Raw genomic sequence first — 226,863 nt, forward strand, 5'->3', positions numbered from 1 at the left:
ATGTGCCGCAGAACCGCAGCGGCAACCTGTGGACCGTGTTCCGCATGACCGGCAACGGCGACTTCCAGGACATCAACACCCTCAGCGGCGTGACCGTCGACGCGCAGGACGTGTTGAACGAAGTATCTCCACTGCTCGACGACAAAGTGGAAGTGGCCGCCGTTGCCGTCAGCAGCAGTGCGCAGGCTGACGCGAAAACCCTGAACCGCAAGGGTGAAGAGGCTTACCACGCCGGCAACCTGCAACAGGCCATCGACTTCTACCGGCAGGCCATCGAGCTGAACAATGGCTACGGTCAGGCGTACAGCAACCTTGGCCTGGCCTACCAGAAAGCCGGCAATACCGCCGAGTCGATCTGGGCCAACCGCAAGGCTATCGCCCTGGCCAGCGGCAATTCGGCGGCTACCGTGCGTGCCAGTTCCTACTACAACATCGCGCGTATCTACGAAGCGGCCGGCCAATTCGCCGATGCCCTGCGTCACTATCAGTTGGCCAAGCAGCAGAAGGCCAACCCGGTGTACGACAAAGCCATCGAGCGTGTGCAAAACCGCTGATCCGGCGTTAAGGCTGGTCTGATAACGCGCCTTCGCCGGCGCGTTATGCATTTATGGAGGTTGTTATGCGGGTTCTGATCGTTGCCTTGCTGTTGTCTCTCTGGAGCGCCGTTACCCAGGCCGCCGGGCCGCTGGTGTTCGCCACCATCGACCGCAGTGGCTGGCCGGGGTCGCTGGCCACCGAAGCGGGTTTCGACACCGCTTCGCGTGCGGAAATCCTGATGTTCGGCAAGGTCCTGTTGGCCAGCGAGGCGCTCGACGATGCCACGCTGCAGCAGCGCCTGGGCATCAAGAGCCTGGACCATCACTCGGTCGAGCAGGTGCGCGAGCGTTTCTGGATACGCTTGCTCAGCGGTTACCACAGTGCCAGCCAGGACTGTGAAGGCGCCGCATTCTGCCCGCCGGTACGCAACCTGGACGACTTGCGGCAGCTGGCCCAGGGGTTCACCGCGACGGCCAGCCCGGCCTATGACGCGTGGGCCCAGGCGAGCCGGCGGTTTCATGAGCAATACCTGAACGAGCAACTGCGCCTGGCGGCCTTGTTCCCGAAGGTCAGCAGCGAGATCGAGCGTTTCGACAATGCTGAATTGATGGGCGACGAGCTGGCGGACCGGCAGTTCCTGCTGACCTTCGACGACGGCCCGACAGCGATGGGCGGTCATACCGATACCATGACCAACCTGCTGCGCGCCAACGACCTGCATGGTCTGTTCTTCGTCCTGGGCGAGCCGTTCCAGGCGCGGCTGCGCAAGTCGTCGCCGGCGCAGATGCGCGAGCTGTACGACGGCCAGTGCGTGGCCCTGCATGGCTGGGAGCACAAATCCCACAGCGCCTGGAGCGAATGGCAGCAGTCCGTCACCCGTTCCGCGACCCTGGTGCGCGGTACGCTGCCGGACGACTACCAGCCGCTGTTTCGCCCGCCCTATGGCCAGCGCTCGAGCGACAGTGCGGCGTTCTTCAAGGCCCAGGGGATCAAGGTGATGCTCTGGGGCATCGACTCCCAGGACTGGAGCAAGACCATCAGCGCCAGCGCAGCGAGCCAGCGGGTGCAGACCCTGATGCTGCTGTGGCGTCGCGGGATCATTCTGTTCCACGACATTCACAACAAGGCGCCTACCGCGGTGCCAGCGCTGATTGCCGCGAACACGGGCAATGGCGTGAAGTGGGTGGATTGCCGCGCGACGCGGTGAGTGCGTGGCGAGTATCTCGCCCCGGTGAATGCAGCACGAGCGCCAAGTGGCGCTCGATGGCTCGCGATACACCCTGAAAAACACCCTGTACCCCTCGTCGCACGTGGTTCTCCCTCCCCCTGTATCATCCCGTATCCTTTCTTCCCCGACCTTTCCCGACCGCTGTGCCAGGCTGCAAGGCAGGTCAGCGGTCAAAGGAGTGACAGCTCATGCACGACACCCTCGAACAGGTCTTCGGTTATCCACAGTTTCGTCCCGGCCAGGAGGCAACGGTCGGTGCGGTGTTGGCCGGACGCTCGGCGGCGGCGATTTTCCCCACCGGGTCCGGCAAGTCCCTGTGCTATCAGTTGCCGGCCCTGTTGCTGCCGCACCTGACCCTGGTGGTCTCGCCATTGCTGGCCCTGATGCAGGACCAGCTGGCATTCCTCCAGGGGCGTGGTATCGCTGCGGCGAGCATCGATTCGGCGCAGGGCCGCGATGAGGCCAACGAGGTGATGGCGCGGGCGCGCCGCGGAGAATTGAAGATCCTGATGATCTCGGTGGAGCGCCTGAAGAATGAGCGTTTCCGCAATTTCCTGCAGCAGGTGCGGATTTCCCTGCTGGTGGTGGACGAGGCGCACTGCATCTCCGAGTGGGGCCACAACTTTCGCCCCGACTACCTCAAGCTTCCGGACTACCAGCGCCAGTTCCACATTCCCCAGGCGCTGCTGCTGACCGCTACCGCGACACCCAAGGTGATCGCCGACATGCAGGCGAAATTCGCCATCGCCGCGCCGGATGTAGTGACCACCGGTTTCTACCGGCCCAACCTCAACCTGCTGGTGGAGCCGGTGCGCGGCCAGGACAAGCGCCAGCGCCTGGTGCAATGGCTGGGCGCGCGCGCCGGTCAGCCGAGCATCGTCTATGTCACCCTGCAGAAAACCGCCGAGCATATCGCCGAGCATCTGGGGCGCCACGGTATCCAGGCCAAGGCCTATCATGCCGGCCTGCCCCATGAGCAGCGCGAGGCGATCCAGCGCCAGTTCATGGCCGGCCAATGCAATTGCATCGTCGCCACCATTGCCTTCGGCATGGGGATCGACAAGAGCGACATCCGTAACGTGGTGCATTTCGACCTGCCCAAATCCATCGAGAACTACAGCCAGGAAATCGGCCGTGCCGGGCGTGACGGCCAGCCTTCCGACTGCCTGGTGCTGGCCAACCGCGACAGCCTCAACGTGCTGGAAAATTTCGTCTACGGCGACACGCCGGAGCTGGAAGGCATTCGCTGGGTGCTGGACGAACTGCAGGGCGCGGCACCCGACGGGCAGTGGGAATTCCTGCTGGGGCCGCTCGCGGATCAGAGCAACATCCGCCAGCTGCCGCTCAAGACGCTGCTGGTGCAGCTGGAACTGCGCGGCCTGATCGCGCCGCGTTACGCCTACTTCGCCGAGTACCGTTTCAAGTTCATCGAGGAGCCAGAGGTGCTGCTGGCGCGTTTCGAGGGCGAGCGCCGGGACTTCGTGGCGGCGATCATCGAGACGTCCAGCCGCGCCCGCACCTGGGCCACGGTGAATTTCGAGGCGCTTTACCAGCAGCACCAGGCCGAGCGCAGCCGGGTGGTGAAGGCTTTGGACTACTTCCAGGAAAAGGGCTGGGTGGAGCTTGAAAGCAAGCAGATGACCGAGGTCTACACCCTGCTGGATACGAGCTTCGATGCCGACGGCTTGAGCCGGCAACTGCATGCCTATTTCAAGCAGCATGAAAGCGGCGAGATCGCGCGGATCCACGCCATGCTCGATCTGTTCGCCACCGAGCAGTGTCTCGGGGCACGCCTGGCCCGATATTTCGGCGACGACCAGGCGCCCCAGCGTTGCGGGCATTGTTCGGTGTGCCACGGCCAGGTAGCGCGCCTGCCGGAGCCGCCGGCGCTACCCGCGCTTGTGGATAAAAACTTCGAGGCGCTGTGCGGCGAATTTATCCACAGGCACCAACAGCACTGCGGCACCGTTCCGGAGGCGGAACGGCTGACGCGCTTCCTGTGCGGGATCAGCGTGCCGCTGTTCACCAGGCTCAAGGCCAGGTCGATCCCGGGGTTTGCGGTGCTGGAGGATTATCCCTACGCCGAAGTGCGCGACTGGGCCGAACATCGTCTTAAAAACTGAGGTGCGCCGGTGGCCATTGGCGCGGGGTTTGCCGATCCCCTGGGCATGGGTTGAAATAGGCGTCGCCTGATCGATCGCTATCGAGAGCGCTTTTGCGATCACCTTGCCGTGGTTGCCCCAGATCCCCAGCCCCGAGACCTGCTCCATGACCGACCGCATGCCCCAACGTACCGACTACCGCCATTTCCAGCCGATCGTCACGCGCTGGCACGACAACGATGTCTACGGCCATGTGAATAACGTCACCTACTACAGCTTCTTCGATACGGCGGTGAATACCTACCTGATCGAAGAGGGCGGCCTGGATATCCACGATGGCGAGGTGGTGGGCTTCGTGGTGAGTTCGGCTTGCGATTATTTTGCGTCGATCGCCTTTCCCGAGCGCATCGAGATCGGTTTGCGTGTCGGCAAGCTGGGCAATAGTTCGGTGCAGTACGAACTGGCGGTGTTCAAGGCGGGGGAGGCCGATGCCTGTGCGGCAGGGCGCTTCGTGCATGTGTTCGTCGACCGGGCAACGAATCAGCCGGTGGGAATTCCGGCAGGACTGCGCACGGCGCTGGAGCGGTTGTTGGTGCCGTCTTGAAAAGACCGCAGCCCTCGGGCGGCTCCTGGGGTTCATCCCGGGGGTGATGAACCGGTCTTGCAGGAGCTGCCGTCAGGCTGCGGTCGTTTTGTCAGCGGGCTGCGACCGTTTCAGGTCTTAGTCGCGCCAGTGACGCTTGTGCTTGCGATGCCCATAGGCATGGCCGCGTCCCGGGTGGTCGTCGCGGTAGTAGCGACGGTCATCGTGATCGCGGTAGCGACGATCGTCGCGATCGCTGGAGTTGCCCATATGGTTACCCAGCGCACCGCCGACGCCACCGCCCGCTGCCGCGCCGATCAGGCTGCCGGTGGTGCCGCCCATGCTGCGACCGACCACGTTGCCGCCGGCTGCGCCCAGCGCACCGCCGATAGCGGCTTCGCCGCGGCTGCGTTTGTCCGCGCCGACCGCACTGCCACCCGCGCCGCCCAGGGCCGCGCCGATGGTCGAACCGGTGTTACCACCAATCGACTGGCCGACGACCGAGCCTAGAACCCCGCCCAATGCGCCACCTACACCCGCTTCAGTGGTGCCGCCAGCGGAGGCGATGCCGCTGACCAGGCCAAGGGACAACAAGAGAATCGAGGAGAACTTCATAGGGGAACCTCAAGGGGATGACGGCGCGATCCTGAGGCTGCGACGAGGCGCTTACAATCGAAATCCGACGAATAGCACGAGTTGTACACAATCTCATAACTTATTGTTTTTAATGCGGAACTTAAGTGATTTTCGCGTGTCTGTAGCTACTTGGAAAAGGCCGCTTTCGTAGGAAAGCGGCCTTTTTTGTGGGCGGGATTTATGGAGATGGCATGGCGTCGAGAGTGCTTTGCCTCATCTGTAGGAGCGCAGCTTGCGCGCGATAAACGATAACGCGGTGTTTCAGATATTCCGCGTTGTCACTATCGCGGGCAAGCCTCGCTCCTACCGAGCCATCAGGCTGTCCTGGCCATGATCAAACCGCTGTCGCTGGCTGCCTCCAGGCGGATCGCGACGAACTTCGAGGTCGGGGTGTGGCTGCCGTCCCCGATGCTTTCCAGCGGGACCAACGGGTTCACTTCCGGGTAGTAGGCGGCTGCCTGCCCCGCCGGAATATCGAATGCCAGCAGGGTAAAGCCCTTGACCCGGCGTTCGCGGCCGTCATCCCACAATGAAACGATGTCGGCTTTCTGCCCTGGCTTGAAGCCCAGGCGGATGATGTCGGCTTCGTTGACGAACAGCACGTCGCGCTGGCCCTTGACCCCGCGATAGCGGTCGTCCAGGCCGTAGACCGTGGTGTTGTACTGATCGTGAGAGCGCATCGATTGCATGATCAGGTCCGGCACCTGCCCGGTGGCGCGGGTGCGTTCGTGCAGCAGGTCCTTGGGCAAAAGGTTCGGGCGGAAGTTGGCGCGGCCCGACGGCGTATTCCAGCGCCGGGCGCCGGCGGTGTTGCCGAGGTAGAAGCCGCCCGGATTCTGCAGCCGCTCGTTGAAGTCCTTGAAGCCGGGAATGGTGTCGGCGATCAGATCGCGGATGCGGCCGTAATCGGCCACCAGCCAGTTCCAGTCCACCGGATGGCTGCCCAGGGTGGCGGCGGCGATGCCGGCGAGGATCGCTGGCTCCGAGCGCATCTGCGGCGACAGCGGCTGCAACTGGCCGTTGGAGGCGTGGACCATGCTGAAGGAGTCTTCCACGGTCACCGCTTGCGCACCCGCGCTCTGCAGGTCGATGTCGGTGCGCCCCAGGCACGGCAGGATCAGAGCCTCCTTGCCATGGGCCAGGTGGCTGCGGTTGAGCTTGGTGCTGATTTGCACGGTCAGGTCACAGTTGCGCAGGGCCTGGAAGGTCCGATGGCTGTCCGGGGTGGCTTGGGCGAAGTTGCCGCCCAGGCCGATGAAGACTTTCGAGCGGCCGTCGAGCATGGCGTGGATCGCCTCGACCACGTTGTGGCCATTACTGCGTGGCACCTTGAAGCGGAAGCGCCGCTCCAGGGTATCGAGGAAGGCCACGGGCGGGCGTTCGTTGATGCCCATGGTGCGGTCGCCCTGCACGTTGCTGTGGCCGCGCACCGGGCACAGGCCTGCGCCCGGGCGGCCGATGTTGCCGCGCAGCAGCATCAGGTTGGCGATTTCCTGGATGGTCGGCACCGAGTGGCGATGCTGGGTGATGCCCATGGCCCAGCACATGATCACGTTCTTGCCCTTGGCGTACATGCGCGCCGCTTGCTCGATCTCCACCAGGGTCAGGCCGGACTGCTCGACGATGTCGTCCCACGGGGTATCGTCGATGACGCTCAAGTAGTCGAGAACGGCGGCAGTATGTTCGTTGAGGAAGTCATGGTCGAACACGGCCGGCGCGCCGGTCTTCTGCGCATCGCGCTCCCATTGCAGCAGGAACTTGGCCATGCCGCGCACCACCGCCATGTCGCCGCCCAGGGCCGGGCGGAAGTAGGCGGTGTTGGTCGGCTTGTTGCCGTTGGTGAGCATCTCGATCGGATGCTGCGGATGCTGGAAACGTTCCAGGCCGCGCTCTTTCAACGGGTTGATGCACACCACCTGGGCGCCGCGCTTCACTGCTTCGCGCAGCGGTTCGAGCATCCGCGGATGGTTGGTGCCAGGGTTCTGGCCCCAGACGAAAATCGCGTCGGCATGCTCGAAGTCATCGAAGGTCACGGTGCCCTTGCCGACCCCGATGCTCTGCGCCATGGCCACGCCGCTGGCCTCGTGGCACATGTTCGAGCAGTCGGGGAAGTTGTTGGTGCCGTAGGCGCGCACGAACAACTGGTAGAGATAGGCGGCTTCGTTGCTGGCGCGACCCGAGGTATAGAACTCGGCCATGTCCGGACTGGGCAGCGCGCGCAGGTGCTTGCCGATCAGGGCGAAGGCCGCGTCCCAACTGATGGGCTGGTAGCGATCGGTTTCGGCGTCGTAGCTCATGGGTTCGGTCAGGCGACCCTGGTATTCGAGCCAGTAGTCGCTCTGTTCCAGCAGCGAGCTGACGCTGTGCTTGGCGAAGAACTTGGCGTCCACCCGGCGTTTGGTGGCTTCCCAGTTCACCGCCTTGGCGCCGTTCTCGCAGAACTTGACCATGCCGCTTTCCGGCGAGTCGCCCCAGGCGCAGCCCGGGCAGTCGAAACCGCCGTTCTGGTTGGTCTTGAGCATCATGCGGATGTTTTTCAGCGCGTTGTCGCTGGTCAGCCAGGCCTGGGCGACGCTGATGAGCGCGCCCCAGCCGCCAGCGGGGCCCTTGTAGGGTTTATAGCGCGGGGTGGGTGTCTGGTCGGCTTGATGATGAGTGCTCACGCTTGATTTTCCATGGCTGGGCTGTAGACCCGCGGCGCACTTTTCTGCGGCAGGTGGATGAGGTTGAGGTTGTGCCGGCGCGCCCATTGCAGGGCCAGGCCGGTGGGGGCCGACAGGCTGACCAGGGTCTGGATCCCGGCGCGCAGGACTTTCTGGATCAGCTCCAGGCTGCAGCGGCTGGTGACGATGGCCACGCCGCCGGCCGTGGCGATGTCCTGGCGGACCAGTGCGCCGATCAGCTTGTCGAGGGCGTTGTGCCGGCCGATGTCTTCACGGCCCAGCAGCAGCTCGCCGCGGTCGTTCATGAACACCGCGGCGTGCACCGCACCGCTGTGCTGGCCCAGCGGCTGGAAGGCGCCGATGCGCTGGCGCAGGCCGTCGAGCCATTGGGCCGGCGGCAAGGGCGCGCCGGGCAGCACCTTGAGGTCCGGCAGGGCCTGTTCCACGGCTTCCACGCCGCACAGGCCGCAACCGCTGGTGCCGGCCAGCTGGCGACGTTGCTGCTTGAGGTTCCAGAAGGCGCGGCTGGAGATCTGCACCTGGGCGTACTGGGCCGAGCCGCTGCCGCTCAGTTGCAGGTCATAGATGTCCGAAGCGTCATCGATGATGCCGCTGCCGAGGCTGAAACCGACGATGAAATCTTCCAGGTCGCTGGGGGTGACCAGCATCACCGCCTGGCTGATGCCGTTATAGGCGATCGCCAGCGCAACTTCCTCGGCAAGCGCGGTGCTGGCCGATTCCGTGCGGTCGAGGTTGCTGTAGCTGTAGCTCTGACTGGCAGCGGGCGCGGGTGTTTTCGGGGCGGGCGTCGCGCAAGCCGGGCGCTGGGTTTTCATGAGGCACCACCGGCGGAATATCCAGACCTAAGACTAAGCGCGTCAAAGTGTCGCGTCTAATTGCTAGTACTGATGTTCCGATAGATGACGTCGATCAAGCCCCGGTCGGCGATTTCCTGTACAGCGCGAAGCAGGCTTCGGCCAGCGCCGAACGCGGCGCGCCGCGGCGCATGATCAGGCCCAGCTGGGCCAGGGTATGGGCATCGCCTATGGGTTGCAGGCGCAGGTCGTCGGTCAGGCTCTCCAGGCCGCCGCCCAGGGGCATCACGGCGCAGCACAGGCCGCCATGGACCATCTGCACCAATTGATGCACGGCATCGGTTTGCAGCAGCGGTTGCGGGGTGAGGCCGCGGCTGTGGAAGTTGTGGTCGATGGACTGCCGGAAATGCATGCCGCTGGTCAGCATGCCCAGCGGCAGTTCGGTCAGTGCCTCCCAGCTCAGGGGCTGGTCGCCGAAGTCGAAGAAGCGTTGGTCGTAGAGCAGGCCCATGCGGGTTTCGCCCAGCGCCAGGGTCTCGAAACGTTCGCCGTCCAGGCGTTCCAGGTAAGACACGCCCAGGTCCAGGCGATTGCTCGCCAGTTGTTCGAGGATCTGCTCGGAGCTCAGGGCCGACAGTTCGAAGCGCAGGCTCGGGTGGGCCTGGTGCAGCTGCTGCATCAGCGGCAGCGGATCGAAGCTCGACAGCGGCACCACTCCCAGGCGCAAGGTGCCGACCAGGTTGCCGCGACAGGCCGCGGCCTCGGCCTGCAGCCCGTCGTAGGCGGCGAGCACGCTGCGCGCCCAGGCCAGCACCCGTTCGCCCGGGGCGGTGAAGCCCTCGAAGCGCTGGCCGCGATTGACCAGTTGCAGGTCGAGTTCCTCCTCGAGGCTGCGCAGGCGCATGGACAGGGTCGGCTGGGTGATGTGGCAGCGGGCGGCGGCTTGGCCGAAGTGGCGGGTTTCGTCGAGGGCGATGAGGAATTTCAGCTGTTTGATGTCCATCTTCGCTCCTGGCGGCGGGGGGGTGGGCGATTCTAGCGCGCTTGCCGTGCACCGCGTCATTGGTCGATTTTGAACCTCGCCCGCGCGGGCTGGTCTAGTCTTTCGCGTCTGGACCCATAAAACCCAAGGAGTGTGCACCATGAGTATTTTTAGCTTTGTGAAAGAAGCGGGCGAAAAGCTTATCGATTTGTTGACGCCGGGTAACGCCAATGCGAGCGAACAGCTGAAGGAGCACATCGCCAAGGTCGGCCTGGGCAACCCCAACGTCCAGGCTACCGTGGAAGGCGACAAGGTCATCGTGACCGGCGAAGTCGCCAGTCAGGAAGAGAAGGAAAAGATTCTCCTGGCCGTAGGCAACATTGCTGGTGTCGGCAGTGTGGACGACCAGATCACCGTCGCCGGCCCCGTGGCCGCTGCCGCGCGTTTCGTCACCGTGAAAAAGGGCGATACCCTCAGCGCCATTGCCAAGGCCGAATACGGCGACGCCAACAAGTACAACAAGATTTTCGAGGCCAACAAGCCGCTGCTGTCGCACCCGGACAAGATCTACCCGGGCCAGGTACTGCGTATTCCGGAATGATTGCGTAACGACCTTCGAGGGCAAGCCTCGCTCCTACGAGAGCGAAGCTTGCTCGCGATAAAGCCCTGAGTCACAACCCCTCGATCAACGCTCGATAATCCCCCACCGCGGCAAACTCCGCCGTGTCTTTCGGCCCTTTGCGGCTGTCCGGTTCACTCACCGCCAACAGATGGGCCACACCAAAACTGCGCGCGCTGCGCAGGATCGGCAGGGTGTCGTCGATAAACAGGCTGCGCGCCGGGTCGAAGCCGAGGTCCGCTTGCAGGGCGTCCCAGAACTGCGGGCTCTCCTTGGCGAAACCATAGTCGTGGGAGCTGATCAGCCGCTCGAAGTAGGGAGCCAGCTCGACTCTTTCCAGCTTCAATGACAGCGAGTCGCGGTGTGCGTTGGTGATCAGCACCACGCGTTTGCCGGCCTGCCTGAGCGCCGCCAGGAAGGTGTCGGCATCCGGGCGCAGGGCGATCAGGTGGGCGGTCTCCAGCTTCAGTTCGCGCACCGGCAGTTTCAGCTCGGCGCTCCAGAAGTCCAGGCAATACCACTGCAATTGTCCGGCGTTACGCTCGAACAGCGGCTGCAGCTCCATCTCCGCCATGGCGCGGCTGACCCCGTGCAATTCGGCGTAGCGTTGGGGCAGGTGTTCCAGCCAGAAGTGGTTGTCGTAGTGCAGGTCCAGCAGGGTGCCGTCCATATCCAGCAGAACGGTGTCGATGTCGCGCCAGGGCAGTGAAGGCATGGAAAACGTCTCGCACGGTAGAAAGATATCCGACACAAACAATCGGGAAAGCCGCGCTATAGTAGCGCGTTCACGCCAAGGAGCCCTTTATGCGCCAGAAACCCACCGTACTCGCCCGCGAGATCGTCGCCACCAGTCGTCTGTTTTGCGTCGAAGCGGTGCAGTTGCGCTTTTCCAACGGTGAGGAACGTACCTACGAGCGCCTGGTAGGCAAGGGCAACGGCTACGGCGCGGTGATGATCGTGGCGATGCTCGATGCCGACCATGCGGTGCTGGTCGAGGAGTATTGCGGCGGTACCGACGCCTACGAGCTGTCGCTGCCCAAGGGCCTGATCGAGCCCGGCGAGGACATGCTGGCCGCGGCCGAGCGCGAGCTCAAGGAAGAGGCCGGTTTCGGCGCGCGACAGTTGGAGCACCTGACCGAACTGTCGCTGTCCCCCGGCTACATGAGCCAGAAGATCCAGGTGGTGCTGGCCACCGACCTCTATGAAGAGCGGCTGGAAGGCGACGAGCCGGAGCCGATGCGCGTGGACAAGATCAACCTGCGCGAGCTGTCGAGCCTGGCGCAGAATCCGCAGTTCACCGAGGGGCGCGCCCTGGCGGCCCTGTATCTGGCCCGCGACCTGCTGACCCAGCGTGGGGTGTTTCAGGCATGAGCCAGCCCACCCTGAATTTTCCCCATCCGTTGCTGGCCCCGGTGGTCGACCTGGCCCTGAAGGCGGGCGAAGCCATCCTGCCGTTCTGGCGCGCCGATGTCGCGGTCAGCAGCAAGGCCGACGACTCGCCAGTGACGGCGGCCGACCTGGCGGCCCATCACCTGATCGTCGCGGGCCTGACCGCGCTGGACCCGAGCATCCCGGTACTTTCCGAAGAAGACGCCGATATCCCCCGCGAGGTGCGCGCCGGCTGGCGGCGCTGGTGGCTGGTGGACCCGCTGGACGGCACCAAGGAGTTCATCTCCGGCAGCGAGGAGTTCACGGTCAACATCGCGCTGGTCGAACAGGGCCGGGTGGTGTTTGGCGTGGTGTCGATGCCCACCAGCGGACGCTGCTATTTCGGCGGCGCCGGCCTCGGCGCCTGGCGTGCGGACAAGGGCCAGGCGCCGGTCGCGATCCGGGTGCGTGATCGCCTGGCGGCCGGCGAAGTCTTCACCGTGGTCGCCAGCCGGCGGCACAGCAGCCCCGAGCAGGAGCGTCTGCTGGCCGGGCTGAGCGCGACCCTGGGCGAGTTGCAACTGGCGAATATCGGCAGTTCGCTGAAGTTCTGCCTGCTGGCCGAAGGCGCGGCGGACTGCTACCCGCGGCTGGCGCCCACCTCGCAGTGGGACACCGCGGCGGCGCAAGGCGTGCTGGAAGGCGCGGGGGGCGAGGTGCTGGACCTGGACGGCGCGCCGTTCTGCTACCCGGCGCGGGAGTCGCTGCTCAATGGCTTCTTCCTGGCGCTGCCGGCCAAGGCCGCGTGGCGTGGGCGCCTGCTGGAGCTGGCGCGAGGCTGAGGGCGAGCGCTTTGCGCTCGATCGCGAGCAAGCTCGCTCCTACAGGAATGATGCGCACCACGAAATGGTGCTGTATCAGCGCGACCCCGTGTAGGAGCGAGCTTGCTCGCGAAAACATCTACCGGTGCAACACATACTGCCCGGTAAAGCGCACCGCATCTTCATCGCTGCCGGCATTCACCACCCGGGTATGCAGGATCAGCCGGGCCCGGCCATAGCGCTGGTACATCGCCAGGAACCGCTGCCACACCTCGTCGCCGGGCGCGGCGCAGATGGCCGTGGCATCGCTGGTCACCGGCAGCGGGTAATTGATCTGTCCTTCCTGGATCACGATGTGTCCATCGTCGACCCCGGCCTCTTTCAGCCGCAGGTGCAGCCAGCCCCAGCCAGCCAGTACCGCGCCGCAATACAGGCTGCCGCCGAACATGGTGCTCTTGTGGTTGACGTTGGCCTCCAGCGGCAACTGCAGGCGCAGCTCCCGGTCGTGCCAGTCGAGCACTTTCAGGCCCATGTCCCGCGTCAGGGGAATGTCGTGATGGAGGATGGATTCCAGGTAACGACTGTCGCGATTCATGCGGGGCCTCGGTGATAAAAGGGGGGCTTTGACAAGGTTAGTCGGCATCGATCAGTCGATTTCGTCGCCACCGGCACTGTGGCCGCTGTCGCCGAACGTCAGGCCGTGCTTGCGCAGTTTGTCGTGCAGGGTCTTGCGCGGTATGCCCAGGGCTTCGGCCAGGCTGCGCAGCGAGTTGTGCGAGCGCGCCAGCTCGGCGGCGATCAGGCTCTTTTCGAAGTTCTCCACCTGTTCGCTCAGGCCGCCCTCGATCATGGCCGGGGCCGGCTGTGGCGTACCGTCCGGCGCGCTGTTGTCCAGGGCCAGCTCCAGGCCGAGGGCGAAGCGTTCGGCGGCGTTCTGCAATTCGCGCACATTGCCCGGCCAGCTATGGCGCAGCAGCAGGGCGCGTTGCCCCGGCTGCAACTCGTGGGGCGGCAGGCCGTGGCGGGCGCTGGCCTCGTCGGCGAAATGCTGGAACAGCAGCAAGGCGTCCTCGCCGCGCTCGCGCAAAGGCGGGATGCGCAGCGGCGCGACATTCAGGCGGTAGTACAGGTCGGCGCGGAAGCGCCCCTGGTCGGCGGCCTGGCGCAGGTCTTCCTTGGTCGCGGCGATGATGCGGATGTCCAGCGGGATCAATTGATTGCCACCCAGGCGTTCCACCACGCGCTCCTGCAACAGGCGCAGCAGCTTGACCTGCACATCCAGGCTCATGCTTTCGATTTCATCGAGGAACAGCGTGCCGCCGTTGGCGAACTCGAACTTGCCGATGCGGCGCTTCTGCGCGCCGGTGAAGGCCCCCGGCTCATGGCCGAAGAGTTCGCTTTCGACCACCGATTCGGCCAGGGCGCCGGCGTTGATCGCCACGAACGGGCCGTTGCGCCGGCTCGACAGGTCGTGCAGCGCCCGCGCTACCACCTCTTTGCCGGCACCGGTTTCGCCGAGGATCAGCACATCGGCGCGGGTCGCCGCCAGGGCGCCGATCTGTTCGCGCAGACGCAGCATTGGCGCCGACAGCCCGACCAGCCGCGCGCTGAGTTCCTGGCGGTCGCTCAGGGCCAGGCGCAGGCTGCGGTTGTCCAGCACCAGGCGGCGCAGGGCCAGGGCCCGGCGCACGCTGTCGAGCAGGGCGTCGCTGGCGAAGGGTTTTTCCAGGAAGTCATAGGCGCCGGCGCGCATCGCCTGCACCGCCAGCGGCACGTCGCCGTGGCCGGTGATCAGCAGCACCGGCAGTTCCGGGTCCTGGCCGTGCAGCTCGCCGAGCAGTTCGAGGCCGTCCATGCCGGGCATGCGGATGTCGCTGACCACCACCCCCGGCCAGTCGCGTTCCAGCCGCGCGGCCAGGCCCTGGGCCTCGCCCAGCGGCAGGATCTTCAGGCCGGCCAGGTCCAGGGTCTGGCTCAGGGCCTGGCGCAGGTGCGGATCGTCGTCGATCAATACCACCTGCACGTCGCTGGTGATCGGTGTGCTCATACGCTGCGGTCCTCGGACGGTTGCAGGCTCACTCCCGGCGCGCCGGCGCGCAGCCGCAGGGTAATCAGGGCGCCACCTTCGCGGTGGTTGGCGAACGACAGTTCACCGCCGAAGGCACGCATCAGGGTGTCGCAGATCGCCAGGCCCAGGCCAAGCCCCTGGGTCCGGGTCTTGGTGGTGTAGAAGGGCTCGCCGGCGCGGCCCAGGGCTTCCATGCAGAAACCCGGGCCGTTGTCGCGAATGTAGAGGTTGACGCCAGTGGCGGTGGATTCGGCACTCAACCAGAGTTTGCGCGGCGGGCCCTTCTCGGTCAGGGCGTCCAGGGCATTGGCCAGCAGGTTGCCGAGCACCTGGCGCAGGCGGGTTTCCCCGGCCTCGACCCACAGGGTGGCCGCCGGCAGGTCGCGGATCAGCTCCACCTCCATCGCCCGCCGGCGCTTGGCCAGCAGCGCCAGGGCGTCGTCCAGCGCCGGTTGCAGGGCGACGCTTTCCGGGGCATGCCGGTCGCGCCGGGCGAAGGCGCGCAAGTGGGCGATGATCGAGGCCATGCGCCCGGTCAGCTCGCTGATCAGCTTGAGGTTGCCGCGGGCATCCTCGGTGCGCTGGTGGTCGAGCAGCACCTCGGCGTTTTCCGCGTAGCTGCGGATCGCCGCCAGGGGCTGGTTGAGTTCATGGCTGATGCTCGCCGACATGGTGCCCAGGGCCGAGAGCTTGCCGGCCTGCACCAGGTCGTCCTGGGCGCGCACCAGTTCCTGCTGCGCGTGTTCGCGTTCCAGGACTTCCTGTTTCAGGCGGCGGTTGAGCCCTTCCAGGTCGCTGGTGCGTTCGGCCACGCGTCTTTCCAGCTCGCGGCGGGCCTTGGCTTCGAAGGCGATGCGTTCCAGGTAGTGGCGCCGCCGCTGCATCATCAGGCCGAGCAGCAACATCAGCACCAGCAGGGTGGCGCCGCCGACCGCGACCACTGTGCGCACCGGGCGATCGATCAGGGTGCGCGGGGCGAGGATGCTCACGCTCCAGCCGGTTTCGTCGATTTGCCGGGTCTGGGTCAGCCAGGCGCTGGAGTCGAGGTTCAGCGGCCGGGGATCGCGGGTCGGGTAGGGCTGGATGGCGACGATGGCCTTGTTCTCGTCTGCGCTCAGCGGGCGGGTCGAGCGGAAACGCCATTCCGCCCGCGAGGTGAGGATCACCACGCCATTGTGATCGGTGACCACCAGCTGTTCGGGGGTTTTGCCCCAGAGGCTCTCGGTGTGGTCCAGGTCGACCTTGACCACCAGCACGCCGATGATTTTCTCGCCCTGGCGCACGGCGGCGGCGAAGAAATAGCCGCGCTTGGCCGAGGTGGTGCCCAGGCCGAAGAAGCGCCCCAGGCGCCCGGCCATGGCCTCGCTGAAATACGGGCGGAAAGAGAAATTGCGGCCGACGAAACTGTCGTGCTTGTCCCAGTTGGACGCCGCCAGGGTGTTGCCGGCGGTGTCCATCAGGTACATGACTTCGGCCCCGGTCTGCGCGCTGATGTTGTTCAGCAGGCGGTTGGCGTTGCCCTGGGTGACGCCGTCGTCCGGCGCGCCGAGGACCGCGCGCAGCGCCGGCAGCTCGCCGAGGATCTGCGGCAGCACTTCATAGCGGTGCAGGGTGCCCAGCAGGTTGGCTACATACAGGTCCAGGGTCTGGCGGTTCTGGCCCGCCAGTTCGCTGCGGTAGTAACGCTCGGCCAGGTGCTCCAGCGGCCACAGCAGCGGCGCCAGGCACAGGGCCAGCAAAGCCAGGCTACGCCAGCGGGGGCGTCGGGGAAGGGGTGGGGTCATGGGGGCCATGCGCCTGTGGGTACAGGCGCATTATGCCAAGGCTCTGTAGGAAAAGTGCCTGCGCCTGCCGACTTTTCGTACAGCCCTCAGGACTGACCGGCCAGGCACTCGCGCAAGGCGTTGCGCCATTGCGGCTGCGCCACGCCCCACTCGCGTGCCAGGCGGCTGCAATCGAGACGCGAGTTCAAAGGCCGCCGCGCGGGTGTCGGGTAAGCGCTGGAGGGAATCGCCTCCAGGGTCGCGCAGGCCTTGCCCTGGGCCAGCAGATGTTCGCCGATGGCCTGGGCGAAGCCGAACCAGGAGGTTTCACCGTCCGCGGTCAGGTGATAGGTGCCCCATGCTCCCGGCGTGCCGGCCTGCCAGCGCTCGATCAGGGCGGCGGTGCTGGTGGCGATGGTGCTGGCCCAGGTCGGCGCGCCGATCTGGTCGGCCACCACGCGCAGGTGCGGTTTTTCCTGCAACAGGCGCTGCATGGTCAGCAGGAAATTTTTTCCGGTGTTCGAGTACACCCAGCTGGTGCGCAGGATCAGGTGCGCGCCGCCAACCGCGGCGATGGCCCGTTCGCCGGCCAGTTTGCTCTGGCCGTAGACGCTCAGCGGGTTGGGTTCGTCGTCCTCGGTGTAGGGCGCAGGCTTGCTGCCGTCGAAGACGTAATCGGTGGAGTAGTGGATCAGCGGAATGCCCAACGCCTGGGCTTCCTCGGCAAACACCCCGGGTGCGCTGGCATTGATCGCGAAGGCCAGCTCCGGCTCGCTTTGCGCCTGGTCGACGGCGGTGTGGGCCGCGGCATTGATGATCAGGTGCGGACGCAGGCTGCGCACCTGCTGGCGAATCGCATCCGGCTGCGTCAGGTCGAGCCGCTCGCGCCCCGGCACGATCAGTTCGTACTGGTTGCCCAGGTGCTGCTGCAAGGCCTGGGACACCTGGCCGTGCTGGCCGCTGATCAGGATCTTCAGGCGTCCGCTCATGGAAACAGCTCGGCTTCGCTGAGCAGTTTGCCGGCCTGGTCTTTCGCCGAGAGCTGCGCCGGGCCTGTGAGCTGCCAGTCGATGGCCAGGGTCGGGTCGTCCCAGCGAATGCAGCGTTCGGCCGCCGGGGTGTAGTAGTCGGTGGTCTTGTAGAGGAATTCGGCGTACTCGCTCAGCACCACGAAACCGTGGGCGAAACCTTCCGGAACCCACAGCTGGCGATGGTTGGCCGCGGACAGGCGCACCCCCAGCCACTGGCCGAAGTGCGGCGAGCTGCGGCGGATGTCCACCGTCACGTCGAGCACTTCGCCCGCCACCACCCGCACCAGTTTTCCCTGGGTGTTCTCGATCTGGTAGTGCAGGCCGCGCAGTACGCCCTTTTGCGAGCGCGAATGGTTGTCCTGGACGAAGGGCGCGTGCACCCCGGTCGCCTCCGCAAACGCCCGGGCATTGAAGCTTTCGTAGAAAAAACCGCGCTCGTCGCCGAAGACCTTGGGTTCGACGATCAGCACGCCGGGCAGTTCGGTGGCCAGTACTTTCATTGGGCTTCTCCCGCCAGGCTGTAGAGGTATTGGCCATAACCGGTCTTGCCGAAGTACTTGGCATGGGCCAGCAGGTGGTCGCGATCGATCCAGCCCTGGTTGTAGGCGATCTCCTCGAGGCAGGCGACTTTCAGGCCCTGGCGGTGCTCGATGGTCTGCACGTACTGCGAGGCTTCCAGCAGGCTGTCGTGGGTGCCGGTATCGAGCCAGGCAAAGCCACGGCCGAAGCGTTCGACGCTGAGGTCGCCGCGTTGCAGGTAGGCGTTGTTGACGTCGGTGATCTCCAGTTCGCCGCGCGCCGAAGGCTTGACCGCCTTGGCGATGCTGACCACCGAGTTGTCATAGAAGTACAGCCCGGTCACCGCGTAGCTGGACTTGGGATGCAGGGGCTTTTCCTCGATGGACAGCGCGTTGCCCTGTTCGTCGAAGTCGATCACGCCGAAGCGTTGCGGGTCCTTGACCCAGTAGCCGAAGACGGTCGCTCCCGAGGCCTTGCGGGCGGCGTTCTGCAGCTTCTCGGTGAAGTGCTGGCCGTGGAAGATGTTGTCGCCCAGGATCAGGCAGACGGGATCGTCGCCAATGAATTCCTCGCCGATCAGGAACGCCTGCGCCAGGCCGTCCGGCGACGGCTGCTCGGCATAGCTGAAGCGCACCCCGAACTGGCTGCCGTCGCCCAGCAGGTTGCGGTACTGCGGCAGATCCTGCGGAGTGGAAATCAGCAGGATGTCCTTGATGCCGGCCAGCATCAGCACCGAGATCGGGTAATAGATCATCGGCTTGTCGTAGACCGGCAGCAGTTGCTTGGAAACCCCCAGGGTGATCGGGTGCAGGCGAGTGCCCGAGCCGCCCGCCAGAACGATACCTTTCATCATGCGATCAGATCCTTGAAGTCGGTGAAGCCAAGTCGTTGTCCCTGGTAGCTGCCGTCCTGCACGCGCTGGCACCATTCCTGATTGTCCAGGTACCACTGCACGGTCTTGCGCAGGCCGCTGGCGAAGGTTTCCTGCGGCACCCAGCCGAGCTCGCGCTCGATCTTGCCGGCGTCGATGGCGTAGCGCAGGTCATGGCCGGGGCGGTCCTGGACGAAGGTGATCAGGTCGGCGTAGTGCTGCACGCCCGCAGGTTTTTGTGGCGCCAGTTCTTCCAGCAACTGGCAGATGCCGCGCACCACGTCGATGTTGGTCTGCTCGTTGTGGCCGCCGATGTTGTAGGTCTCGCCGACCACACCTTCGCTGACCACCTTGAGCAGGGCGCGGGCGTGGTCTTCGACGAACAGCCAGTCGCGCACTTGCAGGCCGTTGCCGTACACCGGCAGCGGTTTCCCGGCCAGGGCGTTGAGGATCACCAGCGGGATGAGTTTTTCCGGGAAGTGGAACGGCCCGTAGTTGTTCGAGCAGTTGGTGATCAGCACCGGCAGGCCGTAGGTGCGCTGCCAGGCGCGGACCAGGTGGTCGGACGCGGCCTTGCTGGCGGAGTAGGGCGAGCTGGGGGCGTAGGGCGTGGTTTCGGTGAACAGGTCGTCGACGCCGTGCAGGTCGCCGTACACCTCGTCGGTGGAAATGTGGTGGAAGCGAAATGCGCTTTTTTCCGCTGCCGGCAGGCGCTGCCAATAGGCGCGCGTGGCTTCCAGCAGGCTGTAGGTGCCGACGATATTGGTCTGGATGAAGTCCGACGGCCCGTCGATGGAGCGGTCGACATGGGATTCCGCGGCCAGGTGCATGATCGCCTGGGGCTGGAAGCGTTCGAGCAGCGCACTGACGGTGGCCTGGTCGACGATATCGGCCTGGACGAATTCGTAGCGGGTATCGGTGGCGATGCTCGTCAGCGACTCCAGGTTGCCGGCGTAGGTCAGCTTGTCGAGGTTGAGCACTTCGTGCCCGGTATTGCGGATCAGATGGCGAACCAGCGCCGATCCGATGAAGCCGGCGCCGCCGGTAACGAGAATGCGCATAGTGCTTAGCCTTTTTCCCTAAGACGTGGAGTCGCGAATGTTGCATAGCTTGTCGGCAGCCAGCGGCCGCTGCAAGGGCCGCCGACGTCTGGTCCGGGTGTTTCCCCGGTTCGTGGCGAAAAAGTCCGTGCCGACGGCCTGGGGCGGGGGTTGCGTAACGCCTGACGCAATGGCGATATAAGCGTCTGACAATAATTTTCGGGGTCGTTCCATGTTGCTCGCCACGTTGATTCACCGCGCCAGTCTGCCCGCTCCACAGGTCACTCCACAGCAGGCGCTGGAGCTGCTCGAGGCGCATTACGGCCTGGGTGGCACGCTGCAGTCGCTGGGCAGCCAGCAGGACCTCAACTACCGGCTCGACAGCGCCCGCGGGCGTTTTGTCCTGAAGATCTGCCGTGGCGATTACGCGGCCCTGGAACTGCAGGCCCAGCATGCGGCGCTCAAGCACCTGGGCTCGCACCCCGAGCTGCAGGTGCCGCGGGTGATTCCGGCGAAGAACGGCGCGGATCTGCTGTCGCTGGAAGTGGCCGGCCAGGCGGTGCACGTGCGCCTGCTCGACTATATCGAAGGCCAGCCGCTGACCCACCTCAAACACCTGGGCCCCGAGCTGGCGGCCGGTTTCGGCCGGCTGTGCGGGCAGATGGACCTGGCCCTGGCGGACTTCCGGCACCCGGGGCTGGAGCGCACCCTGCAATGGGACGCACGCCACGCCCAGGCGCTGATCGACCATCTGTTGCCGGTGATCGCCGACGAACGGCAGCGCCAGCTGATCGCCGAGGTGTCCGGCCAGGCCGAGCAGCGCGTGCAGCGCCTGGCCGAGCAGTTGCCGGTGCAGCCGATCCACCTGGACATCACCGACGACAACGTGGTCTGGCAGCGGGATGCCCAGCGCCACTGGCAGGTGCAGGGGGTGATCGATTTCGGCGACCTGATCAGCACCTGGCGCATCACCGATCTGTCGGTCACCTGCGCGGCGCTGCTGCACCATGCCGAGGGCGATCCGTTCTGCATCCTGCCGGCCGTGCGCGCCTACCATGCGGTCAATCCGTTGCAGGACGCCGAGCTGCTGGCACTGTGGCCGCTGATCGTGGCCCGTGCCGCGGTGCTGGTGCTCAGCGGCGAACAGCAGGTGAGCATCGACCCGGGCAACCAGTACAGCCGCGACAACCTGAACCACGAATGGGAGATCTTCCGCGTCGCCACCTCGGTGCCGTTCGAGTTGATGGAAGCGGCCATCCTCGGCGCGGTCGGGCAGGCGCTGCCGGCCATCGCCAGCGAGGGGTTCGCCCCGCTGTTGCCAGGGCTGGTGGGGCGCGAGTTCGCCCTGATCGACCTGGGCGTGCTCAGCCCGCACTTCGAGGCGGGGAACTGGGAGCAACCGGATATCGACACTCACCTGCTGCAACAGGCCGCGACCGCCCATGGGCTGGCGGCCAGTCGCTATGGACAGTACCGCCTGTCGCGGACCCGCCCCGACAGCGCCGACGAGCCGGACACCTTCCCGCTGCATGTGCAATTGCAGGTGCCGCCTGGCACCGCGGTCGAAGCGCCTTTTGCCGGAGTGCTGCACCGTGTCGGCGACGGTTCGCTGCGCCTCGACGGCCCGCAGCTGGGCGTGCGCTTGTGGGGGGTGGCGCCTTCGGTGCATGCCGGCGCGGCCCTGGTCAAGGGCCAGGTCCTGGGGACGGTGGATGGCGGGCTCAAGGTGCAGTTGTGCCGTGGCGTGCAGCTCGATCCGCCGTTGTTCTGCACGCCTTCGCGGGCAGTCGCCTGGCAGATGCTGTGCCCCTCGCCGGCGGCGTTGCTGGGCCTGGCCTGCGACGCCGAGCCGGAGCTCGACCCGCACGAACTGCTGGCGCGGCGCGACGCCAGCTTCGCGCGCATGCAGAAGCACTATTACGTCGACCCGCCGCGCATCGAACGCGGCTGGCGCAACCATCTGATCGACATGCAGGGCCGCTCCTACCTGGACATGCTCAACAACGTCGCGGTGCTCGGCCACGGCCACCCGCGCATGGCGGCGGAGGCCAGCCGCCAGTGGTCGCTGCTCAACACCAACTCGCGCTTCCACTACGCGGCGATCGCCGAATTTTCCGAGCGCCTGCTCGAACTGGCGCCGGAAGGTTTCGACCGGGTGTTCCTGGTCAACAGCGGCAGCGAGGCCAACGACCTGGCGATCCGCCTGGCCTGGGCCTATAGCGGTGGGCGCGACCTGCTCAGCGTGCTGGAGGCCTACCACGGCTGGACGGTGGGCGCGGACGCGGTCTCCACCTCGATCGCCGACAACCCCCAGGCCCTGAGCAGCCGCCCCGAGTGGGTGCATCCGGTGATCGCGCCCAACACCTACCGCGGCGAGTTCCGCGGCCAGGACAGCGCTGCGGATTATGTGCGCAGCGTCGAACAGCGCCTGGCCAGGCTGGCGGAGCAGAACCGCCAGCTGGCCGGTTTCATCTGTGAGCCGGTGTACGGCAACGCGGGCGGTATCGCCCTGCCGCCGGGCTACCTGAAGCAGGTGTACGCGCTGGTCCGCGCCCAGGGCGGGGTGTGCATCGCCGACGAAGTGCAGGTCGGCTACGGACGCATGGGCTCGTTCTTCTGGGGCTTCGAGGAGCAGGGTGTGGTGCCGGACATCATCACCATGGCCAAGGGCATGGGCAACGGCCAGCCGCTGGGGGCGGTGATCACCCGCCGGGAGATCGCCGAGGCGCTGGAGGCCGAGGGTTATTTCTTCTCCTCGGCCGGCGGCAGCCCGGTGAGCTGCCGGATCGGCATGGCGGTGCTGGATGTCATGCGCGACGAAAAACTCTGGGAAAACGCCCAGGTGGTCGGCGGCCATTTCAAGCAGCGCCTCGAGGCCCTGGTGGAGCGCTATCCGTTGGTGGGCGCGGTGCACGGCTCGGGCTTCTACCTGGGCCTGGAGTTGGTCCGCAATCGCCAGACCCTGGAACCGGCAACGCAGGAAACCGCGCTGCTGTGCGATCGCTTGCGCGAGCTGGGGATCTTCATGCAGCCCACCGGCGATTACCTGAACATCCTCAAGATCAAGCCGCCGATGGTCACCACGCGCCGCAGCGTCGACTTCTTCGTCGACATGCTGGCCAAGGTGCTCGACGAGGGGCTCTAAGCCCCTTTGAGCGCTGCGTGTCCAGATCGCGAGCAAGCTCGCTCCTACAGGTACCGCGCCACCCATGTAGGAGCGATGCTTGCTCGCGATAGCGCCGGAACAGACAGCTCCATCCCTAGAACAACCCGATAAATACCGATAACAATCGGTATTTATCGGGTTTTATTTTGGTTTAAATATTTTTCAGGCTTCAAAGCCGATTTTTATCGGATATAAAGTCATCCCTGTCAGGGCTCGCCCGAGCGCGCCCCTTTCTGCCATCGACCGATGCCGCCTTCGGTCCCTTGCTGCTGCCCAGGAGATGTTCATGAGTCGTATCGTTACCGTCGCCGCTACCCAGATGGCTTGTTCCTGGGACCTCGAAGCCAACCTCGAGACCGCCGAGAAGCTGGTCCGCGCAGCCGCCGCCAAGGGCGCGCAGATCATCCTGATCCAGGAACTGTTCGAGGCCCCGTACTTCTGCCAGAAGCCGAACCCGGACTACCTGCAACTGGCGACGCCGGTTCAGAGCAACGCCGCCATCGCGCACTTCCAGAAAGTCGCCCGGGAGCTGCAAGTGGTGCTGCCGATCAGCTTCTATGAGCTCGCGGGGCGGGCGCGCTTCAACAGCATCGCGATCATCGACGCCGACGGCAGCAATCTCGGGATTTATCGTAAAAGCCATATCCCGGACGGCCCGGGCTACCACGAGAAGTACTACTTCAACCCGGGCGATACCGGCTTCAAGGTGTGGAACACCCGCTACGCGAAGATCGGCGTGGGCATCTGCTGGGATCAGTGGTTCCCCGAGTGCGCCCGCAGCATGGCCCTGCAAGGCGCGGAGCTGCTGTTCTACCCGACCGCCATCGGCAGCGAGCCGCACGACCGGACCATCTCCTCGCGCGATCACTGGCAGCGCGTCCAGCAGGGCCATGCCGGCGCCAACCTGATGCCGCTGATCGCCAGCAACCGCATCGGCAACGAAGAGCAGGACGGCTACGACATCACCTTCTACGGCTCGTCGTTCATCGCCGACCAGTTCGGCGAAAAAGTGCAGGAGCTGAACAAAACCGAAGAAGGTATCCTTGTGCATTCCTTCGACCTCGACGAGCTGGAGCACATCCGCAGCGCGTGGGGTTCGTTCCGTGACCGTCGTCCGAACCTGTACGGCGCGTTGAAAACCCTCGACGGTTCCCTGGAGTCCTGATCGACATGACCACATTGAAAAGCACCCCTCGCGCCGACGGCTTCTACATGCCCGCCGAGTGGGCGACCCAGACCCAGACCTGGATGATCTGGCCCGAGCGCCCGGACAACTGGCGCCTGGGCGGCAAGCCGGCGCAGGCCGCGCACGTGGCGGTGGCCAAGGCCATCGCGCGCTTCGAGCCGGTGACCGTGGCGGTGTCCGCGGGCCAGTATGAAAACGCCCGGGCACGCCTGGACGTACCGAACATCCGCCTGGTGGAGATGTCCAGCGACGACGCCTGGGTCCGCGATACCGGCCCGACCTTCGTCATCAACGACAACGGCGAAGTGCGCGGCGTGAACTGGGATTTCAACGCCTGGGGCGGGTTCGACGGCGGCCTGTATGCGCCGTGGAACCGTGACTCGCAGGTGGGCGGCAAGATCCTCGAGATCGAGCGCAGCCCGCGCTACCGCACCGAGGGCTTCGTGCTCGAAGGCGGTTCGATCCACGTCGACGGCGAAGGCACGGTGATCACCACCGAAGAGTGCCTGCTCAATCGCAACCGCAACCCGCACCTGAACCGTGAGCAGATCGAAGCGGTACTCGCCGCCAACCTGGCGGTGGACAAGGTCATCTGGCTGCCGGACGGCCTGTACAACGACGAAACCGACGGCCATGTGGATAACTTCTGCTGCTACGTGCGCCCGGGCGAAGTGCTGCTGGCATGGACCGACGACCCGCAGGACCCGAACTACCCACGCTGCCACGCGGCGCTGAAAGTGCTGCAAGACAGCACCGACGCCAAGGGGCGCCCGTTCATAGTGCACAAGATGCCGATCCCGGGGCCGCTGTACGCCACCGAGGAAGAGTGCGCCGGGGTCGACGCGGTGGAAGGTAGCCAGGAGCGCAATCCGTCGGTACGCCTGGCCGGTTCCTATGTGAACTTCCTGATCGTCAACGGCGGCATTATCGCGCCGAGCTTCGACGACCCGCTGGACGAGCAGGCCAGGACGATCCTGCAGGCGCTGTTCCCGCAACACGAGGTGGTAATGGTGCCCGGGCGCGAGTTGTTACTGGGGGGCGGAAATATCCATTGCCTTACCCAACAGCAACCGGCGCCGCACCAGGGTTGAGTGTTGTTGTAACAGCTTGTGGCGCGTTCTCGGCGAGCTGTTACATGGATCCAATCCGGCCCCGCCCGGCCAGCCCGCAGCCCTGATGGACTGCGGGTTTTTTTGTGCCCGGCAGGCCGCAGATCCGCGACCTTGGCATAGCTCTTGTATCTCCCTGCAGGTGATATCCGAGGCAGGCTGAACGGCGTCGTTTTGTCATAAAGCTTGGATAAGTTAGCCGCTCACAAACCGGGAGAGAGCGCTGGAGATGAATATGGTCAGCGAGCGGTCGTTACATCCCATGGCGATCAATAACGAATCGCTTCAGGTTCTGGCGCAATGGCTGAAGTCCAATGGCACGCGACAGGTACGGGAAACCGACCCGCGCCGGATGATCCTCGATCGCTACCCTGCTGGTTTGTTCAGCGAGGCAGAACTCGAAGCGCTGTGGGATGTACTGGAAGGATAAGCAGACAACGGATTGGTAAAGGCGCTGCCCGAGAGGGCAGCGCTTTTTTTTGCGCTTTTATAGGCGCGACTGATCGGAGCTTGATGGTCCGCGACCGGGATGATGCGGTTTGGCTGAGGCACCGCGTTAGCGTTCATCGCGAGCAAGCTTCGCTCCTACAGGGGGGCTTTTGTAGGAGCGAGGCTTGCCCGCGATAGGGACGCCCGATGTACCGCCTATTTCCGCTTAGAAGCTATAGGTGCCGGTCACTACCAGACTGCGCGGTTCGCCCGGCTGGATCTGCGCGGCGCTGGTGGCGGAGCTGTAGTACTCGCGGTCGGCGATATTGGTCAGGGCTGCGCGCAGGTCCCAGTCCTTGTGGCGAAAGCCCGCCAGGGCGTCCCAGCGGCCGTAGCCTGGCAGCAGCACGGTGTTGGCGTTGTCGGCATAGCGCTCGCCGACCAGGGTCAGGCCGGTTTCGGCGTACCAGCCCAGTTCCGGTTTCCAGGTCAGGAACAGGCTGGCGTTGCGCTTGGCCACATCGTTGATGCGCTTGCCTTCATTGCCGTTGTCATCCTTGACGATGGTGGCGTCTTGCAGGCCGATGCCGCCACGTACATACCAGTTGCCGAGCACATTGCCGGTGGCGGTGAGTTCGATACCGCGCGAACGCTGCAGCCCTGTCATCAGGTAGGTCCCCTTGTTCAGCGGATCCTCGGTGCGACGGTTGTACAGCTCGATTTCGTAGAGGGCGAGGGTGGTGCTCAGGCGCTCGTCGAGCCACTCGCTTTTGACCCCGATCTCTTTCTGCCGGGTCAACTCGGGATCGGTCTGGTTGATGTTGCCCTTGGCTCCCGGCGTGATGCCGATCAGGCCGCCCCCGACCGGGGAGAAGGATTTGCTCCAGGACGCGTAGAACGAGTGATCTTTCCACGGGGTATAGACCACCCCCACCCGTGGGCTGGTACTGGTGCTGTCCTGCTTTTCCCGCAGGCCCGAAAGCTTGCTGGTGGTTTCCACCTCGAAACGGTCGAAGCGTACGCCGGCCAGCAATTGCCACTGATCGTTCAGGCGGATCTGGTCCTGCAGGTACAGGCCGGCGCTGTCGACATAGGTCAGGTTGTTGCTGAACGCCTTCAGCGTGCCGTTGTGCTGGTTGCCTGGGGTGGAGCCGCCCAAGGGCGCCGGGGGCACGCCGACGCCCTGGTTGAGCAGCGAGTGGCGGCGCTGCTCGCCGACCTCCAGGCCCGCCAGCAGCGTGTGCTCGATGTCGTAGGTCTGCACATGGCCTTCGAGTTCGACGGTGTTGTACAGGTTGCGGGTGCTCAGGTCCTGTTGCCAGCGCTGGCGGTCTACCAGGCCCGTAGCCGGTTTATAGGCGGTCAGGTAGGTGTTTTCGAAATCGCTCTCCAGCTCGAACAGGCTGAAGGTGTGACGCAGCTGCCACTGTTCGTTCAGGTCATAGTTCAGGCGCGAGCGCAGCGACTGGGTGCGGTCGTTGATGTAGTCGCGCTGGGTGTCGCCGTAGGTGGTCTTGCGGCTGACGTCGGCCGGGCGCCCGGTCAACGGGTTGCCCGGGATGCCGCGGTCGGGAGTGCGGTCGTAGCGGCTGTACTCGTACTGCACCAGCCAGTTGAGCTCGGGGGTCAGCTGCCAGCTCATGGACGGGGCGAACAACTGGCGATGATTGCCGTCGATACCGTCACGGAAGCTGTTCCTGTCCTCGTTGCCCAGGTTCAGGCGCAGGCTGATGTTGTCCGTCGGGTCGGCGCTGAGGTCGGCATACAGGCTGCGCAGGTCTTCGCTGCCGCCCTGGACCTCGACGCTGGAGCGCCGGCCGGCTTCGGGCAGCTTGCTCACCCGGTTGACGATCCCGCCCTGGCTGCCGCGGCCGTAGAGCACCGCCGCGGGGCCCTTGAGCACCTCGATGCGCTCGATATTGTGCAAGTCGCGCACGTACTGGCTGTCGTCGCGGACGCCGTCGAGGTAGAAGTCGTTGCTGGCGTCGAAACCGCGGATGCGCACGCTGTCGAAGCGCGTGTCGGCGCCGCTGCTGACGTTGGGAACGCCGCTCAAGGCAGTGCCCAGGTCGTTGCTGCCGTAGTCCATCACGTTGCTGGTCTTCACCGAGTCGATGGCCTGGGGCACATAACGCACCGGCGTGGCGGTGCGGGTCGCGGTGCTGACTTCCTTGACCCGCGGATCGTCGGCATCGGCTTCTGCGCTGATGGCGGTGAGCGGCAGCGTAGTCGGCGCGGCAAGGCTGAAACCGGCGGTCAGCGAGGCACAGAAACCAAGGGTGAGAGGGGTCAGGCGAAAGGGGGCAGGCATGAAAAGACGCATCCAGAAGGGAGAGAAAAACAATCGGCGCGAATGATAATGCTTGCTATTTGCTGGTGTTAATTATTCCTTAATAAGTTCCTTCGGTTGATTGTTTCAATTTGTGTCGCGAATGATACGAAGCGGACAGTCAAGGGTTGCGCGGCCGATTCGACCGATTCGCGAAACAGACTAAAAGCCATTCCGGCGTTTTTTGTCGCGGGCCGCGGGCATAACCTGCCGCCATCGAATTTATCGGCCCTTGGCGAGGAGCTTTTTCCATGTCGGCAGCGACCCTGCATTACATCTACGACCCTCTGTGCGGCTGGTGCTATGGCGCCAAGCCGCTGGTGCAGGCCGCCCAGGCGGTGCTGCCGGTGGTGGCCCATGGCGGCGGCATGATGACCGGGCGCAACTGCCAGCCGGTTTCGCCGCAATTGCGCGATTACGTGATACCCCACGATCGGCGCATCGCCGAGTACACCGGGCAGCCGTTCGGCGAGGCCTATTTCGAAGGGCTGCTGCGCGACCATTCGGCGATCTTCGACTCGGCCCCGCCGATTGCCGCGGTGCTGGCGGCGCAGGCCCTCGCCGGGCGCGGCCTGGAACTGCTCGGGCGGTTGCAGACCGCGCACTACGTCGAAGGGCGGCGGATTGCCGATGTCGAGGTGCTGCTGGCGCTGGCCGGGGAGCTGGGTTTCGAACGCGCCGAGTTCGAGGAGGCGTTCGAGTACGCCGCGGCGAACAGCCTGAACGAACACATCAAGGCCAGCCGCGGTTTGTTGGCCCGGGTCGGCGGCCAGGGTTTCCCGACCCTGGTCCTGGAGCAGGACGGCCAGTTCCAGCTGGTCGACATCAGCCCCTGGCTGGGCAAGCCGCAAGCGTTCGCCGACTGGCTGCGCGAGGCCTTCGGCACGCCCGCCGGCGAAGTCGCGCCCGGGCTGCAGGCCTGTGGCCTCAACGGTTGCGCCCTCTGAACCCCCCACTCAATTTGCGGAGTCATTCATGGATAACCTGGCACTGATCAAAAGCACCTACGAAGGGGCCAACTCCCAGGAAAACGCGCGCAACACCGCCGCGGCCCTGGCCGCCGACGCGCGCTGGACCGAAGCGGCGGGGTTTCCCTATGCCGGCACCTACGTCGGTTTCGAGGCCATCGTGGAGAACGTCTTCAAGCGCCTGGCCACCGAGTGGGAGGGGTTCGCCTTCACGGTCGAGGACTATGTGGCCCAGGGCGACAAGGTATTCGCCTACGGCCACTACAGCGGCATCTATAAGGCTACCGGCAAACCGCTGAACGCCCGGGTCGCGCATTTGTGGACGCTGAAGGACGGCAAGGTCACGCACTTCGAACAGTTCGTCGACAGCCATACCGTGCAATTGGCTATCAAGGATCGCTGAGTTCTTAGACGATTTTTGCCTATTTTCAGACGATTCTTGAAATTGACACATTGTTCGGGGCGCAGATAGGATTCGCGCCAACGCCTGTGGCCAACGGCCATAACAACAATACAAACAAGGCCCGCCGCGATTTATCGCGGCGCGGTCTTTTTGTACTGGTCGAAAAAAGAGCGCTCAAGCGCCGTTCCAAGGAACACCACAGCGCGTACTCAACCCGTAATAAGGAAAATAAAATGTTGAACAAGCGGATCGGTTTGATCGCACTGGGGATTCTGAGCGCTACTCAAGCCATGGCTAACGACCAGGCTGAGTCCAAGGGGTTTGTCGAAGACAGCAGCCTGAAAATCCTGCTGCGCAACGCCTACATCAATCGCGACAAGAAAGACGGCAACCACGACCAGCGTGAATGGGGCCAGGCGGCGATCGGCACCTTCTCGTCGGGCTTCACCCAAGGCACTGTGGGCGTGGGCGTCGACGCCTTCGGCCTGTACGCCTTGCGCCTGGACAAAGGCAGCCACAGCGGCGGCCAGGGCATCGACTTCTTCAAGCCAAGCGAAGGTGGCAACAAGTCGCCAGCCGGCGACCTGGCCAAGGCCGGCGCCGCGGTCAAGTTCCGCCTGTCCAACACCGTGCTGACCTACGGTGACCAGATGCCGGCCCTGCCGGTGCTGAGCTACGACAATGGTCGCCTGCTGCCGGAAAGCTACACCGGTACCCTGATCACCTCCAAAGAGATCAAGGGCCTGGTGCTGGACGCCGGTCGTTTCACCGCCGAATCGCGCAAGAGCGCCGAAGGTCGTGACAGCGGTGGCCTGAAGTCGATCAACGTGCTGGGCGGCAGCTACCAGTTCACCGACCAGTTCAAGGGCTCGCTGTACGCTTCCGACGTCGAAGACGTGCTGAAGAAGCAGTACGTGAACCTGAACTACGTGTTCCCGCTGGCCACCGACCAGTCGCTGGCCTTCGACTTCAACGGCTACCGCACCAAGCTGGACAAGTCCTATGCCGACTTCAAGAGCGCCGGCGGCCAGGACAACAAGATCTGGAGCCTGGCGGCCACTTACGCCACCGGCCCGCACTCGTTCACCCTGGCACACCAGCGCAGCACCGGCGACAGCCACCTGGGCTACGCCTACGGCGGCTACCAGAAAGAGCAGCGACGCGTCGGCGATGGTGGCAACACCATCTACCTGGCGAACTCCTACTGGTCCGACTTCAACGCCGAAGACGAGCGCAGCTGGCAGTTGGGTTACGGCCTGGACTTCGGCGCCTTCGGCGTACCGGGCCTGACCTACAACCTGGCTTACGTGCGTGGCGACAACATCACCACCTCCACGTCCACCGGCGGCACCGAGCGCGAAATCTTCAACCAGTTCAAGTACGTGGTCCAGAGCGGTCCGGCCAAGGACCTGAGCGTGAAGGTACGCAGCTCGATCCTGCGCGTGTCGCAGAAGTCCAGCGAATACAACGACAGCGGCAACGAGCTGCGTGTGTTCGTCGACTACCCGATCAACGTGTTCTGATGCACGCCTGATCGCGGCCTGGACTTCAGGCCGGCAACAGAAAAAGCCCCGACTGGTTCGGGGCTTTTTCATGGGCGCGGGCAGGGTCTTTTTGTTCGTATGGGAACAAAAACTACAGATCCATTCGTATGTGTACTAGGCTCAAGGTATCACTCACTGATCCCGCAGGCCCGATCATGACCGTCCCGTCCACCGTCCAGGCCGTTCCCCATGACCTGGAGACGCCAGAAGCCAGCCGAGTCGCGCTGAAGTTCTTTTTCAACCTCATGCAGCTCTGGGGTTGCAGTGCCGAGCAGCAGCGCACCCTGCTGGGCAAGGTCGGCAATACCACGCTGTACAAGTACAAGCAGCTGCCGGCCAATGTGCGCCTGCCCCACGACACCCTGGAACGCATCTCCTACCTGATGGGCATTCACAAGGCGCTGAGCATCATCTTCAGCAACAGCCGCGAACGCGCCTATCAGTGGGTCAGCAGCCCGAACACGGCCGCGCCGTTCAATGGCCGGACCGCGCTCGACTACATGCTCGCCGGCCGCGTGGTGGATATCGCCGACGTGCGTCGCTACCTCGACGGTGTGCGCGGCTGATGGCGCCGCAACAGGTGTTGCCGGCATGGCCGCGGGCCTACCGGATCGTCAACAGCTGCTTTCCGCCGATCAGTCTGTTCGAGGACGTGCTCGACCCCGAGGACCTGCAAACCGCCTACGCCCTGGAAGCCCTGACCAACGACCGCCTGCGCGAACAGGCCGGCGAGCTGTCGCGGGTGCTGCCCGAGGACCGCGTCGCGGGCCCGGGCTCGACGCCGGTCATGGCCGCCTTCACCCACGTTGGCAAGGCCAGCCGTTTCACCGACGGTAGTTACGGGGTGTACTACGCCGCCAGCAGCCAGGCCGCAGCCATCTCCGAAACCTGCTACCACCAGGAGCGGTTCCTCGCCGCGACCAACGAGCCGGACCTGGAGCTGACCATGCGCACCTACGTCAACCAGGTGCTCCAGCCCCTGCACGACATCCGCAGCGGTCACCCGCAATTGCACGACCCCGACCCCACCCGCTATGGCGCCGCCCAGGCCTTCGCCCGCGAACTGCGCGACGCCCGCTCCTGGGGCCTGCTGTACAACAGCGTGCGCCTCGACGGCCACGAATGCATCGCCGCCTTCCGCCCGCCGGCGGTGTCGATCCCCAAGCAGGGCAAGCACCTGCGCTACGTGTGGAATGCCGGCAGCAAGAGGATTTCGTTTGTGTTCGAGGTGAGTGAGGTGTGAGGTCTTGGGCGCAAGCCCTGGAGCCGCCGTGCAGCTCTGCGGCGCTCGGCGTCCCGTCCGGGGCCAAGCGGGACGCGACCTTTTATTGCGCCTGGAAGGTCTGCAAATAAGCCAGCAGATTATCGATCTTCTCCTGATCGCTCAGCCCCCAGAAAATCATCCGCGTGCCGGGCACCACGCCCTTCGGATCTTCGAGGTAGGCCACCAGCTTGTCGCGGGTCCAGACGATGCCGGACGACTTCATCGCCTCGGAATACTGATAGTCCGCCACGCTCCCCGCCGTGCGCCCGACAACGCCATTGAGCTGTGGCCCGAAGGAACTGCGCACCGAAGGCCCGATATTGTGGCAGCCACCGCAGATCCGCTTGAACAACTTGCCCCCGGCCTCGGCATCACCCGCGGCATCCGCCAGGGCATGGAATGACAGCAGGTTGAGCAGCAGCGCCAGGGTCATGGCGATGGTGTTTTTCATGTTCGGCTCCGGGGCGGGTGGGGCTTGGGGGAAAAGGCGGGGCTATTTGAACATGGCTATGGAGAACTGCGCAGCAGCTGGAAGAGGGTCGAGGCACGCCGGCCAGTGGCCCAGAAACAACAAAGCCCTCGCATCGCTGCGAGGGCTTTGTTTTGTATGGTGCCGGCACCAGGAATCGAACCCGGGACCTACTGATTACAAGTCAGTTGCTCTACCAACTGAGCTATACCGGCGTGTGGGCGACGATTATAGCGATTGACGGGGTTCTGTAAACCCCTGAAATCTGACTATTTTTGCTGGGCGGCGGGGGTCAGCCGCGGACCAGCACTTTTCTGAGTTTTTCGATGGCGCGCCAGGAGCGGCTGTTGCGCAGGGCGTGCAGTTGCGCTTCGGCACGGTCGGCGCGCTGGCGTTCGGCGAGCAGGGCCTGTTCCAGCTCGGTGGCGGGGGCGACGAAGCGGTGGCCGGGGTTGAACTGGAACTCGTCGAGGTTGCACGGCGGGATATCGAAGGCGCCCTTGAGGTTCAGGTGTTCCTCGGCCAGGTAGAAGGTGTTGATGCCGTCGAACACCACCGGGTGGTAGCCGGCCTCGCTGACCAGGGTTTCCCAGGTCTGGTTGCGTTCCCATGGGGTTTCGATCAGCAGGATCCAGGGCCGCCAGCGGTTGAAGTCCATGCTGCGCAGCACGGTTTCTTCGTGGCCTTCGACGTCGATCTTGAGGAAGTGGATGGGTCCGGTGACGTGGGCCGCGCAAATATCGCTCAGGGTGCGCGAGCTGACGGTCTGGGTCTGTACCTGCATGCCGGCGTCCCGGTGCTGCCGGGCCATGGCCGGGTCGAGGGTGGACAGGCCGGTGTCGGCGATGCTGTAGAAGGTCAGGGCCTCGGCGTTGTCGCCGGCGGCGCATTGCAGGTTGGTGTCGCGGGGGCGTTGCTGGCGCAGGGCTTCGTAGTAAGCGGGGACCGGCTCGACATTGATCCCGCTCCAGCCGCGGTCGTAAAAGGCGCGGGTGACCGAGTCGTCGGTGGGATGGTTGGCGCCGACATCGATATAGAAGCCGTTTTCCACGTGCTTGAGCGCGCGCCACAGGCGGATGTCTTCGAAATTCTGTGCATAAGAAATGAACGTCACTGTCTTTTCCCGTCTGTCACCAAGGTCTGGCCATGGGCACGCCCGCGAGCGCCTGCGTCTGTATAACAAGCGCCGCGACGAGGCGCAATTTGCCGGCCCGGCGATGCCGGATTTCGGCGGTTATGTCCTTTGGTATTAATGCTTATGCACAATCGATGGCCGGCAGGGCGGCGGTGGCGGCCGATTTTGTGAAGCCGTTCTCAATGGGCCGCAACTGGCTGTTTTTCCGTTGGTTTATAGATGTGAACAAAAAATGATCAGTCGTGGATCGGGCGTGTAGCGGGCACTTTCAGGGGCTTTTCCGAGGATTCATCAACAGAGTTATCCACAGGCTGCATAGGATGATGGATCCAAGCTATCCGCGTTCCGCCAGCAGCATCAGATTGCGTGGGGTGAGCGGTGCCGCGCAGAAGGTGCCCAGTTGCACGCGGTAGCCCTGTTCCTGCAGAAACAGCGCGCGATCGAGCACCAGCCACAGCTCCAGGGGCCGGCGGAACAGGCCGCGCAGCAATTCCAGGTTGCGCACTTCGGCCAGGCGCTGCCAGCCGGCGGCTTCCAGGGCCGGCCAGTCCTGCGCGCCGGTTGTGGATAAGTCCTTGAGGGCGACGAGGTCCCGGCAGTAGTCGGCGAAGGGTTTGTCCAGCCAACTGGCGGGCAGCGACGGCGTGGGCAGGTAGTCGTCGACGCCGCGCAGCTGGCGTTGCAGCAGGTCGAATGCCAGGCGCCGGGCCATCGAGCGGTCGCGCTGGCGGCGGACCCGGGCGCCGGCGGTGACGGTTTCGCTCAGCGGCAGCCCCAGGTCGTCGAGGGACAGATGCAGGGCCGAGCTTTTGGCGGGCGCCGAGAGCGGCTGATAGCCAGGGGCGCTGATACGGTTGTAGCAGCACGGGGCAATCGCCAGTTGCTGGCAACCCGCGGCGCTGGCCAGTTGCAGCAGGCGCACATGCAGGTCGCCACAGGCGTGCAGGGCTACGGGGGTGTGCCCGGCACCGAGGCGCGCAGCGGCGTCGGCGGCCAGTACGTCCTGCTGCAGATGGGTGGCCGGCAGATGGTGGTGTTCGCTCAGTTGCCGACCGCTGGCGACCAGGGCCGGGTCGTATTCCAGGCAGGTCAGCTGTTGTCCCGGTTGCAGCAGGCGCCGGCCGAGGTGGCCCTTGCCCGAACACCAGTCCAGCCAGTGGCCCGGCGCCTGGGTGAATGCCAGGCAGGCGGCGAAGGCTTCGATCTGCTGCCATTTACGCCCCGGTACATCGACGCTGAGACGCTGGCGGACGGCTGGCTGCGCCTGCTGTGGCAGTTCAGCCACGGCGGCGAGCGTGGCGGCGGTCCGGGCCAGGGCGGGGAATGGCGCCGGGGCATCGAGCTGTTCGGGGTGGTTGTGGCTGGCCTCGGCCTCGTCCAGGCTGCGCTGGCGCAGCCATTGGGCGAGTTCGGGGTGCTGGGGTTCCCACGGCAGCTGGCGCTGGGTGAAGGGGCGTGGGCGCCAGAGGGCTTGATGCTCGAGCAGGAAGCGATCCAGGGCCTGGAAGCGGGTGAGAAGTTCGGGGCCTTGGAGGATGGTGGGCATGACGGGTGGCTCGGGGTGTGGTCCGTAGGAGCGAGGCTTGCCCGCGATGAACGATGACGCGGTGTTTCAGATAATCCGCGGCGTCTTTATCGCGGGCAAGCCTCGCTCCTACAGGCGTGTCAGCGGCCCTGGCACTGCTCGACGCGCAGCCAGCGTTCCAGCAGCTTGAAGCCTTGCACCAGCACGTAGGACATCAGCAGGTAGAACACCCCGGCGGCGAAGAAGATCTCCACCGGCAGGTAGGTGCGGGCAATGATGGTGCGGGCCATGCCGGTCAGTTCCAGCAGGGTCACGGTGCTGGCCAGGGCGCTGGCCTTGAGCATCAGGATCACTTCGTTGCTGTAGGCCGGCAGGCCGATGCGCGCCGCCCGCGGCAGGATGATGTAGAACAGCGCCTTGGGCCTGGACATGCCCAGCGCCCGCGCGGCTTCGATCTCGCCCGGCGGAATGGCCTGGATCGCCCCGCGCAGGATCTCGGCGATATAGGCCGCGGTGTGCAGGGTCATGGTGGCGGTGGCGCACCAGAACGGATCGCGCAGGTAGGGCCACATTGCGCTGTTGCGCACCGCGTCGAACTGCGCCAGGCCGTAGTAGACCAGGAACAGCTGCACCAGCAGTGGCGTGCCGCGGAAGAAGAAAATGTAGGCATAGGGCAGGGCACGCACGTACCACAGGCGCGACGAGCGGGCGATGCCCAGCGGAATGGCCAGCAGCAGGCCGGCGATGACCGCGATGGCCACCAGCTCCAGGGTCAGCGTGGCGCCCTGGGCCAGCTTGGGCAGCCACTTGATGATTACTTCCCAGTTCATTGAGCGTTCCTCGCGAAGCCGCGAGCGGCGCGTTTTTCCAGGAAGTGCATGCCGGCCATGGCCAGTACGGTCAGGCCCAGGTACATGAAGGCCGCCACCATGTAGAAGGTGAAGGGCTGCTTGGACACGGTCACGGCGATCTGCGAGTGACGCATGATTTCTTCCAGGCCGATCACCGACACCAGCGCGGTGTCCTTCATCAGGATCATGAACAGGTTGCCCAGGCCCGGCAGGGCGATGCGCCACATCTGCGGCAGGATCAGCCGGGTGAAGATCCGCCATTTCGACAGGCCCAGGGCCACGCCGGCCTCACGATGGCCCTTGGGAATGGCGAGGATCGCGCCCCGGAACACTTCGGTGGCGTAGGCGCCGAAGCACAGGCCGAGGGCGATGACGCCGGCGGCGAAGGCGTTGAGTTCCAGCTCCGGATTGCCGAAATACTCACCCAGGGCGCGCATCAGGTTGACGGTGCCGAAATAGATCAGCAGCACCCAGAGCAGTTCGGGAACGCCGCGCACCAGGGTCGAATAGATACCGCCAAGCCATTGCAGCGGCTTGTACGGGGAAGTCTTGGCCAGGGCGCCGAGCAGGCCGAGCACCAGCCCCAGGCACAGCGCCGACAGGGCCAGCTTGACGGTCATCAGCGCGCCGGCGGCGAGCGCCGGGCCGAATCCGTAGAGATCGATATTCATGGATGGTTATTCAAGTCGCGGCAGGCTTTGCTAAGGACCGGCGCCCTCGGGGAGGGCGCCGGGCAGGCCAGTCAGTATCAGTAGATGCTGAACGGGAAGTACTTGTCGTTGATCTTCTTGTAGGTGCCGTCGGCCACGATTTCCTTCAGCGCGGCGTTGAGCTTCTCGCGGATCGGATCGTTCTTGCGCACGGCGATGCCGATCTTGTCGCTTTCTTCAACCGGCTCGCCCTTGAACTCGTAAGGCTTGCCCGCTTCGCTTTTCAGCCACTCGTAGTTGACGTACTTGTCGGCCAGGATCGCGTCCAGGCGGCCGGACGTCAGGTCCAGGAAGGCGTTTTCCTGGGTGTCGTAGAGCTTGATGGTGACGTCGTCGCCCAGGTTGTCTTCCAGCCAGGTGCCGGCCAGGGTCGCGCGCTGCGCACCGATGATCTTGCCCTTGAGGGAAGCCTTGTCGGTCTTGAAGTCGGTCTTGTCCTTGGGCGCGATGAACTGCAGCTTGTTGGAGTAGTACGGGTCGGTGAAGTCCACCGCCTGCTTGCGCTCTTCGGTGATCGACATCGAGGAGATCAGGAAGTCGAACTTCTTGGCGGTCAGGGCCGGGATGATGCCGTCCCAGTCGGAGGTGACCACTTCGCACTCGACTTTCATCTTGGCGCACAGGGCGTCGCCGATGTCTTTGTCGAAGCCCACGACCTGGCCGCTGGCGTCCTTGTTGTTGAACGGCGGGTAGGCCGCCTCGATGCCCATCTTCAGTTTTTCGGCGGCCATCGCATTGGCCGAGAACACCAGGGTGGCGGCAGCGGCCAGGAGGAATTTCTTATAGCTCTGCATGGGTGTTGCTCCGTTAGCGGTTGCTGGACATGAATTGTTTGCAGCGGGCCGAAAGCGGGTTCTCGAACACCTGCTGTGGCGATCCCTGCTCTTCCACCAGGCCCTGGTGCAGGAACACCACTTCACTGGAGACCTGACGGGCAAAGCTCATTTCGTGGGTGACCAGCAGCATGGTCCGGCCTTCCTCGGCCAGGGCGCGGATCACGTTGAGGACTTCCTGGACCATTTCCGGGTCCAGCGCCGAGGTCGGCTCGTCGAACAGGATGACCTTGGGCTGCATCGCCAGGGTGCGGGCGATGGCGGCGCGTTGCTGCTGGCCGCCGGACAGCTGGGCAGGGTAGGCGTGGCGCTTGTCGGCAATGCCGACCTTGGCCAGCAGGGCCTCGGCGATCTCGGTGGCTTCGGCCTTGCTCTGGCCGAGCACACGGCGCGGCGCCTCGATGATGTTGTCGAGCACGCTCATGTGCGGCCAGAGGTTGAAGTTCTGGAACACGAAGCCGATTTCGCTGCGCAGGCGGTTGATCTGCTTGCCGTCGGCGGCGATCAGCTCGCCGTTCTTGGCGGCCTTGAGCTTGAGCTCTTCGCCGGCTACCAGGATCTGGCCCTGGTGCGGGTTTTCCAGGAGGTTGATGCAACGCAGGAAAGTCGATTTGCCGGAACCGGAGGAACCCAGGATCGAGATCACATCGCCGTCGCGTGCGGTCAGCGAGATACCCTTGAGTACCTCCAGCGAGCCGTAGCGTTTGTGCAAGTTGCGGATTTCAAGCGCGGGCGTGGCCTCAGCCATGTGCGGTCCTCATGAGTTCATTGCGCTCCTGCTGGTAGCGGCTTTCCTGGCGAGGCGCCAACCTAGCATAGCGTTCGAATGACAGCCAACAGCGCTACGGGGGGTAAGCGAACGGCGTGTGACAGGTTGTCGCATCGGCACAGCAGACTGTCGCGCCATCAACAACCGAACGCCCGTTTGAACCCTGTTCCCGGCGGGTGTCGCGTAAAAAAAGGCGCGATGTTGCCAGCTTTGGCCGGGTGTTGGAAGGGTAAAACGGCCAAAGGTTGCTGATCCGCCCTTTAATTGCGCGTGACGCACTTTTTGTGTGTGTTTCTGGTGCGCCGGTTCGTTATGGAAGTGGGTGGCGCGGTAACGTTCTGGCGCAAGGCCATTAATCTCAAGGACTTGCGTCGCTCCGTCCGTCGTCTATGCAGGCGGGGCGCGGCGGGACTCTGTAACATTTTGGCGCAAATCTTGCGTAAGAAATAAAGAACGCCCCGTTGGTTTCTTTTTACGACTGCTCGTGTGAAAGGAAATGCCGGATCGGGTGGACGCTTTCGCTTTCTTCGCAAAGGTAGTTTCAATGAGCGGTACGCATACTTCCAATGACCTCGAACAGGGGCTCAAACCGCGGCACGTCACCATGCTGTCGATCGCCGGGGTAATTGGCGCCGGGCTGTTCGTCGGCTCCGGCCACGCTATCGCCGAGGCCGGCCCCGCCGTGCTGCTGGCCTACGCGGCCGCGGGCACCCTGGTGGTGCTGGTGATGCGCATGCTGGCCGAAATGGCCGTTGCCTCGCCGGACACCGGTTCCTTCTCTACCTATGCCGACCGTGCCATCGGCCACTGGGCCGGCTTCACCATCGGCTGGCTGTACTGGTGGTTCTGGGTGCTGGTGATCCCGCTGGAGGCCAACGCCGCCGCGACCATCCTGCATGCCTGGTTCCCCGACATCGCGATCTGGGCCTTCACCCTGGTGATCACCTTGCTGCTGACCGCCACCAACCTGTTCAGCGTGAAGAACTACGGTGAGTTCGAGTTCTGGTTCGCCCTGATCAAGGTCGTGGCGATCATCGGCTTCGTGGTGCTCGGCCTGCTGGCGATCTTCGGCCTGCTGCCGGGCAGCACTGTCAGCGGCGTGTCGCACCTGGTCGATACCCAGGGCTTCCTGCCCAACGGCATGGGCGCGGTGCTCGCCGCCATGCTGACCACCATGTTCTCGTTCATGGGCACCGAGATCGTCACCATCGCCGCCGCCGAGTCGAAGAACCCCGGCCAGCAGATCAGCAAGGCCACCAACTCGGTGATCTGGCGGATCGGCCTGTTCTACCTGGTGTCGATCTTTATCGTCGTGTCGCTGGTGCCGTGGAACGACCCGAGTCTGGCGCAGGTCGGCTCCTACCAGACCGTGCTCGATCGCATGGGCATTCCCAACGCCAAGCTGATCGTCGACCTGGTGGTGCTGGTGGCGGTGACCAGTTGCCTGAACTCGGCGCTCTACACGGCTTCGCGCATGCTGTTCTCCCTGGGCAAGCGCGGCGACGCCCCGGCCGCGGCCAAGCGCACCAACGGCAGCGGCACGCCTTACTGGGCGGTGATCCTGTCCACCGCCGCGGCCTTCCTCGCAGTGTTCGCCAACTATGTAGCGCCAGCCGCGGTGTTCGAGTTCCTGCTGGCCAGTTCCGGCGCCATCGCCTTGCTGGTGTACCTGGTGATCGCGGTGTCGCAGCTGCGCATGCGCCAGAAGCGCGCGGCGGCGGGCGAGCAGATCGCCTTCCGCATGTGGCTGTTCCCGGGCCTGACCTACGCGGTGATCCTGTTCATCGTCGGGGTGCTGACCGTGATGCTGTTCCAGGAAGCGCATCGCATGGAAATCATCGCCACCGGCCTGCTGAGCATCGTCGTGATCGCGGCGGGCCTGCTGGTGGCGCGTCGGCGCCGGCTGGAGAAGCAGGCGGCCGGTGTCTTGAGCCGCGCCTGAGTCACTCCCGGTAAGACAAAAGGCCGCTGTCAGTGATGACAGCGGCCTTTTTTGTGGTCTGTGCTGGCGTTACTTCGGCGCTTTCATCAGCGCTTCCGAAGCGGCCAGGTAAGCGGCCTGGAACTCCGGGCTCTCGATCCAGGCCAGGGCGCCGGCCTCGTCGGTCTCGGTGGACCACTGGCGGTACTCGATCAGGGCGGCAAGGATGAAGTCCATGGCGCCTTCCTCGCCTTCCTGCTCGTAGACGATCTCCAGCAGCGGGTCTTCCAGGAAGGCCGAGCACATGGCCTGCTGGCTGGTCTTCTCGGCGTCGATCATCTTCTTGAACAGTTCGGTCAGGTCCACCGATTCGAAGTCGATGCGGTCGTCGTTCGGGTCCAGCTCCACCGGCGCGGCGTTGCGCTGGGTGCGGTTCTGCTTGGCCTTGGTTTTCGCCCGCTGGGCTCTTTTGTGTTGCTTGTTCGCGGATGCCATGGGCGTCGTACCTTGTTGCGCGAAGGGAAGGCCAGGCGTCGACAGGGCGTCGGGCCTGGCTGGCAGGCGGCAGAGGATGCCAGTAAATGCGCCGGCAGGCACGCTCAACGGTGACCGCTGATCAGGCGCCCCGGCGTATCGCCGGGCAGGCTCGCGTGTTGCAGCCAGGCCAGGGCGATCGGCCACAGGCGGTTCTGGTACTGGCTGCGGAAAAACGCGAAGTGCCCGACTTCCCGTTCGCCGATGTCCGCCGGCGTGATGCGCAGATGGCTGCGCTGGCTGGCCGTGAAGTAGGCCAGTAGGCGCTCGATGGCCGGCACGGTGCCGTAAGGGTCGTCGCTGATGCTGATGGCCAGCAGCTGCGCCTTGACCCAGGCGAAGGGCAGCGCCGGCTCCCTGCGGGCCAGGCGGCGCCCGCTGGGCCGACGCTGATACAGCGCGGTGGGCGTGGCCCAGTCGCGCACCACGCCGGCGGGCGTGTCTTCCAGCCAGCCCAGGCGCTTGCCGGGGAAGTAGCCGCAGATCGCCGTCAGCAGCGGCATCACCAGGTGCCACTTGCCGAGCATCCGCCAGCGCTGCGCCGGGGCGTAGTCGCGCCAGTAGGCGAACTGCCCGCCCACCGTGACCATGCGCCGGATCAGGTGCCCGGAAGCGCCCAGGCCCGCCGCGCAGCCGCCGAAGCTGTGAGCGACCACGTCGATGGGCTGGCCGGGGAATTCCCGCTGCGCGCGTTGCAGCATCGCCTCGAAATCCAGGGTGCCCCAGTCCGACCAGGACGCTTTCAGCTGGCGCATCGAGGCCGGGCGCGACTCGCCGATGCCGCGGTAGTCGTAGGTGATGACATCGAACCCATGGCCGAACAGGTAATCGGCGAACCGCCCATAGTGGCGGCACCGTACCGAGGTGGCGGCGCTGATGATCACCACCGGGCGCGCGGTGTCCGCTGCGACGTGGCGCCAGGTGAAGCCGCCGAGGCGCACGCCGTCCGCGGCCAGCTCGTGGAAGGCTTCGCCACCGGGGCCGGCGGCCTGTCGGGCAGCCGGTGCGGGCAAGGTGGATTGCACGGTCATGGCAGGTGTTCCTGTTTCGGAGGCAGGGTCCGCTGCGGGGCGACGAATAACCGGGCGCCAGTGCCCGGCTCTTTTGGGTGCGCTCATTAATAACCGGGCCGACCCGCGCCGGGCAACTTTCTCAGTGGCTGCGCAGCTGCAACCTGATGAGGCCCGGTGGCAGTTGATCCAGCTCTTCATAGGCATCGCCCGGGCCGTACAGCAGGTAGCGGTGGCTGCTTTCGTGGCCGACATTGTTGAAGACGACCCGTGGCCCCCCGGCGGTCATCTGCACCCAGCCGGGGCGGTTTCTTTCGGCGAAATCGATGCGTTGCACCTGGCCGCTGCGGGGCTCCCAGTAAAACGCCGCGCCTTGCCGGTAGTTGGCGGTGAATTCGCCGGACAGCACCAGCAGCCGGCTGTCGGCGCCCGTTGCCAGGCATTGCCACTGCACGTTCATGCCCTGGGAATCGTCTTCGCTGTCGTAGAGCAGCCAGGTCCGCGGGCCGTGGCGCAGGCGATAGACATGGGTGTCGACAAATGATGCGCTGCGCAGCAGGACGAGCTGCTGGGAAGCTCCCGCCAGATTGCATTCGACCAGGGTCTTGGCTGGCGCCGCTGCCCCGGCGTGATGGGCGCACAACAGCGGCAACAGGCCGAATAAAAGAAGGTGCAACAGGCAACGCGGTGCAAGCGGCAGGGTGGACATGAGGGGGCTGCTTCCTTGGCGAGATGATGAGGCGGTGGATGCCGCCGTACCTAGTAATATGGCGGCACGTCTTTTACCAGTTGATTCGCTGATGCCTGAACACAATCCGCCTGTCGCCGATGTGCCCATCAAGCTGTTTCCCGAGTACATCAGCCTATGGGCCGACGGCGTGGAACTGGAGACGCTGGCGATTCCCGCGCGCCGCCCCAGCCGCGTGGCGTGGTACGCCTGGCTGATGCTGGTCCTCGGCTTGCTGGCAGCGGTGGCGCTGGGGCAGCAGGTGCTGGCCTTGGTCCTGGGGGTGTTGCTGGTGTCGATTCCACTGCTGGTCCTGGGCGTGATGAGGCTGCTGGATCCGCCTGCCCGTGTCGATGCCTGGTTCGACGCCGACGGTCTGCACCTGACTTGTGGCCCGCCGAAAAATCCCGGTGCCCTTTACCGGCATTTCCTGCCCTTCGCGGACATTACCCGCCTGGCGACCCTGGACCAGACCATCGATCTGGGGCGGCGCGGACGTGTGCAGTACCGCACCTGCATTCTCCAGACTCGGCAGTTCCTCGGCGAGAACACCAGCCTGAATATCAGCAACCGACGCAGCCTGGCGGAGTTGCAGGCCGTGCTGGAGCGCTTGCGGCAATTGCCGGCGGCGGCCCATATCGGCATACCGCCGACGCGGCAGTACGGAGCCTGAGCCGCTGCGCAAGACGGTTCAGCCTGGCGCGTTGTCCAGGTGCATCCGCGCCGCCTCTGTGCATTGCCCAAGCCTTGGGTCGTGGTCGTCGAGGATGAATGCCTCGACCCACAGGTGCAGCCGGGGCAACAGGCGCTCCAACAGTTGCTCGCAGTTGCGCTGGCTGTAGTTCTGCTCGCCGGTCAGGCGGCTGACCACGCGCAGCAGGATGTTCGTCCGGGCCTGGACCAGCAGCACATAGCGCCTGCTATCGGGCTGGCGCAGCAGCCAGACGCCGGTGGCGACCCGCAGCAGCGGGTCCAGGGTCCGGGCCAGTTTATTGACTTCCACGGCGGCCAGCCCATGGGCGTGGTACTGCTGCGGGTCCTGTTCGGCGTTGGCTTGTCGGTGCAGGTGGTCGGCCTGTTGCCGATAGTGGCTGGCTCGCTCCCAATCCTGCGCTTTCATGGCCAGCATGCTCAGTTGGCGCAAGCTGCCCAACTGGTAGGGCCCGGGCTCGTCGGCCAGTTGTTGCCAGCGTTGCGCGGCGCCCCGGGTGTCTGCGGCCTGGTAGAGGCTGAAGGCGTGCTGCTGGCGCAAGGCGGCGTGTTCCGGGTCCTGGCGCAGCGCTTCTTGCAGTAGCGAGGCGGCCCGCGGGTTGTCCCCCAGATGGGTGCGATACAGCCAGGCCAGGCGGGCGATTTCATCACTGTTGAGGCTGCGGATCCGTTGCTTGCGTAACAGTTCGTGGTGTTCGCTGCCCCGGGCCTGATAGTCCTCGCGGGCCTCGTTGCAACGCTCGCGGATGAGCTCGGCAGCTTGCTGGTCCAGGTGTTGCGCCAGGGCGTGATGCTGCTCTCCAAGCCAGGCCTGGGCGGCGCTGGGCCGGGCGCGTTGCCAGTGCAGGGGCAGGTCGATGCGCGCCGTGTCGATGCCCAGGGCAGCCAGGCGTTCGGCCAGGGCCGGGTGGGTGTCGCTGCGTTCGGTGGTGCTGCACAGTTCGGCGTGCAACCAGATGCGGGCCTGGGCGGCGTCCGCCGGCGTCTTCAACAGACCGTGGCGCGCCAGTTCGAGCAGCGGTTGCAGGTTGTCCCGGGGCTCGGTCGCGGCCTGGGCGTAGAGCGTTGGCCAGTAATCCTCGGCCAGCGCGCGATGTTGCAGGGCGAGGCCGATCAGGGCCTGGCCGAAGGTGTCGGCGCCGCAGACCCGCGCGGCCTCGGCATCGGCCTGGTACTCGCACTGGCGGGCGAAATCCAGGCTGATATCGAGAAACCTCGGCACGTACCACTCCACGAACAGCCGCAGCGGGGCGCTGGTCAGGGTGCGGTTGCGTTCCAGCCGATCGCTGACGGCCTGCCATTGCAGGCGGGCGAAATACACCCGGCTGGCGTAGCGCCCATGGCGATGGGCAATGTGCGCGCATTCGTGAGCGAGAATCGCCGCGCAGGCTGCGGGCGACAGGGTGTCGAGCAATGGCAGGCCGAGCCACAACACATTGCGGGTCCGGCCGACGAGCACCCGATGCTGGCGAATGCTGGCGTTGAACAGGTTGTTCAGATACACCGCATCCAGCCCGGGCGCGCCCAGTTCGCTGCGGATTCGCTCCAGTTCGGCGAATAGCTGCGGCACGTCCTCGGGGAGCAGGGCGATGCCGTCCTCCTCTCCTTGGTTGCGGCTGCTGAAGGGCACTTTGAGCATCACCAGGCCGAACGGCGCGGCGGGAAAAGCGGCGACCGCCGCCAATACGCCAAGCAGCCCTGGCAAGGCCACCAGTAACAACGCGGGCAGCAGGCAGAGCAGGGCGCCCAGGGTCAGCAGCGTCACATCTCCCAGCAGCAGCCAGGCGCTGATACGCAGCCGGTGTCGGCGCAGATCCGGCATCTGGGTCATGACGCGGTCTTGGGTGGCAGGTCTTCGGCGCTGACTTTGCCGCGATTGAAGAAGGCCCCGAGCACCGTGCCCACGCTCTTCACCAGGCTGTGGGAGTTGAGCACCTGCTGTTCGATTTCCTCGATGCCTTCGTTATCCGGTAACAGGCGGGTGGCGTACTGGGCCCATTCGATGGCGGCAAAGCGGCTGCGTATGACGCCCCGTCCGTGCATGTAAGCCAGGGCGATTTCCGCGCAGGCGCGGGCGGCGGCCCAGTCGTCCTGGTCGTCGATCAGCGAGCGCAGGTAGCACAGAATGCCTTCTTCCTGCTCGCGGGGGGTGCCGAAGTCACGTAGCAGCACGCCGATCCGCAACCGCGCGAAAGCTTCGCAGCGGTGGTCCTCGCGGGAGTCTTGCAGCAACTGGAGCACGGCGTTGAAGTGCTGGCGGTCGTTGAAGTCCAGGTTGTCGCTGAACAGCCGGTCCCAGGCCATGTTGTACTTGGCCAGGGCCGAGCCATCGGCCACCGCGCGTTCGAGCCAGAAGTCGCGGGCGGCGTCGTTGATGTAGCTGTCGGGGGTATTGGTGCGGGCGCCCCGGTGAATGTCGTACAGGGCGGTGGAGGCGTCATGCACCCGGCGTTCGGCGCATTGTCGGAACAAGTAGTACCCGGCCTCCTGGGCGTCGCTGTCCCACAGCAGGTAACCGAAGGTGAGAAGATCGAAGTTGTCGCCCTGCTGGCTTTTGCTCAGCACGGCGGCGCGGTCGAGCAACGCGCGCGCACGCTGCGCATCGTGGGCAAAGCCCCAGAGCGCGAACTCGTGGCCCACGGCGGCCATGGCCAGCGGGGTGGCCAATTCATCCATGTGGCACATGCGCTCGATCGCCTCCTTGAAGGCGTCGAGGTGATCGGTCATCTGATGGATCAGGGTCGTGTAGGCGAAGCTGTGGAACGGCCCGTCGACCTCGCGAAAGTACATCCCGGGGGCGAAGGCCGCGACGCTGGCGGCATGCAGCGCGTAGGCGCGGGCGTGGTCGTTCAGCGAATAACTACAGAAAGTGGCGAAGCGGCCCAGGGCGTCGCCGCGCTCCTCGGGTCGCAGGTCGCGTTGCAGCCAGGCTTCGAAGCGCGCCTGGAAGGCTTGCACGGCGCTGACTTCATCGGCGGCCGGGTAGTCGCTGAGGGCGTCGTACACACCGATCCAGCGGATCGCGTTGCGTTGCGCTTCGTCCAGCCCGGCCGCAAGCGGGCCGCTGGCCAGGCCTTCGATGTCCTCGTAACTGCCGCCCCAGCGCGGCCTGAGGTAATTGGCATAGGCCAACAAGGCTTCGAGGCAGGCCGGGCGCCATTGCAGGACCTGATGCAGCCAATAGTCCTGGCCCTGCTCCATCTCGTGGGCCTCGCGCAGTGGCAGCAGGCTCGGCAGCGCCTGTGGTGGCTGCGCCAACGGGGTCAGGCCATAGCTGGCCAGGTGCGCCAGGGCCTGGGCCAGCAACTCCGGCTCCTGGTCATTGGCGGCGCAGGTGGTGGCAGGCTGTTGGCGGAACAGCTCCAGCAGCCAGGCTGGCTCGCGAAAGTGCGAAGACAGTTGCAGCATGGTGATTCCGGCTGCCACCGGCCGCGATGAGCGTTGCATGGCGGTCAGCAGCGCCGCGGTCGCGTTCTCGCAGGCCATGGCCGCGCCCAGCCAGCAGTCCTGGCTCACGCCCTCGGCCCAGCCGTAACCACGGATATCGGTGGCGCGGCCAAAGCAGAAACCGCCCCAGATCAGTTGTGGGTGATACGCGTCCGGGCAGGCGGCGATCCAGGCCTGGAGAAACTGCGCGATGGACTCATGGGACTGGCTGCTGTAGTCGAATAGCGTCCCGGCATAAGTCGCTTCGATGTAAGGATGACTGCCATTGGGCGCGGCGTGCCACAGGGCCTCAAGCTCGTTGTAGTAATGGTCCAGCTCGGCATAGGCCGCGGTGCGTACCAATTCACGAACGTGCAGGCGCAGGGTGGAGAGGGTATGCAAAGGGCATCATCCTTGATCGGGTAGGGGGGATCGCGTCCGGCTGCGATAAAAAACCGCGTGATGTTAATACAATGGCAGGCGTCGCGCAGCCGGTGTGTTGTCCGCGATTGTTGGGGGCGGATGCTAGCTGGGATTCCCTCGGCGGTGGCTAGCATCATCGGCTAGCCGGGTCATGCCGAATCGATCTAAACCGCCCGGTATCGGGGCGTACACTGGCCGAGAAGGCCGGTGGAGCATGTTGTCCTGCGGGCTTTTCCTTTGAGCATCGCTCGCCCGAGACGGGGCTGGCCATTCACGAGGAACAGGGGAGACCCGGACGCTGCCGCGCTGGGGCGCAATACTTGAAGGTGGCGTTCCTTTCAGTGGTTCGAGACGAACCCGGGAGTGCTCATCATGAAGTCCTTTTTTATGTACCTCATCACCGGCGTCATCGCCGCGCTATTGACGCTCGCGCCGCTCGGCGCGCAGGCCGCCACCCCCAGTAACGAACCGATCGATCCGGCCGGCGTGCAGCTCACGCCCCAGCAGCAGAACGGCATTACCTACGTCGCCGGCGGTATCGGCCTGGACGAGTCGCGGGCCCTTCTGCAGACCAAGGGCTACAACCTGCACCTGACCTTTTCCATCGGCCCGGAAAACAAATACACCTCGGATGTCGACCTGACGATCCAGGCTCCGCAAGGGCAGTCGCTACTGAACCTGAGCCAGGTGGGGCCGATCGTCTTTGTGCAACTGCCAGCCGGCAAGTACCAGGTGCTCGCCACCCGCGGCGGGCATACCGAGCGCAGTACGGTGGATATGAACGCGTCGGGCGTGCGCGACCTCAACCTGCACTGGAGCGATGCCTATTGAGCGAAGAAGAGGGCGCTGAAACGGGCGTCATCAAATCGCAGGCATAAAAAAACCCTGAATCTTTCGATTCAGGGTTTTCGGTATTAGTGGTGCCCAGAGACGGAATCGAACCGCCGACACGGGGATTTTCAATCCCCTGCTCTACCGACTGAGCTATCTGGGCAACGGGGCGCATTAAACGGGTTTTTCGGGGGGGCGTCAAGCAAGTTTTGAAAAAAAGTTTAATTATTACCGCCGCTTACGTTCCCACCCCGATTCCAGCGGTTTACTCCGCGGGTGGAACGTAGCCTTCGGCCTTGGCGTATTCCTCGCCGGAGAAGAACTTGTCCATTTCGCCCTGCAAATATTTGCGGTCGTCGGCGTTCATCATGTTCAGGCGCTTTTCGTTGATCAGCAGGGTCTGGTGTTTCTGCCAGTCGGCCCAGGCCTTGGCGGACACATGCTCGAAAATCTCCTGGCCCTTGGCGCCCGGATACGGAGGACGCTCCAGGCCCGGCAATTGCTCTTTGTACTTGCGGCACATCACGGTGCGGGTCATTGCAACTCTCCTGCGTTCAATACGTCGGCCGCGCGTTTGAGCAGCTTCTTCACCGGGGCGGCGAGGCCCAGGCGCGGCGGGGTGGCGAGGTTATACCAGAGCCAGTCGGCCTCTGCCACGTGCTGGGCGCCGGCCTGTACCTGCACCAGCCAGGGCTCGATGGCCAGCTGGAAATGGCTGAAGGTGTGCACCAGCCCCGGCAGTTCGTGCTGCTTGCCCAGCTCCAGCGAATGCTGCAAGGCCAGGTGCTCCAGGTCCGTGAGGTCGTCCAGTTCCGGCAGGCTCCACAAACCGCCCCACAGCCCGCTGGAAGGCCGGCGGTACAAGAGGATCGCGCCTTCGTGGTTGGCCAGCAGCGGCATCAGGGTGCGCTTCTGTGGCACTTCCTTGCGCGGCTTGGGGATCGGGTAGCGGGTTTCCAGGCCGAGCATGTGCGCCTCGCAGCCCCGTTCCAGCGGGCACAGCAGGCAGCTGGGCTTGGTGCGGGTGCAGAGGGTGGCGCCCAAATCCATCATCGCCTGGGTGTAGTGGTTCACTCGGGTCTGCGGGGTGAAGCGCTCGGCCGCGGCCCACAGTTGCTTGGCCACCTTGGGTTCGCCCGGGTAACCCTCTTGCGCGGTAAAGCGCGCCAGCACCCGCTTGACGTTACCGTCGAGGATCGGCGCGCGCAGGCCCATGCTGATGCTGGCGATGGCACCGGCGGTGGACAGGCCGATGCCCGGCAACCCGGTGAGTTTTTCCACATCGCGGGGAAACTCGCCGCCGTATTCGGCGACCACGATCTGCGCGGTCTTCTGCAGGTTGCGGGCGCGGGTGTAGTAGCCCAGGCCGGTCCACAGGTGCAGCACTTCGTCTTCCGGCGCGGCGGCCAGGGCCTGGACCGTCGGCAGCGAGGCCATGAACCGGTCGAAGTAGTTGAGCACGGTGCTGACCTGGGTCTGCTGCAACATGATTTCCGACACCCAGACCCGATACGGGTTGATGTCCTGCTGCCAGGGCAGGTCATGGCGACCGTGGCGGTCGTACCAGTCCAGGACCGCCGGGGCGAACTGCTCGGCCCTCATCGTTTGAACAGCCCCTTGAGTGCGTTTTTCAGTTCCGGGCTGACCTTGTCGCCCAGTTTTTCATCGAGCTTTTCGCTCAGGCGATCGCCGGCCAGCTTGGCCGCGACCTGGCCCAGGCCATCGCGGTCCAGGCGGCAGGCCTTGGCGCCCAGTTCCAGCGGGCCGCGGCAGCGCAGCGGCAGTTCGATGCCGGCGAAGCGTTGGCCGACCTGGCAGGCCGGGTCCGGCATGGCGCTGGTGTCGCCTTCGACCACGATGCCGACGCGGTAGTCCATGCCCAGCACGCGCAGGTCGATGTCGCCGTTGCCGTTGACGCTCATGCCGGGGATGCGCACTTTCAGGTCCGGGTTGCTGGCCACGCCGTTGCGCAGGGTCAGGTTGCCCTTGAGCTCCTGGAACGGCGTGTCCTTGCCCCGTGGCTCGCTGCTGAGGGTCTTGCGGTTCAGCGTGGCGATGCCCTGGCACAGTTGCTGTTCGAGGTTGGCGTTGAGCAGCACGCCATTGTTGATGACGAAGCTGGCGCTGCCGTTGAGGCTGTCGATCAGCGCCTTCTGGCTGTTGCCGCTGCTGGTCAGGTTGCTGTCGAGGGTCACCAGGCCCTTCACGGGCGGGTTCTGCCCCTGGCTTTCCAGGATGCGTTCCACCGGCACGCGGTTGATTTTGGTCCGCAGGCCCAGCAGCGGTGTCGGCTGGCGTACGTCGAGGTTGCCGCTGGCTTCGAAGCTGCCGTTGTACAGCTCGCCGCGCAGGCTTTCGAGTTGCAGCAGGCCGCCCTGGCCGTTGGCCTTGAGCGATGCGTTCTGGATCGGCAGCTTGTCCAGGGTCAGCTGGCCGAAGCTCAGGTCGGCGTTCACATCCAGTTTGCCCAGGCGCTCCACCGGCAGCAGACGCGCGGTGCTCCAGGCGCCCTTGGTCGGTGCCTCGGGCAGCGGCGAGTTGCCGGAGCCGGCGACGGCGCTGGCTTCGCTGCTCTGCACTTCGGCCTTGCGCGCCACCGCGGCGCTGTTGGCTTCGGCGGATTTAGGCGGCAGGTAGCGGTCGACGTCGAAGGTGTCGGCCTTCAGTTGTGCGCGCAGGGATTGCTTGGCCAGGTCTTCGACCGCCAGGCGGCCGCTGATGCTGCTGTCGTCGAGCTTCAGGTTGATGTTGTCCAGGGCGATGCTGTTCGGCGTGGCGGACAGGCGGCTGACCAGCTCGACCTTGCTCAGGCTGCCTTCGGCCATGGCCGGCAGGGTCTGGCCGATGCTGTCGACGAACTTGGCCAGGTCGAACTGGGCGATGGAGATTCCGCCATTGAGCTGCGGGGTCTTGTCCAGGTCGTTGACCTTGAGTTCGCCGAGGGCGCGCAGCTGGTTGAGCGAGAGCTTCAGGCTGTTCCATTCGGCAATGTTGGCGGCCTTGTCCAGCAGCAGCTGGCCCTGGGCGGCGAAGGTCAGGGTCTTGCCTTGCAGCGGATCTCCGGTGGCTTCGCCGGAGAGCTTCATGTCCTCGAACTGGTAGCGCTGCAGGGCGCGGTCGAAACGCAGTTCGCCATTGAGTTCGGTGCGCACGCGCACGGCCGGCTGGGTGCTGGCGAGGAAGGCGGTGAGCTTGACCGGCGTGTTGGTCGCTTCATGGACCGGCCCGGTGCTCAGCTGGATGCTTTCGGCGGTGAACTGCTTGCCGCTCCGCTCGTCGTTGTATTCGACCCGGGCGTTGTTCACGGTCAGGCTGTCGATGTCCAGGCGGATCGGCTGCGCCGGTTTGTCCGCGCTGGCCTGGGCGCCGGCGGTGGTTTCGGCGGTGCTGGTGGCCGGGGTCTGGGCCTGCTTGTCGACAGGGGCGGCCTTGCCGATGTCTTCCCAGTTGCCGTGGCCGTCCTTGTCGCGGGTCAGGCGCAGGTTCAGGCCTTCGACCCGCACATCGCTCATCTGCACTTCGCGGCGCAGCAGCGGCAGCACGCGGACCGACAGGCCGAGCATCTGCAGGTCGGCGAACGGCTGGGTCGGGTTGGCCAGGGTCGCGACGCCGGCTTCGTGCAGTTCGAGGCCGAGCCAGGGGAACAGGCTCCAGCCGATATCGCCATTGAGTGTCAGCTCGATGTGGGCCTTGTCACGGGCAATCTGGCGAATCTCTTCTTTGTAATCGTTGGGATCAAACAGGTGAGTCAGGGCGAAACCCAGAGCCACGATGATCAGCAACAGCCCGAGAAGTACCAGACCCAGGATTTTGCCGAACGCTTTCATGGGCGAGTCCTTGTAGTGTCGAATTCGAATGTGGCTCGGGAGTATAACGCCCCGGGCCTGGCGGCTGGTCATTGATCGCTGCGGGGTGGTGGCGGTGTTTGCTCGCTTGTTGGGAGGGGGGCTTGAAGTCGCCGCCGTCCCTGTAGGAGCCAGGCTTGCCGGCGATAGGCTTTGCGCGGTGTGTCAGACGGGACGCTTCGCGGGCAAGCCTCGCTCCTACAGATATTGCAATGGCGGAGGAGTACCGACGATTCAGCTATCGGCTTTTTGCGGATTTCGGAGCAGATGATGCGAAAAAGGTGATGGCAGTTTGATTTTTCTGTCACGAGCAAATGGTAATCTCTCGCAGTTCATCTGCCCTTGCGCGACAAAAAGTCGCACTCTATGGAGCACCACTCGATAAAACGGCCACGTCTGCGTGCAAAGGTCGTGGGTGAAAAGTGGCCGATGAATAATTCCAATAATTGGGGGAAACACTCATGAGCTCTAGCATCGAGGCGGGCGCCATTGCCGCCCAGCCGGCGTTCTTGTCCAAAGAACGCATTATCGCCCGGCCCGGTTTCAACCGTTGGCTGGTTCCACCGGCCGCTCTGGCCATCCACCTGTGCATCGGCATGGCCTACGGCTTCTCGGTGTTCTGGTTGCCGCTGTCCAAGGCCCTGGGCATTACCGCGCCGGTAGCCTGTGCGCCGGACATGGGCTTTATCGCCCAGGTCTTTTCGTCCCAGTGTGACTGGCCGATCTCGATGCTCGGCTGGATCTACACCCTGTTCTTCATTTTCCTCGGCTGCTCCGCGGCGATCTGGGGCGGCTGGCTGGAACATGCAGGCCCGCGCAAGGCTGGCGTGGTATCGGCGCTGTGCTGGTGCGGCGGCCTGCTGATTTCGGCGCTGGGCATCTATACCCACCAGATCTGGCTGATGTGGCTGGGTTCCGGGGTGATCGGCGGTATCGGCCTGGGCCTGGGCTACATCTCGCCGGTGTCGACCCTGATCAAGTGGTTCCCGGACAAGCGCGGCATGGCCACCGGCATGGCGATCATGGGCTTCGGCGGCGGTGCGATGGTCGGTGCGCCGCTGGCGGCGGCACTGATGAGCCACTTCGCTTCGCCCACCGGCGTCGGCGTCTGGCAGAGCTTCCTGGTGATGGCGGCGATCTACTTCGTGTTCATGATCGGCGGCGCCCTGGCGTATCGCGTGCCGCCGACCGGCTGGAAGCCTGAAGGCTGGACCCCGCCGGCGAAAAAAGTCGCCAACGCGATGATCACCCACCGTCACGTGCACGTGAACGTGGCCTGGAAGACCCCGCAGTTCCGCCTGGTATGGCTGGTGCTGTGCCTGAACGTGTCGGCCGGCATCGGCATCCTCGGCATGGCTTCGCCGCTGCTGCAGGAAGTCTTCGGCGGCAAGCTGCTGGGCAACGAATTGGCCTTCGGTCAGCTGGACGCCTCGCAACTGGCGTCGATCGCGGCGATCGCGGCCGGCTTCACCGGCCTGCTGAGCCTGTTCAACATCGGCGGCCGTTTCTTCTGGGCGTCGTTCTCCGACTACCTGGGGCGCAAGAACACCTACTTCGTGTTCTTCGCCCTGGGCTTTGCCCTCTATGCGCTGATCCCTAACCTCGGGCACCTGGGCAACGTGGCGCTGTTCGTGGCGGCGTTCTGCATCATCCTGTCGATGTACGGCGGCGGTTTCGCCACGGTCCCGGCCTACCTGGCGGACCTGTTCGGTACGCAGATGGTGGGTGCGATCCACGGTCGCCTGCTGACCGCCTGGGCGGCGGCGGGCGTGCTGGGCCCGGTGCTGGTGAACTACCTGCGCGAGTATCAGCTGAGCATCGGCGTCGAGCGCGCAGCGGCCTACGACATCACCCTGTACATCCTCGCCGGCCTGCTGGTGCTGGGGTTCCTGTGCAACCTGCTGGTGCGTCCGGTGGCCGACAAGTACTTCATGACCGACGCCGAACTGGCCGCCGAGCAGGCGCTGGGCCATGACAAGGGCGCGGACAGCAGCACCGTGCTGGAGTGGAAAGCCTCGTCCGGCAGCGTGCCGCTGGCGGTGGCCGCCTGGCTGGTGGTCGGCATCCCGCTGGCGTGGGGCGTGTGGATCACCCTGCAGAAGACCGCGGTGCTGTTCCACTAAGCAGTACCTTGCGCCTGGCACCGCTGCCAGGCGCATCCACTGTAGGAGCGAGGCTTGCCCGCGATTGGGGATGGCGCGGTGTGCCAGGCCTGCCTCGTTCGCCTCGAACGTCGACCGGCTGCTCCTACATGTCATGACAGGTATGCCCCCGGCTTTATTGGGTTCAGCCCGTCAGGATGTTGTCCTGCGTGTTTCTGTTTAGCCGTCGTCCGGCCTATAATGTCCGCCTTTTTCGCCCAATGATTTTGCGGAGCTGGTGATGGCCGAACGTAAGGCGTCCGTCGAGCGCGACACTCTGGAAACCCAGATCAAAGCCTCGATCAACCTGGATGGCACCGGAAAGGCCCGATTCGATATCGGGGTTCCGTTCCTTGAGCACATGCTGGACCAGATCGCCCGTCACGGGCTGATCGACCTGGATATCGAAAGCAAGGGCGACCTGCATATCGACGACCACCACACCGTGGAAGACGTCGGCATCACCCTGGGCCAGGCCTTCACCAAGGCTATCGGCGACAAGAAGGGTATCCGCCGCTACGGTCACGCCTACGTACCGCTCGACGAAGCGCTGTCGCGGGTAGTGATCGACTTCTCCGGCCGTCCCGGCCTGCAGATGCATGTGCCTTTCACCCGCGCCACCGTGGGCGGCTTCGATGTCGACTTGTTCCAGGAATTCTTCCAGGGCTTCGTCAACCACGCCAACGTCACCCTGCACATCGACAACCTGCGTGGGCACAACACCCACCACCAGATCGAAACCGTGTTCAAGGCTTTCGGCCGCGCGCTGCGCATGGCCGTGGAGCTGGATGACCGCATGGCCGGGCAGATGCCGTCGACCAAGGGCGTTCTGTAATGCAGACGGTCGCGGTTATCGATTACGGCATGGGCAACCTGCACTCGGTGGCCAAGGCCCTCGAGCACGTCGGCGCCGGCAAGGTGCTGATCACCAGCGATGCCGAGGTGATTCGCGAAGCCGACCGGGTGGTGTTCCCCGGCGTCGGCGCGATTCGCGACTGCATGGCGGAGATCCGGCGCCTGGGCTTCGATTCGCTGGTGCGTGAAGTCAGCCAGGACCGTCCGTTCCTCGGCATCTGCGTGGGCATGCAAGCCTTGCTCGACCGCAGCGAAGAGAACGATGGCGTCGACTGCATCGGCCTGTTCCCCGGCCAGGTGAAGTTCTTCGGCAAGGACCTGGTCGAGGATGGCGAACACCTGAAAGTCCCGCACATGGGCTGGAACGAGGTAAAGCAGGTGGTGAGCCACCCGCTGTGGCACAACATCCCGGACCTGGCGCGCTTCTATTTCGTGCACAGCTACTACATCGCCGCCGGCAATGCGCGGCAGGTGGTCGGTAGCGGTCACTACGGCGTCGACTTCGCCGCGGCGCTGGCCGAGGGCTCGCGTTTCGCCGTGCAGTTCCACCCGGAGAAAAGCCACACCCATGGCCTGCAATTGCTGCAGAACTTCGCCGCGTGGGACGGGCGCTGGTAAATGGCCGTCAAGAAATCCCGGACGCCGATCCTGACCCTCACGCCCGAGCAGGAGAGTGAGGCCAATCGCAAGATCCAGCGTTTCATGGAAGACCGCTTCGAGCTCGACCTGGGCTCGTTCGAGGCGGCCGAGATCCTTGAGCTCTTTACCCGCGAAATTGCTCCGCACTATTACAACAGGGCGATTTTCGATGTGCAGACCCAGCTCAAAGAGCGGTTCGAAAGCATCGAAAGCGACCTGTGGGCGCTCGAGAAAAACTGATTTTCGAGTGAAGCTGAACAATCGAATTTGAAGGTTTGCCAGATGCTGATTATTCCCGCTATCGATCTCAAGGACGGCGCCTGTGTCCGTCTGCGCCAGGGCCGCATGGAAGATTCCACGGTGTTCTCCGATGACCCGGTGAGCATGGCTGCCAAGTGGGTGGAGGGCGGCTGCCGCCGCCTGCATCTGGTCGATCTGAACGGCGCCTTCGAAGGCCAGCCGGTCAACGGCGAAGTGGTCACCGCCATCGCCAGGCGCTACCCCAACCTGCCGATCCAGATCGGCGGCGGCATCCGCTCGCTGGAAACCATCGAGCACTACGTCAAGGCGGGTGTGAGCTACGTGATCATCGGCACCAAGGCGGTGAAGGAGCCGGAGTTCGTCGCCGAGGCCTGCCGCGCCTTCCCGGGCAAGGTGATCGTCGGTCTGGACGCCAAGGACGGTTTCGTCGCCACCGACGGCTGGGCCGAAGTCAGCAGCGTGCAGGTGATCGACCTGGCCAAGCGCTTCGAAGCCGACGGCGTGTCCGCGATCGTTTATACCGACATCGCCAAAGACGGCATGATGCAGGGCTGCAATGTCCCCTTCACCGCGGCCCTGGCCGCGGCGACCCGGATTCCGGTAATCGCTTCCGGCGGCATCCACAACCTGGGCGATATCAAGGCCCTGCTGGACGCCAAGGCGCCGGGGATCATCGGCGCCATCACCGGCCGGGCGATCTACGAAGGCACCCTCGATGTCGCCGAGGCGCAAGCCTTCTGCGATTCGTATCAAGGCTGAGGAACTCCCCATGGCGCTGGCTAAACGCATCATCCCTTGCCTGGACGTGGACAACGGTCGCGTGGTCAAGGGTGTGAAGTTCGAAAACATCCGCGACGCCGGCGACCCGGTGGAAATCGCCCGTCGTTACGACGAGCAGGGTGCCGACGAGATTACCTTTCTCGACATCACCGCCAGCGTCGATGGCCGCGACACCACCCTGCACACCGTCGAACGCATGGCCAGCCAGGTGTTCATCCCGCTGACCGTGGGCGGTGGCGTGCGCACCGTGCAGGACATCCGCAACCTGCTCAACGCCGGCGCGGACAAGGTCTCGATCAACACCGCCGCGGTGTTCAATCCTGAGTTCGTCGGCGAAGCGGCGCAGCATTTCGGCTCGCAGTGCATCGTCGTCGCCATCGATGCGAAGAAGGTCTCCGGCCCGGGCGAAACCCCGCGCTGGGAAATCTTCACCCACGGCGGGCGCAAGCCCACCGGGCTGGATGCGGTGGAATGGGCGAAGAAGATGGAAGGCCTGGGCGCCGGTGAGATCCTGCTGACCAGCATGGACCAGGACGGCATGAAAAACGGCTTCGACCTGGGTGTGACCCGGGCCATCAGCGATGCCCTGGGTATTCCGGTGATCGCTTCCGGCGGCGTCGGCAACCTGCAGCATCTGGCCGACGGCATTCTCGAAGGTCACGCCAGCGCGGTGCTGGCGGCGAGCATCTTCCACTTCGGCGAGTACACGGTTCCCGAGGCCAAGGCCTACATGGCGCACCGCGGTATCGTCGTACGCTAGGTCGATGGCAAGCGGCCTGGCCGCCGCTTGGCGACTTTCGCAGGGCGTAGCCACTGGACAGCATGGCGGGCTCGCGGCACTCTTGGGCACGCCATGGATTCCGGTAGCCCGTCATGTTCAAACGTCTTCTTCTTGTGCTTGCCAGCGCTTCGGTATTCCTTGCCGCAGGCGCTCGCGCAGCGGAAACGTCCGGCCCCTCCCTGGTGCTGCTGACGGAAAACTTTCCCCCCTACAACATGGCCCGCAACGGCAAGAACTTCGCCCAGGGCGAGAATATCGACGGCATCGCCGTGGATATCGTCCGCGAGATGTTCAAGCGTGCCGGGATCAACTACAGCCTGACCCTGCGCTTTCCCTGGGAGCGCATCTACAAGCTCGCCCTGGAGCAGCCGGGGTACGGCGTGTTTGTCATGGCACGGCTGCCGGATCGGGAGAAGCTGTTCAAGTGGGTCGGCCCCATCGGCCCGGACGACTGGATCATGCTGGCCCGGGAAGACAGCAAGATCGCCCTGCAATCCCTGGAGCAGGCGCGCAAATACCGGATCGGCGCCTACAAGGGCGATGCCATCGCCGAGACCCTGGCCAAGCAGGGCTTGAACCCGCTGGTGGTGCTCAAGGATCAGGACAACGCCCGCAAGCTGGTCGAGGGTCATATCGACCTGTGGGCCACCGGTGACCCCGCCGGCCGTTACCTGGCCAAGCAAGCGGGCGTGAGCGGGCTCAAGACCGTGCTGCGTTTCCACAGCACCCAGCTGTACCTGGCGCTGAACAAGGAGGTGCCGGACGAAACCGTCGCCCGGTTGCAGGCCGCGCTGGATCAGTTGCGTCAGGAAGGCCTGGTGGAAGAGATCATGGGCCGCTATCTGTAAGCAGGCTGGAATCGCTATCGCGGGCAAGCCTCGCTCCTACAGATTCAAGTCGTTTGCGGCAATTGCGCCCGACACGGCTTCTGTAGGAGCGAGCGGGCGGCGATCCGACTTGCCCGCGATGCGATGTAACGGCCACCGCCAAACCTCAGCGGTACACCCCATCCTTGCCATGCCCGCTCATGGCCTTGTTGCTACGCACGCTGATCATCAACTTGATATCGATCCAGTCGATGCCCTGGGCCTTGAGCCTGGGCAGCTCGCGCTCGAGCACGGCCAGGGTCTGCGGGTAGGGGTGGCCGATCACCACCGCTGAACCCTGCTTGTGCGCCAGGTTGATCGCGCTCTGCAACTGGCTGGCGATGGCGGCTTCGGTGCGTTCATCGTCGAGGAACACATCGCGGGACACACTGGCCAGGCCGATTTTCTGCGCCTCGGCGGCGGCTACAGTCTTGGCGCTGGTGCGGCTGTCGACGAAGAACTTGTGGCGGCGTTGCAGCTCGGCCATCAGCCAGGCCATGGCCTGGGGCTGGGAGGTCATGCGGCTGCCCATGTGATTGTTGATGCCGCTGGTGTAGGGCACGGCCTTGAAGGCCGCATCAAGGCGTTTTTCCAGTTCTTCGACGGGCAGCTCGGGGTGCCAGGCGAAGGGGCCGGTGGCCGGGTCCATCGGCATGTGCAGGATGACGATCTTGCCGGCGCGGTGGGCTTCGCGGGCGAACTCGGCGGCGTGGGGCGTGTCGGGCATGATCGCCGTGGTCACCGGGCCTGGCAGCGCCAGCACCCGGCGATCGCGGGGCAGGTTCTGCCCGAGGTCGTCGATGATCAGGCTCAGGTAGGCCTTGCGTGGCGCGGGCTCGGCAGCCTGGGGCGAGGAGAGGGCGAGGAGGCACAGAAGCCCGATCATGAGCCTCCACGGCAACCGTGTGGAGGGTTGGCGCTGGTTGGTCATCATGCGGTGCGGGTAAGGCCTTGGGGGTGTGTGGCGGTCATCCGGACGCTATCGCGAGCAAGCTTCGCTCCTACGGTAAGAGCAGGAGGCGCGGGCTTGCTCGCGACAGGTTCCATCACTTGCTGCGGGTGATGCTCAGGCCCTTGAGCAGGCTGAGGGCCTGGGCCAGCTGGTAGTCGTCGTCCTGCGGCATCGGCTTGGGCTTGCTGCCGGAAGTGGTCGGCTTGTCGGCGCCGCCGTTGCCATTGCCCAGGTGGCCCTGCAGGTCGGCTTCCTTGAAGTACTCGTTGTCCTGCGCTTCGTTGGTGATCTTGGCGCGGCGTACCTCGATGTCCGGCACGATGCCCTGGGCCTGGATCGAGCGGCCGTTGGGGGTGAAGTACAGCGCGGTGGTGATCTTCAGCGCGCGATCGTTGTTCAGCGGCAGCACGGTCTGCACCGAGCCCTTGCCGAAGCTGGTGGTGCCCATCAGCACCGCGCGCTTCTGGTCTTGCAAGGCGCCGGCGACGATCTCCGACGCCGAGGCGCTGCCGCCGTTGATCAGCACCACCATCGGCACGGCTTCGCTCTCGTCCTTGCCGGTGGCGGAGAAGCGCAGCTCGGAATTGGCGATGCGGCCCTTGGTGTAGACGATCAGGCCCTTGGTGATGAAGTGGTCGACCACTTCCACCGCCGATTGCAGCACGCCGCCCGGGTTGTTGCGCAGGTCGAGGATGATGCCGTTGAGCTTCTTGCCGTTGTCCTTGCGCAGCTTGGCCAGGGCCTTGGAGACCTCTTCGCCGGTCTTGACCTGGAACTGGGTGATGCGGATGTAGCCGTAGCCCGACTCCAGCAGCTGGCTCTTCACGCTCTTGACCTGAATGGTGGCGCGGGCCAGCGTCACGTCGAACGGCGCGCCGCCGTCGCGTACCAGGGTCAGGGTGATCTTCTGGCCGATCTTGCCGCGCATCTTGTCCACGGCTTCGGTCATGCTCTGGCCGCGGGTCGGCTGGCCGTTGATCTTGACGATCAGGTCGCCGGCCTGGATGCCGGCCTTGGACGCCGGGGTGTCGTCGATCGGCGACACCACCTTGATGATGCCGTCCTCGGCGCCGACTTCGATGCCCAGGCCGCCGAACTCGCCGCTGGTGCTTTCCTGCAGCTCGGCGAAGTCTTCGGGGCCCAGGTAGGCCGAGTGCGGGTCAAGGTTGCTGAGCATGCCCTTGATGGCGTTCTCCAGCAGCGTCTTGTCGTCCACGGGTTCGACATAGGCGGCCTTGATCCGGTCCATGACCTCGGCAAAGGTGCGCAGCTCTTCGAGCGGTAACGGCGCCTTGGTGGTCGTGGCGGCTGCCGATTGAGCGGTTTCGGCGGCGAACGCCAGGGGCGCACCGATCACCAGAGCGATCGTCAGGGCCAGCGAGGTGAGGCGGGACAAATGCAGCATGTCGAACGAACTCCTGAATGAGATGGCGCGCTTATCCTTGCGCGCGGCACCATTGTGCCGGGTCGCTTGGGCGGCCCTGCTGGCGAATAGCGAAGTACAGCGCAGGCGCGCCCTGTCCGCCACTGCTGCCCACAGTGGAGATGGACTCGCCGGCCTTGACGATGTCGCCGGCTTCCTTGAGCAGCGTCTGGTTGTGCCCGTAGAGGCTCAAATAGCCGTTGCCGTGGTCGAGGATCACCAGCAGGCCGGCGCCGCGCAACCAGTCGGCGAATACCACGCGGCCGCCATGCACGGCATGTACCTGGCTGCCGGCCGAGGCGCTGATCATCACCCCGTCCCACTTGGTCCGGGCATCGTCGCCGCGGGTTTCGCCGAAGCGTGCCAGCAGTCGACCGTCGACCGGCCATGGAAGTTTTCCCCGGGCCGAAGCAAAAGGGCCTCCATAGGAGGCGCCGGTGCTGGAAACCAGGGGGCCGGGAGCGGCTCGGGGCGGCTTGCGCGGGCTGGCGTCGGCATCGGCCTGGGCCTCACGCAAACGCTTTTTTTCGGCTTCCTGCTGGGCGATCAGCGCTTTCTGCCGCGCTTCTTCTGCCTCTCGGGCCTGGCGGGCCAGGGTTTCCTCGATGGTTTTCAGCACCCGGCCCAGGTCGGCCTGGTCCTGTTCGCGGGCCTTGAGCTTGTCGCCACGGGCCTTCACGTCGTCGTTGAGCTTGGCCAGGGCCACCTGGCGTTCCTTGCGGACCTTGTCCAGTTCATCGCGCTGGGTGTCCAGGCTGCTTTTCTGCACCAGCAGCTGGGCTTGCTGCAGTTCGATTTCTTTCTCGACGTTGGCCAGCTGGCGCAGGGTCTCGTTGAAGTTCTTCAGCTGTTCCAGGCGGGCCTGGCTCAGGTAGTCGTAATAGGTAAGGGTGCGGGCGAATTTTTCCGGGTTCTGCTGGTTGAGCAGCAGCTTGAGGTATTCCTGGCGGCCGTTCTGGTAGGCGGCGCGGGCCTGGATGGCGATCAGTCGTTGCTGTTCAACGCGCGCGCTCTGGAGTTTTTTTTTCTCCTCATCGAGTCGCTGCAGCTCGGATTCGCTTTTCTTCAGCTCTTTCTGCAGGGCGTCGACCTGCTTCTCCAGCTTGCCCATCTCGGTCTCGGTGCCGCGCAGCTCTTTCTGCACGCCGGACTTTTCTTCCTGCAGCTTGCCCAGCAGCTTCTTCAGCTCGGCGATGTCCTGACGCGTGGCGTCCAACTGTTGTTGGGTTTGCGCGCGCTCGTCGGCGAAGGCCGGTTGGAGCAGGCAGATCAGAGCGAGGGTAATCAGGGCGCGAAGCATAGAGGCGGGCGACACCAGGGAAAGGGACGGCCTAGTATGCCCGCCCCTCGCGGCAAAAAAAACGCCTCAAAGCCAACTGCTTTGAGGCGTTCGTCATAAAAGGCCGTTTCCGGCCGATTATTGGGCCTTTTGATATCAGACCAGTATCGAAGTGCCAGTCATTTCCGCCGGCTGCGGCAGGCCCAGCAGCTTGAGCATGGTCGGCGCCACGTCGGCCAGGACGCCGCCTTCGCGGACTTTCAGGTCGCGCTTGCCGACGTAGATGAACGGCACCGGCTCGCTGGTATGCGCGGTGTGCGCCTGGCCGGTGGAGGCGTCGGACATCTGCTCGACGTTGCCGTGGTCGGCGGTGATCAGGGCTTCGCCACCGACCTTTTCCAGGGCGTCGACGATGCGGCCGACGCACTGGTCCAGGCATTCCACGGCCTTGACCGCGGCGTCGAACACGCCGCTATGGCCGACCATGTCGCCGTTGGCGTAGTTGACCACTATCACGTCGTAGCGCTGATTCTCGATGGCATCGACGATATTGTCGGTGACTTCCGGGGCGCTCATTTCCGGCTGCAGGTCGTAGGTGGCGACTTTCGGCGACGGGATCAGGATGCGTTCCTCGCCCGGGAACGGCTCTTCACGGCCACCGGAGAAGAAGAAGGTCACGTGGGCGTATTTCTCGGTCTCGGCGATGCGCAGCTGGGTCTTGCCGTTTTTCGCCAGATAGTCGCCCAGCACGTTGTCCAGGCTGCCCGGGGCAAAGGCCGACGGGGCCGGGATGCTGGCCGCGTACTGGGTCAGCATGACGAAGCCGGCCAGTTTCGGCTGGCGCGCGCGGGCGAATTCCTTGAAGCCGTCCTCGACGAACACCCGGCTCAGCTCGCGGGCGCGGTCGGCGCGGAAGTTCATGAATACCACGGCGTCGCCGTCTTCGACTTTCACCGGCTCGCCGAGGGTGGTGGCCTTGACGAACTCGTCGCTCTCGCCGCGCTCGTAGGCGGCCTGCAAGCCTTCCTGGGCATTGGCGGCGTTGAACTCGCCCTTGCCGTCGACGATCAGGTCATAGGCCTGGGCGACGCGGTCCCAGCGGTTGTCGCGGTCCATGGCGAAGTAGCGGCCGATCAGGCTGGCGATGCGGCCCTTGCCCAGGGTCTTGAAGGTTTCGTCCAGCAGCTCGATGGACGAGGCAGCGCTCTTCGGCGGGGTGTCGCGACCGTCGAGGAAGGCGTGCAGGTAGATTTTCTCGGCGCCGCGCTTGAAGGCCAGCTCGGCCATGGCGACCAGGTGGTCCTGGTGGCTGTGCACGCCGCCGTCGGACAGCAGGCCCAGGATGTGCACGGCCTTGTCGGCGGCCACGGCCTTGTCCACCGCGGCGCAGATCGTCGGGTTCTCGAAGAACTCGCCGTCGCGGATGGCCTTGGTGACACGGGTGAAGTCCTGGTACACCACGCGCCCGGCGCCGAGGTTCATGTGGCCGACTTCGGAGTTGCCCATCTGGCCGTCCGGCAGGCCGACATCCATGCCCGAACCCGAGATCAGGCCATGCGGCACGCTGGCGTACAGGCGGTCCAGGACCGGCTTCCTGGCCGCGTAGATAGCGTTGGATTCGTGGCTCTCGCTGTGACCGAAGCCATCCAGGATCATCAGGACCAAAGGTTTAGGCGTGGTAGTCATAGATTCCACTCGTGGCTGGATTGGGAGATGTTGAAAAAGGGAGTGGCAGTTTAAAGGGTAGTTCCATCGGCGTCACCGCCGGGCGGGGTTTGGCCGGCCCGGAGGGCTGTGTATACTGGCCGACATTTTAACGCCCTGGAACCTCCTTAGATGGTTGCTCACCTGATTCAATTCGCCACTGAACACTACTTGCTCGTCGGCGCCTTCGTCATCTTGCTGGCTCTGCTGATCGCTCACGAATTGAGCCGCGGCGGCCGCAGCCTCAGCACCCGGGAACTGACCGCGCTGGTCAACAACGAGCAGGGCGTGGTGATCGACATCCGTCCGTCCAAGGACTTCGCCGCGGGCCATATCGTCGGCGCACTGAACATTCCTCAAGACAAGCTGGCCGCCCGTGTCGGCGAGCTGGAAAAGCACAAGGCCAAGACCATCATCCTGGTCGACGCCCTGGGTCAGCACGCCGGCACCCATGCCCGCGAGCTGATGAAGTCCGGCTTCACCGCCGCCAAGCTGTCCGGCGGCGTCGGCAGCTGGAAAGCCGACAACCTGCCGCTGGTGAAGTGACATGGCCCATGTCGTCGTCTATTCCAGCGATTACTGCCCCTACTGCTCGCGGGCCAAGTACCTGCTCGAGAACAAAGGCGTAGCCTTCGAGGAGATCAAGGTCGACGGCAAGCCGCAGGTCCGCGCCGAGATGGCCCAGAAGGCCGGGCGCACGTCCGTGCCGCAGATCTGGATCGGCAGCACTCATGTGGGTGGCTGTGACGATCTGTTCGCCCTGGAGCGCGCCGGCAAGCTCGACGCGCTGCTCGCGGCCTGACCGACCACCCCGTTCAGCAACCCCTTACAAGACCCGAGATCAAGAAGGATCTGAGATGACTGACCAACAGAACACCGCTGCGACCGAAGACGAATCCGCACCGCAATTCTCGCTGCAGCGCATCTATGTGCGTGACCTGTCTTTCGAAGCTCCAAAAAGCCCGGCGATCTTCCGCCAACAGTGGGAGCCGAGCGTCGGCCTGGACCTGAACACCCGCCAGAAGGCGCTGGAAGAAGGTTTCCACGAAGTCGTGCTGACCCTCTCGGTTACCGTGAAGAACGGTGACGAAGTGGCGTTCATCGCCGAAGTGCAACAGGCCGGTATCTTCCTGATCAAGAACCTGGACGACGCTTCGATGAGCCACACCCTGGGCGCGTTCTGCCCGAACATCCTGTTCCCGTACGCTCGCGAAGCGCTGGACAGCCTGGTGACCCGCGGTTCGTTCCCGGCCCTGATGCTGGCTCCGGTGAACTTCGACGCGCTGTACGCGCAAGAGCTGCAACGCCTGCAGGCCGGTGAGAACACCGTTCAATAAGGGCTTTGCCCGAGCATGAAAAAAGCGCCTTTGACGGCGCTTTTTTCATGCTTGGGCGAAACATCCAGGTAGGAGCGAGGCTTGCCCGCGATAGCCGCAAAGCGGCGGTCCAACAGTCACACCGCAGCATCGTTGGAGTTCATCGCGAGCAAGCTTCGCTCCTACTTGAAGCCCAGCTGGCGCCAGGCTTCGTAGACGGCCACCGCCACGGTGTTGGACAGGTTCAGGCTGCGGCAGCCTTCGCGCATGGGCAGGCGCAGGCGATGGTCGCCGGGCAGGGCGTCCAGCACTTCGGCCGGTAGGCCGCGGCTTTCCGGGCCGAACAGGAAGGCGTCGCCCTCGGCGAAGCTGGCATCGTGGAACGGCCGCGAGCCCTTGGTGGTAAAGGCGAACAGGCGTGGATGGCCGAGGCTTTCCAGGCAACTGGCAAGATCGGCATGGCGTTGCAGGGTGGCATACTCGTGATAGTCGAGGCCGGCCCGGCGCAGGCGCTTGTCGTCCATTTCGAAACCCAGCGGCTCGATCAAATGCAGGTGGCAGCCGCTGTTGGCGCAGAGCCTGATGACATTGCCGGTATTCGGCGGAATTTCTGGTTGAAAAAGGATGACGTGAAACATGCACGGCTCCGAAGAAAAAGACAGGCCGCATTCTACGCCTGAAGCCGACGTCAGGCCGAAGCTAATGCTGCGCGTATTCGGCTCGCTGGCGATCTTTGGCGTGATGGTCGGGCTGATGATCGGTCGCCTGACCAATCCGGACCCCACCGAGTTGCAGCAAGTGCAGGTCGAGCCCGATGGCCTGGTGGTGTGGTTCAACAACGAGCCCAAGGTCCATGGCGAACATGTCGACGGTGCCGTGGCGCTGTTGTTCGAGGCCGAGGGGCGGGCGCAGAAGGGCCAGTTGAAGGTCAATGCCAGGGATGCCAACTGGCGGGTACGGGCGGCGCAAGAGGGGTTGCTGCTGAACGTGGTCGCGGCGCGGCCGCTGCACGGCGAATGGTCCGGCCGCGAGGTCGACGGGCGCTGGCGCCTGGAGCTGCGCCTGCGGGAGGAATAAAAGAGGGGATTCCCGGCCTGCCTGTACCAGGGTCCCCAAAAGCGTGTGGGCCGGAGCGCTGAGCGCGTCGGGCCCTGGATAAAGCGGGAAGTCCCCGGCCTGCCTGTACCGGGGTTCCCGAAACCGGGTGGACCCGTCGCTGTGAGCGGTGTGGGTCCGGGTGTAAAGAGGGGGATGCTCGGCCTGCCTGTACCAAGGTCCCCAAAACGGGTGAGCGGTGGCGCTCGTGATCTTGTTACTGCAGGGGGCGTGCCAATTCCGGCTTAAACGGTTCAGTTAATTCCAGGGTCAAGCTGGAGGCCCCGGTTTTCGGGGCTTTCGCCGTTTTGCGGCGTTGTTCTTGTCCGGCGTGGCGTGGCCGTCCGGAAGCGGATTCTCTTTCTGGCCGAGCCTTTCGGCGGTGCAGGCTCACCATTTCGGTGCACAAAAAGCATCGCGGGCAAGCCTCGCTCCTACGGTTCGCGTGATTCGTAGGAGCGAGGCTTGCCCGCGATAGGGCCTGTCATTCAACACAGCCCGATGGTCTTACCCTGCAGCAGCGGCTCAAGCCTCGTCGCTGTCCTCCTCGTCGCCGCCGTCGACCTTCATCCCCAGTTCCTTGATCTTGCGCGTCAGGGTGTTGCGGCCCCAGCCCAGCAGCACGGCGGCATCGCGCCGGCGGCCGGCGGTGTGCTTGAGGGCGGTCTCGATCATGATCCGCTCGAAGCTCGGCACGGCGCTGTCGAGCAGGTTCGACTGGCCGCGGGCCAGGGCCTGGTCGGCCCACTGGCGCAGGGCCTGCTCCCAGTTGGTCACCGGCGCGGCGTCCTGCGGCAGGCTCAGCAGCTCCGGCGGCAAGTCGCTGATATGCACTTCGCGACCCGAGGCCATCACCGTGATCCAGCGGCAGGTGTTCTCCAGCTGGCGCACGTTGCCGGGCCACGGCAGGTTCTTCAGGTATTCCTCGGTCTCGTTCTTCAGCAGCTTGGGCTCGACGGCCAGCTCCTGGGCGGCGCGGCCGAGGAAGTGCTTGGCCAGGGTCGGGATGTCTTCGCGGCGGTCCGACAGGCGCGGGATATGGATGCGGATCACGTTCAGGCGGTGGAACAGGTCTTCGCGGAACTTGCCGGCATGCACCAGGGTTTCCAGGTTCTGGTGGGTCGCGGCGATGATCCGCACGTCGACCTTGACCGGCACATGCCCGCCGACCCGGTAGAACTCGCCGTCGGCCAGCACCCGCAGCAGGCGGGTCTGGGTATCGGCCGGCATGTCGCCGATCTCGTCGAGGAACAGGGTGCCGCCGTCGGCCTGCTCGAAGCGTCCGCGGCGCAGGTTGGCCGCGCCGGTGAAGGCGCCTTTTTCATGGCCGAACAGCTCGGATTCCATCAGGTCCTTGGGGATCGCCGCCATGTTCAGCGCGATGAACGGCGAGCTCGCCCGCGGGCTGTGGCGATGCAGGGCGTGGGCCACCAGCTCTTTGCCGGTGCCGGATTCGCCGTTGATCAGCACGGTGATATTGGAATGGCTGAGGCGGCCGATGGCGCGGAACACCTCCTGCATCGCCGGCGCTTCGCCGATGATCTCCGGGGTGCTGGCCAGCGCCGGGACTGCCTCCAGGCCTTGCTGCTCCTGGGCATGCTGGTTGGCGCGCTTGACCAGCGACACCGCCTCGTCGACATCGAACGGCTTGGGCAGGTACTCGAAGGCGCCGCCCTGGTAGGAGGCGACAGCGCTGTCCAGGTCGGAGTGCGCGGTCATGATGATCACCGGCAGGCGCGGGTGCTGTTCGCGAATCCGCGCCAGCAGGTCCAGGCCGCTGGCGCCGGGCATCCGGATGTCGGAGATGATCACGTCCGGCTGCTGGCGGGCCAGGCGGCTCATCACCCCATCGGCGCTATCGAAGCTCTGGGTGGTCATGCCTTCCTGTTGCAAGGCTTTTTCCAGGACCCAACGGATAGAACGGTCGTCATCGACGATCCACACGGTTTCACTACGGCTCATGTCGATGGGGCTCCTTGTTCCAGTGGCAGAAAGATCGAGAAGGTGGTGTGGCCGGGATAGCTGTCACACTCGATCAGGCCCTGGTGCTGGCTGATGATGTTCTGGGTAATGGCCAGGCCCAGCCCGGTACCGTCCGGACGGCCGCTGACCATGGGGAAGAAGAGGGTTTCCTGCAGTTCCGCGGGAATGCCCGGGCCGTTGTCGATGATCTCGATCTTGGTCACCAGGCGATGGCGCACATGGCCGATGGTGAACTGGCGCATGGTGCGGGTGCGCAGGGTGATGCGGCCCAGGCGCAGCTCGTTCTGGCTGCCGATGGCCTGCATGGCGTTGCGCACGATGTTGAGCACCGCCTGGATCATCTGCTCGCGGTCGATCAGCACATCGGGAATGCTCGGGTCGTAGTCGCGCACCAGGGTGATGCCGCCCTGGCTTTCGGCTTCCACCAGGCTGCCCACGCGCTCCAGCACTTCGTGCACGTTGCACAGGGCCAGCGATGGCAGCTTGTTGGAGCCGAGCATGCGGTCCACCAGGTTCCGCAGGCGGTCGGCCTCTTCGATGATGACGTTGGTGTAGTCCTTGAGGCTCTCTTCCGGCAGTTCCCGGGCCAGCAATTGCGCGGCGCCGCGGATCCCGCCGAGGGGGTTCTTGATCTCGTGGGCCAGGCCGCGCACCAGCATCTTGCTGGTTTCCTGCTTGGACAGCTGCGCCTCTTCCTTGGTGATCCGCAGTAGGCGGTCGCGCGGGTGCACCTCCAGCAACAGCAGGGTGTCGCCGTTGCTCAGGATCGGCGTGACGGCGTAGTCCACGGTCAGGGTCTGGCCGGTCAGGGCGGTGAGCATGGCTTCGCGCTTGGTGAACGGATGCGCCTGTTCCACCGCCTGGCGCAGGGAACTGAGGGCCTCGGCCGATTCGGTGAACAGTTCGCTGATGAATTGCCCATGGCTGCGCTGACCGCTGATGGCCAGCAACATTTCCGCCGCCGGGTTCATGTACTCAAGGCGCAGGTCGGCGTTGAGCAGGATGGTCGCGGTGGTCAGGTTGTCGAGGAGCAAACGGTGCAATTGATCGCTGATGGTCATGGAGGGCGTGCTCATGGACGGGGCGCTGTCATCGGGAAAATGCAAAAACCAAACCAAGGCTCCGAAAAGAAGCGTTGGGGCCCTGAAATGGACGTTTAAACCGGGCATTGGCGGCGTTTTGCCGGCCTGCCTGGGTAGTTTCGAACCAAAATGGGCTGCGGATGAATAAAGGTGCGGCTTGATGCACCAATATAGTGCGAATTCTTCGGCGGTGCGCTAAAGAGTGGCCGGGCAGCGAATGGCAGGGCACGCAAAAAGGCTCGCGCAGTGGCGGGCCTTGGCGAGTGCGGCGGGGCGAGGGCTCAGTGGGCCGGTTGCGGGTCCTTGTCGAGGCCCGGTCGAGTCGGGGTGGCGGGCTCGTCGGCGGTCAGGGCCTGGGGTTCCCGGGCCAGCTCGGCGGCATCCGCCTGTTCGGCGGTGGACAGCTCGCGGGCGTCATGGCCGATGCGCTTGAGCAGCAGGAGCATGCACACCAGGGAGACCAGGGCATAGCAGGCCGAGGCGATGGCGACGCCGAGAATGCTCCCGGTGTTGTTGAGAATGCCCTGGGCCAGCACCGGCGTGGCCCCACCCACCAGCAACGAGCACAGCTGGTAGGAAATCGACAGGCCGCTGTAGCGCACCCGGGTCGGGAAGGCGCGGGCCAGGATGCCGCCCACGGCGCCGTAGAACATCGAGTGCGGCACGGTGGCCAGGCACATGCCGAGCACGGCGATCCAGTAGACGCCGGTTTCCACGGCGAAGAACATCGCCGGCATCAGCACGAACTCCGGCAGCACCATCAGCACCACGGCCTTGCGCATGTCCATGCGCGAAACCAGCAGGGCGCCCAGGGGCTGGGTGATGAACTGCACCACCAGGGCGATGACGATCACGCTGAGAAAGGTGCCCTGGCTGTAGCCCAGTTCCTTGGTGGCCCAGGACAGGGCAAAGGTGCTCTTGAAGTAGGTCACATGGATGATCGGCAGCACCCCGGCGCCCAGCAGCACCAGTTGCCAGTGGCTGCGCAGGACTTCGAGAATCGGCAGCTTGACGGTCTTCTTCTGCTGGATGAGGCGTTTCATGTCGTCCGACTCTTCGAGCTTGAGGCGAATGACCATGCCGACGATCACCAGCGCCGCCGAGAGCAGGAACGGAATGCGCCAGCCCCAGAGCAGGAAGTCGGGCGCGGGCAGGGCGCTCAGGCCGAAGAACACCAGGGTCGCCAGCAGGTTGCCCGCCGGCGAGCCCTGCTGGGCGAACGCCGCGTACAGGATGCCCTTGCCCCGGGGCGCGCTTTCGCTGGCGATGAGAATGGCGCCGCCCCATTCGCCGCCCACCGCGACACCCTGGACGATGCGCAGCAGCACCAGCACCAGCGGCGCCCAGATGCCGATCTGCGCGTAGCCGGGCAGCAGGCCGATGCAGGTGGTGGCCACGCCCATCATGACCAGGGTGATCACCAGGGTGGTCTTGCGGCCGATCCGGTCGCCCAGGTGGCCGAAGATGATGCCGCCGACGGGGCGGGCGATGAAGCCGGCCCAGAGGGTCAGGAACGAGAGCAGGGTGGCGGTGCCGGCAGGCAGGTCGGCGGGGAAGAACACCTTGCCGAAGACCAGCGCGGCGGCGATGCCGTAGGCGTAGAAGTCATACCATTCGATGGTCGTGCCGATGAACGAAGCGATGCCCGCCTTGCGGGCTTTCTGGTGGGCGGCATTCATATTCAATTCCTGCATGTTGTTCTTGTTATTTGCGCCCTCCGGGAAGCCGCCTGGCGACATCCCGGATGTTCATTGCACGAATGGGCGCATCACGTAGTTGCAAGGTCCGACGGCACGGAGCCTATACAGGCAGGAATTAAAAAAATAATGATTAAATCTTATTGTTTGATACGTGATTTCGTATGGTCGGCGGCCCTCGGAACCCCCGCGCCACGGGCTATTGCAGGGCCTTGAGCACGGCCAGGAAACTCTCCGCGGCGGCCGACGGCTGGGCCGCATGGCGGATGGCATGGACCTCGGACAAGGCCCCTTCGCCGTTGATGTCGCAGTAGTGCACGCCCTCCTTGCCGGTGCCCGCCAATGTCTGCGGAACCAGGGCCACGCCCATGTCGTAGGCCACCATGGCCACCACCGTTTGCCACAGCCGGGTTTCATGGCGGATGCGCGGGCTGAACCCGGCGGCCACGCAGCGGGCGATGATCAGGTCGTGGTAGTGCGGCGAGACATTGCGCGGAAACAGGATGAAATCGTCGTTGGCCAGTTCTTCCAGGTCGATGCTGGCCTTTCCCGCCAGCCGGTGGCTGCGGGGCAGGCAGCAGAGGAAGGGTTCGGCGAGCACCGGTTCGCAGCGGATGCTCTCGGGAAACTGGCCCAGGTGCACGAAACCGATATCGATCTGCCCGCGCTGCAGGGCCTGGGCCTGCTCGGCGCTGTTCATTTCCATCAGCACGATCTCGGTGTCCGGGTGATCCTGCTCGAAGGTCTTCACCGCTTGCGGCAAGCCACGGTGCAGGATGGAGTTGACGAAGCCGATGCTCAGCCGGCCGACGAACCCCTGGGCCGAGCGTAGTGTCAGGCGCCGCGCCTGCTCGGCCCGCAGCAGCAGGTAGCGGGCTTCGTCGAGCAGCACCTGGCCGGCGTTGGTCAGGCTCACCGACTTGTTGTTGCGGGTCAGCAACTGCACGTCCAGCTGGCTTTCGAGCTTCTTGATATCGAAGCTCAGGGCTGGCTGGGAGATGAACAGGCGAGCGGCGGCACGGCCGAAATGAAGCTCCTCGGCGACCGCGACGAAGTAACGAAGCTGCTTGAGATCCACGCTGGCGTCCTCGCTTTACGATCTGTTTTTCTTATCGTAGTTGATAGATTTTGTATTAGATACTTATCGATGGCGACTCTAGTCTCGGGGCACCAGAACCTGGAGAGACGCCATGACCGCCCTGCCGGAAGCTGCCCCCGACACCCTGAATATCCCCGACAGCCGGGGCCTGAACCTGTTCGATTGCGACGCCGGCCTGGCCGCGCTGCTGGGCGTCTACCTGCCGCCGGAACTCTACGCCCAGTGGCTGCCGACCCTGCGCCAGCTCGGCGCCAGGGCCGGTGGCGAGCTGGATGTGCTGGCGCTGTCGGCGGACAAGAACCCGCCGCAGTTGCTGCCCCGCACCCGCCGTGGCGAAGACCTGCAAAGCATCCGCAAGCACCCGGATTTCGTCGCCCTGGAGCGCGCCGCCTATGCCGAGCTGGGGCTGGCCTCCATGAGCCATTGCGCCGAGCCGGTGGCGCCGCTGGTCAAGTACGCCCTGACCTTTCTTTTCGTGCAGGCCGAGTTCGGCCTGTGCTGCCCGGTGAGCATGACCGACTCGCTGACCCGCACCCTGCGCAAGTTCGGTTCGCCGGAACTGGTGGCGCGCTACTTGCCGTCGCTGGCCTCGCGGGATTTCGACCAGCTGTTCCAGGGCGCCATGTTCATGACCGAACAGGCGGCCGGCTCCGACGTGGCGCGCACCGAAACCCGCGCGCGCCTGGAGCACGGCGAGTGGCGCCTGTTCGGCGACAAATGGTTCTGCTCCAACCCGGACGCCGACCTGGCGATGGTCCTGGCCCGGCCGGAAGACGCGCCAGCGGGCATGAAAGGGGTCAGCCTGTTCCTGCTGCCCAAGGTGCGCCCCGACGGTTCGCGCAACGCCTACCGGATCCTGCGCCTTAAAGACAAGCTGGGCAGTCGCTCCATGGCCAGCGGCGAGATCAGCCTGGACGGCGCCACCGCCTACCTGATCGGCGAGGTCGGCCGTGGGTTCCAGCAGATGGCCGACATGATCAACATGTCGCGCCTGTCCAACGGCGTGCGCGCGGCCGGGTTGATGCGCCGCGGGGTCAACGAGGCGCTGTATGTGGCGCGCCATCGCCGGGCCTTCGGCCGCCATCTGATCGAAATGCCGCTGATGCAGCGCCAGTTGTTGAAAATGATGCTGCCCGCCGAGCAGGCCCGCTCGATGTTCATGCAGATCGCCAGCTTGCTGCCCAGGGCCGATGCCGGAGACGAGGCGGCGCGCAAATGCGTGCGCATCCTTACCCCGCTGATCAAGTTCCGCGCTTGCCGCGATGCGCGCCGGGTCACCGGCGATGCCATGGAGGTGCGCGGCGGGGTCGGCTACATCGAGGAGTGGAGCGATGCGCGGCTGGTGCGCGATGCCCACCTGGGCTCGATCTGGGAGGGCACCAGCAACATCGTCGCCCTGGATATCGCCCGCGCCGTGACCCGCGAGCAGGCCCTGGAACCCCTGCGGCATTACCTCGCCGGCCTGCTCGCCGAGGCCGACCTGCCGCAGGCCAGCCAGCGCCTGTTCGAGACGGCCCTGCAGCGCGCGGTCGCGGCCATCGAAAAGGTGGCGCAAGAGCACCGCGACGATCAGGTGCGCCTGGCCGGCAGCGCGCTTTATCACATCGCCACGGCGATCTTCATGGCCTGGGAGGCGAGCCGCCAGGCGCCCGATTACCGGCGTCTGGCCCTGGCGCACCTGCTGCTCCAGCACAAGCTGCTACCGCGCGACCCGCTGCGGCCGGAACCGGCGCTCGCGCCCGAGCTGCTGGCGCGCCTGGCGGATGAAAGCCCGCTGTCGAAAACCCAGGCCATGCAGTTGCTGCCGGCCTGAACGGCTCTCCCCATCTTTGTCAGAGAACAGCCATGAGCAATCCACAAGGGGCCCTGCACGGCCTGAAAGTCATCGATCTGAGCCGGGTGCTGGGCGGCCCTTACTGTTCCCAGGCCCTGGCCGACCATGGCGCCGAAGTGATCAAGCTCGAACCCCTGGGCGGCGACGAGACCCGCGGTTGGGGCCCGCCCTTCGAGGGTGACGATGCGGCGTATTTCCGTGGCGTGAACCGCAACAAGCAAGGGATCGCCGTGGACCTCTCGCGGCCCGAAGGCATCCGCTTGCTGATGCGCCTGCTCGAAGGCGCCGATGTGCTGATCGAGAACTTCAAGCCCGGCACCCTGGACCGCTGGGGCATCGGTTATGCCCAGGTGCTGAGCCAGCGCTTCCCGGCGCTGATCCATTGCGCGGTCTCCGGTTTCGGCAGCGACGGTCCGCTGGGCGGCCTGCCCGGCTACGACGCGGTGATCCAGGCGATGGCCGGGCTGATGAGCGTCAACGGCGAAGCCGAGAGCGGCCCGCTGCGTATCGGCCTGCCGATCGTCGACATGGTCACCGGGCTCAACGCCCTGGCGGGGATTCTCCTGGCGCTCAACGAGCGGCATCGCAGCGGCCTGGGGCAGTCCCTCGACATCACGCTGTACGACTGCGGCGTGTCGCTGCTGCACCCGCACCTGGCCAACTATTTCGCCGCCGGCAAGACCCCGCGGCGCACCGGCAACGCCCATCCGAACATCGCGCCCTACGACAGCTACCGCACCGGCACCGAGCCGATTTTCCTGGCGGTCGGCAACGACCGGCAGTTCGCCAAGCTGTGCGAGCAACTGGACGCTGGCGCGCTGCTCGATGACCCGCGGTTCGCCGACAACGGCCGGCGCTCGGTCAATCGTGAAGCGTTGAAGCAGGAACTGGAGGAGCGCCTGGCCAGGCACGACGGCACGCTGCTGGCGGCCCGGCTGATCCGCCTGGGCGTGCCCTGCGGCTCGATCGCCTCGATCGACCAGGTGGTCGAGCACCCGCACACCCGGCATCGCGGCCTGCTGGTGGACATCGGCGATTACCGCGGCGTCGGTTCGCCGGTCAAGCTGTCCCGCACCCCGGCCAGCTATCGCCATGCCCCGCCGGCGCTGGGGGCCGACACCCGCCGGGTACTCGAAGGCCTGGGCCTGGACAGCCAGACGATCGACACCCTGTACGAGCGCGGCATCGTTCGCGGCTGAAAGGTTATGCGCAGGAGGCCGGCTTGCGACGCGGCCCCTGGGCACCACGCGCATCAGGAGACTGCATGAGTTGCCCATCCGTTAGTCCTCAACCCCTGGTTCTGCTGGAGCAGCCCGCGCCGGGCGTGGCGCTGCTGCGGCTGAACCGTCCCCAGGCCCTCAATGCGCTGAACATGGCGTTGCGCGAGGCCCTGGCCGAACACTTCCGCCGCCTGGATGACTGCCCGCAGACCCGGGTGGTGGTGCTGACCGGCGGCGACAGGGTGTTCGCCGCCGGCGCCGACCTCGGCGAGCTGGTGGAGGCCAGCGCGCTGCAACTCTATGCCCGGCACGCCGAGCGGCACTGGCAGGCGATTTCCGCGTGCCGCAAGCCGGTGATCGCGGCGGTCAACGGCTACGCTCTGGGCGGTGGCTGCGAACTGGCGATGCATTGCGACCTGATCGTCGCCGGCCAGTCGGCGCGTTTCGCCCAGCCGGAAATCAAGGTCGGGGTGATGCCGGGGGCCGGTGGCATCCAGCGCCTGCTGCGCGCGGTCGGCAAGTTCCAGGCCCTGCGCCTGTTGCTCACCGGCTGCCAGGTGCCGGCCGACGAAGCGTTGCGCCTGGGCCTGGTCAGCGAGGTGGTGGCGGACCACGACACCCTGCCGCGCGCGCTGGCCCTGGCCAGCACCATTGCCGCCATGCCGCCGCTGGCCGTGGCGCAGATCAAGGAAGTGTTGCTGGCCGGCATGGACATGCCGCTGGAGCAGGCGCTGGTGCTGGAGCGCAAGGCCTTCCAGCTGCTGTTTGGCTCTCGTGACCAGCGCGAGGGCATGCAGGCCTTTCTGCACAAGCGCAAACCGCAATTCCAGGGGGAATGACCATGCAACCACTGCAACGTATCGGCCTGGTCGGCACCGGGGCCATGGGCCGCGGGATTGCCCAGGTCCTGGCCCTGGCCGGGTTCGAGGTGTGCCTGTTCGATGCGCGTCCCGGCGCCGCCAGCGCGGCCCGCGAACAGTTGGCGACGACCTTCGCCCAGCAGACCGAGAAGGCGCGCATCACCGTGCAAGCGGCCAGTGCGGCGCTGGATAACCTGAGGGTGGTCGGCAGCCTGCAAGCGCTGCGCGACTGCCAGCTGGTGATCGAGGCGATAGTCGAGGACCTGGCGGCCAAGCAGCAGCTGTTCCGGCAACTGGAGGAGGTGCTGGCGCCGCAGGCGATCCTGGCGAGCAATACCTCGTCGCTGTCGATTACCGCGATTGCCAGCGCCTGCCGCCACCCGCAGCGGGTGGCCGGGTTGCACTTCTTCAATCCCGTACCGCGGATGCGCATCGTCGAGGTGGTCGACGGCCTCGCTACCGATGCTGAAGTCGGGGTCTGCCTGGAGGCGCTGGTGCGGGGGCTTGGCTATCACCCGGCGCGGGTCAAGGATTCCCCCGGCTTTATCGTCAACCATGCGGGGCGCGCCTTCGGCACCGAGGCCCTGCGCATTCTCAGCGAAGGCGTGGCGCCGCCGTGGTTGATCGATGCGGTGCTGCGCGACAGCGCCGGTTTCGCCATGGGGCCGTTCGAGCTGCTGGACCTGATCGGCCTGGATGTCAGCGCGCCGGTGATGGAATCGATCTACCGACAGTTCTATGAAGAGCCGCGTTACCGGCCGCACCCGGTGCTGCGGCTGATGCTGGCGGGCGGTCGCCTGGGGCGCAAGAGCGGCCAGGGCTTCTATGACTATGGCGAGCCGGGCGGGGCGCCGCGCCAGCGTCAGCACGTGCCGTCCTGTACGGTGTTGCCACCGGTGTGGATCGTCGCCGATGACGAAATCGGCAAGCTGCGCTTGTTGACCCTGCTCCAGCGCCTGGGGGCGCGCATCGAAAGCGCTTCGCGGCCTTCCGCCCAGGCCTTGTGCCTGGTGGCGCCGCTGGGCGAGGACGCCAGCGAATCGGCCCTGCGCCATGCCCTGGACCCGGCGCGCACGGTGGCCATCGACACCCTGCCGGAACTCGACAGCCAGCGCTGCCTGATGCTCAACCCGGCGACCCGCGCAGACATGCAGGAGGCCGCCCATGCGCTGTTCAGCGCCGATGGCGGCACAGTGACGGTGATCCGCGACAGCTGCGGCTTCATTGTCCAGCGCACCCTGGCGTCGATCGTCAACCTGGCCTGCGATATCGCCCAGCAGGGCATCGCCTCGGTGGCCGATATCGACGCGGCGGTCCGCCTGGGCCTCGGTTATCCGCTGGGGCCGCTGGAGTGGGGCGACCAGCTGGGCGCCGGGCGGTTGTTGCAGATCCTCGAACGCCTGGACGCGCTCACCGGCGATCCGCGTTACCGCCCCAGCCCCTGGCTGCGGCGCCGGGCGCTGCTGGGGCTGTCCCTGCGCCAGCCGGAAAACCCGCTGCCGGCCTGAGGCCTGTCGATTCCTATCCCTGCGAGACGCTTGTCATGCTCGATGCCTATATCTACAGCGGTTTGCGCACACCCTTCGGCCGTCACGGCGGCAGCCTGGCCGGCGTACGGCCGGACGATCTTGTAGCGCCCTTGCTGGTGCGCCTATTGGAGACCTCGGGGCTGCCCGTCGAGGCGCTGGAAGAAGTGATCCTCGGTTGTACCAACCAGGCCGGCGAGGACAGCCGCAACCTGGCGCGCAATGCCTTGCTCAGCGCCGGGCTGCCCTGGCGCGTGGCCGGGCAGACGGTCAACCGCCTGTGCGCCAGCGGCCTGTCGGCGGTGATCGACGCGGCCCGGGCGATCACCTGCGGCGAGGGCCGCTTGTACCTGGCCGGCGGCGTCGAGAGCATGTCCCGCGCGCCGTTTATCATGGCCAAGGCCGAAAGCGCCTACAGCCGCACCCTGGACGTGGCTGACAGCACCATCGGCGCGCGCTTCGCCAATCCGCGGCTGGTGCAGCGCTACGGCAACCACAGCATGCCCGAGACCGGCGATAACCTGGCGCGCCGCTATGCCATCGAGCGCGAGGACGCCGACCGCTTTGCCGCCGCGTCCCAGGCGCGCTACCAGGCCGCCTTGCAGGCCGGGGTGCTGGAGGGCGAGATCATGGCCGTCGAGGCGCCGCTCGGGCGCAGGGGCCAGACCGTGACGGTCGCGCATGACGAGCATCCGCGTCCGCGCTCCGACCTGGCCGCCCTGTCACGCTTGCCCACGCTGTTCGCCGGTGGCGTGGTGACGGCGGGCAATGCCTCGGGGATCAACGACGGGGCGGCGGTGCTGCTGCTCGGCGATCGCCAGATCGGACTCGAACACGGGGTGCGGCCGCTGGCGCGGATCCTCTCGTCGGCGGCGGTCGGCGTCGAGCCGCAGTTCATGGGCATCGGTCCGCACACCGCCATACTGCTGGCCTTGCAGCGGGCCCGCATCGGCCTGGAGCAGGTCGACCTGATCGAGATCAACGAGGCGTTCGCGTCCCAGGTGCTGGCCTGCCTCAAGGCCTTGGATCTGGATTTCGACGACCCGCGGGTCAACCCTACCGGCGGCGCCATCGCCATCGGTCACCCGCTGGGCGCCTCCGGCGCGCGGCTGGCGTTGAGCGCCTGTCGCACCCTGCAGCGCACCCAGCAGCGCTATGCCGTGGTCAGCCTGTGCGTGGGCGTCGGCCAGGGCGTGGCCATGGTGATCGAACGCGTTTGAACCCGTGACGGGGGGCCGTCGACGAATCAACGCCTGATTTGCGGCGGCACCCGCTGCGCTGCTGCTCTACAGTGCACGGACATTTCTCTCTGGTGCTGGAGACAGCCATGGACAACGCCCCCTTGCTGTTTCAACTGCCCGACGATGACACCCTGTACCGCGCCCTGCTCGAACGCGATCCGGCCTATGACGGGTTCGCTTTCGTCGGGGTGAAGAGCACGGGGGTGTTCTGTCGGCTGACTTGCGCGGCGCGCAAGCCCAAGCGCGAGAACACGGTGTTCTTCAGTTCGATCAAGGCCTGCGTCGAGGCCGGTTTCCGGGCCTGCCTGCGCTGCCGTCCGCTGGCGCAGACCGGGGCCCAGGAGCCCCTGGTCCAACAATTGGTCGCCTTGCTGGAAAGCCATGCCGACAAGCGCTGGTATGAAGAGGACCTGATCGAGCGCGGCTTCGATCCTTCCACGGTACGGCGGGCTTTCAAGCGTCACTTTGGCGTGACCTTCCTGGAAATGGCCCGCCTGCGCCGGATTGGCGAAGGCATGCAGCGACTGGCGGGTGGCGCCAGCGTGATCGAGGCGCAGATCAGCGCCAGTTTCGATTCCGACAGTGGTTTTCGCAGCGCCTTCAGTCGGCTGATCGGCCAACCGCCGTCGAACCTGCGTGGTTGCGATCTGCTCAAGGCCGACTGGCTGCAGACCCCGATCGGGGCGATGCTGGCGGTGGCCGATGCGCAGGCGCTGCATTTGCTGGAGTTCTTCGACCGTCCGGCCCTGGCCACTGAGCTCAAGCGCTTGCAGCAGCACACCGGCTCGACCATCGGCTTCGGACGTTTTGCCCCCATCGATCAGATCGAGGACGAATTGCGGCGTTTTTTCGCCGGGGAGTCGGCGAGTTTCGTCACGCCGCTGGCGCTGAATGCTTCGGCTTTTACCCGCACGGTCTGGCAGGCACTCAGGGCGATACCGCCCGGCACCACCCGCAGTTACGCCGAGGTGGCGAACAGCATCGGCTCGGCCTCCGCCGTGCGGGCCGTGGCCCGGGCCAACGGCGCCAACCAGATAGCCATCGTGATTGCCTGCCACCGGGTGATAGGTTCCGACGGCTCACTGACCGGCTATGGCGGCGGGCTGTGGCGCAAACGCTGGTTGCTCGAGCATGAGCGGCGCCTGTATGCGCAAGTCCTGGCGCGACCGGAGCTCAGGGCCGATGTACCCGTTGCAGGGTGAAGGTCAGCGTCGGGCTTTGTTGCACCACCTGTTCGCCATCGAGCACCTGCACCGCCAGGCGGTGTTCGCCGCGGTCGAGGTTCAGCAGTTGCAGGCTCGGCGCGGTGTCGGGCTGGCCATAGGGCTGGTCGTCCAGCAGCAGGCGCAGGCGGTGGGTGCTGTGCAGGGGCGGTTGCAGGCGGACCTCGACGTTGAAGGTGCCGTTATTGGCGCGCACCACACCGCCGTTGGGTATGCCGTTCAGTTCCAGGGTGCTGTAGGTCGGGGCGCTGGCCGGCGGCAGTAGTTCGGGCTCGCTGGCCGGCGCGAGGGTGGGGCGGGGCGGGGCAATGCGGTTCAACGGTGCCAGTTCGACCGCCTGGCCCTGCACCCCGGCGGGTGGTCGGTCGCTGTAGGCGGGGTTGCCGTTAGCATCGGTGTAGCGATAGATCTGCGCAGCGGCCGGCAGCGCGGTCAGCAACAGCAGATACAGGCAGTGCAAGCGCATGGCGGCTTTCCTCGGGCGTCGGGTCCGTGGCTGCAAGGGCGCGAATGCCTCTAGCATAGGGCCGCGGACCGACACCGGGAGCGCCGCTTCAACCTTTGGACACACAAAGCTCGGCGGTGGCGCGGACCAGCGCCAGTCGGCGCAGCTCGGGCCGGTCGCCGCCATGGGTGGCCCGGGCCAGCCAGGACGGGCATTGCGGGTCGGTGCGGTAGGGGCCGAAATCGGCCAGTTGCTGCAACAGGCGTTTTTGTAACCGATCGAGTTGCGGACGGATCTGCCCGACCAGGTCCGGGCGCGGGCTGTCCGGGGCCTGGCCTTTTAATGTCCACTGCGACAGGCGAGCGTATTGCACCAGCTTGTTGGCCTCGATCTGCGCGGCGAAGAACTGCTCCACCGTGCCGCCTTCGAGTTGGTAGGCGGGTGCCAGGGCCACCGCGGCGGCAATCACTTCACGCTCGCGCGGGCGGTCTTCCACCGGCTTGTGGCTGTCCCATTTGCTCAGGGCCACCTGGTCGGCGATGGCCAGGCGTTCTTCGATGCTGCCCAGCAGCGGGGCGAGGGCGGCGGGCGCGGCACAGGCATTGCCGGCCAGCAACAGCGTCAACAGGGCGAGGCAGAGTCGTGAAGTCATGGCGGGTCTCGACGGCTTGGGGATCAATCGGCGGCCATGATGCACGCAAAACTGCGGTGCCGGGCAAGCGTCTCGGTCGAGAAGGGTCATTGACTGGCCGCAGCGGTCGCGGGCGCGCCGCAGCCGGTGGGGCTTGAAGCGATCTGCGTGGCGTTTTCGTCATAGACCAGCCGGCAGGCGCTCAAGCCGTTTTCGAGCAGCTCGCGACTCTTGATCGCGCCGTTGCGGTGATAGCACAGCTGCTCGCCGGCCAGCTTCGCCCGGTCATGATTCTTCAGTCGCTGCTGGTTGATGGTCATCCATTCGAAGCCGACCTTGTTCACCTGGCAGTCGATCTGGCCGTTGTCGTAGTAGGTGATTTCGCTGACCTTGTCGTCCGCGGCGATGACTCGTTCGCGAGTCTTGCGCCCGCTCTGGGCATCGTATTCGCGGTATTCCTGCAACTCGCCGTACAGGTAGTCGCGCTCGCTGGTGACCCTGCCTTGCCTGAACTCACGGGCCATGCCGCAGTTCTGCACCTCGGTCCGATAACTTTCGAAGCGGCAGCGCGGTGTTGCGGAGAATATCTGGCCATGCTCGTCCAGCTGGGTCATCAGGCCGATGAAGTCGCTGCCTTCGACGCGACCGACGGTAGCGGGCGAACCGTCGGCGAGGAAGGTCAGGTAGGGGCCTTGCAGGTTGCCGTTGCGATAGCTGATGTCCGACAGCAAGACCTTGCCGTCGGCGCTGTAGACCAACGAGCGGCCCTCGCGCTGGCCGTTCTCGTAGTTGTAGGAGTACATCAACTGGCCGGCATCGTTGTAGCCCTCCTGGGTGCCCCAGAGGATGCCGCCGCGATAATGCTCGATCACCCGCAGCACGCCCTTGGCGTTGGTATCGCGCAGTTCGCCGTCCATTTTGTCGGCGACGAAACCGACGCTGTGGGTATGGCCTTCGGCGGCCTTGAGTTGCCATGGGCCGCTGCGCACACCCTGGTCGAAATGACCGGTGCCCTCCGGGGTCAGCCAAAGGCCCTGGCGCTGGTCGTCGAGATAGTCGCCACGCTCGACCACCTGGCCATTTTCACGTCGTTCGCTGGGGCCATTGCGCAGGTCCCGGGCGTAAGTGACGAAGCCGCCGTCCTGGGGCGTTTCGAACTCCGCCAGGTGGATGTCCCAGCGACCTTCGCGCAGGTCGTCACGGTATTCGCCGGTCATGAAGTAGCCTTCGCTCTCATGGGAGAGGTTCCACTGGCCTTGGCGCTTGCCATTGATATAACCCCCCTGGGACCAGCTGCCCTGCGGGCCGCCAATGCCCCATTTGCCGGTGCGTTGACCCTGGGCGTAGGCGCCCACGGCAGCAACGGCGCCGGAGCCGGAGTACGCCACGCTGGGGCCATCCTCGCTCCCCGTGAAGCGCTGCGGTTCGGTTTCCCAGGCAATGCGGCTGGCCCGGTAGTTGTACAGCAGGGGGTCGCCTTCCGGCGCGGGGGCGTCGCCGCGCCAGTAGGTCACGGTGAGAAAGCGCCCATCCTTTTCGGCAAAGGTCTTTTTGTAGCTGTCCTGGTCGGTGCCGGGCGGATTGGCGCTGATGGGCTTCCCGCCCTGGTCGAAATAGCCCACCAGGGTGCCTGCCGAATGGTCGAGCTGGTCGAACTCATCGATACCCGAGTCTTCGTAGAAGACGCTGTAGTTCAGCGGTGTCAGCTGGCGCAGCGCCTGTTTCACCGTCAGGGCATCGAGCTTCTTGCGATCTTTGGTGATGCGCTCCAGGGCCGGCTGCAGTTTGTCCAGGCGCTGGTAGAGCTGGTCGTTTTCGTTATAGCGGTAGGCGTAGACCCGATACTGGCCGCCCTGTTTGAATAGCACCAGGCGGATCGGCGACTCGCTGTCCAGGGCGATGTTGAACACGGACTCGATCGTGGCGTTGCCGAAGTCGTCCAGCAGCTGCGGCTGGCTCTCCTCCGGATCGACCGAGTAATAACCTTTGACGCCGCCGGCCTGCTTGATGAAGGCCAGGGTCGCCTGGCTTTCCGTCAGGCCGGTGATCAGCGGGTGGGCCAGGGGTTTGTTGGCATAGAAGGGGGCAGCCTGGGTGCTACCGAACGCCAGGCAGGCGATCAGGCCGAGAGAACGAGTCCACTGCATACGAATCCCTTCGTCGAGGCGCCCCACAGAGGGCGCGAAAGGCGGGGATTATCCATGGATGGATCGCCCGGGGGAATGTTTCGGGCGGTTGGCGGGCCATAAAAAAGGCCTCCCGAAGGAGGCCTTTTGATCACGCCGCGTATCGCGGCGCTACCGGATCAGCAGCTGTAGTACAGCTCGTATTCCAGTGGGTGCACGAAGGTGCGGACCTTGATTTCTTCTTCGCTTTTCAGGGCGATGTAGGCGTCGATGAAGTCGTCGCTGAAAACGCCGCCCTTGGTCAGGAACGCACGACCCTTGTCCAGCTCTTCCAGGGCTTCTTTCAGGCTGCCGCAAACCTGCGGGATCTCTTTCGCCTCTTCAGGCGGCAGGTCGTACAGGTTTTTGTCGGCGGCGTCGCCAGGGTGGATCTTGTTCTGGATACCGTCCAGGCCGGCCATCAGCAGGGCGGCGAAGGCCAGGTACGGGTTGGCGGCCGGATCCGGGAAGCGCGCTTCGATACGGCGGGCTTTCGGGCTCGACACGTAAGGAATGCGGATCGAAGCGGAGCGGTTGCGCGCCGAGTAGGCCAGCATCACTGGTGCTTCGAAGCCTGGGACCAGACGCTTGTAGGAGTTGGTCGAAGGGTTGGTGAAGCCGTTCAGGGCCTTACCGTGCTTGATGATGCCGCCGATGAAGTACAGGGCGGTGTCGGACAGGCCGGCATAACCTTCGCCCGCGAAGGTGTTCTTGCCGTCTTTCCAGATCGACATGTGGACGTGCATGCCCGAACCGTTGTCGCCGTACAGCGGCTTCGGCATGAAGGTAGCGGTACGGCCGTAGGCGTCGGCAACGTTGTGCACCACGTACTTCAGGGTCTGGACTTCGTCGGCCTTCTTCACCAGGGTGTTGAACTTGACGCCGATTTCGTTCTGGCCGGCAGTCGCCACTTCGTGGTGGTGAACTTCGACGGTCTGGCCCATTTCCTCCAGTGCGTTGCACATGGCGGTACGGATTTCGTGGTCATGGTCGAACGGCGGAACCGGGAAGTAGCCGCCCTTGATGCCTGGACGGTGGCCTTTGTTGCCGCCCTCGATGTCCTGGTCGGACATCCACGAGCCTTGCTCGGAGTAGATCTTGAACATCGAGCCGGAGATGTCGGACTTGAATTTCACTTCGTCGAAGATGAAGAACTCAGGCTCTGGACCGGCGAATACGGTGTCGCCGATCAGGGTGCTTTTCAGGTGCTCTTCGGCACGCTTGGCGATGGCACGCGGGTCGCGATCGTAGCCCTGCATGCTCGAAGGCTCGATGATGTCGCAGACCAGGATCAGGGTCGGCTCTTCGGTGAACGGGTCCAGCACGGCGGTGTCGTCGACCGGCATCAGGATCATGTCGGAGGCTTCGATGCCTTTCCAGCCAGCGATGGAGGAACCGTCGAACATCTTGCCGGTTTCGAAGAAGTCTTCATCCAGCGCATCACGGGCCGGCATGGTCACGTGGTGCTGAGTGCCTTTGGTGTCAGTGAAGCGCAGATCAATCCATTTGACGTCATGATCTTTGATGAGTTGAACCGACTTCGACATAGTGTCCTCCGGGTGGCTTCGGGCGGGTGTTGGTGTGCCCTTAGAATGTGGGTGATGCCGGCGCCGATACTCGGCCATGGCAACCTGCCTCACAAGGGAGCAAATTGCATGCCAGTGCCCTGTGATGGATTTTATGCCCCAAACTCACGCATTCCGGGCGGTATTTGGGGCAAATCGGTAAATCGACGCACTGCAATGTTGCGTTTTTGCGAAGCAATGAACCATTTTGGTGCATGAAAAACCAAGTGCAGATTAATTGGTTAAACCTTGAGCAATTTCCGCTATAATCCGCGCCCCCCTTTTTCGGCTGGCCCTGCGCGCGCTGTTTTCATGAAACTAATCGTTAAAGTTTTCCCGGAAATCACCATTAAAAGCCGCCCGGTACGGACGCGTTTCATCCGTCAGCTGGCCAAGAACATCCGTGCCGTGCTCCGCGATCTGGACCCGGCCGTGGTGGTCAATGGTGTGTGGGACAACCTCGAGCTGGAAACCGCCGTCAGCGAGCCCAAGGTCCTGAAGGAAATGACCGAGCGCCTGAGCTGCATGCCCGGCATCGCGCATTTCCTGCAGGTCGACGAATACCCCCTGGGCGACTTCGACGACATCGTCGCCAAGTGCAAGCAGCACTTCGGCGAAGCCCTGGCGGGGAAAGTCTTCGCCGTACGCTGCAAGCGCGCCGGCAAGCACGAATTCAGCTCCATGGACGTGGAAAAGTACGTCGGCAGCCAGTTGCGCCGGCAGTGCGGCGCCGCCGGGATTTCCCTGAAAGAGCCGGAAATCGAAGTGCGGATGGAAATTCGCGACCAACGGTTGTTCGTGATCCACAGCCAGCACAACAGCATCGGCGGTTATCCGCTGGGCGCCCTGGAACAGACCCTGGTGCTGATGTCCGGCGGTTTCGATTCCACGGTGGCGGCGTACCAGATCATGCGCCGCGGCCTGATGGGGCATTTCTGCTTCTTCAACCTGGGCGGGCGTGCACACGAATTGGGCGTGATGGAAGTCGCGCACTATATCTGGAAGAAATACGGCAGCTCCCAGCGCGTGCTGTTCGTCAGCGTGCCCTTCGAGGAAGTGCTCGGCGAGATCCTCGGCAAGGTCGACGACAGTCATATGGGCGTCATCTTGAAGCGTATGATGTTGCGTGCCGCGTCGAGCATCGCCGACCGCCTGCACATCGACGCGCTGGTCACCGGCGAGGCGATTTCCCAGGTGTCGAGCCAGACCCTGCCGAACCTCTCGGTGATCGACTGCGTGACCGACAAGCTGGTGCTGCGCCCGCTGATCGCTAGCCACAAGCAGGACATCATCGACCTGGCCAACGAAATCGGCACCGCCGACTTCGCCAAGCACATGCCGGAGTATTGCGGGGTCATCTCGGTGAACCCCAAGACCCACGCCAAGCGCCATCGCGTGGAGCATGAAGAGAAAGAATTCGACATGGCGGTGCTCGAACGCGCCGTCGAGCGAGCCAAGCTGGTGCCGATCGATCGGGTGATCGACGAACTGGGCCAGGATTTGCAGATCGAAGAAGTCGGCGAAGCGCTGGCCGGCCAGATCGTCATCGACATCCGTCACCCGGATGCCCAGGAGGACGATCCGCTGGAGCTTTCCGGCGTCGAGATAAAAGCGCTGCCGTTCTATGCATTGAATGCACGCTTCAAGGAACTGGACCCTACTCGCCAGTACCTGCTGTATTGCGACAAAGGCGTGATGAGTCGCCTGCATGCTCACCATCTGCTCAGTGAGGGACATGCCAATGTGCGCGTTTATAGACCGAGCTAAGTGCCCGGGGCTGTTTGCCTGTGGCTTGCGTCACCGGCCCCCCGACGCCGTCAAGCTGTAACGGCAAAGCCTGACTCTCATTGTTAATCGCTGCCAGAACCTGTCAGCACACCGAATCCTCTGATCGAGATACACAAGTGATCGAAAATCTACGCAACATCGCCATCATTGCTCACGTTGACCACGGTAAAACCACCCTGGTAGACAAACTCCTGCGTCAGTCCGGCACCCTGGAGCGCAACGAGCTCAACGACGAGCGCGTGATGGACTCCAACGACCAGGAAAAAGAGCGCGGCATTACCATCCTGGCCAAAAACACCGCCATCAACTGGAACGGCTACCACATCAACATCGTGGACACCCCGGGCCACGCCGACTTCGGCGGCGAAGTAGAGCGCGTAATGTCCATGGTCGACTCCGTGCTGCTGCTGGTCGACGCCCAGGACGGCCCTATGCCGCAGACCCGCTTCGTGACCAAGAAGGCCTTCGAAGCCGGCCTGAAGCCGATCGTCGTGATCAACAAGGTCGACCGTCCGGGCGCGCGTCCTGACTGGGTTCTGGACCAGATCTTCGACCTGTTCGACAACCTGGGCGCCACCGACGAACAGCTGGACTTCAAAGTCGTCTACGCCTCGGCCCTGAACGGCATCGCCGGTCTGGACCACACCGAAATGGCCGAAGACATGACCCCGCTGTACCAGTCGATCGTCGACAACGTACCCGCGCCAAGCGTCGACCGTGACGGCCCGTTCCAGATGCAGATCTCCGCTCTGGACTACAACAGCTTCCTGGGTGTGATCGGCGTTGGCCGTATCGCTCGCGGTCGCGTCAAGCCGAACACTCCGGTTGTCGCCATCGACACCGAAGGCAAGCGCCGCAACGGCCGTATCCTCAAGCTGATGGGCCATCACGGCCTGCACCGTGTGGACGTCGAAGAAGCCGCTGCCGGCGACATCGTCTGCATCAGCGGTTTCGACGAGCTGTTCATCTCCGACACCCTGTGCGACATCAACACCGTTGAGGCGATGAAGCCGCTGACCGTCGACGAGCCGACCGTTTCCATGACCTTCCAGGTCAACGATTCGCCGTTCTGCGGTAAAGAAGGCAAGTTCGTGACCTCCCGTAACATCAAGGAGCGTCTGGACAAAGAGCTGCTGTACAACGTTGCACTGCGCGTTGAAGAAGGCGACTCGGCCGACAAGTTCAAGGTTTCCGGCCGTGGTGAGCTGCACCTGTCGGTTCTGATCGAAACCATGCGTCGCGAAGGCTTCGAGATGGCTGTAGGCCGTCCGGAAGTGATCATCCGCGAAGTGAACGGCACCAAGCAGGAACCGTTCGAAAACGTGACCATCGACATCCCTGAAGAATCCCAGGGCAAGGTCATGGAAGAGATGGGCCTGCGTAAGGGCGACCTGACCAACATGGCGCCGGATGGCAAGGGCCGTGTACGCCTGGAATACAACATTCCAGCCCGTGGTCTGATCGGTTTCCGTAACCAGTTCCTGACCCTGACCAACGGTGCAGGCATCCTGACCTCGATCTTCGATCGCTACGACACCATGAAGTCCGGCCACATGTCCGGCCGTCTGAACGGTGTTCTGGTATCGGTAGAAACCGGCAAGGCGCTGACCTACTCCCTGGAAACCCTGCAGGCGCGCGGCAAGCTGTTCGTCGAGCACGGCCAGGAGATCTACAACGGTCAGATCGTCGGCCTGAACAGCCGCGACAACGACCTGGGCGTGAACCCGACCAAAGGCAAGAAGCTCGACAACATGCGCGCTTCGGGCAAGGACGAGACCATCGCCCTGGTTCCGCCGGTTCGCTTCACTCTGGAGCAGGCCCTGGAATTCATCCAGGACGACGAGCTCTGCGAAGTGACGCCGAAGTCCATCCGTCTTCGCAAGAAGATCCTGGACGAAGGCGAGCGTACCCGCGCTGCCAAGAAAGCCAAGGCCAACTAAGCCCGGCTGAATGAAAAACGCCCCCGGTCGCAAGGCCGGGGGCGTTTTTTTTCGCCTGCGAAAAAGGCGCTGTCCGATATCACCGCTGTAGCCGCTGCCGAGCTCCAGCGAGGCTGCGATCGGCTGCGCAGCAGTCGTAATCCAGGCACCGCCGAGCTTCAGGTGTACCGCGTCGTATGGTTTTGCGACTGCTTTGCAGCCGATCGCAGCCTCGCCGAGGCTCGGCAGCGGCTACAGGGCTACAGGGCTACAGGGCTACAGGGCTATAGGGCTACAGGGGATGGGATCAGAAGCGTTCCAGGGTCCGGCTGCTGGTGTTGGTCGGGCGTTCCAGCGGCTTGGGCTTGTAGGCGCAATAACCCGGGCGCGGGCCGATCTTCGGGTGGTTGCGACAGGTGTCCGGGCGCTTGTCATAAATGGTGCACAGGCGGCTCTTACGATCCAGATACAGGCAGTCGTTGTTGCTCATGCGCTGCAGGGTGAAGATTTCGGACTTCTGGTTGTAGCGCTCGACTATGCCTTCCTTTTGCAGGCGCTTGGCGATGTTCTTCGCCGGCTCGCCACGCTCGAACTCGTCGACGATGCCGATGCGGATCAGGTCCTTGATCTTGACCTCCACCGGCAGGGTGCAGCAGCTGGACATGCAGGAGCCGCACATGGGCGCGGAATATTTGGCCCAGGTATCGAGTCGGTCGATTTCCGCGGCGGCGATCAGGTTGGACTTCATCAGGCGTGTTTCCAGCGTGTGTATCAGGGCGCGCGATCATACCGGGACGGGCGGATGCTTGAACAACCATTTAACGGAATTTACCCCCGGCCACGGGGTTTCCGGCGGGCGGCACGGCATCTGCATCCCTTTGTGCCAGCCGCTGCGGGAAATGCCGCCTGTGTTCGGGCAATTGCACAACGCACCGAACCAGAGCCTTTGGCTCCTGTCAGACCGACTAGGCTCAGACAATTCCATGCTCACTGTCTCTCTCGCTCGAGGTCCTATCCATGACTGAGGAACTGCAGGTTCGTGACGCTGAGGTGGCCGCTTTTCGCGACGCCGTGTTGAACAAACTCACCTATGCGGTGGGCAAGGACCCGGATCATGCCTTCGACCATGACTGGTTCGAGGCCATCGCCCTGGCGGCGCGCGATCACATGGTCGAACACTGGATGGACCACACGCGGCAGATCTACCGCAAGGGCCAGAAACGTGTCTATTACCTTTCCCTGGAATTTCTCATCGGCCGCTTGCTGCTCGACAGCCTGAGCAACCTCGGCCTGCTGGACGTGGCGCGCGATGCCCTGGGCGAGCTGGGCGTCGACCTGGAGCGCATCCGCCAGCTGGAGCCGGATGCTGCGCTGGGCAACGGCGGCCTCGGGCGCCTGGCGGCCTGTTTCATGGAGAGCATGTCGACCCTGGGCATCGCTGGCCACGGCTATGGCATCCGGTATGAGCATGGCCTGTTCCGCCAGGCCATCGTCGACGGCTGGCAGCAGGAGCAGACCGAACACTGGCTGGATTTCGGCAACCCCTGGGAGTTCGAGCGGCCCGAGGTGATTTACCCGATCGGCTTCGGCGGCAGCGTCGAGACCGTCACCGACGAGGCCGGCCATGCCCGGCAGGTCTGGTGGCCGGCGGAGACCGTGCGTGCGGTGGCTTACGACACCCCTGTGGTCGGCTGGCGGGGCGCCAGCGTCAATACCTTGCGCCTGTGGCGGGCGCGGGCCATGGAAGAGCTGCACCTGGAGCGCTTCAACGCGGGCGATCACCTGGGCGCGGTGGCCGAAGTAGCCCGCGCCGAAAGCATCTCGCGGGTGCTCTACCCGGCGGACAGCACCGAAGCCGGGCAGGAACTGCGGCTGCGCCAGGAATATTTCTTCGTTTCGGCCTCGCTGCAGGACCTGCTGCGCCGGCACAAGAACATGCACGACTCGGTGCTCAGCCTCGGCGAGCACGCGGCGATCCAGCTCAACGATACCCACCCGTCGATCGCCGTGGCCGAGCTGATGCGCCAGCTCGTGGACTTGCACGGTATCGCCTGGGAAGCCGCCTGGCAGATCACCGTCGAGACCCTGGCCTACACCAACCACACGCTGCTGCCCGAAGCCCTGGAAACCTGGCCGGTGGGCCTGATGGAACGCATGCTGCCGCGGCACATGCAGATCATCTACCTGATCAACGCCCAGCACATCGATTCGCTGCGGGCCAAGGGCATCCATGACTTCGACGTGCTGCGCGCGGTGTCGCTGATTGAGGAAGACAACGGGCGCCGCGTGCGCATGGGCAACCTGGCGTTTCTCGGCTCCCACAGTGTCAACGGCGTGTCCGGCCTGCACACCCAGCTGATGCGTAGCACGGTGTTCTCCGAGCTGCACAAGCTCTACCCGGAGCGGATCAACAACAAGACCAACGGCATTACCTTTCGCCGCTGGCTGTACCAGGCCAACCCCCAGCTGACGCATATGCTGGTCGAAGCGGTGGGGCCGCAGGTGCTGGATAACCCCGAGGAGCTGTTGCAGGGGCTCGAGCCCTTCGCCGACAAGCCGGCCTTTCGCAAGCAGTTCGCCGAGCAGCGCCTGCACAGCAAGCGCGCGCTGGCGGCGATCATCCACGAGCGGCTGGGTATCGCGATCAACCCGGCGGCCCTGTTCGATGTGCAGGTCAAGAGGATCCACGAATACAAGCGCCAGTTGCTCAACCTGCTGCACACCGTGGCGCTGTACCAGGCGATCCGCGCCGAGCCGGAAACCGACTGGGTGCCACGGGTGAAGATCTTCGCCGGCAAGGCCGCGGCCAGCTATCACCAGGCCAAGCTGATCATCAAGCTGAGCAACGACATCGCCCGCACGGTGAACAACGACCCGACCGTGCGTGGCCTGCTCAAGGTGGTGTTCCTGCCCAACTACAACGTCAGCCTGGCGGAAAGCATCATCCCGGCGGCGGACCTGTCGGAGCAGATTTCCACCGCCGGTTTCGAGGCGTCGGGCACCAGCAACATGAAGTTCGGCCTCAACGGCGCCCTGACCATCGGCACCCTGGACGGGGCCAACGTCGAGATGTGCGAGCGGGTCGGCGCCGAACACATGTTCATCTTCGGCCTCAGCGCCCAGCAGGTGGAGTCGCGCAAGCGTAACGGCGAGTTCAGCGCGGCGCCGGACATCGCCGCCTCGCACCGGCTCAACGATGTGCTTCAAGCGATCCGCGGCGGGGTGTTCTCGCCGGACGACCCGGCGCGCTACACCGGGCTGGTGGATGCGCTGATCGACTATGACCGCTTCCACGTGTGCGCCGATTTCGATTCCTACTGGAGCGCCCAGTTGCACGTCGAAGAGCGCTGGCGCGACCCAAATCAATGGTGGCGCTCGGCGGTGCTCAACAGTGCGCGCATGGGCTGGTTCTCTTCGGACCGGACCATCCGCGAGTATGCCGTGGAGATCTGGAAGGCGCTGGAATAGGCGGGGTAGAGCCGGCGCCGGGGAGCCGCCCGGCGTCGGGGCGGGGGCCCCGGGCAACGGCTATAGGTCGGATTTCGGGCTACGCTCAACCCCGCGCATGAACTCTCTATGGCGGATCTCGTCTCATAGGAGGCAATGCGCCCCGACTCGCGTTAAACTGCGCGGGTTTTTTACCCCCCATTCCTCCGGAGCCTTCCATGTCCCGCGTTACCCTGAGTCGCTATTTGATTGAGCAGACCCGCAGCAACAACACTCCTGCCGATCTGCGCTTCCTGATCGAAGTGGTGGCGCGTGCCTGCAAGGAAATCAGCCACGCCGTATCCAAGGGCGCCCTGGGTGGCGTTCTGGGCAGCATGGGCACTGAAAACGTCCAGGGCGAAGTGCAGAAGAAGCTCGATGTGCTCTCCAACGAGATCCTGCTCGAAGCCAACGAATGGGGCGGCCACCTGGCCGGCATGGCGTCCGAGGAAATGGACAATGCCTACCAGATCCCGGGCAAATACCCGAAAGGCGCCTACCTGCTGGTATTCGACCCGCTGGACGGCTCGTCGAACATCGATATCAACGCGCCGGTCGGCACCATCTTCTCCGTGCTGCGTTGCCCGAACGAATACCTGAGCCAGAACGAAGCCTTGAACGAAAAGGCCTTCCTGCAGCCAGGCACCCAGCAGGTCGCCGCCGGCTACGCCATCTACGGCCCGCAGACCATGCTGGTGCTGACCCTGGGCGACGGCGTCAAGGGCTTCACCCTGGATCGCGAGATGGGCAGCTTCGTACTGACCCACGAGAACCTGACCATTCCTGAGAGCACCCAGGAGTTCGCCATCAACATGTCCAACCAGCGCCACTGGGAAGCCCCGGTCGGGCGCTACGTGGGCGAGCTGATGGCCGGCGAGGAAGGCCCGCTGAAGAAGAACTTCAACATGCGCTGGGTCGCCGCGATGGTGGCCGACGTGCACCGCATCCTGACCCGTGGCGGCGTGTTCATGTACCCGCGCGACAGCCGCGAGCCGTCGAAGCCGGGCAAGCTGCGCCTGATGTACGAAGCCAACCCGATGTCTTTCCTGGTCGAACAGGCGGGCGGCGCCGCGACCGATGGTCACCAGCGCATTCTCGACATCCAGCCCGAAGGCCTGCACCAGCGCGTAGCGGTGTTCCTCGGCTCGAAGGAAGAAGTGGCCCGCGTGACGGCCTACCACAAGGAATAAATCCATGGCCGCGCCCTGGCAGCCCCTGCTCGACTGGTGGTTCGGTTTCGCCGAGCGGCCCGCCGACGTCGTGGCTGACAAGGGCAAGCTGTGGTTCGGCAAGCGCGACAGCCAGGACCTCGAGGCGCGCGAGCGTTTCGGGGACCTGGTGGAACAGGCGCTGGCGGGTGGCTTGAGCGAGTGGGCGCAACGCCCGCAGGGCTGGCTGGCCCTGGTGCTGTTGCTCGACCAGTTGCCGCGCATGCTCTATCGCGAAACCCCGAAAAGCTTCGCCGGCGACTTGCGGGCCCAGGCCCTGGTAGCCCAGGGCATCGCCGCGGACTTCGACCGGCAACTGTTGCCGTTGCAGCGCAGCTTTATCTACCTGGTGTTCGAGCATTGCGAGAATCTGGCGGTGCAGAACGAAGCGATTTCCCGCTTTGCCGCGTTGCACGATGAACAACCGGCGCAAGACCGGCCGGTGTTCGCCGATCATCTGGACTACGCCGAACGGCACCAGAAAATCATTGCCCGCTTCGGGCGCTTCCCCCACCGCAACCGGATCCTCGGGCGCGAATCGACGCCGGAAGAGCTGGCGTTCTTGCGTGAGCCGGGTTCCAGCTTTTAATCCTTCTGCGTTCTATAGATCGCTATCGCGGGCAAGCCTCGCTCCTACAAAGGTATGCGCGCACCTGTAGGAGCGGCCGGTCGACGCTCGATTGCCCGCGATGCTTTTTCAGATCCGGAAACTGCCCACCAGTTGCTTCAGCCTTGCTGCTTGCTGTTCCAGGTCGGCGCAGGCGCGCAGGGTGGCCTGGAGGTTTTCCACGCCTTCCTGGTTGAGGGTGTTGATCTGGTTGATGTCGACGTTGATCGACTCGACCACGGCGGTCTGTTCCTCGGTGGCGGTGGCCACGGACTGGTTCATGCCGTCGATCTCGCCGATGCGCTGGGTCACGCTGCCCAGGCGCTCGCCGGCCTGGTTGGCGATGCCGACGCTGCTTTCGCTCTCGCGCTGGCTGCTGGTCATGGTGCTCACCGCCTGGCGGGCGCCGACCTGCAGTTCCTCGATCATCTTCTGCACTTGCTGCGCCGAGTCCTGGGTGCGGTGGGCGAGGTTGCGCACTTCGTCGGCGACCACCGCGAAACCGCGGCCGGCCTCGCCGGCGCGGGCGGCTTCGATGGCGGCGTTGAGCGCCAGCAGGTTGGTCTGCTGGGAGATGCTGGTGATGACTTCGAGGATCTGCCCGATGTTCACCGTGTTGCTGTTCAGGGTCTCGATATTGCCGCAGGAGTCGCTGATCTTCGCCGACAGCTGCTGCATCGCGGCGATGGTCTGGTCGACCACGGCCTGGCCTTCGCTGGCCAGGTTGCGCGCGTCGCTGGAGTGCTGCGAGGCCAGCGCGGCGTTCTGGGCGATTTCCTGGGCGGCGGCGCCGAGCTGATTGATCGCCGCGGCGACGCTGCTGGTGCGCGAGGCCTGCTGGTCGGAGTTGAGCATCGATGAGTTCGAGGCGCTGACCACGCGCAGGGCCACTTCATTGACCTGGCCGGTGGCCGAGGCGACTTCGCGGATCGAGGTGTGGATGCGCTCGACGAAGCGGTTGAACGACACGCCCAGGGTGCCGAATTCGTCGTGGCCATGGATGGTCAGGCGCTTGGTCAGGTCGCCTTCGCCCTCGGCGATATCGTGCATCGCGCGGCCCATCAGGTGCAGCGGCTGCATCAGCACGCGGATCAGCATGCCCAGCAGGCCGATGATGATCGCCACGGCAATCAGCATGGCGACGATGGCCGAGGTACGGAATTCGCTGAGCATCGAGAACGCGGTGTCCTTGTCCAGCACCAGCGCCACGTACCAGTCCGCCGAGGGCACGCCGTTGACGCGGGTGAAGGAGATGAACTGGCGCTGGCCGTTCAGCTCGACTTCCTTCAGGCCCGGGCTGACCTGGGGCGCGCCGTTGGGGTAGGCCTCGCTGAGATTCTTGAGCACCAGCTTGCTGTCCGGGTGGATCAGGATCTTGCCGGCGGCGCTGACGATGAACGCCTGGCCGTGGCCGCCGAAGTTCAGCGAGTTGATGATGGCGCTGATGCTGGACAGGTCGATGTCGGCCCCGGCGACGCCGATGAAGCTGCCCTGGTGCTGGACCGGCGTCGCGACGGTGATTACCAGCTTGCCGGAAGAGGCCGCGATGTAGGGTTCGGTGACGATGGTCTGCTGGGCCGCGGTGGCCGCCTTGTACCAGCCGCGGGCGCGCGGGTCGTAGTCGGGCGCGCGGTTGCCTGCCGGAACGGAGAACATCAGGCCGTCCTGGCCACCGAAGTAGCTGAGCTGGAAGTTGCTGGCGTAGGCGGGGAGGCCGACGCTGCGTTTCAGGCCGTCGAGGTCGCTGCCGTCCACGGCGACTTGCTGGGCCAGGGTGTGCAACAACTGGATGCGGCTTTCCAGCCAGGTCTGGATGTTGCTGCTGGTCAGGCTGCCGAGTTCCTGCATGGAGGACTCGCTGCTGCTGCGCAGGGCCTCGCGCTGTCGATAATCGTTGAACAGGATAAAACAGGCGAACGCGACGGCCACCACAAGAGCGGCGGCCAGCAGGATCTTGTGGCTGAATTTCATGTTTCTGGTCATTAAGTGAACTACCGCGAGAGGGTGGTCAGCGAGGGGCGTCAATTTGCCATAACGGCGGTTTTTACGCTGCTTTTATGTCGACTGGCCATCACTCAACATGAGGTGCGCTGACGTTTGTCCGACGAAATGCTTTTTGCCCGCGCAAAGTGGTTGATTCCCGAGGAAATGCTGAGCGCTGCGTCACAATAAATAGCCATCCGGCTGGGGAACCAGACAGGGCTTTTCTCTTCTAAGCTTCTGGTTGGCAGCATGCCATCCCCCGTCCGTCCAGGAGTTTCACCATGTCCCTGCGTTCTTTCGCTCTGTTGTCGTTCTGCGTGCTGTTGGCTGCATGCGGCAAGGTCAATCAGGAAAACTATTCCAAGCTGTCGGCCGGCATGCCCAAGGCCGAAGTTGAAAAACTGCTGGGCAAACCGACCGATTGTTCCGGCGCGCTGGGCATGTCCAGTTGCACTTGGGGCGACAAGAACAGCTTTATCAGCGTGCAGTACGCCGGTGACAAAGTGCTGATGTTTTCCGGGCAAGGCCTGAAGTAAAAAAAACCGGGGCCGTGCGCCCGCGGGAGAAAAATAATGATGCGTTTGGTAGTCACCCTTCTCGCCGGCCTGTTACTGGCTGGCTGCGCCACGTCCCGGGACGATTCGCTGGCGCCCAAGACCGTTGATCACGTCGATCTCAAGCGTTACCAAGGGACCTGGTACGAGTTGGCGCGTTTGCCGATGTATTTCCAGCGCAATTGCGCGCAATCCGAAGCCCGTTACACCCTGCTGCCCGACGCCAACATGGCGGTGCTCAACCGCTGCCTGACCGCCGACTGGCAATGGGAAGAGGTGCGGGGCACGGCAACGCCACAGGCGCCGGGTAAAACCGACAAGCTGTGGGTCGAGTTCGATACCTGGTTTTCCCGGCTGATACCGGGCCTGGCCAAGGGCGATTACTGGGTGCTGTACGTGAGCGACGACTACAAGACCGCGATTGTCGGCAACCCGGACCGGCGTTACCTGTGGCTGTTGTCACGCCGGCCGAATGTCAGCGAGGCGGTTCGTGAGGACCTGCTGAGCAGGGCGCGCCAGCAGGGTTATGACACCACTCGCCTGATCTGGCGAGTGTCGGACAAGGCGATGGCCAAGACCTCGAAATGATCCCCGCGCGGGAGCCAGCCAACTGGCCCCCGCGTTCGTGGTTTCAGCCGAGCAGCTCGCGCAGCACCTGGGTGAAGGCGCGGTTGCTGTCTTCTTCGCCGGCGTGACGGCCGTCGCGCACGACCCACTGACCATTGACCAGCACATCGCGCACCTGGCGATCGCCGCCGGCGAACAGCCAGCGGTTGAGGATGCCGTCGCCATCGGCGGTGGCCAGGTAAGGATCGTTGCCGTCGAGCACCAGCCAGTCGGCGCGCTTGCCCACCTCCAGGGCGCCGATCGGCTGCCCCAGGGCCTGGGCGCCACCGTCCAGCGCGGCGTCGTACAGGGTCCGGCCGACCATCGGCTGGTCGCTGCGGTACAGGCGGTTGCGGCGCTGGTCGCGCAGGCGCTGGCCGTATTCCAGCCAGCGCAGTTCTTCCACCACGCTCAGCGACACATGGCTGTCGGAACCGATGCCCAGGCGGCCGCCCTGGGCGAGGAAATCCACGGCGGGGAAAATCCCGTCGCCGAGGTTGGCCTCGGTGGTCAGGCACAGGCCGGCGATCGCCTTGCTGCGCGCCATGAGGCTGACTTCCTCGGCGTTGGCGTGGGTCGCGTGGACCAGGCACCAGCGCTGGTCGACCTCGGTATTTTCATACAGCCATTGCAGCGGCCGGCGCCCGCTCCAGGTCAGGCAGTCGTCGACTTCCTTCTGTTGTTCGGCAATGTGGATATGCACCGGGCACTGCTGGTCGCTGGCGGCCAACACGTCGCTGATCTGCTGCGGAGTGACCGCGCGCAACGAATGGAAGCACAGCCCCAGTTGCTGAGTCGGTTGTCCGGCCAGCAGCGGTTGCAGGCGGCTTTGCAGCTTGAGGTAGTTTTCCGTGCTGTTGATGAAGCGGCGCTGGCCGTCATTCGGCGCCTGGCCGCCGAAGCCCGAGTGGCTGTACAGCACGGGCAGCAGGGTCAGGCCGATACCGGCGGCGCTGGCGGCCTGGCTGATGCGCAGCGACAGTTCGGCCGGATCGGCGTAGGCCTGGCCGCTGGTGTCGTGGTGCACGTAATGGAATTCGGCGACCGAGGTGTAGCCGCACTTGAGCATCTCGATGTACAGCTGGCGGGCGATGACGCCCAGTTGCTCCGGGCTGATCTTGCCCACCAGGCGATACATCAGGTCGCGCCAGGTCCAGAAGCTGTCGTTGGGGTTGCCGGCCACTTCCGCCAGCCCGGCCATCGCCCGCTGGAAGGCGTGGGAGTGCAGGTTGGGCATGCCCGGCAGCAGCGGGCCCTTCAGCCGTTCCGCGCCTTCTGCGCTGGCATTGGCCTGGATGTGGGTCAGCAGGCCGTCGGCACCGACCTCAAGACGTACGTTGTTGGCCCATCCGTTAGGCAGCAGTGCGCGTTCGGCAAAGAAGGCGGACATGGTTCAAGCACCCCGTCGTGTGTTATTTGTATATACATATACAGACGTTTGCCTGCTCGGTAAACTCCGGCAAGCTACCCACTTTTATTCGCCAACAAGGATTTCCCGTGCCGACTCCGCCCGCCAACTCCCCGCTGGCCGCCCAATTGGGCGATAGTCCGGCGCCCTTGTATGCCCGCGTCAAGCAGATGATCACCCAGCAGATCGAGAGCGGAAACTGGCCGCCGCACTACCGCGTGCCCTCGGAAAGCGAGCTGGTCAGCCAGCTGGGTTTCAGCCGCATGACGATCAACCGCGCGCTGCGCGAGATGACCGCCGAAGGCATGCTGGTGCGCATGCAAGGGGTCGGCACCTTCGTTGCCGAGCCCAAGAGCCAGTCGGCGCTGTTCGAGGTGCACAACATCGCCGACGAGATCGCCTCGCGCGGTCATCGCCATACCTGCAAGGTCATCACCCTGGGTGAAGAAGCGGCCGGCTCCGAGCGCGCCGTGGCCCTGGAAATGCGCGAAGGGCAGCGGGTGTTCCATTCGCTGATCGTGCATTTCGAGAACGATATCCCGGTGCAGATCGAGGACCGTTTCGTCAACGCGCTGGTAGCGCCGGACTACCTCAAGCAGGACTTCACCCTGCAGACCCCCTACGCCTACCTGAACCAGGTCGCGCCGCTGACCGAGGGCGAGCACGTGGTCGAGGCGATCCTGGCCGAGCCCGAAGAATGCAAGTTGCTGCAGATCGAGCGCGGCGAGCCGTGCCTGCTGATTCGTCGCCGGACCTGGTCCGGCCGCCAGCCGGTAACGGCCGCGCGCCTGATCCACCCCGGTTCCCGTCATAGCCTGGAAGGGCGGTTTCACAAGTAAGGGGCGTCAATGACTCAATTGAATGTTTTGCGTGCGGCCAGCTACCCGCGTATGCCGTGGAAGAACGGCGGCGGCAGCACCGAAGAGATCACCCGGGACGCCGGCGTCGGCCTGGAAGGTTTCGGCTGGCGGTTGTCGATCGCCGATATCGGCGAGTCCGGAGGCTTTTCCAGCTTCGTCGGCTACCAGCGCATCATCACCGTCTTGCAGGGGGCCGGCATGACCCTGAGCGTGGACGGCCAGGACACCCGCCAGCTGCTAGCGCTGGATCCCTTTGCCTTCAGCGGCGCCAGCCAGGTGGCCTGTACCCTGGTCGACGGGCCGATTCGCGACTTCAACCTGATCTACGCGCCGGATCGCTACAGCGCTCGCCTGCAATGGCTGCAAGCGGGACAGCGCTTCTTCACCCAGGCTGGCACGCTGCTGATATTCAGCGTGGCCGACGAAATGCGCGTCGACCTGGGTGACGGCATCGCGGCCTCGCTCGAGCGCCATGACTGCCTGCAACTGCTCGATAACCCCGGCTTGCGCGAAGTCAGCGTTGGCGGTGCCTGCTGTGCCATCGAGCTGACGGCCCTCTGATCCTGTTGTAGCCGCTGCCGCGAGCTTCGCGAGGTTCCTCGAACCTCGTCGTCGCCCGCGGCGGTGGTCGGATAAAGCGCGTTTCCCTCTCTCCCTCCTGTTGTTTCCCTCGCGCACCACTTTGTTACCGAATGCCCCAGCGTGGCGCAAAGCTACGTCCAAGTAACAGCCTCTCTTCTTCCAGCCAGATCCTTCACGAAAAAAACATCGGCCCTGAAACCCTTGCTCCAAAGGGCTTTGCGCCCCAGCGAAAATTTTCTTGTGGGCTCTGATCATGAGTTGGCCGCTTGATTGCATATGCTTGTATGTACAAGTAAAGACGTATGCGTATAAGTCGCAGCGTCGCCCCTGATTCGCTTGCGGCGCAGCCTCTGCGCGCAGGCATGCTCGCCCACTGCCTGGGCTGGTTGGATTGATCGCTGAGGAGTTTTTCCGTGACTGAGAACAAAGCTACGAAATACCGGAACGTCGAAATTCGCGCTGCCCGCGGCAACAAGCTGACCGCCAAGAGCTGGCTGACAGAAGCACCGCTGCGCATGCTGATGAACAACCTCGATCCGGAAGTCGCCGAGAATCCGAAGGAGCTGGTGGTTTACGGCGGCATCGGCCGTGCCGCGCGCAACTGGGAGTGCTACGACAAGATCGTCGAGAGCCTGACCAACCTGAATGACGACGAAACCCTGCTGGTACAATCCGGCAAGCCGGTCGGCGTGTTCAAGACCCACAGCAACGCACCGCGCGTGCTGATCGCCAACTCCAACCTGGTGCCGCACTGGGCCACCTGGGAACACTTCAACGAACTGGATGCCAAGGGCCTGGCCATGTACGGCCAGATGACCGCCGGCAGCTGGATCTACATCGGCAGCCAGGGCATCGTCCAGGGCACCTACGAAACCTTCGTCGAGGCTGGCCGCCAGCATTACAACGGCAACCTCACCGGCCGTTGGGTACTCACTGCCGGCCTCGGCGGCATGGGTGGCGCCCAGCCGCTGGCCGCGACCCTGGCCGGCGCCTGCTCGCTGAACATCGAATGCCAGCAGACCAGCATCGACTTCCGCCTGCGCAGCCGCTATGTCGACGAGCAGGCCAAGGACCTGGACGACGCCCTGGCGCGCATCGCCAAGTACACCGCCGAAGGCCGTGCCATCTCCATCGCCCTGCTGGGCAACGCCGCCGAGATCCTGCCGGAGCTGGTCCGTCGTGGCGTGCGTCCGGACATGGTCACCGACCAGACCAGCGCCCACGACCCGCTCAACGGCTACCTGCCGGCCGGCTGGAGCTGGGAGCAGTACCGCGAGCGCGCCAAGACCGAGCCGGCCGCTGTGGTCAAGGCCGCCAAGCAATCGATGGCCGTGCACGTCAAGGCGATGCTCGACTTCCAGAAGCAGGGCGTGCCGACCTTCGACTACGGCAACAACATCCGCCAGATGGCCCAGGAAGAAGGCGTCGAGAACGCCTTCGACTTCCCGGGCTTCGTGCCGGCCTATATCCGTCCGCTGTTCTGCCGCGGCATCGGGCCGTTCCGCTGGGCCGCGCTGTCGGGCGATCCGCAGGACATCTACAAGACCGACGCCAAGGTCAAGGAACTGATCCCGGACGACGCGCACCTGCACAAATGGCTGGACATGGCGCGTGAACGCATCAGCTTCCAGGGCCTGCCGGCGCGGATCTGCTGGGTGGGCCTGGGCCTGCGCGCCAAGCTCGGCCTGGCGTTCAACGAAATGGTGCGTAGCGGCGAGCTGTCGGCGCCGGTCGTCATCGGTCGCGACCACCTGGACTCCGGTTCGGTCTCCAGCCCGAACCGCGAAACCGAATCGATGCAGGACGGTTCCGACGCCGTGTCCGACTGGCCGCTGCTCAACGCCCTGCTGAACACCGCCAGCGGCGCGACCTGGGTTTCCCTGCACCACGGCGGCGGCGTCGGCATGGGCTTCTCCCAGCACTCCGGGATGGTGATCGTCTGCGATGGCACCGACGAAGCGGCCGAACGTATCGCACGCGTGCTGACCAACGACCCGGGCACCGGTGTCATGCGCCACGCCGATGCCGGTTACCAGATCGCCATCGACTGCGCCAAGGAACAAGGCCTGAACCTGCCGATGATCACCGGCAAATAAGTTCTCGGCGGTTCGCCGCCAGGACCAGGGAAGAAGCCGCCGCACACGGCCGTGCGGTGGCTTGGTCCATGTAGCAGAGCTTTGACATGACAAAAAATCTCCTGGGAGAACAATAACGATGTCCACGGCCAGCGATAACACCAAACCCCTGATCGAGCGGCGCTCGATCAACTACATTCCCGAGGCCGAGCGCCACGGCAAGCTCTATAGCCAGTTCACCCTGTGGCTGGGCGCGAACCTGCAGATCACCGCCATCGTCACTGGCGCCCTGGCCGTGGTGCTGGGTGGCGATGTGTTCTGGTCGCTGATCGGCCTGCTGATCGGCCAGTTGCTGGGCGGTGGGGTGATGGCATTGCACGCGGCGCAAGGGCCCAAGCTCGGCCTGCCGCAGATGATCTCCAGCCGGGTGCAGTTCGGCGTCTACGGCGCGGCCATCCCGATCGTGCTGGTCTGCCTGATGTACCTGGGCTTCACCGCCACCGGCACCGTGCTTTCCGGCCAGGCGCTGGGCCAGCTGTTCGGCGTCAGCGACAGCGTCGGCATCCTGATCTTCGCCAGCGTCATCGTGCTGGTGACCGTGCTCGGTTACCGCGTGATCCACTTCATCGGTCGCGCCGCCAGCGTCATTGGCGTGATCGCCTTCGTTTACCTGTTCAGCCGCCTGATGGGCCAGACCGACGTCGGCGCGCTGCTGGAAATCCGCCATTTCAGCTGGAGCAGCTTCCTGCTCGCGGTGTCGCTCGCAGCGTCCTGGCAGATCGCCTTCGGCCCTTACGTGGCCGACTACTCGCGTTACTTGCCGAGCAAGACGTCCTCGGTGAAAACCTTCCTCGCCGCGGGTGCCGGCTCGGTGATCGGCGCCCAGGTGGCAATGATCCTCGGGGTGTTCGCCGCGGCCATGGCCAACGGTCAGTTCGCCGGTCGCGAGGTGGCCTACATCGTCGGCCTTGGCGGCAGCGGCGCCACCGCCGCGCTGCTGTACTTCGCCATCGCCTTCGGCAAGATCACCATCTCGACGCTGAACTCCTACGGCAGCTTCATGTGCATCGCCACCATCATCAGCGGCTTCCGCGGCCATCTGGAGGTAACGCGCCTGCAACGCCTGGTGTTCGTGCTGGTCATCGTCGGGGCCGCGACCCTGATCGCCTTGCTCGGCCAGCACTCGTTCCTCGGGGCGTTCAAGTCTTTCATCCTGTTCCTGCTGGCCTTCTTCACCCCGTGGAGCGCGGTCAACCTGGTGGACTACTACTGCATCACCCGCGAGCACTACGACGTGCCGGCGCTGGCCGACCCGAACGGCCGCTATGGCCGCTGGAACATCCTGGGGATCAGCGTCTATGTGATCGGCGTGCTGGTACAGCTGCCGTTCATTGCCACCAAGTTCTACACCGGCCCGCTGGTGGAGGCCCTGGGCGGCGTGGACATCTCCTGGATCGTTGGCCTGGTGGTTCCCGCGGCGCTGTATTACGTCTGCGCGAAGAAATGGCACGGCTCCGTACCCGATCGCCTGATCCTGCCGGTAGAGCAGGACCCGATCACAGAACAAAAGCTGAGTGGGGCAGACCGCGCGACAGCGGTCTAGACCTGAATTGGACGTAGACGGGCTGGATGCCTCTTGACTGCCGTAATCCATTTCAATGATTGGGAGCGTCACACAATGAAAACGAATAAGACCCTGCTGACCACTTTGCTTTCCATCGGCCTGTTGGCCAGCGCTGGCGCCACCCAGGCGGCCGGCTGGTGCGAATCCGGCAAGCCGGTGAAGTTCGCCGGCCTGAACTGGGAAAGCGGCATGTTGCTGACCGATGTGCTGCAGGTGGTCCTGGAAAAAGGCTACGGCTGCAAGACCGACAGCCTGCCGGGCAACTCCATCACCATGGAAAACGCCCTGAGCAGCAACGACATCCAGGTCTTCGCCGAAGAGTGGGTAGGCCGCAGCGAGGTCTGGAACAAGGCCGAGAAGGCCGGCAAGGTGGTCGGCGTCGGTGCCCCGGTGGTGGGCGCCATCGAAGGCTGGTACGTACCGCGCTATGTGATCGAAGGCGACGCCAAGCGCAAGCTGGAAGCCAAGGCCCCGGACCTGAAGAACATTGCCGACCTGGGCAAGTACGCCGCCGTGTTCAAGGACCCGGAAGAGCCGAGCAAGGGCCGTTTCTATAACTGCCCGGCCGGCTGGACCTGCGAGCTGGACAACAGCGAGATGCTGAAAAGCTACGGCCTGGAAAACGCCTACACCAACTTCCGTCCGGGCACCGGCCCGGCGCTGGATGCCGCGGTGCTGTCGAGCTACAAGCGTGGCGAGCCGATCCTGTTCTACTACTGGACCCCGACCCCGCTGATGGGCCAGGTCGACCTGGTGAAGCTGGAAGAAAAACCGGGCGTGGACAAGAGCGTGAGCATCAAGGTCGGCCTGTCCAAGACCTTCCACGAGGAAGCTCCCGAGCTGGTGGCCGTGCTGGAAAAGGTCAACCTGCCGATCGACCTGCTCAACCAGAACCTGGCGCGCATGACCAAAGAGCGCATCGAATCGCCGAAGCTGGCGAAAATTTTCCTCAAGGAACATCCTGAAGTCTGGCACGCATGGGTGAGCGAAGACGCAGCCAAGAAAATCGACGCGGCCTTGTAGGTAGAGCCTTCCCGGCTGCCTGAAGCGCAGCCGGGAACCTTGCCTCAATCCACTTGATCGAGAGTCTCTTATGTTTCCTGAAAGCTTCACGTTTTCCATCGCCGACTGGGTCAACGGTTGGGTCGATGCGCTGGTAACCAACTACGGCGATGTGTTCCGCCACATCTCCGACACCCTGCTGTGGGCCATCGTCAACCTCGAAGGCCTGCTGCGCCTGGCGCCCTGGTGGCTGATGCTGGCGATCGTCGGCGGCATCGCCTGGCATTCGACCCGCAAGCTGGTGACCACCGCGGTGATCGTCGGCCTGCTGTTCCTGGTGGGGGCGGTCGGCCTGTGGGACAAGCTGATGCAGACCCTGGCGCTGATGCTGGTGGCGACCCTGATTTCGGTGCTGATCGGCATCCCCCTGGGCATTCTCTCGGCGCGCAGCAATCGCCTGCGGTCGGTGCTGATGCCGCTGCTGGATATCATGCAGACCATGCCGAGCTTCGTGTACCTGATCCCGGTGCTGATGCTGTTCGGCCTGGGCAAGGTGCCGGCGATCTTCGCCACCGTGATCTATGCCGCACCGCCGCTGATCCGCCTGACCGACCTGGGGATCCGCCAGGTCGACGGCGAAGTTATGGAGGCGATCAACGCCTTCGGTGCCAACCGCTGGCAGCAACTGTTCGGTGTGCAACTGCCGCTGGCCCTGCCGAGCATCATGGCGGGGATCAACCAGACCACCATGATGGCCCTGTCGATGGTGGTGATCGCCTCGATGATCGGCGCCCGCGGCCTGGGTGAAGACGTGCTGGTGGGGATCCAGACCCTCAACGTCGGCCGTGGCCTGGAAGCCGGCCTGGCGATCGTGATCCTGGCCGTGGTCATCGACCGCATTACCCAAGCCTATGGTCGTCCACGCCATGAGGTGAGCAAATGAGCAACGCAAGCGTAAGCAAGATCGAAGTGAAGAACGTCTTCAAGATTTTCGGCAACCGTGCGGCCGACGCGCTGGACATGATTCGCCATAACAAGACCAAGGACCAGGTGCTGGCCGAGACCGGCTGCGTGGTCGGGGTCAACGACCTGTCGCTGAGCATCGGCACCGGCGAGATCTTCGTGATCATGGGCCTGTCCGGCTCCGGCAAGTCGACGCTGGTGCGCCACTTCAACCGCCTGATCGACCCGACCAGCGGCGCGATCCTGGTGGATGGCGTGGACATCCTGCAATACGACATGGAAGCCCTGCGCGAATTTCGCCGGCACAAGATCAGCATGGTGTTCCAGAGCTTCGGCCTGCTGCCGCACAAGACCGTGCTGGAAAACACCGCCTACGGCCTCAAGGTCCGCGGCGAGAGCAAGCAGGTCTGTGCCGAGCGCGCGCAGCACTGGATCAACACCGTGGGCCTCAAGGGCTACGAAAACAAATACCCGCACCAGCTGTCCGGCGGCATGCGCCAGCGGGTCGGCCTGGCCCGCGCCCTGGCGGCGGACACCGACATCATCCTGATGGACGAGGCCTTCAGCGCCCTCGACCCGCTGATCCGTGCGGAAATGCAGGACCAGTTGCTGGAGCTGCAGAAGACCCTGCACAAGACCATCGTCTTCATCACCCACGACCTCGACGAGGCCGTGCGCATCGGCAACCGCATCGCGATCCTCAAGGACGGCCGGCTGATCCAGGTCGGCACGCCGAAGGAGATCCTGCATTCGCCGGCGGACGAGTACGTCGACCGCTTCGTGCAGCGGCGCGCGGCGGTGGTTTGAAGGGTGGGGCGGGCCTGGCTTCCTGTAGGAGCGAGGCTTGCCCGCGAAGGCGGCGATAAGGCTGCATCAATGTTCAAGTCGTACCCTGAGGTCGAATATGTCGCAGGCTGAAAAAATCGTTATCGCCGACGCCCCCGTGCGTTGGCAGGATGTGGTCGCCGTGGCACGGCATGGCGCGCAGCTCGAACTGTCGGCCCGGACCTGGGCGCGGATCGAGAACGCCCAGGGCATTGTCCAGCGCATTGTCGCCAGCGGCGAACGCGCCTATGGCATCAACACCGGCCTGGGCGCGCTGTGCAACGTCTCGCTGCAGGACGAACAGCTCAGCCAGTTGTCGCGCAACACCCTGCTCAGCCATGCCTGTGGCGTGGGTGCGCCGTTGAGCGACGAGCAGACCCGGGCGATTCTCTGCGCGGCCATCGTCAATTACAGCCACGGCAAGTCCGGGATTCACCGGCAGGTGGTCGAGGCGCTGCTGGCCTTGCTCAATCTCGGCATCACCCCGCAGGTGCCGGCCCAGGGCTCGGTGGGCTACCTGACCCACATGGCGCATATCGGCATCGCCTTGCTCGGTGTCGGCCAGGTCAGCTATCGCGGGCAGGTCGTGGCGGCCGAGCAGGCGCTGGCGGCGGAGGGCCTGCAACCGGTGCGGCTGGGCGCCAAGGACGGCCTGTGCCTGGTCAACGGCACGCCGTGCATGACCGGCCTGTCGTGCCTGGCCCTGGCCGATGCCACGCGCCTGGTGCAGTGGGCCGATGTGATCGGCGCCATGAGCTTCGAGGCGCAGCGCGGGCAGATCGCCGCATTCGATGCCGAGATCATCGCGCTCAAGCCGCACCCGGGCATGCAACAGGTCGGCATCAACCTGCGAGCCTTGCTCGACGGCAGCGAAGTGATTGCCGCCAGCAAGGGGATCCGCACCCAGGATGCCCTGAGCATTCGTTCCATACCGCAGGTTCACGGCGCCGCCCGCGACCAGTTGGCGCACGCCACGCAGCAGATCGAGACCGAACTCAATTCCGTCACCGACAACCCGATGGTGCTGGGTACGCCTGACCACTACCGAGTGGTATCCCAGGCCAACCCCCACGGCCAGTCGGTAGCGCTGGCGGCAGACCTGCTGGCGATCGCCATGGCCGAGGTCGGCTCGATCGCCGAGCGGCGCCTGGACCGCCTGATCAACCCGCATGTCAGCGGCTTGCCGGCGTTCCTGGTCAGCAACCCCGGGGTCAACTCGGGAATGATGATCGTGCAGTACGTGGCGGCCTCGCTGTGCGCGGAAAACCGCCAGCTGGCGCAACCGGCGGTGCTCGACAACTACGTCACCTCGGGCCTGCAGGAAGACCACCTGAGCCTGGGCACCAACGCCGCGCTGAAGCTGCACCGCGCCCTGGACAACTGCACCCAGATCCTCGCCATCGAATACCTGTTGGCCGCCCAGGCCTTCGAATTCCTCAAGGAGCAGCGTTTCGGCGCCGGCACCGACGCCGCCTGGAAGCTGCTGCGCCAGCACGTCCCGGCCTATGACCAGGATCGCTGGCTGGCCCCGGACATCGCCCGTGCCGCGGCACTGCTCAAGGTCCCGGCCTTGCTGCAAGAGGTGTTACCCGGCGTGCACTGAGCCACGCCCTGCAAGAACGTCTTTCATCGACAACGTTTTCCACAAAACCAGCGTGCCAAGGCGCCACCCGCTCAAAAAGCGGGCAGCGACGGATAACGGACACTTCCGGAGCGACTGGTCGTTAATAAAAAAACTCTCAAAAGGAGCATGAATGTGACTGCGCTAAACCTGATCCCCGGCCAACTGACCCTGGCTCAACTGCGAGCCGTCTACCAGCAGCCGGTAACTCTCAGTCTCGACAACAGCGCCTCGGCGCAGATCGATGCCAGCGTCGCCTGCGTCGAACAGATCCTCGCCGAAAACCGCACCGCCTATGGCATCAACACCGGTTTCGGCTTGCTGGCCTCGACCCGTATCGCCAGCGAAGACCTGGAGAATCTCCAGCGCTCCCTGGTGCTGTCCCATGCCGCCGGTGTCGGTGCGCCGATCAGCGACGCCCTGGTGCGCCTGATCATGGTGCTCAAGGTCAACAGCCTGAGCCGTGGTTTCTCCGGGATCCGCCGCCAGGTGATCGACGCCCTGATCGCCCTGATCAACGCCGAGGTCTATCCGCATATCCCGCTCAAGGGCTCGGTGGGCGCGTCCGGCGACCTCGCGCCGCTGGCCCACATGTCCCTGGTGCTGCTGGGCGAAGGCAAGGCCCGCTACAAGGGGCAATGGCTGGACGCCACCGAAGCGCTGAGTGTGGCCGGCCTCAAGTCGCTGACCCTGGCGGCCAAGGAAGGCCTGGCGCTGCTCAACGGCACCCAGGTGTCCACGGCGTTTGCCCTGCGCGGCCTGTTCGAGGGCGAAGACCTGTTCGCCGGCGCGCTGGCCTGCGGCGGCCTGACCGTCGAGGCGGTGCTGGGTTCGCGTTCGCCGTTCGATGCGCGGATCCATGCCGCCCGTGGCCAGAAAGGCCAGATCGATACCGCCGCGGCCTACCGCGACCTGCTGGGCGACAGCAGTGAAGTCTCCAAGTCGCACCAGAACTGCGACAAGGTGCAGGACCCGTACTCGCTGCGCTGCCAACCGCAAGTCATGGGCGCTTGCCTGACCCAGTTCCGCCAGGCGGCCGAGGTACTGGTGATCGAAGCCAACGCTGTGTCCGACAACCCGCTGGTGTTCGCCGCCGAGGGCGATGTGATCTCCGGGGGCAACTTCCACGCCGAGCCGGTGGCCATGGCCGCCGACAACATCGCCCTGGGCATCGCCGAAATCGGTTCCCTGAGCGAGCGCCGCATCTCGTTGATGATGGACAAGCACATGTCGCAGCTGCCGCCGTTCCTGGTGGGCAATGGCGGGGTCAACTCCGGCTTCATGATCGCCCAGGTGACCGCCGCGGCCCTGGCCAGCGAAAACAAGGCGCTGGCCCATCCGCACTCGGTGGACAGCCTGCCGACTTCGGCCAACCAGGAAGACCACGTCTCCATGGCGCCCGCCGCCGGCAAGCGGCTGTGGGAAATGGCCGAGAACACCCGCGGCATCCTCGCCGTGGAATGGCTGGCGGCCTGCCAGGGCCTGGACCTGCGTGAGGGCCTGAAGACCTCGGCCAAGCTGGAGAAGGCCCGCGGCACCCTGCGCGCGAAAGTGCCGTTCTACGAGAAGGATCGGTTCTTCGCCCCGGACATCGACGCCGCGAGCGAGCTGCTGGCGTCCCGTTGCCTGAACGAGCTGATGCCGGCCAAGTTGCTGCCGAGCCTGTAATGGCACTCGTAGCCGCTGCCGAGGTACGAGGCTGCGATGCGGTCCGCAGGACCGCCCTCGGGGGCCGCTGCGCAGCCCTTCGCAGCCTCGTGCCTCGGCAGCGGCTACAGATACGGTTTTGGGTTTTCTCCGATAAAAATAATTAGGAACGAGAAATGCAACAGCAAGCTCAAGGATTGAAACGCGGGCTGTCCGCCCGACATATTCGCTTCATGGCACTGGGGTCGGCGATCGGCACCGGGCTGTTCTATGGTTCTGCCTCGGCCATCCAGATGGCCGGTCCCGCGGTGCTCCTGGCCTACCTGATCGGTGGCGCCGCGGTGTTCATGGTGATGCGCGCGCTGGGCGAGATGGCCGTGCACAACCCGGTGTCCGGTTCCTTCGGCCAATACGCCAGCACCTACCTGGGCCCCATGGCGGGTTTCCTGCTGGGCTGGACCTACGCCTTCGAGATGGTCATCGTCGGCCTGGCCGATGTCACGGCCTTCGGCATCTATATGGGCTTCTGGTACCCGGACGTGCCGCGCTGGATCTGGGTGCTGGGCATCGTTTCGCTGATCGGCGGGCTGAACCTGTGCAACGTCAAGGTGTTCGGCGAGATGGAGTTCTGGCTGTCGCTGCTCAAGGTCGGTGCCATCGTCGCCATGATTCTCGGCGGTTTCGGCATCATGCTGTTCGGCATCGGCAGTTCGTCGGCTTCGACAGTGACCGGCCTCAGCAACCTCTGGGAACACGGCGGTTTCATGCCCAACGGTGTCGGTGGCCTGATCGCTTCCTTTGCCGTGGTGATGTTTGCCTTCGGCGGCATCGAGATCATCGGTGTCACGGCGGGCGAGGCCAAGGACCCGGACCGCGTGCTGCCCAAGGCGATCAACGCGGTGCCGCTGCGGATCCTGCTGTTCTACGTCCTGACCCTGTTCGTCCTGATGGCCATCTTCCCCTGGCAGCAGATCGGCAGCCAGGGCAGCCCGTTCGTGCAGATTTTCGCCAACCTGGGCATCGGCTCGGCGGCGACCATCCTCAATATCGTGGTGATCTCGGCGGCGGTGTCGGCGATCAACAGCGATATCTTCGGCGCCGGCCGCATGATGTACGGCCTGGCCCAGCAAGGCCATGCACCCAAGGGCTTCGCCCAGCTGTCGCGCTACGGGGTGCCGTGGATGACTGTGGTGGTCATGAGCATTGCCCTGTTGCTGGGGGTGTTGCTGAACTACCTGATTCCGGAGAACGTGTTCCTGCTGATCGCGTCGATCGCGACCTTCGCCACGGTCTGGGTCTGGCTGATGATCCTCTTCACTCAGGTGGCCATGCGCCGGTCCATGACCGCCGAGCAGGTGGCGCAGCTGAAATTCCCGGTACCGTTCTGGCCTTACGCGCCCATGGCGGCGATTGCCTTCATGCTGTTCATCTTCGGCGTGCTGGGCTACTTCCCGGACACCCAAGCGGCGCTGATCGTCGGGGTGGTGTGGATCGCCCTGCTGGTGCTGGCCTACCTGATCTGGGTCAAGCCCGCCGCCGGGCAGGCCGCGCTGGTCAAGCGCGACCCTTCTTTTTCTCATCGATAACCACGGAGGCCCTGGATGAAAACTCTCTGGCAACACTGTCATGTCGCAAGCATGGCGCAAGGTACTTACTCGATCATCGAGGATGCTGCCATCGTGACGTCAGGAGCGCTCATAGAGTGGATCGGCCCACGCAGCGAAGTGCCGGCCGGCAACTATGCCGAGCGGCATGACCTGGCGGGGGCCTGGGTCACCCCGGGCCTCATCGACTGTCACACCCACACGGTGTTCGGCGGCAATCGCAGCGGCGAGTTCGAGCAGCGCCTGCAAGGGGTGAGCTACGCCGAGATCGCCGCCGCCGGTGGCGGTATCGCCAGCACCGTGCGGGCGACCCGCGCAGCGAGCGAGGACGAACTGTTCGACAGCGCGCGCAAGCGCCTGAAGAGCCTGCTGCGCGACGGCGTCACCAGCGTCGAGATCAAGTCCGGCTATGGCCTGGACCTGGCCAGCGAACGCAAGATCCTGCGGGTGGTCCGGCGCCTGGGCGCCGAGTTGCCGGTCAGCGTGCGCAGCACCTGCCTGGCGGCTCATGCCTTGCCGCCGGAATACGCCGAGCGCGCGGACGACTACATCGAACATATCTGCGCCGAGATGCTGCCGGCGCTGGCGGCCGAGGGGCTGGTGGACGCGGTGGATGCCTTCTGCGAATACCTGGCGTTCTCGCCGGAGCAGGTGGAGCGGGTGTTCATTGCCGCGCAGCGGCTCGGCCTGCCGGTGAAACTGCACGCCGAGCAGCTGTCGTCGTTGCATGGCTCCAGCCTGGCGGCGCGTTACCACGCGCTGTCGGCCGACCACCTGGAATTCATGACCGAGGACGACGCCATCGCCATGGCCCGGGCCGGCACCGTGGCCGTGCTGCTGCCGGGCGCGTTCTATTTCCTGCGCGAAACCCAGTTGCCGCCGATGGAGGCCCTGCGCAAGCACGGGGTGAAGATCGCCGTGGCCAGCGACCTCAACCCCGGCACCTCGCCGGCGCTGTCGCTGCGCCTGATGCTGAACATGGCCTGCACCTGTTTCCGCATGACCCCGGAAGAAGCCCTGGCCGGCGTGACCCTGCATGCGGCGACCGCGCTGGGCATGGACAAGACCCACGGTTCGCTGGAGGCCGGCAAGGTGGCGGACTTCGTCGCCTGGCAGATCGATCGTCCCGCCGACCTGGCCTACTGGCTGGGCGGCGACCTGGAAAAACGCGTCGTGCGCCACGGCGTTGAAGTGGATTTATAGGAGAAGGGCTGTGGATAAGGTTCTGAGTTTCAAACAAGGCCGGGTGCCGCTGCTGATCAGCATGCCCCACGCCGGCCTGCGCCTGACGCCGGCGGTCGAGGCCGGGCTGATCCCCGAGGCGCAAAGCCTGCCGGATACCGACTGGCACATCCCGCGGCTCTATGCCTTTGCCGAAGAGCTGGGCGCCAGCACCCTGGCGGCGGAATACTCGCGTTTCGTCATCGACCTCAACCGTCCGTCCGACGATAAGCCTTTATATGTCGGCGCCACCACCGGGCTGTACCCGGCCACGCTGTTCGACGGTGTGCCGTTGTTTCGTGAAGGGCAGGAGCCATCGAAGCAGGAGCGCGCGACTTACCTGGAGCAGGTCTGGACGCCGTATCACCGGACCCTGCAACAGGAACTGGCGCGGCTCAAGGCCGAGTTCGGCTATGCCTTGCTGTTCGATGCGCATTCGATCCGTTCGCTGATTCCGCATCTGTTCGAAGGCAAGCTGCCGGACTTCAACCTGGGTACCTTCAACGGCGCCAGCTGCGATGTCGAGCTGGCCAGCCAGCTGGAGGCGATTTGCGCGCGTCATGATGGCTACAGCCATGTGCTCAATGGCCGCTTCAAGGGTGGCCATATCACCCGGCACTACGGCAACCCGGCCGAGAACATCCATGCGGTGCAGCTGGAGCTGGCGCAGAGCACCTACATGGAAGAGTTCGAGCCGTTCCGCTATCGCGACGATCTGGCGGCGCCGACCCAGGTGGTGCTCAAGCAATTGCTGCAAGGCCTGCTGGCCTGGGGTCAGAAGCGCTACGGCTGACCACCGCGATCGCTCGCTTCTACTAGGAACGACTCACACCTTGTAGGAGCGAGCTTGCTCGCGATGGGCCCTCGACGGCAGCGCAAAACCCGCAAACAACCCCAAAGTCTCCAAGGACATGCTCATTCCGTGATTCGGGTTTATGATGCCGGACGGCAGAATAATTGAAGTCCCCATCAGGGATGACCTCGACCCCTTACGGAGCGCGCAATGCAGACTTTGTACCCGCAGATCAAACCCTATGCCCGGCACGATCTGGCTGTCGACGAACCCCATGTGCTGTATGTCGACGAGAGCGGTTCGCCCGAAGGTTTGCCGGTAGTGTTCATCCACGGCGGTCCGGGGGCCGGGTGCGATGCGCAGAGTCGCCGCTACTTCGATCCGAACCTGTACCGCATCGTCACGTTCGACCAGCGCGGTTGCGGGCGTTCCACGCCGCACGCCAGCCTGGAAAACAACACCACCTGGGACCTGGTCGCCGACCTCGAGCGGATCCGCCTGCACCTGGGGATCGAAAAGTGGGTGGTGTTCGGTGGTTCCTGGGGTTCGACCCTGGCCCTGGCGTATGCGCAAACCCATCCTGAGCGTGTCCACGGCCTGATCCTGCGGGGGATCTTCCTGTGCCGTCCGCAGGAAATCGAATGGTTCTACCAGGCCGGCGCCAGCCGCCTGTTTCCCGATTACTGGCAGGACTACGTGGCGCCGATTCCGCCGGAGGAGCGCGACGACCTGCTCGGCGCCTTCCACAAGCGTCTGATCGGCAACGACCAGATCGCCCAGATGCACGCGGCCAAGGCCTGGTCGATCTGGGAAGGGCGCACCGCCACCCTGCGGCCGAACCCGCTGGTGGTCGATCGTTTCTCCGAGCCGCAGCGCGCGCTGTCGATTGCCCGGATCGAATGCCACTACTTCACCAATCATGCATTCCTTGAGCCGAACCAGCTGATTCGCGACATGGGCAAGATCGCCCATCTCCCCGGGGTGATCGTGCATGGCCGCTACGACGTGATCTGCCCGCTGGACAACGCCTGGGAGTTGCACCAGGCCTGGCCGAACAGCGAACTGCTGGTGATCCGCGACGCCGGTCACGCCGCTTCCGAACCGGGCATTACCGATGCGCTGGTGCGGGCCGCCGACCAGATGGCGCGGCGCTTGCTCGACCTGCCGCCCGAAGAAGCATGAAGGGCCTGTTGCAGCGCGTGCGCGGCGCGCGGGTCGAAGTGGCGGGCGAGATTGTCGGCGCGGTGGACCAGGGGCTGCTGGTGCTGGTCGCGGTAGAGCCCGGGGACACCCGCGCCAGCGCCGACAAGCTCCTGCACAAGCTGCTTAACTATCGAGTGTTCAGCGATGCCGAGGGCAAGATGAATTTGTCCCTGGCCGATGTGGAGGGCGGGTTGCTGCTGGTCTCGCAGTTCACCCTGGCCGCGGACACCAGGAGCGGCCTGCGCCCGAGCTTTTCCACGGCGGCCCCGCCGGCCCTCGGCGAAGAACTTTTTGACTATTTATTGTGCAAGGCGCAACAGTTGCATGGCAAAGTGGCATCAGGGCGTTTCGGCGCGGACATGCAGGTTCACCTGGTCAATGATGGCCCGGTAACCTTCCTGTTACAGACCTGAAAGTGCTTGAAACATCTTTTTCGGTCGAAACCGTCCGAAAATGGGCGTTTTTCGCGATAAATACTTGGTCGCCCCTGATGCGTTGTAACGCGGCCTACTAGATAATCGCGCGCTACGGGGATCAGCGTTCGTTGGTCCGTTTTTGACTTAGGTAGAGACTTGTTCGGAACCGTTTGGGGAATCATTTAGCCCCATCGGAGTCGGAACAATGCTCGCCAACCTGGCATATAGATAGCTGGCCGTTGGTTTTTTGATCTGTTTTCGGCGAGGGTTGCTCGTGATTGTTAGTCCCTGTAATGCACCAAAATTGTCTGCCAAACGGTTACGAAACGCACTGCTGACAGGCTCTGCACTGTTGTGCCTGCTCAGCGCCGGCCAACTCTGGGCATTCAATCTGGATGATGTATCGGCCAAGGCTAAGGATCTGGCCGCGCAGAAGTACGAGGCCCCGCGCAGTAACCTGCCGAACGAATTTCGTGAAATGAAATTCGCGGACTATCAGAAAATCCGCTTCCTGACCGAAAAGGCCGAGTGGGCGAAGCAGAAAACCCCATTCAAGCTGTCCTTCTATCACCAGGGCATGCATTTCGACACGCCGGTGAAAATCAACGAAATCACCGCGAGCACCGTCGAAGAGATCAAGTACGACCCGTCCCGCTTCGATTTCGGCGACCTCAAGTTCGATCCCAAGTCCACCGAACAGCTCGGCTATGCCGGCTTCCGCGTGCTGTACCCGATCAACAAGGCGGACAAGCAGGACGAAATCATGACCATGCTCGGCGCGAGCTACTTCCGCGTCGTCGGCAAGGGTCACGTCTATGGTCTGTCGGCCCGTGGCCTGGCCATCGACACCGCGCTGCCGTCCGGAGAAGAGTTCCCGCGCTTCACCGAGTTCTGGATCCAGCAACCCAAGCCGACCGACAAGCACCTGGTGATCTTCGCGCTGCTGGACTCGCCGCGCGCCACCGGCGCCTACCGCCTGACCCTGCGTCCGGGCACCGACACCATCGTCGACGTCAAGGCCCGGATGTTCCTGCGTGACAAGGTTGGCAAGCTGGGCATCGCCCCGCTGACCAGCATGTTCCTGTTCGGCGCCAACCAGCCGTCGAAAGTCCTCAACTATCGTCGCGAGCTGCACGACTCCAGCGGCCTGTCGATCCATGCCGGCAATGGCGAGTGGATCTGGCGTCCGCTGAACAACCCGAAACACCTGGCCGTGAGCAACTTCTCGGTAGAGAACCCGCGCGGTTTCGGCCTGCTGCAGCGTGGTCGCGACTTCAGCCACTACGAAGACCTCGACGACCGCTACGACAAGCGCCCAAGCGCCTGGATCGAGCCGAAGGGCGACTGGGGCAAGGGCACCGTCGACCTGGTGGAAATCCCGACCGCGGACGAGACCAACGACAACATCGTTGCCTTCTGGAGCCCGGAGAAGCAGCCTGAGCCTGGCCAGCCGTTCGATTTCGCCTATCGCCTGCACTGGACCATGGACGAAGCGTCCCTGCATTCGCCGGACAGCTCCTGGGTCGAGCAGACCCTGCGCTCCACTGGCGACGTCAAGCAATCCAACCTGATCCGCCAGCCGGATGGCAGCGTGGCTTACCTGGTGGACTTCGAAGGCCCGTCCCTCGCAGCCCTGCCGGAAGACACCGAAGTGCGTAGCCAGGTCAGCGTCGGCGACAATGCCGAGCTGGTGGAAAACAGCGTGCGCTACAACCCTGAAACCAAGGGCTGGCGCCTGACCCTGCGGATGAAGATCAAGGACCCGAGCAAAGCCACCGAGATGCGCGCGGCCCTGGTCAAGAACGCCACGCCTGTCGAGCCGGCCAAGGCCGTGCCGGCTTCCAGCTCCTCCATCGCCAAGGCCGACAAGGTCGCGGCCAAGCAGCAGGAGAAGAAGGAAGCGGACGCCAAGCAGGCTGACGCCAAGCCGGCCAAGGACGCCAAGCACGCCAAAGACGCCAAGCAGCCTGCTGCCGAGGCGGCCCCAGCCACACCGGAATCTGTCCCGACCGAGCAAGTCCTGACCGAGACCTGGAGCTACCAGTTGCCTGCCGATGAGTAACTCTCAAGCACAGCCAGAAACTCTTGCCGAGTACCTGGCGCACCTGCCGATGACCGATGAGCAGCGCGCGGAACTCGCGGGCTGCAAGTCCTTCAGTGAACTGCACGAACGCCTGTCGTCCACGACCTTCGATGCGCCCGCCGATGCCGCCCAGGCCTCGGTGGGCCGCCGGCTGACGCTCAATAGCGCCGAGGAGCTGGAAGACGCCGAGATGCTCGCGGTCGATGCCGCCGGCCGCGTGTGCCTCAAGGCCACGCCACCGATCCGGCGGACCAAGGTGGTTCCCGAGCCGTGGCGCACCAACATCCTGGTGCGTGGCTGGCGGCGCCTGACCGGGCGTACCAACCCGCCGGCGCCGAAGAAGGACGAGCGGGTGCTGCCGGCGGCGCGTTGGCGCACCGTCGGTTCGATCCGTCGCTATATCCTGCTGTTGCTGATGCTCGGCCAGACCATCGTGGCCGGCTGGTACATGAAAGGCATCATGCCGTACCAGGGCTGGTCGTTCGTCGACCTGGAAGAGGTCCTGCATCAACCGCTGATGCAGACCGCGACCCAGGTCCTGCCGTACGCCTTGCAGACCAGCATCCTGATTCTGTTCGGCATCCTGTTCTGCTGGGTATCGGCCGGTTTCTGGACGGCGCTGATGGGCTTCCTCGAGCTGCTCACCGGCCACGACAAATACCGCATTTCCGGCAAGAGCGCCGGCAACGAGCCGATTCCGCAGGATGCGCGCACCGCCCTGGTGATGCCGATCTGCAACGAAGACGTGCCGCGGGTGTTCGCCGGCCTGCGGGCGACCTTCGAGTCGGTCGCGGCCACTGGTGACCTGGACCGCTTCGACTTCTTCGTGCTCAGCGACAGTAACGACACCGATATCTGCGTGGCCGAGCAGCAGGCCTGGCTGGACGTCTGCCGCGAAACCAAGGGTTTCGGCAAGATCTTCTATCGCCGCCGTCGCCGTCGGGTCAAACGCAAGAGCGGCAACCTCGACGACTTCTGCAGGCGCTGGGGCGGCGACTACAAGTACATGGTGGTCCTCGACGCCGACAGCGTGATGAGCGGCGAATGCCTGACCAGCCTGGTGCGCCTGATGGAAGCCACGCCGGACGCGGGCATCATCCAGACCGCGCCGAAAGCCTCGGGCATGGACACCCTGTATGCGCGCATGCAGCAGTTCGCCACCCGGGTCTACGGTCCGCTGTTCACCGCTGGCCTGCACTTCTGGCAGTTGGGCGAATCCCACTACTGGGGGCATAACGCGATCATCCGCATGAAGCCGTTCATCGAGCACTGCGCCCTGGCGCCGTTGCCGGGCAAAGGCGCGTTCGCCGGTGCGATCCTGTCCCACGACTTCGTCGAAGCGGCGCTGATGCGCCGTGCCGGCTGGGGCGTGTGGATCGCCTACGACTTGCCGGGCAGCTACGAAGAGCTGCCGCCGAACCTGCTGGACGAGCTCAAGCGCGACCGCCGCTGGTGCCACGGCAACCTGATGAACTTCCGCCTGTTCCTGGTCAAGGGCATGCACCCGGTGCACCGCGCGGTGTTCCTTACCGGCGTGATGTCCTACCTGTCGGCGCCGCTGTGGTTCTTCTTCCTGGTGCTGTCGACGGCCCTGCTGGCGGTCAACACCCTGATGGAGCCGCAGTACTTCCTCGAGCCGCGGCAGCTTTATCCGCTGTGGCCGCAGTGGCATCCGGACAAGGCGATCGCGCTGTTCTCGACCACTATCGTGCTGCTGTTCCTGCCGAAGCTGTTGAGCATCATCCTGATCTGGGCCAAGGGCGCGAAAGAGTTCGGCGGCAAGTTCAAGGTGACCCTGTCGATGCTGCTGGAGATGCTGTTCTCCATGCTGCTGGCGCCGGTGCGGATGATTTTCCACACCCGCTTCGTCCTCGCCGCGTTCCTCGGCTGGGCCGCGACCTGGAACTCGCCACAGCGTGACGACGACTCCACGCCATGGAGCGAAGCCGTGCGCCGCCATGGCCCGCAGACTCTGCTGGGCTTCTGCTGGGCGCTGCTGGTGATCTGGCTGAACCCGAGCTTCCTCTGGTGGCTGGTGCCGATCGTCGGTTCGCTGATGCTGTCGATCCCGGTGTCGGTGATCTCCAGCCGGGTTGGCCTGGGCTTGAAGTCCCGCGACGAGAACCTGTTCCTGATCCCCGAGGAATACGCGCCGCCGCAGGAACTGCTGTCCACCGACCAGTACACCCATGAAAACCGTTGGCACGCGCTGAACGACGGTTTCATCCGGGCGGTGGTCGATCCGCAGCAGAACGCCCTGGCCTGTGCCCTGGCGACTTCCCGGCACGGCGTGGCCGAACCGATCGAGTGGTTGCGTATCGAGCGGGTGCGCCATGCGCTGAAAGTGGGGCCGGCGGCCCTGAACAACGGCGAGCGCCTGGCGCTGCTGAGCGACCCGGTGGCCCTGGCCCGCCTGCACGAGCAGGTCTGGAGCGAAGGCCACGCCGAGTGGCTGAGCGCCTGGCGGCAATCGGTGGATGAAGATCCGCACGCGCCGTTGCTGCCGTTGCGACCGCAAGCGGCAATCGCCCAACCGGCCTGATGACAACGCCCTTGAGTCCGCTCAAGGGCGTTGTTGCTTGTGGGCCCGGCTTATCGCCCCGTCTGTAACAACAAATCCTGCGTAAACCCTTGTGCAAACGGCCGGGTGAGTTAGCATCGCACCCCGAATTGCCGCGAGCGGGCCACCTGCTGTCCGTATCTGCCGGTTTTCCAGGAAAACCGGCCGCGGGTTCGCCTCACAATAAAATGGGTTCAGGGGACTTGAAGATGAAGAAGTATCTCTCGATGCTGCTGCTCGGCGTCACGGCACTGGTCGCGGTCAATGCCGCCCAGGCTGGCGCCATCGACGACGCGGTCAAGCGCGGCACGCTGAAAGTCGGCATGGACCCGACCTACATGCCGTTCGAGATGACCAACAAGCGCGGCGAGATCATCGGTTTCGAGGTCGACCTGCTCAAGGCCATGACCAAGGCGATGGGCGTCAAGCTCGAACTGGTCTCCACCGGTTACGACGGCATCATCCCGGCCCTGTTGACCGACAAGTTCGACATGATCGGCAGCGGCATGACCCTGACCCAGGAGCGCAACCTGCGCCTGAACTTCAGCGAACCCTTCATCGTGGTCGGCCAGACGCTGCTGATCCGCAAGGAGCTGGAAGGCACCATCAAGTCCTATAAAGACCTGAACACCGCCGATTACCGCATCACGTCCAAGCTGGGCACCACCGGCGAGCTAGTCGCCAAGAAGCTGATCGCCAAGGCCAAGTACCACGGCTACGACAACGAGCAGGAAGCCGTGCTCGACGTGGTCAACGGCAAGGCCGACGCCTTCATCTACGATGCCCCGTACAACGTGGTGGCGCTGAGCAAGGTCGGCAACGGCAAGCTGGTGTTCCTCGACAAGCCGTTCACCTACGAGCCCCTGGCGTTCGGCCTGAAGAAGGGCGACTACGACAGCCTCAACTTCATCAACAACTTCCTGCACCAGATCCACGAAGACGGCACCTACGATCGTATCCATGACAAGTGGTTCAAGAGCACCGAGTGGCTCAAGGACATGGAATAACGCTCGCTCAGACAGACCGGGTCGCCCCGTTCGCGGGCAAGCCTCGCGCCTACAGACTTGCGCAATCCCTGTAGGAGCGAGGCTTGCCCGCGAAGGCGTCCTGATCGGCGATACCGAACTTCCCCGCTGCAAACGGCTGGAACCTGCAAAGTGATCAAACATAAAAAAGCCCAATGGCCCTGGCACGCGCTGACCGTGCTAGTGCTGATCGGCGTGGCCGGCGCGCTGTACTACGCCACCTCGCTGATGTCCTACGAATGGCGCTGGAACCGCGTGCCGCAGTACTTCGCCTACCAGGCCGAGGAATCGCAGCGGGCATCGGACATCGCCACCGTCAGTGAAGTGGTCCGCCAAGGCGGCAAGGCCGAGGTCACGCTGCGTAACGACGCGGGGAGCGAGCAACGGCTGACGGTCGACGAGAGCAGCCTGCAGGTCGCCCGTGGCGACGATGTGGCCGAAGGCGATGTGATTGGCGTGACCCGCCACTGGGCGGCCGGGCCGCTGCTGCTGGGGTTGTGGACCACCTTGTGGCTGTCCGTGGTTTCCGGCGTGCTGGGCCTGTTCATCGGCCTGGCGACCGGGCTTTGCCGGCTGTCGAACAACCCGACCCTGCGGGACCTGTCGACTATCTATGTCGAACTGGTGCGCGGTACGCCGCTGCTGGTGCAGATCTTCATTTTCTATTTCTTCATCGGCACGGTGCTGAACCTGTCCCGCGAGTTTGCCGGGATCGCCGCGCTGTCGCTGTTCACTGGCGCCTATGTGGCGGAAATCGTCCGCGCCGGCGTGCAGTCCATCGCCCGCGGGCAGAACGAAGCTGCGCGCTCCCTGGGCCTCAATGCCAGCCAGTCGATGCGCCATGTGGTCCTGCCCCAGGCCTTCAAACGCGTGCTGCCGCCGCTGGCAGGGCAGTTCATCAGCCTGGTCAAGGACACTTCGCTGGTGTCGGTGATCGCCATCACCGAGCTGCTCAAGAGCGGGCGCGAAGTCATCACCACCTCGTTTTCGCCGTTCGAGATCCTGTTCTGCGTGGCGGCCCTGTACCTGTTGATCAACCTGCCGCTGTCGAAGATGGCCAGCCGGCTTGAGCGGAGGCTCGCGCAAAGTGATTGAAGTCCGCGATCTGGTAAAAGTCTTCGACACCCGGGGCCAGGTGGTCCGTGCGGTGGATAACGTCACCACCCGCGTGGCCAAGGGCGAAGTGCTGGTGGTGATCGGCCCGTCCGGCTCCGGCAAGTCGACCTTCCTGCGCTGCCTCAACGGCCTGGAACAGTTCGATTCCGGCTCGGTGAGCATCGACGGCCTGCAACTGGCCGACCCGAAGACCGACGTGAACGCCTACCGCCGCGAAGTCGGCATGGTGTTCCAGCACTTCAACCTGTTCCCGCACATGACCGTGCTGGACAACCTCTGCCTGGCGCAGAAGGTGGTGCGCAAGCGCGGCAAGCAGGAGCGCGAGGCCAAGGCTCTGGCATTGCTGGAGAAGGTCGGTATCGCGCAGAAGGCCCATGAGTTCCCGTCGCGGTTGTCTGGCGGTCAACAGCAGCGCGTGGCCATTGCCCGGGCGCTGGCCATGGAGCCCAAGGTCATGCTGTTCGACGAGCCGACATCGGCGCTGGACCCGGAAATGGTCGGCGAGGTGCTGGACGTGATGAAGACCCTGGCCCAGGAAGGCATGACCATGGTCTGCGTGACCCACGAAATGGGGTTTGCCCGGGAAGTGGCGGATCGGGTGCTGTTTTTCGATCACGGCAAACTGCTGGAAGACGCCTCGCCAGCGGCGTTCTTCGATGCACCGCAAGACCCGCGGGCCCAGGCGTTCCTGCGGCAGGTGTTGTAAGCCACCAGGTATTGGCCTGGTAATACGTCCTGTAGCCGCTGCCGAGCCCGCGAGGCTGCGATCGGGTGCGAAGCGCCCGCACCCGGGCGATGTGTTCTTTCAGGCAAAGCGCACATTCCGCCCCTGGCGAGGACTTCGTCCTCGTTCGCAGCCTCGCGGGCTCGGCAGCGGCTACAGGGACAGCATCAAACCCGGAAACGCCCGACCAGGGTCTGCAGATGGGTCCCCAGGCGCGCCAGCTCGACGCTGGAGGCCGCCGTTTCCTCGCTGGCGGCCGAGGTCTGCTCGGACACGTCACGCACGTTCAGCACGCTCCTGTTGATTTCCTCGGCCACCGCGCTCTGCTGCTCGGCCGCGGCGGCGATCTGCTGGTTCATGGCCTGGATCGCCGAGACGGTGCGGGTAATGCTCTCCAGCGAGCCGCCGGCGCGGCGGGTCAGCTCGACGCTGCTGTCGGTCAGGTTGCGGCTGTTGTCCATGATGGTCGCCACTTCCTGGGTGCCGTTCTGCAACCCGAGGATCAATTCCTCGATCTCTTCGGTGGACTTCTGGGTGCGCTGCGCCAGGCTGCGCACTTCGTCGGCGACCACCGCGAAGCCGCGCCCGGCCTCGCCGGCGCGGGCGGCCTCGATGGCGGCGTTGAGCGCCAGCAGGTTGGTCTGCTGGGCGACCGACTTGATCACGTCGAGCACGCTGCCGATCTTGTCGCTTTCCTGCTTCAGGTGGCCCATGGCCTCGGTGGAGTTGCCGACTTCGGCTGCCAGGCGCTCGATCTGCGCGATGGCCTCGCCCACCACCTTGTCGCCTTCGCGGGCTTGCTGGTCGGCGGCAACCGCCGCTTCCGAGGCTTCCTCGGCGTTACGCGCGACTTCCTGGACCGTGGCGGCCATTTCGTTCATCGCGGTGGCGACCTGGTCGGTCTCGATCTTCTGGTTGTTGACCCCGGCGCTGGTCTGTTCGGTCACGGCCGACAACTGCTCCGCGGCGCTGGCGATCTGGGTGACGCCGTCACTGATCCCGCCGATCAGCTCGCGCAGGCCCTGGGTCATGCGTTGCATGGCCCGTTGCAACTGGCCGAGTTCATCGCGGCGCGTCACCTGCAGGTTCTGGCTGAGGTCGCCGGAGGCGACGCGTTCCACCACCTCAAGGGTCTGGCGCAGCGGGGTAACGATCTGCCGGGTGATGCTCCAGGCGGCGATCAGGCCGAACAGCAGGGCCAGGGCGGTGACGATGGCCAGGGTGCTCTTGGCCCGGGCGGCGTCGCTGTCGCGTTTTTCGGTCTGCGCGGCGGTCAGTTGCTTGCTGATGTCCATCAGGCGATCGCCCTGGGCCGCCATGCGTTTGAGCGCGGTGGCGCTGGCCACCTGGGAATCGCGAAACTCGCTGACCGCGGCACGGTAGCCCTTCAGCGAGTCGCTGGCCTGTTGCAGGTTGGGCAGGTGTTGTTCCGGCAGCCGGCTCGGCAGGCTGACGAGGTTGTTCAGGGCGTTGTCGATGGCGTCCAGCGCCGGTTGTTCGGCCTCGGCCTTGCCGCTGTAGGTGTAGCCGCGGACCTGGAAGCGTGCCTGCTGGATCAGCTTGCTCAGGTCGATGACGCTGTTGAACTGCGCCACGCTGTCGCCCTGCAGCATGGCTTTCTCCACTTCGGCGACCCGAGCCACGGCGTTGTCGGCAGTGGCGCCGAGCTTGGCGCGAGCGGCCTCGCGGCTGGCGGTGGCACGGGTGATGTCGGCGAAGGCCGCCTTGTATTCGCCGACAGCGGCGAGCTGTTGGTCGATCATGGCGATGCTTTCAGGCTGCTCGAGCATCTTGCGGGCGGCCTGCAGGCCCTCGTCGAGTTTGTTCAGGAGATCGCTGACCGGCCCCGGCCCCTGTTCGCCACGACGCATCTCGTAGTCCAGGCGCGCATTGCGCAGATCCTTGGTCAGCTCGTTGAGGGACGAGATGTAGCCCAGCTTGTCACCGCGCTCGATCACGTTGCCCAGGCCCGTCCAGCCAGTCGCGGTGATGAGCAGGGTCAGGAGCAGCACCAGGCCGAAGCCGATGCCGAGTTTGAGGTTGACGCTCACATTTCCCAGACTCTGGGCTAACCAACGGTACATGCCGCGAACTCCCTTGGACCATTATTCGGTTTTGTAGGGAGACTATCGGCTGCGTCAGATAAATCTGAAGCTGTACAGATGTAGGAGCGAGGCTTGCCCGCGATGACGTCGTGTCGGGGACACCGCTATCGCGGGCAAGCCTCGCTCCTACCTGTTTAGGTGGGGATCAGAACAGGCGGGCGAGCAGGGCGGTAACGGCGGTTTCGACCCGCAGGATGCGTTCGCCGAGTTGCACCGGTTGCAGGCCGGCCTTGCCCAGCAGGTCGATTTCATAGGGAATCCAGCCGCCTTCGGGGCCGATGGCCAATGTCACCGGCTCGTCCAGGCCGCGCGGGCAGGCCGGGTACTGGCCGGGATGGCCGACCAGCCCGAGGGTGCCCTCGACCAGCGCCGGCAGACGGTCTTCGACGAAGGGCTTGAAGCGTTTTTCGATGACCACTTCCGGCAGCACGCTGTCGCGTGCCTGTTCCAGGCCAAGGATCAGCTGTTCGCGAATCGCCTCGGGTTCGAGGAAGGGGGTCTGCCAGAAGCTTTTCTCGACCCGGTAGCTGTTCACCAGCACCAGGCGCGGCACGCCCATGGCGGCGACGGTCTGCAACACCCGACGGAGCATTTTCGGGCGTGGCAGGGCCAGCACCAGGGTCAGCGGCAATTTGGCGGGCGGTGGCTGGTCGAGGCTGACGCGCAGCTCGGCTTCCCGGGCTTCCAGGCGCAGCAGTTCGGCGGAGCCCATCAGGCCGCCGATCCGGCCCACCCGCAGGCTGTCGCCCACCGCGGCACGGTGGACTTCCTGCATGTGAGTCAGGCGGCGATCGCGCAGGATCACCCGGTCGGCCGCGATGAAGTCGGCCTCCTCGAGCAGCAGCAGGTTCACGCTTGGGTCGCTGGGGGTTGGTCGTCGTGGTCTTCGGCCGGCCGGTCGTCCGGGTGGTCGCCGCGCTTGCTGATCAGGCTGCCGAACAGGATGCCGATCTCGAACAGCAGCCACATGGGCACCGCCAGCAGGGTCTGGGAGAAGATGTCCGGCGGGGTGAGGATCATGCCGACCACGAAGCAGCCGATGATCACGTAGGGGCGGATCTTCTTCAGGTAGGCGACGTCGACCACGCCGATCCACACCAGCAGGACCACCGCCACCGGGATCTCGAACGCCACGCCGAAGGCGAAGAACAGGGTCATGACGAAATCGAGGTAGCTGGTGATGTCGGTCATCATCTCCACGCCGGCCGGGGTGGCCGCGGCGAAGAACTTGAAGATCAGCGGGAACACCAGGAAATAGGCGAAGGCCATGCCGATGTAGAACAGCAGGATGCTGGAGACCAGCAATGGCACGGCAATACGCTTTTCATGCTTGTACAGGCCGGGCGCGATGAAGCCCCAGATCTGGTGCAGGATCACCGGGATCGCCAGGAACAGCGAGACCATCATCGTCAGTTTCAGTGGCGTCAGGAACGGCGACGCGACGTCGGTGGCGATCATCGTCGCGCCCACTGGCAGGTACTGGCGCAGCGGCGTGGAGACGATGGTGTAGATCTGCTGGGTGAAGGCGAACAGCCCGGCGAAGATCAGGAAGATCGCCGCCACGCAGCGCAGCAGCCGGGTGCGCAACTCGGTGAGGTGCGACACCAGCGGCATGTGTTGGTCGTTTTCCGGAATATCGCTCATGGGGCTCGCGGCGGCAAAGTGGGGTCGTGGGGGGCTGGCGCGACAGGCGTGGTCACGGGCGCAGCCGGTTCGGCAACCGGGCTTGCGGCGCCCGCGCCGGCTGGCGCTTCAGGCGCCGCGGCGGGGGCATGAATGCTCTGCTCGGCCACGGGCTCCACCGGTGTCGGTTGCTGCTGGGTCGGATTGAGGATTTTCCGCGCTTCCTGTTCCAGCGACAGAATGTGTTCGTTGTGCAGTTGCCGACGGATTTCATCGGCACCGATTTCCCGCTCAACTTCCTGCTTGATCGCGTTGAAGCTGCGCTTCAGGCGGCCGATCCACAGACCTGCGGTGCGCGCGGCGCCCGGCAGGCGCTCGGGCCCGAGCACCAGCAGGGCCACCAGGCCGACGAGCAGCAGTTCAGAGAAGCTGATCCCAAACATTAGTCAGTGCTCACGAGTCTTTGCGGGTCGGCTCTTCGACTTTCTGCGCCTGCACGTCGATGGTGTGCGGCTGGTTCAGCGGAGCGCTGGGCTGCGGCTGGACCGGCGATGTGGCCTGCGCGGTCGGCGGTACGGCTGGTTCGGCCGGCTTCTCGTCATCGTTCATGGCCTTGCGAAAGCCCTTGATCGACTCGCCGACATCGGTGCCCAGGTTTTTCAGTTTCTTGGTGCCGAACACCAGCACCACGACAACCAGGATGACGATCCAGTGTTTCCAGTCAAAAATGCCCATGCTGCGTTTCCTCTCTAAATGATGTTCAGGCGGACGGGCGCGAGGCTTTCTCGGCGTGTCCGGACAATCCGAAGCGGCGGTCCAGTTCATCGAGAACGGCCTGCGGATGCTGCCCCAACTGGGCGAGCATGACCAGGGTATGGAACCAGAGATCGGCGGTTTCGTAGATCACATCGCTGCAGTCGCCGCTGCTGGCGGCGTCCTTGGCGGCGATGATGGTTTCCACCGATTCCTCGCCGACCTTTTCCAGAATCTTGTTCAGGCCCTTGTGGTACAGGCTGGCGACATAGGAGGTGTCGGCGGCGGCGCCTTTGCGCTCCTCCAGCACCTGGGCCAGACGGGTCAGGGTATCGCTCATGTTCAGTGTCCTGCTTGATAGATCGCGTGCGGGTCTTTGAGTACCGGGTCGACCGTTTTCCAGCCGCCGTTTTCGTAGACACGGTAGAAGCAGCTCTGGCGGCCTGTGTGACAGGCGATGTCGCCGATCTGTTCGACCATCAGGATGATGACATCGGCATCGCAGTCCAGGCGCATTTCATGAAGCTTCTGCACATGCCCGGACTCTTCGCCCTTGCGCCATAGCTTGCCACGCGAACGTGACCAGTAGATGGCACGGTTTTCGGCGGCGGTCAGGCTCAGCGCTTCGCGATTCATCCAGGCCATCATCAGCACGCGTCCGGTCTTGTGATCCTGGGCGATGGCCGGCACCAGGCCGTCAGCGTCCCATTTGATCTCGTCCAGCCAATCTTTCATCTTCGACTCCGACAACAGGGTTCGACGTGCTCGTCGAGCCTCGGCGATGGGAAACAGTGTGCCAGCCGCTAGCCCGGCTGGCTATCGGCGCACGACCAGATACAAGCCCACGGCAACCATGATGCCGGCCGGCCAGTGACCCAGTTGGTTCAAGGGGCCGCCTGCCGCGAGGATCGCCCCGCCACCCAGGTGCGCCGCGCCGAGCAGGCGCAGGAACCAGTCGTCCTTGCGCCGCTGCCAGGGCGGTGCCGGGTCCTGGGCATGGGGTTGGGACATGCGCTCGAGCAGGTCGCGGGTCATGTTGGCCAGGTGCGGCAGTTGCTCGACCTGGCTGTGCAGGTTGCCCAGCAAGGCTTTCGGGCTGACGCGCTCGCGCATCCAGCGTTCGAGGAACGGCTGGGCGGTGTTCCACAGGTCCAGCTCCGGGTACAGCTGACGGCCCAGGCCCTCGATGTTCAGCAGGGTCTTTTGCAGCAATACCAATTGCGGCTGCACTTCCATGTTGAAGCGGCGAGCGGTCTGGAACAGGCGCATCAGCACCTGGCCGAAGGAAATATCCTTTAACGGTTTTTCGAAGATCGGTTCGCACACGGTGCGGATCGCCGCTTCGAATTCGTTGAGCTTGGTCTCGGCCGGCACCCAGCCCGAATCGATGTGCAACTGCGCCACCCGGCGGTAGTCGCGCTTGAAGAAGGCGAACAGGTTGCGGGCCAGGTAGTCCTGGTCTTCCGGGGTCAGGCTGCCGACGATGCCGCAGTCGATCGCGATGTACTGCGGGCTCCACGGCTGCACGGTGCTGACGAAAATGTTGCCCGGGTGCATGTCGGCGTGGAAGAAGCTGTCGCGGAACACCTGGGTGAAGAAGATCTCCACGCCGCGCTCGGCGAGCATCTTCATGTCGGTGCGCTGGTCGGCGAGGGTGGCAAGGTCCGTCACCTGGATGCCGTAGATGCGCTCCATGACCAGCACTTTCGGCCGGCACCAGTCCCAGTAGACCTGCGGCACGTAGAGCAGCGGCGAGCCCTCGAAGTTGCGCTTGAGCTGGCTGGCGTTGGCCGCCTCGCGCAGCAGGTCGAGTTCGTCGTAGATGGTCTTTTCGTAATCGCTGACCACATCCACCGGGTGCAGCAGGCGGGCGTCGGCCGAGAGCTTTTCGGCGGCGCGGGCGAGGATGAACAGCCAGGCCAGGTCCTGGGCGATGACGGGCTTGAGGCCCGGGCGGATCACCTTGACCACCACCTCTTCGCCGGTTTTCAGCTTGGCCGCGTGGACCTGGGCCACCGAGGCCGAGGCCAGGGGTTCGATGTCGAAGCGGCTGAAGACGTCGCCGATCTTCTTGCCCAGTTGCTCCTCGATCAGCGCCACCGATTTCTTCGAGTCGAAAGGCGGTACGCGGTCCTGCAGCAGCATCAACTCGTCGGCGATGTCCTCGGGCAGCAGGTCGCGGCGGGTCGAAAGAATCTGCCCGAACTTGATGAAGATCGGCCCCAGGTCCTGCAAGGCCAGGCGCAGGCGCGCGCCGCGGCTCAGCTCCAGTGGCTTGCGCGGGAACCAGCGCCAGGGCAGGGCATAGCGCAGTGCCAGGAGGAACCAGGGCAGCGGCAGGGCGAACAGCAGGTCATCGAGGCGGTAGCGGATCACGACGCGCTGGATGCGCAACAAACGGCGGACGGCAAGCAGCTTCATGCGTTATCGCTTGGGTCAAGGGATCGGGAAAGGCGCTCGAAACGCGCCTCGAGGCGTTCCAGGTCGAGCTTGACCTGGTCCAGTTCGCTGAAACGGGCTTCGGCTTCGTGCTGGCCCACCAGGGTGCGCGACTCTTCGGCCAGGTATTCGGCCAGGTTCTGGTTCAGGCTGGCGAAACCCTGGCGATACCAGCGTGCGCGGCTGCGCAGGTGGCCGCTGAGCAGCGGGGTGGCCACCGGGCCCAGCCAGCGCGAGAGTTCGTACTCCCAGTCCAGCTCCAGGTCCTGGAGGGTGGCGGCCAGTTCCAGCAGTACGCCGCTGTCGCCATCGAGCTCGACTTCGGGGCTGTGCAGCACCGAGGTCTTGTCCCGGCTCAGGGCCAGGCGCACCAGGCTCGAAGCGGGGGCCCGCAGGGTGCAGTCGACGTCGGCGGCCCAGTGGGCGGCGAGGGTCAGCCCCTCGTCGCCGGGAATGACGAACAACTGCACGCCCGGATTGCGGCAATCGACGGCGATGACCTTGCCGTGCAACGGCTGCAAGCGTGGCAAGGCCGTGCTGTCGAGGCGCAGGACACGGTTGAGGCCGTGTTCGACGCTGGCAAGCAGGCCGCTGAACAACATCAGGGCTTGATACCGCGGTGCAGGGCGACGATGCCCGCGGTCATGTTGTGATAGGTCACGCGGTCGAAGCCGGCCTCGACCATCATCGACTTCAGGGTTTCCTGGTTCGGGTGCATGCGGATCGATTCGGCCAGGTAGCGATAGCTTTCCGAGTCGTTGGTGATCAGCTTGCCGGCCAGCGGCATGAAGGCGAACGAGTAGGCGTCGTAGACCTTGGACATCAGCGTGTTGGTCGGCTTGGAGAACTCCAGCACCAGCAGGCGGCCACCAGGCTTGAGCACCCGCAGCATCGAGCGCAGGGCATCTTCCTTGTGCGTCACGTTGCGCAGGCCGAAAGCGATGGTCACAACGTCGAAATGGTTGTCCGGGAAGGGCAGTTTTTCCGCGTCGGCCTGGACGAATTCGATATTGCCGGCCACGCCTTTGTCGAGCAGGCGGTCGCGACCGACCTTGAGCATGGAGGCGTTGATGTCCGCCAGCACCACTTGCCCGGAAGGACCTACCAGATGGGAAAACTTGCGGGTCAGGTCACCGGTGCCGCCGGCGATGTCCAGCACCCGGTTGCCAGGGCGCACCCCGGACAGTTCGATCGTGAAGCGTTTCCACAGGCGGTGCATGCCGCCGGACAGAACGTCGTTCATCAGGTCGTACTTGGCGGCTACCGAGTGGAATACCTCAGCGACTTTTTCCGCCTTCTGGCTTTCCGGAACGTTCTTGAAGCCGAAGTGAGTGGTGGGTTCGGCATCGCTGCCTTTGCGCTGGTCAGTCATATCGCGGTCACCAAAAAAGAATGCGGGACATTCTAATCCCGGTGGCGGCCTTTGTCTTGGCAAGGCTGAATGTAAGATAGTGAAGCACCGGGGCGTTTTGACGCAGCGCAGTTCAAGACGCTTCAGGCAAGTCCCGATAAAGCAGGAGTCATTCAATGGCCCGTATAAGTGTTGAGCGTGCCCATGGCCTGGGTAAGGAAGCAGCCCGTGAAAAGGCTGACCAGTTGGCGCAGAAACTGGCCGATCAGTATGGCCTGGAGCCGCAGTGGTCGGGCGATACCCTGAACCTCAAGCGGTCCGGGGTCAAAGGCGCGGTACAGGTAGGCGACGACTCGATCCGGGTCGATGTCGAGCTGGGCCTGTTGATGTCCGCCATGAGCGGCATGATCAAGTCGGAAATCGAGAAGGCCCTGGATAAGGCCCTGGTCTGAGCTTCTTTATAGAGCGGCCGGGTGGTCGGCGATTCCGGGCGTCGCAATGACGTCCAGGAGGGGATTTGCCGGCCAGCCTGACGGCCGCGGCTACCACGCCTTGCATGACATTGGTTAGGGTGCCGATTCTAATTTTTCTCACTACTTTTGTGCCTGAGCCCACTTTCTGCGGGCCGTTCCTCAAACCTTCCGCGCGTGAGGTGCACCATGGCCAAAGCCATTCTGAAGAAAAAAGTTGATGCCGCATCAACCACTCTGGGTGAAGTCAGATCCTATGCCCGCAAGATCTGGCTGGCGGGCCTGGGGGCCTACACCAAGGTCGGCCAAGAGGGCAGCGAGTACTTCCAGGAACTCGTCAAGGCCGGTCAATCCGTTGAAAAGAGAGGCAAAAAGGTTGTGACTGAACAACTTGAGGCCGCCAACAGTCAGATTGACAGTGTGAAGGGTGATGTCACCAGTCTCAGAGGCAAGGTCGAAGTGCAGCTGGATAAAGTCGAAAGGGCTTTTGACACGCGCGTCGCAAGTGCCTTGAATCGCATCGGCATTCCGTCTAAACATGACGTTGAGACACTCTCTGCTAAGCTCGATGAGCTGACGGCATTGCTCGAACGTGTCGCGCGTAAACATTAAGGAGAACGGGATGGCTGGTAAAAAGAATACTGAAAAAGAAGGCAGCTCGTGGATCGGGAAGGTCGAAGACTACTCCCGTAAAATCTGGCTTGCTGGTTTAGGCGTGTACTCGAAAATCGACACTGACGGCAGCAAGCTTTTCGAGTCGCTGGTCAAAGACGGCGAGAAAGCCGAGAAGCTCACCAAAAGCGCCGTCGGCAAGAAAGTCGACGCGGCCAAGGACTCTGCGAGCTCGGCCAAATCGCGTATCAGTGGCGTCAAGGAGCGCGCGCTGGGCAAGTGGGACGAACTGGAAGGTGCATTCGACAAGCGCTTGAACAGTGCCATTTCGCGTCTGGGCGTGCCCAGTCGCAATGAAGTGAAGGCGCTGCACAGCAAGGTCGATACCCTGACCAAGCAAATCGAAAAACTCACAGGCGCCAAGGTGGCTCCGGTCGCGGCCAAGACTGCCGCTGCCAAGCCAGCCGCCAAACCCGCAGCCAAGCCCCTGGTAAAGGCCGCCGCGAAACCGGCAGCCAAACCGGCCGCCAAGGCACCGGCCAAAGCAGCAGCCAAGCCTGCGGCGAAACCGGCTGCCGCCAAGACTGCCGCCGCCAAGCCGGCTGCAAAACCTGCGGCCAAACCGGTAGCGGCCAAGCCAGCAGCCAAGCCTGCCGCCAAACCGGCAGCCAAGCCCGCTGCGAAACCCGCAGCCGCCAAGCCCGCCGCGAAACCTGCGGTAGCCAAGAAACCCGCGGTGAAAAAAACGGTAGCCGCAAAGGCTGCTACGCCAAAGCCAGCGGTCGCCGCCAAGCCGGCGGCACCGGTCAGTTCGGCGAATTCCGCCGCCGCACCGACTCCCGCTGTGACCCCGACTGCCGCGCCAGCTCCTTCGACGCCAACCAGTCAGTCCTGAGTATCTCGGGGCATGCAAAAACGCCCGGCCTGCCAAGGTCGGGCGTTTTTGTTTGTGGGCCTTGCCAGGCTCAGTCGTGCTCGTCGAGGTAACGCAGGGCCATTTGCTCGGTGGCCAGCCTGGCCGGCAACAGCAGGTGCGGCGCCACCAGCATCATGATCTGGTACACCACCACGCGCACTTCGCCTTCGCGATCGAGAATGCGCTGGTAGTCCAGCGAGAACAGCAGGGTCATGGTGATCTGTTCGACGAGTTGCCCTAGCGCCTGGGTATCGCTGACCAGTTGTCCCGCGGCCTTGAGCCTGGCCAGCAGTGAAGCCAGGGTTCGTTTCAGGGCGTTGAGCAGGTTGCGGATGCCCTTGGCCAGCTTCGGCAGGCGCCCGGCCAGGTTGGACAGGTCCTGGAACAGGAAACGGTAGTGCGCCAGGCGCTCGACGATCAGGTGCAGGAACAGCCAGTAGTCGTCGGGGGCCAGGTGGGCATCGGCGGGAGGATCGAGCAGCGGCGTCAGTTCCTGCTGGAAGCGTTCGAACAGCCCGAGCACCAGCGGCTCCTTGCCGTGAAAGTGGTAGTAGAGGTTGCCGGGGCTGATCCCCATTTCATTGGCAACTTCCATGGTCGAGACATTGGGTTCGCCCTTCTGGTTGAACAACTGCAGGGCACATTCGAGTATCCGGTCGCGGGTTTTCATCCAGTCTTCTTGGTTGTTCGGTCAGGCCGCGACCCCGTGGGTCGCGGCACGGGGGAGTTCAGCGGACGCGCACGTAGGTGCCAGGCGCCGCTTCCATCGGTGGATAGTTCTGGTTGCCCAGGGCGGTCAGGGTTTCGCGCTGGGCGCCGGAGCGTTGCTGGATCCATTCCAGCCACTGCGTCCACCAACTGCCTTCGACGTGCTTGGCATCGTAGTACCAGGCCCGCGGGTCGCTGCTGAGCTTGCCGTTCTCGACATAGTTGGCCTTGGGGTTGCCCGGCGGGTTGAGAATGCTCTGCACATGCCCGCTGTTGGACAGCACGAAACGCTTGTCGCCGCCCAGCAGCAGGGTCGAACGATATACCGCGTCCCAGGGGGTGATGTGATCGTTGATCCCGGCGACGCTGAAGCTGTCGACCGTGACCTTCTGCAGGTCGATGGGGGTGCCGCAGACTTCCAGGCCACCCGCATGGCCCAGCGGATTGTGCTTGAAGAAGTCCAGCAAGTCGCCGTGGAAGGCCGCCGGCAGCCGGGTGTTGTCGTTGTTCCAGTAGAGGATGTCGAACGCCGGCGGCTCCTTGCCCAGCAGGTAATTGTTGACCCAGTAATTCCAGATCAGGTCGTTGGGCCGCATCCAGGCGAACACCTTGGCCATGTCGCGACCGTCGAGCACGCCCTGCTGATAGGAGCGACGCTTGGCCGCCTCCAGGGTCTGCTCGTCGACGAACAGGGTCGCCGGGCTGTCCAGCTGGCTGTCGAGCAAGCTGACCAGATAGGTGGAGCTGAACACCCGGCGCAATTGCCGCTTGGCCTGCAGGTGGCCTTGCAGCGCGGCGATGGTCAGGCCGCCGGCGCAGGCGCCCATGAGGTTCACGTCGCGGCTGCCGGTGATCGCCCGGCAGACATTCATGGCCTCTTCCACGGCCTCGACATAACTCGACAGGCCCCATTCGCGATGCCGGACATCGGGGTTGCGCCAGCTGATCATGAAGGTCTGCAGGCCGTTCTTCAGGGCGAATTGAACGAAGCTGTTGGTCGGGCTGAGATCGAAGATGTAGAACTTGTTGATCTGTGGCGGCACTACCAGCAAGGGCCGGGCGTACTGTTTTTCGCTCATCGGCTTGTACTGGATCAGCTCCAGCAGTTCGTTGCGAAACACCACCGAGCCGGGGGTGGTGGCCAGGTTGCGGCCAACCTCGAAAGCCTGTTTGGTGACCTGGCTGGGCAGGCCGTTGTTGTGCAGCAGGTCGTCGACCAGATGACCGATGCCGCGGATCACGCTGTTGCCGCCGGAGTTGAATATCTCCTTGATCGCCAGCGGGTTGAGCAGGGTGTTGGAGGGCGCGACGGCATCGTTGAGCAGGCTGAAGACAAAGTGGGCGCGGGCCTGGTCGTCCGGGCTCATGCCGCTTTCGTCGATCCAGTGCTTGATTTGCTTCTGCCAGCTCAGATAGGCCTGCAGGCCGCGGCGGTAGAACGGATTGAGGCTCCAGGTCGGATCGGCGAAGCGGCTGTCCTGGGGGTTGGGCTTGTGCAGCGTTTCCCCCAGCAGCACGCGGCCCAGCTGGCCACCGAGAGCCAAGGCGTGGCGAGCGCTGTGGATCGGATTGCGCAGGCCGTGGGTGGCCACGCTGCGCAGGGTCGACAGCAGGTCACGGCCACGCAAGCCGGTGATGGCACTCTGGGCATTGATGTACGCGGCGGATGTGGGTAACGAGCCCGTCGCTGGTTTGTCTCGCATGCGTCAACACTCCTTCGTCAAGCCATCAACAAGCACACCAAGACAACACCATAGTCGGTCCTGGACCATCCTGCGCGCGCGACGATCCTGTCGGCAGGCGCTTTTTGCTAGATGCCGCTGAACGGTGTCGGATGGGGGTGCATCACCGCTCGCTGTCGTTCTTCCTGGAGGAATTTCATGATGATCGGCGCGACGGCTTCGGCCCGGGTAATCAGGAACAGATGGCCGTCGTCGATTATGTGCAACTGAGCGTTGGGTATGCGCCAGGCCAGCATGCGCATGTTGATCAGCGGGATCAGTGGGTCGTCGTCGCCGGCCAGTACCAGGGTCGGCTGATGGATCTTGTGCAACCAATGGATACTGGTCCAGCCAAGGCCGGCGAACAGCTGCCAGTAGTAGCCCAGCTTGCCCGCCGAACGGACCTTGCTGGCGTGCTCGGCGGCGAGGTTGGGATCGCGGCGGAACGAACCGCCGTAGATCAGCGGCGCAATGCGGATCACGTGGGAAGGCTGGATGTAGCGCCGGGGGCTGGCCATCATCCAGAGCACCTTGGGTTTGCCCGGCACCATGAAGGCCCCCGCGGCGGTGGCGGCCAGCACCAGTTTCTTGCAGCGCTCGGGGTAGTCATAGGCGAACTGCTGGGCCAGCGCCCCGCCCCAGGACACGCCGACGGCATTGACCTGCCCGTAGTCGAGGTAGTCGAGCATGCGCGCGGTCAGCTTGGCCAGGCCGGGAAAGCGATACGGCCGGCTCGGCGTCGAGGAACCGCCCACGCCCGGTACGTCGAAGGCGATGACTTCCAGGTCCGGGTCCAATGCCTGGACGAACGGGAACACCAGCTCCAGGTTGGCGCCGATGCCATTGAAGATCAGCAAGGGAGTCAGATGAGGCTTGCCGGGTCGTACCGCGGTGCGGATGGTCTGCCCATCCAGGTCGACGGTGCGGAATATGAATGGTTGTGGCATGCCTTGGCCCTGTTGGTGGAATCGTTGCCGGCGCGGCGATGAGCAGGTTCGCCGCGCCGGCGGTGCTAGCGGTTAACGTTCATGGACATAGGTGCCCGGTGCCGCCTCGGCTGCCGGGTAGGCCTTGTTGCCGAGCGTGGTCGGGGCCTTTTTCAGCTTGCCGGAGCGCTCCGCCTGCCAGGCCTGCCAGTGCAGCCACCAGGAGTCGGTGTGCTTGGTGGAGTTTTCCTGCCAGTCATCGGCCAGGGGCGGCATCTCTTCGCTGGTCATGTAGCGCGCCTTGGGGTTGCCCGGCGGGTTGAGGATGCTCTGGATATGCCCGCTGTTGGACAGCAGGAATTCGACCTTGCCGCCAAACAGCTGGGCCGACTTGTAGCAGGACTTCCACGGGGTGATGTGGTCGTTGGTGCCGGCCACGGAGAAGATGTCGGCGGTCACCTGTTTCAGGTCGATCGGCGTGCCGCACACTTCCAGTGCATTGGGCCGGGTCAGCGGGTTGTTCTTGAACATTTCGATCAGGTCGCCGTGGAAGGCCGCGGGCAACCGGGTGGTGTCGTTGTTCCAGAACAGGATGTCGAATACCGGCGGCTCGTTGCCCAGCAGGTAGTTGTTGACCCAGTAGTTCCAGATCAGGTCGTTGGGCCGCATCCAGGCGAAGACCTTGGCCATGTCCCGCCCTTCCAGCACACCGGCCTGGTAGGAGTGGCGCTTGGCAGCTTCCAGGGTCTGCTCGTCGACGAACAGCGCCACCTGGGTATCCAGGGTGGTGTCGAGCACGCTGACCAGCAGCGTCAGGGCATTGACCTTTTTCTCGCCCAGGGCGGCGTAGTGTCCCAGCAGCGCGGTGCAGGTGATGCCGCCCGAGCAGGCGCCGAGCATGTTCACGTCCTTGCTGCCGGTGATGGCGGTCACCACGTCGACCGCTTCCTTCAGCGCTTCGATATAGGTCGACAGGCCCCACTCGCGTTGCGCCTTGGTCGGGTTGCGCCAGCTGATGATGAAGGTCTGCACGCCGTTGCGCAGGCAGAACCGCGCGAGGCTCTTGTCCGGGCTCAGGTCGAAGACATAGAACTTGTTGATCTGCGGCGGCACCACCAGCAGCGGGCGCTCGTGCACCTGCTCGGTCACCGGGCGGTACTGGATCAGTTCCAGCACATCGTTGCGAAACACCACCGCGCCTTCGCTGGTCCCCAGGTTCTTGCCGATTTCGAAGGCGTCCATGTTGACCTGGCTCGGCATGCCGCCGTTGTGCACCAGGTCCTTGGCCAGGTGGGAGAGGCCGTCGAGCAGGCTCTTGCCGCCGGTCTCGAAGAAACGCTTGACTGCCGCCGGGTTGGCGGCGCTGTTGGTGGGCGCCATGGCCTCGGTCATCAGGTTGATGACGAAATGCCCGCGGCTGATGTCCTGTTCGGAGAGGTTGCTCTGGCCGATCCAGTCGTGAAGCTCCTTGCGCCACGCCAGATAGGTTTGCAGATAACGTTTGTACAGGGGGTTCTGGCTCCAGGCCGGATCGTTGAAGCGACGGTCATCGCTCTCCGGTTGCAGCGTCGATTTGCCGAATACCACGTTCTTCAGTTCGATGCCGAAATGGGCCACGTGTTTGGCGCTGTGCAAGGGTTGTTTGATGGCCTGGGCAAGCACCATGCGAGCAGAGGTAAGCAGATCTTTCCGACGTAAACCGATGACAGGATTCAAACCCAGGGTGTTTTCCGCGGCTTGGCGTTTCAGGTCATCGTTGTTCTTGTTACTCATCTACGACGCTCCATTGTCCTGAGACGAGTACCGGACCTGCCGTGTAGTCACACAGCGAGGCTGCCAGGTACTACTGCTCGGGTGACCGTTGATTCTGCATGACTGCCTTTTTGTGCACAGGACACTGCAGGGAACTTGCCAGCTCCATTGGTTACCCGAGTTTAATTTTTTTCGCAAGCAGGCCAATCGTTGACCATGCAGCCCAGCATTCAAACAGATGAATCTAGAAAATGCGCTCTAAAGCGCCGGATGTCCGGTCTAGAGCATCAGCTTGACGATAGACTCGTTCGGATCGCGGGATTTTCCGGCAGCCGCAAGTTCGGCGAGATAGTCGCTCCACAGCGCGTCCTGGCGCACCGCCAGCTGGTACAGGTAGTCCCAGGTGAACAGGCCGCTGTCATGGCCGTCGTCGAAGGTCAATTTCAGTGCGTACTGGCCGGCCGGTTCGATCTTGCTCAGGCCGACGCCGAGCTTGCCGAATTGCAGGATGGGTTTGCCGTGGCCCTGGACCTCGGCGGAGGGGGAATGTACCCGCAGGAATTCGGCGGGCAGGTGGTAGACCTCGTCCGGCCCGTAGGTCAGCGTCAGGGTCTTGGAGGCTTTGTGCAGGTTGATGGCGGTGGGGAGTCTGTTCATGTCCTGTAGTCCGTCTTGCAGGAGCCGGCGAGCCGACTCCTGCATGGGTGGCGAATGCCTTACAGGATATAACGGGACAGGTCTTCGTTCTGCGCCAATTCGCCCAGGTGGCTGTTGACGTAGGCGGCATCGATGCGGATCGGCTCTTCGCTGTGCGCGCTGGCCAGGTCGCCGGCGCTGAACGACACCTCTTCGAGCAGGCGCTCGAGCAGGGTGTGCAGGCGACGGGCACCGATGTTCTCGGTCTTTTCGTTGACCTGCCAGGCGATCTGCGCCAGGCGCTTGATACCGTCCGCCTGGAACTCGATGGCCAGGCCCTCGGTTTTCAGCAGCTCGCGGTATTGCTCGGTCAGGGAGGCGTGAGGCTCGCTGAGAATGCGCTCGAAGTCTTCCGGCGACAGCGCCTTGAGTTCGACGCGGATCGGCAGGCGGCCTTGCAGCTCCGGCACCAGGTCGCTCGGCTTGCTCAGGTGGAAGGCACCCGACGCGATGAACAGGATGTGGTCGGTCTTGACCATGCCCAGCTTGGTGTTGACGGTGCAGCCTTCGATCAGCGGCAGCAGGTCGCGCTGTACACCCTCGCGAGACACGTCGACGCCACCGGCATTGCCACGCTTGGCAACCTTGTCGATTTCGTCGATGAACACGATGCCGTGCTGCTCGACCGCTTCCAGGGCCTTGGCCTTGAGTTCTTCATCGTTGACCAGGCGGCTGGCTTCTTCGTCGCGGATCAGCTTGAGCGCGTCCTTGACCTTGAGCTTGCGGTTCTTGCGCTGGCCCTTGCCCATGTTGGCGAAGAGGCTCTGCAGCTGGTTGGTCATTTCTTCCATGCCCGGCGGCGCCGAGATATCGACACCGCTGACTTCCGCCACTTCGATCTCGATTTCCTTGTCGTCCAGCTGGCCTTCGCGCAGGCGCTTGCGGAACAGCTGGCGGGTATTGGAGTCCTGGGCCGGGGCGGCGTCTTCGTTGCTGAAGCCCATGCGCGCCGGTGGCAGCAGGGCGTCGAGGATGCGTTCCTCGGCGGCGTCTTCGGCGCGATGGCGGACGCGGATCATTTCCTGCTCGCGGAACATCTTGATCGCAGCGTCAGCCAGGTCGCGGATGATGGATTCAACGTCGCGGCCGACATAGCCGACTTCGGTGAACTTGGTCGCTTCGACCTTGATGAACGGGGCATTGGCCAGCTTGGCCAGGCGCCGGGCGATCTCGGTCTTGCCGACGCCGGTGGGGCCGATCATCAGGATGTTCTTCGGGGTCACCTCGACACGCAGCTCGGCGGGCAGCTGCATACGGCGCCAGCGGTTGCGCAGCGCAATGGCGACGGCGCGCTTGGCATCGTCCTGGCCGATGATATGGCGGTTGAGTTCGTGGACGATTTCGCGGGGAGTCATGGACATAATAATTGGCGGTCCTCAAGCAAGAATGAATGCCGTGGCGAGCACAGGATTATTCTGCGAGATCCTGCTCCTCAATGGTCTGGGTGTGGTTGGTGAATACGCAGATGTCGCCGGCGATGCCCAGGGCGGTCTCGACGATTTCCCGGGCCGACAGGTCGGTCTTCTTCAGCAGGGCGCTGGCTGCGGCCTGCGCGTAGGCGCCGCCGGAGCCCATGGCGATCAGGCCGTCTTCCGGCTCGACCACGTCACCGTTGCCGGTGATGATCAGGGACGCGTCCTTGTTGGCGACCGCAAGCATGGCTTCGAGGCGGCTGAGGGAGCGGTCGGTGCGCCATTCCTTGGCAAGTTCGACGGCGGCGCGAACCAGATGCCCCTGATGTTTCTCAAGCTGGCCTTCGAAGCGTTCGAACAGGGTGAAGGCATCGGCGGTCGCCCCGGCAAAGCCGGCGATGACCTGGCCGTGGTACAGGCGGCGAACCTTTTTCGCGTTGCCTTTCATCACGGTGTTGCCGAGGGAAACCTGGCCGTCGCCGCCCATGACGACTTTGCCGTGGCGGCGGACTGAAACGATGGTGGTCAAGGGGAGAGTCTCCACGCTGCGGGGCGAAAGTGCCCTGATGGAAGCTCATATGGGGGTGGTGCGGGGTTTTTCAACTGTGGCGGGGGGAGTAGGACGAGCGGTATTTCCTGCTGGAGGGAGGGTGCCAGTGAGGGGGCTATCGCGGGCAAACCTCGCTCCTACAGAGCGAGGCTTGCCCGCGATTGATTGCGCTAGCGGCTCTGGCGCTGTTGTAACAGCAGATTGCTGAAGCCGGCGCCGGCCAGTTGCTTCTGCGCAGTGGTCAGTTGTTCGCGGTTGCTGAACGGGCCGACCAGCACCCGGTACCAGGTCTCTTCCTTGACCGTGCCGGATTCGACCGACACCGATTGCCCCAGCAGGATGATCTGCGCGCGGACCTTGTCGGCATCGGCCTGCTTGCGGAATGAGCCGGCCTGCAGGAAGAACTTGGTCACCGGGGCGGCCTTGGCGACTTGCGCCACCGGTGGTGCGGGTGGCGGAGTGATGCCGGCCAGGGCGGCCTGGGCCCGCGCGGTGTCGATCTTTGCCGCTTCCGCCGGGGTCACTGGCGTGGTCGGCACCACCGGCGCGGTCTGTGGCGTCGGCAGGGTTTTCTCCGGCACCGCTTCCGGCGGCACTATCACTTCCGACTCCGGCAGCAGGGTATAGAAGTCGTACTTCGGCTTCACCGGTTGCTGCGGGCTCGGCGGGGTCTTGTTGGCCTCGGCGATCTTGGTGGTTTTCTGCTGTTCCACCCGCTCGCGCTTGACGCTGTCGCCGCCCTTGCCTGGCTCCAGCTTCATCAGGAACACGATGAAGGCGCCCACGGCCAGGCCGATGGCCATCCACAACCAGCCCGGGATCGGCTGCTTCGCAGGAGCTTGGTAACGGCTGGCGCCACGCTTGGGTGCAGGTTTTTTCTTGGCAGCCAACTTACATTTGCTCCAGGACTTTCAGGCCCAGCAGTTCCAGGCCTTGCTTGAGGGTACGACGGGTCAGCTCGGTGAGGCGCAAGCGGCTCTGCATCTGCGTCGGCGATTCGGCACTGAGGATCGGGCAGTTTTCATAGAAGCTGGAGAACAGCCCGGCGACATCGTACAGGTAGGTGCACAGGGTGTGCGGCGTACCCTTGTCGGCCACGTTGTTCAGCACTTCGCCGAACTGTGCCAGCTTGGCCGCCAGTTCCAGCTCATGGGCGGCTTGCAGGGCGATCTGGCCCTGTACTTCGCTGAAATCCTTGCCCAGCTTGCGGAACACCCCGGCGGCGCGGGTGTAGGCGTACAGCAGGTAGGGGGCGGTGTTGCCTTCGAAGTTCAGCATCAGGTCGAAGTTGAAGCTGTAGTCGCTGGTGCGGTGCTTGGACAGGTCGGCATATTTCACTGAGTCGATGCCCACGACCTTGGCGATGCTGCGCAGGTCGGCCTCGGCCAGCTCCGGGTTCTTTTCCTTGACCAGGCTGTAGGCGCGCTCTTCGGCTTCGGTGAGCAGGTCGATCAGCTTCACCGTGCCGCCGTCGCGGGTCTTGAAAGGACGGCCGTCGGCGCCGTTCATGGTGCCGAAGCCCATGTGCTCCATTTCCATCGGATGGGTCACGAAACCGGCCTTGCGGGCCACCGCGAACACTTGCTGGAAGTGCAGGGCCTGGCGCTGGTCGACGAAGTACAGCGCGCGGTCGGCCTTGAGGGTGCCGCTGCGGTAGCGCACGGCCGCCAGGTCGGTGGTGGCGTACAGGTAGCCGCCATCGGCCTTGACGATGATCACCGGCAGCGGCTCGCCTTCGGCGTTCTTGAACTCGTCGAGGAACACGCACTGGGCGCCGTTGCTCTCGACCAGCATGCCCTTGGCCTTGAGGTCGTTGACCACGTTGATCAGGTCGTCGTTGTAGGCGCTTTCGCCCATCACGTCGGCCATGGTCAGCTTGACGTTCAGCAGTTCGTAGATTTTCTGGCAGTGGGACAAGGAAATGTCCTTGAACTTGGTCCACAGCGCCAGGCAATCCGCGTCGCCGGCCTGCAGCTTGACCACCAGGCCACGGGCGCGGTCGGCGAATTCTTCGGACTCGTCGAAGCGCTGCTTGGCGGCGCGGTAGAAGTTCTCCAGGTCGGACAGCTCGTCGCTGGTAATCGGGTTTTCCTGCAGGTAGGCCATCAGCATGCCGAACTGGGTGCCCCAGTCGCCGACGTGGTTCTGCCGGATCACTTCGTCGCCGAGGAATTCCAGGACCCGCGCCACGCCGTCGCCGATGATGGTCGAGCGCAGATGGCCGACGTGCATTTCCTTGGCCAGGTTCGGCGCCGACAGGTCGATCACGGTGCGCTGCGGCGCGCCGGCCTTGCGTACGCCGAGGCGCGCGTCGGCCAGGGCGGCGTCCAGGCGGTTGGCCAGGGCCTGGGTGTTCTGGAAGAAGTTGATGAAGCCGGGGCCGGCGATCTCGGCCTTGCTGACCTGTTCGTCGGCGGGCAGGGCGGCGATGATTTTTTCCGCCAGGTCGCGTGGCTTCATGCCGGCCGGCTTGGCCAGCATCATGGCGATGTTGCTGGCGAAGTCGCCGTGGGTCTTGTCGCGGGAGTTTTCTACCTGGATCGCCGGCGTCAGGCCTTCTGGCAACACACCTTCGGTGACGAGTTGGGTGATGGCTTGCTGGATGAGCTGGCGAATGGTGTCTTTCATGGTCTTCTCTTTCGACCGCTGGCGCGGCGGCGCTTCGATGCGCAGGTGGAAAAACTGGGCATTATCCGTTGCGAAGACGGGCTTGCCAACTATAGCGGGCCGCCTGTGGATATGCGGTGGCTATTCGGGCCATATCGCGGGCAAGCCTCGCTCCTACAGCGGCGCGCTTGCCTGAGATGGCGGTTTTTCTATCAATACAGGTCCACAGGGTCAACATCCAGCGACCAGCGTACCTGGCGCCCGCTGGGCATCTGTTCGAGGAGCAGCAGCCAGTGGCTCAGCAACTTGTGCAGCGGCGCCCGGGCGCTGGCCTGCAATAACAGTTGCGCGCGATAGCGTCCGGCACGCCGCTCCATGGGCGCCGGCACCGGCCCCAGCAACTCGATGCCGCCCAGGTTCATCTGCGCCAGCAGGCGTTCGGCCTCGCTGCAGGCTTCGTCGAGAAAGCCTTCGGCCTGTCCCGGCTTGTGCGCCTCGGCGCGCAACAGGGCCAGATGGGCGAACGGCGGCAGGCCGGCGGCGCGGCGTTCGCTCAAGGCTTGCTCGGCAAAGGCGAAATAGCCCTGCTCGGTCAGTTGCACCAGCAGCGGATGGTCGGCCAGGTGTGTCTGGATAATCACCTTGCCGGGCTCTTCGGCTCGCCCGGCCCGTCCGGCGACCTGGACGATCAACTGCGCCATGCGCTCGCTGGCGCGGAAGTCGCCGGAGAACAGGCCGCCGTCGGCGTCGAGGATCGACACCAGGGTCACCCGTGGGAAGTGGTGCCCCTTGGCGAGCATCTGGGTGCCCACCAGGATGCACGGCTGGCCCTTCTGGATCGTGGCGAACAGCTGGTTCATCGCGTCCTTGCGCGAAGTGCTGTCGCGGTCGACCCGCAGCACCGGGTAGTCCGGGAACAGGATCGCCAGCCGCTCTTCGGCGCGCTCGGTGCCGGCGCCGACCGGGCGCAGGTCGACCTTGCCGCACTGCGGGCAATGCCGCGGCACGCGTTCGCTGTGGCCGCAATGGTGGCAGCGCAGCTCGCCGTAGCGCTGGTGCACGGTCATCCGCGCATCGCAGCGCTCGCACTCGGACATCCAGCCGCAGTCATGGCACAGCAGGGTCGGCGCGAAACCCCGGCGGTTGAGGAACACCAGCACCTGCTGGCCCGCCGCCAGGGTCTGGCCGATGGCTTGTTGCATGGGGCCGGAGATGCCGCTGTCCAGCGGCCGGCTTTTCACGTCCAGGCGCAGGAAGCGCGGCTGCTTGGCGCCGCCGGCCCGCTCGTTCAGCCGCAGCAGCCCGTAGCGGCCGCTGTAGGCGTTGTGCAGGCTTTCCAGCGACGGTGTAGCGGAACCCAGCACGATGGGGATGTTTTCCTGGCGCGCGCGGACCAGGGCCAGGTCGCGCGCGTGGTAGCGCAGGCCTTCCTGCTGCTTGTAGGAGCCGTCGTGTTCTTCGTCGATGATGATCAGCCCGGGATTCTTCATCGGGGTGAACAGCGCCGAGCGGGTGCCGATAATAATGTCGGCCTCGCCGTCGCGTGCCGCCAGCCAGGCGTCCAGGCGCTCACGGTCATTGACGGCCGAGTGCAGCAGGGCGATGCGGGCATTGAAGCGCTGCTCGAAGCGCGCCAGGGTCTGCGGGCCGAGGTTGATTTCCGGGATCAGCACCAGGGCCTGCTTGCCGGCCTCCAGGGTTTCGCGGATCAGTTGCAGGTAGACCTCGGTCTTGCCGCTGCCGGTGACCCCGGCCAGCAGGAAGGCGTGATAGCTGTCGAAGCCCGAGCGAATGGCTTCATAGGCGGCGCGCTGTTCGCTGTTGAGCGGCAGTTCCGGTTGGGCCAGCCAGTGTTCGTGGCGTTCGCCGGGGGCGTGCCGGCGAACCTCCACCTGGACCAGATCCTTGGCCAGCAACAGGTCGAGGCTGTCCTTGCTCAGCATCAGTTTGCTCAGCAACGCATGGGGAACGCCGTGTGGATGCTGGGCCAGGGTCGCCAGTGCCTCGCGCTGGCGAGGGGCGCGGGCGATGCGCGGGTCGTCGAGGCGGGCGCCGGGGCTGACCGACCAGAAGCGCTCCTGGCGCACCTCGGCCGGCTCGCCCTGGCGCAGCAGTACCGGCAGCGCCCAGCTCAGGGTGTCGCCGAGGCTGTGCTGGTAATACTGCGCCGTCCACAGGCACAGCTTGAACAGCGTGGGCGGCAGCGGCGGGGTGGCATCCAGCAGGGCCAGCGCCGGCTTGAGCTTGTCGGCCGGGACTTCGCTGCTGTCGGTCACCTCGACCAGGATGCCGATCATCTCCCGGCGCCCGAACGGCACGCGCAGGCGCATGCCCGGATGCAGTTGGGCGCGCCGCACGCCGGCCGGGGCCCGATAGTCGAACAGGCGGCGCAGGGGCGAGGGCAGGGCGAGGCGCAAGATGGCGTCGGGCACGCGGGGAAGTCTCATCGAACGGGCGGCAAAGAAGGCCCGGAGCCTAGCAGACGGTCGGTGCGAGGGACAGCTTGCGTGATCGCAAAGGTCTGGTAGAATTCGCGCCCTAATTACGTGCGGTATTCAACAATAGTGTTGGGTGGCGGCACGCTAGCCTGAGGAAGACACCATGAAAGCCGATATCCATCCAGAATACCCAGCAGTTGCCGTAACCTGCAGCTGCGGCAACAAGTTCGAAACCCGTTCGACCTTCGCCAAGCCACTGGCGATCGACGTTTGCAACGAGTGCCACCCGTTCTACACCGGTAAGCAGAAGACTCTGGACACCGGTGGTCGCGTTCAGAAGTTCGCCGACCGTTTCGGTGCTTTCGGCGCGAAAAAGGCCTAAGGCTGACCAGTCTGGAAAGCTGCTCCAGCTTTTCCTCGCTGATGAAAAAGGCGTCCCTCGCGGGCGCCTTTTTTATGTCCGCGATTTGGCTCTCCAGCGCCCAGGCGTTTTGCCCGGCGCCTGCCGGGCTGGCCTCCGCGCAGGTTCAGCGAGTGGTCGACGGCGACACCCTGCGCCTGGCCGATGGGCGCAGTGTGCGGATGATCGGCCTCAACGCCCCGGAGCTGGGCAAGAAAGGCCGTACCGACGAACCCTTCGCCGTGGCGGCCCGCCAGCGCCTGCAGGCATTGGTGAAGGCCAGCGATGGCCGAGTGGGCTTGCTCCCCGGCCGTGAAGCCAAGGATCGTTATGGGCGCACCCTGGCCCATGTCTATGGCGCCGATGGCGCCAATCTCGAAGCGCAATTGCTGGCCGAAGGCCTGGGATACCAGGTGGCCGTGGCGCCGAACGTCGATTTGTTCGATTGCCAGCAGGCCGCCGAGCGCAGCGCTCGTCAGGCCCGGCTGGGGGTGTGGCGGCAGTCGTCTGTGCTGAAAGAGGATCAGATCGCCAGGTCCGGATTCGCCGTGCTCAGTGGGCGGGTGAGCAAGGTGCAGCGCAATCGCGGTGGCATCTGGATCGAGTTGCAGCACTCGGTTGTATTGCACATTGCACCCAATCTGCTCGGTCAGTTCGATACCGCGTTGCTGGAACGCCTGCCGGGGCAGCGGATCGAGGCGCGTGGCTGGGTGCTCGACCGTTCGCGCAAGGGTGGCTTGCAATCAGGCCAGGCGCGCTGGATGTTGCCACTGACGCACCCCGGAATGTTCCAATTGGTTCAATGAATAAAAAATTGTAGACATTTTTTATTTGGATTGTGAACAGTTGCAAGCCTTGTGTTCCGTGGCTCTTGGCCCAAAGTCGTAGGCTACGGGCCTTGACAGGGGTGACCGGTCAGTCTTGTGGGGACTATGCGACACGCGTATCCTCGGCGGTCCGTCTGTCCAACAGTAAAAAGCGGAATGCCCACATGTCTGATTTGAAAACTGCCGCTCTCGAATACCACGCCAATCCCCGTCCAGGGAAACTGAGTGTCGAGCTCACCAAGGCCACCGCTACCGCCCGCGACCTGTCGCTGGCCTACAGCCCCGGCGTAGCCGAACCAGTACGCGAAATCGCCCGCGATCCTGAGCTGGCCTACAAATACACCGGCAAGGGCAACCTGGTTGCAGTCATTTCCGATGGCACCGCGATTCTCGGCCTGGGCAACCTCGGCCCTCTGGCTTCCAAGCCGGTGATGGAAGGCAAGGGCGTGCTGTTCAAGCGCTTTGCCGGCATCGACGTATTCGACATCGAAGTCGACTCCGAAAGCCCGCAAGCCTTCATCGACACCGTCAAGCGCATCTCCATCACCTTCGGTGGCATCAACCTGGAAGACATCAAGGCGCCAGAGTGCTTCGAGATCGAGCGCGCCCTGATCGAACAGTGCGACATTCCGGTGTTCCACGATGACCAGCATGGCACCGCGATCGTGACCGCGGCCGGCATGATCAACGCCCTGGAAATCGCCGGCAAGACCCTGTCGGAAGCCAAGATCGTCTGCCTGGGCGCCGGCGCAGCCGCCATCTCCTGCATGAAGCTGCTGGTGAGCATGGGCGCCAAGATCGAAAACATCTTCATGGTCGACCGTACCGGCGTGATCCACTCCGAGCGCGACGACCTGAACCAGTACAAGGCCGTGTTCGCCCACGCGACCGACAAGCGCACCCTGGCCGACGCCCTGCAGGGCGCCGACGTGTTCGTCGGCCTGTCCGGCCCGAACCTGCTGAGCGCCGAAGGCCTGAAATCCATGGCGGCCAACCCGATCGTGTTCGCTTGCTCGAACCCCGATCCGGAAATCGCTCCGGAGCTGGCGCACGCCACCCGCGACGACGTGATCATGGCCACCGGTCGTTCGGACTACCCGAACCAGGTCAACAACGTACTGGGCTTCCCGTTCATCTTCCGTGGCGCCCTGGACGTTCGCGCCAAGCGCATCAACGAAGAAATGAAGATCGCCGCGGCCAACGCCCTGAAGGACCTGGCCAAGCTGCCAGTGCCGAAGGAAGTTTGCGCAGCCTATGGCGTCGACGCGCTGGAGTTCGGCCGTGAGTACATCATTCCGAAGCCAATGGATGCGCGCCTGATCACCGTGGTTTCCGATGCCGTGGCCAAGGCCGCGATCGAGACCGGCGTGGCGACCCTGCCGTATCCGAAGAACTACCCGCTGAAAAGCGTGGACGACGTGTTCAACGGCTAACAGCAGCGCATAAAAAACCCGGCCTTCGAGCCGGGTTTTTTTATGGGAAAGTTTCAAGCCTCAAGCGAAAGCCGGTGTTGCGCTTTCCTGCAGCTTGAGGCTCGTAGCGTGCCGCGGCTCTTTAGAACAGATCGATCGGTGCTGACTCGTCCGCCGGCAGCGGGCTGCCAGGCGCATAGCCGTTGCCCAGTTCGTTGACCGAAGGCGGCGTGTCTTCGCTCTTGAACAGCTCGAAATAGGCATTGGGCGTGCCTGGCGCGGCGGCGCGACCGCTGACCGGATCGACCCGCAGGCTGAGGATGCCTTCCGGTTCGGCCTGGGTATGCGCCGGCTTGTCCTTGAGGGCCGCGCCCATGTAGTTCATCCAGATCGGCAGGGCCACGGTGCCGCCGTACTCGCGGCGTCCCAGGCTTTCCGGCTGGTCGAAGCCGGTCCAGACCGTGGTCACATAATCGGCGTTGTAGCCGGAGAACCAGGCGTCCTTGGACTCGTTGGTGGTCCCGGTCTTGCCGGCCAGGTCGCTGCGGCCCAGGGCCAGCGCGCGTCGCCCGGTGCCGAGCTTGATCACGTCTTCCAGCATGCTGTTGAGAATGTAGGTCGTGCGGCCGTCGATGATGCGCTCGGCCACCGCAGGTGCCTGCACGGCAGCCTGGCCCGGGGTTTCGCCAGGCACGCTGTTCACGGTGAAGCCCTGTGGTTCCGGCGCGGCGATCCCGCTGCTGGCCGTGCCGCCCGCAGGCACGCTCGGCGGGTTGGCGGTGAACAGGGTTTCGCCGTTGCGGCTTTCGATCTTGTCGATGATGTACGGCGTGACCTTGTAGCCACCGTTGGCGAACACGCTCCAGCCAGTGGCGATTTCCATCGGCGTCAGGGTCGCGGTGCCCAGGGCCAGCGACAGGTTGCGCGGCAGGTCCTGCTTGTTGAAGCCGAACTTGCTGATGTAGTCGATGGTGCGGTCCACGCCCAGGCTTTGCAGGAGGCGGATCGAAACCAGGTTGCGCGATTTGTACAGCGCTTCGCGCATGCGGATCGGGCCGAGGAAGGTGTTGGTGTCGTTTTTCGGGCGCCAGACCTTGTCCAGGTACTCGTCGACGAACACGATCGGCGCATCGTTCACCAGGCTGGCAGCGGTATAGCCGTTGTCCAGCGCGGCGCTATAGATGAATGGCTTGAAGCTCGAGCCGGGCTGGCGTTTGGCCTGCATCGCCCGGTTGTAGTTGCTCTGCTCGAAGGCGAAACCGCCCACCAGCGAGCGGATGGCGCCGTTCTGCGGATCGAGGGATACCAGCGCGCCCTGCACGACCGGGATCTGCCGGAACTTCAGCGAATTGTCGGCCTGGCGCTGCACGCGAATCAGGTCGCCGACCTGGGCGACATCGCTCGGCTGCTTGGGCGCGGCGCCCATGCTGTTGGTGTTCAGGAACGGACGCGCCCATTTCATGCTGTCCCAGTCGACATGCTCCGTGCCGGTACGGGTCAGCACCTGCAGGCCATTCTTTTCGACCTGGGTGACGATCGCCGGCTCCAGGCCGCTGATGGTGCGTTGCTTGGTCAGTTCAGTGGCCCAGGCGGCGTGCGTCTTGCCTGGCAGGCGCGACTCGGGGCCCCGGTAACCATGGCGTTGGTCATAGGTGATCAGGCCCTCGTGGATGGCGTTGTTGGCCATCTCCTGCAGGTTGCTCGGCACGGTGGTCGTGACGCGGAAGCCTTCGGTGTAGGCGTCGCTGCCGTAGCGGCCGACCATCTCGGCACGGGCCATTTCGGCGACGTAGGGAGCGTTCACTTCCGGCGTCGGCACGTGATAGCTGGCATTCAACGGCTCGGCGATAGCCGCCTGGTAGTCGGTCTCGCTGATCTTGCCGAGCTTGTACATGCGCCCGAGGATCCAGTCGCGGCGCTCCTTGCTGCGCGCCGGGTTGGCCAGCGGGTTGAAGCGTGACGGGGCCTTGGGCAGGCCGGCGATCATGGCCATCTGCGCCAGGCTGACGTCGCGGATCGACTTGCCGTAGTACACCTGGGCCGCGGCCTCGATGCCGTAGGCGCGGTTACCCAGGTAGATCTTGTTGACGTACAGCTCGAGGATCTCGTCCTTGGTCAGCTGGCGCTCGATTTGCAGGGCCAGGAGGATCTCGGTGGTCTTGCGCGAGAAGCTGCGTTCGCTGCTCAGGAAGAAGTTCTTCGCCACCTGCATGGTGATGGTGCTGCCGCCGGACTGGATGTGCCCGCTCTTGACCAGCTGGGTCGCGGCACGCATCAGGCTGCTGGGATCGACGCCGTAATGGTTGGCGAAGTTGTCGTCTTCAGCACTTAGTAACGCATTGATGAAGTTGGGGGGAATGTCGGCGAAACGGATCGGAGTACGGCGCATTTCACCGAATTCTGCGATCAACTTGCCGTCGCTGCTGTACACCCGCAGGGGAATCTGCAACTGGATACTTCTGAGCGCCTCTACCGATGGCAAGCCAGGACTAAGATAGAGAAACGCACCGGAGAGAGCGAGGAGCAGCCCGCAGAACACAGCGACGATGGACCACCCGAAAAACTTCAGCAGACGAATCAAGGCTTTTGGATTTCCAGAGAAAGGAATGAATTTGGCGTCAGGGCATTCATGTTCGGGATCGGCCCACGCGGCAGATAAAAGCGGAAAAAACGCCGGGCATTATAAGCATTTTTCCGTGGAGGGCGTCATTTGCGCGTCTGTCAAGACGTAGTGATTGAACGCAATGGACATTACAGAGTCCGTAAGTCACGGATAGTCATAGGGAATTGGTAGTGCTAGGACTCTTCAGCAAAAAGGCGAGTTCCCTTCTCGGGATCGATATCAGTTCCACCTCGGTCAAGCTCGTTGAGTTGAGCCGCATCGGCCAGCGTTTTCAGGTCGAGGCCTGCGGGGTGGAGCCGTTGCCGGCCAATGCCGTGGTCGAAAAGAACATCGTCGAGCCCGAAGGAGTGGGGCATGCCCTGTCCCGCCTGCTGGCCCGGACCCGGCCGGGTGTGAAGAACGCGGCGCTGGCGCTGGCCGGTTCGGCGGTGATCAGCAAAGTCATCGAGATGGACGCCGGGCTGTCCGACGACGATCGGGAAAGCCAGCTCAAGGTCGAGGCCGACCAATACATTCCCTATCCGCTGGACGAGGCCGCCCTCGATTTCGACGTGCTCGGCTATTCGGCCCGTCATCCCGAGCGTGTCGACGTCCTGCTGGCGGCCTGCCGCAGGGAGCACATTGAAATTCGCGAGGTGGCGCTGGAACTCGCGGGGCTGACGCCCCGGGTGGTGGACCTGGAGACCTGCGCGCTCGAGCGCTCGCTCGCCCTGGCGGCCGGGCCGGTAGCGTCGGGCTCCGTGGCGCTGGTCGATATCGGCGCCACCCTCACCACCCTGAACGTCGTGCAGGCAGGGCAAATCATCTATTCCCGCGAGCAGTTGTTCGGCGGCGAACAACTGACCGAGCAGATCCAGCGCCGTTACGGCTTGTCGAAAGAGGAAGCGGGCCTGGCGAAAAAAAAGGGCGGCTTGCCGGACGGCTATGCGCAAGCCGTGCTGCAACCTTTTCAAGAAACGGCGGTTGAGCAGGTCTCACGTTCGTTGCAGTTGTTCCAGGCGTCGGCATCGCAGCACCGGATCGGCTCCCTGTTGTTGGCGGGTGGCAGCGCCGGCCTGCCCGGGCTGGCCTCGCTGCTCCAGCAACGCCTGGGCCTGCCGGTACGGATCGCCAATCCCTTCGCCGGCATGAGCCTGGGCAGCAAGGTCGATGCCGCAGTGCTGGCTAGCGAAGCGCCGGCCCTGATGATTGCCTGCGGATTGGCCCTGAGGAGCTTCGACTGATGGCTCGGATCAACCTTCTTCCCTGGCGCGAAGAACGGCGCGAGCGCCGCCGGCGTCATTTCCTGCTGGGCGTGGCCGCGGCCGCGGCGCTGGCATTGGCGGCGGTACTGGTGGGCGACCGGATCATCGACCGGGCGATCGACAGGCAGCTGGCGCGCAACAATCACGTGGGGGCACAGATCGCCTTACTCGATCAGCGAATTGCCAAGATCGGCGAGCTGAAGCTGCATCGCGAGCAGTTGCTGGAGCGCATGAAGATTATCCAGGACTTGCAGGGCAATCGATCCACCCGTGCGCGGGTGTTCGACCAGTTGGCCCGGAGCCTGCCGGACGGGGTGTATTTCACCGATGTCAGGATGAGCGGGCAAACCCTCTCGATTGTCGGTGCGGCGGAATCGAACCACCGGGTTTCGGACCTGATGCGCAACCTGGACGCGTCCGACTGGTTCGATACGCCAAGTCTCACCGAGGTCAAGGCCGCCGGGGCGGACAACGCCGACCAGATGAATGTGTTCCAGCTGACCGTGCACCAGACCCGGCCTGCCCTGGAGGAGGTTGGGCAATGAGCCTGGCTGGCTGGTGGGAGCAGATGCGCCGGGTCGATCCCGGCGAACTGGAAATGAGCAATATGGGGGCGTGGCCGGCGCCGGTCAAAAGCCTGGTCGCGGCGCTGGCGATGCTGCTGGTGCTGGCTCTCGGCTACCAGCTGTACCTCAAGGATCTGCTGTTGCAGCTCGACCAGCGCCGGGCGGACGAGATCGTGTTGAAACAACAGTTCGCCAGCAAGGCGAGCCAGGTGGCCAATCTGTTGCCCTACGGTGAGCAGATGAAGGCCATGGAAAGCGCCTTCGAGCAGATGCTGCGCCAACTGCCGAGCGATACCGAGGTGCCGGGCCTGCTCGAAGACATCAGTCGCACAGGGCTTGGCAGCGGGTTGGAGTTCGAAGAGATCAAGCTGCTGCCGGAAGTGGTCCAGCCGTTTTATGTCGAGCTGCCGATCCAGATCACGGTGACCGGCGGCTATCACCAACTGGCGACGTTCGTCAGTGGCGTGGCCGGGTTGCCGCGAATCGTCACCCTGCATGATTTCGAGATCAAGCCGGTCGCCCCGCAGGTCGGCTCTAAGCTGCGCATGAACGTTCTGGCCAGGACCTATCGCTACAAGGTGCCTCGTCCATGAAGCGCATTCATGGCCTGCTGCTGGTGCTGATCGGTCTCGGGCTGGCCGGGTGCGGCAGCGATGACGACTTCAGCGATCTGGACGCCTACATGAACGAGGTGCGGGCGCGGCCGCCCGGCAAGATTGAACCAATGCCGGTATTCGGGTCTTACCCAACGTTCACCTACGACGCCTCGCTTCTGCGCAGTCCGTTCCAGCCAGCGGTCCGGGTAGACCTGGCGAGCCGTCGGGCAGGTTCGTCCGCGGTCCGGCCGGACCCGAACCGCAGCAAGGCGTTTCTCGAGGGGTTCAGCATCGAGCAGTTCGAGATGGTGGGCACGCTTTCCAACGCTTCCGGCGTCTTTGCGCTGCTGCGGGGAGCGGGGGGGGTACATCGGCTGAAGGTCGGCGACTACCTGGGGCGAAACGATGGGCGGATTGTCGCGATCAGCGATTCACAGGTCGACGTGGTCGAGATTGTTCCCGATGGAGCGGGAGCGTGGCTGGAACGACCGCGGACCATTCCATTAAAAGAGCATTCATAGTGGAACTCGCATCATGAACAGGATCTTTTCAGCCCTCGGTATTGCGCTAGGGATGGCGCTGCTTTCGCCGATGGCCATGGCGGCCACTCTCAAGGCCCTGGATGTCGCGACGCTGTCGGGAGACCGCCTGGAGTTGAAGCTGACCTTCGATGGGCCGGTTCCCGAGCCCCGTGGCTATAGCACCGACCAGCCGGCACGGATCGCCCTCGACTTGCCGGATGTCGTCAGTGGGCTCAAGAGCAAAAGCCGTGACCTGGGGAGCGGCAATGCGCGCAGCGTCACCGTGGTCGAGTCGGGGCAGCGCACCCGTGTGGTGGTCAATCTGCTGGCGCTGGCGCCCTATAGCACCCGGATCGCGGGGAACCAGCTGTTCGTGGTGATCGGTCAGGGCGCGACGGTGGCGCACGATGTGCCGCAGCGTCCTGCTGCCTCCGGACGAGTCGGGGCGGGCCGGTCGATTCGCAGCGTGGATTTTCAGCGGGGGGAGCGGGGTGAAGGCAATGTCCTGATCGACCTTTCCGATGCGCAGATGAGCCCCGATATCCAGGAGCGCGACGGCAAGCTGGTGATCGCCTTTGCCCGGGCCCGCCTGCCCGAACCCTTGCGCGTCAGGCTGGACGTCAAGGATTTCGCTACGCCTGTGCAGTTTGTCAGCGCCCGCGCGGAATCGGACAAGGCCATCATTACCATCGAGCCCGGTGGCACCTTCGATTACTCGACCTACCAGACGGACAACAAATTGACGGTCAGCGTCAGGCCGATGAGTGTTGACGACCTGCAGAAACGTAATGCCGAGCGCTCGACCTATGACGGTGAAAAGCTCTCGCTGAACTTCCAGGACATCGAGGTCCGCTCGGTACTGCAACTGATTGCCGACTTCACCCATCTCAACCTGGTGGCCAGCGATACGGTCCAGGGCGGGATTACCCTGCGTCTGCAGAATGTGCCGTGGGACCAGGCCCTGGACCTGGTGCTCAAGACCAAGGGGCTGGACAAGCGCAAGGTCGGCAATGTGCTGCTAGTGGCGCCGGCCGATGAAATCGCCGCTCGTGAACGCCAGGAGCTGGAGTCGCAGAAGCAGATTGCCGATCTCGAGCCGTTGCGCCGCGAACTGTTGCAGGTCAATTACGCCAAGGCTGCGGAGATCGCCAAGCTGTTCCAGTCAGTCACCCGCGCCGAGGATAAATCCGATGAGCGTGGTTCGATCACGGTCGATGAGCGGACCAACAACATCATTGCCTATCAGACCCGGGATCGCCTGGACGAACTGCGGCGCATCGTCAGCCAGCTGGATGTTCCGGTACGCCAGGTGATGATCGAGGCGCGGATCGTCGAGGCGAACGTCGACTATGACAAGAGCCTGGGCGTGCGCTGGGGTGGCTCGATCCAGAACCAGGGCAACTGGAATGCCTCGGGGGTCAGCAATGGCGCCAATGGTTCCTCCACCATCGGCACGCCGGGCAGCACCAGCAGTAATGCACCGTTCGTCGACTTGGGCACTACCGCCAATACCTCCGGGCTGGGGATCGCCTTCATCACCGACAACGTGTTGCTGGACCTTGAGCTGACGGCGATGGAAAAGACCGGCAACGGGGAAATCGTCTCCCAGCCCAAGGTCGTCACTTCCGACAAGGAGACCGCGAAAATCCTCAAGGGCACGGAAATCCCCTATCAGGAAGCCGCGTCCAGCGGGGCGACCTCGGTGTCTTTCAAGGAGGCCTCGCTGTCGCTGGAGGTGACGCCGCAGATCACTCCGGACAACCGCATCATCATGGAGGTCAAGGTCACCAAGGACGAGCCGGACTACCTGAACAAGGTCCAGGATGTACCGCCCATCAAGAAGAACGAGGTCAACGCCAAGGTCCTGATCAACGACGGAGAGACCATCGTGATCGGTGGGGTTTTCTCCAATACGCAAAGCAAGGTTGTAGATAAAGTGCCATTTCTCGGCGATGTGCCGTATCTTGGCCGCCTTTTCCGGCGTGACGTGGTGTCGGAGAAAAAATCCGAGCTGCTGGTATTTCTCACTCCGCGTATCATGAACAACCAGGCGATTGCTGTGAGTCGTTGATTCTGTGCGAAATTTGATTCTTGTTGGGCCGATGGGGGCTGGAAAAAGCACCATCGGTCGCTTGCTGGCCAAAGAGCTGCGCCTGCCATTCAAAGATTCCGATAAGGAAATTGAGTTGCGCACGGGCGCCAATATCCCGTGGATCTTCGATAAGGAAGGCGAGCCAGGCTTTCGCGATCGCGAGCAGGCCATGATCGCCGAGTTGTGCGCCGCCGATGGCGTGGTCCTGGCCACCGGCGGTGGTGCGGTGATGCGGGAAGCCAATCGCCTGGCGCTGCATGCCGGCGGTCGCGTGGTCTATCTGCATGCCTCGGTCGAACAGCAAGTGGGGCGCACCGCCCGGGATCGCAACCGGCCGCTGTTGCGCACCGCCGATCCGGCGAAAACCCTGCGTGACCTGTTGGCGATCCGCGATCCGCTCTATCGGGAAATCGCCGATCTGGTGGTTGAAACCGATGAACGGCCACCACGCCTGGTGGTGCTGGACATACTGGACCGCCTGCAGCAACTGCCTCCCCGTTAATGCGCGGCGCGAAATGCGCTATCCTCGGCGCCTCGCCATGATCGCTGGAGATTGTGGCGCAGAGCTATCGCGTGACGTCAATAAACCAGGCGATGCCGTTGTCAATGCAAGGCAGGACACCAGCTTCCATCTTCACTGTGGGGACACATGCAGACACTTAAGGTCGATCTAGGCGAGCGCAGCTACCCGATTCATATTGGCGAAGGTTTGTTGGACCGGCCCGAATTGCTGGCGCCGCACATCGCCGGGCGGCAGGTGGCGATCGTTTCCAATGAAACTGTCGCGCCGCTCTACCTTGAGCGTTTGAAACGCAGCCTTGCGCAGTTCTCGGTGATCTCGGTGGTCCTGCCCGATGGCGAAGCGTTCAAGAACTGGGAAACCCTGCAGCTTATTTTCGATGGCCTGCTGACCGCACGGCACGATCGACGCACCACGATCATTGCCCTCGGTGGCGGCGTGATCGGCGACATGGCGGGTTTTGCCGCGGCCTGCTACCAGCGCGGCGTCGATTTCATCCAGATTCCTACCACCTTGCTGTCCCAGGTCGATTCATCGGTGGGTGGCAAGACCGGTATCAACCATCCGTTGGGCAAGAACATGGTCGGTGCCTTCTATCAGCCGAACGTGGTCCTGATCGACACCGCCTCGCTCAACAGTCTGCCGGCTCGCGAGCTGTCGGCGGGCCTGGCGGAAGTCATCAAGTACGGCCTGATCTGCGACGAGCCGTTCCTTACCTGGCTCGAAGCCAGCGTCGACCGCTTGCGGGCCCTGGACCAGCAGGCGCTGACCTATGCCATCGAGCGTTCCTGTGCGGCCAAGGCGGCCGTGGTCGGTGCCGATGAGCGCGAATCCGGCGTGCGCGCCACGCTGAACCTGGGGCATACCTTCGGCCACGCCATCGAAACCCACATGGGCTACGGTGTGTGGCTGCATGGTGAGGCGGTTGCCGCGGGTACCGTAATGGCGCTGGAAATGTCCGCGCGCCTTGGCTGGATCACCGCCGAAGAGCGTGACCGCGGGATTCGCCTGTTCCAGCGTGCGGGCTTGCCGGTCGTGCCCCCCGAGGAGATGACCGAGGCCGATTTTCTCGAACACATGGCAATTGACAAGAAAGTGATCGACGGTCGCTTGCGTCTGGTGCTGTTGCGCCGCATGGGCGAAGCCGTAGTGACCGACGATTATCCGAAAGAGGTTTTACAGGCCACGCTGGGAGCGGATTACCGCGCCCTGGCTCAGCTTAAAGGTTAATAAGATTCCCATGACTAGTTTGCATGCCGACGAGGCCTTCCTCGGCCACTATCAGTTGAGCCATGACCCTTTCGCTCCACGGGTGCCTGGCTTCAAGTTCTTTCCTGCCCAGCGCAAGCCTGTGCTGGGCCAGTTGCACCACCTGGCGCGCTACAGCCAACTGCTGCTGGTCGTGACCGGCCCGCAGGGCAGCGGCAAGACGCTGCTGCGCCAGGCGCTGGTGGCCAGCACCAACAAACAGTCGGTGCAGAGCGTGGTGGTTTCCGCCCGCGGCGCCGGTGATGCGGCGGGCGTACTGCGCCAAGTGGCCCAGGCGCTGAACGTGGAGCAGGCCGAGATCGGCCCGATCCTGGCGCAAGTGGTGCAACTGGCACTGACCGGCCAGGAAGTCTATCTGCTGGTGGACGACGCCGAGCAGCTCGACGAATCGGCCCTCGAAGCGCTGCTGGCGCTTGCCGCCGGTGCGCCGGAAGGTCGCCCGCATGTGTTCCTGTTCGGCGAGTCGTCGCTGATTGCCGGCCTGGAGCAACTGAGCGCCGAAGAAGAGCGCTTCCATGTCATCGAGCTGCAGCCATATACCGAAGAAGAAACCCGTGAATACCTGGCGCAACGTCTTGAAGGCGCCGGGCGGGGGATCGAACTTTTTTCCGCGGATCAGATCAGTGATATTCACGAAGGCTCCGACGGCTGGCCTGGCAACATCAACCAGGTCGCCCGGGATGCAATGATCGAAGCCATGATTGCCAGCCGCTCCGCGGTCAAGCGTCCAAGTATGGGGTTCAATATGCCGAAGAAACACGTATTGGCGATATCCGCAGTGGTTGTCGTGGCCGTTGCCGCTGCCTGGCTGATGCCGGGTCGCAGCAAGGCACCCACCACCGGTGCGCCTGCGAACGAACAAGCTCAACTGCCGCTGGGGCAGACGCCGCAACCGAACGCCAATGGCAGCCCGGCAGTCGAGTTCGCCGGTTCCTCCCAGCCAATGCCGTTGCCGTTGGTCGGTCAATCGCAGCCGGTCATGCGCGGGCCGCTGGCCGAGGCTGCCGGCGGTATCACCGAGGGCGACGATGGCGTTCCGGTGGAAGGTTCCAGCGCCACGCCACCGACCGTGACCACCATCGCGCCGCCAGCGGGCGTGCCGGCCGGTCCTGCGCCTACGCCTGAAGCCCGTCCGACCCCAGCGCCGACCCAGGTCGCCGCCGCCAAGCCGGCTCCGGTGGCCAAGCCTGCGCCGGCACCGGTCAGCAAGCCGGCCGCACCGGCCGCCAAACCGGCCGAGAAGCCGGTAACCGTGGCCAAGGCCGCCACCGGCGGTGGTAGCTGGTACGCTGGCCAGGCGCCGGGCAACTACGTGGTGCAGATCCTTGGCACCAGTTCTGAGGCCACCGCGCAGAACTTCGTCAAGGAGCAGGGCGCTCAATACCGTTATTTCAAGAAAGTCCTCAACGGCAAACCGCTGTATGTGATCACTTACGGCAGCTTCAGCAGCCGTGATGCAGCCGTTACCGCTATCAAGGCCTTGCCAGCGAAGGTTCAGGCTGGTAAACCTTGGCCTCGCACTGTCGCCAGCGTCCAACAGGAACTGGCAGCAACTCGCTGAAGATTCGGCGGCCTTACCCAGGCCGCCTCTCCCGGCACCTCAAAAAATCCGCATGCGCATGCTGCCTTCAAGGCCGCGTGCCTTGTGGTGTCTGCGTCACAGTGGCTTTTGAGTCGTTGCGGTCCGAACTAAAAAAGTTTTGACTAGCACGGAATATCGCTTTAAACCTTTCATAAATGCGACACGGATTTGCGACATTTCGTCGTCAAATTTGTGGGCGTCTGTGTCGGTGTGTACAATGACCTCCCTTTTGCCCCCGCAAAGCTGGCGTACGTTCAGCGCGGAAGGCAAGTGGTTGAATTGAAAAGAAAATTGTCTCGATATGAGGCAGCCTGGTGAGAAAGTGTCTATGAAAGCAGGTCTGTACCAACCAGATGAATTCAAGGATAACTGCGGTTTCGGTTTGATAGCCCATATGCAGGGCGAACCCAGTCATACCCTTTTGCAAACGGCCATCGAGGCCCTGACCTGCATGACCCACCGCGGTGGGATCAACGCGGATGGCAAGACCGGCGACGGTTGCGGTCTGCTGATTCAAAAGCCTGATGCGTTCCTGCGAGCCATTGCCCAGGAAACCTTCAGCGTCGAACTGCCCAAGCAATACGCCGTGGGCATGGTCTTCTTCAACCAGGATCCGGCCAAGGCCGAAGCCGCTCGCGAGAACATGAACCGCGAGATCCTGGCCGAAGGCCTGCAACTGGTCGGCTGGCGCAAAGTACCGATCGATACCAGCGTCCTCGGCCGCCTGGCCCTCGAGCGCCTGCCGCAGATCGAGCAGGTGTATATCGGTGGCGAAGGCCTGAGCGATCAGGACATGGCGGTCAAGCTGTTCAGTGCCCGTCGTCGCTCGTCCGTGGCCAATGCCGCCGACACCGACCACTACATCTGCAGCTTTTCCCACAAGACCATCATCTATAAAGGCCTGATGATGCCGGCCGACCTGGCCGCCTTCTATCCGGACCTGGGTGATCCGCGCCTGCAAACCGCGATCTGCGTGTTCCACCAGCGCTTCTCCACCAACACCCTGCCGAAATGGCCGCTGGCGCAGCCGTTCCGCTTCCTCGCCCACAACGGCGAGATCAACACCATCACCGGTAACCGCAACTGGGCCCAGGCCCGGCGCACCAAGTTCACCAACGACCTGATGGACCTGGAAGAGCTCGGCCCGCTGGTCAACCGCGTGGGTTCCGACTCCTCGAGCATGGACAACATGCTGGAGCTGATGGTCACCGGCGGCATCGACCTGTTCCGTGGCGTGCGGATGATCATTCCGCCGGCCTGGCAGAACGTCGAGACCATGGACGCCGACCTGCGCGCGTTCTACGAATACAACTCCATGCACATGGAGCCGTGGGACGGCCCGGCAGGCGTGGTCATGACCGACGGCCGCTACGCCGTCTGCCTGCTCGACCGCAACGGCCTGCGCCCGGCGCGCTGGGTCACCACCAAGAACGGCTTCATCACCCTGGCTTCAGAAATCGGCGTCTGGAACTACCAGCCTGAAGACGTGATCGCCAAGGGTCGTGTCGGCCCGGGCCAGATCTTCGCCGTGGACACCGAGACCGGGCAGATCCTCGATACCGACGCCATCGACAACCGCCTGAAGTCCCGGCATCCGTACAAGCAATGGCTGCGCAAGAACGCCCTGCGCATCCAGGCGACCATGGAAGACAACGACCACGGTTCGGCGTTCTACGATGTCGACCAGCTCAAGCAGTACATGAAGATGTACCAGGTCACCTTCGAGGAGCGCGACCAGGTGCTGCGTCCCCTGGGTGAGCAGGGCTACGAAGCGGTCGGCTCCATGGGCGACGACACGCCGATGGCCGTGCTCTCCCAGCGCGTGCGCACGCCGTACGACTATTTCCGCCAGCAGTTCGCCCAGGTCACCAACCCGCCGATCGACCCGCTGCGCGAAGCCATCGTCATGTCCCTGGAGATCTGCCTCGGCGCCGAGCGCAACATCTTCCAGGAATCCCCCGAGCACGCTTCCCGGGTGATCCTCAGCTCGCCGGTGATCTCGCCGGCCAAGTGGCGCTCGCTGACCAACCTCGACCGTCCGGGCTTCGCGCGTCAGGTCATCGACCTGAACTACGAAGAGAGCGTCGGCCTGGAAGCGGCGATCCGCAACGTGGCCGACCAGGCCGAAGAAGCCGTGCGCGCCGGGCGTACCCAGATCGTCCTGAGCGACCGCCATATCGCCCCGGGCAAGCTGCCGATCCACGCCTCCCTGGCCACTGGCGCGGTGCACCACCGCCTGGTGGAAAAGGGCCTGCGTTGCGACTCCAACATCCTGGTGGAAACCGCCACCGCGCGCGATCCGCACCACTTCGCGGTGCTGATCGGCTTCGGTGCCTCGGCGGTCTATCCGTTCCTGGCCTATGAAGTGCTGGGCGACCTGATCCGTACCGGTGAAGTGCTGGGCGACCTCTACGAGGTGTTCAAGAACTACCGCAAGGGCATCACCAAAGGCCTGTTGAAGATCCTGTCGAAGATGGGGATCTCGACCATCGCCTCGTACCGCGGCGCGCAGTTGTTCGAAGCCATCGGGCTGTCCGAAGAGGTGTGCGACCTGAGCTTCCGTGGCGTGCCGAGCCGCATCAAGGGTGCGCGTTTCGTCGATATCGAAGCCGAGCAGAAAGCCCTGGCCGCCGAAGCCTGGAGCCCGCGCAAGCCGATCCAGCAAGGCGGCCTGCTGAAGTTCGTCCACGGTGGCGAATACCACGCCTACAACCCGGACGTGGTCAACACCCTGCAAGCCGCCGTGCAGCAGGGCGACTACGCCAAGTTCAAGGAATACACCGCGCTGGTGGACAACCGTCCGGTGTCGATGATCCGCGACCTGTTCCAGGTGAAGACCCTCGACACGCCGCTGGACATCAGCGAAGTCGAGCCGCTGGAATCGATCCTCAAGCGCTTCGATTCTGCGGGTATCTCCCTGGGCGCCTTGTCGCCGGAAGCCCACGAAGCCCTGGCCGAAGCGATGAACCGCCTGGGTGCGCGTTCCAACTCCGGCGAAGGCGGTGAAGACCCGGCGCGCTACGGCACCATCAAGAGCTCGAAGATCAAGCAGGTGGCCACCGGCCGTTTCGGCGTGACCCCGGAATACCTGGTCAATGCCGAAGTGCTGCAGATCAAGGTGGCCCAGGGCGCCAAGCCCGGCGAAGGCGGCCAGCTGCCGGGCGGCAAGGTCAACGGCCTGATCGCCAAGCTGCGCTATGCGGTGCCGGGCGTGACCCTGATTTCGCCACCGCCGCACCACGACATCTATTCCATCGAAGACTTGTCGCAGCTGATTTTCGACCTCAAGCAGGTCAACCCGCAGGCGTTGGTCTCGGTGAAGCTGGTGGCGGAAGCCGGTGTCGGCACCATCGCCGCTGGCGTGGCCAAGGCCTACGCCGACCTGATCACCATCTCCGGCTACGATGGCGGCACCGGCGCTTCGCCGCTGACCTCGATCAAGTACGCCGGGGCGCCGTGGGAACTGGGCCTGGCGGAAACCCACCAGACCCTGCGCGGCAACGACCTGCGCGGCAAGGTCCGGGTGCAGACCGACGGCGGCCTGAAAACCGGTCTCGACGTGATCAAGGCGGCGATCCTCGGCGCCGAAAGCTTCGGCTTCGGCACCGCGCCGATGATCGCCCTGGGCTGCAAATACCTGCGCATCTGCCACCTGAACAACTGCGCCACCGGCGTGGCGACGCAGAACGAGAAGCTGCGCAAGGATCACTACATCGGCACCGTCGACATGGTGGTGAACTTCTTCACCTACGTCGCCGAGGAAACCCGTGAGTGGCTGGCCAAGCTCGGCGTGCGTTCGCTGGAAGAGCTGATCGGCCGTACCGACCTGCTGCAAGTCCTCGAAGGCCAGACCGCCAAGCAGCATCACCTGGACCTGACCCCGCTGCTGGGCAGCGAGCATGTCCCGGCGGACAAGCCGCAGTTCTGCCAGGTGGATCGCAACCCGCCGTTCGACCAGGGCCTGCTGGCCGAGAAAATGGTCGCCATGGCCAAGCCTGCGATCAACGACCTCAGCGGCGCCGAGTTCGCGCTCGATATCTGCAACTGCGACCGCTCCATCGGTGCGCGGATCTCCGGCGAGATCGCCAAGGTCCACGGCAACCAGGGCATGGCCAAGGCGCCGATCACCTTCCGCTTCAAGGGCACCGCGGGCCAGAGCTTCGGCGTGTGGAACGCCGGTGGCCTGAACCTCTACCTGGAAGGCGACGCCAACGACTACGTGGGCAAGGGCATGACCGGCGGCAAGCTGGTGATCGTTCCGCCCAAGGGCAGCGCCTACAAGACTCAGGACAGCGCGATTATCGGCAACACCTGCCTGTACGGCGCCACGGGCGGCAAGCTGTTCGCCGCCGGCACCGCGGGCGAGCGTTTCGCCGTGCGCAACTCCGGTGCCCACACCGTGGTGGAAGGCACGGGCGATCACTGCTGCGAATACATGACCGGTGGTTTCGTCTGCGTGCTGGGCAAGACCGGTTACAACTTCGGCTCAGGCATGACCGGCGGTTTCGCCTACGTGCTCGACCAGGACAACACCTTCGTTGACCGGGTCAACCACGAGCTGGTGGAAATCCAGCGGATCAGCGGCGAAGCGATGGAAGCCTATCGCAGCCACCTGCAGCGCGTGCTGGACGAATACGTCGAGGAAACCGGTAGCGAGTGGGGCCGTAACCTGGCCGAGAACCTCGATGACTACCTGCGTCGTTTCTGGTTGGTCAAGCCGAAGGCTGCCAGCTTGAAATCGTTGCTTTCCAGCACCCGTGCCAACCCGCAGTGATATGCGCCTGAAGAGTTTGATGAGGTTTTGATAATGGCTGAACGTCTGAATAATGACTTCCAGTTCATCGAGGTCGGGCGCAAGGATCCGAAGAAGAAACTGTTGCGTCAGCGCAAGAAAGAGTTCGTGGAAATCTACGAACCCTTCAAACCCCAGCAGTCGGCCGACCAGGCCCACCGCTGCCTGGGTTGCGGTAACCCGTACTGCGAATGGAAGTGCCCGGTGCACAACTTCATTCCCAACTGGCTCAAGCTGGTGGCCGAGGGCAATATCCTCGCCGCCGCCGAGCTGTCGCACCAGACCAACACCCTGCCGGAAGTCTGCGGCCGGGTCTGCCCGCAGGACCGCCTGTGCGAAGGGGCCTGCACCCTTAACGACGGCTTCGGCGCGGTGACCATCGGTTCGGTGGAGAAGTACATCACCGATACCGCCTTCGCCATGGGCTGGCGCCCGGACATGTCCAAGGTCAAGCCGACCGGCAAGCGTGTCGCGGTGATCGGCGCGGGTCCGGCGGGCCTGGGCTGCGCCGACGTGCTGGTACGTGGCGGCGTGACCCCGGTGGTGTTCGACAAGAACCCGGAAATCGGTGGCCTGCTGACCTTCGGCATTCCCGAGTTCAAGCTGGAAAAGACCGTGCTGAGCAATCGTCGCGAAGTCTTCAGCGGCATGGGCATCGAGTTCCGCCTCAACACCGAGGTGGGCAAGGACGTGACCATGGAACAGCTGCTCGAAGAATTCGATGCGGTATTCATGGGCATGGGTACCTACACCTACATGAAGGGCGGCTTCGCCGGCGAGGACCTGCCGGGCGTGCACGACGCGCTGGACTTCCTGATCGCCAACGTCAACCGCAACCTGGGCTTCGAAAAGTCGCCGGAAGATTTCGTCGACATGAAGGGCAAGAAGGTCGTGGTCCTGGGTGGCGGCGACACGGCGATGGACTGCAATCGCACCTCGATTCGCCAGGGCGCCAAGGCGGTGACCTGTGCCTATCGGCGTGACGAAGCGAACATGCCGGGCTCGCGCAAAGAGGTGAAGAATGCCAAGGAAGAAGGCGTGAAGTTCCTCTACAACCGCCAGCCGATCGCCATCGTCGGCGAAGACAAGGTCGAAGGCGTGAAGGTGGTCGAGACCCGTCTCGGCGAGCCGGATGCCCGCGGCCGTCGCAGCCCCGAGCCGATCCCGGGTTCCGAGGAGATCATCCCGGCCGACGCCGTGGTCATCGCCTTCGGTTTCCGTCCGAGCCCGGCGCCGTGGTTCGAGCAGTTCGGCATCCAGACCGACAGCCAGGGCCGTGTCGTGGCCCCGGAGCAGGGCCAGTACAAGCACCAGACCAGCAACCCGAAAATCTTCGCCGGTGGCGACATGGTGCGCGGTTCCGACCTGGTGGTGACGGCGATCTTCGAAGGCCGTAACGCCGCCGAAGGCATCCTCGACTACCTGGGCGTCTGATTCTTTCCGCCTGTGTAGGAGCGAAGCTTGCTCGCGATAGCGTGGTGTCAGCCAGCATCGATGTTGGCTGACACACCTTGATCGCGAGCGAGCTTCGCTCCTACAGGTCCGCTGTAGCCCTTGCAATACGTGGGTTGTGGCGCGACAAATCGCCCCTATAGATAAAAGGCACGGCTCTCGCCGTGCCTTTTGCGTCGCGCTCTGAGAAAATGCCCCCACTTTTTTTCCGGATGCCGACATGACTGCCCTGAAGAACGACCGTTTCCTTCGTGCCCTGCTCAAGCAACCCGTAGACGTCACCCCGGTGTGGATGATGCGTCAGGCTGGGCGCTACCTGCCTGAATACCGCGCCAGCCGCGCCAACGCCGGTGATTTCATGAGCCTGTGCATGAACCCGGAGTTCGCCTGCGAAGTCACCCTGCAACCGCTGGACCGTTATCCACAGCTGGACGCGGCCATCCTCTTCTCCGACATCCTGACCATCCCCGACGCCATGGGCCAGGGCCTGTACTTCGAGACCGGCGAAGGCCCGCGTTTCAAGAAGGTCGTCAGCACCCTGGCCGACATCGAGGCCCTGCCGATTCCCGATCCGCACAAGGACCTGGGCTACGTGATGGATGCGGTCAGCACCATCCGCCGTGAACTCAACGGCCGCGTGCCGCTGATCGGCTTCTCCGGCAGCCCCTGGACCCTGGCCACCTACATGGTCGAAGGCGGCTCGTCGAAAGACTTCCGCAAGACCAAGGCGATGCTCTACGACAACCCGCAGGCCATGCACCTGCTGCTGGACAAGCTGGCGCAGTCGGTCATCAGCTACCTCAACGGCCAGATCCAGGCCGGCGCGCAAGCGGTACAGATCTTCGACACCTGGGGCGGCAACCTGTCGGCGGCGGCCTACCAGGAGTTCTCCCTGGCCTACATGCGCAAGATCGTCAGCGGCCTGATCCGCGAACATGAAGGGCGCAAGGTGCCGGTGATCCTGTTCACCAAGAACGGCGGCCTGTGGCTGGAAAGCATCGCCGACGCCGGGGCCGACGCCCTGGGCCTGGACTGGACCTGCGACCTCGGCGAAGCGCGCCAGCGGGTCGGTGGCAAGGTGGCCCTGCAAGGCAACATGGACCCGACCGTGCTCTACGCCAAGCCGGAAGCGATCCGCGCCGAAGTCGGGCGCATCCTCGCCAGCTACGGCAAGGGTAGCGGCCATGTGTTCAACCTCGGCCACGGCATCACCCCCGAAGTCGACCCGGAACACGCCGGCGCCTTCCTGCGCGCGGTGCACGAACTGTCGGCGCAGTATCACCAGTGATCGCGCAGCGATAACCGGGCCCGGCTTTTTGCCGGGCCTTTTTTTGCCTATGAAAAGCTGTCTATGAAAAGCAGCCTGCGAAAAGCTGTCCGGCAGATTAAGTTTGAATTCAGCCTGCCTGGGTACTCTGGCGCCCTCGAAACCCACATTGGATCACTGCCATGAAAGCCCGTTACTTCGTTCTGTTGCTCGCTCCGCTGTTCAGCACCGCCGCTCTGGCGGTCGGTTACACCGGCCCCGGCGCCCAGGCCGTCACCACTGTCTCGGCGGCCAACGATGCCGCGGACGACACCCCGGTGGTGCTGGTGGGCCATGTGACCAAGAAGCTGAACAACGACGACAAGTACGAATTCAAGGATGCCAGCGGCACCATCACCGTCGAGATCGATGACGAGGACCTGCCGCCGGTGGCGTTCAACGAGAAGACCCAGGTCCGGCTGACCGGTGAGGTGGAGCGGGGGCTGATGAAGCGTGAGGTCGACGTCGATCTGGTGGAGATCGTCAAGTAAGCCCATCGACCCCCGAGCCATCGTCCAGGCCGGCGATCGGCCCCCGCCTTGGAGTGCGGGGGCAGGTCGCCGGCCTGTTCGCATGACGACTATGGAGTGCCCAGCGGCGCCAGCCTGGCCAGCTTCAACGCCACCAGCAGCGCCACCACCAGCAGCGCGCCGATGAACAGGCCGATGCCATTCCACCCGGCCATGTGCCAGAACACCCCGCCCGCCGTGCCGGCGATACTCGAGCCGGCGTAGTAGCTGAACAGGTACAGCGACGAGGCCTGGCCCTTGGCCTTGGTGGCGCGGCGCCCGATCCAGCTGCTGGCCACCGAATGGGCGGCGAAGAAGCCGAAGGTGAAGACCAGCATGCCGACGATCACCACCAACAACGGTGTGAAGAGGGTCAGGGCGAGGCCGGCGAGCATCAGCACGATGGTGGCCCAGAGCATCTTGCGCCGCCCGAGCCGGTCGGCCAGGGCGCCGATCTTCGCCGAGCTGTAGATCCCCGACAGGTACACCACCGACAGCAGGCCGACGAACGCCTGGTCCATGTGATACGGCGCGGCCAGCAGGCGATAGCCGATGTAGTTGAACAGCGTCACGAACGCGCCCATCAGCACGAAGGCCTCGACGAACAGCAGCGGCAGGCCGGCATCGCGAAAGTGCATGAGGAAGCCGTCCAGCAGGCTGCGCGGGTGCAGCGAGCGGGCGCGGAAGTTGCGCGACTCCGGAAGGATTTTCCAGAACACCGCCGCGGCGATCAGCGCCAGCCCACCTATCACCAGCATTGCCGTGTGCCAGCTGACGAAATCGATCAGCACGCCGGTGATCAGGCGTCCGCTCATGCCGCCAATGGCGTTGCCGCCGATGTACAGGCCCATGGCCAGGCCGATGTGCCGAGGGTGAATCTCTTCGCTCAGGTAGGTCATCGCCACCGCTGCCAGGCCGCTCAGGGACAGCCCCACCAGCGCGCGCATCAACAGTACGCCGTGCCAGGTCGGCATCAGGGCGCTGGCGATGGTGCACAGCGCGGCGGCGAACAGCGCGGTGACCATCACCGGCTTGCGGCCGATACGGTCGGAAACCGGCCCGGTGACCAGCATGCCGATGGCCAGCAGGCCGGTGGCCACGGACAGGATCAGGCTGCTCTGGGCCGCATTGATGGAAAACTCCCGGGACAACAGCGGCATCATCGGTTGCACGCAGTAGAGCAGGGCGAAGGTGGCGAAACCGCTGGAGAACAGCGCCAGCACCGTGCGCATGAACAGCGGCGTGCCTTTCTCGATGTAGATCTCGCGCAGTGGCGCGATCGCCTCGTCGCGGGCAGTAGGGGGAAGTTCGTGGGCGAGTGGAGCGACAGCGGTTTTCACGGGGGGCCTCGGGGGGAGCGCAGCCGGTCAGGCAATGAAAAAAGCATATAGCTGGCTAATGTTTCTTTCCAATATATTGTTCGACCTGATTAAGAGCTTTTACGACCTAATGAGGCGTTCATGGAATTGCGTCACTTGCGGTATTTCATTGCCGTGGCCGAAGAGCTGCATTTCGGCCGCGCCGCCCAGGCCCTGGGCATTTCCCAGCCACCCTTGAGCCAGCAGATCCAGGTGCTGGAACAGGAGGTGGGCGCGCGCCTGTTCGAGCGTACCAATCGTCGGGTCGAGCTCAGCGAAGCGGGGCGGCTGTTCCTGGATGAGGCGCGGCAGGTGCTGGCCCAGGTCGACAAGGCCGCGGATGTCGCCCGTCGGGCGCAACGGGGGGAGCTGGGCGAATTGAAGATCGGCTTCACCTCGTCGGCGCCGTTCAACTCGAGCATTCCTCAGGCGATCTTCGCCTTTCGCCAGCGTTTTCCCGAGGTGCGCCTGAAGCTGCGGGAGATGAGCAGTACCCAGGTGGCCGAGGCGCTGCTGGACGAGTCGATCCAGGTCGGGATCATGCGGCCGTTGCCGCTGCCGGATTCGCTGAGCGTGGTGGAATTGCTGCGCGAGCCGCTGGTGGCGGTGCTCGGCTCCAAGCACCCGCTGGTGGCGGGCAGCGAAGCCGGGTTGCAGCTGGCGACTCTGGCCCACGAACCGTTCGTGTTTTTCCCGCGCAGCTACGGCAGCGGGCTGTATGCACAGCTGCTGACCCTGGCCCGCGATGTCGGTTTCACCCCGCATTTCGCCCAGGAGGCGGGCGAGGCCATGACCATCATCGGCCTGGTGGCGGCGGGGCTCGGCATTTCGGTGTTGCCGGCGTCTTACCAGCGCATGCGCATCGACGGCGTGGTCTATCGGCCGTTGCTCGATCCCGAGGCCGTCTCGGCGGTCTGGCTGGCGCAACGCACCGACCAGCGCTCGCCGATGGCCAGGGCCTTCGTCGAGCTGCTGACCCGCAAGGCGGAGTTGTGACGGCTCAGCCGAACTTCTTGCAGGTGATAACTGTGCTGGGTTGGCCTGATCCTGCGAGTGTAGCTGGTGCAGATGGACGCAAGGCTTTGGGAATCTGAAGGGGGCGTTTTTCGAGACTGGGCAATGGGCCACGGTTGCCTGGGGGCAGGCTTCGAGCGAGACTGCCGCGTACCCGAAAGGGACTTGCGAGACTCTGAGGATCCTGGGCAACCAGCCATCGCAGAGCCAGACAGGCATAGCGCAATGACAAGCCAGCCTGTTTGTGAAAGGGCGCCGAAAGGCGCCCTTTGTCGTTTCCGCCGGATGGAAAAGGCGCTTATTGCACCTTCGCCAGATCGCCGCGCAGCGCGACGCCGGCGATGATCGCGCCGGCGTGGCATTCGTAGGTTTTCGGGTCCTTGCGTTCGTTGCTCTTGTAGAAGCTGGCGATGTCGGTCACCGCGTTGGCGCCGACTTTTTTGGCGGCCTGGTGCAGGGTGATCAGAGCCGATTGCAGGACCCATTCGCAGGCGGCTTCGTCGCTCTTGTTGAAGGCGTTGGTCTTCTTGTTGGTGACCGCACCCGGGCTGAGCACGGTGACCGTGCCGGCTGGCTTGTTGCCCGCCAGGTAGAACTTCACGCTGCCGTCGATCTTGCCGCTGGCGATGGCTTCGGCGACCACCTTGTCGAACGGCAGGTAGAGGGCGGTATCGCGGGCCTGGCTGAGACCGGGCAGGGTGCAGAACAACAGGGTGGCGGCGGTGGCCAGGATCTTCAAGCGCATGGTCGTCTCCTTGACGTGAAAAAGGGGGGGTAGGCGGGCACTCACTCAGGTGCGGCCAGCGCCTGGGCCGAGTCGGACAGCGGTTGCGCGGTGCGCTCGTTCTGCTGGTCCTTGAGCTTGCGCAGCACGCAAGCCATTGCATTTTTTTCCGGGGATAACGTCATTGAGGCCAGCGGCGGAAGATCAGCGAGGTGTTGACGCCGCCGAAGGCAAAGTTGTTGTTCATCACATAGTCGCAGCTCAACGGCCGGAACTCGCCGCACAGATAATCCAGCTCGCCGCAACGCGGGTCCACCGCGTCGAGGTTGAGAGTGTGCGCGTAGAGGTCGCGGTTGAGCATCTCGATGCTGAACCAGGATTCCAGCGCGCCGCAGGCCCCCAGGGTGTGGCCGAGGAAGCTCTTCTGCGAACTGATGGGCATCCGGCTGCCGAACAGGCTGCTGGTGGCCAGTGTTTCGGCAATGTCGCCCTGCTCGGTCGCGGTGCCGTGGCCATTGACGTAGCCGATGGCCGAGGGCGCGAGGCCGGCGTCTTCCAGGGCCAGTTCCATGGCGCGGCGCATGGTGGCCTGCTCCGGGCGCGTGGTGTGCTGGCCGTCGGCATTGCTGCCGAAGCCGACGATCTCGGCATGGATGTGCGCGCCGCGGGCCAGGGCATGCTCCAGCTCTTCAAGCACCAGCATGCCGCTGCCTTCGCCGATCACCAGGCCGTCGCGGCCTGAGTCGTAAGGCCGGGGGCTGGTGTGCGGGGCATCGTTTTTCAGGCTGGTGGCGTAGAGCGCGTCGAACACCATGGCCTCGGTCGGGCACAGCTCTTCGGCACCGCCGGCGAGCATCAGCGGCAGGCGCCCGAACTTGATCGCCTCGTAGGCGTAGCCGATGCCCTGGCTGCCGCTGGTGCAGGCGCTGGAAGTGGGGATCAGGCGCCCGGTGAGGCCGAAGAAAATGCTGATATTGGCGGCGGTGGTGTGCGGCATCATGCGCACGTAGGAGTTGGCGTTGAGCCCCTCGGCCACCGAGTTCAGCAGCATGTTGCCGAACGCCTTGATCTCGTCGGTGCTGCCGGTGGACGAGCCGCAGGCCACGCCCATGCGTCCGTCCCTGATCGACTCGTCGCCGAGCAGGCCGGCATCGGCCAGGGCCTGCTCGGCGGCGCCCACGGCGAGCCGCGACACCCGGCCCATGCTGCGCAGTTGCTTGCGGGTCCAGTGGCCCGGCACCTTGAAATCGTCGACGGGGCCGGCCAGGCGGGTGTTGAGTTCGCTGAAGCGATCCCACTCGTCCATCCGACGGATGCCGCTGCGGTTGGCGCTGAAGTTGGCGGCGATGGTGGCCCAGTCGCTGCCCAGCGAAGTGATGCCGGCCATGCCGGTGACAACCACGCGTTTCATCAGCACAGGCCTCCGTTGACCGCCAGCACCTGGCGAGTGATGTAGCCGGCCTCGGCGGACATCAGGAAGTTCACCGCGCTGGCGACTTCTTCCGGGGTGCCCATGCGCTGGGCCGGGATCATCTTCAGCAGCTCTTCCACCGGCACGTTGTCGTCGAGCATCGCCGTGTCGATCAGGCCCGGGGCCACGCAGTTGACGGTGATCCTGCGTTTGCCCAGCTCGATGGCCAGGGCTTTGGCGGCGCCGATCAGGCCGGCCTTGGAAGCGCTGTAGTTGACCTGCCCGCGGTTGCCGATCAGCCCGGAGACGGAGGTGATGCAGACGATGCGCCCGGCGGCACGGCGGCGGATCATCGGCAGCATCAGCGGGTGCAGCACGTTGTAGAAACCGTCGAGGTTGGTGCGCAGCACGCTGTCCCAGTCGTCCTCGCCCAGGGCCGGGAAGGCGCCGTCGCGGGTCAGGCCGGCGTTGAGCACCACGCCGTAGTAGGCGCCATGGGCTTCCACGTCGGCTTCGAGAATGGCCTTGCAGCTGGCGCGGTCGGCCACGTCGAATTGCAGGATGCGCGCCTGGCGTCCCAGCGCCTGTATCTCGGCCTGCACGGCCTCGGCCTCGCGGCGGCCGCTGCGGCAATGCAGGATCAGGTCGTGGCCGGCCTGGGCCAGACGCAGGGCAATGGCGCGGCCGATACCACGGCTGGAGCCGGTGACCAGTACGGATTCAGTCATGGCTGGATTCCTGTTGATGAAGCGGGGGATTCGTTCAGGTAGCTGTCCGCCTGGGGCGGGCAGAACACATTGAGGCGGGCGACGGCATGGATGCCGGGAGCGTCCAGGTGGCACTCGAACACGCCCATGCCGTTGTCGTCCTGCAGGGAGCGCAGGGCGTGGATGTGCAGTTCGCTGCCGGCCGGGAAGTGTTCCACATTGCATTCGAACTTGCGCGTGCCGAGCAGGAACCCCAGCGCCACGGGCCGGCCTTGGCTGCGGGCATGGCAGCCGGCGTAGGCGGCGACGCTCTGGGCCATCAGTTCGAGGCCGACCCAGGCCGGCAGGCTGCCGTCGGCGCGGTTGAACAGGCCGCCGGGGCGGACGGTGAGGCTGGTACGGATCTGTTCTTCGTCGAACGCCAGGACCCGGTCGATCAGGATCATGTCGCCCGCGTGGGGCAGCAGCTCGGCGAGGGGCCAGTCAATCATGGGGCGTCTCCGATAATCAGGCTGACGTTGTTGCCGCCGAAGGCGAAGGAGTTGCTCATCAGGCAGCGCGGCGCGTCCGGCGCCAGGCGCGTGGCCTGGGTGACCCAGCGCAGCGCTGGCAATTGTGGATCGGCCTGGGCGTCCCAGACGTGGGGCGGCAGGGCGTGTCCGGTATTGGCGGCGCTCAGGCTCAGCCAGCAGAACGCCGCTTCCAGCGCGCCGGCGGCGCCCAGGGTGTGGCCGCTCAGGGGTTTGGTCGACGAGCAAGGCACGCCGCCCGGGAACAGTTGCTCGACCGCCAGGCTTTCCATGGCGTCGTTGTGCGGGGTCGCCGTACCGTGCAGGTTCAGGTAGGCGATCTGCCCGGCGTCCAGGCCGGCGCTGTGCAGGGCCTTTTGCATGGCTTGCAGGGCGCCGCGTCCGCTGGGCTCGGGTGCGGAAATATGGTGGGCGTCGGAGCTGGCGCCGCCGCCGAGCAAGGCGATCGGCCGGGCGTCGAGGGCTTCCCGGGTCATCAGGAACAGCACGGCGGCTTCGCCGATATTGATGCCGTCGCGGTTCACCGAGAACGGGTTGCAGCGTTGCGCGGACACCGCTTCGAGCGCCGAGAAACCGTTGAGGGTCAGCTTGCACAGGCTGTCGACGCCGCCGCACAGCACTGCGTCGCACAGGCCCAGGTCGAGCAGGCGGCGGGCGCTCATCAGGGCGCGGGCGCTGGAGGTGCAAGCGGTGGAAATCACATAGGCCGGGCCACTGAGACCGAGCCAGTCGGCAAGGAAGTTCGCTGGCGCGCCCAGTTCCTGCTGCCGATAGTCGTAGTCGGCCGGGAAGCGCTGGTCGCGCAGGTAATGGGCGATGCCGCGGCTGGCCTCGTCGATGCCCGAGGTGCTGGTGCCGAGGACGACCCCGATGCGGGCAGGGCCATGGCGGGCGATCGCCCGGTCGATGTCGGCACGGATCTGCAGGGCCGCTTCCAGCAGCAACTGGTTGTTGCGGCTGCTCTGCTGCGCCAGGGCCGCGGGGAGGCTTGCCAGGGGGCCCCGGACGGCGGCCACGGGCACGCTGCGCCCGGGAATCCAGCCGCTTTCGGTGCGCATGCCGGAGCAGTCGCCGGCAAACAGGCTGCGGGCCACTTGCTGCTTGTCGCGCCCCAGGGCGCAGATCACCCCGAGGGCATTCAGGTAGGCCGTCATGAGGCGTTCTCGGCGGGCAACGGGCTGATGTGGTAGCGCAGGTCCAGGGGCAGCTCCAGGCGGAAATCCAGGGCCTGGCGATAGTGGACCCGCCAGCGCGGGTCGAGCTCACGCAGGGCGTCCTGTTGCCGGGCGGCCGGATAGTTGGCGCGCAGTTCGCCTGCCGGGGTCAGGGCAAACAGCAGCGCGGCGAACAGCTCGCGGGCCTCAGGGTTCGGCGGCAGCAGGCCATCGGCCTGCCAGTGGCCGTCGCGCAGTTGCTGGCGCGCCAGGGGAATGCCCAGCGGGTCGATCAGCGACCAGCGGATGCCCGGCCCTTCGGCCTGGATCACCAGCAGCCAGTCCTGGCGCTGCCCGGCCTGCTGCCGTTCGACGTGCAGCTGCAACGGCAGGGCCAGGCTCGGGGTTTTCTCGGGCAGCGGCGCTTGGCTGGCGCAGGCGCTCAGCAACAGCAGGCAACCGACGAGCAGGGCACGGATCATCCGGCGGCACCTTCGTGCAGGGGTTTGCGGGCGACCACATTGACCAGGGTTTCTTCCCGTTGGCCAACGGGTTTCGGGCGGCGCAGGCCGAAGCGTTCGAGCAGCCCGAAATCCTTGGCACGGCTCCACCACAGATAGGGATAAGACAAGTTTCGCGGGCTGAATTCAAAGCCCTGTCGTCGGATCATTTCCAGGTACTGCGCCGCGCTTTTCTGCACGTGCATCGGGTGGCGGAACAGCCAGCGGATCACCCAGGTGTCGATGTAGGCCTCGGTGGATTCGGCGAACAACAGGTAACCGCCCGGCTTGAGCACCCGATAGAACTCGGCCAGGGCTTTTTCCTGCTCCACCAGGTGGTGGAAGGTCTGGTGGCAGAACAGCAGGTCGATGCTGGCATCGGCGATGTCCAGGGTCGCGCAGTCGCTGCCGATCAGTTCGACCTTCAATCCCTGGCGCGCGGCTTCCTCGGCGCTGAGTTCGAGGCTGTACGGGTCGGCGTCCAGGCCGATCAGGCGCTGCGGGGCGAATACCCGGTCCAGGTACTGGAACGACTTGCCCTGGCCGCAGCCGGCATCCAGCAGCACCGGGTTGGCCGGGGGCGCCTGGTCGAACAGGCTGCGCAGGTCATCGATCGCTACCCGCAGCACATGGTGCTGCCAGGTATGGCTGCGCAGGAACCAGAAGCCGAAGCGGGTTTCCTCGACGTAGCTGGCGCTCAGGTAGTGGGGCCGGGCGTCGTTCATGGGGCCTCCACGGCGCAGATTTCCGACAGCATGCGCAGTCGCCGCTTGGGTTCGCTGACAAACGGGTTGCGCTCGTCCCAGGCATAGCCGGCGAGGATCGAGCTGATCATCCGGCGGATTTCCGGCGAGCTGCCCGGGTGGTAGATCACGTCCTGGAAAGTGCCGGCGTACCAGCCCTCGACGTAGCAGCGGAAGGTGTCGACGCCACGCTTGAGGGGCACGGCGAACTCGTTCTGCCAATCGACGCGTTCGCCCAACAATTGCCGGTGCAGCACGGCGGCGGCCATGCTCGCCGAGCGCATGGCGATGGTCACCCCGGAAGAGAACACCGGGTCGAGGAATTCCGCGGCATTGCCCAGCAGCGCGAAGCCCGGGCCGTGCAGGGTCTTGACGTTGGCCGAGTAGCCGCCGATGGTCCGGGCCGGGGTGTCCCAGACCGCGTTCCGCAGCACGGCGGCCAGGCTCGGGGTTTGCTCGATGAAACCGCGCAGGCACTGGTCGAGGTCGTCGTCACGGCCATCGAAGTGTTCCTTGGCCGCGACCACGCCGATCGAGCAGCGGCCGTTGCTGAACGGGATGGTCCAGAACCAGATATCGCGCTGCTCCGGGTGGGTGGTGATGAGGATCTTCTCGCGCTCGAAGCCCGGGCTGTCGATATGGTCCTCGACGTGGGTGAACACCGCCTGGCGCACCGGGAAGTTCGAGGGCGCTTCCAGGTCCAGCAGGCGCGGCAGCACCCGGCCGTAGCCGCTGGCGTCGAGGACGAAAGCGGCTTCCACGCGGTACTCGCTGCCGTCTTCGCGCAGGATCTGCAATTGCGGCCTGGGCAGGTCGAAGTCGGCGCTGACCAGGGCTTCGCCATAACGTATCTCGACGCCCTGGAGGGCCGCCTGGTCGGCCAGCAACTGGTCGAAGTCGGCGCGTTGCACCTGGAAGGTGGTGGGCTTGCCGCCGCTGAAGGTGTCGCCGAAGTCGAAGGCGCTGTAACGCTCGCCCCAGGCGAAGGCGGCGCCGTTCTTCAACTGGAAGCCGGCGGCGTTGACCGCGTCGAGCATGCCGGCTTCCTCGACGAAATCCAGGCAATGGGACAGCAGGCTTTCGCCGATCGAAAACCGCGGGAAGTGCTGGCGTTCGACGATCAGCACGTCGTGGCCCTTGTTCTTGAGCAGCGCCGCGGCGATGGCTCCCGACGGGCCGGCGCCAATCACCACGATCTCGCGGCGTTCCATTTCAACTGTTGGCATTGGGGCTCCTTGCCGGTTCGGCGATGTTCAGGTTCAAAGGGTCCAACGGGGTCCGGTGCAGCCCGGCCAGGGCCGGCATCAGGGTGGCGAGCAGGCCCATGATCATCAGCGCGAAATACAGCGCCGGGCTGATCAGTTGCTGTTGCAGCAGCAGGTTGAGAAAGACGATCTCGCTCAACCCGCGAATGTTCAGCAGCAGGCTTTCCCGCCAGCGGCTGGCGCCGGCGAAGGAAGCGCCGGCCCAGCCCAGGCCGAGCCAGTTGCCGAGCAACTTGCTGGCGATCGGCAACAGCAGCAATGCCCCCCATTGCACCCAGCCGAGGCTGTCCAGGGCGCTGTGCGCATCGATCTGCACGATGCCGAACGTGAGGATCAGCGGAATGGCGATCCAGGTCTGCAAACGGCTCATCCAGGCTGCCTGTAACGGCAGCACCAGCGGCACCTTGAGCGCCGCCATGCACAGCAGGTAGGCGATGCCGAAAATCAGCGCGTTGAGCTTGTAGTGCTCGGCCACCACCAGCAGGCCGAAGAAGCCCAGGCTGTACGGCAGGGGCTGGCGCAGGCCGAGGCCGCGCAGGAGCAGCGGCAGACAGGCGCCGGCCAATGGCAGCAGCAGGCTGCCCAGGTGCAGGCTGCCCTGGGCGATGCCGAACAGGGTCCAGCAGCCGAGGTCGATGAGGATCGCGGCCTGCACCAGGCGCCGGGTGGCCGGCGGCGGGTAGCCGATGTGCCGCAGGTACAGGTAGAGCACCGGAATCGCGGTGATGGCGAACAGCAGGCCGACCGCCAGGGAGCTCAGCCAGGATTGCGCCGGCAGGAGCCAGGCCGCGGTGGCCAGGCCGCAGGCGAAAGGCACGGCGAAGCTCGGCAGGGCGATCTTCAGGCTCTGGCGGTCCAGGCGCAGGTCGATCACGTCACTGAGGATGTGCCCCAGCAGCAGGGCGAAACTCAGGCCGTAGAGGCTCTTCAGCCAGCCGGGCGCAACCAGCTGCGCGCCGCTGAGCTGCCAGTGCGGTTCGATCCACAGCAGCATCAGCAACGGCAGGCCGAAGGTCGCCAGCAGCAATTGGCTGACGATCGGGATCAGGCCGAAACGGCTGCCGATACGGGTGGCGACGGCGAACAGCAGCAGCGCCATGAGCCAGAACAGGAGCGTCATCACGGCGCGGCCTGCGGGGCAGGGTGGCGTTGCTGCCCGGCCCAGGGGGCCAGGAGGAAGCTGAAGGCCAGCCCCAGGCTCACCGACAGGCCGAAGTTGCTGATCGCCGGGGTGCTGGAGAGGGCCAGCAGGCCGAACGAAAGCCAGGTGGTCAGGGCCGCCAGCAGGGTGCCCAGCAGGCTGACGGCGGCCCCGCCGATCTGTTCGCGCATGAGGATGGCGTAGTCGACGCTGATCGCGGTCACCAGCAGCAGGCCGAACAGGCTGAACAGGGTCAGTGGCTGCCCCAGCCAGCCCAGGCTGGCGAGGCTGCACAGCGCCGCCAGCAGCGGCAGGGCGACGATGCGCAGGGCGCCAGCGAGGCCGAACGGCAGGATCAGCAGCAAGACGATCAGCACGCAGGAAGCGAGCTTGAGTTCGGCGGCGCTGACCTGGGTGGCGGCGAACACCTGATTCAGCTGCCCCAGGCGATCCACCAGCTGTACGCCTTCCAGGCCCTGGGCCTGTACCTGCAGCAAGGCCGCATCGTTCAGGCCCTGCAGGCTGACCATGGCCGCCACGCCGTTATCGACGGGGCCCAGCCACAGGGGGCGGTAAGGCTCGGCCAACGGGCCTTGCAGGGCGGTGTCGAGGTCTTCATCGGGCAGTGCCCGCAGTTGCGCGAGTTCCGCCTCCAGGGCCGTTGCCGGCACGCCGAGATCCAGCAGCGGCTGCCAGTGCCGCGGCAGCTCATCCAGGGCCTGGCGCAGGCGCTGTTGCTCGGCAGGCCGACTCACCAGTTGGTTGAGCGACAGGTAGCCCTGGAGCTTTTCCAGGCTGACCAGTTGCTCCAGGCGTGCGCTCAGGGCGCCGAGGCGTTCGAGCAGTTGTGGCTGGTCGGCGGCGCGCACCAGGAAGAACTGGCTGGTGGGCTGGTAGCCGGTGATCCGCGCGATGGCCTGGGCTTCGCTCTGCAATGACGGCGGTGCGCCGACCCACTGGCGAATGTCGTTCTTGCTGTCGAGCTGCCACAGACCTGCGGCGCAGAAGGCGATCAGCAGCGCCAGCAGCCAGGCGTCGGGCACGCGCGCGCGCAGTCGCGCACGCAGGCCCAGCAGCCATCCGCTGATGCGCAGCGGCCATTGCGCCGGTTGCAGTTCGACGCCCTTGAGCAGTGCCGGCAACAGGCACACGGCGCTCAAGTAGGCGCCGAGCAGGCCGGCGGCGGAAAACACGGCGATCTGGGTCAGGGCCGGGAACGGCGTCCAGGCCAGGGCCAGGTAGCCGATGCAACTGGTGGCCAGGCTCAGCGTCAGGCCCGGCAGGGTCAGGCGCAGCGCCGGCCAACTGTGCCAGGGCCGCAGGCTCCAGCTCTTGGACAGATAGTGCAGCGGGTAGTCGACGGCGACGCCGATCAGGCTCGACCCCAGCACCAACGTCATCACGTGCATATGGCCGAAGAAGGCGACGCAGGCCACTGCGCCGAACAGCATGCCCACCAGCACCGGCACGAAGGCCAGCAACACCCGCCAGCGCCGGAAGGCCAGCAACAGCAGCAGGAGGATACCGAGGGTGGCGCCGCCGCCGACCCAGGTGATTTCACGGCTGGCCTGCTGCTGGCCGTTGGCGGCGTAGAGCAGGCCGCTGGCCGCCAGCAGCTGGACGTCGGCCCCGGCGGCCTGGTCGCGGCTGTGCTGCAGCAGCGCCGCCACGTGCAGCGGCAACTGCATGTCGAAGGCGTCGCCGGTGGTGCGTGCCCGCAGCAGCACCCAGCTCTTGCCGTCGGCGTCGGCGATCAGCGCGCCGCTGCCGATGTCCAGTTGCACCGCGCCGCGTTGTGGCTGGCTGTTCTGGATGCGCCCGGTCAGGCCCAGCCAGTCGTCCTGGCTCGGCACCAGGCTGAAACCGCCGAAGGGGTCGAACAGCGCCTGCACGCGCTGCTGGATAAACACCTCGGGATGCTCGATCAGCTGCTGGCGGTCGGCGCCGGAGAGCATCGCCAGGCGGCCTTGCAGCAATTGCCGGCGTAGCGCCGGCAGGTCGGCCTGCAGGTTCCACTGGACCTTCTCGAACAGCCCGCTGGCCTGCCATTGCTCGGCCAGTTGCCGGGCCATGGCGATGGCCTGCTGGCGCTCGGCATGGCCCACCAGTACCAGGATTTCGCGGTTCAGCGGCTCCTGCATGCGCTGTTCGGCCTTGAGCTCCAGGGCATCGGGGGCAGTGCCGGGCACCAGTTCCATGAGGTTGGCCGACAGCGGCGCGCCGTGGCGCCATTGCCAGCCGGCCAGGGCCAGCACGGCGACCAGCAGGAGCAGGAACAGGCGCGGCCACCCGCGTTCACTCGGCAAAATCATGTTGCTCCGCGGCGCTCAAGGGTTGGCTGGCGGTGCTGTCGTGCATTCGCAGCAGGGTGCTGTCGCCCTGGGTTTCCAGCAGCTCGATGCGCTGCACCAGTTCGCCGCCGTCGATGTCGATCCGCTTGAACACTTGCTTGAGCAGCAGCGAACGCGGGGTCAGGGTCAGCTTCCAGCGCGTGGCGTCCCCGCTCAGGGCCAGCTCGAAGTCGCGTTGCAGGCCGCTGCTGTCGCCTTGCAGCACGGCGAGGAACAGTCGGTTCTGCTCGGCCCCGGCGCTCTTGTTGGGCAGCATCTGCCAGCCGTTGGCGTCGCGTCGGGCGATGCCGCTGCCGGTGATGCGGTAGTCCTGTTGCAGCGGGGTTTTCAGCAGCCACAGCAGGCCATGGTTTTTCGCCAGGACAAAGTCACCCTGGCTGGTCAGTGGCTGGGGCAGGGCGCGCAGGTGTTTTTCCTGGACGAAACGGCCGTGGATCACCTCGGGCCTGGCCAACTGCTCGCTCAGCTGTTGCAGGTCGAAGGCATTGGCCAGCGAGCTGAAGCCGAGCGCCAATAACAGGCTCCATGCCCAACGGAAGATATTTCGGTTGCAGGTCGGATTCATGCCAGCACCTTGGCGACGGCATCGGTGAACACCTTGGGCGAGGCCAGTTGCATCTCGCGGCTGGCGATTTCCACGGCGACCTGCACCGAGCTGGCGCGGGTCAGGCGTTCGCCGGTTTCCAGATCGCTGATCAGGTAGTTGATCTTCAGGCGGTTCTCCCACTCCACCAGGCTGGCGCGGACGTTGAGCTTCTGCCCGAACACCGCGCCGCGCACATAGCGCAGTTGCAGGTCGATCACCGGCCAGGCGTAGCCGGACGCGAGCATCTGGTTGTAGTTGTGGCCGAGCTTGTCCAGCAGGGCGCAGCGCGCCACTTCCAGGTACTTCACGTAGTGCCCGTGCCAGACCACCTGCATGGTGTCGACGTCGAAAAACGGCACCTGGATCTCGGTGTCCGCGTGCAGCACGCCCGGGCTACGCATGCAGCCTCCAATGTTGTTCGGCGATACGTTGCAGGCACAGGCGCAGTTCGCCTTCCAGGGCGCGGTCCTCGATCACCGGCGGGAAGTCCCCGGCCAGCGCTTCATGCATGGCCGCCAGGGCCGGTGGCAGCGGCCGTGCCGGCGCGACCTGGCCGCGCAGCCAGACCCCCTGGTTGGCGGCCAGCAGGGTCGCGGCGGCCACCTGTTCGGTCAGCTCCAGCACGCGGATCGCATCGCGGGCGGCGATGGTGCCCATGCTCACCTTGTCCTGGTTGTGGCATTCGGTGGAGCGCGAGAACACGCTGGCCGGCAGGGTGTTTTTCAGGGCCTCGGCGGTCCAGGCGCTGGCACCGATCTGCACCGCCTTGAAGCCGTGGTTGAGCATGGCGCGCTCCACCGGCGCACCGGACAGGTTGCTCGGCAGGCCGTGGTTGTAGCGCTCGTCCACCAGCAGCGCGAGCTGGCGGTCGAGCAGGTCGGCGACGTTGGCCACCAGATTCTTCAGGCTGTCCATGGCGAAGGCGATATGCCCGCCGTAGAAGTGCCCGCCGTGCAGCACGCGCTCGGCTTCGGCATCGATGATCGGGTTGTCGTTGGCGCTGTTCAGCTCGGTTTCGATAAAGCCGCGCAGCCAGCCCAGGCTGTCGGCCAGCACGCCCAGCACATGGGGCGCACAGCGCAGCGAGTAGCGGTCCTGCAGGCGGTGCAGCGGCGCGGTGGGGGCGTCGATGGCCAGGTCCTGGCGCAACCAGGCCGCGACCTGCATCTGCCCCGGGTGCGGCTTGGCGGCGAACAGGCGCTCGTCGAAATGCTCCGGGTTGCCTTGCAAGGCGACCACGTTCAGCGCGGTGATCCGCGTGGCCAGGCGCAGCAGGTAGTCGGCGCGGGCGAAGGCCAGGCAGGCCAGACCGGTCATCACCGCGGTGCCGTTCATCAGCGCCAGGGCCTCCTTCGGCCGCAGCACCAGCGGTTCCCAGCCCAGCTCGCGATGCACCTCGGCGGAGCTTCGGCGCTCGCCGCGGAACATCACTTCGCGCTCGCCGGACAGGGTCGCGGCCACATAGGACAGCGGCGTGAGGTCGCCGCTGGCGCCCACCGAGCCCTCTTCGGGGATCAGCGGCAGGATGTCGTGTTCGAGGAAGGCCTGCAGGCGCTCCAGCAGTTCCACGCGCACCCCGGACACGCCATGGCACAGCGACTGCAAGCGTGCCGCCAGCACCGCGCGGGTGGCCTGCGCGTCCAGCAGCTTGCCCAGGCCGCAGCCGTGGAAGGTGTACAGGTGACGCGGCAGCGCCTCGACGTGCGCAAGCGGCACCGCGACCACGCAGGAGTCGCCGTAGCCGGTGGTCACGCCGTAGATCACGCCTTCCTTGTCCAGCAGCGAATCGAGGAATTGCGCGCCCTTGGCGATGCGCTGGCGGAACGCGCGGTCGTCCTGCAGGCGGGCGGGTGCCTGACGGTTGGCCAGGGCCAGCACGTCCTCGATGCGCAGGGGGAGTTCGCCGAAGGTTACCGGCTCAAGCGGATGCATCGTCATCGGTCTTCCAGAAAGGGTAAAAGTTGAACCACTGTTGCGGCGCTTCGAGGCAGTACTGGCCCAGGCGCTCGGCGTAACGGCCGGCCCACAGGGCGATCACCTGCTCGCGGTCGCTGCGCTTCCAGGCCACGGCCTCGGCGAAGGGTTCGAGGATCACTCGATAGCGGCCGTCGCGCTTGAGGCACAGCAGCAGGTTGACCGGGCACTTCAGCAGGCCCGCCAGCAGCCACGGCCCCTGGGGAAAGGGCGCGGGGTGGCCGAGAAAGTCCACCTCCACGCTGCGCCCGCCATGCAGCGGCACGCGGTCGCCGGCGATCGCCAGCCATTCGCCGCGCTCCAGGCGCTGGCTCAGTTGCAGCATGATCGCCGGGTCCAGCTCGCTGACCTGGATCAGCCGCAGATTGCTGGCCCCGGCCTCGCCCAGCAGGCGGTTGAAGCGTTCGGCGTGGCGGGTGTGCACCAGCACGTTCATGGTGACCTTTTCGCCCAGCTCGGCCAGGGCCCGGCAGACTTCGAGATTGCCCAGGTGCGCGCCCACCAGCATCTGGCCACGGGCGCCGCGCAGCTGGTCGCGCAGCAGGGCCGGGTCGACGATCTCGATCTGTTCCAGGCGCAGCTTGCCGTTCCACACGTCGAGCTTGTCCAGCAGGGCGTCGGCGAAGGCCATGAACTGGCCGAACACCCGCCAGTGGCTGGGGCGCAGCTCGGCCCTGGCGCTCCATTGCGCCAGGCGCCGCTGGTACAGCCAGGCACTGTGGCGCGCACGGCGGCCGAACAGGAAAAAGTAAAAGACGATGACGTACAGCACCGGGCTCAGCAGCCGGCGCCCGAGCACGCGCACGCCGAAGGCGGTGAGTTTCATCAGCCAGAAGCTGCCGCGCTCTTCGTGCTCGGCCCAGTGTTTTGTGTCTGGCTGTTTGTCCTGGAGCGCCGTCATGCCTGCCACCGTCGCCAGAGGATCAGCGGCGCGCGCAGCAGCATGCCGAAGAACAGCCGGGTGTGCATGCTGGAAATCAGCGCGTTGTCATGGAACAGGCGAAAGTGCGACAGGCCGTCCTGGGGGTAATGCACCCGGGTCGGCAGCCAGCGCATCGGCTGGTTGCGCCAGGCCAGGCGCACGAGGATTTCCGGGTCGAAGTCCATGCGCTTGCCCAGGTGCACCGAGTCGATCAGGGCCAGGGTCGGCGGCAGCGGATAGACCCGAAAGCCGCACATGGAATCGGGAATCTGCAACGACAGGCTGTTGATCCACACCCAGACGTGGGTCAGGTAGCGCGCATACAGGCGGCCCTTGGGCACGCTGGCGTCGTACTGTGGATAACCGCAGATCAGCGCGTCGGGATGGGTCCGGGAATGCTCGATGAAGGTTTCGACGTCGCGCAGGTCGTGCTGGCCGTCGGCATCCACTTGCAGGGCATGGCTGAAGCCCCGGCGCGAGGCTTCGCGCAGCCCGGCCATGACCGCGCCGCCCTTGCCCTGGTTGACCGCGAGCTTGACCAGGAACACCTGTTCGCGCCCGGCCAGTTGTTCCAGCACGGCGGCGCAGGCCGGGCTGCTGGCGTCGTCCACCAGGACGCAGGGCAGGCCGCTGGCAAGCAGGGCGTCGACCACCGCGGGCACGGCGGTTTCATGGTTGTAGACCGGGATCACGGCGCAGGGCTTATGCATGGGCGCTGACCTTGCCGCGAGCCAGCTCGCTGCTACAGGAGCTGCCGGGCGCCAATAACTTATCCACAGGCGCTCTCCAGCAGGATGCGGCCGCTGGAGCAGGCGGCGGTGTCGTTGCGATAGGCGAAGTACAGCTTGCCGCGCTCGGTATCGAAACGCAGGTGCAGTTGCACCTGGTCGCCGGGCCTTACCAGCTGCTGGAACTTCAGCACTTCCATGCCGGCGAAACGGCCTGGCAGATCGAGCAACTGCTGGCCCAGCGCCAGGGCCCAGTCCACCTGCACCACCCCCGGCAGTACCGGCGCCTGGGGGAAGTGACCGCTGAAACAAGCCAGGTCCGGCGGGATCGCCAATTGCAGGCTCCACTCGCCATCGGCTTCGAGCTGTTCCAGCACCTCGGGCGCCCGTGGGCGCGGGGCCAGCAACAAGGCCTCGACCTCGGCCTGGGGCAGCTTGCCCTGGCTATTCAGCGGCAGTTGGCGCAGCAGCCGCCAGCGGCGTGGCAGCGCCAGGGCTTCGCAATGCTGGCCCAGGTGCTGGCGCAAGGTTTGGGTCAACGCCCGCCGTCCCTGGTTGCGCAAGGCGTGCAGGCCCGGTTCGCTGAGCACCAGCAGCACGCCGAGGGAGGCGCGGTTTTCCCGGACCACGCCCAGGCGAGCCTCGGCGACCCAGGCATGGGCGCCCAGGGCTTGCTCCAGCATCGGCAGGGAAATGCGTTTTTCTTCCAGCTTGACGATCCGGTCCAGGCGCCCGAGCAGCTCGAAGCGCCCGTCGGCGGCGATACGCGCGGCATCGGCGGTGTGTTCGACATGCCCGGCCGGCAAGTAGGGCGAAGCGATCAGCAGGGCGCCGTCGCTGTCCTGGCTCAGTTCGACCCCGGCGAAGGCCTGCCACAGGCTGTCGCCCTGGCGCCAGGCGATGCCGCCGGTTTCCGAGCTGCCGAGGATTTCCGTCGGCCACTGGCCCAGGCGCTGCTGCAGCAGCCGAGCGGCCTCGGCGGGCAGTGCGCCACCGGAGGAAAACACACGGCGCACCGGGCTCAGGGCCGGCCAGTCGAGGTTGTCGCCCATGCGCTTGAGCAGGGCCGGGCTGGCGACCCAGGCAAAGGCCGGGTGTTCGCGGCTGGCACGTTGCAGGTCTTCCGGGAACGGCAGTTGCCGGCGGACGAACGCGCGGCCGGCGCACAGCGGCCAGAGCACGCGGAACAGCAGGCCGTAGATGTGTTGGGTGGCGACGCTGCCGATGATGCAGGCCTGCCCCAGCCCGGCGCCCCACAGCTGTTCCAGGGCCTCGACTTCATTGGCCAGCTGGCGCAGGGATTTATCGATGCGCTTGGGTTCGCCGCTGGAGCCGGAGGTGCACAGGCTCAGGCGGCAAGCGTCGAGATCGAGCTCGGCGGCGGGCAGCGGTGGCAGGTCGAGCTCGCTCAGGCGGGTGTCGCCCGGCTGGTCGGTCAGCCACAGATCGACCTGCGGCGCCCAGCGTTGCCGGGTCTGCGGTTGCAGGTCGGCAGGCAGCAGCACCTCGACCCCGGCGAGCCAGGCGCCGAGCAGGGCGACAGCCAGCTCGGCGGCGTCTTCCAGGTGCAGGGCCAGGCGCTCCACGCCCCTGGCTCGCAAGCCCGCGGCCAGGCTCAGGGCCTGGTGCCGCAGGGTCGGGTGATCGAGTGCCGGTGCGACCGCGACGGTCCGCTCCGGCAGCGACTTGAGCAGCAGTTGCTCAAGTTTTATCCAATTCATGCGCGGCCTCGTACGCGTTGTCGTAACAGCCATTCAATGGCAAACAGCAAACCCATCAGCCCGTAGGCGATCAGGCCGTTGTACAACGTCCACCAGCTCAGCGGCGCCCACAGGGTCAGGGCCGCGGCGAGCAATCCGTTACAGAGGAAAAACACACTCCAGGCGATCGTCACCTGGCGGGTGTAGCGAATCGCCTTTTCCGGCAGGTCGGGCTCGCCCAGGCGCGCCAGGCGCTCGGCCACCGGCGGGCCGTACTTCAGGCTCAGGCCGAACAGCGCGAGCATGAAGCCGCTGATCAGTACCGGGTACCAGCGCAACAGCGACGGGCTGTCGAACAGCGCCAGCAGCCCGCAGAAGGCCAGGGCGCCAGCGGCCATCCACAGGCTGCCGGGACGCCGTTCGCCGGTCAGGGCCCGGGCCAGCCACAGGCCGCCGAGCAACAGGCCGAACTGCCACGGAGCGAAATGCTCCATGCCGAAATACACCGCAAAGGGATACAACAGGCCCGCCAGCAGCAGGCCAAGGCCGATCAGACGGCTCATGCGGCCGGCTGGACCAGGCGATAGACCGCTTCGACCACGTCGTTGACGGTGCGCACCGACTTGAATTCCTCGGCGGCGATTTTCTTGCCGGTCTTGCGCTTGATGTGGTCGATCAGGTCGACGGCGTCGATGCTGTCGATTTCCAGGTCCTGGTACAGGTTGGATTCCAGGCTCACGCGTTCCGGTTCCAGTTCGAAGAGTTCCACCAGGGCATCACGCAGGGTGTTGAAGATGTCGTCGCGAGTTTGCATGGTCCGGTCTCAAGCTGCCTGTTTTGCAATGACGAAGGCCGCGAGGCTCGCCACGTTGGAGAAGTGGTTGCGGGTGTCCTTGGCGTCGGCGTCGATCTTGATGCCGTAGCGTTTCTGGATCGCCAGGCCCAGTTCCAGGGCGTCGACCGAGTCCAGGCCCAGGCCTTCACCGAACAGCGTCTGCTCGTCGCCGATGTCGTGCACGCTGATGTCTTCGAGGCCCAGGGCATCGATGATCAACATTTTAATTTCCTGGTGCAGATCGCTCATCTTCGGCGAGCTCCTTAATGAAGTAGTGATGCAAGTGATCGTTGAGCTTGCGCGAAGCCTGCGGCGCAGGGCCTTGGGCGGCGAAGGCGCACGGGTCTATATCGGCCCCGACGCGAAAACTGAAGTGCACGCGGCGCAGGGGGATGCGATACCAGGGTTCGGCCTTGGTCAGGGTGGTCGGGCTGACCTTGATGACCACCGGGGTGATGATTCTCGCACCGCGCAGGGCGATTGCCGCGCCCCCCCGATGAAAGGCCGGCGCCCGGCCCGGCGGGGTGCGCGTGCCTTCGGGGAAGATCACCAGGGTCTGGCCGCCGCGCAGGGCTTCGCTGGCGGTATCGAGCATATCCATGCTGCCGTCGTTGCTGATGTATTCGGCTTCGCGCACCGGGCCACGGGTGAACGGGTTCTGCCACAGGCTCTGCTTGACCACGCAGTTGGCGTTGCGCACCAGGCCGATGAGGAACACCACGTCGATCAGCGACGGGTGGTTGGCGATGATCATTTGCCCCGGGCGGCCGAGCCGTTCCGCGCCAGTGACTTCATAGGTCAGTACGCCGCTGCGGGCCATGAAGCGGATGAACAGCCAGAACAGCCGGCCAATGGTGCGGCGCGCACGCTGGCGGTGCGCCTCGGCGGTGCCGGGCAGGCAGGCCAGCAGGGGGAACACCACCAGGCGCAGGCACAGGCCGCCCAGGCCGAACAGGGCGAAGCTCGCCGCGGTGGCGAACAGGCGCCAGTAATAGGCGTCGCGGGGCTTTGAGGTTACGGGTTGCGTTGCCAGTTCCATACACGGTTCTTCCAGGCATGTTGGCAAGAAGTCTGCTCGCCGAGCAGGGTACGCAAGAGATTCAGGGCATGGGGCCAGCCGGCGTGGGGTATTTGCTCGGTGGTGGTGTCGAGCGTCAGTTGCCACTGCTGGCCGGGGGTCAGCAGCAGGCCCAGCGCATAGGGGAAGGGCACATCGTCGATCCAGGTGGCGTAGGCGGCGGGCGGTTGCTCTTCGGCAATTACCAGCAACACGGCCGGCGTCCCTTCCGTGAGCAGCGCCGCGGCTTCCAGCATGCCGTGTTCGAGGCCGTCGCCAGCAGCGGCGAGTGCGGTCATTTCGCTGGTTTCGCCACGCATGATCGACCACAGGCCGATCACCGCGTTGTGCACCGAGAGGCTGAACTGAGTCGGGGACAGGGGCTGGTCGGCCGCCAGGTCGCTGAGGATGTCGAAGGTCCGTGGCGTTTCGCCGTGCCGGGAAACAAAGACTAGCGGCAGCTGTTCCAGGCCTTCGGCCAGCGGCCAGCCCACGCTGAACGCCATGCGTGCCAGACGGCTGAGGCGACGGCGCTGCATGGCCGGCAAAAATGACACGTCGGGGGCGGCATCGCTGCTCTCGAGCGCGATCGGCTGTCGGCTCCAGGCCTGCCAATCGTCCACGCTTTCGAGCCCAGGGGCCCACGCGCGCCATTGGGCGATGTTGAAATTGATCACTTGAAGTTCATCCCGCCCCTGCGGGCTACCTTGACGTGTCAGACGTTGAGGTCGTGACGCTCTCGACAGGGAAATACAGCCGAGTGGCGCGCATTATCCCGGTGTGACTGGCTTGTAGCAAACACTGGTTACGTTTTGCTCAGTGGAAATGACAAATTCTGACAGGTGAAAGATGTCTTTTTGCCATTATCGGGCGGAATGGGTCGCAGCCGCACGAATGTCGGCAAGCAGGCTGCCTTGGCCGGCGTGAAGGCGGGCCCACAGTCTGCGATCGGCAAGGTAGCGAAGCAGCGCTGCTGGCTACTACACTCGGGGTTCTTTGAGGCAGGGAGGTTTTGACATGCGGCGCGTGGTGTTCAATCAGAAAGGGGGTGTCGGCAAGTCCAGCATTGCCTGCAACCTGGCAGCCGTGAGCGCCAGCGAAGGGTATCGCACCCTGTTGGTGGACCTGGATGCCCAGGCCAACTCCACTCAATACCTCACCGGGTTGACCGGTAGCGATATCCCGATGGGGATCGCCGACTTCTTCAAGCAGACGTTATCGTCCGGGCCGTTCTCGAAGAAGAACCAGGTCGATATCTACGAAACGCCTTTCGACAACCTGCATGTGGTGACGGCCACCGCGGAACTGGCGGACTTGCAGCCCAAGCTCGAGGCGAAGCACAAGATCAACAAGCTGCGCAAACTGCTGGACGAGCTGTCCGAGGATTACGACCGGATCTACCTGGATACCCCGCCGGCCCTGAACTTCTACGCGGTTTCAGCGCTGATCGCCGCCGATCGGGTATTGATTCCCTTCGACTGCGACAGCTTCTCGCGCCAGGCGCTGTACGGCCTGTTGGCGGAGATCGAGGAACTGAAGGACGACCACAATGAGGAATTGCAGGTCGAAGGCATCGTGGTCAATCAGTTCCAGGCCCGGGCCAGCCTGCCGCAGCAGATGCTCGACGAGCTGATCGCCGAAGGCCTGCCGGTGTTGCCGGTGTACCTGGCCAGTTCGGTGCGCATGCGCGAATCCCACCAGGCCAGCCTGCCGCTGATCCATCTCGACCCCCGGCACAAGCTGACCCAGCAGTTCGTCGACCTGCACAACCTGCTGGAAAACGCCTGATCCCTGTTTTGTAGGAGCGGGGCTTGCCCGCGATAGCGATCTGACAACCGGCAACGATGTTGAATGTCAGGCCCCATCGCGGGCAAGCCTCGCTCCTACAGGTCCAGGCGACCTTCAGATCCCCTGGCTGCGCAGCCAGGCCATCAACTGCGGGAGCGGGAAGGCACCGCTCTGGCGCGCCACTTCCTTGCCGTTCTTGAACAGGATCAGGCTGGGAATCGAACGGATACCCAACTGCGCCGACAATTGCGGGTTGGCCTCGCTGTCGAGCTTGGCCAGGCGGCACTTGCCCGCCAGCTGCGCGGCGGCCTGCTGGAAAACCGGGGCGAAGGACTTGCACGGCCCGCACCAATCCGCCCAGACATCCACCAGCAGAGGCAGGTCGCCCTTGATCTGGCTGGCGTAGTCGCCTTGTTTCAGCTCGAACGGCTGGTTCAGCAACACCTGGCCCTTGCAGCGCCCGCACTTGGGCTGGTCGCCGAGGCGCTCGGCGGGGATGCGGTTCAAGCCGTTGCAATGGGGGCAGGGGATCAGCAGGGGATCGGACATGGGGGCTCCAGAAGGGTAATAGGCGTTATCTGGAGTTTGATGCCGGGTTTATCAAGCGCGTGGCGGCCTTGTCGCATTCTTTCATACATCTTTGGGCGGTGTGGCCGCGGGCGAATCTAGGCTGAAACGGAGCCATGGGTTTGCGCCGTTGGTCTGTTCGCGCGCATAGCAGCTTGCTATGGAGCGCCGTCAACACTACCGTCTATAGCAATATGCGATAGGGACATTGCATGCATATCATCACTGCCAAACGAATCTGGGAGGCCAAGGAGCGTTGGGCGCAATCGGCCAGTGCGCTGGATACCTGGTACAGAAAAATCAAAGGCCTCAACCCGTCCGACTTTGCAGCCATCAAGGCAGTGTTTCCAGCCACGGACAAAGTGGGGGCGTTTCATGTTTTCGATGTTGGCGGCAACAAGTTACGCATCATCGCCCTGGTGCGTTATGAGGTACGACGGCTCTATATCAGGCACGTACTGGACCATCATGAATACGACAAGGGCAGGTGGAAGGAGGAAACCATATGAACGTTGTGGTGAGGCAGGCGGCGGAGCATTGGCATTTCGTGGCGCCGTTGCTGCGCAAACCCAAGACCGAGGCCGATTACGATGAATTGGTCCGGGCGCTGGATGAGCTGCTGGATCTCATGGGAGAGGACGAGAATCATCCGGTGACTTCACTGGTGGACATCATCGGTGACTGGATCGAAGCCTATGACGAAGAGCATCGGCCTATGCCAGTGGCCAGCGGGGTCGATGTGTTGCGCTCGTTCATGCGCGAACACGGCCTGACCCAGAGCGACTTGCCCGGCGTGGGCGCGCAGTCGGTGGTCTCGGAGATTCTCAGCGGCAAGCGCCAGCTCAACCTGCGGCAGATCCGCTGGCTGGCCGAGCGCTTCAAGGTCTCGGTGGAAACCTTTATCTGAGCCTCAGGACGAGCAACTGATTTCCAGGTGCTTGCCCCAATCGGGCGGTCGCTGGGCGTAGCCGTCCATGCCGGGCTGCTGTTCGAACGGTTTGCTCAGCACCGCGTGCAGGCGGCGCACCTCGGAGTAGTCCCCCTGCTCGGCGGCGGTGATGGCGTTCTGCGCCAGATAATTGCGCAGGATGTACAGCGGGTTGACCGCATGCATGCGGGCGCGGCGCCGTTCTTCGTCTGCGTCCTGTTCGCGGGCGACACGGGCCTGATACAGCTCGGCCCAGGCATCGAAACCCTGGCGGTCGACGAAGTCGTCGCGCAAGCGGGCCACGGCCAGTGCCGCCGGCTCATCCCCCAGGCGGCGGAAGAACAGGCTGTAATCCACGCCGCTGCCCTGCATCAGTTGCAGCAGGCGCTCCACCAGTTCCTGGTCCTGATCTTCGGCGCTGGTCAGGCCGAGGCGGCGGCGCATCAGGTCCAGGTAGTGGGCCTGGAACAGCGGCAGGAACAGGCCCAGGGTTTCGCGCAGGGCCTCGACGCTGATGAACGGCGTCAGTGCCTGCGCCAGGGCGCTGAGGTTCCATTGGCCGATCGGCACCTGGTTGCTGAACGAGTAGCGGCCCTGGTCGTCGGAATGGTTGCAGATGAAGTTCGCGTCGAAATCGTCGAGGAAGGCGAACGGCCCGAAGTCGAACGTCAGGCCGAGGAGCGACATGTTGTCGGTGTTCATCACCCCATGGCAGAAACCGTAGGCCTGCCATTTGGCGATGAGCTCGGCGTTGCGTTCGACGATCTCGCGGAACATCGCCAGGTAAGGTTCCGGCTGCTCCAGGCACTGGGGAAAGTGCAGGGCCAGTACATGCTCGCCCAGCTGCTTCTGCTGTTCGGGACGCTTGGTGTAGTAGAAGTATTCGAAGTGGCCGAAGCGGATATGGCTGGGCGCCATGCGCAGCAGCATCGCCGCGCGCTCCTGTTTCTCGCGCCACACCGGGGTGTCGGAGCCGATCACGCACAGCGCCCGGGTGGTGGGAATGCCCAGGGCATGCAGCGCCTCGGAGGCGAGGAACTCGCGGATCGACGAGCGCAATACGGCGCGGCCGTCGCCCATGCGTGAGTAAGGCGTCTGGCCGGCGCCCTTGAGATGCAGGTCCCAGTGCTCGCCGGCGGCGTTGTACACCTCGCCCAGCAGCAGCCCGCGACCGTCGCCCAACTGAGGGTTGTAGGAACCGAATTGATGTCCGGAATAAACCATCGCCCGAGGTTCCGCCTCGGCCCACAGCTTGTGCCCGCCAAACAGCTCGGCGAATACCGGGCTTTCGGCGACTTCGGGATCCAGGTCCAGCAGCGCCATGGCCGCCGGGCTGGCCACCACCAGGCGCGGGTGGTCGATCGGCTCGGGCAGCACGTGGGTTGAGAACGCGTCGCCCAGGCGGGCGAAGCGATTGTCGAAGGTCAGTTCGTCGAGGGCTTTCAACGGCCATCTCCAGCAGAATGTCCGAGCATTCTGCTAGGGATAGCGCCCTTAGTCGAGCTTGGCGGGTGGCGGTTCCTGCAGCGGTTTGCCCTCGGGCGCCGGGACGATGGTCTTCGCCTCGGGCTCGATGGGCACCATCTTGTATTCCTGGCCGTGGAGGTTTTTCAGGTAGACCTCCATCTGGCGGAACGAGATGTTGATGTGCTGTTTCTTGAACTCGCGGTTGATGAAGCGGTTGACCTCGTCGATCACCGGGTTGCGATCGCCCAGCTCGCGCACGTGCATGCGCAGTTCATGGTCGAGGGTGCTTTCGCCGAAGTTGAGGAAGTACACATGCGGCTCGGGTTCCTTCAGCACCCGCGGATTCTCGCGGGCAGCCTTGAGCAGCAGTTCCTTGACCAGGTCCAGGTCGGAGCCGTAGTCGACGCCGAGCTTGAGGGTCACCCGGGTGATGGTGTCGGTCAGCGACCAGTTGATCAGTTGCCCGGTGATGAAGGTCTGGTTCGGGACAATGATGTCCTTGCGGTCGAAGTCGGTGATGGTGGTGGCGCGGATGCGGATCTTGCTCACCGTGCCCGACAGCGCGCCGATGGTGATGGTGTCGCCGATCCGTACCGGACGCTCGAACAGGATGATGATGCCGGAGATGAAGTTGGCGAAGATCGCCTGCATGCCGAAGCCCAGGCCCACCGACAGCGCCGCCACCAGCCATTGCAGCTTGTCCCAGCTGACGCCCAGGGTCGACAGTGTGGAGACGAAGCCGACGCCGGCGATCACATAGGACAGCAGGGTGGTGGTCGCGTAGGCGCTGCCCTGGGCCAGGTTCAGCTTGGACAGCACCAGCACTTCGAGCAGGCCGGGGAGGTTGCGCGCCAGGGCGAACGTGATGCCGACGATGATCAGCGCGCCGAGCATGTCGCCGATGCTGATGGGCACCATGCTCATGTTGGCGCCGGTGCCGCTGGTGTATTCGTAGAGGGTGACGTTGTCCAGGTAGGAGAAGACCGTGATCAGGTCCGACCAGGCCCAGTACAGCGCGGCGATGAACCCGCCCAGCAGGGCCAGGCGGATCAGGCGCAGGGACTGTTCGTTGACCTTCTCGATGTCCATGGTCGGCTCTTCGACCACCGCTTCGCCGTCCCCGGACTCCCGGGCGGCCTGGCGCTTGCTCAAGGCGCGCTGGTAGGCCAGGCGCCGCGCGGCCACGGCCAGGCCGCGGACGAAGGTGGCCTCGATCACCAGCCAGAGCATCAGCAGGTACAGGGTATTGATCAGACGGTCGCTGAGTTTCAGCGCGGTGTAGTAGTAGCCGAAGCACACGGCGACGAACAGGGCGATCGGCAGGACGGTGAACACCACCGCCACCGCCTTGCGGAACAGCGAGGCGTTCTCGTGCGTCGGGCTGCTCAGCAGCAGCCGGCTGAGCAGCCAGGTCATCAGCGCGTAGCAGGTCAGCACCACGCCGATGCCGAGCACGTCGTCGGCCAGTGCCGCCGGCTGATGCTCGGCGACGGCGACCACGGCCACCAGGGCCATGACCACCAGCCCGAGGCGGCGCACCCAGCCCTGGAGGAACTCGACCTGGGGCTTTTCCCAGCGGAAATGCAGTTCCGCCACGCCGCCCGGGGCGAGGGTGCGGTAGGCGGTATAGAACACCAGCCAGGCCTGGGCCATCTGCAACAGCGCCGCGCCGAGGTTGGCGTTCTGCCCGCGGGCGTCGATCTGTAGGGCCAGGCCGCACAGCGCCAGGCCCAGGGCGACCGGCAGCGCCAGGAGGATATTGATCAGGATCGCCTGCGGCGTGTGCCACTGGCTGTCGCGCTTGAAGTGGCCGATGTCCTGGTGGACCTTGTTCAGGCGCAAGTACAGGCTCTTGCGTCGCCACAGCAGGGCCGCGATCAGCAACAGCAGCGGCAGGAACAGCAGCGGTCGTTGCGCCAGGCCGTCGGCCAGCTCGCTGAGGCTTGAGGACCAGGGCAGGGTGACCACCTGCTTTTCCAGGCGCAGCGGTACGGTCTGCAGCCATTCGAGGTCCAGCGGCTTGTTGCTGGGGATCCAGAACATCTGTTCGTCGAGGGTCGCGCGCAGGCTCTGCGAAGTGCTCAGCAGTTGTTTCTGGTTGAGCTGCAGGGTGATGGATTCGTTGAGTAGCGCGCTCAGTTCGCGGCTCAGGCGTTCCAGCAGGTCGGCGCGGGTGACGGCCAGGTCCAGCAGGGTCTTGCGCAGCTGCGGCGTGACTTGTTCGGACGGCTGCGAAGCCAGCAGGTTATCGACATAGCTGCTGGGGCTGGTGATCAGCTCGCGTTGCTGGTTGACCTCGAACTGGTACAGGCGGATGTCGGCGATCTGGTCGGCCAGGTCGCGGTCGAGGCGCAGGTGCGGCAGCGCCTGCTTCTGCTTGTAGAGGATCTTCGACAGCAGCAGGCTGCCCTTGAGCACGTTGATCTGCTCGTCCAGTGCGGCATCGCTCTGGGTCACGCTGTCGAGCTGCTGCTTGGTCTGCAGGTTCTGCTGGGTCACCTCGTTGAGGCGGTCGGTGCTCTTGAGCAGGTAGTCGGAGAGCTTCAGGTTGGCTGCGCTTTCGGTGGCCAAAAGGCTGCTGCTTCCGGCCTTCTGCGCTTCGATGGATTGCTGGGTGACCGTCTCCTGGGACTGGGCCAGGCGCTTCTGGTTGATCAGGGTCTGCAGGTCCTGGATTTCCTGTTCCAGGCGAGCGGTCTTTTCCATCAGCAGGTCATGCTGGCTGTTGCCCAGGTCCTGCAACTGGCTGTTGCCGGCCAGTTCCTGGCGGCGCAGCGGGATCAGCGCATTGATCGCCGCCAGCTCGGCGTTGAGCTGGTTGCGCTGGTCGGCGGTGATGGGCTTGCCGGCGTCCTTGCCGATCTTGAGGATCGTGTTGATCTGCTGGGTGCGGGTCTGGCTGCTGCTGATCTCGGCCTGGGCGCGCTCGGGGCGGGTCTGCGCGGTAATGGCCAGGCTATTGGCCTCGGCCAGCGCCTTCTGCAAATCGCCCTGCTGGGTGGTGCGCTCGGTCAGCAACTGTTCGAGTTGCGACACCGGCAGGTTGGCGTAGCGCTGGGCCACGGGCACCACCTTGGTGGCTTTGAGGCGGGCCAGTTCGCGCTGGTTCTCGCCGGTCTGGCGCGGCGCGTTGCTCAACTGCTGCTTGAGATCGCTCAGGCGCTGCTCGTAATCCTGCTTGTTCGACAGCTGCGTGAGGGTCTGTTGCAGCACCGCCTGGAGGGCCTTCTGATCGGCTTCCGGCAGCTTGCGCTCGGCAATTTTATCCAGGCTCTGCTGGACGGACTCGGCGCTGGGCGGTTCGGCCGCTTGCAATGGGCCGACAGAAAGGCTCAAGCCCAGCAGGGCTGTAGCGAAAAGGGTACGCAGGGTTGGCATAGAGACCGGTCGAGCTGGATGAGAAGTAGGCAGTTTAGAGGAAGAGTCCGGGGCCCGGGCGACTTCCTTCGGGGAATCTGACGCCCACTTTGCTGATCTTGTTCCCGTCCATCACGGCGATGGTCCAGATGGTGTTGTTCCATTCCACCTGGTCGCCGACCACGGGCGCGCCACCGACTTTCTGGGTGATGAAGCGGCCCAGCGGCATGTCCGGATCGACCCCTTCGAGCTGGAGCCCGTACAGCGCCGAGACCGCGCCCAGCTGGGCGTCGCCTTCGAGCACGAAGTCGCCGAAGAAGCGCAGGTCCAGGCCTCGTTGCGGGGCCTGGCTGAAGAGTTTTCCGAGGGCCGGGAGGTTGTGTTCATGGCCGATCACACACAGCAGATCGTCGGCTTCCAGCACGGTACTACCCGACGGATGGAGCAGTTGCTGGCCGCGAAACAGGGCCGCGATCCGGGTGCCTTCGGGCATTTTCAGCTCGCGCAGCGCCGCGCCGATGCACCATTTCTCCGCGCCGAGGCGGTAGACGAACAGCTCCCATTCGCTGGTGACATGCACTTCCAGGGCGGCGCGGGAGATCGGTGCCGGCTCCGGCGGCACCGTGACCTTCAGCAGCTTGGCGATCCACGGCAGGCTGGTGCCCTGCACCAGCAGCGACACCAGCACGATGAAGAAGGCCAGGTTGAAATACAGCTGGGCGTCGGGCAGCCCGGCCATCAGCGGGAACACCGCGAGGATGATCGGCACCGCGCCCCGCAGGCCGACCCAGGAAATGAAGGCCTTCTCGCGGCCATGGAACGCCTTGAACGGCAACAGGCCGACCATCACCGACAGCGGGCGGGCGAACAGGATCATCCACAGCGCCAGGCCCAGGGCGGGCAGGGCGATGGGCAGCAGGTCGTGGGGCGTGACCAGCAGGCCGAGCACCAGGAACATGCCGATCTGCGACAGCCAGGCCATGCCATCGAGCATGTGCAGGATGCCGTGGCGGCTGCGCACCGGCCGGTTGCCGATCACCAGGCCGCACAGGTACACCGCGAGGAAGCCGCTGCCGTGCAGGGCGTTGGTCAGGGCGAAGACCAGCAGGCCGCCGGCGATCACCAGGATCGGGTACAGGCCGGTGGCCAGGTTGATGCGGTTGACCAGTTGCAGCATCAGCCAGCCGCCACCGAGACCGATCAGGCCACCGATGCCGAACTCGCGCAGCAGATGCCCCAGCAGGCTCCAGTGCAAGCCGGTCTGGCCGCTGGCAATCATGTCGATCAGGGTCACGGTGAGGAACACCGCCATCGGGTCGTTGCTGCCCGACTCGATCTCCAGGCTGGCGGTGACCCGTTCGTTCAGGCCCTTGCCGCCGAGCAGCGAGAACACCGCCGCGGCGTCGGTGGAGCCGACGATGGCACCGATCAGCAGGCCCTGGATCAGGTTCAGGTCGAACAGCCAGGCGGCCGCCATGCCGGTCAGGCCGGTGGTAATCATCACGCCGACGGTGGCCAGCGACAGGGCCGGCCACAGGGCCACGCGGAAACTCGAGACGCGGGTGCGCAGGCCGCCGTCGAGGAGGATCACCGCGAGCGCGAGGTTGCCCACCAGGTAGGCGGTCGGGTAGTTGTTGAAAATGATGCCGCCGCCGTCGACGCCAGCGGCCATGCCCACGGCCAGGATGATCACCAGGATCGGGATACCGAGGCGGGACGAAAGGGAACTCACCAGAATGCTCGCACCTACCAGCAACGCGCCGATCAAGAACAGGCTGTTGATGGTCGTCGCATTCAAAGGCAGTACTCCAGAGGCGGAAAGGCGGGCGCAAACTGACCATGCAGTCTGCGTGCCAGCGATTCTAACCTGCTGAAATACGATGCTGTCAAAGAGCTTTTGCGCCTGTTTGCAGGCGGCAGGAAACCGTCGCCTGGCGCCGGCCCCCGATGCTGTTTCTCGAAGGGCGGCGCAGGCGACGGTCAGGGGGTATTACAGGGAGAAGCGGGCCACCATGCCGTTCAGGTCCACGGCCAGGCGCGACAGCTCGTGGCTGGCGTCGCTGGTCTGGTTGGCGCCCGTGGCCGATTGCACCGACAGGTCGCGGATGTTCACCAGGTTGCGGTCGACTTCGCGGGCCACCAGGGCCTGCTCTTCGGCGGCACTGGCGATCACCAGGTTGCGCTCGTTGATTTCGTGCACGGCGTCGTTGATGGTGTCCAGGGCTTCGCCGGCGCCGCGGGCGACGCTCAGGGTCGAGCCGGCGCGCTCGGTGCTGGTGCGCATCGACTCGACGGCGTGTTCGGTGCCGCTCTGGATGCTGCCGATCATCCGTTCGATCTCGCTGGTGGACTGCTGGGTGCGATGGGCCAGCGCCCGGACTTCATCGGCGACCACCGCGAAGCCGCGGCCGGCATCGCCAGCCCGCGCCGCTTCTATCGCGGCGTTCAAGGCCAGCAGGTTGGTCTGGTCGGCCAAGCCACGGATCACGTCCAGCACCTTGCCGATATCGCGCGACTCCTCGGCCAGTTCGCTGATCCTGTTCGCCGAGCTCTGCACTTCTTCGCTCATCAGCTCTATGGCGTTGACGGTCTTGCGCACCAGGTCGCGGCCTTCGCTGGCCGATTGCGTGGCGTTGCTCGAAGACTCGGCAGTGCTCACGGCGTTGCGCGCGACTTCTTCGACGGCGCAGGTCATTTCGTTGACGGCGGTGGCCGCCTGTTCGATTTCATTGTTTTGCTGGGTCAGGCCGCGGGCGCTTTCGTCGGTGACGCTGTTCAGCTCTTCCGCGGCGGAGGCCAGCTGGCCGGCGGAGCCGGAAATATGCATCAGGGTCTGGCGCAGTTTTTCCTGCATGGTCGCCATGGCTTGCAGCAAGCGCCCGGGTTCGTCGCGACCGTCGACTTCGACGGCCTGGGTGAGGTCGCCTTCGGCGATGTATTCCGCGGCGTGCAGGGCGTTGGCGATAGGCACCGTGATGCTGCGGGTCAGCAGCCAGGCGAACACCACGGTCAGGGTGGTGGACAGGATCAGCAGGGCGATCACCAGATTGGAAGCGGAGGCGTATTCCTCGGCGGCCTGGGCGTTGGCGTCGTTGGAGCGCTGGCTGTTGATCTGTACCAGCTGGTTGAGAACCTTGTTGATCTGCCGCGAGTTGGCCATCAGTTCGTTGTTCAACAGTTGTTGCAGCTCATCGAGCTGGTTGTTGCGCGACAGCGCCTTCGCCCGCTCTTCGAGCTGGCGGTATTCGGCCAGCAGCGAGAGGAAGTGCTCGTAGGCTTCGCTTTCTTCCGGGCTGCTGACCAGCTTTTCATAGGTCTCGCGGGTTTTCTCGACCGCCTGGTTGCCCTGTGCGAGCGACTCGCGGGTCTTGGCCTGCACCTCCGGCCCGCGGTTGACCACCAGGCGATAGGACAGCACCTGCAACCGCAGCATCTGTTGCGTGAACTCGTCGATGCTCTGGATGCTAGGCATGTTGTCGGTGGTGATAGTGGTGGTCGCTGCGCGGATCTTGCTCATCTGGTTCAGGGCAAAGATGCCCAGGAACAGCATCAGGCAGCCGATGAAGGCGAAACCGAGGAAGGCCCTCGGGGCGATGTTCATGTTGCGAAGAGACATGGTCGGGGACCTCGGGAATGCGCAATCCATGCCGCGTGGGTTGATAGGCTCCCCTGACCTATCGCGCGGAAAAATGGATTCTTGAAGCGTGGGCGCAAGTTTCAGAAAGATCTGATGGGCGACGAAATGCCAGGAACCAGATGGACGAATGGCAGTCTCTTGATGCTCGCAGGCAAGGTCGTCCCCCCAGGCTGTTCGCGGCGTTGCGCCGGGATAAGCCTGGCATCCGGGGTGACTTTTCTTTATCGTACGCGCCCTTTGAAAAATGCTCGGAAAATCAAAATGTTGGAAGCATCCCTAAGCCAATTGGAACAGCTTGTCAGTGATCTGGTGCAACAGAACCAGGCCCTGTCGGGTATGAACGAAACCCTGAAGGCGGAACTGGCCCAGGCCAAGGATGAGAACGAAAGCCTGCAACTGAGCCTGATGGAACAGGAAGAGAAGCAAGGCGCTACCGTGGCTCGTATCCAGGCTCTGGTGGAACGCGTCAGCGCCGGCCCTGTCAGCGCATGAGGCAGGGTGCCGACGGAGTCAAGGTCGTCTCGATTCTTGGCGAGGATTACTCGATCAAGGCACCGGCCGGGGAAGAGCAGACCCTGCTGGATGCCGCATTGATGTTGAAGGCCACGCTGGCCGAAACCAAGAAAAAATACCCGACGTTGATCGGTGACCGCCTGCTGGTGCTGGCGGCGATGAACCTGTGTTCCCAGCAGTTGGAAATGCAGAAGCGCCATCAGCAGGAACTCGACCGTTATCAAGAGCAAGTCAGCGCCACGGTCGAGGTGATCTCCAAGACCATCAGCCAGAACTGATCGGTCAGCTCGCAACCGCCTGCGGTTGTGGCAGCGGCTTCGCCATCGCGAGCCATCGAGCGTCGGCCGGCGTTCGATGGCTCGCGATGTCGTTTCAGCGCTTCAGAACCAGGCGTCCTGCATGCCCAGGCAGGTATCGTCCCGCGCTTCCAGTAACGCCAGTTCGTGATGGCAGGCCGGTACTTCCCAGGTCAGGAAGTAGCGCGCGGCCTGCAGCTTGCCCTGGTAGAAACCCAGGTCCGCCGCGTTGCCCTTGTCCAGGCCCTCCTGCGCGCGGATGGCCTGCTCCAGCCAGCGCCAGCCGATCACCGCATGACCGAAGACCTTCAGGTACAACGCCGAGTTGGCCAGGCTGCTGCCGACCTTGCCCTGGGCGAGGTCGGTGAGCAGGCCGATGGTCACCTCCTGCAGGTGCGCCACCAGTTTTTCCAGGGGTTGGCGCAGCGCCTCAAGGGATGCGTGGGCCCGGGCCCGCTCGTTGGTCGTGGCGATCAGGCGGATCAGTTGCTTGAGGCCCGCGCCGCCGTTCTGCGCCAGCTTGCGCCCCAAGAGGTCCAGCGACTGGATGCCATGGGTGCCTTCGTGGATCGGGTTCAGGCGGTTGTCGCGGTAATACTGCTCCACCGGGTATTCGCGGGTGTAGCCGTGGCCGCCGAGGATCTGGATCGCCAACTCGTTGGCCTTCAGGCAGAACTCCGAGGGCCAGGACTTGACGATGGGGGTCAGCAGGTCCAGCAGTTCGTGGGCCTGCTGGCGTTCTTGCACGGTGCCCAGGGTGGTGGTGTCGTCGAACAGCCGCGAGGCGTACAGGCCCAGGTCGAAGGCGCCTTCGACATAGGCCTTCTGGGTCAGCAGCATGCGCCTGACGTCGGCGTGCTGGATGATCGGCACCGGCGCGGTCTGCGGGTCCTTGCTGTCCGGCAGGCGGCCTTGCGGGCGTTCGCGGGCGTATTCCAGGGAGTACAGGTAGCCGGCATAGCCGAGCATCACCGCGCCCATGCCGACACCGATCCGCGCCTCGTTCATCATCTGGAACATGTAGCTCAGGCCGGCGTGGGGCTTACCTACCAGATAGCCCACGCACTCGCCGTTATCGCCGAAGTTCAACGCGGTGGAGGTGGTGCCGCGATAGCCCATCTTGTGGAACAGGCCGGCCAGGAGCACGTCGTTGCGCTGGCCCAGGGAGCCGTCGGCCTCGACCAGGAACTTGGGCACGATGAACAGCGAGATGCCCTTCACCCCGGGCGGTGCGTCCGGCAGCTTGGCCAGCACCATGTGCACGATGTTCTGGGCCAGCGGGTGGTCGCCGCCGGAGATGAAGATCTTGTTGCCCTTGATGCGATAGGTACCGTCGCTGGCCGGTTCGGCGCGGGTGCGGATATCCGCCAGCGAGGAGCCGGCGTGGGGTTCGGTCAGGGCCATGGTGCCGAAGAAGCGGCCGTCGATCATCGGTTGCAGGAAGCGCTGTTTCTGTTCCTCGCTGCCGAAGCTCTCGATCAGGTTGGCCGCGCCCATGGTCAGGAAGGGGTAGGCGGAACTGCCGACGTTGGCTGCCTGGAAATGGGCGAAGCAGGCCTGGGACAACAGCGTCGGCAACTGCATGCCGCCGGCCTCGAAGCTGCGCGTGGCGTTGAGGAAACCGGCTTCGAGAAAGGCGTCGACCGCGGGTTTGACTTCGGGGATCAGGGTCGCCTGGCCGTTCTCGTAACGCGGCTCGTTTTCGTCGCCCTTGCGGTTGTGCGGGGCGAAGAACTTCTCGGCGATGCTGCGCGCGGTGCCCAGGGCGGCGTCGAAGGTCTCGCGGTTGTGTTCGGCGAACCGCTCGCGCTGGGTCAGGCCCTCGGCATCGAGGACTTCATACAGCTCGAAAGCCAGATTGCGGGAACTGAGCAGCGTCTCGGACATGGCGGCCTACCTGTTTTATCGGGAATGCGGCGAGTCTAGTCCGGCGAATAAATGCCGGATAGCAAGATTGATGGAAGTGATAAAGGCGCCAAACAGTGGTGGCTACACCGAGCCGTAGCCGCTGCCGAGCGCCAGCGAGGCTGCGATCGACCGCGCAGCGGGCGCCAAGCCAGGCAACTCCATCGATCAGGCATACCGCGTCGTCTGGTTTTACAGGGCTCTGCCCCGATCGCAGCCTCGCCAAGGCTCGGCAGCGGCTACAGGGCAGTGTCGGGCATGAAAAAGGGCGCCGGTAAGGGCGCCCTTTTTCATTTCGCTGACTACCGGCTTAGCCGATGGTCATCAGGCTGGCGTTGCCGCCGGCCGCCGCGGTGTTGACGCTCAAGGCGCGCTCGATCACCAGGCGTTCCAGGGCGATCGCGGTTTCGCCTTGCGACAAGCCGTGCACGCCGACGATGACGCCGGCACGCTTGGCCACTTGCTGGCAGACCGCGCGCAGCTGGTCGGAATCGCCGTGATGCAGGACCGCATCGAACACCACTTCGTCCTTGGTCCAGTCCGCCACGCGCTGGATGCGCGCCTGGACTTCCTTCGGCAGGCGGGCGTAGAGCGCCTTGCCCGGCTCGCCTTCCGGCCATACCGCCGAACCGCCCACGGCCAGCACGGCCGCCAGTTGGCTCAGCAGGTCGCCTTCGACTTCCGCCAGGCACAGCACGTGTTCGCGCGGCAGGATGGTGTAGCTGTTGCGCTCGCCGGTCGGGCCGGCCAGCACGCGGCTGACACCGCTTTGCGACTGCGCCGCGAACTGCACGCAGAGCGCGCCGAGGTCGGCCAGCTGGTTGCTCTCGGCCCAGGCCTGCAAGGCGCCAAGCGGCTTGCTCAGGGCGTCACGCAGGCGTACATCCGGGGCGCTCAGCGCATCGCCGCGAGCGAAGGATTGCGCGATGGCATCGGTCGGACGGGTCGACAACAGGCGGTACAGGTACAGCGGGCCGCCGGCTTTCGGACCAGTGCCCGACAGGCCTTCGCCGCCGAACGGCTGCACGCCGACCACGGCACCGACGATGTTGCGGTTGACGTAGACGTTACCGGCGTTGACGTTGTCGATCACCTTGGCGATGGTCTCGTCGATGCGGGTGTGCACGCCCAGGGTCAGGCCATAGCCGGAGGCGTTGATCTGCGCGATCAGTTGGTCGATGTCCTTGCGCTTGTAGCGCACCACGTGCAGCACCGGGCCGAAGATCTCGCGTTGCAGCTCGTCGAAGCTTTCCAGCTCGATCAGGGTCGGCATCACGAAGGTGCCGCGCTGGATCTCCTCGCTGTCGGCGATCGCCATCTGATACACCGTGCGGCCTTTGTCGCGCATGGCCTGGATGTGTTTCTCGATGCCGGCCTTGGCCTCGGCGTCGATCACCGGGCCGATGTCCACGCACAGGCGCTCCGGGTTGCCCAGGCGGCTCTCGGCCATGGCGCCCTTGAGCATTTCGATCACGCGGTCGGCGGAGTCTTCCTGCAGGCACAGCACGCGCAGGGCCGAGCAACGCTGGCCGGCGCTGTCGAAGGCCGAGGAGACGACGTCGATCACCACTTGTTCGGTGAGCGCGGAAGAGTCGACGATCATCGCGTTCTGGCCGCCGGTCTCGGCGATCAGCGGAATCGGCCGGCCCTGGGCATCCAGGCGGCCGGCGACGTTGCGTTGCAGCAGGCGGGCGACTTCGGTGGAGCCGGTGAACATCACGCCCTTGACCCGATCGTCGCCGACCAGGCGCGCACCGACGGTTTCGCCACGGCCCGGCAGCAGCTGCAGCACGCCTTCGGGAATCCCGGCTTCAAGCATCAGGCGCACGGCTTGCGCGGCGACCAGTGGGGTCTGTTCGGCCGGCTTGGCCAGCACCGGGTTACCGGCGGCCAGCGCGGCGGCGACCTGGCCGCTGAAGATCGCCAGCGGGAAGTTCCACGGGCTGATGCAGACCACCGGGCCCAGCGGACGGTGCGCGTCGTTGCTGAAATCGTTGCGCGCCTGCACCGCGTAGTAGCGCAGGAAGTCCACGGCCTCGCGCACTTCGGCGATGGCGTTGGCGTAGGTCTTGCCGGCTTCGCGGGCCAGCAGGCCCATCAGCGGCTGGATCTCGCCTTCCATCAGGTCGGCGGCGCGCTCGAGGATCGCGGCACGCTCGGCCGGCGGGGTGGCCTGCCAGATCGGTGCGGCGTTCAGCGCGCACTGGATGGCGTTGTCGACGTCTTCGACTGTGGCTTCCTGGACGTGGCCGACCACATCGCGATGATCGGATGGGTTCAGCACCGGCGCCGGGGTTTCGCTGCTGGAGGCGCAACCGAGCATCGGCGCAGCCTTCCAGTCGTTGTGGGCGGTGGCCAGCAGGGCGCAGGACAGCGACGCCAGGCGGTGTTCGTTGGCCATGTCGATGCCGGCGGAGTTGGCGCGCTCGCTGCCGTACAGGTCACGCGGCAATGGAATGCGCGGGTGCGGCAGGCCGAAGCCGCCTTCCAGGGTCGCCATCTGCTCGATCTGGCTGACCGGGTCGGCCACCAGTTCCTGGATGGAGATCGACTGGTCGGCGATGCGGTTGACGAACGAGGTATTGGCGCCGTTTTCCAGCAGGCGACGGACCAGGTAGGCCAGCAGGGTTTCATGAGTGCCGACCGGCGCATACACGCGGCACGGACGGTTCAGCTTGCCGTCGGCGACCTTGCCCACCACTTGTTCGTACAGCGGTTCGCCCATGCCGTGCAGGCACTGGAACTCGTACTGGCCCGGGTAATAGTTCTGACCGGCGATGTGGTAGATGGCCGACAGGGTGTGAGCGTTGTGCGTGGCGAACTGCGGATAGATGACTTCCGGCACCGACAGCAGTTTGCGGGCGCAGGCGATGTAGGAAACGTCGGTGTACACCTTGCGGGTGTAGACCGGATAGCCTTCCAGGCCCTCGACCTGGGCGCGCTTGATCTCGCTGTCCCAGTAGGCGCCCTTCACCAGGCGGATCATCAGGCGGTGACGGCTGCGGCGTGCCAGGTCGATCACGTAGTCGATCACGTACGGGCAACGCTTCTGGTAAGCCTGGATCACGAAGCCGATACCGTTCCAGCCGGTCAGCTGTGGCTCGAAGCACAGGCGCTCGAGCAGGTCCAGCGACAGCTCCAGGCGGTCGGCTTCCTCGGCGTCGATGTTCAGGCCGATGTCGTATTGCTTGGCCAGCAGTGTCAGCGACAGCAGGCGCGGGTACAGCTCGTCCATCACGCGCTCGTACTGGGCGCGGCTGTAGCGCGGGTGCAGGGCCGAGAGCTTGATCGAGATGCCCGGGCCTTCATAGATGCCGCGGCCGTGGGACGCCTTGCCGATCGAATGGATGGCTTGCTCATAGGACGCCAGGTACTTTTGCGCGTCGTGTTCGGTCAGGGCGGCCTCACCGAGCATGTCGTAGGAATAACGGAAGCCCTTGGCTTCGAACTTGCTGGCGTTGGCCAGGGCTTCGGCGATGGTTTCGCCGGTGACGAACTGCTCGCCCATCAGGCGCATGGCCATGTCGACGCCCTTGCGGATCATCGGTTCGCCGCTCTTGCCGATGATGCGGCTCAGGGACGAGGTCAGGCCCGCTTCGTTATGGGTCGACACCAGCTTGCCGGTCAGCAGCAGGCCCCAGGTAGCGGCGTTGACGAACAGCGACGGGCTGTTGCCCAGGTGCGGCTGCCAGTTGCCGGTGCTGATCTTGTCGCGGATCAGAGCGTCGCGGGTGCCCTTGTCCGGAATCCGCAGCAGGGCTTCGGCCAGGCACATCAGCGCCACGCCTTCCTGGGACGACAGGGAGAATTCCTGCAGCAGGCCCTGGACGATACCGGCGCGGCCGCCGGCGCTCTTCTGGTTGCGCAGCTTTTCGGCGATGGTCGCGGCCAGCTTGTTGGTGGCTTCGGCGGTGGCGGCCGGCAGGCGCGCCTGCTCCAGCAGCATCGGCACCACTTCCGGTTCCGGGCGGCGGTAGGCGGCGGTGATCGAGGCGCGCAGCACCGATTGCGGCAGGATGCTTTCGGCGAATTCGAGGAAGCACTGGTGGGCGTGGTCGGTCTGCACTTCGCCAGCGTCGTCGCCGTCGGCGCGGGTCGCACCGCTGAGCTCGGTCAGGGTTGCACCACCCTCGAGTTTTTCCAGGTAATTGAAAATCGCCTGCTTGATCAGCCAGTGCGGCGTGCGATCAATCGAGGTCGCGGCAGCCTTCAGGCGTTCGCGGGTCGGGTCGTCGAGTTTGACCCCAAGGGTGGTGGTAGCCATATTTTTATCCTCATGTTTGCCACGTGGCGTGGCATCAGCTGGCGGCAAGATTAGCCGCGCGCCGAAAGAGGTGCAACCGGGTGCAACCTGTTTTTTATCGGAATAAAACGCAGCTCATCAGGAATTAATTTCCGTCTCCCTCGCAGCGCCCTTGCTTGGTGCTTTTGCTTCTGTCGTGCGGCGTTTTTGCTCCCAAAAGGAGCAAAAAAAGGGTGTTCGCCGGAAAAATCGACTAGGTGCAACTTATTCTCGCGAAACAGGTTGCACCTTCTTTCGGTTGTTGAATAGCATTCGCGGCCAAGGTGCAACCGGTTCTCGAAACGGTTCATCGGCTGATGGCTTTCCTGGGGAAACATCAGTCATAAATGCGCGGCGTACCGGGTCGTCTTTCAAGCGTAAGCGTTTGCAGGGCGGGGTACTGACCGCCGCTACATAAAAACAAAGCCAGGGCGTAACTCAATGAGTGCAAGCAATCCAACCCTGATCACGTTCGTGATCTACATCGCAGCTATGGTGCTGATCGGCTTCATGGCCTATCGCTCGACCAACAACCTTTCCGACTACATCCTCGGCGGCCGCAGCCTGGGTAGCGTGGTGACCGCGCTTTCCGCCGGCGCTTCCGACATGAGCGGCTGGTTGCTGATGGGCCTGCCGGGCGCGATCTACATGTCCGGCCTGTCGGAGAGCTGGATCGCCATCGGCCTGATCGTCGGTGCCTACCTGAACTGGCTGTTCGTCGCCGGTCGCCTGCGAGTACAAACCGAACACAACGGCGATGCATTGACGCTGCCGGACTACTTCTCCAGCCGCTTCGAGGACAAGAGCGGGCTGCTGCGGATCATCTCCGCGATCGTGATCCTGGTGTTCTTCACCATTTACTGCGCTTCCGGCATCGTCGCCGGTGCTCGTCTGTTCGAAAGCACCTTCGGCATGTCCTACGAAACCGCCCTGTGGGCCGGTGCTGCCGCGACCATCGCCTACACCTTCGTCGGTGGTTTCCTGGCGGTGAGCTGGACCGACACCGTGCAAGCCACGCTGATGATCTTCGCCCTGCTGCTGACACCGATCATCGTGTTGCTGGCCACCGGTGGCGTCGACACCACGTTCCTGGCTATCGAGGCGCAGGACCCGAGCAATTTCGACATGCTGAAAAACACCACCTTCATCGGCATCATTTCGCTGATGGGCTGGGGCCTGGGCTACTTCGGCCAGCCGCACATCCTGGCGCGCTTCATGGCCGCGGATTCGGTCAAGTCGATCGCCAACGCTCGTCGTATCTCCATGACCTGGATGATCCTGTGTCTGGGCGGCACCGTGGCGGTGGGCTTCTTCGGCATCGCTTACTTCTCGGCGCACCCTGAGGTGGCGGGCCCCGTGACCGAGAACCACGAGCGGGTGTTCATCGAGCTGGCGAAGCTGCTCTTCAATCCATGGATCGCCGGTGTGCTGTTGTCGGCCATCCTGGCGGCGGTGATGAGTACCCTGAGTTGCCAACTGCTGGTGTGCTCCAGCGCCCTGACCGAAGACTTCTATAAAGCCTTCCTGCGCAAGAACGCGTCCCAGCTGGAACTGGTCTGGATCGGCCGCGCGATGGTGCTGGTGGTGGCGCTGGTCGCCATCGCCATGGCCGCCAACCCGGAAAACCGCGTACTGGGCCTGGTCAGCTACGCCTGGGCCGGCTTCGGCGCAGCCTTCGGGCCGGTGGTGCTGATCTCGGTACTGTGGAAAGGCATGACCCGTAATGGCGCGCTGGCCGGCATCATCGTCGGCGCCCTGACCGTGGTCCTGTGGAAGCACTTCAACCTGCTGGGCCTGTACGAAATCATCCCGGGCTTTATCTTCGCCAGCCTGGCCATCGTGCTGGTGAGCAAGATGAGCGCGCCGAGCGCCGGCATGGTCCAGCGTTTCGAAGCGGCCGAGAAAGACTACAAGCTCAACCACTGATCGGAAGCCGCCGAGGCGGCCGCCCCGCAGTGACCGGAAAAGCCCGCATCCCCTGGGATGCGGGCTTTTTCATGCGCGGCCCTCGGGGCCGGCCGACCTGACGCGGGCCGTGGCACAGGGTAAACTTCGCCCCCTGCGCAGGAGCAACCATGAACTATCGTCACGCCTTCCACGCCGGCAACCATGCCGACGTCTTCAAACACCTGACCCTGACCCGCCTCATCGCCCTGATGTCGCGCAAGGAGCAGCCGTTCGCCTACCTCGACAGCCACGCCGGCATCGGCCTGTACGACCTCAAGGGCGACCAGGCCAACCGTACCGGCGAATACCTGGAAGGCATCGCACGCCTGTGGGGCGAGCAGGACCTGCCCGCGCTGACCACCGACTATATGGCGGTGCTGCGCAAGATGAACCCCGACGGCGAGCTGCGTTACTACCCGGGGTCGCCCGAGCTGGCGCGGCGTCTGACCCGCTCCCAGGATCGGGTGCTGCTCAATGAAAAACACCCGGAAGACGGCTTGCTGCTCAAGGACAACATGAAAGGCGATCGCCGGGTGGCGGTACACCTTGGCGAGGGCTGGCATGTGGCGCGGGCGCTGCTGCCGGTGGCCGAGAAGCGCGCGGTGATGCTGATCGACCCGCCGTTCGAGCAACTGGACGAGATGCAGCGCTGCGCCGCGTCGCTGAAAGAAGCCATCGGTCGGATGCGCCAGACCGTGGCGGCCATCTGGTACCCGGTCAAGGACCAGCGGGCGCTGCGCCGCTTCTACCAGGACCTGGCCGGCACCGGCGCGCCGAAGCTGCTGCGTGTGGAACTGCTGGTGCACCCACTGGACACGCCCAACAGCCTGAACGGCTCGGGCCTGGCGATTGCCAATCCGCCGTGGGGGCTGGAAGAGGAGTTGCGCGAACTGCTGCCGTGGCTGGCGCAGAAGCTGGGCCAGACCCAGGGCGGCTGGCAGATGGATTGGCTGATCGCCGAATAAGCGTGTAGCCGCTGCCGAGGCACGAGGCTGCGATGGGCTGCGAAGCGGCCTCGAGGGCGCTTCGCAGCTTCGTTACCGGTCAGATCGGGCAGGTCACGCCGGTGCCGCCGATCCCGCAGTAGCCTTCCGGGTTTTTCGCCAGGTATTGCTGGTGATATGCCTCGGCGAAATATACGGTCGGCGCCTGTTCGATTTCAGTGCTGATTTCTCCCAGGCCGGCCTTCGACAGCTCTGCCTGATAGGTCGCCTTGCTTTTCAGCGCCGCGTCCAGCTGCTCCGGGGTGGTGGCGTAGATGACCGAGCGGTACTGGGTGCCGATGTCGTTACCCTGGCGCATGCCCTGGGTCGGGTTGTGCAGTTCCCAGAACATGGCCAGCAGCTCTTCGTAGCTGACCCGGGCCTTGTCAAACACCACCAGCACCACCTCGGCATGGCCGGTCAGGCCCGAGCAGACCTCTTCATAGGTCGGGTTCGGCGTGAAGCCGCCGGCATAGCCGACCACGGTGCTGACCACGCCCTCGCGCTGCCAGAAGCGCCGTTCGGCACCCCAGAAGCAGCCCAGGCCGAAGATTGCGAAATCGACGTCCTGGAAGAACGGGCCGAGCAGCGGGGTATCTTCGAAGACAAAGTGCTTTTCCGGCAGCGCCATCGGGGTTTCGCGGCCAGGCAGGGCTTGTTCTTTGGTCGGTAGCACGTTTTTGTTCACCAGAATTTCCGAGCGCAGAACCATGATCAGTCCTCTCAGTCAGGGTGGGTGGAGTAATTGACTCCCAGTTTGCCCGAGTGTTACAGCGCTGTCAGGCGATTGGGCCGCGTGGATAGCGTTTGAGCGTGTCGACCAGCTCCGAGCCGGGGATCGGCCGGTCGAACAGGTAGCCCTGGCCGACGTCGCAGCGGTGCCGGCGCAGGAAGGACAGCTGCTCGGCGGTCTCGATGCCTTCGGCGACCACCTGGATCTTCAGGTTGTGGGCCATGGCGATCACCGCCGAAGTGATTTCCATGTCGTCCTGGTTGGCGGGAATCTCATGGATGAAGCTGCGATCGATCTTGATGATGTCGATCGGGAATTTCTTCAGGTAGCTCAGCGACGAATACCCGGTGCCGAAATCGTCCATGGCCAGGGTCAGGCCGAGCTTTTTCAGCTGGTCGAGCTGCTGGTGGGTGTCTTCGGTGGCTTCCAGCAACAGGCCTTCGGTCAACTCCAGTTCCAGCAGCGAGGCGGGCAGTTGCTCTTCCTTGAGGATGTTGGCGATGGAGGCGACCAGGTCCGGGTCGGAGAACTGCTTGGGCGACAGGTTGATCGCCACTTGCAGGTTGCCCAGGCCGGCGGCGGTCAACTGCTTGCTCATCCGGCAGGCCTGGCGTGCGATCCATTTGCCGATCGGGATGATCAGGCCGGTTTCTTCGGCGACGCTGATGAACTGGTCCGGGCGGATCATGCCCTTTTCCGGATGGTTCCAGCGCAGGAGCGCTTCCAGGCCCAGCAGGCGCCCGCTGCGCAGGCACAGCTTGGGCTGGTAGAACACGTCCAGCTCGTTCTGGGTCAGGGCGCGGCGCAGGTTGTTTTCCACGAACAGCTTGTAGCTGGCCTCGGCGTTCAACGCCTCGGTAAATACCTGTACCTGGTGCTTGCCGTTGGCCTTGGCCTTGTGCAGCGCCAGCCCGGCGTTGCGCATCAGGGTCTGCGGGTCGCGCCCGTGCAGCGGCGCGCAGGCCAGGCCGACCGAGCCGGTGACGCTGATCAGCTGGTTGTCGACGAACATCGGCTTGTCGAGGGGCATCAGCAGCTGGCTGGCGATCTGCTGGCCGGCTTCCAGGTCGGTGTCGTCCAGCAGCACGGCGAACTCGTTGCTGGCGAAGCGCGCCAGGCTGCCGCTCGGGCTCAGGCTGTTGCGCAGGCGGCGGGCCAGGCTGATCAGCAGCTTGTCGCCGGTCTGGTGGCCGAGGCTGTCGTTGATCCGCTTGAAGTTGTCGATGTCCACCAGCAACAGGCTGATGGGGCTGTCGCTGTCGCGGGCGAAGCGTTCGTCGAGGTTGCGGATAAAGGCCGGACGGTTGCCCAGGTTGGTCAGGTTGTCGGTGTAGGCCAGGCGCTCGATGCGCTGCTGGGCGAGCTTGGTCTGGGTGATGTCTTCGTAGATGCCGATGTAGTGGGTCAGCTCACGGTTGTCGCCATAGACCTTGGAGATCGACAGCTGGCCCCAGTACGGCTCCAGGTTCTTGCGCCGGCTCTTGAACTCGCCCTGCCAGCTGTTGCTCTTGGCCAGGCTGGAGGGGGCATCGAACAGCAGTTCACTGAGGTTCTCCAGGGCCGGCAGCTCCGCCAGCCGGTGACCATGCACTTCCTCGGTGCTGTATTGGGTGATCGCCGTGAAGCTCGGGTTGACGTATTCCACCACGCCGTCGCAGTTGACCAGCAGAAAGGCGTTGGCGCTCTGCTCGACTGCGCGCTGGAACAGGTGCAGGGCGTTGGTGGCGGTGCGCCGGTTGTGGTTGTTGATGACCTGGGCGAACTGGTCCGCCAGCTCGCCGGCAAAGGCGATCTCGTCGGATTGCCACGCGCGGGTGGTGCCCACCTGTTCCAGGCACAGCACGCCGACCACCTGGCCGTCGATGCGGATGCTGGCATCGAGCATGGCGTTGATATTGCGCGGGCGCAGGTTCTCGGCCATTTCCCGGGTGCGCGGGTCGCGCATGGCGTTGTGCGCATCGATGGCCCGGCTGGTGTGCAGGGCCTCGAGGTAGTCGGGGAAATCAACGGCGTCGATCGCCTCCGGCAGGATGTATTGCTGCAGGTCGCGGTGATAGGCGCAGATGGGCACCAGCAACTGGCCTTCCAGGTTCCAGATGCTCGCGTAGTCGATTTCGTAGATGTCGCAGGCGCTGCGAGTGATCAGTTCGGCGGCTTCCAGCAGGGAGTTGCTGGTGCTGTAGCGCTGGCGGGCCAGGAGCAGGATCAGGTCCTGCTGGGCGCGCACCCGTTCCAGGTGCTGGAGTTGCTCCTGCTGGGCGCGCTGGTTGAGTTCCAGGGCGATCTGCAGGCGGCTGTTCTGGGTTTCCAGGTCGAGGCTGGGGAATTGCTGGTCGTGTTCGAACAGGTTGTCGACCACCAGGAAGTAGCCGCGCAGCAGGTGCCGATTGTGTTGTTTGTAGGCTTCGCCGAGCTCCAGCAGGCTGAGCGGACCCTTGGCGGTATGCAGGGTATAGCGGATCAGGTAATGCGGACTGTGGGCCAGTTGTTGCTGGATGGCGTCGTGCAACTGGTAGCGGGCTTCCGGCTCCATCAGGCTGGCGTAGGGCGAGCCGACCAGGGCGCAGAGCTCGACGGCGGGCAGGCCGAACTGGCGTTCACAGTTGGGGTCGAGAAACAGCAGGGCCCAGCTAGCTTCATTCAGCCGTTCGAAACGCAGCATGCCGAGCCGCGAGGGCACAGGCAACTGCGTCACTACCTCGGCCACCATACGGCTGGCGGCATCGGGTTGGCTTTTCATGGGGAAACTCGCTTGGTAAATGCTGATCGCGCCGGGCTCGCGCCCTCTTTACTGTTGCCTGCGGCAAGGTTGCATCATGCGGCACTGACTGACAAGTGAGATGAAGGCTAAGTGCTATAAGAATCTATCGGCAGCGCGAGCGATTTCTGAAAACTTATCTTTGCGGGTTTTTGTCGCGCTTTGGCGGCGGGTTGTCGCGATTTTCCGGCAAAAAAAAGCCCCGCCAAATTGACGGGGTTGAGGTACGAGCGTGGCGCTCGAAAAGGGTGGAGCAGCCGGTTCCCCCACGGTGAGGGAACCGGCTGGCGCTTTACAGCAGGATGGTGCGGATGTCCGCCAGCAGGTCGCTCAGGCGCTTGGTGAAGCGCGCGGCGGCGGCGCCGTTGATCACACGGTGATCGTAGGACAGCGACAGTGGCAGCATCAGTTTCGGCTGGAAGGCCTTGCCGTCCCATACGGGCTGGATGGTTGCCTTGGAAACACCGAGGATCGCCACTTCCGGCGCGTTGACGATCGGCGTGAAGCCGGTGCCGCCAATGTGGCCGAGGCTGGAAATGGTGAAGCAGGCGCCCTGCATGTCGTCGGCCGAGAGCTTCTTGGTCCGGGCTTTTTCAGCCAGGGAAGCGGCTTCGGCAGCCAGTTGCAGCAGGCTCTTCTGATCGACGTTCTTGATCACCGGCACCAGCAGGCCATCCGGGGTGTCGACCGCGAAGCCGATGTTCACGTACTTCTTGCGGATGATCGCTTTGCCGCTAGGCGCCAGCGAGCTGTTGAAGTCCGGCAGTTCCTTGAGCAGGTGCGCGCAGGATTTCAGCAGCAGCGGCAGGACGGTCAGCTTGACGCCAGCCTTCTCCGCAACGGCTTTCTGGGCGACGCGGAAAGCTTCCAGCTCGGTGATGTCGGCCGAGTCGAACTGGGTGACGTGAGGCACGTTCAGCCAGCTGCGATGCAGGTTCGATGCGCCAGCCTGCATCAGGCGGGTCATCGGCACTTCTTCGATCTCGCCGAAACGGCTGAAATCCACCGCCGGAATCGGCGGGATGCCTGCGCCACCGGTTGCGCCAGCGGCTGCAGGGGCTTCCTTGGCCTTTTGCATCATGGCCTTGACGTAAACCTGCACGTCTTCTTTCAGGATGCGACCGTGCGGACCGCTCGGGCTCACCGCGCTCAGCTCGACGCCGAACTCGCGTGCCAGCTGGCGGACGGCCGGGCCGGCGTGAACCTTGGCGCCCGGTTGGGCCGGGGCGGCGGCAGGCGCAGCAGCAGGGGCCGGTGCAGCGGCGGCCGGCGCGGCTTCAGGCTTGGCGGCGGCCGGGGCCGCGGCAGGCGCAGGAGCGGCCGCTGGGGCAGCGCCCTTGACCTTCAGCTTGAGGATCAGGTCGCCGGTGCCGACTTCGTCGTCCAGCTTGATCGAGACGCTTTCCACGATACCGGCGGCGGGCGATGGGATTTCCATGCTGGCCTTGTCGGATTCGAGGGTGATCAGCGACTGGTCGGCTTCGACGCTGTCGCCGGCCTTGACCAGGACTTCGATGATCTTGGCCTTGCCGGCCGAGCCGATATCGGGAACGTGGATGTCCTGGACGCTATCGGCCACCGGGGCAGCAGGCGCTGCGGCCGGAGCTGGTGCCGGAGCTGGTGCCGGAGCGGCAGCGGCCGGTGCAGCAGCCTGGGCCGGTGCGGCGGCAGGAGCGGAGCCGGCCACTTTCAAGGCCAGGATCAGGTCGCCGGTGCCGACTTCGTCGTTGAGCTTGACGCTGATGCTCTCGACCACGCCCGCGGCTGGCGATGGGATTTCCATGCTGGCCTTGTCGGATTCGAGAGTGATCAGCGACTGATCGGCCTCGACGGTATCGCCGACCTTGACCTGGATCTCGATGATCTGTGCCTTGCCCGACGAGCCGATATCCGGCACGTGGACCTGCTGGGTCGAGGCGGCGGCAGGCGCGGCGCTCGCGGCAGCAGGTGCTGGAGCCGGGGCGGCTGCCGGTTTTTCAGCGGCCTTGGCAGCCGGAGCGGCGGCCGCTGGCGCCGCGGCAGCGGCACCCTCGACTTCCAGTTCCAACAGCTCGTCGCCTTCTTTCAGGCGGTCGCCCAGCTTCACCTTCAGGCTCTTGATGACGCCGGCCTTCGGTGCCGGCACTTCCATGCTGGCCTTGTCCGATTCGAGCGTCAGGATGCTCTGGTCGGCTTCGATACGGTCGCCGACCTTCACAAACAGTTCGATTACTTCACCTTCACCGCTGCCGATGTCAGGTACGCGAATGAGTTCGCTCACAAAAAATCTCCTCAGCAGTCCAGTGGGTTGCGTTTTTCCGGGTCGATACCGAACTTGGTGATGGCCTCGGCCACGACCTTGGGTTCGATGTCGCCACGGTCAGCCAAGGCTTCCAGGGCTGCCAACACCACGAAATGACGGTCGACTTCGAAGAAGTGACGCAGCTTCTTGCGGCTGTCACTGCGGCCGAAACCGTCGGTGCCCAGGACTTTGAATTCCTTGGACGGGACCCACTGGCGAATCTGTTCGGCGAACAGCTTCATGTAGTCGGTGGAAGCGATGACCGGACCCTTGCGGCCGCTCAGGCACTCTTCGACATAGCTGCGCTTGGGCTTCTGGCCCGGGTGCAGGCGGTTGCTGCGCTCGACGGCCAGGCCATCGCGACGCAGTTCGTTGAAGCTGGTCACGCTCCACACGTCCGCGGCCACGTTGAATTCTTCACGCAGGATCTTCGCCGCTTCACGGACTTCGCGCAGGATGGTGCCGGAGCCCATCAGCTGAACGTGGTGCGCCGCTTCGCGGGTGTCTTCCTCGAGCAGGTACATGCCCTTGATGATGCCTTCCTCGGCAGCGGCCGGCATCGCTGGCTGCTGGTAGGACTCGTTCATCACGGTGATGTAGTAGAAGACGTCCTGCTGCTCTTCGGTCATCTTCTTCATGCCGTCCTGGATGATCACCGCCAGCTCGTAGCCGTAGGTCGGATCATAGGTGCGGCAGTTCGGGATGGTGGCAGCCAGCATGTGGCTGTGACCGTCTTCGTGCTGCAGGCCTTCGCCGTTCAGGGTGGTACGGCCGGCGGTGCCGCCGATCAGGAAGCCACGGGTACGGCTGTCGCCGGCGGCCCAGGCCAGGTCGCCAATGCGCTGGAAGCCGAACATCGAGTAGAAGATGTAGAACGGCAGCATCGGCTGGTTATGGCTGGAGTACGAAGTACCGGCAGCGATGAAGGAGCTCATGGCGCCCGCTTCGTTGATGCCTTCTTCGAGGATCTGGCCCTTCTGGTCTTCCTTGTAGAACATCACCTGGTCTTTATCGACTGGCTCGTAGAGCTGGCCGACCGAGGAGTAGATGCCCAACTGGCGGAACATGCCTTCCATACCGAAGGTACGGGCTTCGTCCGGGATGATCGGCACGATGCGCGGGCCGATTTCCTTGTCCTTGACCAGCTGCGCGAGGATCCGCACGAAGGCCATGGTGGTGGAGATTTCACGGTCGCCCGAGCCGTCCAGGATAGCCTTGAGGGTATCCAGCGGCGGGGTCGGAACGCTGAAGCTCTGGGCGCGGCGCTGAGGCACGAAACCGCCCAGTGCGGCGCGACGCTCGCTCAGGTAGCGGGCTTCGGCGCTGTTCGGCTCAGGCTTGAAGAACGGCAGGTTTTCCAGTTCTTCGTCTTTGACCGGAATGTCGAAGCGATCGCGGAACAGCTTCAGGCTGTCGACATCGACTTTCTTGGTGTTGTGCGCGGTGTTCTTCGCTTCGCCGGCGCCGGTGCCATAACCCTTGATGGTCTTGGCCAGGATGACGGTCGGTTGTTCCTTGTGGTTGACCGCTTCGTGGTAGGCCGCGTAGACCTTGTACGGGTCGTGGCCGCCACGGTTGAGCTTCCAGATTTCGTCGTCGGACAGGTCCGCGACCATCGCCTTGAGTTCAGGCGTGTTGAAGAAGTGCTCGCGCACGAATGCGCCGTCTTTGGCCTTGTAGTTCTGGTACTCGCCGTCGATGACTTCGTCCATGCGGCGCTGCAGGATACCGTCGGTGTCCTTGGCCAGCAGTGGGTCCCAGAAACGGCCCCAGATGACCTTGGTAACGTTCCACTGGGCACCGCGGAACACGCCTTCGAGTTCCTGGATGATCTTGCCGTTGCCGCGAACCGGGCCGTCGAGGCGCTGCAGGTTGCAGTTGATGACGAAGATCAGGTTGTCCAGCTTCTCGCGGCCGGCCAGGGAGATCGCGCCCAGGGATTCCGGCTCGTCGCACTCGCCGTCGCCCAGGAAGCACCAGACTTTCTGCTTGCCTGGCTGGATGAAGCCGCGGGCTTCCAGGTACTTCATGAAGCGCGCCTGGTAGATCGCCTGGATCGGGCCCAGGCCCATGGATACGGTCGGGAACTGCCAGAAGTCGGGCATCAGCCATGGGTGCGGATAGGAGGACAGGCCGTTGCCGTCCACTTCCTGGCGGAAGTTGTTCATCTGCTCTTCGCTGATGCGGCCTTCCATGAACGCGCGGGCGTAGACGCCTGGCGAAGTGTGACCCTGGAAGTAGATCAGGTCGCCGCCGTGTTCGTCGGTTGGCGCCTGGAAGAAGTAGTTGAAGCCGATGTCATACAGGGTCGCACTGGAGGCGAAGCTGGAGATGTGACCGCCCAGGTCAGAATCTTTCAGGTTCGTGCGCATTACCATGGCCATCGCGTTCCAGCGCACCAGCGAGCGAATGCGGCGTTCCATGAACAGGTCGCCAGGCATGCGTGCTTCGTGGGTGACGGGAATGGTGTTGCGGTAAGGCGTGGTGATGGCGTAGGGCAGTTGCGAGCCGCTGCGGGTCGCGAGTTCGCCCATACGGGTCATCAGATAGTGAGCACGGTCTTCGCCTTCTTTGTCGAGAACCGATTCCAGGGCGTCCAGCCATTCCTGGGTTTCGACGGGATCGAGGTCTTGCATGGCTTGCTCCAGGGCGGAAAGGCTTCCAGAATCGGTTGCCTGAGTTTGCGACTGGCCTTGTGGGCAGACGATAAAATTCTTGGATTGCCGGAGGTTGATGCGGCGGCGTGTAGTTTTACTACAAATCGTCGGCCGTTTCAGCCTTTCGAATGTATAGACGAGTAGTAAAACTACAGAAGATTGGCTTGTGGCCTCCTGCTGCGTTGTGAGAATAATCGTTACTGTTGGTCGATTTCCAATGCCAATGGGTAAGAAATTGATGCTGGCTGCCAAAATAAGAAAAATTTCAGCTATTTCTAACTTTTGTTCGACAGTCCTTCAAGGGTTACGCCCGCAGTATTTGCCCTGGCCGCCCATTTCTACGCCGATCAAGGATAGCCCATGAGCCTGCCCGCGCTTGCCGAAGTCCCAGCGATTCTCCTGCCTTTTGTCAGCCGCGCGGAGCAGTCGTTCCGTAGCGCCGTGGCGGCCCTGGAGGACGATCACGGGCTCGCTGCCTGGACGGCCGAACGTTGGGCGGAGTTTGCCCGGGTGAGCGCCGCCAGCGACTTTTTCATTGAACAGATTCTTCGTGACCCTTTGATGTTGCTGGAGCTGGTGCGCGACGGTGCGCTCGACCGCGGCTTCGGTCCGGGGGAATTGTGTGCGCAGATCGCCGCGGCGGTGGGCCAGGCCGCCAGCGAAGACGAGCTGGGCCGGGTGTTGCGGCGCCAGCGCAACCGCCATCAGGTGCGGATCATCTGGCGCGACCTGACGCGCCAGGCCGATCTGGTGCAGACCTGCCGCGATCTGTCGGACCTGGCCGACGCCTGCATCGACCAGGCGTATCAATGGTTGTACCAGCGCCACTGCGAGCAGTTCGGCGTGCCCACCGGAGCGCGCAGCGGCGAGCCGCAGCAGATGGTCATCCTCGGCATGGGCAAGCTGGGGGCCGTCGAACTCAACCTGTCGTCCGACATCGACCTGATCTTCGCCTACCCCGAGGGCGGGGAAACGGTGGGTGTGAAGCGGGCGCTGGATAACCAGGAATTCTTCATCCGCCTGGGGCAGCGCCTGATCAAGGCGCTGGACCCGATGACCGTCGACGGCTTCGTGTTCCGCGTCGACATGCGCCTGCGGCCCTACGGCTCGGCGGGCGCGCTGGTGCTCAGCTTCAATGCGCTGGAGCAGTACTACCAGGACCAGGGGCGCGACTGGGAGCGCTACGCGATGATCAAGGCGCGGGTGGTGGCGGGCGACCAGGCCAGCGGCGCGCAATTGCTCGACATGCTGCGGCCCTTTGTCTATCGGCGTTACCTGGACTTCTCGGCGATCGAAGCGCTGCGCACCATGAAGCAGCTGATCCAGCAGGAAGTGCGACGCAAGGGCATGGCCGACAACATCAAGCTGGGCTCCGGCGGTATTCGCGAAGTCGAGTTCATCGCCCAGGCGTTCCAGCTGATCCACGGCGGGCGCGACCTCAGCCTGCAACAGCGCCCTCTATTAAAGGTGCTGGGCACCCTGGAAGGGCAGGGGTATCTGCCGGCGGCGGTGGTCGCCGAGTTGCGCGAAGGCTACGAGTTCCTGCGCTACACCGAGCATGCGATCCAGGCGATCGCCGACCGGCAGACGCAGATGCTGCCCGACAACCCCCAGGACCAGGCACGCATCGCTTTCATGCTGGGGTTCGCCGACTGGGCGGCGTTCCACGAGCAACTGATGTATTGGCGCGGCCGGGTGGAATGGCATTTCCGCCAGGTGATCGCCGATCCGGACGAGGATGAGGACGGCGAATGCGAAGTGGTGGTCGGCGGTGAATGGCTGCCGCTGTGGGAGCAGGCCCAGGATGAGGAAGCGGCGTGCCGGCAGTTGCAGGAAGGCGGCTTCAACGACGCGCCGAAGGCACTCAGGGCCTTGGCCGGCCTGCGTGGCAGCCCGCAACTGCGCGCCATGCAGCGGCTCGGGCGCGAGCGCCTGGATGCCTTCATTCCGCGCCTGTTGGCCCAGGCGGTGGAGCACGCCGACCCGGACCTGGTGCTGGAGCGCGTGCTGCCCTTGGTGGAAGCCGTGGCGCGACGCTCGGCCTATCTGGTGTTGCTCACCGAGAACCCCGGGGCCTTGCGCCGGCTGCTGACCCTGTGTGCGGCCAGCCCATGGATCGCCGAACAGATCACCCGCTTTCCGCTGTTGCTTGACGAGCTGCTCAACGAGGGCCGGCTGTTCAAGCCGCCGCTGGCGCCGGAGCTGGCCGCGGAATTGCGCGAGCGCCTGACGCGCATTCCCGAGGACGATCTGGAGCAGCAGATGGAGGCGCTGCGTCACTTCAAGCTGGCCCACCGCTTGCGGGTGGCCGCCTCGGAAATCACCGGCAGCCTGCCGCTGATGAAAGTCAGCGACTACCTGACCTGGCTGGCCGAAGCGATCCTCGAGCAGGTCCTGGCCCTGGCCTGGCGCCAGACCGTGGCGAAATACGGCGCCCCGCAACGCAGTGACGGCACCTTGTGCGATCCGGGGTTCATCATTGTCGGTTATGGGAAAGTCGGCGGCCTGGAACTCGGGCATGGTTCCGACCTGGACCTGGTGTTCATCCATGACGGCGATCCGCAGGCGGAAACCGATGGCCCGAAACCGATCGACGGTGCGCAGTTCTTTACCCGCCTGGGGCAACGGATCATCCACCTGCTGACCACCCAGACCAACTCCGGCCAGCTGTATGAGGTGGACATGCGCCTGCGGCCGTCCGGGGCGTCGGGTTTGCTGGTGAGTTCGCTGGGCGCTTTTGCCCGCTATCAGGAGAACGAAGCCTGGACCTGGGAACATCAGGCGCTGGTGCGCGCCAGGGTGCTGGTGGGGAGCGAGGATGTCGGCCGGGCCTTCGAGCAGGTGCGCGCGACGGTGCTCGGACGGGCGCGTGATTTGTCGACGTTGCAGCAGGAGGTCAGCGAGATGCGGGCCAAGATGCGCGACAACCTGGGGACCCGGGCGACGGCCGCCGGAACCGCGGCAAATGCCTTCGAGGCCACGGCGCCGTTCGACCTCAAGCAGGACGCCGGAGGTATCGTCGACATCGAATTTATGGTGCAATACGCGGCCCTGGCGTGGTCGCAAGAGCACCCGTCATTGCTGCGCTACACCGACAATATCCGCATTCTGGAAGGTCTGGAGGAAGTCGGGCTGATGCCCGCCGCCGATGCCAGCCTGTTGCGCGAGGTCTACAAGGCCTACCGCTCCGCGGCACACCGCCAGGCCTTGCAGAACGAGGCCGGGGTGATCGCCGGCGACCAGTTCGCCAGCGAGCGACGGGAGGTATTGCGGATCTGGCGCGAGCTGGGGCTAAGTTAGGCAATGTTGCCGCAAATGTACCTGGCGAGCCGTGCGCGGCTCGTCCACAAAGAGCAGGCGGTGAATGCCGCAGGGCTGGATTCTCGAGGCGGGGAGGCGTAAGCCTCCCCGGTTCGTTTTTGGAAACCACATGAATATTCTGATCGTTGGGCCCAGTTGGGTCGGTGACATGGTGATGGCGCAGACACTCTTCCAGTGCCTGAAACAACGCCATCCTCAATGCGAGATCGACGTCCTGGCGCCTGAGTGGAGCCGGCCGATCCTGGAGCGCATGCCGCAAGTACGGCGGGCCTTGAGCTTTCCGCTCGGCCACGGCGTGCTGGAGCTGGCGACCCGCCGGCGCATCGGCAAGTCCCTGGCGGGCCAGTACGACCAGGCCATCCTGCTGCCCAACTCGCTGAAATCGGCCCTGGTGCCGTTCTTTGCCGGCATTGCGCAACGTACCGGCTGGCGCGGCGAGTTCCGTTACGGCCTGCTCAACGATGTGCGCACCCTCGACAAAGAACGCTATCCGTTGATGATCGAGCGCTTCATGGCCCTGGCCTACGAGCCGGGCGCCGAGTTGCCCAAGCCTTATCCGCGGCCGGAGCTGCGGATCGACCCGGCCAGCCGCGATGCGGCGCTCGCCAAGTTCGGCCTGGCCCTGGATCGGCCGGTACTGGCGCTGTGCCCGGGAGCCGAGTTCGGCGAGGCCAAGCGCTGGCCATCCGAGCATTACGCCAAGGTCGCCGAGCTGAAAATCCGCGAGGGCTGGCAGGTCTGGCTGTTCGGCTCGAAGAACGATCATGTGGTCGGCGAAGACATTCGCGCCCGGCTGATTCCGGGGCTGCGCGAAGAGTCGGTGAACCTCTGCGGCGGCACCTCCCTGGCCGAAGCCATCGACCTGCTGTCCTGTGCCGATTCCGTGGTGTCCAACGACTCCGGGCTGATGCATGTGGCGGCGGCGCTGAATCGCCCGCTGGTCGCGGTATACGGCTCGACGTCGCCGGGCTTTACCCCGCCGCTGGCCGACCAGGTCGAAGTGGTGCGCCTGGGCATCGAGTGCAGCCCGTGTTTCGACCGCACCTGCCGCTTCGGCCATTACAACTGCCTGCGCCAGCTGCTGCCCGACTCCGTGGACCAGGCCCTGCAGCGGTTGCAGGGTACTGCGGTCGAGGTCCGGTAAGTGCGGGTACTGTTGATCAAGACTTCCTCCCTGGGCGATGTGATCCATGCGCTGCCGGCGTTGACCGACGCGGCGCGGGCGATCCCCGGGATCAGGTTCGATTGGGTGGTGGAAGAGGGTTTCGCGGAGATCCCGACCTGGCACCCGGCCGTGGATAAAGTGATCCCGGTGGCGATCCGGCGCTGGCGCAAGAACATCTGGCAGACCATCAAGAGTGGCGAGTGGCGGCGTTTCAAGCAGAGCGTGCGCGCGACCCGCTACGACTTGGTGATCGATGCCCAGGGGCTGCTGAAAAGCGCCTGGCTGACGCGTTATGTCAGGGCGCCGGTGGCGGGCCTGGACAAACAGTCGGCGCGCGAGCCGCTGGCGGCGCATTTCTATTCGCGGCGCCTGGCCGTCGCTCGCGGCCAGCATGCCGTGGAGCGCGTGCGCCAGCTGTTCGCCGTGGCGCTGGGCTACGACCTGCCCTCGGGGCTGGGCGACTACGGCCTGAGCGTCGAAAAACTGGTGGAACTGCCACGGCCCAAGCCCTTCGTGCTGTTCCTGCACGGCACCACCTGGGATACCAAGCACTGGCCGGAAGCCTACTGGCGCGAGCTGGCCGAGCGCATGGCATCGTTGGGCGTCGAGGTCAGGCTGCCGTGGGGCAACCCGGCGGAGAAGGCCCGGGCCGAACGTATCGCCAGGGGCCTGAGCAATGCCACGGTGCTGCCGAAGCTGAACCTGGCGGGCGTCGCCAAAGTGCTGGCGCAAGCCCAGGCCTGTGTCGCGGTGGATACCGGGCTCGGTCATCTCGCCGCCGCGCTGGATGTACCGACCATTTCCCTGTTCGGCCCGACCAACCCGGGCCTGACCGGCGCTTACGGCAAGGTGCAGGTCCATCTGGCCAGCGATTTCCCCTGCGCGCCGTGCCTGCAGAAAAAATGCACCTACCAACCGACTGCCGAGGACCAGCGGCGGTTCGACCTGAAACGCGAGTGGCCGCTGTGCTTCACGCGTCTGAATCCTGAGCGTGTCGCCAGCCGGCTGAGCAGGTTGTTACTGGCTGAGGAGCTGCGCTGATGCAACTGGCTTTTGTCCTTTACAAGTATTTCCCGTTCGGCGGCCTGCAGCGGGACTTCATGCGCATCGCCCTGGAATGCCAGAAGCGCGGACACCAGATCCGCGTCTATACGCTGATCTGGGAAGGCGACGTGCCGCCCGGCTTCGAGGTGCTGGTGGCGCCGGTCAAGGCGTTCTTCAATCACCACCGCAATGAGAAGCTCAGTGCCTGGATGGAGGCCGACCTGGCCAAGCGTCCGGTGGACCGCCTGATCGGTTTCAACAAGATGCCCGGCCTGGACGTCTACTACGCCGCCGACGGCTGCTTCGAGGACAAGGCGCAGAACCTGCGCCACTCGCTGTACCGGCGCTGGGGCCGCTACCGGCACTTCGCCGAGTACGAGCGGGCGGTGTTCGCCCGTGAATCGAAAACCCAGGTGCTGATGATTTCCGAGGTGCAGCAGCCGCTGTTCATCAAGCATTACGACACCCCGCTGGAGCGCTTCCACCTGCTGCCGCCCGGCATTGCCCAGGACCGTCGCGCGCCGGCTAACGCCGCCGAGATCCGCGCCGAGTTCCGCCGCGAGTTCGCCCTGAAGGACGACGACCTGCTGCTGGTGCAGATCGGTTCCGGGTTCAAGACCAAGGGCGTGGATCGCAGCCTCAAGGCCGTGGCCGCGCTGCCGGCGGAGCTGCGCAAACGCACCCGGCTGTTTGTAATTGGCCAGGACGACCCCAAAGTATTCCAATTGCAGAGCGCGGCATTGGGCCTGGGGGAAAACGTGCAGTTCCTCAAGGGGCGCAGCGATATCCCGCGTTTCCTGCTGGGGGCCGACCTGCTGATTCATCCGGCATACAACGAGAACACCGGCACCGTGCTGCTGGAAGCACTGGTGGCGGGGCTGCCGGTGCTGGTCAGTGCGGTCTGCGGTTATGCCCATTACATCGCCGAGGCCGACAGCGGCCTGGTGCTGGACGAACCACTGGAGCAAGGACAGCTCAATCAATACCTGCACACCATGTTGACCGACGACGCTGCACGCGCGACCTGGAGCCGTAACGGCCTGGCGTTCGCCGAGACGGCCGACCTCTATAGCATGCCGCAGCACGCTGCGGATGTGATTCTGGCGGAGCAACACTGATGAAGCTGATTCTTGCCGAACCGTTCAAGACACTCTGGGCCGGACGCGATGCGTTCGCCGAGGTCGAGCGTCTGGACGGCCAGGTCTACCGGGAGCTGGAAGCCCGCCGTACCTTGCGTACGGAGGTGGCCGGCGAAGGGTTCTTCGTAAAGATTCACCGCGGTATCGGCTGGGGCGAGATTTTCAAGAACCTGCTCACCGCCAAGCTGCCGGTGCTCGGTGCGGGCCAGGAGTGGCAGGCCATCCAGCGCCTGCAGCAAGCCGGCGTACCGACCATGACCGCCGTGGCCTATGGCGAGCGGGGCGACAACCCGGCCAACCAGCATTCGTTCATCGTTACCGAAGAGCTGGCGCCGACCATCAGCCTCGAAGACTTCAGCATCGACTGGGTCAAGCAGCCGCCGCAGCCACGGCTCAAGCGCGCGTTGATCGCCGAAGTGGCACGGATGACCGGCATGATGCATCGCGCCGGGGTCAACCACCGCGACTGCTATATCTGTCACTTCCTGCTGCACACCGACAAGCCGGTGACCGCCGATGACTTCAAGCTCTCGGTGATCGACCTGCACCGCGCCCAGACTCGCCCGGCCATCACCCGGCGCTGGCGCGACAAGGACCTGGCGGCGCTGTATTTCTCGGCGCTGGATATCGGCCTGACCCGGCGCGACAAGCTGCGCTTTCTCAAGGGCTATTTCCAGCAGCCGCTGCGGCGGATCCTCAGCGAGGAGGCGGCGCTGCTGGGCTGGCTGGAGGGCAAGGCCAACAAGCTGTACGCCCGCAAGCAGCGATACGGGGATGCGCTCTGATGGCGGGTTGGAACCTTGAACCTGGATATCGGGAGCTGGCACAGGATTTCGGCAGTCTGGATGCGGTATTCGCCCTCAAGGGCGAACACCTGACCCGCGACCCGCTGTCCGAGGTCATCCGGGTCGAACGCAACGGTATCCACTATTACGTCAAGCGCTACACCGGTGCCGGCAAGAACCTGCGGCGCTACCTGGGCAAGCCGCGAGTCAAGTCCGAGTGGCAGAACCTCAAGCGTTTCGCCAAGTGGGGCATTCCCACCGCGGAAGTGGTGGCCTGGGGCCTGGAACGCCGTGGCCTGGCTTACGCCCGGGGCGCGATGATCACCCGTGAGTTGCCGCACACCGAAGACCTGTCGGCCCTGGCCGAGCGCAATGATCCGCTGCTGGCCGACCGGGCCTGGGTGGATCGGGTCAGCGAGCAGTTGGCGCGTTGTACACGGATCATGCACGACCACCGCTTCACCCATAACGACCTGAAGTGGCGCAACCTGCTGATCGATGACGACACCCGGCTGTACCTGATCGATTGCCCCAACGGTGATTTCTGGCGCGGTTTCTGGCTCAAGTACCGGATCACCAAGGACCTGGCCTGCCTGGACAAGGTGGCCAAGTATCATCTGTCGGCCACCCAGCGCCTGCGCTTCTATTTGCAGTATCGCCAGCGCAACCGGTTGAACGCCGCGGACAAGCAGCGCATCCGGCATGTGGTGAGATTTTTCGAGGGACGCGAATGACCGATTTCCTGGCGGACCAGGACCGTGCGCTGCTGGAGCGCCACGGCCTCGACAGTTTCGATGCCTTGTGGGCCAAGCAGCTCGATGCGGTGGATGAGCCCAATACCGATGGTGGCGGCTGGAGCAGCGTGTTTCGCCTCGACCTGGAAGGCCATGGCTACTACCTCAAGCGTCAGAGCAACTACCTGACGCGTACCCTGCACCGGCCCCTCGGCGAGCCGACCTTCGCCCGCGAGTTCCGCAATATCAGCCGCTACCGGCAGCTGGGTATCCCCGCGCTGCAGGCGGCTTTCTTCGGCGAGCGCAAGGTGGCGGGCGAAACCCGGGCCATCCTGCTGACCCGCGCGCTGGACGGCTGGAACGATCTGGATTCGCTGTTGCAGCAGTGGGCGCAGCTCAGCCCCGAGCAACAGGCGGCGATCCTGCGCGCCTGTGGCTTGCTGGCGCGCAAGCTGCACGCGGTGCGCCAGGTGCACGGCTGCTTTTATCCCAAGCATATTTTCCTGCAGGCCACCGGCGACGGTTACCAGGCGCAACTGATCGACCTGGAAAAGACCCGCCCGCTGCTGTTCGGCCAGCGCGACCGGGTCAAGGACCTGGAGCCGCTGTTGCGTCGCGCGCGGGTCTGGGAAGAGGGCGATGTAAGGGCCTTGCTCGCGACCTATCTGGATCAGCCGCGGGACAGTTCGCTGGTCGATGCCTGGCTGGGCCGCCTCAGTACCCGCCGTAGCCACAAGGAGTCCCGCTGATGCGCCTGTCCGAACTTGCGCGGGCCGGCCGTGCGCCGAGCCTGCCGCTGAGCCTGGAGCTGGCCGACGCCGCCGGCCCGGCGACCTTGCAGTTGCTCAGCCTGTTGCGGGTGCTGCCGGGGCAGCGCTATGTCGGCGCGGGTGTCTGGCGCGGCCGGCCGGTGCTGGCCAAGCTGCTGGTGGGCGCCAAGGCGGCACGGCATTTCCAGCGCGAGCTGCAAGGCGTGCGGCTGCTTGAAGCACAATCCATGACCACGCCGCTGCTGCTGGCCGACGGCCTGAAGGAAGGCGAGGGTGGCTGGCTGCTGTTCGAGTTCCTGGAGGGCGCCGAGAGCCTGGGCGATGCCTGGAAGCAGGTGGAATCGCTGCCGGTGCTGGCCGATGAGCAGCAGGCGGTGCTCGCCGAG

Annotated in this window: 196 protein-coding genes, 2 tRNA genes and 3 pseudogenes (2 of these 201 running past the window's edge); 97 read left to right on the forward strand and 104 right to left on the reverse strand. The window is 64.6% G+C overall.

Going from position 1 to position 226,863, the window contains the following annotated elements:
* The 4 genes from TO66_RS01495 to TO66_RS01510 form a co-directional block, all read left to right on the forward strand.
* On the forward strand, positions 1-554 hold the 3' portion of the coding sequence (locus tag TO66_RS01495) for a tetratricopeptide repeat protein (RefSeq protein ID WP_044460652.1). The gene continues 622 nt to the left of window position 1, outside the view; only the last 554 of its 1,176 coding nucleotides appear in the window; its start codon lies beyond the left edge, outside the window; the stop codon is at positions 552-554.
* 65 nt (positions 555-619) lie between these two features.
* Complete coding sequence (locus tag TO66_RS01500; RefSeq protein ID WP_044460653.1) at positions 620-1,744, forward strand: polysaccharide deacetylase family protein; 1,125 nt, start codon at positions 620-622, stop codon at positions 1,742-1,744.
* A gap of 209 nt (positions 1,745-1,953) precedes the next feature.
* On the forward strand, positions 1,954-3,888 hold the full coding sequence (locus TO66_RS01505; RefSeq protein WP_044460654.1) for an ATP-dependent DNA helicase RecQ: 1,935 nt from the start codon (positions 1,954-1,956) through the stop codon (positions 3,886-3,888).
* A 145-nt stretch (positions 3,889-4,033) separates the two neighbouring features.
* Positions 4,034-4,471 (forward strand): thioesterase family protein, encoded by a 438-nt coding sequence (locus tag TO66_RS01510; RefSeq protein ID WP_044460655.1) that lies wholly within the window; start codon positions 4,034-4,036, stop codon positions 4,469-4,471.
* Positions 4,472-4,588: 117 nt separating this feature from the next.
* Here TO66_RS01510 and TO66_RS01515 read toward each other — a convergent pair whose 3' ends face one another.
* The 4 genes from TO66_RS01515 to TO66_RS01530 form a co-directional block, all read right to left on the reverse strand.
* A complete protein-coding gene (locus TO66_RS01515) occupies positions 4,589-5,065 on the reverse strand; it encodes a glycine zipper domain-containing protein (RefSeq protein ID WP_044460656.1) in 477 nt (158 codons plus the stop codon).
* 335 nt (positions 5,066-5,400) lie between these two features.
* A complete protein-coding gene (locus TO66_RS01520) occupies positions 5,401-7,749 on the reverse strand; it encodes an FdhF/YdeP family oxidoreductase (RefSeq protein WP_044460657.1) in 2,349 nt (782 codons plus the stop codon).
* Positions 7,746-8,585 carry a formate dehydrogenase accessory sulfurtransferase FdhD gene (fdhD, locus tag TO66_RS01525; protein WP_044460658.1) on the reverse strand — a complete coding sequence of 280 codons (840 nt, stop codon included), beginning with the start codon at positions 8,583-8,585 and terminating at the stop codon, positions 7,746-7,748. The genes TO66_RS01520 and fdhD overlap by 4 nt, the downstream gene beginning before the upstream one ends.
* Positions 8,586-8,679: 94 nt before the next feature.
* A complete protein-coding gene (locus TO66_RS01530; protein WP_044460659.1) occupies positions 8,680-9,567 on the reverse strand; it encodes a LysR family transcriptional regulator in 888 nt (295 codons plus the stop codon).
* Positions 9,568-9,706: 139 nt separating this feature from the next.
* Between TO66_RS01530 and lysM the strand changes: the two genes are divergently transcribed.
* A complete protein-coding gene (gene lysM, locus TO66_RS01535; RefSeq protein WP_044460660.1) occupies positions 9,707-10,147 on the forward strand; it encodes a peptidoglycan-binding protein LysM in 441 nt (146 codons plus the stop codon).
* Positions 10,148-10,217: 70 nt separating this feature from the next.
* Here the strand turns inward: lysM and yrfG are convergent, their stop codons facing one another.
* A complete protein-coding gene (gene yrfG, locus TO66_RS01540; RefSeq protein WP_044460661.1) occupies positions 10,218-10,880 on the reverse strand; it encodes a GMP/IMP nucleotidase in 663 nt (220 codons plus the stop codon).
* Positions 10,881-10,969: 89 nt separating this feature from the next.
* Here yrfG and nudE point away from each other — a divergent pair, with 89 nt between their 5' ends.
* Both nudE and cysQ read left to right on the forward strand, forming a co-directional pair.
* The gene (nudE, locus tag TO66_RS01545) at positions 10,970-11,536 is read left to right on the forward strand and encodes an ADP compounds hydrolase NudE (protein WP_044460662.1); all 567 of its coding nucleotides are present in this window, start codon (positions 10,970-10,972) and stop codon (positions 11,534-11,536) included.
* Positions 11,537-11,547: 11 nt separating this feature from the next.
* Positions 11,548-12,375, forward strand: coding sequence for a 3'(2'),5'-bisphosphate nucleotidase CysQ (gene cysQ, locus TO66_RS01550; RefSeq protein WP_044465921.1), 828 nt, complete (start codon positions 11,548-11,550; stop codon positions 12,373-12,375).
* Between the two features lie 118 nt (positions 12,376-12,493).
* Here cysQ and TO66_RS01555 read toward each other — a convergent pair whose 3' ends face one another.
* The 7 genes from TO66_RS01555 to rfbB form a co-directional block, all read right to left on the reverse strand.
* The gene (locus TO66_RS01555; RefSeq protein WP_044460663.1) at positions 12,494-12,949 is read right to left on the reverse strand and encodes a YiiD C-terminal domain-containing protein; all 456 of its coding nucleotides are present in this window, start codon (positions 12,947-12,949) and stop codon (positions 12,494-12,496) included.
* Positions 12,950-13,000: 51 nt separating this feature from the next.
* Positions 13,001-14,401 (reverse strand): sigma-54 dependent transcriptional regulator, encoded by a 1,401-nt coding sequence (locus tag TO66_RS01560; protein WP_044460664.1) that lies wholly within the window; start codon positions 14,399-14,401, stop codon positions 13,001-13,003.
* The gene (locus tag TO66_RS01565; RefSeq protein WP_044460665.1) at positions 14,398-16,206 is read right to left on the reverse strand and encodes an ATP-binding protein; all 1,809 of its coding nucleotides are present in this window, start codon (positions 16,204-16,206) and stop codon (positions 14,398-14,400) included. The genes TO66_RS01560 and TO66_RS01565 overlap by 4 nt, the downstream gene beginning before the upstream one ends.
* A gap of 86 nt (positions 16,207-16,292) precedes the next feature.
* Positions 16,293-17,174, reverse strand: a complete 882-nt coding sequence (gene rfbD / locus TO66_RS01570; protein ID WP_044460666.1) for a dTDP-4-dehydrorhamnose reductase — start codon at positions 17,172-17,174, stop codon at positions 16,293-16,295.
* On the reverse strand, positions 17,171-17,716 hold the full coding sequence (gene rfbC, locus TO66_RS01575; RefSeq protein ID WP_044460667.1) for a dTDP-4-dehydrorhamnose 3,5-epimerase: 546 nt from the start codon (positions 17,714-17,716) through the stop codon (positions 17,171-17,173). Before rfbC ends, rfbD begins: the two co-directional genes overlap by 4 nt.
* A complete protein-coding gene (gene rfbA / locus TO66_RS01580; RefSeq protein ID WP_044460668.1) occupies positions 17,713-18,588 on the reverse strand; it encodes a glucose-1-phosphate thymidylyltransferase RfbA in 876 nt (291 codons plus the stop codon). Before rfbA ends, rfbC begins: the two co-directional genes overlap by 4 nt.
* A complete protein-coding gene (gene rfbB / locus TO66_RS01585; protein ID WP_044460669.1) occupies positions 18,585-19,667 on the reverse strand; it encodes a dTDP-glucose 4,6-dehydratase in 1,083 nt (360 codons plus the stop codon). The genes rfbA and rfbB overlap by 4 nt, the downstream gene beginning before the upstream one ends.
* Before the next feature lie 211 nt (positions 19,668-19,878).
* Between rfbB and TO66_RS01590 the strand changes: the two genes are divergently transcribed.
* The 4 genes from TO66_RS01590 (at position 19,879) to TO66_RS01605 (ending at position 25,537) form a co-directional block, all read left to right on the forward strand.
* The gene (locus TO66_RS01590; RefSeq protein WP_044460670.1) at positions 19,879-22,791 is read left to right on the forward strand and encodes an aminotransferase; all 2,913 of its coding nucleotides are present in this window, start codon (positions 19,879-19,881) and stop codon (positions 22,789-22,791) included.
* A gap of 307 nt (positions 22,792-23,098) precedes the next feature.
* A complete protein-coding gene (aguB, locus tag TO66_RS01595) occupies positions 23,099-23,977 on the forward strand; it encodes an N-carbamoylputrescine amidase (protein WP_044460671.1) in 879 nt (292 codons plus the stop codon).
* A 5-nt stretch (positions 23,978-23,982) separates the two neighbouring features.
* Positions 23,983-25,089, forward strand: coding sequence for an agmatine deiminase (gene aguA, locus TO66_RS01600; protein ID WP_044460672.1), 1,107 nt, complete (start codon positions 23,983-23,985; stop codon positions 25,087-25,089).
* A 247-nt stretch (positions 25,090-25,336) separates the two neighbouring features.
* Positions 25,337-25,537 (forward strand): hypothetical protein, encoded by a 201-nt coding sequence (locus TO66_RS01605; RefSeq protein ID WP_044460673.1) that lies wholly within the window; start codon positions 25,337-25,339, stop codon positions 25,535-25,537.
* Between the two features lie 225 nt (positions 25,538-25,762).
* On the opposite strand, the gene TO66_RS01610 is transcribed toward TO66_RS01605, so the two are convergent.
* Entirely contained in the window at positions 25,763-27,847 is a 2,085-nt protein-coding gene (locus TO66_RS01610; protein ID WP_044460674.1) for a TonB-dependent siderophore receptor, read from the reverse strand.
* 269 nt (positions 27,848-28,116) lie between these two features.
* Between TO66_RS01610 and TO66_RS01615 the strand changes: the two genes are divergently transcribed.
* The 5 genes from TO66_RS01615 (at position 28,117) to TO66_RS01635 (ending at position 32,023) form a co-directional block, all read left to right on the forward strand.
* Positions 28,117-28,812 (forward strand): DsbA family protein, encoded by a 696-nt coding sequence (locus tag TO66_RS01615; protein ID WP_044460675.1) that lies wholly within the window; start codon positions 28,117-28,119, stop codon positions 28,810-28,812.
* Between the two features lie 28 nt (positions 28,813-28,840).
* Positions 28,841-29,236, forward strand: a complete 396-nt coding sequence (locus TO66_RS01620) for a nuclear transport factor 2 family protein (RefSeq protein ID WP_044460676.1) — start codon at positions 28,841-28,843, stop codon at positions 29,234-29,236.
* Between the two features lie 233 nt (positions 29,237-29,469).
* The gene (locus TO66_RS01625) at positions 29,470-30,759 is read left to right on the forward strand and encodes an OprD family porin (protein ID WP_044460677.1); all 1,290 of its coding nucleotides are present in this window, start codon (positions 29,470-29,472) and stop codon (positions 30,757-30,759) included.
* Positions 30,760-30,935: 176 nt separating this feature from the next.
* Positions 30,936-31,346 (forward strand): MbcA/ParS/Xre antitoxin family protein, encoded by a 411-nt coding sequence (locus TO66_RS01630; RefSeq protein ID WP_044460678.1) that lies wholly within the window; start codon positions 30,936-30,938, stop codon positions 31,344-31,346.
* Positions 31,346-32,023 (forward strand): RES family NAD+ phosphorylase, encoded by a 678-nt coding sequence (locus TO66_RS01635; protein WP_044460679.1) that lies wholly within the window; start codon positions 31,346-31,348, stop codon positions 32,021-32,023. Before TO66_RS01630 ends, TO66_RS01635 begins: the two co-directional genes overlap by 1 nt.
* 82 nt (positions 32,024-32,105) lie before the next feature.
* Here the strand turns inward: TO66_RS01635 and TO66_RS01640 are convergent, their stop codons facing one another.
* The 3 genes from TO66_RS01640 to TO66_RS01650 form a co-directional block, all read right to left on the reverse strand.
* Positions 32,106-32,495, reverse strand: coding sequence for a cytochrome c family protein (locus tag TO66_RS01640; protein WP_044460680.1), 390 nt, complete (start codon positions 32,493-32,495; stop codon positions 32,106-32,108).
* A 157-nt stretch (positions 32,496-32,652) separates the two neighbouring features.
* Positions 32,653-32,728: transfer RNA gene (locus TO66_RS01645), tRNA-Thr, on the reverse strand.
* Between the two features lie 77 nt (positions 32,729-32,805).
* A complete protein-coding gene (locus tag TO66_RS01650; RefSeq protein ID WP_044460681.1) occupies positions 32,806-33,627 on the reverse strand; it encodes an FkbM family methyltransferase in 822 nt (273 codons plus the stop codon).
* Between the two features lie 122 nt (positions 33,628-33,749).
* On the opposite strand from TO66_RS01650, the gene TO66_RS33815 reads away from it, so the two are divergent.
* Complete coding sequence (locus TO66_RS33815) at positions 33,750-33,884, forward strand: hypothetical protein (RefSeq protein ID WP_256242294.1); 135 nt, start codon at positions 33,750-33,752, stop codon at positions 33,882-33,884.
* A gap of 98 nt (positions 33,885-33,982) precedes the next feature.
* Here the strand turns inward: TO66_RS33815 and TO66_RS01655 are convergent, their stop codons facing one another.
* The 5 genes from TO66_RS01655 to TO66_RS01675 all read right to left on the reverse strand — a co-directional run bounded on the left by TO66_RS01655 (position 33,983) and on the right by TO66_RS01675 (position 38,315).
* Entirely contained in the window at positions 33,983-35,194 is a 1,212-nt protein-coding gene (locus TO66_RS01655) for a methyltransferase (protein ID WP_044460682.1), read from the reverse strand.
* A gap of 119 nt (positions 35,195-35,313) precedes the next feature.
* Positions 35,314-36,003 carry an ABC transporter permease gene (locus tag TO66_RS01660; protein WP_044460683.1) on the reverse strand — a complete coding sequence of 230 codons (690 nt, stop codon included), beginning with the start codon at positions 36,001-36,003 and terminating at the stop codon, positions 35,314-35,316.
* Positions 36,000-36,695, reverse strand: coding sequence for an ABC transporter permease (locus TO66_RS01665; protein ID WP_044460684.1), 696 nt, complete (start codon positions 36,693-36,695; stop codon positions 36,000-36,002). The genes TO66_RS01660 and TO66_RS01665 overlap by 4 nt, the downstream gene beginning before the upstream one ends.
* Positions 36,696-36,772: 77 nt before the next feature.
* Positions 36,773-37,528 (reverse strand): ABC transporter substrate-binding protein, encoded by a 756-nt coding sequence (locus tag TO66_RS01670; protein ID WP_044460685.1) that lies wholly within the window; start codon positions 37,526-37,528, stop codon positions 36,773-36,775.
* Positions 37,529-37,541: 13 nt separating this feature from the next.
* Positions 37,542-38,315: an ABC transporter ATP-binding protein gene (locus TO66_RS01675; protein WP_044460686.1), complete on the reverse strand. Its 774-nt coding sequence runs from the start codon at positions 38,313-38,315 to the stop codon at positions 37,542-37,544.
* 565 nt (positions 38,316-38,880) lie between these two features.
* Here TO66_RS01675 and gabP point away from each other — a divergent pair.
* Positions 38,881-40,278, forward strand: coding sequence for a GABA permease (gene gabP / locus TO66_RS01680; protein ID WP_044460687.1), 1,398 nt, complete (start codon positions 38,881-38,883; stop codon positions 40,276-40,278).
* Positions 40,279-40,347: 69 nt separating this feature from the next.
* On the opposite strand, the gene TO66_RS01685 is transcribed toward gabP, so the two are convergent.
* The 3 genes from TO66_RS01685 to TO66_RS01695 all read right to left on the reverse strand — a co-directional run bounded on the left by TO66_RS01685 (position 40,348) and on the right by TO66_RS01695 (position 42,510).
* On the reverse strand, positions 40,348-40,752 hold the full coding sequence (locus TO66_RS01685) for a hypothetical protein (RefSeq protein ID WP_044460688.1): 405 nt from the start codon (positions 40,750-40,752) through the stop codon (positions 40,348-40,350).
* Positions 40,753-40,856: 104 nt separating this feature from the next.
* On the reverse strand, positions 40,857-41,822 hold the full coding sequence (locus tag TO66_RS01690; RefSeq protein ID WP_044460689.1) for an alpha/beta fold hydrolase: 966 nt from the start codon (positions 41,820-41,822) through the stop codon (positions 40,857-40,859).
* Between the two features lie 121 nt (positions 41,823-41,943).
* A complete protein-coding gene (locus tag TO66_RS01695) occupies positions 41,944-42,510 on the reverse strand; it encodes a hypothetical protein (protein ID WP_044460690.1) in 567 nt (188 codons plus the stop codon).
* Between the two features lie 91 nt (positions 42,511-42,601).
* Between TO66_RS01695 and TO66_RS34105 the strand changes: the two genes are divergently transcribed.
* The gene (locus TO66_RS34105) at positions 42,602-43,201 is read left to right on the forward strand and encodes a hypothetical protein (RefSeq protein ID WP_044460691.1); all 600 of its coding nucleotides are present in this window, start codon (positions 42,602-42,604) and stop codon (positions 43,199-43,201) included.
* Positions 43,202-43,219: 18 nt separating this feature from the next.
* Here the strand turns inward: TO66_RS34105 and TO66_RS01705 are convergent, their stop codons facing one another.
* Together TO66_RS01705 and TO66_RS01710 are read right to left on the reverse strand one after the other, a co-directional pair.
* On the reverse strand, positions 43,220-45,070 hold the full coding sequence (locus tag TO66_RS01705) for a M48 family metallopeptidase (RefSeq protein ID WP_256242303.1): 1,851 nt from the start codon (positions 45,068-45,070) through the stop codon (positions 43,220-43,222).
* On the reverse strand, positions 45,067-47,067 hold the full coding sequence (locus TO66_RS01710; protein ID WP_044460692.1) for a DUF4034 domain-containing protein: 2,001 nt from the start codon (positions 47,065-47,067) through the stop codon (positions 45,067-45,069). Before TO66_RS01710 ends, TO66_RS01705 begins: the two co-directional genes overlap by 4 nt.
* Positions 47,068-47,460: 393 nt before the next feature.
* Here TO66_RS01710 and TO66_RS01715 point away from each other — a divergent pair, with 393 nt between their 5' ends.
* Positions 47,461-47,919: a hypothetical protein gene (locus TO66_RS01715; protein WP_044460693.1), complete on the forward strand. Its 459-nt coding sequence runs from the start codon at positions 47,461-47,463 to the stop codon at positions 47,917-47,919.
* An 87-nt stretch (positions 47,920-48,006) separates the two neighbouring features.
* Here TO66_RS01715 and TO66_RS01720 read toward each other — a convergent pair.
* From TO66_RS01720 to TO66_RS01735, 4 genes are all read right to left on the reverse strand, one after another.
* Positions 48,007-48,082 (reverse strand) — tRNA-Phe (locus TO66_RS01720).
* A 102-nt stretch (positions 48,083-48,184) separates the two neighbouring features.
* Positions 48,185-48,457, reverse strand: coding sequence for an oxidative damage protection protein (locus tag TO66_RS01725; protein WP_044460694.1), 273 nt, complete (start codon positions 48,455-48,457; stop codon positions 48,185-48,187).
* The gene (gene mutY, locus TO66_RS01730) at positions 48,454-49,521 is read right to left on the reverse strand and encodes an A/G-specific adenine glycosylase (RefSeq protein ID WP_044460695.1); all 1,068 of its coding nucleotides are present in this window, start codon (positions 49,519-49,521) and stop codon (positions 48,454-48,456) included. The genes TO66_RS01725 and mutY overlap by 4 nt, the downstream gene beginning before the upstream one ends.
* Positions 49,518-51,746, reverse strand: a complete 2,229-nt coding sequence (locus TO66_RS01735) for an AsmA family protein (RefSeq protein ID WP_044460696.1) — start codon at positions 51,744-51,746, stop codon at positions 49,518-49,520. Before TO66_RS01735 ends, mutY begins: the two co-directional genes overlap by 4 nt.
* Positions 51,747-52,225: 479 nt before the next feature.
* Between TO66_RS01735 and TO66_RS01740 the strand changes: the two genes are divergently transcribed.
* The 7 genes from TO66_RS01740 to TO66_RS01770 all read left to right on the forward strand — a co-directional run bounded on the left by TO66_RS01740 (position 52,226) and on the right by TO66_RS01770 (position 58,069).
* Positions 52,226-53,887, forward strand: coding sequence for an OFA family MFS transporter (locus TO66_RS01740; RefSeq protein WP_044460697.1), 1,662 nt, complete (start codon positions 52,226-52,228; stop codon positions 53,885-53,887).
* A 259-nt stretch (positions 53,888-54,146) separates the two neighbouring features.
* Complete coding sequence (gene hisB, locus TO66_RS01745; protein ID WP_017903926.1) at positions 54,147-54,740, forward strand: imidazoleglycerol-phosphate dehydratase HisB; 594 nt, start codon at positions 54,147-54,149, stop codon at positions 54,738-54,740.
* Positions 54,740-55,378 (forward strand): imidazole glycerol phosphate synthase subunit HisH, encoded by a 639-nt coding sequence (gene hisH, locus TO66_RS01750; protein WP_044460698.1) that lies wholly within the window; start codon positions 54,740-54,742, stop codon positions 55,376-55,378. The genes hisB and hisH overlap by 1 nt, the downstream gene beginning before the upstream one ends.
* Positions 55,379-55,639 carry a DUF2164 domain-containing protein gene (locus TO66_RS01755; RefSeq protein ID WP_044460699.1) on the forward strand — a complete coding sequence of 87 codons (261 nt, stop codon included), beginning with the start codon at positions 55,379-55,381 and terminating at the stop codon, positions 55,637-55,639.
* A gap of 42 nt (positions 55,640-55,681) precedes the next feature.
* Complete coding sequence (gene hisA, locus TO66_RS01760) at positions 55,682-56,419, forward strand: 1-(5-phosphoribosyl)-5-[(5-phosphoribosylamino)methylideneamino]imidazole-4-carboxamide isomerase (RefSeq protein WP_044460700.1); 738 nt, start codon at positions 55,682-55,684, stop codon at positions 56,417-56,419.
* Between the two features lie 10 nt (positions 56,420-56,429).
* Positions 56,430-57,200, forward strand: a complete 771-nt coding sequence (gene hisF / locus TO66_RS01765; RefSeq protein ID WP_007921812.1) for an imidazole glycerol phosphate synthase subunit HisF — start codon at positions 56,430-56,432, stop codon at positions 57,198-57,200.
* Positions 57,201-57,313: 113 nt separating this feature from the next.
* Positions 57,314-58,069, forward strand: a complete 756-nt coding sequence (locus TO66_RS01770; RefSeq protein ID WP_044460701.1) for an ABC transporter substrate-binding protein — start codon at positions 57,314-57,316, stop codon at positions 58,067-58,069.
* 145 nt (positions 58,070-58,214) lie between these two features.
* On the opposite strand, the gene TO66_RS01775 is transcribed toward TO66_RS01770, so the two are convergent.
* From TO66_RS01775 to gpmI, 4 genes are all read right to left on the reverse strand, one after another.
* Positions 58,215-58,973 carry a divergent polysaccharide deacetylase family protein gene (locus TO66_RS01775; RefSeq protein ID WP_044460702.1) on the reverse strand — a complete coding sequence of 253 codons (759 nt, stop codon included), beginning with the start codon at positions 58,971-58,973 and terminating at the stop codon, positions 58,215-58,217.
* 160 nt (positions 58,974-59,133) lie between these two features.
* Entirely contained in the window at positions 59,134-60,444 is a 1,311-nt protein-coding gene (locus tag TO66_RS01780) for a S41 family peptidase (RefSeq protein WP_044460703.1), read from the reverse strand.
* Between the two features lie 31 nt (positions 60,445-60,475).
* The gene (locus tag TO66_RS01785) at positions 60,476-61,762 is read right to left on the reverse strand and encodes a murein hydrolase activator EnvC (RefSeq protein ID WP_044460704.1); all 1,287 of its coding nucleotides are present in this window, start codon (positions 61,760-61,762) and stop codon (positions 60,476-60,478) included.
* A 135-nt stretch (positions 61,763-61,897) separates the two neighbouring features.
* Positions 61,898-63,427, reverse strand: coding sequence for a 2,3-bisphosphoglycerate-independent phosphoglycerate mutase (gene gpmI / locus TO66_RS01790; protein ID WP_044460705.1), 1,530 nt, complete (start codon positions 63,425-63,427; stop codon positions 61,898-61,900).
* 150 nt (positions 63,428-63,577) lie between these two features.
* Between gpmI and TO66_RS01795 the strand changes: the two genes are divergently transcribed.
* From TO66_RS01795 to secB, 3 genes are read left to right on the forward strand one after another with little or no spacing between them, the layout of a single operon-like run.
* Complete coding sequence (locus TO66_RS01795; protein ID WP_044460706.1) at positions 63,578-63,991, forward strand: rhodanese-like domain-containing protein; 414 nt, start codon at positions 63,578-63,580, stop codon at positions 63,989-63,991.
* A 1-nt stretch (position 63,992) separates the two neighbouring features.
* Complete coding sequence (grxC, locus tag TO66_RS01800; RefSeq protein WP_044460707.1) at positions 63,993-64,247, forward strand: glutaredoxin 3; 255 nt, start codon at positions 63,993-63,995, stop codon at positions 64,245-64,247.
* 55 nt (positions 64,248-64,302) lie between these two features.
* Positions 64,303-64,782, forward strand: coding sequence for a protein-export chaperone SecB (secB, locus tag TO66_RS01805; RefSeq protein WP_044460708.1), 480 nt, complete (start codon positions 64,303-64,305; stop codon positions 64,780-64,782).
* 161 nt (positions 64,783-64,943) lie between these two features.
* On the opposite strand, the gene TO66_RS01810 is transcribed toward secB, so the two are convergent.
* Positions 64,944-65,399 (reverse strand): tRNA (cytidine(34)-2'-O)-methyltransferase, encoded by a 456-nt coding sequence (locus TO66_RS01810; protein ID WP_044460709.1) that lies wholly within the window; start codon positions 65,397-65,399, stop codon positions 64,944-64,946.
* Between TO66_RS01810 and TO66_RS01815 the strand changes: the two genes are divergently transcribed.
* Entirely contained in the window at positions 65,398-65,838 is a 441-nt protein-coding gene (locus TO66_RS01815) for a hypothetical protein (RefSeq protein WP_044460710.1), read from the forward strand. The genes TO66_RS01810 and TO66_RS01815 overlap by 2 nt on opposite strands.
* Before the next feature lie 543 nt (positions 65,839-66,381).
* Here the strand turns inward: TO66_RS01815 and ntrC are convergent.
* From ntrC to TO66_RS01835, 4 genes are all read right to left on the reverse strand, one after another.
* A complete protein-coding gene (ntrC, locus tag TO66_RS01820; RefSeq protein WP_044460711.1) occupies positions 66,382-67,818 on the reverse strand; it encodes a nitrogen regulation protein NR(I) in 1,437 nt (478 codons plus the stop codon).
* Positions 67,815-68,900, reverse strand: coding sequence for a nitrogen regulation protein NR(II) (gene glnL, locus TO66_RS01825; RefSeq protein WP_044460712.1), 1,086 nt, complete (start codon positions 68,898-68,900; stop codon positions 67,815-67,817). The genes ntrC and glnL overlap by 4 nt, the downstream gene beginning before the upstream one ends.
* Before the next feature lie 302 nt (positions 68,901-69,202).
* The gene (locus TO66_RS01830; protein ID WP_409077164.1) at positions 69,203-70,600 is read right to left on the reverse strand and encodes an MFS transporter; all 1,398 of its coding nucleotides are present in this window, start codon (positions 70,598-70,600) and stop codon (positions 69,203-69,205) included.
* A gap of 217 nt (positions 70,601-70,817) precedes the next feature.
* A complete protein-coding gene (locus TO66_RS01835; RefSeq protein ID WP_044460713.1) occupies positions 70,818-71,696 on the reverse strand; it encodes a LysR family transcriptional regulator in 879 nt (292 codons plus the stop codon).
* 112 nt (positions 71,697-71,808) lie between these two features.
* Between TO66_RS01835 and TO66_RS01840 the strand changes: the two genes are divergently transcribed.
* From TO66_RS01840 to TO66_RS01865, 6 genes are all read left to right on the forward strand, one after another.
* Entirely contained in the window at positions 71,809-73,530 is a 1,722-nt protein-coding gene (locus TO66_RS01840; protein ID WP_044460714.1) for an acyl-CoA dehydrogenase family protein, read from the forward strand.
* A 32-nt stretch (positions 73,531-73,562) separates the two neighbouring features.
* Entirely contained in the window at positions 73,563-74,750 is a 1,188-nt protein-coding gene (locus TO66_RS01845; RefSeq protein WP_044460715.1) for a CaiB/BaiF CoA-transferase family protein, read from the forward strand.
* Between the two features lie 65 nt (positions 74,751-74,815).
* Positions 74,816-75,610, forward strand: coding sequence for an enoyl-CoA hydratase (locus TO66_RS01850; protein ID WP_044460716.1), 795 nt, complete (start codon positions 74,816-74,818; stop codon positions 75,608-75,610).
* A 2-nt stretch (positions 75,611-75,612) separates the two neighbouring features.
* The gene (locus tag TO66_RS01855; RefSeq protein ID WP_044460717.1) at positions 75,613-77,139 is read left to right on the forward strand and encodes a 3-hydroxyacyl-CoA dehydrogenase; all 1,527 of its coding nucleotides are present in this window, start codon (positions 75,613-75,615) and stop codon (positions 77,137-77,139) included.
* A 35-nt stretch (positions 77,140-77,174) separates the two neighbouring features.
* A complete protein-coding gene (locus TO66_RS01860; protein WP_044460718.1) occupies positions 77,175-78,377 on the forward strand; it encodes a 3-oxoadipyl-CoA thiolase in 1,203 nt (400 codons plus the stop codon).
* A gap of 107 nt (positions 78,378-78,484) precedes the next feature.
* Entirely contained in the window at positions 78,485-79,600 is a 1,116-nt protein-coding gene (locus tag TO66_RS01865) for a bifunctional transcriptional activator/DNA repair enzyme AdaA (protein ID WP_044460719.1), read from the forward strand.
* On the opposite strand, the gene TO66_RS01870 is transcribed toward TO66_RS01865, so the two are convergent.
* The 4 genes from TO66_RS01870 to glnA form a co-directional block, all read right to left on the reverse strand.
* Positions 79,572-80,087: a DUF4124 domain-containing protein gene (locus TO66_RS01870; RefSeq protein WP_044460720.1), complete on the reverse strand. Its 516-nt coding sequence runs from the start codon at positions 80,085-80,087 to the stop codon at positions 79,572-79,574. The genes TO66_RS01865 and TO66_RS01870 overlap by 29 nt on opposite strands.
* An 88-nt stretch (positions 80,088-80,175) precedes the next feature.
* Complete coding sequence (locus tag TO66_RS01875; RefSeq protein WP_044460721.1) at positions 80,176-80,718, reverse strand: chorismate mutase; 543 nt, start codon at positions 80,716-80,718, stop codon at positions 80,176-80,178.
* A gap of 86 nt (positions 80,719-80,804) precedes the next feature.
* Positions 80,805-82,844, reverse strand: a complete 2,040-nt coding sequence (locus tag TO66_RS01880; RefSeq protein ID WP_044460722.1) for a toxin-antitoxin system YwqK family antitoxin — start codon at positions 82,842-82,844, stop codon at positions 80,805-80,807.
* A 158-nt stretch (positions 82,845-83,002) separates the two neighbouring features.
* Positions 83,003-84,409 carry a type I glutamate--ammonia ligase gene (gene glnA / locus TO66_RS01885; RefSeq protein ID WP_044460723.1) on the reverse strand — a complete coding sequence of 469 codons (1,407 nt, stop codon included), beginning with the start codon at positions 84,407-84,409 and terminating at the stop codon, positions 83,003-83,005.
* A gap of 330 nt (positions 84,410-84,739) precedes the next feature.
* On the opposite strand from glnA, the gene thiI reads away from it, so the two are divergent.
* Both thiI and typA read left to right on the forward strand, forming a co-directional pair.
* The gene (gene thiI, locus TO66_RS01890) at positions 84,740-86,194 is read left to right on the forward strand and encodes a tRNA uracil 4-sulfurtransferase ThiI (RefSeq protein ID WP_044460724.1); all 1,455 of its coding nucleotides are present in this window, start codon (positions 84,740-84,742) and stop codon (positions 86,192-86,194) included.
* Positions 86,195-86,331: 137 nt separating this feature from the next.
* On the forward strand, positions 86,332-88,155 hold the full coding sequence (typA, locus tag TO66_RS01895) for a translational GTPase TypA (protein WP_044460725.1): 1,824 nt from the start codon (positions 86,332-86,334) through the stop codon (positions 88,153-88,155).
* Positions 88,156-88,441: 286 nt separating this feature from the next.
* Here typA and TO66_RS01900 read toward each other — a convergent pair whose 3' ends face one another.
* Positions 88,442-88,882, reverse strand: coding sequence for a YkgJ family cysteine cluster protein (locus TO66_RS01900; protein WP_016965546.1), 441 nt, complete (start codon positions 88,880-88,882; stop codon positions 88,442-88,444).
* A gap of 269 nt (positions 88,883-89,151) precedes the next feature.
* On the opposite strand from TO66_RS01900, the gene TO66_RS01905 reads away from it, so the two are divergent.
* From TO66_RS01905 to TO66_RS01915, 3 genes are all read left to right on the forward strand, one after another.
* The gene (locus TO66_RS01905) at positions 89,152-91,602 is read left to right on the forward strand and encodes a glycogen/starch/alpha-glucan phosphorylase (protein ID WP_044460726.1); all 2,451 of its coding nucleotides are present in this window, start codon (positions 89,152-89,154) and stop codon (positions 91,600-91,602) included.
* A 197-nt stretch (positions 91,603-91,799) separates the two neighbouring features.
* The gene (locus tag TO66_RS01910; RefSeq protein ID WP_044460727.1) at positions 91,800-92,810 is read left to right on the forward strand and encodes a class 1 fructose-bisphosphatase; all 1,011 of its coding nucleotides are present in this window, start codon (positions 91,800-91,802) and stop codon (positions 92,808-92,810) included.
* A 4-nt stretch (positions 92,811-92,814) separates the two neighbouring features.
* Entirely contained in the window at positions 92,815-93,417 is a 603-nt protein-coding gene (locus tag TO66_RS01915) for a DUF924 family protein (protein WP_044460728.1), read from the forward strand.
* Positions 93,418-93,525: 108 nt separating this feature from the next.
* On the opposite strand, the gene TO66_RS34190 is transcribed toward TO66_RS01915, so the two are convergent.
* Positions 93,526-94,290, reverse strand: coding sequence for a methyl-accepting chemotaxis protein (locus TO66_RS34190; protein WP_409077174.1), 765 nt, complete (start codon positions 94,288-94,290; stop codon positions 93,526-93,528).
* A gap of 93 nt (positions 94,291-94,383) precedes the next feature.
* Positions 94,384-95,418, reverse strand: a pseudogene (locus TO66_RS34195) (cache and HAMP domain-containing protein); the annotation flags it as partial.
* Positions 95,419-95,699: 281 nt separating this feature from the next.
* On the opposite strand from TO66_RS34195, the gene TO66_RS01925 reads away from it, so the two are divergent.
* Together TO66_RS01925 and TO66_RS01930 are read left to right on the forward strand one after the other, a co-directional pair.
* The gene (locus tag TO66_RS01925; protein WP_044460730.1) at positions 95,700-95,954 is read left to right on the forward strand and encodes a lipoprotein; all 255 of its coding nucleotides are present in this window, start codon (positions 95,700-95,702) and stop codon (positions 95,952-95,954) included.
* A 36-nt stretch (positions 95,955-95,990) separates the two neighbouring features.
* The gene (locus tag TO66_RS01930; RefSeq protein WP_044460731.1) at positions 95,991-96,560 is read left to right on the forward strand and encodes a lipocalin family protein; all 570 of its coding nucleotides are present in this window, start codon (positions 95,991-95,993) and stop codon (positions 96,558-96,560) included.
* Between the two features lie 43 nt (positions 96,561-96,603).
* On the opposite strand, the gene TO66_RS01935 is transcribed toward TO66_RS01930, so the two are convergent.
* Positions 96,604-97,968, reverse strand: coding sequence for a formimidoylglutamate deiminase (locus TO66_RS01935; RefSeq protein WP_044460732.1), 1,365 nt, complete (start codon positions 97,966-97,968; stop codon positions 96,604-96,606).
* Positions 97,969-98,156: 188 nt separating this feature from the next.
* Here TO66_RS01935 and hutC point away from each other — a divergent pair, with 188 nt between their 5' ends.
* From hutC to TO66_RS02030, 19 genes are all read left to right on the forward strand, one after another.
* Positions 98,157-98,825 (forward strand): histidine utilization repressor, encoded by a 669-nt coding sequence (gene hutC / locus TO66_RS01940; protein ID WP_230014808.1) that lies wholly within the window; start codon positions 98,157-98,159, stop codon positions 98,823-98,825.
* Positions 98,826-98,834: 9 nt separating this feature from the next.
* The gene (locus TO66_RS01945; RefSeq protein WP_044460734.1) at positions 98,835-99,407 is read left to right on the forward strand and encodes a HutD family protein; all 573 of its coding nucleotides are present in this window, start codon (positions 98,835-98,837) and stop codon (positions 99,405-99,407) included.
* Positions 99,408-99,841: 434 nt separating this feature from the next.
* Positions 99,842-101,524, forward strand: a complete 1,683-nt coding sequence (hutU, locus tag TO66_RS01950) for a urocanate hydratase (protein WP_044460735.1) — start codon at positions 99,842-99,844, stop codon at positions 101,522-101,524.
* 118 nt (positions 101,525-101,642) lie between these two features.
* Entirely contained in the window at positions 101,643-103,106 is a 1,464-nt protein-coding gene (locus TO66_RS01955) for a cytosine permease (protein ID WP_044460736.1), read from the forward strand.
* Positions 103,107-103,181: 75 nt separating this feature from the next.
* Positions 103,182-104,150, forward strand: coding sequence for an ABC transporter substrate-binding protein (locus tag TO66_RS01960; RefSeq protein ID WP_044460737.1), 969 nt, complete (start codon positions 103,182-103,184; stop codon positions 104,148-104,150).
* A 70-nt stretch (positions 104,151-104,220) separates the two neighbouring features.
* Entirely contained in the window at positions 104,221-105,072 is an 852-nt protein-coding gene (locus TO66_RS01965; RefSeq protein ID WP_044460738.1) for a proline/glycine betaine ABC transporter permease, read from the forward strand.
* A complete protein-coding gene (locus TO66_RS01970; protein WP_052506092.1) occupies positions 105,069-105,899 on the forward strand; it encodes a glycine betaine/L-proline ABC transporter ATP-binding protein in 831 nt (276 codons plus the stop codon). The genes TO66_RS01965 and TO66_RS01970 overlap by 4 nt, the downstream gene beginning before the upstream one ends.
* Positions 105,900-105,996: 97 nt before the next feature.
* Positions 105,997-107,520: a histidine ammonia-lyase gene (gene hutH / locus TO66_RS01975; protein ID WP_044460739.1), complete on the forward strand. Its 1,524-nt coding sequence runs from the start codon at positions 105,997-105,999 to the stop codon at positions 107,518-107,520.
* A gap of 147 nt (positions 107,521-107,667) precedes the next feature.
* Positions 107,668-109,206 carry a histidine ammonia-lyase gene (hutH, locus tag TO66_RS01980; protein ID WP_156162033.1) on the forward strand — a complete coding sequence of 513 codons (1,539 nt, stop codon included), beginning with the start codon at positions 107,668-107,670 and terminating at the stop codon, positions 109,204-109,206.
* Positions 109,207-109,361: 155 nt separating this feature from the next.
* Positions 109,362-110,771, forward strand: coding sequence for an amino acid permease (locus TO66_RS01985; protein WP_044460740.1), 1,410 nt, complete (start codon positions 109,362-109,364; stop codon positions 110,769-110,771).
* Positions 110,772-110,786: 15 nt separating this feature from the next.
* Complete coding sequence (gene hutI / locus TO66_RS01990) at positions 110,787-111,992, forward strand: imidazolonepropionase (RefSeq protein WP_044460741.1); 1,206 nt, start codon at positions 110,787-110,789, stop codon at positions 111,990-111,992.
* A 10-nt stretch (positions 111,993-112,002) separates the two neighbouring features.
* Positions 112,003-112,803, forward strand: coding sequence for an N-formylglutamate deformylase (gene hutG, locus TO66_RS01995; RefSeq protein WP_044460742.1), 801 nt, complete (start codon positions 112,003-112,005; stop codon positions 112,801-112,803).
* Positions 112,804-113,013: 210 nt separating this feature from the next.
* Positions 113,014-113,985 (forward strand): prolyl aminopeptidase, encoded by a 972-nt coding sequence (pip, locus tag TO66_RS02000; RefSeq protein WP_044460743.1) that lies wholly within the window; start codon positions 113,014-113,016, stop codon positions 113,983-113,985.
* Positions 113,982-114,419: a D-aminoacyl-tRNA deacylase gene (gene dtd, locus TO66_RS02005; protein ID WP_044460744.1), complete on the forward strand. Its 438-nt coding sequence runs from the start codon at positions 113,982-113,984 to the stop codon at positions 114,417-114,419. Before pip ends, dtd begins: the two co-directional genes overlap by 4 nt.
* Before the next feature lie 277 nt (positions 114,420-114,696).
* A complete protein-coding gene (locus TO66_RS02010) occupies positions 114,697-116,484 on the forward strand; it encodes a glucan biosynthesis protein G (RefSeq protein WP_044465926.1) in 1,788 nt (595 codons plus the stop codon).
* A complete protein-coding gene (mdoH, locus tag TO66_RS02015) occupies positions 116,477-119,047 on the forward strand; it encodes a glucans biosynthesis glucosyltransferase MdoH (protein ID WP_044460745.1) in 2,571 nt (856 codons plus the stop codon). The genes TO66_RS02010 and mdoH overlap by 8 nt, the downstream gene beginning before the upstream one ends.
* Positions 119,048-119,274: 227 nt before the next feature.
* On the forward strand, positions 119,275-120,072 hold the full coding sequence (locus tag TO66_RS02020; RefSeq protein WP_044465927.1) for a transporter substrate-binding domain-containing protein: 798 nt from the start codon (positions 119,275-119,277) through the stop codon (positions 120,070-120,072).
* A 153-nt stretch (positions 120,073-120,225) separates the two neighbouring features.
* The gene (locus tag TO66_RS02025; RefSeq protein ID WP_409077175.1) at positions 120,226-121,185 is read left to right on the forward strand and encodes an amino acid ABC transporter permease; all 960 of its coding nucleotides are present in this window, start codon (positions 120,226-120,228) and stop codon (positions 121,183-121,185) included.
* Positions 121,178-121,912 carry an amino acid ABC transporter ATP-binding protein gene (locus TO66_RS02030; RefSeq protein WP_044460747.1) on the forward strand — a complete coding sequence of 245 codons (735 nt, stop codon included), beginning with the start codon at positions 121,178-121,180 and terminating at the stop codon, positions 121,910-121,912. The genes TO66_RS02025 and TO66_RS02030 overlap by 8 nt, the downstream gene beginning before the upstream one ends.
* A 185-nt stretch (positions 121,913-122,097) precedes the next feature.
* Here the strand turns inward: TO66_RS02030 and TO66_RS34200 are convergent, their stop codons facing one another.
* The 11 genes and pseudogenes from TO66_RS34200 to ubiE form a co-directional block, all read right to left on the reverse strand.
* A complete protein-coding gene (locus tag TO66_RS34200) occupies positions 122,098-122,970 on the reverse strand; it encodes a methyl-accepting chemotaxis protein (RefSeq protein WP_409077176.1) in 873 nt (290 codons plus the stop codon).
* Positions 122,953-124,014, reverse strand: a pseudogene (locus tag TO66_RS34205) (methyl-accepting chemotaxis protein); the annotation flags it as partial. The pseudogene TO66_RS34205 and the gene TO66_RS34200, both read right to left, overlap by 18 nt.
* Before the next feature lie 166 nt (positions 124,015-124,180).
* Positions 124,181-124,888: a 16S rRNA (uracil(1498)-N(3))-methyltransferase gene (locus TO66_RS02040; protein WP_044460749.1), complete on the reverse strand. Its 708-nt coding sequence runs from the start codon at positions 124,886-124,888 to the stop codon at positions 124,181-124,183.
* Entirely contained in the window at positions 124,885-125,679 is a 795-nt protein-coding gene (tatC, locus tag TO66_RS02045; protein WP_044460750.1) for a twin-arginine translocase subunit TatC, read from the reverse strand. The genes TO66_RS02040 and tatC overlap by 4 nt, the downstream gene beginning before the upstream one ends.
* Positions 125,676-126,101: a Sec-independent protein translocase protein TatB gene (gene tatB, locus TO66_RS02050; protein WP_044460751.1), complete on the reverse strand. Its 426-nt coding sequence runs from the start codon at positions 126,099-126,101 to the stop codon at positions 125,676-125,678. The genes tatC and tatB overlap by 4 nt, the downstream gene beginning before the upstream one ends.
* A gap of 10 nt (positions 126,102-126,111) precedes the next feature.
* A complete protein-coding gene (locus TO66_RS02055; RefSeq protein WP_044460752.1) occupies positions 126,112-126,393 on the reverse strand; it encodes a twin-arginine translocase TatA/TatE family subunit in 282 nt (93 codons plus the stop codon).
* A 25-nt stretch (positions 126,394-126,418) separates the two neighbouring features.
* A complete protein-coding gene (locus tag TO66_RS02060) occupies positions 126,419-126,751 on the reverse strand; it encodes a phosphoribosyl-ATP diphosphatase (RefSeq protein ID WP_044460753.1) in 333 nt (110 codons plus the stop codon).
* A 2-nt stretch (positions 126,752-126,753) separates the two neighbouring features.
* A complete protein-coding gene (hisI, locus tag TO66_RS02065) occupies positions 126,754-127,146 on the reverse strand; it encodes a phosphoribosyl-AMP cyclohydrolase (RefSeq protein ID WP_044460754.1) in 393 nt (130 codons plus the stop codon).
* An 81-nt stretch (positions 127,147-127,227) separates the two neighbouring features.
* Positions 127,228-128,832 carry a ubiquinone biosynthesis regulatory protein kinase UbiB gene (ubiB, locus tag TO66_RS02070; protein ID WP_044460755.1) on the reverse strand — a complete coding sequence of 535 codons (1,605 nt, stop codon included), beginning with the start codon at positions 128,830-128,832 and terminating at the stop codon, positions 127,228-127,230.
* Entirely contained in the window at positions 128,829-129,452 is a 624-nt protein-coding gene (locus TO66_RS02075) for an SCP2 domain-containing protein (RefSeq protein WP_044460756.1), read from the reverse strand. The genes ubiB and TO66_RS02075 overlap by 4 nt, the downstream gene beginning before the upstream one ends.
* Positions 129,452-130,222: a bifunctional demethylmenaquinone methyltransferase/2-methoxy-6-polyprenyl-1,4-benzoquinol methylase UbiE gene (ubiE, locus tag TO66_RS02080; RefSeq protein ID WP_044460757.1), complete on the reverse strand. Its 771-nt coding sequence runs from the start codon at positions 130,220-130,222 to the stop codon at positions 129,452-129,454. Before ubiE ends, TO66_RS02075 begins: the two co-directional genes overlap by 1 nt.
* Before the next feature lie 155 nt (positions 130,223-130,377).
* Between ubiE and TO66_RS02085 the strand changes: the two genes are divergently transcribed.
* From TO66_RS02085 to TO66_RS02095, 3 genes are all read left to right on the forward strand, one after another.
* On the forward strand, positions 130,378-130,653 hold the full coding sequence (locus TO66_RS02085) for a polyhydroxyalkanoic acid system family protein (protein WP_007925878.1): 276 nt from the start codon (positions 130,378-130,380) through the stop codon (positions 130,651-130,653).
* 207 nt (positions 130,654-130,860) lie between these two features.
* Positions 130,861-131,283, forward strand: a complete 423-nt coding sequence (locus TO66_RS02090) for a phasin family protein (RefSeq protein WP_044460758.1) — start codon at positions 130,861-130,863, stop codon at positions 131,281-131,283.
* 10 nt (positions 131,284-131,293) lie between these two features.
* Positions 131,294-132,178, forward strand: coding sequence for a phasin family protein (locus TO66_RS02095; RefSeq protein ID WP_044460759.1), 885 nt, complete (start codon positions 131,294-131,296; stop codon positions 132,176-132,178).
* A gap of 70 nt (positions 132,179-132,248) precedes the next feature.
* Here TO66_RS02095 and TO66_RS02100 read toward each other — a convergent pair whose 3' ends face one another.
* The 10 genes from TO66_RS02100 to TO66_RS02145 form a co-directional block, all read right to left on the reverse strand.
* Positions 132,249-132,869 (reverse strand): TetR/AcrR family transcriptional regulator, encoded by a 621-nt coding sequence (locus TO66_RS02100; RefSeq protein WP_044460760.1) that lies wholly within the window; start codon positions 132,867-132,869, stop codon positions 132,249-132,251.
* Positions 132,870-132,927: 58 nt separating this feature from the next.
* Complete coding sequence (gene phaC, locus TO66_RS02105) at positions 132,928-134,610, reverse strand: class II poly(R)-hydroxyalkanoic acid synthase (RefSeq protein ID WP_044460761.1); 1,683 nt, start codon at positions 134,608-134,610, stop codon at positions 132,928-132,930.
* 107 nt (positions 134,611-134,717) lie between these two features.
* Positions 134,718-135,575, reverse strand: a complete 858-nt coding sequence (phaZ, locus tag TO66_RS02110) for a poly(3-hydroxyalkanoate) depolymerase (RefSeq protein ID WP_044460762.1) — start codon at positions 135,573-135,575, stop codon at positions 134,718-134,720.
* Between the two features lie 72 nt (positions 135,576-135,647).
* Complete coding sequence (gene phaC / locus TO66_RS02115) at positions 135,648-137,327, reverse strand: class II poly(R)-hydroxyalkanoic acid synthase (RefSeq protein ID WP_044460763.1); 1,680 nt, start codon at positions 137,325-137,327, stop codon at positions 135,648-135,650.
* Between the two features lie 258 nt (positions 137,328-137,585).
* Complete coding sequence (locus TO66_RS02120) at positions 137,586-137,963, reverse strand: gamma-butyrobetaine hydroxylase-like domain-containing protein (RefSeq protein WP_044460764.1); 378 nt, start codon at positions 137,961-137,963, stop codon at positions 137,586-137,588.
* Between the two features lie 59 nt (positions 137,964-138,022).
* Entirely contained in the window at positions 138,023-139,363 is a 1,341-nt protein-coding gene (hslU, locus tag TO66_RS02125; RefSeq protein ID WP_044460765.1) for an ATP-dependent protease ATPase subunit HslU, read from the reverse strand.
* Positions 139,364-139,412: 49 nt separating this feature from the next.
* Positions 139,413-139,943: an ATP-dependent protease subunit HslV gene (hslV, locus tag TO66_RS02130; RefSeq protein WP_003186641.1), complete on the reverse strand. Its 531-nt coding sequence runs from the start codon at positions 139,941-139,943 to the stop codon at positions 139,413-139,415.
* A gap of 191 nt (positions 139,944-140,134) precedes the next feature.
* Positions 140,135-140,854, reverse strand: a complete 720-nt coding sequence (locus TO66_RS02135) for an SPOR domain-containing protein (RefSeq protein WP_044460766.1) — start codon at positions 140,852-140,854, stop codon at positions 140,135-140,137.
* A gap of 1 nt (position 140,855) precedes the next feature.
* On the reverse strand, positions 140,856-142,592 hold the full coding sequence (argS, locus tag TO66_RS02140) for an arginine--tRNA ligase (protein ID WP_044460767.1): 1,737 nt from the start codon (positions 142,590-142,592) through the stop codon (positions 140,856-140,858).
* Positions 142,593-142,783: 191 nt separating this feature from the next.
* On the reverse strand, positions 142,784-145,003 hold the full coding sequence (locus tag TO66_RS02145; RefSeq protein WP_044460768.1) for a primosomal protein N': 2,220 nt from the start codon (positions 145,001-145,003) through the stop codon (positions 142,784-142,786).
* A 169-nt stretch (positions 145,004-145,172) separates the two neighbouring features.
* On the opposite strand from TO66_RS02145, the gene rpmE reads away from it, so the two are divergent.
* The 3 genes from rpmE to TO66_RS02160 all read left to right on the forward strand — a co-directional run bounded on the left by rpmE (position 145,173) and on the right by TO66_RS02160 (position 147,669).
* A complete protein-coding gene (gene rpmE, locus TO66_RS02150) occupies positions 145,173-145,391 on the forward strand; it encodes a 50S ribosomal protein L31 (protein WP_007925855.1) in 219 nt (72 codons plus the stop codon).
* A gap of 41 nt (positions 145,392-145,432) precedes the next feature.
* Positions 145,433-146,215: a thermonuclease family protein gene (locus tag TO66_RS02155; RefSeq protein WP_044460769.1), complete on the forward strand. Its 783-nt coding sequence runs from the start codon at positions 145,433-145,435 to the stop codon at positions 146,213-146,215.
* A gap of 185 nt (positions 146,216-146,400) precedes the next feature.
* A complete protein-coding gene (locus TO66_RS02160) occupies positions 146,401-147,669 on the forward strand; it encodes a malic enzyme-like NAD(P)-binding protein (RefSeq protein WP_044460770.1) in 1,269 nt (422 codons plus the stop codon).
* A gap of 121 nt (positions 147,670-147,790) precedes the next feature.
* Here TO66_RS02160 and TO66_RS02165 read toward each other — a convergent pair whose 3' ends face one another.
* Positions 147,791-150,226 (reverse strand): penicillin-binding protein 1A, encoded by a 2,436-nt coding sequence (locus tag TO66_RS02165; RefSeq protein ID WP_177330424.1) that lies wholly within the window; start codon positions 150,224-150,226, stop codon positions 147,791-147,793.
* Positions 150,227-150,441: 215 nt separating this feature from the next.
* Between TO66_RS02165 and TO66_RS02170 the strand changes: the two genes are divergently transcribed.
* The 12 genes from TO66_RS02170 (at position 150,442) to TO66_RS02225 (ending at position 166,702) form a co-directional block, all read left to right on the forward strand.
* Positions 150,442-151,494 (forward strand): pilus assembly protein PilM, encoded by a 1,053-nt coding sequence (locus TO66_RS02170; RefSeq protein ID WP_044460772.1) that lies wholly within the window; start codon positions 150,442-150,444, stop codon positions 151,492-151,494.
* The gene (locus TO66_RS02175; protein ID WP_044460773.1) at positions 151,494-152,060 is read left to right on the forward strand and encodes a PilN domain-containing protein; all 567 of its coding nucleotides are present in this window, start codon (positions 151,494-151,496) and stop codon (positions 152,058-152,060) included. The genes TO66_RS02170 and TO66_RS02175 overlap by 1 nt, the downstream gene beginning before the upstream one ends.
* A complete protein-coding gene (locus TO66_RS02180) occupies positions 152,057-152,674 on the forward strand; it encodes a type 4a pilus biogenesis protein PilO (protein WP_044460774.1) in 618 nt (205 codons plus the stop codon). The genes TO66_RS02175 and TO66_RS02180 overlap by 4 nt, the downstream gene beginning before the upstream one ends.
* Positions 152,671-153,198: a pilus assembly protein PilP gene (locus TO66_RS02185; protein ID WP_044460775.1), complete on the forward strand. Its 528-nt coding sequence runs from the start codon at positions 152,671-152,673 to the stop codon at positions 153,196-153,198. The genes TO66_RS02180 and TO66_RS02185 overlap by 4 nt, the downstream gene beginning before the upstream one ends.
* A gap of 13 nt (positions 153,199-153,211) precedes the next feature.
* On the forward strand, positions 153,212-155,269 hold the full coding sequence (gene pilQ / locus TO66_RS02190) for a type IV pilus secretin PilQ (protein WP_044460776.1): 2,058 nt from the start codon (positions 153,212-153,214) through the stop codon (positions 155,267-155,269).
* Between the two features lie 4 nt (positions 155,270-155,273).
* Positions 155,274-155,792: a shikimate kinase AroK gene (gene aroK, locus TO66_RS02195; protein ID WP_044460777.1), complete on the forward strand. Its 519-nt coding sequence runs from the start codon at positions 155,274-155,276 to the stop codon at positions 155,790-155,792.
* Between the two features lie 147 nt (positions 155,793-155,939).
* Positions 155,940-157,040: a 3-dehydroquinate synthase gene (gene aroB / locus TO66_RS02200; protein WP_044460778.1), complete on the forward strand. Its 1,101-nt coding sequence runs from the start codon at positions 155,940-155,942 to the stop codon at positions 157,038-157,040.
* Positions 157,041-157,050: 10 nt separating this feature from the next.
* Positions 157,051-158,640, forward strand: coding sequence for an SPOR domain-containing protein (locus tag TO66_RS02205; protein WP_044460779.1), 1,590 nt, complete (start codon positions 157,051-157,053; stop codon positions 158,638-158,640).
* Between the two features lie 349 nt (positions 158,641-158,989).
* Positions 158,990-163,435 (forward strand): glutamate synthase large subunit, encoded by a 4,446-nt coding sequence (gene gltB, locus TO66_RS02210; protein WP_044460780.1) that lies wholly within the window; start codon positions 158,990-158,992, stop codon positions 163,433-163,435.
* Between the two features lie 33 nt (positions 163,436-163,468).
* Positions 163,469-164,887: an FAD-dependent oxidoreductase gene (locus TO66_RS02215; protein WP_044460781.1), complete on the forward strand. Its 1,419-nt coding sequence runs from the start codon at positions 163,469-163,471 to the stop codon at positions 164,885-164,887.
* 238 nt (positions 164,888-165,125) lie between these two features.
* Positions 165,126-166,193, forward strand: a complete 1,068-nt coding sequence (hemE, locus tag TO66_RS02220; protein WP_044460782.1) for a uroporphyrinogen decarboxylase — start codon at positions 165,126-165,128, stop codon at positions 166,191-166,193.
* Positions 166,194-166,354: 161 nt separating this feature from the next.
* Positions 166,355-166,702 (forward strand): YgiW/YdeI family stress tolerance OB fold protein, encoded by a 348-nt coding sequence (locus TO66_RS02225; protein ID WP_044460783.1) that lies wholly within the window; start codon positions 166,355-166,357, stop codon positions 166,700-166,702.
* Between the two features lie 89 nt (positions 166,703-166,791).
* Here the strand turns inward: TO66_RS02225 and TO66_RS02230 are convergent, their stop codons facing one another.
* Positions 166,792-168,000, reverse strand: a complete 1,209-nt coding sequence (locus TO66_RS02230; RefSeq protein WP_409077177.1) for an MFS transporter — start codon at positions 167,998-168,000, stop codon at positions 166,792-166,794.
* A gap of 180 nt (positions 168,001-168,180) precedes the next feature.
* Here TO66_RS02230 and TO66_RS02235 point away from each other — a divergent pair, with 180 nt between their 5' ends.
* Positions 168,181-169,074, forward strand: coding sequence for a LysR family transcriptional regulator (locus TO66_RS02235; RefSeq protein ID WP_044460785.1), 894 nt, complete (start codon positions 168,181-168,183; stop codon positions 169,072-169,074).
* A 316-nt stretch (positions 169,075-169,390) separates the two neighbouring features.
* On the opposite strand, the gene TO66_RS02240 is transcribed toward TO66_RS02235, so the two are convergent.
* The 21 genes from TO66_RS02240 to TO66_RS02340 form a co-directional block, all read right to left on the reverse strand.
* The gene (locus TO66_RS02240; RefSeq protein WP_044460786.1) at positions 169,391-169,837 is read right to left on the reverse strand and encodes a hypothetical protein; all 447 of its coding nucleotides are present in this window, start codon (positions 169,835-169,837) and stop codon (positions 169,391-169,393) included.
* Between the two features lie 160 nt (positions 169,838-169,997).
* Positions 169,998-171,227 (reverse strand): beta-ketoacyl-ACP synthase, encoded by a 1,230-nt coding sequence (locus TO66_RS02245; protein WP_044460787.1) that lies wholly within the window; start codon positions 171,225-171,227, stop codon positions 169,998-170,000.
* Positions 171,227-171,955, reverse strand: a complete 729-nt coding sequence (gene fabG, locus TO66_RS02250; RefSeq protein WP_044460788.1) for a 3-oxoacyl-ACP reductase FabG — start codon at positions 171,953-171,955, stop codon at positions 171,227-171,229. The genes TO66_RS02245 and fabG overlap by 1 nt, the downstream gene beginning before the upstream one ends.
* Positions 171,952-172,425, reverse strand: coding sequence for a hotdog family protein (locus TO66_RS02255; protein WP_044460789.1), 474 nt, complete (start codon positions 172,423-172,425; stop codon positions 171,952-171,954). The genes fabG and TO66_RS02255 overlap by 4 nt, the downstream gene beginning before the upstream one ends.
* On the reverse strand, positions 172,422-173,618 hold the full coding sequence (locus TO66_RS02260; protein WP_044460790.1) for a beta-ketoacyl-[acyl-carrier-protein] synthase family protein: 1,197 nt from the start codon (positions 173,616-173,618) through the stop codon (positions 172,422-172,424). The genes TO66_RS02255 and TO66_RS02260 overlap by 4 nt, the downstream gene beginning before the upstream one ends.
* Positions 173,615-174,100 carry a DUF3261 domain-containing protein gene (locus tag TO66_RS02265; protein ID WP_044460791.1) on the reverse strand — a complete coding sequence of 162 codons (486 nt, stop codon included), beginning with the start codon at positions 174,098-174,100 and terminating at the stop codon, positions 173,615-173,617. Before TO66_RS02265 ends, TO66_RS02260 begins: the two co-directional genes overlap by 4 nt.
* Positions 174,097-174,843 (reverse strand): class I SAM-dependent methyltransferase, encoded by a 747-nt coding sequence (locus tag TO66_RS02270; RefSeq protein ID WP_044460792.1) that lies wholly within the window; start codon positions 174,841-174,843, stop codon positions 174,097-174,099. Before TO66_RS02270 ends, TO66_RS02265 begins: the two co-directional genes overlap by 4 nt.
* Positions 174,840-176,087: an NAD(P)/FAD-dependent oxidoreductase gene (locus TO66_RS02275; RefSeq protein ID WP_044460793.1), complete on the reverse strand. Its 1,248-nt coding sequence runs from the start codon at positions 176,085-176,087 to the stop codon at positions 174,840-174,842. Before TO66_RS02275 ends, TO66_RS02270 begins: the two co-directional genes overlap by 4 nt.
* Complete coding sequence (locus tag TO66_RS02280; RefSeq protein WP_044460794.1) at positions 176,074-177,249, reverse strand: hypothetical protein; 1,176 nt, start codon at positions 177,247-177,249, stop codon at positions 176,074-176,076. Before TO66_RS02280 ends, TO66_RS02275 begins: the two co-directional genes overlap by 14 nt.
* Positions 177,246-179,579: an MMPL family transporter gene (locus tag TO66_RS02285; RefSeq protein WP_044460795.1), complete on the reverse strand. Its 2,334-nt coding sequence runs from the start codon at positions 179,577-179,579 to the stop codon at positions 177,246-177,248. Before TO66_RS02285 ends, TO66_RS02280 begins: the two co-directional genes overlap by 4 nt.
* Positions 179,563-180,183 carry an outer membrane lipoprotein carrier protein LolA gene (locus TO66_RS02290; protein ID WP_044460796.1) on the reverse strand — a complete coding sequence of 207 codons (621 nt, stop codon included), beginning with the start codon at positions 180,181-180,183 and terminating at the stop codon, positions 179,563-179,565. The genes TO66_RS02285 and TO66_RS02290 overlap by 17 nt, the downstream gene beginning before the upstream one ends.
* Positions 180,180-180,605: a thioesterase family protein gene (locus tag TO66_RS02295; protein WP_044460797.1), complete on the reverse strand. Its 426-nt coding sequence runs from the start codon at positions 180,603-180,605 to the stop codon at positions 180,180-180,182. The genes TO66_RS02290 and TO66_RS02295 overlap by 4 nt, the downstream gene beginning before the upstream one ends.
* Positions 180,598-182,142, reverse strand: coding sequence for a histidine ammonia-lyase (gene hutH / locus TO66_RS02300; protein ID WP_044460798.1), 1,545 nt, complete (start codon positions 182,140-182,142; stop codon positions 180,598-180,600). The genes TO66_RS02295 and hutH (TO66_RS02300) overlap by 8 nt, the downstream gene beginning before the upstream one ends.
* Positions 182,123-183,079: a glycosyl transferase gene (locus tag TO66_RS02305; RefSeq protein ID WP_044460799.1), complete on the reverse strand. Its 957-nt coding sequence runs from the start codon at positions 183,077-183,079 to the stop codon at positions 182,123-182,125. Before TO66_RS02305 ends, hutH (TO66_RS02300) begins: the two co-directional genes overlap by 20 nt.
* Positions 183,076-183,810: a glycosyltransferase family 2 protein gene (locus TO66_RS02310; protein ID WP_044460800.1), complete on the reverse strand. Its 735-nt coding sequence runs from the start codon at positions 183,808-183,810 to the stop codon at positions 183,076-183,078. Before TO66_RS02310 ends, TO66_RS02305 begins: the two co-directional genes overlap by 4 nt.
* Before the next feature lie 59 nt (positions 183,811-183,869).
* On the reverse strand, positions 183,870-185,549 hold the full coding sequence (locus TO66_RS02315; protein WP_044460801.1) for an AMP-binding protein: 1,680 nt from the start codon (positions 185,547-185,549) through the stop codon (positions 183,870-183,872).
* On the reverse strand, positions 185,546-186,091 hold the full coding sequence (locus TO66_RS02320) for a membrane protein (RefSeq protein ID WP_044460802.1): 546 nt from the start codon (positions 186,089-186,091) through the stop codon (positions 185,546-185,548). The genes TO66_RS02315 and TO66_RS02320 overlap by 4 nt, the downstream gene beginning before the upstream one ends.
* Positions 186,088-186,342, reverse strand: a complete 255-nt coding sequence (locus TO66_RS02325; RefSeq protein ID WP_007926835.1) for an acyl carrier protein — start codon at positions 186,340-186,342, stop codon at positions 186,088-186,090. The genes TO66_RS02320 and TO66_RS02325 overlap by 4 nt, the downstream gene beginning before the upstream one ends.
* Before the next feature lie 9 nt (positions 186,343-186,351).
* Positions 186,352-186,612, reverse strand: a complete 261-nt coding sequence (locus TO66_RS02330; RefSeq protein ID WP_044460803.1) for a phosphopantetheine-binding protein — start codon at positions 186,610-186,612, stop codon at positions 186,352-186,354.
* Complete coding sequence (locus TO66_RS02335) at positions 186,587-187,402, reverse strand: 1-acyl-sn-glycerol-3-phosphate acyltransferase (RefSeq protein WP_044460804.1); 816 nt, start codon at positions 187,400-187,402, stop codon at positions 186,587-186,589. The genes TO66_RS02330 and TO66_RS02335 overlap by 26 nt, the downstream gene beginning before the upstream one ends.
* Positions 187,378-188,097, reverse strand: coding sequence for a beta-ketoacyl synthase chain length factor (locus TO66_RS02340; protein ID WP_044460805.1), 720 nt, complete (start codon positions 188,095-188,097; stop codon positions 187,378-187,380). Before TO66_RS02340 ends, TO66_RS02335 begins: the two co-directional genes overlap by 25 nt.
* A 340-nt stretch (positions 188,098-188,437) precedes the next feature.
* On the opposite strand from TO66_RS02340, the gene TO66_RS02345 reads away from it, so the two are divergent.
* On the forward strand, positions 188,438-189,208 hold the full coding sequence (locus tag TO66_RS02345; RefSeq protein ID WP_044460806.1) for a ParA family protein: 771 nt from the start codon (positions 188,438-188,440) through the stop codon (positions 189,206-189,208).
* 114 nt (positions 189,209-189,322) lie between these two features.
* On the opposite strand, the gene trxC is transcribed toward TO66_RS02345, so the two are convergent.
* A complete protein-coding gene (gene trxC, locus TO66_RS02350) occupies positions 189,323-189,757 on the reverse strand; it encodes a thioredoxin TrxC (RefSeq protein ID WP_044460807.1) in 435 nt (144 codons plus the stop codon).
* A 230-nt stretch (positions 189,758-189,987) separates the two neighbouring features.
* Between trxC and TO66_RS02355 the strand changes: the two genes are divergently transcribed.
* On the forward strand, positions 189,988-190,284 hold the full coding sequence (locus TO66_RS02355) for a type II toxin-antitoxin system HigB family toxin (RefSeq protein WP_044460808.1): 297 nt from the start codon (positions 189,988-189,990) through the stop codon (positions 190,282-190,284).
* Positions 190,281-190,682, forward strand: coding sequence for a type II toxin-antitoxin system HigA family antitoxin (locus TO66_RS02360; RefSeq protein ID WP_044460809.1), 402 nt, complete (start codon positions 190,281-190,283; stop codon positions 190,680-190,682). Before TO66_RS02355 ends, TO66_RS02360 begins: the two co-directional genes overlap by 4 nt.
* A 3-nt stretch (positions 190,683-190,685) precedes the next feature.
* On the opposite strand, the gene selO is transcribed toward TO66_RS02360, so the two are convergent.
* From selO to TO66_RS34215, 5 genes and pseudogenes are all read right to left on the reverse strand, one after another.
* Positions 190,686-192,149, reverse strand: coding sequence for a protein adenylyltransferase SelO (gene selO, locus TO66_RS02365; RefSeq protein ID WP_044460810.1), 1,464 nt, complete (start codon positions 192,147-192,149; stop codon positions 190,686-190,688).
* Positions 192,150-192,197: 48 nt separating this feature from the next.
* A complete protein-coding gene (mscK, locus tag TO66_RS02370; RefSeq protein WP_044460811.1) occupies positions 192,198-195,548 on the reverse strand; it encodes a mechanosensitive channel MscK in 3,351 nt (1,116 codons plus the stop codon).
* 34 nt (positions 195,549-195,582) lie between these two features.
* Positions 195,583-197,325 (reverse strand): potassium/proton antiporter, encoded by a 1,743-nt coding sequence (locus TO66_RS02375; protein ID WP_044460812.1) that lies wholly within the window; start codon positions 197,323-197,325, stop codon positions 195,583-195,585.
* A gap of 192 nt (positions 197,326-197,517) precedes the next feature.
* Entirely contained in the window at positions 197,518-198,390 is an 873-nt protein-coding gene (locus TO66_RS34210; RefSeq protein ID WP_409077178.1) for a methyl-accepting chemotaxis protein, read from the reverse strand.
* A pseudogene (locus tag TO66_RS34215) lies at positions 198,373-199,173 on the reverse strand (MCP four helix bundle domain-containing protein); the annotation flags it as partial. The pseudogene TO66_RS34215 and the gene TO66_RS34210, both read right to left, overlap by 18 nt.
* A 252-nt stretch (positions 199,174-199,425) precedes the next feature.
* Here TO66_RS34215 and TO66_RS02385 point away from each other — a divergent pair.
* Together TO66_RS02385 and TO66_RS02390 are read left to right on the forward strand one after the other, a co-directional pair.
* The gene (locus TO66_RS02385; protein WP_044460814.1) at positions 199,426-199,656 is read left to right on the forward strand and encodes a hypothetical protein; all 231 of its coding nucleotides are present in this window, start codon (positions 199,426-199,428) and stop codon (positions 199,654-199,656) included.
* Complete coding sequence (locus TO66_RS02390; protein WP_009041856.1) at positions 199,653-199,955, forward strand: cell division protein ZapA; 303 nt, start codon at positions 199,653-199,655, stop codon at positions 199,953-199,955. The genes TO66_RS02385 and TO66_RS02390 overlap by 4 nt, the downstream gene beginning before the upstream one ends.
* A gap of 102 nt (positions 199,956-200,057) precedes the next feature.
* Here TO66_RS02390 and TO66_RS02395 read toward each other — a convergent pair whose 3' ends face one another.
* The 3 genes from TO66_RS02395 to TO66_RS33150 all read right to left on the reverse strand — a co-directional run bounded on the left by TO66_RS02395 (position 200,058) and on the right by TO66_RS33150 (position 206,471).
* The gene (locus tag TO66_RS02395) at positions 200,058-201,860 is read right to left on the reverse strand and encodes an acyl-CoA dehydrogenase (protein WP_044460815.1); all 1,803 of its coding nucleotides are present in this window, start codon (positions 201,858-201,860) and stop codon (positions 200,058-200,060) included.
* Between the two features lie 328 nt (positions 201,861-202,188).
* Entirely contained in the window at positions 202,189-206,142 is a 3,954-nt protein-coding gene (gene putA / locus TO66_RS02400; RefSeq protein WP_044460816.1) for a trifunctional transcriptional regulator/proline dehydrogenase/L-glutamate gamma-semialdehyde dehydrogenase, read from the reverse strand.
* Between the two features lie 50 nt (positions 206,143-206,192).
* Positions 206,193-206,471: a hypothetical protein gene (locus TO66_RS33150; RefSeq protein ID WP_148558691.1), complete on the reverse strand. Its 279-nt coding sequence runs from the start codon at positions 206,469-206,471 to the stop codon at positions 206,193-206,195.
* Between the two features lie 130 nt (positions 206,472-206,601).
* Here TO66_RS33150 and putP point away from each other — a divergent pair, with 130 nt between their 5' ends.
* Complete coding sequence (gene putP, locus TO66_RS02405; protein WP_044460817.1) at positions 206,602-208,086, forward strand: sodium/proline symporter PutP; 1,485 nt, start codon at positions 206,602-206,604, stop codon at positions 208,084-208,086.
* 149 nt (positions 208,087-208,235) lie between these two features.
* Positions 208,236-209,072: a 23S rRNA (adenine(2030)-N(6))-methyltransferase RlmJ gene (locus tag TO66_RS02410; RefSeq protein WP_044460818.1), complete on the forward strand. Its 837-nt coding sequence runs from the start codon at positions 208,236-208,238 to the stop codon at positions 209,070-209,072.
* Between the two features lie 79 nt (positions 209,073-209,151).
* On the opposite strand, the gene msrA is transcribed toward TO66_RS02410, so the two are convergent.
* From msrA to aceE, 4 genes are all read right to left on the reverse strand, one after another.
* The gene (gene msrA, locus TO66_RS02415) at positions 209,152-209,802 is read right to left on the reverse strand and encodes a peptide-methionine (S)-S-oxide reductase MsrA (RefSeq protein WP_044460819.1); all 651 of its coding nucleotides are present in this window, start codon (positions 209,800-209,802) and stop codon (positions 209,152-209,154) included.
* Positions 209,803-209,869: 67 nt separating this feature from the next.
* Positions 209,870-212,563, reverse strand: coding sequence for a bifunctional diguanylate cyclase/phosphodiesterase (locus TO66_RS02420; RefSeq protein ID WP_044460820.1), 2,694 nt, complete (start codon positions 212,561-212,563; stop codon positions 209,870-209,872).
* A 310-nt stretch (positions 212,564-212,873) separates the two neighbouring features.
* Positions 212,874-214,841: a dihydrolipoyllysine-residue acetyltransferase gene (gene aceF, locus TO66_RS02425; protein WP_044460821.1), complete on the reverse strand. Its 1,968-nt coding sequence runs from the start codon at positions 214,839-214,841 to the stop codon at positions 212,874-212,876.
* An 11-nt stretch (positions 214,842-214,852) separates the two neighbouring features.
* Positions 214,853-217,498, reverse strand: a complete 2,646-nt coding sequence (gene aceE / locus TO66_RS02430; RefSeq protein ID WP_044460822.1) for a pyruvate dehydrogenase (acetyl-transferring), homodimeric type — start codon at positions 217,496-217,498, stop codon at positions 214,853-214,855.
* A 381-nt stretch (positions 217,499-217,879) separates the two neighbouring features.
* Between aceE and glnE the strand changes: the two genes are divergently transcribed.
* The 8 genes from glnE to TO66_RS02470 all read left to right on the forward strand — a co-directional run.
* The gene (gene glnE, locus TO66_RS02435; RefSeq protein WP_044460823.1) at positions 217,880-220,819 is read left to right on the forward strand and encodes a bifunctional [glutamate--ammonia ligase]-adenylyl-L-tyrosine phosphorylase/[glutamate--ammonia-ligase] adenylyltransferase; all 2,940 of its coding nucleotides are present in this window, start codon (positions 217,880-217,882) and stop codon (positions 220,817-220,819) included.
* Positions 220,820-220,949: 130 nt separating this feature from the next.
* Complete coding sequence (gene waaF / locus TO66_RS02440) at positions 220,950-221,984, forward strand: lipopolysaccharide heptosyltransferase II (protein ID WP_044460824.1); 1,035 nt, start codon at positions 220,950-220,952, stop codon at positions 221,982-221,984.
* Positions 221,985-223,046 carry a lipopolysaccharide heptosyltransferase I gene (gene waaC / locus TO66_RS02445; protein ID WP_044460825.1) on the forward strand — a complete coding sequence of 354 codons (1,062 nt, stop codon included), beginning with the start codon at positions 221,985-221,987 and terminating at the stop codon, positions 223,044-223,046.
* Positions 223,046-224,167 (forward strand): glycosyltransferase family 4 protein, encoded by a 1,122-nt coding sequence (locus TO66_RS02450; protein ID WP_044460826.1) that lies wholly within the window; start codon positions 223,046-223,048, stop codon positions 224,165-224,167. The genes waaC and TO66_RS02450 overlap by 1 nt, the downstream gene beginning before the upstream one ends.
* A complete protein-coding gene (rfaP, locus tag TO66_RS02455; RefSeq protein ID WP_044460827.1) occupies positions 224,167-224,973 on the forward strand; it encodes a lipopolysaccharide core heptose(I) kinase RfaP in 807 nt (268 codons plus the stop codon). The genes TO66_RS02450 and rfaP overlap by 1 nt, the downstream gene beginning before the upstream one ends.
* Positions 224,973-225,707, forward strand: coding sequence for a lipopolysaccharide kinase InaA family protein (locus TO66_RS02460; RefSeq protein WP_044460828.1), 735 nt, complete (start codon positions 224,973-224,975; stop codon positions 225,705-225,707). Before rfaP ends, TO66_RS02460 begins: the two co-directional genes overlap by 1 nt.
* A complete protein-coding gene (locus TO66_RS02465) occupies positions 225,704-226,456 on the forward strand; it encodes a lipopolysaccharide kinase InaA family protein (protein WP_044460829.1) in 753 nt (250 codons plus the stop codon). The genes TO66_RS02460 and TO66_RS02465 overlap by 4 nt, the downstream gene beginning before the upstream one ends.
* Positions 226,456-226,863: the start of a lipopolysaccharide kinase InaA family protein gene (locus tag TO66_RS02470; protein ID WP_044460830.1), read on the forward strand. It continues 1,047 nt past the right edge of the window; 408 of the gene's 1,455 nt are visible here — the first part of the coding sequence; the start codon lies at positions 226,456-226,458; its stop codon lies off the right edge, out of view. Before TO66_RS02465 ends, TO66_RS02470 begins: the two co-directional genes overlap by 1 nt.

Source organism: Pseudomonas sp. MRSN 12121 (genome assembly GCF_000931465.1).
In the GTDB taxonomy this organism is placed as follows: Bacteria; Pseudomonadota; Gammaproteobacteria; order Pseudomonadales; family Pseudomonadaceae; genus Aquipseudomonas.

What these genes read in the sequence shown, in the direction of transcription:
- TO66_RS01500 (WP_044460653.1), top strand. Translation starts at nt 620, where the DNA reads ATGCGGGTTCTGATCGTTGCCTTGCTGTTGTCTCTCTGGAGCGCCGTT.
- TO66_RS01505 (WP_044460654.1), top strand. Translation starts at nt 1,954, where the DNA reads ATGCACGACACCCTCGAACAGGTCTTCGGTTATCCACAGTTTCGTCCC.
- TO66_RS01510 (WP_044460655.1), top strand. Translation starts at nt 4,034, where the DNA reads ATGACCGACCGCATGCCCCAACGTACCGACTACCGCCATTTCCAGCCG.
- TO66_RS01515 (WP_044460656.1), bottom strand. Translation starts at nt 5,065, where the DNA reads ATGAAGTTCTCCTCGATTCTCTTGTTGTCCCTTGGCCTGGTCAGCGGC.
- fdhD (WP_044460658.1), bottom strand. Translation starts at nt 8,585, where the DNA reads ATGAAAACCCAGCGCCCGGCTTGCGCGACGCCCGCCCCGAAAACACCC.
- TO66_RS01530 (WP_044460659.1), bottom strand. Translation starts at nt 9,567, where the DNA reads ATGGACATCAAACAGCTGAAATTCCTCATCGCCCTCGACGAAACCCGC.
- lysM (WP_044460660.1), top strand. Translation starts at nt 9,707, where the DNA reads ATGAGTATTTTTAGCTTTGTGAAAGAAGCGGGCGAAAAGCTTATCGAT.
- yrfG (WP_044460661.1), bottom strand. Translation starts at nt 10,880, where the DNA reads ATGCCTTCACTGCCCTGGCGCGACATCGACACCGTTCTGCTGGATATG.
- nudE (WP_044460662.1), top strand. Translation starts at nt 10,970, where the DNA reads ATGCGCCAGAAACCCACCGTACTCGCCCGCGAGATCGTCGCCACCAGT.
- TO66_RS01555 (WP_044460663.1), bottom strand. Translation starts at nt 12,949, where the DNA reads ATGAATCGCGACAGTCGTTACCTGGAATCCATCCTCCATCACGACATT.
- TO66_RS01560 (WP_044460664.1), bottom strand. Translation starts at nt 14,401, where the DNA reads ATGAGCACACCGATCACCAGCGACGTGCAGGTGGTATTGATCGACGAC.
- TO66_RS01565 (WP_044460665.1), bottom strand. Translation starts at nt 16,206, where the DNA reads ATGACCCCACCCCTTCCCCGACGCCCCCGCTGGCGTAGCCTGGCTTTG.
- rfbD (WP_044460666.1), bottom strand. Translation starts at nt 17,174, where the DNA reads ATGAGCGGACGCCTGAAGATCCTGATCAGCGGCCAGCACGGCCAGGTG.
- rfbC (WP_044460667.1), bottom strand. Translation starts at nt 17,716, where the DNA reads ATGAAAGTACTGGCCACCGAACTGCCCGGCGTGCTGATCGTCGAACCC.
- rfbA (WP_044460668.1), bottom strand. Translation starts at nt 18,588, where the DNA reads ATGATGAAAGGTATCGTTCTGGCGGGCGGCTCGGGCACTCGCCTGCAC.
- rfbB (WP_044460669.1), bottom strand. Translation starts at nt 19,667, where the DNA reads ATGCGCATTCTCGTTACCGGCGGCGCCGGCTTCATCGGATCGGCGCTG.
- TO66_RS01590 (WP_044460670.1), top strand. Translation starts at nt 19,879, where the DNA reads ATGTTGCTCGCCACGTTGATTCACCGCGCCAGTCTGCCCGCTCCACAG.
- aguB (WP_044460671.1), top strand. Translation starts at nt 23,099, where the DNA reads ATGAGTCGTATCGTTACCGTCGCCGCTACCCAGATGGCTTGTTCCTGG.
- aguA (WP_044460672.1), top strand. Translation starts at nt 23,983, where the DNA reads ATGACCACATTGAAAAGCACCCCTCGCGCCGACGGCTTCTACATGCCC.
- TO66_RS01605 (WP_044460673.1), top strand. Translation starts at nt 25,337, where the DNA reads ATGAATATGGTCAGCGAGCGGTCGTTACATCCCATGGCGATCAATAAC.
- TO66_RS01610 (WP_044460674.1), bottom strand. Translation starts at nt 27,847, where the DNA reads ATGCCTGCCCCCTTTCGCCTGACCCCTCTCACCCTTGGTTTCTGTGCC.
- TO66_RS01615 (WP_044460675.1), top strand. Translation starts at nt 28,117, where the DNA reads ATGTCGGCAGCGACCCTGCATTACATCTACGACCCTCTGTGCGGCTGG.
- TO66_RS01620 (WP_044460676.1), top strand. Translation starts at nt 28,841, where the DNA reads ATGGATAACCTGGCACTGATCAAAAGCACCTACGAAGGGGCCAACTCC.
- TO66_RS01625 (WP_044460677.1), top strand. Translation starts at nt 29,470, where the DNA reads ATGTTGAACAAGCGGATCGGTTTGATCGCACTGGGGATTCTGAGCGCT.
- TO66_RS01630 (WP_044460678.1), top strand. Translation starts at nt 30,936, where the DNA reads ATGACCGTCCCGTCCACCGTCCAGGCCGTTCCCCATGACCTGGAGACG.
- TO66_RS01635 (WP_044460679.1), top strand. Translation starts at nt 31,346, where the DNA reads ATGGCGCCGCAACAGGTGTTGCCGGCATGGCCGCGGGCCTACCGGATC.
- TO66_RS01640 (WP_044460680.1), bottom strand. Translation starts at nt 32,495, where the DNA reads ATGAAAAACACCATCGCCATGACCCTGGCGCTGCTGCTCAACCTGCTG.
- TO66_RS33815 (WP_256242294.1), top strand. Translation starts at nt 33,750, where the DNA reads ATGTCCTTTGGTATTAATGCTTATGCACAATCGATGGCCGGCAGGGCG.
- TO66_RS01655 (WP_044460682.1), bottom strand. Translation starts at nt 35,194, where the DNA reads ATGCCCACCATCCTCCAAGGCCCCGAACTTCTCACCCGCTTCCAGGCC.
- TO66_RS01660 (WP_044460683.1), bottom strand. Translation starts at nt 36,003, where the DNA reads ATGAACTGGGAAGTAATCATCAAGTGGCTGCCCAAGCTGGCCCAGGGC.
- TO66_RS01665 (WP_044460684.1), bottom strand. Translation starts at nt 36,695, where the DNA reads ATGAATATCGATCTCTACGGATTCGGCCCGGCGCTCGCCGCCGGCGCG.
- TO66_RS01670 (WP_044460685.1), bottom strand. Translation starts at nt 37,528, where the DNA reads ATGCAGAGCTATAAGAAATTCCTCCTGGCCGCTGCCGCCACCCTGGTG.
- TO66_RS01675 (WP_044460686.1), bottom strand. Translation starts at nt 38,315, where the DNA reads ATGGCTGAGGCCACGCCCGCGCTTGAAATCCGCAACTTGCACAAACGC.
- gabP (WP_044460687.1), top strand. Translation starts at nt 38,881, where the DNA reads ATGAGCGGTACGCATACTTCCAATGACCTCGAACAGGGGCTCAAACCG.
- TO66_RS01685 (WP_044460688.1), bottom strand. Translation starts at nt 40,752, where the DNA reads ATGGCATCCGCGAACAAGCAACACAAAAGAGCCCAGCGGGCGAAAACC.
- TO66_RS01690 (WP_044460689.1), bottom strand. Translation starts at nt 41,822, where the DNA reads ATGACCGTGCAATCCACCTTGCCCGCACCGGCTGCCCGACAGGCCGCC.
- TO66_RS01695 (WP_044460690.1), bottom strand. Translation starts at nt 42,510, where the DNA reads ATGTCCACCCTGCCGCTTGCACCGCGTTGCCTGTTGCACCTTCTTTTA.
- TO66_RS34105 (WP_044460691.1), top strand. Translation starts at nt 42,602, where the DNA reads ATGCCTGAACACAATCCGCCTGTCGCCGATGTGCCCATCAAGCTGTTT.
- TO66_RS01705 (WP_256242303.1), bottom strand. Translation starts at nt 45,070, where the DNA reads ATGACCCAGATGCCGGATCTGCGCCGACACCGGCTGCGTATCAGCGCC.
- TO66_RS01715 (WP_044460693.1), top strand. Translation starts at nt 47,461, where the DNA reads ATGAAGTCCTTTTTTATGTACCTCATCACCGGCGTCATCGCCGCGCTA.
- TO66_RS01725 (WP_044460694.1), bottom strand. Translation starts at nt 48,457, where the DNA reads ATGACCCGCACCGTGATGTGCCGCAAGTACAAAGAGCAATTGCCGGGC.
- mutY (WP_044460695.1), bottom strand. Translation starts at nt 49,521, where the DNA reads ATGAGGGCCGAGCAGTTCGCCCCGGCGGTCCTGGACTGGTACGACCGC.
- TO66_RS01735 (WP_044460696.1), bottom strand. Translation starts at nt 51,746, where the DNA reads ATGAAAGCGTTCGGCAAAATCCTGGGTCTGGTACTTCTCGGGCTGTTG.
- TO66_RS01740 (WP_044460697.1), top strand. Translation starts at nt 52,226, where the DNA reads ATGAGCTCTAGCATCGAGGCGGGCGCCATTGCCGCCCAGCCGGCGTTC.
- hisB (WP_017903926.1), top strand. Translation starts at nt 54,147, where the DNA reads ATGGCCGAACGTAAGGCGTCCGTCGAGCGCGACACTCTGGAAACCCAG.
- hisH (WP_044460698.1), top strand. Translation starts at nt 54,740, where the DNA reads ATGCAGACGGTCGCGGTTATCGATTACGGCATGGGCAACCTGCACTCG.
- TO66_RS01755 (WP_044460699.1), top strand. Translation starts at nt 55,379, where the DNA reads ATGGCCGTCAAGAAATCCCGGACGCCGATCCTGACCCTCACGCCCGAG.
- hisA (WP_044460700.1), top strand. Translation starts at nt 55,682, where the DNA reads ATGCTGATTATTCCCGCTATCGATCTCAAGGACGGCGCCTGTGTCCGT.
- hisF (WP_007921812.1), top strand. Translation starts at nt 56,430, where the DNA reads ATGGCGCTGGCTAAACGCATCATCCCTTGCCTGGACGTGGACAACGGT.
- TO66_RS01770 (WP_044460701.1), top strand. Translation starts at nt 57,314, where the DNA reads ATGTTCAAACGTCTTCTTCTTGTGCTTGCCAGCGCTTCGGTATTCCTT.
- TO66_RS01775 (WP_044460702.1), bottom strand. Translation starts at nt 58,973, where the DNA reads ATGATCGGGCTTCTGTGCCTCCTCGCCCTCTCCTCGCCCCAGGCTGCC.
- TO66_RS01780 (WP_044460703.1), bottom strand. Translation starts at nt 60,444, where the DNA reads ATGCTGCATTTGTCCCGCCTCACCTCGCTGGCCCTGACGATCGCTCTG.
- TO66_RS01785 (WP_044460704.1), bottom strand. Translation starts at nt 61,762, where the DNA reads ATGCTTCGCGCCCTGATTACCCTCGCTCTGATCTGCCTGCTCCAACCG.
- gpmI (WP_044460705.1), bottom strand. Translation starts at nt 63,427, where the DNA reads ATGACTACCACGCCTAAACCTTTGGTCCTGATGATCCTGGATGGCTTC.
- TO66_RS01795 (WP_044460706.1), top strand. Translation starts at nt 63,578, where the DNA reads ATGGTTGCTCACCTGATTCAATTCGCCACTGAACACTACTTGCTCGTC.
- grxC (WP_044460707.1), top strand. Translation starts at nt 63,993, where the DNA reads ATGGCCCATGTCGTCGTCTATTCCAGCGATTACTGCCCCTACTGCTCG.
- secB (WP_044460708.1), top strand. Translation starts at nt 64,303, where the DNA reads ATGACTGACCAACAGAACACCGCTGCGACCGAAGACGAATCCGCACCG.
- TO66_RS01815 (WP_044460710.1), top strand. Translation starts at nt 65,398, where the DNA reads ATGCACGGCTCCGAAGAAAAAGACAGGCCGCATTCTACGCCTGAAGCC.
- TO66_RS01810 (WP_044460709.1), bottom strand. Translation starts at nt 65,399, where the DNA reads ATGTTTCACGTCATCCTTTTTCAACCAGAAATTCCGCCGAATACCGGC.
- ntrC (WP_044460711.1), bottom strand. Translation starts at nt 67,818, where the DNA reads ATGAGCCGTAGTGAAACCGTGTGGATCGTCGATGACGACCGTTCTATC.
- glnL (WP_044460712.1), bottom strand. Translation starts at nt 68,900, where the DNA reads ATGACCATCAGCGATCAATTGCACCGTTTGCTCCTCGACAACCTGACC.
- TO66_RS01830 (WP_409077164.1), bottom strand. Translation starts at nt 70,600, where the DNA reads ATGAATGCCGCCCACCAGAAAGCCCGCAAGGCGGGCATCGCTTCGTTC.
- TO66_RS01840 (WP_044460714.1), top strand. Translation starts at nt 71,809, where the DNA reads ATGACCGCCCTGCCGGAAGCTGCCCCCGACACCCTGAATATCCCCGAC.
- TO66_RS01845 (WP_044460715.1), top strand. Translation starts at nt 73,563, where the DNA reads ATGAGCAATCCACAAGGGGCCCTGCACGGCCTGAAAGTCATCGATCTG.
- TO66_RS01850 (WP_044460716.1), top strand. Translation starts at nt 74,816, where the DNA reads ATGAGTTGCCCATCCGTTAGTCCTCAACCCCTGGTTCTGCTGGAGCAG.
- TO66_RS01855 (WP_044460717.1), top strand. Translation starts at nt 75,613, where the DNA reads ATGCAACCACTGCAACGTATCGGCCTGGTCGGCACCGGGGCCATGGGC.
- TO66_RS01860 (WP_044460718.1), top strand. Translation starts at nt 77,175, where the DNA reads ATGCTCGATGCCTATATCTACAGCGGTTTGCGCACACCCTTCGGCCGT.
- TO66_RS01865 (WP_044460719.1), top strand. Translation starts at nt 78,485, where the DNA reads ATGGACAACGCCCCCTTGCTGTTTCAACTGCCCGACGATGACACCCTG.
- TO66_RS01870 (WP_044460720.1), bottom strand. Translation starts at nt 80,087, where the DNA reads ATGCGCTTGCACTGCCTGTATCTGCTGTTGCTGACCGCGCTGCCGGCC.
- TO66_RS01875 (WP_044460721.1), bottom strand. Translation starts at nt 80,718, where the DNA reads ATGACTTCACGACTCTGCCTCGCCCTGTTGACGCTGTTGCTGGCCGGC.
- TO66_RS01880 (WP_044460722.1), bottom strand. Translation starts at nt 82,844, where the DNA reads ATGCAGTGGACTCGTTCTCTCGGCCTGATCGCCTGCCTGGCGTTCGGT.
- glnA (WP_044460723.1), bottom strand. Translation starts at nt 84,409, where the DNA reads ATGTCGAAGTCGGTTCAACTCATCAAAGATCATGACGTCAAATGGATT.
- thiI (WP_044460724.1), top strand. Translation starts at nt 84,740, where the DNA reads ATGAAACTAATCGTTAAAGTTTTCCCGGAAATCACCATTAAAAGCCGC.
- TO66_RS01900 (WP_016965546.1), bottom strand. Translation starts at nt 88,882, where the DNA reads ATGAAGTCCAACCTGATCGCCGCCGCGGAAATCGACCGACTCGATACC.
- TO66_RS01905 (WP_044460726.1), top strand. Translation starts at nt 89,152, where the DNA reads ATGACTGAGGAACTGCAGGTTCGTGACGCTGAGGTGGCCGCTTTTCGC.
- TO66_RS01910 (WP_044460727.1), top strand. Translation starts at nt 91,800, where the DNA reads ATGTCCCGCGTTACCCTGAGTCGCTATTTGATTGAGCAGACCCGCAGC.
- TO66_RS01915 (WP_044460728.1), top strand. Translation starts at nt 92,815, where the DNA reads ATGGCCGCGCCCTGGCAGCCCCTGCTCGACTGGTGGTTCGGTTTCGCC.
- TO66_RS34190 (WP_409077174.1), bottom strand. Translation starts at nt 94,290, where the DNA reads ATGCTCAACTCCGACCAGCAGGCCTCGCGCACCAGCAGCGTCGCCGCG.
- TO66_RS01925 (WP_044460730.1), top strand. Translation starts at nt 95,700, where the DNA reads ATGTCCCTGCGTTCTTTCGCTCTGTTGTCGTTCTGCGTGCTGTTGGCT.
- TO66_RS01930 (WP_044460731.1), top strand. Translation starts at nt 95,991, where the DNA reads ATGATGCGTTTGGTAGTCACCCTTCTCGCCGGCCTGTTACTGGCTGGC.
- TO66_RS01935 (WP_044460732.1), bottom strand. Translation starts at nt 97,968, where the DNA reads ATGTCCGCCTTCTTTGCCGAACGCGCACTGCTGCCTAACGGATGGGCC.
- hutC (WP_230014808.1), top strand. Translation starts at nt 98,157, where the DNA reads ATGATCACCCAGCAGATCGAGAGCGGAAACTGGCCGCCGCACTACCGC.
- TO66_RS01945 (WP_044460734.1), top strand. Translation starts at nt 98,835, where the DNA reads ATGACTCAATTGAATGTTTTGCGTGCGGCCAGCTACCCGCGTATGCCG.
- TO66_RS01955 (WP_044460736.1), top strand. Translation starts at nt 101,643, where the DNA reads ATGTCCACGGCCAGCGATAACACCAAACCCCTGATCGAGCGGCGCTCG.
- TO66_RS01960 (WP_044460737.1), top strand. Translation starts at nt 103,182, where the DNA reads ATGAAAACGAATAAGACCCTGCTGACCACTTTGCTTTCCATCGGCCTG.
- TO66_RS01965 (WP_044460738.1), top strand. Translation starts at nt 104,221, where the DNA reads ATGTTTCCTGAAAGCTTCACGTTTTCCATCGCCGACTGGGTCAACGGT.
- TO66_RS01970 (WP_052506092.1), top strand. Translation starts at nt 105,069, where the DNA reads ATGAGCAACGCAAGCGTAAGCAAGATCGAAGTGAAGAACGTCTTCAAG.
- hutH (WP_044460739.1), top strand. Translation starts at nt 105,997, where the DNA reads ATGTCGCAGGCTGAAAAAATCGTTATCGCCGACGCCCCCGTGCGTTGG.
- hutH (WP_156162033.1), top strand. Translation starts at nt 107,668, where the DNA reads ATGAATGTGACTGCGCTAAACCTGATCCCCGGCCAACTGACCCTGGCT.
- TO66_RS01985 (WP_044460740.1), top strand. Translation starts at nt 109,362, where the DNA reads ATGCAACAGCAAGCTCAAGGATTGAAACGCGGGCTGTCCGCCCGACAT.
- hutI (WP_044460741.1), top strand. Translation starts at nt 110,787, where the DNA reads ATGAAAACTCTCTGGCAACACTGTCATGTCGCAAGCATGGCGCAAGGT.
- pip (WP_044460743.1), top strand. Translation starts at nt 113,014, where the DNA reads ATGCAGACTTTGTACCCGCAGATCAAACCCTATGCCCGGCACGATCTG.
- dtd (WP_044460744.1), top strand. Translation starts at nt 113,982, where the DNA reads ATGAAGGGCCTGTTGCAGCGCGTGCGCGGCGCGCGGGTCGAAGTGGCG.
- mdoH (WP_044460745.1), top strand. Translation starts at nt 116,477, where the DNA reads ATGAGTAACTCTCAAGCACAGCCAGAAACTCTTGCCGAGTACCTGGCG.
- TO66_RS02020 (WP_044465927.1), top strand. Translation starts at nt 119,275, where the DNA reads ATGAAGAAGTATCTCTCGATGCTGCTGCTCGGCGTCACGGCACTGGTC.
- TO66_RS34200 (WP_409077176.1), bottom strand. Translation starts at nt 122,970, where the DNA reads ATGCAACGCATGACCCAGGGCCTGCGCGAGCTGATCGGCGGGATCAGT.
- tatC (WP_044460750.1), bottom strand. Translation starts at nt 125,679, where the DNA reads ATGAGCGATATTCCGGAAAACGACCAACACATGCCGCTGGTGTCGCAC.
- tatB (WP_044460751.1), bottom strand. Translation starts at nt 126,101, where the DNA reads ATGTTTGGGATCAGCTTCTCTGAACTGCTGCTCGTCGGCCTGGTGGCC.
- TO66_RS02055 (WP_044460752.1), bottom strand. Translation starts at nt 126,393, where the DNA reads ATGGGCATTTTTGACTGGAAACACTGGATCGTCATCCTGGTTGTCGTG.
- TO66_RS02060 (WP_044460753.1), bottom strand. Translation starts at nt 126,751, where the DNA reads ATGAGCGATACCCTGACCCGTCTGGCCCAGGTGCTGGAGGAGCGCAAA.
- hisI (WP_044460754.1), bottom strand. Translation starts at nt 127,146, where the DNA reads ATGAAAGATTGGCTGGACGAGATCAAATGGGACGCTGACGGCCTGGTG.
- ubiB (WP_044460755.1), bottom strand. Translation starts at nt 128,832, where the DNA reads ATGAAGCTGCTTGCCGTCCGCCGTTTGTTGCGCATCCAGCGCGTCGTG.
- TO66_RS02075 (WP_044460756.1), bottom strand. Translation starts at nt 129,452, where the DNA reads ATGTTGTTCAGCGGCCTGCTTGCCAGCGTCGAACACGGCCTCAACCGT.
- ubiE (WP_044460757.1), bottom strand. Translation starts at nt 130,222, where the DNA reads ATGACTGACCAGCGCAAAGGCAGCGATGCCGAACCCACCACTCACTTC.
- TO66_RS02085 (WP_007925878.1), top strand. Translation starts at nt 130,378, where the DNA reads ATGGCCCGTATAAGTGTTGAGCGTGCCCATGGCCTGGGTAAGGAAGCA.
- TO66_RS02090 (WP_044460758.1), top strand. Translation starts at nt 130,861, where the DNA reads ATGGCCAAAGCCATTCTGAAGAAAAAAGTTGATGCCGCATCAACCACT.
- TO66_RS02095 (WP_044460759.1), top strand. Translation starts at nt 131,294, where the DNA reads ATGGCTGGTAAAAAGAATACTGAAAAAGAAGGCAGCTCGTGGATCGGG.
- TO66_RS02100 (WP_044460760.1), bottom strand. Translation starts at nt 132,869, where the DNA reads ATGAAAACCCGCGACCGGATACTCGAATGTGCCCTGCAGTTGTTCAAC.
- phaC (WP_044460761.1), bottom strand. Translation starts at nt 134,610, where the DNA reads ATGCGAGACAAACCAGCGACGGGCTCGTTACCCACATCCGCCGCGTAC.
- phaZ (WP_044460762.1), bottom strand. Translation starts at nt 135,575, where the DNA reads ATGCCACAACCATTCATATTCCGCACCGTCGACCTGGATGGGCAGACC.
- phaC (WP_044460763.1), bottom strand. Translation starts at nt 137,327, where the DNA reads ATGAGTAACAAGAACAACGATGACCTGAAACGCCAAGCCGCGGAAAAC.
- TO66_RS02120 (WP_044460764.1), bottom strand. Translation starts at nt 137,963, where the DNA reads ATGAACAGACTCCCCACCGCCATCAACCTGCACAAAGCCTCCAAGACC.
- hslU (WP_044460765.1), bottom strand. Translation starts at nt 139,363, where the DNA reads ATGTCCATGACTCCCCGCGAAATCGTCCACGAACTCAACCGCCATATC.
- argS (WP_044460767.1), bottom strand. Translation starts at nt 142,592, where the DNA reads ATGAAAGACACCATTCGCCAGCTCATCCAGCAAGCCATCACCCAACTC.
- rpmE (WP_007925855.1), top strand. Translation starts at nt 145,173, where the DNA reads ATGAAAGCCGATATCCATCCAGAATACCCAGCAGTTGCCGTAACCTGC.
- TO66_RS02155 (WP_044460769.1), top strand. Translation starts at nt 145,433, where the DNA reads ATGAAAAAGGCGTCCCTCGCGGGCGCCTTTTTTATGTCCGCGATTTGG.
- TO66_RS02160 (WP_044460770.1), top strand. Translation starts at nt 146,401, where the DNA reads ATGTCTGATTTGAAAACTGCCGCTCTCGAATACCACGCCAATCCCCGT.
- TO66_RS02175 (WP_044460773.1), top strand. Translation starts at nt 151,494, where the DNA reads ATGGCTCGGATCAACCTTCTTCCCTGGCGCGAAGAACGGCGCGAGCGC.
- TO66_RS02180 (WP_044460774.1), top strand. Translation starts at nt 152,057, where the DNA reads ATGAGCCTGGCTGGCTGGTGGGAGCAGATGCGCCGGGTCGATCCCGGC.
- TO66_RS02185 (WP_044460775.1), top strand. Translation starts at nt 152,671, where the DNA reads ATGAAGCGCATTCATGGCCTGCTGCTGGTGCTGATCGGTCTCGGGCTG.
- pilQ (WP_044460776.1), top strand. Translation starts at nt 153,212, where the DNA reads ATGAACAGGATCTTTTCAGCCCTCGGTATTGCGCTAGGGATGGCGCTG.
- aroB (WP_044460778.1), top strand. Translation starts at nt 155,940, where the DNA reads ATGCAGACACTTAAGGTCGATCTAGGCGAGCGCAGCTACCCGATTCAT.
- TO66_RS02205 (WP_044460779.1), top strand. Translation starts at nt 157,051, where the DNA reads ATGACTAGTTTGCATGCCGACGAGGCCTTCCTCGGCCACTATCAGTTG.
- gltB (WP_044460780.1), top strand. Translation starts at nt 158,990, where the DNA reads ATGAAAGCAGGTCTGTACCAACCAGATGAATTCAAGGATAACTGCGGT.
- TO66_RS02215 (WP_044460781.1), top strand. Translation starts at nt 163,469, where the DNA reads ATGGCTGAACGTCTGAATAATGACTTCCAGTTCATCGAGGTCGGGCGC.
- hemE (WP_044460782.1), top strand. Translation starts at nt 165,126, where the DNA reads ATGACTGCCCTGAAGAACGACCGTTTCCTTCGTGCCCTGCTCAAGCAA.
- TO66_RS02225 (WP_044460783.1), top strand. Translation starts at nt 166,355, where the DNA reads ATGAAAGCCCGTTACTTCGTTCTGTTGCTCGCTCCGCTGTTCAGCACC.
- TO66_RS02235 (WP_044460785.1), top strand. Translation starts at nt 168,181, where the DNA reads ATGGAATTGCGTCACTTGCGGTATTTCATTGCCGTGGCCGAAGAGCTG.
- TO66_RS02240 (WP_044460786.1), bottom strand. Translation starts at nt 169,837, where the DNA reads ATGCGCTTGAAGATCCTGGCCACCGCCGCCACCCTGTTGTTCTGCACC.
- TO66_RS02245 (WP_044460787.1), bottom strand. Translation starts at nt 171,227, where the DNA reads ATGAAACGCGTGGTTGTCACCGGCATGGCCGGCATCACTTCGCTGGGC.
- fabG (WP_044460788.1), bottom strand. Translation starts at nt 171,955, where the DNA reads ATGACTGAATCCGTACTGGTCACCGGCTCCAGCCGTGGTATCGGCCGC.
- TO66_RS02255 (WP_044460789.1), bottom strand. Translation starts at nt 172,425, where the DNA reads ATGATTGACTGGCCCCTCGCCGAGCTGCTGCCCCACGCGGGCGACATG.
- TO66_RS02260 (WP_044460790.1), bottom strand. Translation starts at nt 173,618, where the DNA reads ATGACGGCCTACCTGAATGCCCTCGGGGTGATCTGCGCCCTGGGGCGC.
- TO66_RS02265 (WP_044460791.1), bottom strand. Translation starts at nt 174,100, where the DNA reads ATGATCCGTGCCCTGCTCGTCGGTTGCCTGCTGTTGCTGAGCGCCTGC.
- TO66_RS02270 (WP_044460792.1), bottom strand. Translation starts at nt 174,843, where the DNA reads ATGAACGACGCCCGGCCCCACTACCTGAGCGCCAGCTACGTCGAGGAA.
- TO66_RS02275 (WP_044460793.1), bottom strand. Translation starts at nt 176,087, where the DNA reads ATGCCAACAGTTGAAATGGAACGCCGCGAGATCGTGGTGATTGGCGCC.
- TO66_RS02285 (WP_044460795.1), bottom strand. Translation starts at nt 179,579, where the DNA reads ATGATTTTGCCGAGTGAACGCGGGTGGCCGCGCCTGTTCCTGCTCCTG.
- TO66_RS02290 (WP_044460796.1), bottom strand. Translation starts at nt 180,183, where the DNA reads ATGAATCCGACCTGCAACCGAAATATCTTCCGTTGGGCATGGAGCCTG.
- TO66_RS02295 (WP_044460797.1), bottom strand. Translation starts at nt 180,605, where the DNA reads ATGCGTAGCCCGGGCGTGCTGCACGCGGACACCGAGATCCAGGTGCCG.
- hutH (WP_044460798.1), bottom strand. Translation starts at nt 182,142, where the DNA reads ATGACGATGCATCCGCTTGAGCCGGTAACCTTCGGCGAACTCCCCCTG.
- TO66_RS02305 (WP_044460799.1), bottom strand. Translation starts at nt 183,079, where the DNA reads ATGACGGCGCTCCAGGACAAACAGCCAGACACAAAACACTGGGCCGAG.
- TO66_RS02310 (WP_044460800.1), bottom strand. Translation starts at nt 183,810, where the DNA reads ATGCATAAGCCCTGCGCCGTGATCCCGGTCTACAACCATGAAACCGCC.
- TO66_RS02315 (WP_044460801.1), bottom strand. Translation starts at nt 185,549, where the DNA reads ATGAATTGGATAAAACTTGAGCAACTGCTGCTCAAGTCGCTGCCGGAG.
- TO66_RS02320 (WP_044460802.1), bottom strand. Translation starts at nt 186,091, where the DNA reads ATGAGCCGTCTGATCGGCCTTGGCCTGCTGCTGGCGGGCCTGTTGTAT.
- TO66_RS02325 (WP_007926835.1), bottom strand. Translation starts at nt 186,342, where the DNA reads ATGCAAACTCGCGACGACATCTTCAACACCCTGCGTGATGCCCTGGTG.
- TO66_RS02330 (WP_044460803.1), bottom strand. Translation starts at nt 186,612, where the DNA reads ATGAGCGATCTGCACCAGGAAATTAAAATGTTGATCATCGATGCCCTG.
- TO66_RS02335 (WP_044460804.1), bottom strand. Translation starts at nt 187,402, where the DNA reads ATGGAACTGGCAACGCAACCCGTAACCTCAAAGCCCCGCGACGCCTAT.
- TO66_RS02345 (WP_044460806.1), top strand. Translation starts at nt 188,438, where the DNA reads ATGCGGCGCGTGGTGTTCAATCAGAAAGGGGGTGTCGGCAAGTCCAGC.
- trxC (WP_044460807.1), bottom strand. Translation starts at nt 189,757, where the DNA reads ATGTCCGATCCCCTGCTGATCCCCTGCCCCCATTGCAACGGCTTGAAC.
- TO66_RS02355 (WP_044460808.1), top strand. Translation starts at nt 189,988, where the DNA reads ATGCATATCATCACTGCCAAACGAATCTGGGAGGCCAAGGAGCGTTGG.
- TO66_RS02360 (WP_044460809.1), top strand. Translation starts at nt 190,281, where the DNA reads ATGAACGTTGTGGTGAGGCAGGCGGCGGAGCATTGGCATTTCGTGGCG.
- mscK (WP_044460811.1), bottom strand. Translation starts at nt 195,548, where the DNA reads ATGCCAACCCTGCGTACCCTTTTCGCTACAGCCCTGCTGGGCTTGAGC.
- TO66_RS34210 (WP_409077178.1), bottom strand. Translation starts at nt 198,390, where the DNA reads ATGGCGACCATGCAGGAAAAACTGCGCCAGACCCTGATGCATATTTCC.
- TO66_RS02385 (WP_044460814.1), top strand. Translation starts at nt 199,426, where the DNA reads ATGTTGGAAGCATCCCTAAGCCAATTGGAACAGCTTGTCAGTGATCTG.
- TO66_RS02390 (WP_009041856.1), top strand. Translation starts at nt 199,653, where the DNA reads ATGAGGCAGGGTGCCGACGGAGTCAAGGTCGTCTCGATTCTTGGCGAG.
- TO66_RS02395 (WP_044460815.1), bottom strand. Translation starts at nt 201,860, where the DNA reads ATGTCCGAGACGCTGCTCAGTTCCCGCAATCTGGCTTTCGAGCTGTAT.
- putA (WP_044460816.1), bottom strand. Translation starts at nt 206,142, where the DNA reads ATGGCTACCACCACCCTTGGGGTCAAACTCGACGACCCGACCCGCGAA.
- TO66_RS33150 (WP_148558691.1), bottom strand. Translation starts at nt 206,471, where the DNA reads ATGAACCGTTTCGAGAACCGGTTGCACCTTGGCCGCGAATGCTATTCA.
- putP (WP_044460817.1), top strand. Translation starts at nt 206,602, where the DNA reads ATGAGTGCAAGCAATCCAACCCTGATCACGTTCGTGATCTACATCGCA.
- TO66_RS02410 (WP_044460818.1), top strand. Translation starts at nt 208,236, where the DNA reads ATGAACTATCGTCACGCCTTCCACGCCGGCAACCATGCCGACGTCTTC.
- msrA (WP_044460819.1), bottom strand. Translation starts at nt 209,802, where the DNA reads ATGGTTCTGCGCTCGGAAATTCTGGTGAACAAAAACGTGCTACCGACC.
- TO66_RS02420 (WP_044460820.1), bottom strand. Translation starts at nt 212,563, where the DNA reads ATGAAAAGCCAACCCGATGCCGCCAGCCGTATGGTGGCCGAGGTAGTG.
- aceE (WP_044460822.1), bottom strand. Translation starts at nt 217,498, where the DNA reads ATGCAAGACCTCGATCCCGTCGAAACCCAGGAATGGCTGGACGCCCTG.
- glnE (WP_044460823.1), top strand. Translation starts at nt 217,880, where the DNA reads ATGAGCCTGCCCGCGCTTGCCGAAGTCCCAGCGATTCTCCTGCCTTTT.
- waaF (WP_044460824.1), top strand. Translation starts at nt 220,950, where the DNA reads ATGAATATTCTGATCGTTGGGCCCAGTTGGGTCGGTGACATGGTGATG.
- TO66_RS02450 (WP_044460826.1), top strand. Translation starts at nt 223,046, where the DNA reads ATGCAACTGGCTTTTGTCCTTTACAAGTATTTCCCGTTCGGCGGCCTG.
- rfaP (WP_044460827.1), top strand. Translation starts at nt 224,167, where the DNA reads ATGAAGCTGATTCTTGCCGAACCGTTCAAGACACTCTGGGCCGGACGC.
- TO66_RS02460 (WP_044460828.1), top strand. Translation starts at nt 224,973, where the DNA reads ATGGCGGGTTGGAACCTTGAACCTGGATATCGGGAGCTGGCACAGGAT.
- TO66_RS02465 (WP_044460829.1), top strand. Translation starts at nt 225,704, where the DNA reads ATGACCGATTTCCTGGCGGACCAGGACCGTGCGCTGCTGGAGCGCCAC.